At 66.3% G+C, this 229,730-nt stretch carries 208 protein-coding genes, 3 tRNA genes and 7 pseudogenes (2 of these 218 cut by a window edge); 94 read left to right on the forward strand and 124 right to left on the reverse strand.

Going from position 1 to position 229,730, the window contains the following annotated elements; translation table 11 throughout:
• On the forward strand, window positions 1-211 hold the end of the coding sequence (locus ASE79_RS01070) for a hypothetical protein (RefSeq protein WP_056410977.1). The gene continues 257 nt to the left of window position 1, outside the view; the window shows 211 of its 468 coding nt (coding positions 258-468); its start codon lies off the left edge, out of view; the stop codon is at window positions 209-211.
• Window positions 212-290: 79 nt separating this feature from the next.
• The gene (locus ASE79_RS01075) at window positions 291-521 is read left to right on the forward strand and encodes a DUF4170 domain-containing protein (protein ID WP_056410981.1); all 231 of its coding nucleotides are present in this window, start codon (window positions 291-293) and stop codon (window positions 519-521) included.
• A gap of 162 nt (window positions 522-683) precedes the next feature.
• On the opposite strand, the gene ASE79_RS01080 is transcribed toward ASE79_RS01075, so the two are convergent.
• The 4 genes from ASE79_RS01080 to carA all read right to left on the reverse strand — a co-directional run bounded on the left by ASE79_RS01080 (window position 684) and on the right by carA (window position 6,937).
• Complete coding sequence (locus tag ASE79_RS01080; RefSeq protein ID WP_056410984.1) at window positions 684-1,334, reverse strand: rhomboid family intramembrane serine protease; 651 nt, start codon at window positions 1,332-1,334, stop codon at window positions 684-686.
• A gap of 5 nt (window positions 1,335-1,339) precedes the next feature.
• Entirely contained in the window at window positions 1,340-1,816 is a 477-nt protein-coding gene (gene greA, locus ASE79_RS01085; protein WP_055878474.1) for a transcription elongation factor GreA, read from the reverse strand.
• A 75-nt stretch (window positions 1,817-1,891) separates the two neighbouring features.
• Window positions 1,892-5,239 (reverse strand): carbamoyl-phosphate synthase large subunit, encoded by a 3,348-nt coding sequence (gene carB / locus ASE79_RS01090; RefSeq protein ID WP_056410988.1) that lies wholly within the window; start codon window positions 5,237-5,239, stop codon window positions 1,892-1,894.
• Window positions 5,240-5,695: 456 nt separating this feature from the next.
• Entirely contained in the window at window positions 5,696-6,937 is a 1,242-nt protein-coding gene (gene carA / locus ASE79_RS01100; RefSeq protein WP_056410994.1) for a glutamine-hydrolyzing carbamoyl-phosphate synthase small subunit, read from the reverse strand.
• A 140-nt stretch (window positions 6,938-7,077) separates the two neighbouring features.
• On the opposite strand from carA, the gene ASE79_RS01105 reads away from it, so the two are divergent.
• From ASE79_RS01105 to rpoD, 4 genes are all read left to right on the forward strand, one after another.
• Entirely contained in the window at window positions 7,078-7,530 is a 453-nt protein-coding gene (locus tag ASE79_RS01105) for a GatB/YqeY domain-containing protein (RefSeq protein WP_056410996.1), read from the forward strand.
• 62 nt (window positions 7,531-7,592) lie between these two features.
• Window positions 7,593-8,072, forward strand: a complete 480-nt coding sequence (locus tag ASE79_RS01110) for an endonuclease domain-containing protein (protein ID WP_082444991.1) — start codon at window positions 7,593-7,595, stop codon at window positions 8,070-8,072.
• Window positions 8,063-9,925: a DNA primase gene (gene dnaG, locus ASE79_RS01115; RefSeq protein ID WP_056410999.1), complete on the forward strand. Its 1,863-nt coding sequence runs from the start codon at window positions 8,063-8,065 to the stop codon at window positions 9,923-9,925. The genes ASE79_RS01110 and dnaG overlap by 10 nt, the downstream gene beginning before the upstream one ends.
• Window positions 9,925-11,952 carry an RNA polymerase sigma factor RpoD gene (gene rpoD / locus ASE79_RS01120; protein ID WP_056411003.1) on the forward strand — a complete coding sequence of 676 codons (2,028 nt, stop codon included), beginning with the start codon at window positions 9,925-9,927 and terminating at the stop codon, window positions 11,950-11,952. The genes dnaG and rpoD overlap by 1 nt, the downstream gene beginning before the upstream one ends.
• Before the next feature lie 175 nt (window positions 11,953-12,127).
• On the opposite strand, the gene ASE79_RS01125 is transcribed toward rpoD, so the two are convergent.
• Entirely contained in the window at window positions 12,128-12,760 is a 633-nt protein-coding gene (locus tag ASE79_RS01125; protein WP_156359479.1) for a hypothetical protein, read from the reverse strand.
• A 604-nt stretch (window positions 12,761-13,364) separates the two neighbouring features.
• Here ASE79_RS01125 and ASE79_RS01130 point away from each other — a divergent pair.
• Entirely contained in the window at window positions 13,365-13,907 is a 543-nt protein-coding gene (locus tag ASE79_RS01130) for a pseudouridine synthase (RefSeq protein ID WP_056411010.1), read from the forward strand.
• A gap of 819 nt (window positions 13,908-14,726) precedes the next feature.
• Here ASE79_RS01130 and rplS read toward each other — a convergent pair.
• Complete coding sequence (gene rplS, locus ASE79_RS01135) at window positions 14,727-15,119, reverse strand: 50S ribosomal protein L19 (protein WP_031395442.1); 393 nt, start codon at window positions 15,117-15,119, stop codon at window positions 14,727-14,729.
• Window positions 15,116-15,847 carry a tRNA (guanosine(37)-N1)-methyltransferase TrmD gene (gene trmD, locus ASE79_RS01140; RefSeq protein WP_056413131.1) on the reverse strand — a complete coding sequence of 244 codons (732 nt, stop codon included), beginning with the start codon at window positions 15,845-15,847 and terminating at the stop codon, window positions 15,116-15,118. Before trmD ends, rplS begins: the two co-directional genes overlap by 4 nt.
• A gap of 363 nt (window positions 15,848-16,210) precedes the next feature.
• Between trmD and ASE79_RS01145 the strand changes: the two genes are divergently transcribed.
• A complete protein-coding gene (locus ASE79_RS01145) occupies window positions 16,211-17,116 on the forward strand; it encodes an NAD(P)/FAD-dependent oxidoreductase (protein WP_056411012.1) in 906 nt (301 codons plus the stop codon).
• A 32-nt stretch (window positions 17,117-17,148) separates the two neighbouring features.
• On the opposite strand, the gene rimM is transcribed toward ASE79_RS01145, so the two are convergent.
• The 4 genes from rimM to ffh all read right to left on the reverse strand — a co-directional run bounded on the left by rimM (window position 17,149) and on the right by ffh (window position 20,029).
• Window positions 17,149-17,625, reverse strand: a complete 477-nt coding sequence (gene rimM / locus ASE79_RS01150) for a ribosome maturation factor RimM (RefSeq protein ID WP_056413134.1) — start codon at window positions 17,623-17,625, stop codon at window positions 17,149-17,151.
• 1 nt (window position 17,626) lies between these two features.
• Complete coding sequence (locus tag ASE79_RS21520) at window positions 17,627-17,767, reverse strand: hypothetical protein (protein WP_234422849.1); 141 nt, start codon at window positions 17,765-17,767, stop codon at window positions 17,627-17,629.
• Window positions 17,768-17,940: 173 nt separating this feature from the next.
• Window positions 17,941-18,363, reverse strand: a complete 423-nt coding sequence (gene rpsP / locus ASE79_RS01155; protein WP_056411016.1) for a 30S ribosomal protein S16 — start codon at window positions 18,361-18,363, stop codon at window positions 17,941-17,943.
• Between the two features lie 121 nt (window positions 18,364-18,484).
• A complete protein-coding gene (gene ffh / locus ASE79_RS01160) occupies window positions 18,485-20,029 on the reverse strand; it encodes a signal recognition particle protein (RefSeq protein WP_056411019.1) in 1,545 nt (514 codons plus the stop codon).
• A 348-nt stretch (window positions 20,030-20,377) separates the two neighbouring features.
• Here ffh and ASE79_RS01165 point away from each other — a divergent pair, with 348 nt between their 5' ends.
• The 4 genes from ASE79_RS01165 (at window position 20,378) to ispZ (ending at window position 25,008) form a co-directional block, all read left to right on the forward strand.
• On the forward strand, window positions 20,378-22,003 hold the full coding sequence (locus ASE79_RS01165; RefSeq protein ID WP_082444993.1) for a putative bifunctional diguanylate cyclase/phosphodiesterase: 1,626 nt from the start codon (window positions 20,378-20,380) through the stop codon (window positions 22,001-22,003).
• 65 nt (window positions 22,004-22,068) lie between these two features.
• Window positions 22,069-23,316, forward strand: coding sequence for a tRNA (N(6)-L-threonylcarbamoyladenosine(37)-C(2))-methylthiotransferase MtaB (gene mtaB / locus ASE79_RS01170; protein ID WP_056411023.1), 1,248 nt, complete (start codon window positions 22,069-22,071; stop codon window positions 23,314-23,316).
• The gene (gene ftsY, locus ASE79_RS01175) at window positions 23,313-24,248 is read left to right on the forward strand and encodes a signal recognition particle-docking protein FtsY (RefSeq protein WP_055878512.1); all 936 of its coding nucleotides are present in this window, start codon (window positions 23,313-23,315) and stop codon (window positions 24,246-24,248) included. The genes mtaB and ftsY overlap by 4 nt, the downstream gene beginning before the upstream one ends.
• A 157-nt stretch (window positions 24,249-24,405) precedes the next feature.
• Window positions 24,406-25,008 carry a septation protein IspZ gene (ispZ, locus tag ASE79_RS01180; protein WP_056411026.1) on the forward strand — a complete coding sequence of 201 codons (603 nt, stop codon included), beginning with the start codon at window positions 24,406-24,408 and terminating at the stop codon, window positions 25,006-25,008.
• Between the two features lie 120 nt (window positions 25,009-25,128).
• Here the strand turns inward: ispZ and ASE79_RS01185 are convergent, their stop codons facing one another.
• The 9 genes from ASE79_RS01185 to ASE79_RS01225 form a co-directional block, all read right to left on the reverse strand.
• Window positions 25,129-25,743, reverse strand: coding sequence for a superoxide dismutase (locus ASE79_RS01185; protein WP_056411029.1), 615 nt, complete (start codon window positions 25,741-25,743; stop codon window positions 25,129-25,131).
• A 113-nt stretch (window positions 25,744-25,856) separates the two neighbouring features.
• A complete protein-coding gene (locus ASE79_RS01190; protein WP_416354493.1) occupies window positions 25,857-26,480 on the reverse strand; it encodes a DUF1989 domain-containing protein in 624 nt (207 codons plus the stop codon).
• Window positions 26,477-27,184, reverse strand: a complete 708-nt coding sequence (gntA, locus tag ASE79_RS01195; protein WP_056411032.1) for a guanitoxin biosynthesis heme-dependent pre-guanitoxin N-hydroxylase GntA — start codon at window positions 27,182-27,184, stop codon at window positions 26,477-26,479. The genes ASE79_RS01190 and gntA overlap by 4 nt, the downstream gene beginning before the upstream one ends.
• A gap of 147 nt (window positions 27,185-27,331) precedes the next feature.
• Window positions 27,332-27,661, reverse strand: a complete 330-nt coding sequence (locus tag ASE79_RS01200; RefSeq protein ID WP_056411035.1) for a hypothetical protein — start codon at window positions 27,659-27,661, stop codon at window positions 27,332-27,334.
• Window positions 27,661-28,458 (reverse strand): SDR family NAD(P)-dependent oxidoreductase, encoded by a 798-nt coding sequence (locus ASE79_RS01205; RefSeq protein WP_056411039.1) that lies wholly within the window; start codon window positions 28,456-28,458, stop codon window positions 27,661-27,663. The genes ASE79_RS01200 and ASE79_RS01205 overlap by 1 nt, the downstream gene beginning before the upstream one ends.
• A gap of 13 nt (window positions 28,459-28,471) precedes the next feature.
• Window positions 28,472-29,236 carry an SDR family oxidoreductase gene (locus ASE79_RS01210; protein ID WP_056411042.1) on the reverse strand — a complete coding sequence of 255 codons (765 nt, stop codon included), beginning with the start codon at window positions 29,234-29,236 and terminating at the stop codon, window positions 28,472-28,474.
• 120 nt (window positions 29,237-29,356) lie between these two features.
• Window positions 29,357-30,400 (reverse strand): phosphotransferase family protein, encoded by a 1,044-nt coding sequence (locus tag ASE79_RS01215; RefSeq protein ID WP_056413140.1) that lies wholly within the window; start codon window positions 30,398-30,400, stop codon window positions 29,357-29,359.
• 20 nt (window positions 30,401-30,420) lie between these two features.
• Window positions 30,421-31,503, reverse strand: a complete 1,083-nt coding sequence (locus ASE79_RS01220; RefSeq protein ID WP_056411045.1) for a Zn-dependent alcohol dehydrogenase — start codon at window positions 31,501-31,503, stop codon at window positions 30,421-30,423.
• A gap of 162 nt (window positions 31,504-31,665) precedes the next feature.
• The gene (locus ASE79_RS01225) at window positions 31,666-32,949 is read right to left on the reverse strand and encodes an acyl-CoA dehydrogenase family protein (protein WP_056411048.1); all 1,284 of its coding nucleotides are present in this window, start codon (window positions 32,947-32,949) and stop codon (window positions 31,666-31,668) included.
• 156 nt (window positions 32,950-33,105) lie between these two features.
• Between ASE79_RS01225 and ASE79_RS01230 the strand changes: the two genes are divergently transcribed.
• Entirely contained in the window at window positions 33,106-34,350 is a 1,245-nt protein-coding gene (locus ASE79_RS01230) for a TetR/AcrR family transcriptional regulator (protein WP_056411050.1), read from the forward strand.
• Window positions 34,351-34,450: 100 nt separating this feature from the next.
• Window positions 34,451-34,831, forward strand: coding sequence for a hypothetical protein (locus tag ASE79_RS01235; protein ID WP_056411056.1), 381 nt, complete (start codon window positions 34,451-34,453; stop codon window positions 34,829-34,831).
• Window positions 34,832-34,955: 124 nt separating this feature from the next.
• Here ASE79_RS01235 and ASE79_RS01240 read toward each other — a convergent pair whose 3' ends face one another.
• Together ASE79_RS01240 and ASE79_RS01245 are read right to left on the reverse strand one after the other, a co-directional pair.
• Window positions 34,956-36,260 carry a spinster family MFS transporter gene (locus tag ASE79_RS01240; RefSeq protein ID WP_235516708.1) on the reverse strand — a complete coding sequence of 435 codons (1,305 nt, stop codon included), beginning with the start codon at window positions 36,258-36,260 and terminating at the stop codon, window positions 34,956-34,958.
• A 439-nt stretch (window positions 36,261-36,699) separates the two neighbouring features.
• A complete protein-coding gene (locus ASE79_RS01245) occupies window positions 36,700-37,314 on the reverse strand; it encodes a glutathione S-transferase family protein (protein WP_056413145.1) in 615 nt (204 codons plus the stop codon).
• Window positions 37,315-37,387: 73 nt separating this feature from the next.
• On the opposite strand from ASE79_RS01245, the gene ASE79_RS01250 reads away from it, so the two are divergent.
• From ASE79_RS01250 to ASE79_RS01270, 5 genes are all read left to right on the forward strand, one after another.
• On the forward strand, window positions 37,388-38,971 hold the full coding sequence (locus tag ASE79_RS01250; protein WP_056411058.1) for a class I adenylate-forming enzyme family protein: 1,584 nt from the start codon (window positions 37,388-37,390) through the stop codon (window positions 38,969-38,971).
• A gap of 35 nt (window positions 38,972-39,006) precedes the next feature.
• A complete protein-coding gene (locus tag ASE79_RS01255; protein WP_056411061.1) occupies window positions 39,007-39,783 on the forward strand; it encodes a thioesterase family protein in 777 nt (258 codons plus the stop codon).
• A gap of 111 nt (window positions 39,784-39,894) precedes the next feature.
• On the forward strand, window positions 39,895-40,428 hold the full coding sequence (locus ASE79_RS01260; RefSeq protein WP_056411064.1) for an EF-hand domain-containing protein: 534 nt from the start codon (window positions 39,895-39,897) through the stop codon (window positions 40,426-40,428).
• A gap of 72 nt (window positions 40,429-40,500) precedes the next feature.
• Window positions 40,501-41,220: a response regulator gene (locus ASE79_RS01265; RefSeq protein ID WP_056411068.1), complete on the forward strand. Its 720-nt coding sequence runs from the start codon at window positions 40,501-40,503 to the stop codon at window positions 41,218-41,220.
• 46 nt (window positions 41,221-41,266) lie between these two features.
• Window positions 41,267-42,580 carry a sensor histidine kinase gene (locus ASE79_RS01270; protein WP_082444994.1) on the forward strand — a complete coding sequence of 438 codons (1,314 nt, stop codon included), beginning with the start codon at window positions 41,267-41,269 and terminating at the stop codon, window positions 42,578-42,580.
• A gap of 44 nt (window positions 42,581-42,624) precedes the next feature.
• Here the strand turns inward: ASE79_RS01270 and ASE79_RS01275 are convergent, their stop codons facing one another.
• The 6 genes from ASE79_RS01275 to rpsU (ASE79_RS01300) all read right to left on the reverse strand — a co-directional run bounded on the left by ASE79_RS01275 (window position 42,625) and on the right by rpsU (ASE79_RS01300) (window position 48,166).
• Window positions 42,625-43,914, reverse strand: a complete 1,290-nt coding sequence (locus tag ASE79_RS01275) for an MFS transporter (protein WP_056411074.1) — start codon at window positions 43,912-43,914, stop codon at window positions 42,625-42,627.
• Window positions 43,914-46,046 carry a M3 family metallopeptidase gene (locus ASE79_RS01280; protein WP_056411077.1) on the reverse strand — a complete coding sequence of 711 codons (2,133 nt, stop codon included), beginning with the start codon at window positions 46,044-46,046 and terminating at the stop codon, window positions 43,914-43,916. The genes ASE79_RS01275 and ASE79_RS01280 overlap by 1 nt, the downstream gene beginning before the upstream one ends.
• A gap of 107 nt (window positions 46,047-46,153) precedes the next feature.
• Window positions 46,154-46,336, reverse strand: a complete 183-nt coding sequence (locus tag ASE79_RS01285) for a hypothetical protein (protein ID WP_056411080.1) — start codon at window positions 46,334-46,336, stop codon at window positions 46,154-46,156.
• A 52-nt stretch (window positions 46,337-46,388) separates the two neighbouring features.
• Window positions 46,389-47,105 carry a Crp/Fnr family transcriptional regulator gene (locus ASE79_RS01290; protein ID WP_056411083.1) on the reverse strand — a complete coding sequence of 239 codons (717 nt, stop codon included), beginning with the start codon at window positions 47,103-47,105 and terminating at the stop codon, window positions 46,389-46,391.
• 113 nt (window positions 47,106-47,218) lie between these two features.
• On the reverse strand, window positions 47,219-47,797 hold the full coding sequence (locus ASE79_RS01295) for an FKBP-type peptidyl-prolyl cis-trans isomerase (protein WP_056411086.1): 579 nt from the start codon (window positions 47,795-47,797) through the stop codon (window positions 47,219-47,221).
• Window positions 47,798-47,959: 162 nt separating this feature from the next.
• On the reverse strand, window positions 47,960-48,166 hold the full coding sequence (gene rpsU, locus ASE79_RS01300; protein ID WP_056411089.1) for a 30S ribosomal protein S21: 207 nt from the start codon (window positions 48,164-48,166) through the stop codon (window positions 47,960-47,962).
• Between the two features lie 167 nt (window positions 48,167-48,333).
• Here rpsU (ASE79_RS01300) and cysS point away from each other — a divergent pair, with 167 nt between their 5' ends.
• Window positions 48,334-49,761: a cysteine--tRNA ligase gene (gene cysS / locus ASE79_RS01305; RefSeq protein ID WP_056411092.1), complete on the forward strand. Its 1,428-nt coding sequence runs from the start codon at window positions 48,334-48,336 to the stop codon at window positions 49,759-49,761.
• Window positions 49,762-49,765: 4 nt separating this feature from the next.
• On the opposite strand, the gene ASE79_RS01310 is transcribed toward cysS, so the two are convergent.
• The 10 genes from ASE79_RS01310 to mutL all read right to left on the reverse strand — a co-directional run bounded on the left by ASE79_RS01310 (window position 49,766) and on the right by mutL (window position 58,965).
• Window positions 49,766-50,707 carry a DUF979 domain-containing protein gene (locus ASE79_RS01310; protein ID WP_056411096.1) on the reverse strand — a complete coding sequence of 314 codons (942 nt, stop codon included), beginning with the start codon at window positions 50,705-50,707 and terminating at the stop codon, window positions 49,766-49,768.
• Window positions 50,704-51,357 (reverse strand): DUF969 domain-containing protein, encoded by a 654-nt coding sequence (locus ASE79_RS01315; protein ID WP_056411098.1) that lies wholly within the window; start codon window positions 51,355-51,357, stop codon window positions 50,704-50,706. Before ASE79_RS01315 ends, ASE79_RS01310 begins: the two co-directional genes overlap by 4 nt.
• Before the next feature lie 6 nt (window positions 51,358-51,363).
• Window positions 51,364-52,200, reverse strand: coding sequence for a subclass B3 metallo-beta-lactamase (gene bla, locus ASE79_RS01320; protein ID WP_056411101.1), 837 nt, complete (start codon window positions 52,198-52,200; stop codon window positions 51,364-51,366).
• Between the two features lie 171 nt (window positions 52,201-52,371).
• The gene (guaA, locus tag ASE79_RS01325) at window positions 52,372-53,928 is read right to left on the reverse strand and encodes a glutamine-hydrolyzing GMP synthase (protein ID WP_056411103.1); all 1,557 of its coding nucleotides are present in this window, start codon (window positions 53,926-53,928) and stop codon (window positions 52,372-52,374) included.
• 94 nt (window positions 53,929-54,022) lie between these two features.
• Window positions 54,023-54,445 carry a 50S ribosomal protein L17 gene (rplQ, locus tag ASE79_RS01330; protein ID WP_055878595.1) on the reverse strand — a complete coding sequence of 141 codons (423 nt, stop codon included), beginning with the start codon at window positions 54,443-54,445 and terminating at the stop codon, window positions 54,023-54,025.
• Between the two features lie 179 nt (window positions 54,446-54,624).
• A complete protein-coding gene (locus tag ASE79_RS01335; protein ID WP_031395236.1) occupies window positions 54,625-55,695 on the reverse strand; it encodes a DNA-directed RNA polymerase subunit alpha in 1,071 nt (356 codons plus the stop codon).
• A gap of 97 nt (window positions 55,696-55,792) precedes the next feature.
• On the reverse strand, window positions 55,793-56,182 hold the full coding sequence (gene rpsK / locus ASE79_RS01340) for a 30S ribosomal protein S11 (RefSeq protein WP_031395237.1): 390 nt from the start codon (window positions 56,180-56,182) through the stop codon (window positions 55,793-55,795).
• An 84-nt stretch (window positions 56,183-56,266) separates the two neighbouring features.
• Complete coding sequence (gene rpsM, locus ASE79_RS01345; RefSeq protein WP_055878599.1) at window positions 56,267-56,635, reverse strand: 30S ribosomal protein S13; 369 nt, start codon at window positions 56,633-56,635, stop codon at window positions 56,267-56,269.
• A 171-nt stretch (window positions 56,636-56,806) separates the two neighbouring features.
• A complete protein-coding gene (locus ASE79_RS01350) occupies window positions 56,807-57,034 on the reverse strand; it encodes a hypothetical protein (protein WP_056413148.1) in 228 nt (75 codons plus the stop codon).
• Between the two features lie 128 nt (window positions 57,035-57,162).
• Window positions 57,163-58,965: a DNA mismatch repair endonuclease MutL gene (gene mutL, locus ASE79_RS01355; RefSeq protein ID WP_056411106.1), complete on the reverse strand. Its 1,803-nt coding sequence runs from the start codon at window positions 58,963-58,965 to the stop codon at window positions 57,163-57,165.
• A 152-nt stretch (window positions 58,966-59,117) separates the two neighbouring features.
• Between mutL and ASE79_RS01360 the strand changes: the two genes are divergently transcribed.
• The 9 genes from ASE79_RS01360 (at window position 59,118) to ASE79_RS01400 (ending at window position 67,979) form a co-directional block, all read left to right on the forward strand.
• Window positions 59,118-60,161: a rod shape-determining protein gene (locus ASE79_RS01360; RefSeq protein ID WP_055878614.1), complete on the forward strand. Its 1,044-nt coding sequence runs from the start codon at window positions 59,118-59,120 to the stop codon at window positions 60,159-60,161.
• Between the two features lie 106 nt (window positions 60,162-60,267).
• A complete protein-coding gene (gene mreC, locus ASE79_RS01365) occupies window positions 60,268-61,140 on the forward strand; it encodes a rod shape-determining protein MreC (protein WP_056411108.1) in 873 nt (290 codons plus the stop codon).
• A 10-nt stretch (window positions 61,141-61,150) separates the two neighbouring features.
• A complete protein-coding gene (mreD, locus tag ASE79_RS01370) occupies window positions 61,151-61,681 on the forward strand; it encodes a rod shape-determining protein MreD (RefSeq protein WP_056411110.1) in 531 nt (176 codons plus the stop codon).
• Complete coding sequence (gene mrdA, locus ASE79_RS01375; protein WP_056411111.1) at window positions 61,678-63,750, forward strand: penicillin-binding protein 2; 2,073 nt, start codon at window positions 61,678-61,680, stop codon at window positions 63,748-63,750. The genes mreD and mrdA overlap by 4 nt, the downstream gene beginning before the upstream one ends.
• A 10-nt stretch (window positions 63,751-63,760) precedes the next feature.
• Window positions 63,761-64,867 carry a rod shape-determining protein RodA gene (rodA, locus tag ASE79_RS01380; protein WP_056411114.1) on the forward strand — a complete coding sequence of 369 codons (1,107 nt, stop codon included), beginning with the start codon at window positions 63,761-63,763 and terminating at the stop codon, window positions 64,865-64,867.
• A gap of 156 nt (window positions 64,868-65,023) precedes the next feature.
• Window positions 65,024-65,099, forward strand: a tRNA-Lys gene (locus tag ASE79_RS01385).
• A gap of 336 nt (window positions 65,100-65,435) precedes the next feature.
• Window positions 65,436-66,188 carry a 4'-phosphopantetheinyl transferase family protein gene (locus tag ASE79_RS01390; protein ID WP_056411115.1) on the forward strand — a complete coding sequence of 251 codons (753 nt, stop codon included), beginning with the start codon at window positions 65,436-65,438 and terminating at the stop codon, window positions 66,186-66,188.
• A 205-nt stretch (window positions 66,189-66,393) separates the two neighbouring features.
• On the forward strand, window positions 66,394-66,717 hold the full coding sequence (locus ASE79_RS01395; RefSeq protein WP_151992137.1) for a hypothetical protein: 324 nt from the start codon (window positions 66,394-66,396) through the stop codon (window positions 66,715-66,717).
• A 197-nt stretch (window positions 66,718-66,914) separates the two neighbouring features.
• Window positions 66,915-67,979, forward strand: coding sequence for a polyketide synthase (locus ASE79_RS01400; protein ID WP_056411121.1), 1,065 nt, complete (start codon window positions 66,915-66,917; stop codon window positions 67,977-67,979).
• Between the two features lie 21 nt (window positions 67,980-68,000).
• Here the strand turns inward: ASE79_RS01400 and ASE79_RS21985 are convergent.
• Both ASE79_RS21985 and ASE79_RS21525 read right to left on the reverse strand, forming a co-directional pair.
• Window positions 68,001-68,312: pseudogene (locus ASE79_RS21985) on the reverse strand (ketoacyl-synthetase C-terminal extension domain-containing protein); the annotation flags it as partial.
• Window positions 68,309-68,551 (reverse strand): hypothetical protein, encoded by a 243-nt coding sequence (locus ASE79_RS21525; protein WP_235516774.1) that lies wholly within the window; start codon window positions 68,549-68,551, stop codon window positions 68,309-68,311. The gene ASE79_RS21525 and the pseudogene ASE79_RS21985, both read right to left, overlap by 4 nt.
• On the opposite strand from ASE79_RS21525, the pseudogene ASE79_RS21990 reads away from it, so the two are divergent.
• Window positions 68,498-70,180, forward strand: a pseudogene (locus tag ASE79_RS21990) (acyltransferase domain-containing protein); the annotation flags it as partial. The gene ASE79_RS21525 and the pseudogene ASE79_RS21990 sit on opposite strands and share 54 nt — an antisense overlap.
• A 189-nt stretch (window positions 70,181-70,369) precedes the next feature.
• Here ASE79_RS21990 and ASE79_RS21995 read toward each other — a convergent pair.
• Window positions 70,370-71,098: pseudogene (locus ASE79_RS21995) on the reverse strand (polyketide synthase); the annotation flags it as partial.
• A 236-nt stretch (window positions 71,099-71,334) separates the two neighbouring features.
• On the opposite strand from ASE79_RS21995, the gene ASE79_RS01410 reads away from it, so the two are divergent.
• Window positions 71,335-72,297, forward strand: coding sequence for an alpha/beta hydrolase (locus ASE79_RS01410; RefSeq protein WP_056411126.1), 963 nt, complete (start codon window positions 71,335-71,337; stop codon window positions 72,295-72,297).
• A gap of 43 nt (window positions 72,298-72,340) precedes the next feature.
• Here the strand turns inward: ASE79_RS01410 and ASE79_RS01415 are convergent, their stop codons facing one another.
• The 3 genes from ASE79_RS01415 to araD1 are packed head-to-tail and all read right to left on the reverse strand — an operon-like array spanning window position 72,341 to window position 75,829.
• Window positions 72,341-73,900: an alpha-N-arabinofuranosidase gene (locus tag ASE79_RS01415; protein ID WP_056411128.1), complete on the reverse strand. Its 1,560-nt coding sequence runs from the start codon at window positions 73,898-73,900 to the stop codon at window positions 72,341-72,343.
• A gap of 7 nt (window positions 73,901-73,907) precedes the next feature.
• Window positions 73,908-74,834: a Gfo/Idh/MocA family protein gene (locus ASE79_RS01420; protein ID WP_056411130.1), complete on the reverse strand. Its 927-nt coding sequence runs from the start codon at window positions 74,832-74,834 to the stop codon at window positions 73,908-73,910.
• Between the two features lie 2 nt (window positions 74,835-74,836).
• Entirely contained in the window at window positions 74,837-75,829 is a 993-nt protein-coding gene (gene araD1 / locus ASE79_RS01425; RefSeq protein WP_056411132.1) for an AraD1 family protein, read from the reverse strand.
• Between the two features lie 181 nt (window positions 75,830-76,010).
• On the opposite strand from araD1, the gene ASE79_RS01430 reads away from it, so the two are divergent.
• Both ASE79_RS01430 and ASE79_RS01435 read left to right on the forward strand, forming a co-directional pair.
• Window positions 76,011-76,772, forward strand: coding sequence for a FadR/GntR family transcriptional regulator (locus ASE79_RS01430; RefSeq protein WP_056411134.1), 762 nt, complete (start codon window positions 76,011-76,013; stop codon window positions 76,770-76,772).
• A 130-nt stretch (window positions 76,773-76,902) separates the two neighbouring features.
• Window positions 76,903-78,240 carry a metal-dependent hydrolase family protein gene (locus tag ASE79_RS01435; protein ID WP_056411135.1) on the forward strand — a complete coding sequence of 446 codons (1,338 nt, stop codon included), beginning with the start codon at window positions 76,903-76,905 and terminating at the stop codon, window positions 78,238-78,240.
• 10 nt (window positions 78,241-78,250) lie between these two features.
• Here ASE79_RS01435 and ASE79_RS01440 read toward each other — a convergent pair whose 3' ends face one another.
• Together ASE79_RS01440 and ASE79_RS01445 are read right to left on the reverse strand one after the other, a co-directional pair.
• Window positions 78,251-78,964, reverse strand: coding sequence for a VIT1/CCC1 transporter family protein (locus ASE79_RS01440; protein ID WP_156359481.1), 714 nt, complete (start codon window positions 78,962-78,964; stop codon window positions 78,251-78,253).
• Window position 78,965: 1 nt separating this feature from the next.
• Window positions 78,966-79,616 carry a BON domain-containing protein gene (locus tag ASE79_RS01445; RefSeq protein ID WP_056411137.1) on the reverse strand — a complete coding sequence of 217 codons (651 nt, stop codon included), beginning with the start codon at window positions 79,614-79,616 and terminating at the stop codon, window positions 78,966-78,968.
• A gap of 172 nt (window positions 79,617-79,788) precedes the next feature.
• On the opposite strand from ASE79_RS01445, the gene ASE79_RS01450 reads away from it, so the two are divergent.
• The 4 genes from ASE79_RS01450 to ASE79_RS01465 all read left to right on the forward strand — a co-directional run bounded on the left by ASE79_RS01450 (window position 79,789) and on the right by ASE79_RS01465 (window position 83,544).
• Window positions 79,789-80,607 (forward strand): universal stress protein, encoded by an 819-nt coding sequence (locus tag ASE79_RS01450; RefSeq protein WP_056411139.1) that lies wholly within the window; start codon window positions 79,789-79,791, stop codon window positions 80,605-80,607.
• A gap of 262 nt (window positions 80,608-80,869) precedes the next feature.
• Window positions 80,870-82,453, forward strand: coding sequence for a PAS domain-containing sensor histidine kinase (locus ASE79_RS01455; protein WP_235516709.1), 1,584 nt, complete (start codon window positions 80,870-80,872; stop codon window positions 82,451-82,453).
• Window positions 82,450-83,082, forward strand: a complete 633-nt coding sequence (locus tag ASE79_RS01460; RefSeq protein WP_056411141.1) for a response regulator transcription factor — start codon at window positions 82,450-82,452, stop codon at window positions 83,080-83,082. Before ASE79_RS01455 ends, ASE79_RS01460 begins: the two co-directional genes overlap by 4 nt.
• A 69-nt stretch (window positions 83,083-83,151) precedes the next feature.
• Window positions 83,152-83,544, forward strand: coding sequence for a hypothetical protein (locus ASE79_RS01465; RefSeq protein ID WP_056411143.1), 393 nt, complete (start codon window positions 83,152-83,154; stop codon window positions 83,542-83,544).
• A 1-nt stretch (window position 83,545) separates the two neighbouring features.
• Here ASE79_RS01465 and ASE79_RS01470 read toward each other — a convergent pair whose 3' ends face one another.
• The 4 genes from ASE79_RS01470 to ASE79_RS01485 all read right to left on the reverse strand — a co-directional run bounded on the left by ASE79_RS01470 (window position 83,546) and on the right by ASE79_RS01485 (window position 88,117).
• A complete protein-coding gene (locus tag ASE79_RS01470; protein WP_156359482.1) occupies window positions 83,546-83,821 on the reverse strand; it encodes a hypothetical protein in 276 nt (91 codons plus the stop codon).
• Between the two features lie 129 nt (window positions 83,822-83,950).
• The gene (locus tag ASE79_RS01475) at window positions 83,951-84,979 is read right to left on the reverse strand and encodes an acetate/propionate family kinase (protein WP_056411148.1); all 1,029 of its coding nucleotides are present in this window, start codon (window positions 84,977-84,979) and stop codon (window positions 83,951-83,953) included.
• Window positions 84,967-87,351 (reverse strand): phosphoketolase, encoded by a 2,385-nt coding sequence (locus tag ASE79_RS01480; protein WP_056411151.1) that lies wholly within the window; start codon window positions 87,349-87,351, stop codon window positions 84,967-84,969. Before ASE79_RS01480 ends, ASE79_RS01475 begins: the two co-directional genes overlap by 13 nt.
• A gap of 82 nt (window positions 87,352-87,433) precedes the next feature.
• Entirely contained in the window at window positions 87,434-88,117 is a 684-nt protein-coding gene (locus ASE79_RS01485) for an NAD(P)H-dependent oxidoreductase (RefSeq protein WP_082444996.1), read from the reverse strand.
• A gap of 361 nt (window positions 88,118-88,478) precedes the next feature.
• On the opposite strand from ASE79_RS01485, the gene rpsU (ASE79_RS01490) reads away from it, so the two are divergent.
• From rpsU (ASE79_RS01490) to ASE79_RS01505, 4 genes are all read left to right on the forward strand, one after another.
• Window positions 88,479-88,679 carry a 30S ribosomal protein S21 gene (gene rpsU / locus ASE79_RS01490; RefSeq protein WP_031393196.1) on the forward strand — a complete coding sequence of 67 codons (201 nt, stop codon included), beginning with the start codon at window positions 88,479-88,481 and terminating at the stop codon, window positions 88,677-88,679.
• Between the two features lie 275 nt (window positions 88,680-88,954).
• Entirely contained in the window at window positions 88,955-89,320 is a 366-nt protein-coding gene (locus tag ASE79_RS01495; protein WP_056411153.1) for a DUF4440 domain-containing protein, read from the forward strand.
• A 130-nt stretch (window positions 89,321-89,450) separates the two neighbouring features.
• Window positions 89,451-89,807 (forward strand): hypothetical protein, encoded by a 357-nt coding sequence (locus ASE79_RS01500; RefSeq protein WP_235516710.1) that lies wholly within the window; start codon window positions 89,451-89,453, stop codon window positions 89,805-89,807.
• 191 nt (window positions 89,808-89,998) lie between these two features.
• On the forward strand, window positions 89,999-90,262 hold the full coding sequence (locus ASE79_RS01505) for a hypothetical protein (protein WP_082444997.1): 264 nt from the start codon (window positions 89,999-90,001) through the stop codon (window positions 90,260-90,262).
• Between the two features lie 50 nt (window positions 90,263-90,312).
• Here ASE79_RS01505 and ASE79_RS01510 read toward each other — a convergent pair whose 3' ends face one another.
• From ASE79_RS01510 to ASE79_RS01530, 5 genes are read right to left on the reverse strand one after another with little or no spacing between them, the layout of a single operon-like run.
• A complete protein-coding gene (locus tag ASE79_RS01510; protein ID WP_056411158.1) occupies window positions 90,313-91,767 on the reverse strand; it encodes a mannitol dehydrogenase family protein in 1,455 nt (484 codons plus the stop codon).
• Complete coding sequence (uxaC, locus tag ASE79_RS01515) at window positions 91,764-93,176, reverse strand: glucuronate isomerase (RefSeq protein WP_056411160.1); 1,413 nt, start codon at window positions 93,174-93,176, stop codon at window positions 91,764-91,766. Before uxaC ends, ASE79_RS01510 begins: the two co-directional genes overlap by 4 nt.
• Window positions 93,173-94,456 carry an MFS transporter gene (locus tag ASE79_RS01520; RefSeq protein WP_056413158.1) on the reverse strand — a complete coding sequence of 428 codons (1,284 nt, stop codon included), beginning with the start codon at window positions 94,454-94,456 and terminating at the stop codon, window positions 93,173-93,175. The genes uxaC and ASE79_RS01520 overlap by 4 nt, the downstream gene beginning before the upstream one ends.
• On the reverse strand, window positions 94,453-95,664 hold the full coding sequence (gene manD, locus ASE79_RS01525) for a D-mannonate dehydratase ManD (RefSeq protein ID WP_056411162.1): 1,212 nt from the start codon (window positions 95,662-95,664) through the stop codon (window positions 94,453-94,455). The genes ASE79_RS01520 and manD overlap by 4 nt, the downstream gene beginning before the upstream one ends.
• Window positions 95,665-95,674: 10 nt before the next feature.
• Entirely contained in the window at window positions 95,675-98,086 is a 2,412-nt protein-coding gene (locus ASE79_RS01530) for a glycoside hydrolase family 3 N-terminal domain-containing protein (protein ID WP_334017223.1), read from the reverse strand.
• Between the two features lie 112 nt (window positions 98,087-98,198).
• Between ASE79_RS01530 and ASE79_RS01535 the strand changes: the two genes are divergently transcribed.
• The 4 genes from ASE79_RS01535 to ASE79_RS01550 are packed head-to-tail and all read left to right on the forward strand — an operon-like array spanning window position 98,199 to window position 103,883.
• A complete protein-coding gene (locus tag ASE79_RS01535) occupies window positions 98,199-100,313 on the forward strand; it encodes an alpha-glucuronidase family glycosyl hydrolase (protein ID WP_056411164.1) in 2,115 nt (704 codons plus the stop codon).
• Between the two features lie 46 nt (window positions 100,314-100,359).
• On the forward strand, window positions 100,360-101,373 hold the full coding sequence (locus tag ASE79_RS01540) for a sugar kinase (RefSeq protein ID WP_056411166.1): 1,014 nt from the start codon (window positions 100,360-100,362) through the stop codon (window positions 101,371-101,373).
• Between the two features lie 18 nt (window positions 101,374-101,391).
• Complete coding sequence (locus ASE79_RS01545) at window positions 101,392-102,600, forward strand: endo-1,4-beta-xylanase (protein ID WP_056411167.1); 1,209 nt, start codon at window positions 101,392-101,394, stop codon at window positions 102,598-102,600.
• Window positions 102,597-103,883: an SGNH/GDSL hydrolase family protein gene (locus tag ASE79_RS01550; protein WP_056411171.1), complete on the forward strand. Its 1,287-nt coding sequence runs from the start codon at window positions 102,597-102,599 to the stop codon at window positions 103,881-103,883. Before ASE79_RS01545 ends, ASE79_RS01550 begins: the two co-directional genes overlap by 4 nt.
• On the opposite strand, the gene ASE79_RS01555 is transcribed toward ASE79_RS01550, so the two are convergent.
• Window positions 103,813-106,827 (reverse strand): glycosyl hydrolase family 28-related protein, encoded by a 3,015-nt coding sequence (locus ASE79_RS01555; protein ID WP_200910299.1) that lies wholly within the window; start codon window positions 106,825-106,827, stop codon window positions 103,813-103,815. The genes ASE79_RS01550 and ASE79_RS01555 overlap by 71 nt on opposite strands.
• A gap of 78 nt (window positions 106,828-106,905) precedes the next feature.
• Window positions 106,906-107,175, reverse strand: coding sequence for a helix-turn-helix domain-containing protein (locus ASE79_RS01560; protein WP_235516711.1), 270 nt, complete (start codon window positions 107,173-107,175; stop codon window positions 106,906-106,908).
• 295 nt (window positions 107,176-107,470) lie between these two features.
• On the opposite strand from ASE79_RS01560, the gene ASE79_RS01565 reads away from it, so the two are divergent.
• Window positions 107,471-108,829: a GntP family permease gene (locus tag ASE79_RS01565; RefSeq protein ID WP_056411173.1), complete on the forward strand. Its 1,359-nt coding sequence runs from the start codon at window positions 107,471-107,473 to the stop codon at window positions 108,827-108,829.
• Window positions 108,830-108,847: 18 nt separating this feature from the next.
• Complete coding sequence (locus ASE79_RS01570) at window positions 108,848-109,525, forward strand: FadR/GntR family transcriptional regulator (RefSeq protein ID WP_056411175.1); 678 nt, start codon at window positions 108,848-108,850, stop codon at window positions 109,523-109,525.
• A 19-nt stretch (window positions 109,526-109,544) separates the two neighbouring features.
• On the opposite strand, the gene ASE79_RS01575 is transcribed toward ASE79_RS01570, so the two are convergent.
• Window positions 109,545-110,120: a gluconokinase gene (locus ASE79_RS01575; RefSeq protein ID WP_416354494.1), complete on the reverse strand. Its 576-nt coding sequence runs from the start codon at window positions 110,118-110,120 to the stop codon at window positions 109,545-109,547.
• Window positions 110,121-110,367: 247 nt separating this feature from the next.
• Here ASE79_RS01575 and ASE79_RS01580 point away from each other — a divergent pair, with 247 nt between their 5' ends.
• Genes ASE79_RS01580 through ASE79_RS01590 form a run of 3 tightly spaced genes read left to right on the forward strand, consistent with a single transcriptional unit; the run spans window position 110,368 to window position 114,984 of the window.
• Window positions 110,368-113,352, forward strand: a complete 2,985-nt coding sequence (locus ASE79_RS01580) for a TonB-dependent receptor plug domain-containing protein (RefSeq protein WP_056411182.1) — start codon at window positions 110,368-110,370, stop codon at window positions 113,350-113,352.
• A 46-nt stretch (window positions 113,353-113,398) separates the two neighbouring features.
• Window positions 113,399-114,514, forward strand: a complete 1,116-nt coding sequence (locus tag ASE79_RS01585) for a Gfo/Idh/MocA family protein (protein WP_056411184.1) — start codon at window positions 113,399-113,401, stop codon at window positions 114,512-114,514.
• Window positions 114,511-114,984, forward strand: a complete 474-nt coding sequence (locus ASE79_RS01590) for a cupin domain-containing protein (RefSeq protein WP_200910300.1) — start codon at window positions 114,511-114,513, stop codon at window positions 114,982-114,984. The genes ASE79_RS01585 and ASE79_RS01590 overlap by 4 nt, the downstream gene beginning before the upstream one ends.
• Before the next feature lie 2 nt (window positions 114,985-114,986).
• Here the strand turns inward: ASE79_RS01590 and ASE79_RS01595 are convergent, their stop codons facing one another.
• On the reverse strand, window positions 114,987-116,048 hold the full coding sequence (locus tag ASE79_RS01595) for an SMP-30/gluconolactonase/LRE family protein (RefSeq protein WP_235516712.1): 1,062 nt from the start codon (window positions 116,046-116,048) through the stop codon (window positions 114,987-114,989).
• A 123-nt stretch (window positions 116,049-116,171) separates the two neighbouring features.
• Here ASE79_RS01595 and ASE79_RS01600 point away from each other — a divergent pair, with 123 nt between their 5' ends.
• The 4 genes from ASE79_RS01600 (at window position 116,172) to treF (ending at window position 120,571) form a co-directional block, all read left to right on the forward strand.
• Complete coding sequence (locus ASE79_RS01600) at window positions 116,172-117,680, forward strand: GH39 family glycosyl hydrolase (protein WP_321163314.1); 1,509 nt, start codon at window positions 116,172-116,174, stop codon at window positions 117,678-117,680.
• Between the two features lie 102 nt (window positions 117,681-117,782).
• Window positions 117,783-118,559, forward strand: a complete 777-nt coding sequence (locus ASE79_RS01605; RefSeq protein WP_056411187.1) for an SDR family NAD(P)-dependent oxidoreductase — start codon at window positions 117,783-117,785, stop codon at window positions 118,557-118,559.
• A gap of 18 nt (window positions 118,560-118,577) precedes the next feature.
• Window positions 118,578-118,967, forward strand: a complete 390-nt coding sequence (locus tag ASE79_RS21350; RefSeq protein WP_200910301.1) for a hypothetical protein — start codon at window positions 118,578-118,580, stop codon at window positions 118,965-118,967.
• Window positions 118,967-120,571 carry an alpha,alpha-trehalase TreF gene (gene treF, locus ASE79_RS01615; protein ID WP_082444999.1) on the forward strand — a complete coding sequence of 535 codons (1,605 nt, stop codon included), beginning with the start codon at window positions 118,967-118,969 and terminating at the stop codon, window positions 120,569-120,571. Before ASE79_RS21350 ends, treF begins: the two co-directional genes overlap by 1 nt.
• A gap of 6 nt (window positions 120,572-120,577) precedes the next feature.
• On the opposite strand, the gene ASE79_RS01620 is transcribed toward treF, so the two are convergent.
• The 3 genes from ASE79_RS01620 to ASE79_RS01630 form a co-directional block, all read right to left on the reverse strand.
• Window positions 120,578-120,832 (reverse strand): hypothetical protein, encoded by a 255-nt coding sequence (locus ASE79_RS01620; protein ID WP_056411188.1) that lies wholly within the window; start codon window positions 120,830-120,832, stop codon window positions 120,578-120,580.
• 120 nt (window positions 120,833-120,952) lie between these two features.
• Window positions 120,953-121,237, reverse strand: a complete 285-nt coding sequence (locus ASE79_RS01625) for a CsbD family protein (protein WP_056411191.1) — start codon at window positions 121,235-121,237, stop codon at window positions 120,953-120,955.
• A gap of 148 nt (window positions 121,238-121,385) precedes the next feature.
• Window positions 121,386-123,974 (reverse strand): PAS domain-containing protein, encoded by a 2,589-nt coding sequence (locus tag ASE79_RS01630; protein ID WP_056411193.1) that lies wholly within the window; start codon window positions 123,972-123,974, stop codon window positions 121,386-121,388.
• A gap of 166 nt (window positions 123,975-124,140) precedes the next feature.
• Here ASE79_RS01630 and ASE79_RS01635 point away from each other — a divergent pair, with 166 nt between their 5' ends.
• The 10 genes from ASE79_RS01635 to ASE79_RS01680 all read left to right on the forward strand — a co-directional run bounded on the left by ASE79_RS01635 (window position 124,141) and on the right by ASE79_RS01680 (window position 141,911).
• Entirely contained in the window at window positions 124,141-124,821 is a 681-nt protein-coding gene (locus tag ASE79_RS01635; protein ID WP_156359546.1) for a DUF6445 family protein, read from the forward strand.
• A gap of 198 nt (window positions 124,822-125,019) precedes the next feature.
• Entirely contained in the window at window positions 125,020-128,016 is a 2,997-nt protein-coding gene (locus ASE79_RS01640) for a TonB-dependent receptor (RefSeq protein WP_056413176.1), read from the forward strand.
• 44 nt (window positions 128,017-128,060) lie between these two features.
• Window positions 128,061-129,614, forward strand: coding sequence for a tryptophan halogenase family protein (locus tag ASE79_RS01645; RefSeq protein WP_235516713.1), 1,554 nt, complete (start codon window positions 128,061-128,063; stop codon window positions 129,612-129,614).
• Window positions 129,615-129,649: 35 nt separating this feature from the next.
• Window positions 129,650-131,254: an alpha-amylase family glycosyl hydrolase gene (locus ASE79_RS01650; RefSeq protein ID WP_056411197.1), complete on the forward strand. Its 1,605-nt coding sequence runs from the start codon at window positions 129,650-129,652 to the stop codon at window positions 131,252-131,254.
• Window positions 131,251-132,780 (forward strand): tryptophan halogenase family protein, encoded by a 1,530-nt coding sequence (locus tag ASE79_RS01655; RefSeq protein WP_082445002.1) that lies wholly within the window; start codon window positions 131,251-131,253, stop codon window positions 132,778-132,780. The genes ASE79_RS01650 and ASE79_RS01655 overlap by 4 nt, the downstream gene beginning before the upstream one ends.
• On the forward strand, window positions 132,777-135,278 hold the full coding sequence (locus tag ASE79_RS01660; protein ID WP_056411198.1) for a TIM-barrel domain-containing protein: 2,502 nt from the start codon (window positions 132,777-132,779) through the stop codon (window positions 135,276-135,278). The genes ASE79_RS01655 and ASE79_RS01660 overlap by 4 nt, the downstream gene beginning before the upstream one ends.
• Window positions 135,279-135,658: 380 nt before the next feature.
• A complete protein-coding gene (locus ASE79_RS01665) occupies window positions 135,659-136,324 on the forward strand; it encodes a Crp/Fnr family transcriptional regulator (protein ID WP_056411200.1) in 666 nt (221 codons plus the stop codon).
• A gap of 499 nt (window positions 136,325-136,823) precedes the next feature.
• Window positions 136,824-138,506: a ShlB/FhaC/HecB family hemolysin secretion/activation protein gene (locus tag ASE79_RS01670; protein WP_056413185.1), complete on the forward strand. Its 1,683-nt coding sequence runs from the start codon at window positions 136,824-136,826 to the stop codon at window positions 138,504-138,506.
• A gap of 68 nt (window positions 138,507-138,574) precedes the next feature.
• Window positions 138,575-141,232: a filamentous hemagglutinin N-terminal domain-containing protein gene (locus ASE79_RS01675; protein ID WP_082445003.1), complete on the forward strand. Its 2,658-nt coding sequence runs from the start codon at window positions 138,575-138,577 to the stop codon at window positions 141,230-141,232.
• A 49-nt stretch (window positions 141,233-141,281) separates the two neighbouring features.
• The gene (locus tag ASE79_RS01680; protein ID WP_235516714.1) at window positions 141,282-141,911 is read left to right on the forward strand and encodes a L,D-transpeptidase; all 630 of its coding nucleotides are present in this window, start codon (window positions 141,282-141,284) and stop codon (window positions 141,909-141,911) included.
• Between the two features lie 44 nt (window positions 141,912-141,955).
• On the opposite strand, the gene ASE79_RS01685 is transcribed toward ASE79_RS01680, so the two are convergent.
• Window positions 141,956-142,705 carry a prolyl hydroxylase family protein gene (locus ASE79_RS01685; RefSeq protein WP_082445004.1) on the reverse strand — a complete coding sequence of 250 codons (750 nt, stop codon included), beginning with the start codon at window positions 142,703-142,705 and terminating at the stop codon, window positions 141,956-141,958.
• A 516-nt stretch (window positions 142,706-143,221) separates the two neighbouring features.
• Between ASE79_RS01685 and ASE79_RS01690 the strand changes: the two genes are divergently transcribed.
• From ASE79_RS01690 to ASE79_RS01740, 11 genes are all read left to right on the forward strand, one after another.
• Window positions 143,222-143,665, forward strand: a complete 444-nt coding sequence (locus ASE79_RS01690) for a hypothetical protein (RefSeq protein ID WP_056411208.1) — start codon at window positions 143,222-143,224, stop codon at window positions 143,663-143,665.
• Window positions 143,666-143,753: 88 nt separating this feature from the next.
• Window positions 143,754-144,464, forward strand: coding sequence for an endonuclease/exonuclease/phosphatase family protein (locus tag ASE79_RS01695; protein WP_056411210.1), 711 nt, complete (start codon window positions 143,754-143,756; stop codon window positions 144,462-144,464).
• 33 nt (window positions 144,465-144,497) lie between these two features.
• Window positions 144,498-146,786 (forward strand): patatin-like protein, encoded by a 2,289-nt coding sequence (locus tag ASE79_RS01700; RefSeq protein ID WP_056411211.1) that lies wholly within the window; start codon window positions 144,498-144,500, stop codon window positions 146,784-146,786.
• Window positions 146,787-146,890: 104 nt separating this feature from the next.
• A complete protein-coding gene (locus tag ASE79_RS01705; protein ID WP_056411213.1) occupies window positions 146,891-147,244 on the forward strand; it encodes a LapA family protein in 354 nt (117 codons plus the stop codon).
• On the forward strand, window positions 147,241-147,915 hold the full coding sequence (gene pyrF / locus ASE79_RS01710; protein ID WP_056411215.1) for an orotidine-5'-phosphate decarboxylase: 675 nt from the start codon (window positions 147,241-147,243) through the stop codon (window positions 147,913-147,915). The genes ASE79_RS01705 and pyrF overlap by 4 nt, the downstream gene beginning before the upstream one ends.
• A gap of 185 nt (window positions 147,916-148,100) precedes the next feature.
• Window positions 148,101-148,736: a phosphoribosylanthranilate isomerase gene (locus tag ASE79_RS01715; protein WP_056411217.1), complete on the forward strand. Its 636-nt coding sequence runs from the start codon at window positions 148,101-148,103 to the stop codon at window positions 148,734-148,736.
• Window positions 148,737-148,898: 162 nt separating this feature from the next.
• Window positions 148,899-150,137: a tryptophan synthase subunit beta gene (trpB, locus tag ASE79_RS01720; RefSeq protein WP_056411221.1), complete on the forward strand. Its 1,239-nt coding sequence runs from the start codon at window positions 148,899-148,901 to the stop codon at window positions 150,135-150,137.
• Window positions 150,134-150,946 carry a tryptophan synthase subunit alpha gene (trpA, locus tag ASE79_RS01725; protein WP_056411223.1) on the forward strand — a complete coding sequence of 271 codons (813 nt, stop codon included), beginning with the start codon at window positions 150,134-150,136 and terminating at the stop codon, window positions 150,944-150,946. The genes trpB and trpA overlap by 4 nt, the downstream gene beginning before the upstream one ends.
• Entirely contained in the window at window positions 150,943-151,794 is an 852-nt protein-coding gene (accD, locus tag ASE79_RS01730) for an acetyl-CoA carboxylase, carboxyltransferase subunit beta (RefSeq protein ID WP_056411225.1), read from the forward strand. Before trpA ends, accD begins: the two co-directional genes overlap by 4 nt.
• Window positions 151,795-151,910: 116 nt before the next feature.
• On the forward strand, window positions 151,911-153,230 hold the full coding sequence (locus ASE79_RS01735; RefSeq protein WP_056411228.1) for a bifunctional folylpolyglutamate synthase/dihydrofolate synthase: 1,320 nt from the start codon (window positions 151,911-151,913) through the stop codon (window positions 153,228-153,230).
• Between the two features lie 68 nt (window positions 153,231-153,298).
• Complete coding sequence (locus tag ASE79_RS01740) at window positions 153,299-153,763, forward strand: DUF6628 family protein (protein WP_235516715.1); 465 nt, start codon at window positions 153,299-153,301, stop codon at window positions 153,761-153,763.
• Window positions 153,764-153,770: 7 nt separating this feature from the next.
• Here the strand turns inward: ASE79_RS01740 and ASE79_RS01745 are convergent, their stop codons facing one another.
• On the reverse strand, window positions 153,771-155,102 hold the full coding sequence (locus tag ASE79_RS01745) for an AmpG family muropeptide MFS transporter (protein ID WP_056411230.1): 1,332 nt from the start codon (window positions 155,100-155,102) through the stop codon (window positions 153,771-153,773).
• A gap of 85 nt (window positions 155,103-155,187) precedes the next feature.
• Window positions 155,188-155,619, reverse strand: a complete 432-nt coding sequence (locus ASE79_RS01750) for a response regulator (protein ID WP_056411232.1) — start codon at window positions 155,617-155,619, stop codon at window positions 155,188-155,190.
• 121 nt (window positions 155,620-155,740) lie between these two features.
• On the opposite strand from ASE79_RS01750, the gene ASE79_RS01755 reads away from it, so the two are divergent.
• Both ASE79_RS01755 and rsmD read left to right on the forward strand, forming a co-directional pair.
• Entirely contained in the window at window positions 155,741-157,333 is a 1,593-nt protein-coding gene (locus tag ASE79_RS01755; RefSeq protein WP_156359483.1) for a pseudouridine synthase, read from the forward strand.
• Entirely contained in the window at window positions 157,333-157,875 is a 543-nt protein-coding gene (gene rsmD / locus ASE79_RS01760; RefSeq protein ID WP_056411235.1) for a 16S rRNA (guanine(966)-N(2))-methyltransferase RsmD, read from the forward strand. Before ASE79_RS01755 ends, rsmD begins: the two co-directional genes overlap by 1 nt.
• 62 nt (window positions 157,876-157,937) lie before the next feature.
• On the opposite strand, the gene ASE79_RS01765 is transcribed toward rsmD, so the two are convergent.
• From ASE79_RS01765 to rpsL, 32 genes are all read right to left on the reverse strand, one after another.
• Entirely contained in the window at window positions 157,938-159,197 is a 1,260-nt protein-coding gene (locus ASE79_RS01765) for an MFS transporter (protein ID WP_056411237.1), read from the reverse strand.
• Between the two features lie 72 nt (window positions 159,198-159,269).
• The gene (locus ASE79_RS01770) at window positions 159,270-160,616 is read right to left on the reverse strand and encodes a sensor histidine kinase (protein WP_056411239.1); all 1,347 of its coding nucleotides are present in this window, start codon (window positions 160,614-160,616) and stop codon (window positions 159,270-159,272) included.
• Between the two features lie 9 nt (window positions 160,617-160,625).
• Window positions 160,626-161,318: a response regulator transcription factor gene (locus tag ASE79_RS01775; protein WP_056411241.1), complete on the reverse strand. Its 693-nt coding sequence runs from the start codon at window positions 161,316-161,318 to the stop codon at window positions 160,626-160,628.
• 573 nt (window positions 161,319-161,891) lie between these two features.
• Window positions 161,892-162,542: an adenylate kinase gene (locus ASE79_RS01780; protein ID WP_056411244.1), complete on the reverse strand. Its 651-nt coding sequence runs from the start codon at window positions 162,540-162,542 to the stop codon at window positions 161,892-161,894.
• Between the two features lie 52 nt (window positions 162,543-162,594).
• A complete protein-coding gene (secY, locus tag ASE79_RS01785; protein ID WP_056411246.1) occupies window positions 162,595-163,959 on the reverse strand; it encodes a preprotein translocase subunit SecY in 1,365 nt (454 codons plus the stop codon).
• Window positions 163,960-164,322: 363 nt separating this feature from the next.
• A complete protein-coding gene (gene rplO, locus ASE79_RS01790; protein WP_031393746.1) occupies window positions 164,323-164,865 on the reverse strand; it encodes a 50S ribosomal protein L15 in 543 nt (180 codons plus the stop codon).
• 107 nt (window positions 164,866-164,972) lie between these two features.
• On the reverse strand, window positions 164,973-165,149 hold the full coding sequence (gene rpmD, locus ASE79_RS01795) for a 50S ribosomal protein L30 (RefSeq protein WP_031393747.1): 177 nt from the start codon (window positions 165,147-165,149) through the stop codon (window positions 164,973-164,975).
• Window positions 165,150-165,155: 6 nt separating this feature from the next.
• Window positions 165,156-165,947, reverse strand: a complete 792-nt coding sequence (gene rpsE, locus ASE79_RS01800; protein ID WP_082445006.1) for a 30S ribosomal protein S5 — start codon at window positions 165,945-165,947, stop codon at window positions 165,156-165,158.
• Window positions 165,948-165,950: 3 nt separating this feature from the next.
• Window positions 165,951-166,307, reverse strand: coding sequence for a 50S ribosomal protein L18 (rplR, locus tag ASE79_RS01805; RefSeq protein WP_031393749.1), 357 nt, complete (start codon window positions 166,305-166,307; stop codon window positions 165,951-165,953).
• A complete protein-coding gene (rplF, locus tag ASE79_RS01810; protein WP_055872637.1) occupies window positions 166,307-166,840 on the reverse strand; it encodes a 50S ribosomal protein L6 in 534 nt (177 codons plus the stop codon). The genes rplR and rplF overlap by 1 nt, the downstream gene beginning before the upstream one ends.
• On the reverse strand, window positions 166,840-167,235 hold the full coding sequence (gene rpsH / locus ASE79_RS01815) for a 30S ribosomal protein S8 (protein WP_031393751.1): 396 nt from the start codon (window positions 167,233-167,235) through the stop codon (window positions 166,840-166,842). The genes rplF and rpsH overlap by 1 nt, the downstream gene beginning before the upstream one ends.
• A gap of 10 nt (window positions 167,236-167,245) precedes the next feature.
• Window positions 167,246-167,551, reverse strand: a complete 306-nt coding sequence (gene rpsN / locus ASE79_RS01820) for a 30S ribosomal protein S14 (protein WP_056015537.1) — start codon at window positions 167,549-167,551, stop codon at window positions 167,246-167,248.
• Between the two features lie 65 nt (window positions 167,552-167,616).
• Entirely contained in the window at window positions 167,617-168,240 is a 624-nt protein-coding gene (gene rplE / locus ASE79_RS01825) for a 50S ribosomal protein L5 (protein WP_056411248.1), read from the reverse strand.
• On the reverse strand, window positions 168,233-168,550 hold the full coding sequence (gene rplX, locus ASE79_RS01830) for a 50S ribosomal protein L24 (protein WP_056411250.1): 318 nt from the start codon (window positions 168,548-168,550) through the stop codon (window positions 168,233-168,235). Before rplX ends, rplE begins: the two co-directional genes overlap by 8 nt.
• Window positions 168,550-168,918 carry a 50S ribosomal protein L14 gene (gene rplN / locus ASE79_RS01835; RefSeq protein ID WP_031393755.1) on the reverse strand — a complete coding sequence of 123 codons (369 nt, stop codon included), beginning with the start codon at window positions 168,916-168,918 and terminating at the stop codon, window positions 168,550-168,552. The genes rplX and rplN overlap by 1 nt, the downstream gene beginning before the upstream one ends.
• Window positions 168,919-169,082: 164 nt before the next feature.
• Window positions 169,083-169,355 carry a 30S ribosomal protein S17 gene (gene rpsQ, locus ASE79_RS01840; protein WP_031393756.1) on the reverse strand — a complete coding sequence of 91 codons (273 nt, stop codon included), beginning with the start codon at window positions 169,353-169,355 and terminating at the stop codon, window positions 169,083-169,085.
• Window positions 169,356-169,365: 10 nt separating this feature from the next.
• A complete protein-coding gene (rpmC, locus tag ASE79_RS01845; protein WP_055872644.1) occupies window positions 169,366-169,572 on the reverse strand; it encodes a 50S ribosomal protein L29 in 207 nt (68 codons plus the stop codon).
• A 4-nt stretch (window positions 169,573-169,576) separates the two neighbouring features.
• The gene (rplP, locus tag ASE79_RS01850; RefSeq protein ID WP_031393758.1) at window positions 169,577-170,011 is read right to left on the reverse strand and encodes a 50S ribosomal protein L16; all 435 of its coding nucleotides are present in this window, start codon (window positions 170,009-170,011) and stop codon (window positions 169,577-169,579) included.
• Between the two features lie 15 nt (window positions 170,012-170,026).
• The gene (gene rpsC, locus ASE79_RS01855; protein WP_055872646.1) at window positions 170,027-170,734 is read right to left on the reverse strand and encodes a 30S ribosomal protein S3; all 708 of its coding nucleotides are present in this window, start codon (window positions 170,732-170,734) and stop codon (window positions 170,027-170,029) included.
• Complete coding sequence (rplV, locus tag ASE79_RS01860; RefSeq protein ID WP_037529220.1) at window positions 170,734-171,111, reverse strand: 50S ribosomal protein L22; 378 nt, start codon at window positions 171,109-171,111, stop codon at window positions 170,734-170,736. The genes rpsC and rplV overlap by 1 nt, the downstream gene beginning before the upstream one ends.
• Window positions 171,111-171,386: a 30S ribosomal protein S19 gene (gene rpsS / locus ASE79_RS01865; RefSeq protein WP_031393761.1), complete on the reverse strand. Its 276-nt coding sequence runs from the start codon at window positions 171,384-171,386 to the stop codon at window positions 171,111-171,113. The genes rplV and rpsS overlap by 1 nt, the downstream gene beginning before the upstream one ends.
• 1 nt (window position 171,387) lies before the next feature.
• The gene (gene rplB / locus ASE79_RS01870; RefSeq protein WP_056411252.1) at window positions 171,388-172,227 is read right to left on the reverse strand and encodes a 50S ribosomal protein L2; all 840 of its coding nucleotides are present in this window, start codon (window positions 172,225-172,227) and stop codon (window positions 171,388-171,390) included.
• A 4-nt stretch (window positions 172,228-172,231) separates the two neighbouring features.
• Window positions 172,232-172,546, reverse strand: a complete 315-nt coding sequence (locus tag ASE79_RS01875; protein WP_031393763.1) for a 50S ribosomal protein L23 — start codon at window positions 172,544-172,546, stop codon at window positions 172,232-172,234.
• Window positions 172,539-173,165 (reverse strand): 50S ribosomal protein L4, encoded by a 627-nt coding sequence (rplD, locus tag ASE79_RS01880; RefSeq protein ID WP_056411256.1) that lies wholly within the window; start codon window positions 173,163-173,165, stop codon window positions 172,539-172,541. Before rplD ends, ASE79_RS01875 begins: the two co-directional genes overlap by 8 nt.
• A gap of 2 nt (window positions 173,166-173,167) precedes the next feature.
• Window positions 173,168-173,914, reverse strand: coding sequence for a 50S ribosomal protein L3 (gene rplC / locus ASE79_RS01885; protein WP_055872654.1), 747 nt, complete (start codon window positions 173,912-173,914; stop codon window positions 173,168-173,170).
• Between the two features lie 287 nt (window positions 173,915-174,201).
• A complete protein-coding gene (gene rpsJ / locus ASE79_RS01890) occupies window positions 174,202-174,510 on the reverse strand; it encodes a 30S ribosomal protein S10 (RefSeq protein WP_007406109.1) in 309 nt (102 codons plus the stop codon).
• Between the two features lie 177 nt (window positions 174,511-174,687).
• Window positions 174,688-174,984 (reverse strand): type II toxin-antitoxin system RelE/ParE family toxin, encoded by a 297-nt coding sequence (locus tag ASE79_RS01895; RefSeq protein ID WP_056411258.1) that lies wholly within the window; start codon window positions 174,982-174,984, stop codon window positions 174,688-174,690.
• Window positions 174,981-175,259, reverse strand: a complete 279-nt coding sequence (locus ASE79_RS01900) for a ribbon-helix-helix domain-containing protein (RefSeq protein ID WP_056411259.1) — start codon at window positions 175,257-175,259, stop codon at window positions 174,981-174,983. Before ASE79_RS01900 ends, ASE79_RS01895 begins: the two co-directional genes overlap by 4 nt.
• A gap of 293 nt (window positions 175,260-175,552) precedes the next feature.
• The gene (gene tuf / locus ASE79_RS01905) at window positions 175,553-176,746 is read right to left on the reverse strand and encodes an elongation factor Tu (protein ID WP_031393767.1); all 1,194 of its coding nucleotides are present in this window, start codon (window positions 176,744-176,746) and stop codon (window positions 175,553-175,555) included.
• Window positions 176,747-176,954: 208 nt separating this feature from the next.
• Window positions 176,955-179,051 carry an elongation factor G gene (gene fusA / locus ASE79_RS01910; RefSeq protein WP_056411262.1) on the reverse strand — a complete coding sequence of 699 codons (2,097 nt, stop codon included), beginning with the start codon at window positions 179,049-179,051 and terminating at the stop codon, window positions 176,955-176,957.
• Between the two features lie 124 nt (window positions 179,052-179,175).
• Window positions 179,176-179,646: a 30S ribosomal protein S7 gene (gene rpsG / locus ASE79_RS01915; RefSeq protein WP_055872660.1), complete on the reverse strand. Its 471-nt coding sequence runs from the start codon at window positions 179,644-179,646 to the stop codon at window positions 179,176-179,178.
• Window positions 179,647-179,723: 77 nt separating this feature from the next.
• Window positions 179,724-180,095 (reverse strand): 30S ribosomal protein S12, encoded by a 372-nt coding sequence (gene rpsL, locus ASE79_RS01920; protein WP_010164594.1) that lies wholly within the window; start codon window positions 180,093-180,095, stop codon window positions 179,724-179,726.
• A gap of 419 nt (window positions 180,096-180,514) precedes the next feature.
• Between rpsL and ASE79_RS01925 the strand changes: the two genes are divergently transcribed.
• Window positions 180,515-180,591, forward strand: a tRNA-Trp gene (locus tag ASE79_RS01925).
• A 266-nt stretch (window positions 180,592-180,857) separates the two neighbouring features.
• Here ASE79_RS01925 and ASE79_RS01930 read toward each other — a convergent pair.
• The 4 pseudogenes from ASE79_RS01930 to ASE79_RS01940 all read right to left on the reverse strand — a co-directional run.
• Window positions 180,858-181,450 (reverse strand): annotated as a pseudogene (locus ASE79_RS01930) (hypothetical protein); the annotation flags it as partial.
• Window position 181,451: 1 nt separating this feature from the next.
• Window positions 181,452-182,959: pseudogene (locus ASE79_RS01935) on the reverse strand (methyl-accepting chemotaxis protein); the annotation flags it as partial.
• Window positions 182,960-182,980: 21 nt separating this feature from the next.
• A pseudogene (locus ASE79_RS22000) lies at window positions 182,981-183,376 on the reverse strand (methyl-accepting chemotaxis protein); the annotation flags it as partial.
• 58 nt (window positions 183,377-183,434) lie between these two features.
• Window positions 183,435-185,434 (reverse strand): annotated as a pseudogene (locus ASE79_RS01940) (methyl-accepting chemotaxis protein).
• A 794-nt stretch (window positions 185,435-186,228) separates the two neighbouring features.
• Between ASE79_RS01940 and secE the strand changes: the two are divergent.
• Both secE and nusG read left to right on the forward strand, forming a co-directional pair.
• Window positions 186,229-186,426: a preprotein translocase subunit SecE gene (secE, locus tag ASE79_RS01945; protein ID WP_056047594.1), complete on the forward strand. Its 198-nt coding sequence runs from the start codon at window positions 186,229-186,231 to the stop codon at window positions 186,424-186,426.
• Between the two features lie 13 nt (window positions 186,427-186,439).
• The gene (gene nusG, locus ASE79_RS01950; RefSeq protein ID WP_055872668.1) at window positions 186,440-186,976 is read left to right on the forward strand and encodes a transcription termination/antitermination protein NusG; all 537 of its coding nucleotides are present in this window, start codon (window positions 186,440-186,442) and stop codon (window positions 186,974-186,976) included.
• A 343-nt stretch (window positions 186,977-187,319) separates the two neighbouring features.
• Here the strand turns inward: nusG and ASE79_RS01955 are convergent, their stop codons facing one another.
• The 4 genes from ASE79_RS01955 to ASE79_RS01970 form a co-directional block, all read right to left on the reverse strand.
• Complete coding sequence (locus tag ASE79_RS01955; protein WP_056413195.1) at window positions 187,320-187,916, reverse strand: hypothetical protein; 597 nt, start codon at window positions 187,914-187,916, stop codon at window positions 187,320-187,322.
• Between the two features lie 8 nt (window positions 187,917-187,924).
• On the reverse strand, window positions 187,925-189,103 hold the full coding sequence (locus ASE79_RS01960) for a M48 family metallopeptidase (protein WP_056411266.1): 1,179 nt from the start codon (window positions 189,101-189,103) through the stop codon (window positions 187,925-187,927).
• 1 nt (window position 189,104) lies between these two features.
• On the reverse strand, window positions 189,105-189,863 hold the full coding sequence (locus tag ASE79_RS01965; protein ID WP_056411268.1) for a hypothetical protein: 759 nt from the start codon (window positions 189,861-189,863) through the stop codon (window positions 189,105-189,107).
• 211 nt (window positions 189,864-190,074) lie between these two features.
• Window positions 190,075-192,480 (reverse strand): TonB-dependent receptor, encoded by a 2,406-nt coding sequence (locus ASE79_RS01970; protein ID WP_056413197.1) that lies wholly within the window; start codon window positions 192,478-192,480, stop codon window positions 190,075-190,077.
• Window positions 192,481-192,787: 307 nt separating this feature from the next.
• Here ASE79_RS01970 and rplK point away from each other — a divergent pair, with 307 nt between their 5' ends.
• Together rplK and rplA are read left to right on the forward strand one after the other, a co-directional pair.
• Window positions 192,788-193,219, forward strand: a complete 432-nt coding sequence (gene rplK / locus ASE79_RS01975) for a 50S ribosomal protein L11 (RefSeq protein ID WP_031392847.1) — start codon at window positions 192,788-192,790, stop codon at window positions 193,217-193,219.
• A gap of 4 nt (window positions 193,220-193,223) precedes the next feature.
• The gene (gene rplA, locus ASE79_RS01980; protein ID WP_056411270.1) at window positions 193,224-193,916 is read left to right on the forward strand and encodes a 50S ribosomal protein L1; all 693 of its coding nucleotides are present in this window, start codon (window positions 193,224-193,226) and stop codon (window positions 193,914-193,916) included.
• 346 nt (window positions 193,917-194,262) lie between these two features.
• Here rplA and ASE79_RS01985 read toward each other — a convergent pair whose 3' ends face one another.
• Entirely contained in the window at window positions 194,263-195,534 is a 1,272-nt protein-coding gene (locus ASE79_RS01985) for a glycosyltransferase family 4 protein (RefSeq protein WP_056411272.1), read from the reverse strand.
• A gap of 2 nt (window positions 195,535-195,536) precedes the next feature.
• Window positions 195,537-197,276: a glycosyltransferase family 2 protein gene (locus tag ASE79_RS01990; protein WP_056411274.1), complete on the reverse strand. Its 1,740-nt coding sequence runs from the start codon at window positions 197,274-197,276 to the stop codon at window positions 195,537-195,539.
• A 256-nt stretch (window positions 197,277-197,532) separates the two neighbouring features.
• Here ASE79_RS01990 and ASE79_RS01995 point away from each other — a divergent pair, with 256 nt between their 5' ends.
• The 4 genes from ASE79_RS01995 to ASE79_RS02010 all read left to right on the forward strand — a co-directional run bounded on the left by ASE79_RS01995 (window position 197,533) and on the right by ASE79_RS02010 (window position 202,394).
• A complete protein-coding gene (locus ASE79_RS01995; RefSeq protein WP_056411276.1) occupies window positions 197,533-198,003 on the forward strand; it encodes a MarR family winged helix-turn-helix transcriptional regulator in 471 nt (156 codons plus the stop codon).
• Between the two features lie 5 nt (window positions 198,004-198,008).
• Window positions 198,009-199,424 (forward strand): efflux transporter outer membrane subunit, encoded by a 1,416-nt coding sequence (locus ASE79_RS02000; protein ID WP_056413201.1) that lies wholly within the window; start codon window positions 198,009-198,011, stop codon window positions 199,422-199,424.
• Window positions 199,421-200,578 carry an efflux RND transporter periplasmic adaptor subunit gene (locus tag ASE79_RS02005; RefSeq protein ID WP_056411278.1) on the forward strand — a complete coding sequence of 386 codons (1,158 nt, stop codon included), beginning with the start codon at window positions 199,421-199,423 and terminating at the stop codon, window positions 200,576-200,578. The genes ASE79_RS02000 and ASE79_RS02005 overlap by 4 nt, the downstream gene beginning before the upstream one ends.
• 271 nt (window positions 200,579-200,849) lie before the next feature.
• Window positions 200,850-202,394, forward strand: coding sequence for a DHA2 family efflux MFS transporter permease subunit (locus tag ASE79_RS02010; protein ID WP_056411279.1), 1,545 nt, complete (start codon window positions 200,850-200,852; stop codon window positions 202,392-202,394).
• Window positions 202,395-202,400: 6 nt separating this feature from the next.
• On the opposite strand, the gene ASE79_RS02015 is transcribed toward ASE79_RS02010, so the two are convergent.
• A complete protein-coding gene (locus tag ASE79_RS02015; RefSeq protein WP_056411283.1) occupies window positions 202,401-203,747 on the reverse strand; it encodes a cytochrome P450 in 1,347 nt (448 codons plus the stop codon).
• Window positions 203,744-204,814, reverse strand: coding sequence for a hypothetical protein (locus ASE79_RS02020; protein WP_235516717.1), 1,071 nt, complete (start codon window positions 204,812-204,814; stop codon window positions 203,744-203,746). Before ASE79_RS02020 ends, ASE79_RS02015 begins: the two co-directional genes overlap by 4 nt.
• A 74-nt stretch (window positions 204,815-204,888) precedes the next feature.
• Here ASE79_RS02020 and ASE79_RS02025 point away from each other — a divergent pair, with 74 nt between their 5' ends.
• Complete coding sequence (locus ASE79_RS02025) at window positions 204,889-205,194, forward strand: hypothetical protein (RefSeq protein ID WP_056411287.1); 306 nt, start codon at window positions 204,889-204,891, stop codon at window positions 205,192-205,194.
• A complete protein-coding gene (gene kdsA, locus ASE79_RS02030; RefSeq protein WP_056411290.1) occupies window positions 205,194-206,030 on the forward strand; it encodes a 3-deoxy-8-phosphooctulonate synthase in 837 nt (278 codons plus the stop codon). Before ASE79_RS02025 ends, kdsA begins: the two co-directional genes overlap by 1 nt.
• Before the next feature lie 5 nt (window positions 206,031-206,035).
• Here the strand turns inward: kdsA and ASE79_RS02035 are convergent, their stop codons facing one another.
• The 3 genes from ASE79_RS02035 to ASE79_RS02045 are packed head-to-tail and all read right to left on the reverse strand — an operon-like array spanning window position 206,036 to window position 208,442.
• Window positions 206,036-206,611 carry a histidine phosphatase family protein gene (locus ASE79_RS02035; RefSeq protein WP_056411293.1) on the reverse strand — a complete coding sequence of 192 codons (576 nt, stop codon included), beginning with the start codon at window positions 206,609-206,611 and terminating at the stop codon, window positions 206,036-206,038.
• On the reverse strand, window positions 206,608-207,426 hold the full coding sequence (kdsB, locus tag ASE79_RS02040) for a 3-deoxy-manno-octulosonate cytidylyltransferase (RefSeq protein WP_082445100.1): 819 nt from the start codon (window positions 207,424-207,426) through the stop codon (window positions 206,608-206,610). The genes ASE79_RS02035 and kdsB overlap by 4 nt, the downstream gene beginning before the upstream one ends.
• A 5-nt stretch (window positions 207,427-207,431) precedes the next feature.
• Entirely contained in the window at window positions 207,432-208,442 is a 1,011-nt protein-coding gene (locus ASE79_RS02045; RefSeq protein ID WP_056411298.1) for a KpsF/GutQ family sugar-phosphate isomerase, read from the reverse strand.
• Window positions 208,443-208,762: 320 nt separating this feature from the next.
• On the opposite strand from ASE79_RS02045, the gene ASE79_RS20665 reads away from it, so the two are divergent.
• Complete coding sequence (locus ASE79_RS20665; protein ID WP_156359485.1) at window positions 208,763-209,038, forward strand: hypothetical protein; 276 nt, start codon at window positions 208,763-208,765, stop codon at window positions 209,036-209,038.
• On the opposite strand, the gene ASE79_RS02050 is transcribed toward ASE79_RS20665, so the two are convergent.
• A complete protein-coding gene (locus ASE79_RS02050) occupies window positions 209,035-210,147 on the reverse strand; it encodes a lactonase family protein (protein ID WP_056411301.1) in 1,113 nt (370 codons plus the stop codon). The genes ASE79_RS20665 and ASE79_RS02050 overlap by 4 nt on opposite strands.
• Window positions 210,148-210,392: 245 nt before the next feature.
• Between ASE79_RS02050 and acnA the strand changes: the two genes are divergently transcribed.
• Entirely contained in the window at window positions 210,393-213,077 is a 2,685-nt protein-coding gene (gene acnA, locus ASE79_RS02055; protein WP_056411303.1) for an aconitate hydratase AcnA, read from the forward strand.
• 485 nt (window positions 213,078-213,562) lie between these two features.
• On the opposite strand, the gene ASE79_RS02060 is transcribed toward acnA, so the two are convergent.
• The 7 genes from ASE79_RS02060 to lon all read right to left on the reverse strand — a co-directional run bounded on the left by ASE79_RS02060 (window position 213,563) and on the right by lon (window position 221,706).
• The gene (locus tag ASE79_RS02060) at window positions 213,563-215,026 is read right to left on the reverse strand and encodes an efflux transporter outer membrane subunit (RefSeq protein WP_056411305.1); all 1,464 of its coding nucleotides are present in this window, start codon (window positions 215,024-215,026) and stop codon (window positions 213,563-213,565) included.
• Window positions 215,026-216,642, reverse strand: a complete 1,617-nt coding sequence (locus ASE79_RS02065) for a DHA2 family efflux MFS transporter permease subunit (protein WP_056411308.1) — start codon at window positions 216,640-216,642, stop codon at window positions 215,026-215,028. Before ASE79_RS02065 ends, ASE79_RS02060 begins: the two co-directional genes overlap by 1 nt.
• Before the next feature lies 1 nt (window position 216,643).
• Entirely contained in the window at window positions 216,644-217,816 is a 1,173-nt protein-coding gene (locus ASE79_RS02070) for an HlyD family secretion protein (RefSeq protein WP_056411310.1), read from the reverse strand.
• Window positions 217,813-218,451, reverse strand: a complete 639-nt coding sequence (locus ASE79_RS02075; RefSeq protein ID WP_056411314.1) for a CerR family C-terminal domain-containing protein — start codon at window positions 218,449-218,451, stop codon at window positions 217,813-217,815. The genes ASE79_RS02070 and ASE79_RS02075 overlap by 4 nt, the downstream gene beginning before the upstream one ends.
• Window positions 218,452-218,744: 293 nt before the next feature.
• Window positions 218,745-218,819 (reverse strand) — tRNA-Val (locus tag ASE79_RS02080).
• A gap of 92 nt (window positions 218,820-218,911) precedes the next feature.
• Window positions 218,912-219,184, reverse strand: coding sequence for an HU family DNA-binding protein (locus tag ASE79_RS02085; protein WP_056411315.1), 273 nt, complete (start codon window positions 219,182-219,184; stop codon window positions 218,912-218,914).
• 128 nt (window positions 219,185-219,312) lie between these two features.
• Window positions 219,313-221,706, reverse strand: coding sequence for an endopeptidase La (gene lon, locus ASE79_RS02090; RefSeq protein WP_056411317.1), 2,394 nt, complete (start codon window positions 221,704-221,706; stop codon window positions 219,313-219,315).
• Window positions 221,707-221,952: 246 nt separating this feature from the next.
• Here lon and ASE79_RS02095 point away from each other — a divergent pair, with 246 nt between their 5' ends.
• From ASE79_RS02095 to ASE79_RS02105, 3 genes are all read left to right on the forward strand, one after another.
• On the forward strand, window positions 221,953-223,677 hold the full coding sequence (locus ASE79_RS02095; protein WP_056411319.1) for a M1 family metallopeptidase: 1,725 nt from the start codon (window positions 221,953-221,955) through the stop codon (window positions 223,675-223,677).
• 113 nt (window positions 223,678-223,790) lie between these two features.
• Complete coding sequence (locus ASE79_RS02100) at window positions 223,791-223,988, forward strand: hypothetical protein (RefSeq protein ID WP_056411320.1); 198 nt, start codon at window positions 223,791-223,793, stop codon at window positions 223,986-223,988.
• On the forward strand, window positions 223,985-224,371 hold the full coding sequence (locus ASE79_RS02105) for a c-type cytochrome (RefSeq protein WP_082445009.1): 387 nt from the start codon (window positions 223,985-223,987) through the stop codon (window positions 224,369-224,371). The genes ASE79_RS02100 and ASE79_RS02105 overlap by 4 nt, the downstream gene beginning before the upstream one ends.
• A gap of 4 nt (window positions 224,372-224,375) precedes the next feature.
• Here ASE79_RS02105 and ASE79_RS02110 read toward each other — a convergent pair whose 3' ends face one another.
• Window positions 224,376-225,500, reverse strand: coding sequence for a calcium:proton antiporter (locus ASE79_RS02110; protein WP_199860866.1), 1,125 nt, complete (start codon window positions 225,498-225,500; stop codon window positions 224,376-224,378).
• A gap of 133 nt (window positions 225,501-225,633) precedes the next feature.
• Here ASE79_RS02110 and ASE79_RS02115 point away from each other — a divergent pair, with 133 nt between their 5' ends.
• Window positions 225,634-226,059, forward strand: coding sequence for a hypothetical protein (locus ASE79_RS02115; RefSeq protein WP_162236985.1), 426 nt, complete (start codon window positions 225,634-225,636; stop codon window positions 226,057-226,059).
• A 479-nt stretch (window positions 226,060-226,538) separates the two neighbouring features.
• Here the strand turns inward: ASE79_RS02115 and clpX are convergent, their stop codons facing one another.
• The 3 genes from clpX to ASE79_RS02130 form a co-directional block, all read right to left on the reverse strand.
• Window positions 226,539-227,804, reverse strand: coding sequence for an ATP-dependent Clp protease ATP-binding subunit ClpX (clpX, locus tag ASE79_RS02120; protein WP_056048170.1), 1,266 nt, complete (start codon window positions 227,802-227,804; stop codon window positions 226,539-226,541).
• A 134-nt stretch (window positions 227,805-227,938) separates the two neighbouring features.
• Window positions 227,939-228,628: an ATP-dependent Clp protease proteolytic subunit gene (locus tag ASE79_RS02125; RefSeq protein ID WP_056411324.1), complete on the reverse strand. Its 690-nt coding sequence runs from the start codon at window positions 228,626-228,628 to the stop codon at window positions 227,939-227,941.
• Between the two features lie 279 nt (window positions 228,629-228,907).
• A protein-coding gene (locus ASE79_RS02130; protein WP_056411327.1) for a glycosyltransferase family 2 protein crosses the window boundary here: on the reverse strand, window positions 228,908-229,730 show its 3' portion. The gene runs 104 nt beyond the window's last position; the window shows 823 of its 927 coding nt (coding positions 105-927); the start codon falls outside the window, past its right edge — the gene reads right to left on this strand; the stop codon is at window positions 228,908-228,910.

The raw sequence follows: 229,730 nt of genomic DNA on the forward strand, positions 1-229,730 counted from the left end.
GCTCGCACCCGTCGGCAAGCGTCTGAGCGAGACCGTCGTCGCTGCGACCGCCGCTGCCAAGGCTGCGGGCCAGTCCGAACTGGGCGAACTCGGGCTCACCAAGGACAATGCGCGCGGCCAGGCACGCGGGTTGCTCGACGGCATCGTCAAGGCACTGACCACCGCGGGTACCGCAGGTGCGAAGGCCGTTTCGCAGAAGCCGGCTGTCTAAAAGACACCGGCAAAGGGTTCAAAGCGCGGGTCGAACACGCTAGGGCACCTGCAACCTCCCTCCCAAGGACAAGCAGCGCATGAGCAAGCTCCACCTCGTATTCGGCGGCCGCGTCAGCGACCCGCGCACCCTGGATTTCAACGATCTGAACCGGATCGAATTCGTCGGCGTCTTCCCCGACTATGCGACCGCCGAAAAGGCCTGGCGTGCTGCAGCGCAGCGCACGGTGGACGATGCCGAGATGAAGTTCGTGGTCGTGCCGCTGCAGCGCATGCTCGAGCCAACGCTGCCCGGCCAGACTGCCGCGTAAAACCCGAATCGTGCGATCGACGCACGCGTGACCACCCCTCCCCCCGTCATCCTGACGAAAGTCAGGACCCAGAGCCAAGAGCGGCATCGCCTGTAATCCTGGGTCCTGACGTTCGTCAGGATGACGAGCGTATCGGGGCAAACGGCGCCCGCGCCTGAACGCTCAGGCCTGCCGGTACCGCCAAAGCAGTAGCGGCCGAGCCAAAACCAGCCCCGCCAGGAACCCGCCAATATGCGCGCCGATCGCGATCGGCCCGTTGGCGCCAACCGACGAACCAAACCCGGCCAGCCCCATCAGCAACTGGATCCCGATCCAGGCGGCCGCAAGCCAGACGACATGCACGACGCCAGCCGGCACCGGCCCGATCGCCTTGGCGCGGCGCTCGCCATAGAGCAGCGCATAAGCGCCAACGACTGCCGAGATCGCACCGCTGGCGCCGATCATCGGCGAAACGGATTCGGGCCCAAACGCCCAGTGCCCCGCCGCCGCCGCATACGCGCCCAGAACATACAGCACGACCAACCCGACCGTCCCCAGCGCGCGCTCGACGAACTGCCCGCAATAGACCAGCATCACGAGGTTCAGCGCGATGTGGGCCCAGCCGCCATGGATCAACGTCGCGGTCAGCGGCGTCGCCCAGGCGGGGATCACGAACATATGATCGCTCGGAATACCGACCTCGGTCATCCGCAACGGGATAAACCCTGCGTTCACCGCCCAGTACGGGAGCGACCCGCTCAGTACTAGAAATCCCGAGACGATGACCGTCACGATCGTGATGATCGCCGTCGCCCGCGTCTCGAAAAAACGCATGGGGTTCAGATGAACTCGATCTTGGAGACGACGTAGTAGCGCTCGCCGGCGGGCACCGTGACCTCGACCTCTTCGTCGAGCTTGCGCCCGATCAGCCCGCGGCCCAGCGGCGAGTTGTACGAGATGCGGCCGGTCTTGGCGTTCGCCTCGGTCTGGCCGACGATCTGATATTTGATCGGCTTGTCGTTCTCGTCGAGCAACGTCACCGTCGCACCGAACACGACCTTGTCGCCCGACAGGTCCTTCGGATCGATGATCTGCGCGCGCGAGAGCTTGTCCTCGATGTCGGAGATCGATGCCTCGACCTGGCCCTGGCGCTCCTTCGCGGCGTGATATTCCGCGTTCTCGCTCAGATCGCCATGCGCGCGCGCCTCTTCGATCGCGTCGACGATCGTCGGACGTTCGGCCTTCAGGCGCTTGAGATCCGCGGTCAGCGTCTCATAGCCTTCCTGAAGCATCGGCATCTTTTCGACGGTCGCCATTATCTCGTCCCCAAATCCATTTCCCCGCGCGGGGCCCTGTACCAGCCCCGCCCACACATCACGCTCATGTCGGGATCAGTTGTGCGACTGCGAATAATAGGATTGCAAGGGCCGTACTTCAAGGCTGTGCGTCGAAAGCTTGGCGATCGCCTTGGCCGCCTCGAGCGAAGCGGGCGCGGTCGTGAAGTACGGAATGCGCTGCCCGAGCGCCGACGCACGGATCGGCTGCGAGTCCTTCAGGCTCTGCCACCCTTCCGTCGTGTTGAAGATCAGCGCGATATCGCCGTCCTTGATGCGGTCGACGATATGCGGCCGGCCTTGCGCGACCTTGTTGACCTTCTCCACCGGAAGACCCGCGCGCGCGAGGTGATCGGCAGTGCCGCCGGTCGCGACGATCGCAAAGCCGGTATCGACCAAGGCCTTCACCGCCTCGACGATCATCGCCTTGTCGCCGTCCTTGACGCTGACGAAGACGTTACCCTTGGTCGGCAGGATCGTCCCCGCCCCGAGCTGTGCCTTGGCGAACGCGATCGTGAAATCGGGATCGATTCCCATGACTTCGCCGGTGGACTTCATTTCGGGTGACAGGACCGGATCGACGCCGGGGAACTTGTTGAAGGGGAACACCGCCTCCTTCACCGCATAATAGTCGATATGCCGGTCGATCTTGGGAAGGTCCTTCAGCTGCTCGCCCGCCATCACGCGCGCGGCGATCTTGGCGATCGGCGCACCGATCGCCTTGGCGACGAACGGCACGGTGCGCGACGCGCGCGGGTTCACCTCGATGAGGTAGACCAGCCCGTCCTTCACCGCGAACTGGATGTTCATCAGGCCGACGACCGACAGCGCATGCGCAAGCGCCACCGTCTGCCGTTCGATCTCGGCGATGATCTCCGCGGACAGCGAATAAGGCGGGATCGAGCAGGCGCTATCGCCCGAATGGACCCCCGCCTCCTCGATATGCTGCAACACGCCCGCGACGACGACGTCGGTCCCGTCGCAGATCGCATCGACATCGACCTCGATCGCATCGCGCAGATACTGGTCGATCAGCACCGGCGAGTCGCCCGACACCTGCACCGCGGTCGCGATATAATGTTCGAGCTGCCCCAGCGTATCGACGATCTCCATCGCCCGCCCGCCGAGCACATAGCTCGGCCGCATCAGCACCGGATAGCCGATCCGCTCGGCCGCCGCGACCGCCTCGTCACGGCTGCGCGCAAGCCCATTGGCAGGCTGGCGCAGCCCGAGCTTGGTGATCAGCGCCGCGAACCGCTCGCGGTCCTCCGCCAGATCGATCGCATCCGGCGTCGTCCCCAGGATCGGGATCCCGGCGGCTTCCAAGGCGCGCGCGAGGTTCAGCGGGGTCTGCCCGCCAAACTGCACGATCACGCCCACCAGCGTCCCGTTCTGCTGCTCGACATGCAGGATCTCCAGCACGTCCTCGGCGGTCAACGGCTCGAAATACAGCCGGTCGCTGGTGTCGTAATCGGTCGACACGGTCTCCGGGTTGCAGTTGACCATGATCGTCTCATAGCCCGCATCGGCGAGCGCGAAGCACGCATGGCAGCAGCAATAATCGAACTCGATCCCCTGCCCGATCCGGTTCGGCCCGCCGCCGAGGATCACGATCTTCTTGCGATCGGTCGGCTCGGACTCGTTCTCGGGCTCACCGAAGCTCGGCGCCTCGTAGGTCGAGTACATATACGGCGTCTTGGCATCGAACTCGGCCGCGCACGTATCGATCCGCTTGAACACCGGCCGCACGCCCAGCTTCACGCGGTGCGCGCGCACCTCCTCTTCGGTCACGCCACCGGTCATCGCCTTGACGACCTCGTGGATCAGCCCCGAGCTGCGCGCGATCCCGCGGTTCATGCCGCGCAGATTGACCGATTGCAGCGCCAGCCACGCAAGCCGCTTGTCGCTGAACCCCATGCTCTTCAGACGGCGCATCCCCGTCGCGTCGATCGGCAGCCCGTCCTTCATCACCTCAGCCTCGGCCGCGATGATCTCGGCGATCCGCTCCAGGAACCACGGATCATACTTCGCGATCGCATGCACCTCGGCGACGGTGAAGCCTTCGCGCAACGCCTGCGCCGCGACCAGCAGCCGGTCGGGCGTCGCAAGCGCGAGCGCCGCCTCGATCTCCGCGCGCGGCGCGCCGACCAGATGATCGACCTGGTTGAAACCGCTCAGCCCCGTCTCGAGCCCGCGCAACGCCTTCTGCATCGATTCATGGATGTTGCGACCGATCGCCATCACCTCGCCGACCGACTTCATCGCGGTGCCCAGCGTGCTCGACGCGCCCTTGAACTTCTCGAACGCGAACCGCGGAATCTTGGTGACGACGTAATCGATCGTCGGCTCGAAGCTCGCGGGAGTCGCGCCGGTAATATCGTTCTCGATCTCGTCGAGCGTGTAGCCGACCGCGAGCTTGGCCGCGACCTTGGCGATCGGGAAGCCCGTCGCCTTCGACGCGAGCGCGGACGAGCGCGACACGCGCGGGTTCATCTCGATGACGATCAGCCGGCCGTCCTTCGGATTCACTGCGAACTGTACGTTCGAACCGCCTGTTTCGACACCGATCTCGCGCAACACCGCGATCGATGCGTTGCGCATGATCTGGTATTCCTTGTCGGTCAGCGTCAGCGCCGGCGCGACCGTGATCGAGTCGCCGGTATGGACGCCCATCGGATCGACATTCTCGATCGAGCAGATGATGATCGCGTTGTCGTTGCGATCGCGCACCACCTCCATCTCATACTCTTTCCAGCCGAGCAGCGATTCCTCGATCAGCACCTCGGTGGTCGGCGACAAATCGAGCCCGTTGCGGACGATCGCGATGAACTCCTCGCGGTTATACGCGATCCCGCCGCCAGAGCCGCCCATCGTGAAGCTCGGCCGGATGATCGAGGGAAGCCCCGTCTTCTCAAGGCCTTCGAGTGCTTCCTCGACAGTATGTGCGATCACCGAGCGCGCGCTCTCGAGGCCGATCCGGTCCATCGCGTCGCGGAACTTCAGCCGATCCTCCGCCATGTCGATCGCATCGGCATCCGCACCGATCATCGTCACGCCGAACTTCTCCAGCGTGCCGTCATGGAACAGCGCGAGCGCGGTGTTCAGCGCGGTCTGCCCGCCCATCGTCGGCAGGATCGCCCAGGAACCACCATGCTCGGCGATCTCCTTCTCGATGATCTTGGCGACGACCGCGGGGGTGATCGGCTCGACATAGGTCGCGTCGGCCAGCTCGGGATCGGTCATGATCGTGGCGGGGTTCGAATTGACGAGGACGATACGATAGCCCTCCTCCTTCAACGCCTTGATCGCCTGCGTGCCCGAATAATCGAACTCGCACGCCTGGCCGATGACGATGGGTCCTGCGCCGATGACGAGGATCGATGAGATGTCGGTGCGTTTTGGCATTATTGGCTCACGTAATGAGAGTATCGGTCACCGGACACCCACCAGCTATCGTAGTTCAGGTGGTTCGCGGCGGCAAAATTACACAACGCCTTCAAGCGCATGGCAGCTAATTTACGAAACGACTGTACTCGATCCCGAATTACCAGATTCGTCCCGACCTCTAAGGTATCAACCCTGACGGCTTTGCCATGTGCACGAAGGTACGTAGCCAGCGGCTCCGTTTGTTCTCGGTTACCCCGTAACTCATGCTCAACGATCACAGACTTCGACCTGAGGATGGTGTCATCTGGCAGTTCAGCGACCTTGCTCATTACCGGATTCACCATCATCGTCTCGCATTCCGAGGCTGATTGGTTCGAACTCGCGTCAAAGAAATCTCGGAAGGTACACGTAACAACCATAAGCGCCCCCGCGAGAGGCATTAAGCACCCCAGAAAACGCGGGAGGTGACCTTTCTCATACATTCCTACTGCCCAGCGACCCCACGAACCGCTCGAACAGATACAGGCTATCCTGCGGCCCCGGGCTCGCTTCCGGATGATACTGCACCGAGAAGGCCGGCTTGTCGGTCAGCTCCAGCCCCGCATTCGACCCGTCGAACAGCGACACATGCGTCTCGCGGACGTTGGCCGGCAGGCTGTCGCGCTCGACCGCGAAGCCATGGTTCATGCTGGTGATCTCGACTGCACCGTCGGAGAGCCGCTTGACCGGATGGTTGGCGCCGCGGTGGCCTTGGAACATCTTGGTCGTGGTCGCGCCGACCGCGAGGCCGAGCAGCTGGTGGCCGAGGCAGATGCCGAACAGCGGCTTGCCCGTCTCCAGCAACTGGCGGATGACCGGCACCGCGTATTCGCCGGTCGCGGCGGGATCGCCGGGGCCGTTCGACAGGAAGATGCCGTCGGGGGCGAGCGCCATCACCTGCTCGAAGCTCGCGGTGGCGGGCACGACGGACACCTTCGCGCCGGCCGCGACGAGGTTGCGGAAGATGTTGCGCTTCGAGCCGTAATCGATCGCGACGACATGGGGGCGGGCCTTCTGCTCCCCTYCCGCAAGCGGGAGGGGAGCAGGTTCGCCGCCCTCCGCCTGCGAAGCCCCATAGCCGAACCCAAGCCGCCACGTGCCGCCAGGCGCATCCTCGCCCCAGCCATAATGCATCTCGGTCGAGACGTCCTTGGCGAGGTCCATGCCCTCCAGCCCCGGCCAGCCCTGCGCCATCGCCAGCAGCGCGGCCACGTCGAACTCGCCGTTCGCCGAATGCGCGATCACCCCATTGGGCGCCCCCACCACGCGGATCCGCCGCGTCAGCGCGCGCGTGTCGATCCCCGACAGGCCGATCCGCGCATGCCGCTTCATCCAGCCATCGAGCCCCTCGACTGCGCGGAAGCTCGATGGCTCGGTCACGTCCTCGCGGACGATGATGCCGAGCGCGTGCGGGTCGTCCGCCTCGATATCGTCGGGGTTCGCACCGACGTTGCCGATATGCGGGAAGGTGAAGCAGATCATCTGCCCGGCGAAGGACGGATCGGTCAGCACCTCCTGATAGCCGGTCATCGCGGTGTGGAAGCACACTTCGCCGACCGCCTGGCCCTCAGCGCCGAACCCGCGACCCCAGATCACGTCGCCATTGGCGAGGACGAGCACGCCGGTGGCGCCGGCAGGCTTTGCCGAAGACATGGGTGTAGGCTGGGCGTCGGCCATCAGGCTGGGCACTCTCTTTACGTTGACGATGTCGCTAAGTGGTGTCCGCTAAGGCCGGCGTGCCGCAGCGTCAATCTGTTAAACGGGCGGCGGACGCGCTATCCCGTCGCGCTATCCCGAACCGCCTGAAAGACCAGTACATGATTCGCGACGACATCAAGGCTGCGCAGCTGACCGCCATGAAGGCCGGCGACAAGCAGAGCCGCAACGCTATCTCGTTGATCCAGGCCGCGATCAAGAACCGCGACATCGAAGCGCGCACCGGCAAGGCCCCCGAGAGCGACGACGCGCTGGTGGTCGAGGTGCTCCAGAAGATGGTCAAGCAGCGCCGCGAGTCGATCGAGATGTTTTCGAACGGCGGCCGGCAGGAACTCGCCGACGCGGAGTCGGCCGAGGTCGCCGTGATCGAACGCTTCCTGCCTGCGCAGCTGAACGAGGCGGAAACGACCGCGGCGATCCTCAAGATCAAGGACGAACTCGGCGCGACCGGCATGAAGGACATGGGCCGCGTGATGGCCGAACTGAAGGCCCGCCACGCGAGCGAGCTCGACATGAGCAAGGCGAGCGGGCTGGTAAAGGCGGCGCTAAACTAACTACTCCCCTCCCGCCTGCGGGAGGGGTCGGGGGAGGGCAGCGCCACAAAGGAGACGGAGCATTGGAACAACGCACCCGCATCCGAGCCCTCCGCGCCACCCCCACCCGCGCCGAAAGCGCGCTATGGCAACATCTCGCCGCGCGCCGAACGGCGGGCACGAGGTTCAATCGCCAGGTCCCGATCGGCCCGTTCATCTGTGATTTCGTCTCACGCGCTACAAAGCTCGTGATCGAGGTCGATGGCGGGCAGCATGACTGGCAATCCGACGACGATGCGCGAAGGACGCGCTTCATCGAAAACCAAGGCTACCGAGTGATCCGGTTCTGGAACAACGACGTGCTGGAGCGGCTGGAAGGCGTGGTGGCCGAGATCGCGCGCGTCCTTGCGGAACGCCCCTCCCCTAACCCCTCCCGCAAGCGGAAGGGGGACACCGTCGCAGCCGAGGCGAGCGCAACTCTTCTCCTCCCCTCCCGCTCGCGGGAGGGGTCGGGGGAGGGCATCGCCGCAAACACCCCCACCAAAGCCACCCCATGGCCCTGACCCCACAATTCCTCGACGAACTCCGCGGCCGCACCTCCTTGTCCGCGCTGGTCGGCAAGACCACCAAGCTCACCAAGGCGGGTCGCGAGCACAAGGGCTGCTGCCCGTTCCACAACGAGAAGACGCCCAGCTTCTACGTCAACGACGACAAGGGCTTCTACCACTGCTTCGGCTGCTCCGCCCATGGCGACGCGATCAAGTGGATGACCGACCAGCGCGGCCTGCCGTTCATGGATGCCGTCAAGGAACTCGCCCAGGCCGCCGGGATGGACATGCCCGCGATGGACCGCCAGTCCGCCGCGAAAGCCGAACGCGCCAAGGGCCTGCACGAGGTCATGGCCGACGCCGCCGACTGGTTCACCGAGCAACTCCACGGCCTCCCCGGCTCGGACGCCCGCGCGCTGCTCGACCGCCGCGGGATCACGCCCGAGACCGCCCGCGCGTTCGGCATGGGGTTCGCCCCCGACAGCCGCGGCAAGCTGAAAGCCGCGCTGAAAACCTACGGCGACCAGCTGCTCGTCGAATCCGGCATGCTCATCAGCGTCGAAGGCAAGGACCCGTACGACCGGTTCCGCGGCCGCCTGATGATCCCGATCCGCGACCCCCGCGGCCGGACGATCGCGTTCGGCGGCCGCGTGCTCGACGGCGGCGAGCCGAAGTATTTGAACTCCCCGGATACCCCGCTCTTCGACAAGGGTCGCACGCTCTACAATCTCGATCGCGCCGCCCCCGCCTCGCGCAAATCGGGCCGCGTCCTCGTGGTCGAAGGCTATATGGACGTCATCGCCCTCGCCCAGGCCGGGTTCGGCGAAGCGGTCGCCCCGCTCGGCACTGCGCTCACCGAGGCACAGCTTGAACGCCTGTGGCGGATGGTCGACGTCCCCCTCCTCTGCTTTGACGGCGATGGCGCCGGCCAGAAGGCCGCGCTGAGAGCCGCCCACCGCGCGCTCCCGCTGCTTGCCCCCGGCCGCAGCCTCGCCTTCGTCACGCTCCCGCAAGGCCAAGATCCCGACGATCTCGTCCGCTCGGGCGGCCCCGGCGCGTTCGAGGCGCTGCTCAAGACCCCCGAACCGCTCGTCGAGCGCCTCTGGGCCTCCGAAGTCGCCGCCGAGGCACTCGACACCCCCGAACAGCGCGCCGGCCTCAAGCGCCGCCTGCACGAGCTTGCCGAGGGCATCGCCGACGCATCGGTGAAGCAGGAATACCAGTCCGAGTTCAAGGACCGCTTCTACAAGCACTTCAAACCCGTCCGCGCGCCCTTCGTCCCCCGCGGAGAACGCCCCAAAGGCGGCTGGAAGCCCCCCGCCGCCGCCGTCACCGAGGACGCAAAAGCGTTTCTCGCGACCGGAATCGACCGCGTGCTGGCCAAGGCCGTCCTCGCCGGTCTGATCCGCCATCCCGTTGAGATCGCGCGGCACATGGAGGTGCTCGGCCCCCTGCAACTCATCGACGGTGCGCTCGGCCGGTTGTTCGAAGCGGTCGTGGATGTTGCACTTGAGGACCAGAAGCTTGATAGCGGGCGACTTCTCACCATATTGGCGAGGTCCGGTTTCAATTCAGTCGCGAGTGACCTGTTGAGAGCCGATACGATGCCCTACTCGTTCACGCAGACCACGGCCGATCCAGCCCGCGTCCGCGCCGACCTAGACGAGGCGATCGCGATCATGGTCGCACGCCCGGAAGTCGACGCGGCGCTGAAACAGGCGACCGCGGCGATGCAGACGCACTTCACCGAAGATGCGTTCGAACGACAAGTGGCTATGGTAAGAGAGAAACAGGCGTTGGAAGTCCGACTTGCAAATCTTGTACAGTCGAACGAAGACGCCCGAGCGTTGGGTACCGAGGGCGATTGATGGCTAAGGCGAACATGGCGGAACCCGCCGAGACGAACGAAACCGGCGATGCGCCGCTGATCGACATGAACGATGCGTCGATCAAGAAGGTCATCGCGCGCGCCAAGAAGCGCGGCTACATCACCTATGAGCAGCTCAACGAAGCGCTGCCGCAGGGCGAGATGTCGTCCGACCAGATCGAGGACATCAGCGCCGCGCTGAGCGAGATGGGCATCAACATCGTCGAGAACGACGAAGCCGGCGAAGACGGCGAGACCGAACCCGCCAAGGACGACGAGGACGAGGCGGAGAGCACCGACGCGGATGCCGATACCGGCCCCGCGATCGAGAAGAAGAAGGAGACCGTCGATCGCACCGACGATCCGGTCCGCATGTACCTGCGCGAAATGGGCGCGGTCGAACTGCTCAGCCGCGAGGGCGAGATCGCCATCGCCAAGCGGATCGAGGCGGGTCGCGACACCATGATCCTCGGCCTGTGCGAATCGCCGATCACCTTCAACGCGATCATCGACTGGTCGACCGCGCTCAACGAGGGCACGATGCAGCTGCGCGAGATCATGGATCTTGACGCGATGCTCTCGAAGGACCCCGCGCCCGAGGCGATGGCCGAGGACGGCGAAGCCGACGACGGCGAGATCAGCGAAAAGAACGCCGGCCCCTCGTTCAAGGAAGAGGCCGAGCCCGAAGAGCCGTCCGCCGACGAGGACGAGGACGGCGAGCGCCGCACGCCGCGTGCGTCGGACGACGAGGAGGAGGACAACACCCTCAGCCTCGCGCAGATGGAAGAGCAGCTGAAACCGATCGCGCTCGAGCGGTTCGCCAACATCACCGCGCTCTACAAGAAGTTCAGCAAGATCCAGCAGAGCCGCGTCGACGCGATGGGCATCGGCGGCGAGTTCTCCGCCGCCGACGAGCGCAAATACCAGAAGCTGCGCGAGGAACTCACGGCGGAGGTCGAGAGCGTCCAGTTCCACAACGCCAAGATCGAATATCTCGTCGATCAGCTCTATGCCTATAACCGTCGCCTGACCGCGCTGGGCGGCCAGATGCTGCGCCTCGCCGAGCGCCACAAGGTGCCGCGCAAGGACTTCCTCGATCGCTATATCGGGCACGAGATCGACGAGAACTGGCTGGCGACGGTCAACAAGGTCGACAAGAAGTGGACCGCGTTCGTCGCCAACGAGAGCGAGGCGGTCGAGCGCATCCGCGCCGAGATCGCCGACATCACGCAGCAGACCGGCATGGCGCTCACCGAGTTCCGCCGGATCGTCAACATGGTCCAGAAGGGCGAGCGCGAGGCGCGTATCGCCAAGAAGGAGATGGTCGAGGCGAACCTGCGTCTCGTGATCTCGATCGCCAAGAAATACACGAACCGCGGTCTTCAGTTCCTGGATCTCATCCAGGAGGGCAATATCGGGCTGATGAAGGCGGTCGACAAGTTCGAGTATCGCCGCGGCTACAAGTTCAGCACCTACGCCACCTGGTGGATCCGCCAGGCGATCACCCGCTCGATCGCCGACCAGGCCCGCACGATCCGCATCCCGGTCCACATGATCGAGACGATCAACAAGCTGGTCCGCACCAGCCGCCAGTTCCTCCACGAGCAGGGCCGCGAGCCGACCCCGGAGGAGATGGCCGAGCGCCTCTCCATGCCGCTCGAGAAGGTCCGCAAGGTGATGAAGATCGCCAAGGAGCCGATCAGCCTCGAAACGCCGATCGGCGACGAGGAGGATTCGCATCTCGGCGACTTCATCGAGGACAAGAACGCGATCATCCCGGTGGACGCCGCGATCCAGGCGAACCTCAAGGAAACCGTCACGCGCGTTCTGGCGAGCCTCACCCCGCGTGAAGAACGCGTGCTGCGCATGCGCTTCGGCATCGGCATGAACACCGATCACACGTTGGAAGAGGTCGGCCAGCAATTCTCGGTGACCCGCGAGCGCATCCGCCAGATCGAGGCGAAGGCGCTGCGCAAGCTGAAGCATCCGTCGCGCAGCCGGAAAATGCGGAGCTTCCTCGACCAGTAAGGGTTGCGGAATTTCTGATCGAACAAAAAGGGCCGCGGTGGAAACACCGCGGTCTTTTTTATAAGGGTAATATAACTGCTACCCCTCATTCTGGGCAATAAATAGCAATTACATCAGTCGTGTGGCGCTCAGCGCGCATTAACAGCTTTCGTATCACGGGCCAGATTTCGCCCATTCATGTTGCTGCATTCGCGGCGATACCGAATACGCTGAACCATCCATGATGGGCAAGATAATCTATAGCCTTTCCGCCAATGTCAATTACTGCATATGCTGATGATGCCAAGCCAACCGTTTTAGCAGCAACCCCATCAACACTGCGCTCCATTTTTACCAACGTGGTCGACCTAGTAGTCTTTAGCTTCTTATCCAACGTCAGTTCGACAACATCAGAGAAGAATTTGACTTTGCATACCGTGGACGCGTGAAGCCGCGCGTACTCTTTCTGGCGAAATAGCTCAACTTCATCTTTGCCCAGAACGAAATCCCGACGAATGCCGCCGTTAACCTCCATGAGCTTCTGCATATGAGGAGTGCCGACGTAATTCTCCCCGTAAAGTCCAAACAATATAGCGGCGATGTTGATCCGGTTGCCGATATCAATAGATGGCGCATTCCGACCTGTAAGAACGTAGTATCGATGAGCGAGTGTCTCGAAGCCGTAATGAATATTTACCATATTCCAGTGCAACCATAAATCACCGCTGTAACTTTGAACAAAGCTATAGAAGTCTTCTAATAGCTTCGTTTCAATTTCCAGAAACCTGCTCTCAATATCATCTTTCGTGATATGCATTTTTTCAGCCACGAGATGCGCCGCGAAGCTGACGGTTTGATCGTTTTCCCAATCTTTGACAACGATATTGGATATGCTGGGGGACAAACTTTCCCGATCGTCATATAGGCTTTGGCAGGCGTAGTGGACTACAAGGCAACGGCTACTATTCCGCCGAATTTAAGCCAAGGCGTCCCGCGACCGATTAAATGCGATCGCCATTATATACTTTCCGCCCTTGCCATCTTCATTTCCCTCTACAATCACGGATCATAGACCGTGCTTCAGGAGTAGCAAGAGACGGATAAGCCTTTAGTTTAGTGATCCTCCCCCGCCAGGGGGAGGTGGCGCCGAAGGCGCCGGAGGGGGAGGATACGGAACAGCGGTTCTCCCTTACCTCCCCCCTCCGTCTGGCAAATGCCAGCCACCTCCCCCTGGCGGGGGAGGATCGTTTGGATGCGACGTTCGTGAATGCCCCCCCGATCCTCCCCTGTAAGGGGACGTGGCGCGAAGCGACGGACGGCTGTCGCCCTCTCGGGAGCGGGTCACCCCTCCGTCAGCGCTCCGCGCTACCACCTCCCCTTGCAGGGGAGAAATTGCGGTCGAACCGGACCGATAATCCCTCTAAAGCCCCGCCATGCCCCGCCTGATCCTCTTCAACAAACCCTACGACGTCCTCAGCCAGTTCACCGACGCGGGCTCGCCGACGCCGCGCGCGACGCTGTCGCAGTTCGTCGATGTGCCCGGCGTCTATCCGGCGGGGCGGCTCGATCGGGACAGCGAGGGGCTGTTGCTGCTGACCGACGACGGTCGCCTCCAGGCGCGGATCGCGGATCCCAAGTTCAAGCTGGCCAAGACCTATCTCGTGCAGGTCGAGGGCGAGGCCGACGAGGCCGCGCTCGACCGGTTGCGGGAGGGCGTCGTGCTGAAGGACGGCCCCACCCGCCCCGCCGACGTCGAACGGATCGCCGCGCCCGATCTCTGGCCGCGCGTCCCGCCGATCCGCGTCCGCGCGAGCATCCCCGATTGCTGGCTGCGCATCACGATCCGCGAAGGCCGCAACCGCCAGGTCCGCCGCATGACCGCGGCGATCGGCCACCCGACGCTGCGGCTCGTCCGCTGGAGCATCGGCGAGTGGACGCTGGCCGATCTGGCACCCGGAACGTGGCGCGACGCCTGACGGGCGGTCGAGACGCGCTGACGGCGGCGTGCGAGCCGATTGGAGCGCGCACACCCCCCGGCTGCCCACCTTGGACTGGCAGCGTTGGCGATGGCGAGCATGACGCCGCCCTCCCCACACCCCGTCATCCTGACGAAAGTCAGGACCCAGGGTTCCAAGCGCTGCATCCTGTGGCTCTGGGTCCTGACTTTCGTCAGGATGACGAGAGAAGGGGGTGTTCACGCGAAGGCGCGAAGGCGCGAAGAGAAGTCGCCGGCCTGGCTCCCGCCCCTGCTGCCTCCTCTTCGCGCCTTAGCGCCTTCGCGTGAACCCACTCTAGGCTACGCCGCATCCACAAGGAACGATGAGTCCTCCCGAACGTGCGTGTTTCCCCGCGAAGGCGGGGACCCAGACTGGGCTCCCGCCTTCGCGGGAGAACAAGGGCGCGACCGTGATGGCGGTAGCCAGTGCTGACAGCTCCGATCGAGAGAACCGCCCTTCCGAACGGGAAGGCGCACAGACCACCGCCACGCCCCGAAACACGAATCGCTGTCCTACACCGCCCCTCGAGCGCACCGTCCCCGCATGCCGGCACCCGCCCCCTCGCCCACGATACCGCACGCTCAGTCCCGCGCCGCCCCCGCGGCGAAATGCTGCACGTGCGTCTATACTTCCTATACTTCACTCCGGCCGCACACCCGCCGGAACCGAATAAACCGCCGCAATCCAACGCCATGCGAGCAACGCCTCTCCCCCGCCCCGCGCGGAACGAAAAAGGGCGCGGGGACCATCGCCCCCGCGCCCTTTTCCAACCTCAACCCGGAAACCCGGGCCGCGCGATTACTCGGCGGCGGCAGTGCCCTTGGCGGGGCGCATGTCGCGACGCTCGGCGATACGCGCTGCCTTGCCGGTGCGGCCACGCAGGTAATACAGCTTGGCGCGACGCACGGCGCCCTTGCGGACGACTTCGATCGAATCGACGTTCGGCGAGTAGAGCGGGAAAACGCGCTCGACGCCCTCACCGAAGCTCATCTTCCGAACCGTGAAGTTCGAACCCATGCCCTTGTTCGAGCGCGCGATGCACACGCCCTCATAGTTCTGAATACGCGTGCGCTCGCCTTCGACGACCTTCACGCCGACCTTCAGCGTATCGCCGGGGCGGAAATCGGGGATCGTCTTGTTGGCCAGGAACTTCGCGATGTTCTCGGCTTCGATCGTCTGCAACAGGTTCATGTCTCGTCCTCGTGTCGCCGCGCGCCAGAGGGCGACTGGACCCGAACGCCCTCATGGCGCTCCCAAAGGTCCGGTCGCCGTGACCGTGTATCGATCTCCGCGCGGCGTTTGCGCCATGCAGCGATCTTCGCGTGATCCCCCGATCGCAGCACCTGCGGGATCGCGCGCCCTTCCCATATCTGAGGTCGGGTATAATGCGGATATTCGAGGAGCCCCGTTTCGAAGCTCTCGTCATCCCCACTAGAAGCCGCGCCCATTACGCCGGGGAGCAGCCGAATGCAAGCATCGAGCAGCACCAGCGCGCCCATCTCGCCCCCCGACAGGATATAGTCGCCGATCGACACCTCCTCGATGGCGCGCGCCTCGAACAGCCGCTCGTCGAACCCCTCGAACCGCCCGCACAGGATCGTGACCCCGGGGCCCCGTGCCAGCTCGCGCACGCGCTCCTGCGTCAGCGGCTTGCCCCGCGGCGTCATCGCCAGCACCGGCCGCCCATCGGCAACGCTGTCGATCGCCGCTGCGACCACGTCCGCGCGGAGCACCATCCCGGCGCCGCCCCCCGCCGGCGTGTCGTCCACCGACTTGTGCTTGTCGGTCGCGAAGTCGCGCAGCTGGACGGGCTGGCATGACCACCGCCCCTCCCCCAGCGCCCGCCCAGCAAGCGAAGTGCCCAGCGGCCCCGGGAACATCTCCGGGTACAAGGTCACGATCGTCGCCGCCCAGGGCAGCTCGCCCGCCGCGAGTCGCGCCAGACGCGCGTCCTCCTGCGCGGCGGCAAGGACCTGGGGGAAGACGTCCGCCGGAAATGCGCAGCCCTGCGCCTTCAGCCATTTCAGGCGTGCATAAAAGGCGTCGGCCGAGTCCTCGATATATTCCGCCTCCACCCCGCACCGCGCGACGCCAGGCTCGGCGACCTGCGCGACGTACCGGTGCGGCCCGTCCACGGTGTGCGACGCATAGGCGTGGAGATCGCCGTCCGACCAATCACAATAGCTCATGCCGCACGCCGCTATCACTCCCGCGCCCGGCTTGCGATAGCGATCGAGCGTTTCGCCGCCGGAACGGATTGGCCGCGCCGCGCTTATACCGGAATGGACGATTGCATCATCATCGGCGCCGGGCCCGCGGGCCTCACCGCGGCGATCTATCTCGCGCGGTTCCACCTCTCGATCCGGCTGTTCGACTGCGGCAGCAGCCGCGCCGCGCTGATCCCCTGCACGCACAACCACGGCGGCTATCCCGAGGGCATTCGCGGCACCGATCTGCTCGCCCGCATGCTCGCGCAGGCCGAAACCTATGGCGCAGTCCGCGAAGGCGTCCGCGTCGACGCGATCGAGGTGGAGGATGACGGCTTCACCGTCCGCCTGGGCAACCGCCGCGCGCGCGCGCGCAGTGTCCTGCTCGCGACCGGCGTGGTGAACAACCGCCCCGCCATGCCCAACGCAGTCCATGACGCCGCGCTCGAGGCCGGCCTGTTCCGCTATTGCCCGATCTGCGACGGCTATGAGGTGACGGACAAGCGCGTCGGCGTGATCGGCACCGGCGACCACGGCATGCGCGAGGCGCTGTTCCTGCGCGGCTACACCAAGGACGTCACGCTGATCGCGCCAGACGGCGAACACGATCTCGATCCGGCCTGCGAGGCGGCGCTCGACGACGCCGGGATCGTCCGCGTCGGCGGCCCCTGCGGCAACTATGCGATCGAAGGCGACCAGCTCGCGCTCGACACGGTCGAGGGGCGGATGTCGTTCGACAGCGTCTATCCGGCGCTAGGTTCGGTGATCCGCTCGGAACTCGCCGTCGCTGCCGGCGCACGCGCGACGGACGAAGGGTGTCTCGAGGTCGACGACCATCAGCGCACGTCGATCCCCGGCTTGTTCGCGGCGGGCGACGTCGTGAAGGGGCTCGACCAGATCAGCCACGCGATGGGCGAGGCCGGGGTGGCCGCGACGACGATCCGCAACATGCTGTCGGAGCAGCGCCCGATCCGGCGATAATGCAAGGAGGGCTAACCCGCCTTACGAAGCATTCACTCGACGGTGAAGGATGTCTCGACCACGAGTCGTTCGGAATCCCATTCGGGCACCGCCTCGACACGCATCGGCACCATGAATCGCTTGCCGGGCTTCCCATCCACAGCAGTCCGTTCGATCTCGATCACATCGCCCGCGCCGAAATTGTCGATCGCCACGACCCGCCCGATGGCCTCGCCATCGGTCGAGACAACCGCGAGCCCGATCACGTCGGTATGATAATATTCGCCGTCTTCAAGCGGCGGCAGCGACGACCGCGGTACGGTAAGTTCCGTCCCACGCATCGCCTCGGCCGCGTTGCGATCGGCGACCTCGGCGAAGCGCGCGATCGTGCCGTTGTTGCCAGCCCGCGCCGACTTCAGCGTCAGCGCACCGTCGTTGAAGCTCTTATAGCCGGACATGTTCTCGGCGAAGACCTTCAACCGCACCTCGCCGCCGATGCCGTGCGCGCCGATCACGACGGCGAGCGTCACGCTATCCTTGCGCGGAGCCGGTGTCGGGTCCGGGGCTGTCGTCGGCGCCTTCGGCGGGGTCTTCGGCGGAGACGCCTTCATTGCTGGCATCTTCGATGTCCTCGGGTGCGGGGGCTGTTCTTGGATCTGGATCGGGGGTCATCATGCGCTCCTTGTGGGTGACAGACCGACAAAGAACGCATGAACCGCCATTCGGGTGCGGGCATCGCCCACCCTAAGCTGTCATCCTGGGCTAGACCCAGGATCCAGAGCCAAGGACGTTGCCGTCCCTGGCTCTGGATCCCAGCCTTCGCTGGGATGACGAGGAAGACGATCTTACGAAGCGGCTTCTTCGGTCTCAGCGGCAGGAGCCTCTGCCTCGGCAGGAGCCGCCTTTGCGGCCGCTTCGGCCTCGGCAGCTTCAGCCGCCTTGGTCGCACGCTCTTCGGCGCGCTCGGTGGCCTTCTCGCCGGGCTTGCCCTTGTTCGGGTTGTTGCGCGCCGAACGCTCGAGAACGCCCGCCTGGTCGAGGAAGCGTGCGACGCGGTCGGTCGGCTGCGCGCCGACGCTCAGCCAATGCTTCGCGCGGTCGGCGTCGAGCTGCACGCGCTGCTCGTTGTCCTTGGCGAGGAGCGGGTTGTAGTTGCCGATCTTCTCGATGAAGCGGCCGTCACGCGGGCTGCGCGCATCGGCGACGACGATCTTGTAATACGGACGCTTCTTGGAGCCGCCACGTGCGAGACGAATGTTGATTGCCATGATATTTTCCTTCTGGATCTAAACTTCACCCCAGCGAGAGCTGGGGTCTTTGGGTTGGTAGGTTCCGCACTCTCACCGGGAGATCCCAGCGTTCGCTGGGATGACGGTGGGGCGCGGAGGGTTATTTCTTCTTCAGAAAATCGTCGAAGCTGGCGGGCAGCTGCGGCATCTTGCCGCCCAGGCCCGGCAGGCCACCGCCGGCATTGCCCCCCGGAAGCCCGCCTGCACCGGCCTTGTTGAGCATGTCGCCCATCTGCGGCCCGCCGATCGCATTACCGATCCCGCCCAAGCCGCCCCCAAGACCACCTTTTCCGAGCATCGCCATCATGCCCTTCATGCCGCCCATCTTCTTGATCTTCTTCATGGCGGTCGACATTTCGAGGTGCATCTTGAGCAGCTTGTTGACCTCCTGCACCGTGGTGCCGGAGCCCTTGGCGATGCGGATCTTGCGCTTGGCGTTGATCAACTCGGGCTTGTTGCGCTCCTTGATCGTCATCGATCCGATCATCGCGTCCATATGGACGAGGACCTTCTCGCCGCCGACCGAGGCTACCGCGCCCTGCGCCTTCTTCATGCCGGGGATCATCCCCGCCAGCGCGCCGAGCCCGCCCATCCGCTGCATCTGCGCCAGCTGGGCGCGCAGGTCGTTCATGTCGAACTGACCCTTGGCCATCTTGGCGGCCATCCGCTCGGCGTCTTCGGCCTGGATCGACTCCGCAGCGCGCTCGACCAGGCTGACGACGTCGCCCATGCCGAGGATGCGGCCGGCGACGCGCTCCGGATGAAACGCCTCGAGCGCGTCGAGCTTCTCGCCAGTGCCCGCAAACTTGATCGGCTTGCCGGTCACCGCACGCATCGACAGTGCCGCACCGCCGCGCGCATCGCCGTCCATCCGGGTCAGCACGATGCCGGTCAGCGGCACCTGGTCGGAGAAGTTCTGCGCGACGTTGACCGCGTCCTGCCCGGTCAGCGAGTCGACGACGAGCAGGATCTCGGCCGGGTTCGCGACGTCGGCAACCGCCTTCATCTCGTCCATCAGCGCCTGGTCGACATGGAGTCGACCCGCGGTGTCGAGCATCAGGACGTCATAGCCCTGCAGCTTGGCCGCCTGCATCGCGCGCCGCGCGATGTCGACCGGCTGCTGACCCTGCACGATCGGCAGAGTCGCGACGTCGATCTGCGTGCCGAGCGTCGCGAGCTGCTCCTGCGCGTTCGGGCGATTGACGTCGAGCGACGCCATCAGCACCTTCTTGCGCTCGCGCCCGTTGCCGCCGATCGCAGATTGCCCCGCCGCGAGCCGCTTGGCGATCTTCGCGGTGGTGGTCGTCTTGCCCGAGCCCTGAAGCCCGACCATCATGATCACGGCGGGCGGCGTGACGCCCAGTTCGAGCTCGGACGCCTCGGCGCCGAGCATCTCGACCAGCGCGTCGCTGACGATCTTGACGACCTGCTGCCCCGGCGTGACCGAGCGGAGCACGTTCTGGCCGACGGCCTTCTCGGTCGCCTTCTCGACGAATTCGCGCGCGACGGGCAGCGCGACGTCGGCTTCGAGCAGCGCGACGCGTACCTCGCGCATCGCTGCGCGCACGTCTGCCTCGGTCAGCGCACCCCGGCCGCGAAGGCGGTCGAAGACTCCGCCAAGTCGATCGCTTAGGCTTTCGAACATCGAAATACTCCCAATTACCGTCACCAAACGCAAAAGCGCCGGCGGGCGAAACCTCGCCGGCCAGCGTGCATCCTTGGATGCTCGTCATATGCGCCCCGTAACGGAACGTGGGTCGCCCACTACTGGAATGCCGCACCAGATGCAAGATAGGCCCGGGTCGTTCATGGCAGCAGAACATCCGAGCGAGCGTTCGATGCGTGGCAATCCTTCCCCGGACCCGAGTCCGCAGCCGATCTCGTGCAACCAATCGCGCGCCAGCCACGCCCCGTCGCGCCGCAACGCCGCCTTAACAACTCCTACACCTCTCGCATGGCACACCACATACCAATCAAGGACCGGACACCCCTCATGATCGCAAAGCCGGCGGCGACGCGTGCGCCCCGCAACATCAGTCGGGAATTCATGACCGGTGCCGCCACGGGTGCCGCGATCCTGCTGTTCGTCGGCACCGGCGGTACGGTGCTGGTCAAGGCGCTGGCGCATCTGCACGGCAGCGGCGCCGCCATCGACCGCACGCTGATCGCGACCATGCTGCTCAACGTCTCGCTGATCCTGTTCGGCTGGTTCCGCTATCGCGCGCTGGCGGTCGAACTGAGCGACCTGACCGAGGCCGGTCGCCGCGCCCAGGCGCTCGCGCAGCGCGATCCGCTGACCGGGTTCCTCAACCGCCGCAGCCTGTCCGAGGAAGGCGCGACACTCTTCGCCAGTACGCGCCGCCGCGGCAAGGCGATGGCCATGCTGACGATCGACATCGACCATTTCAAGAGCGTCAACGACCTGCACGGCTATGCGATCGGCGACCTGCTGCTCGCCTATGTCGCCGAGACGATCGCGGCGATCGCACCGAGCACCAGCCTGCTCGCGCGGCTCGGGGCGGACGAGTTCGCCTGCGCGTTCGTGTTCGATTCCGCACATCGGAGCGTCGCCGACCGCATCGCGGAGCGCTTGGTGGCGGGCCTCGCGCTCCCATTCCGTACCAACGGCGTCGATATCCATATGGGCGTGTCGATCGGTATCGCCCGGTCGGACGTCGACTGCACCTCGGTCGACTCGCTGTTGCGCAATGCCGATATCGCGCTCCACGCCGCCAAGACCGGCGGGCGTGGGCGCCATGCCTGGTTCGACAATTCCATGGAACGCTCGCTGAAACTGCGCGGCGAACTTGAGGCGGGCCTGCGCAACGCGATTCCTGCGCAGGAGATCGTTCCCTATTTCGAGCAGCAGATCGACCTGACCACCGGCCGCATCACCGGGTTCGAAGTGCTCGCCCGCTGGGACCATCCGACCAGAGGCTCGATCGCGCCCGATATATTCATTCCGATCGCCGAGGAGATCGGCGTGATCGGCGAGCTGTCGCTATCGATCATGCGCCAGGCGTTCGCCGCCGCGCGCGACTGGGACGCGGGGCTCAGCCTGTCGGTCAATGTCTCGCCGCTGCAACTGCGCGACGCATGGCTCGCACAGAAGATCATCAAGACGCTGGTCGAGACGGGGTTTCCCGCCAGCCGGCTGGAAATCGAGATCACCGAAAGCGCGCTGTTCGACAACCTCCCGCTCGCGCAGTCGATCGTCGGCAGCCTGAAGAATCAGGGCATCCGCCTCGCGCTCGACGATTTCGGTACCGGCTATTCGAGCCTCGCGCATCTGCGCGCGCTGCCGTTCGACCGGATTAAGATCGACAAGAGCTTCGTCACCTCGATCCTCGACAATCCCGAGAGCATGGCGATCGTCAACACGATCGTCCGGCTGGGCGACAGCCTCAACCTGCCGACGACCGCGGAAGGCATCGAGGATGCCGCGGTCGAGGATCGTCTGCGCGGCATCGGCTGCGCCAAGGGCCAAGGCTATTTCTACGGGCGGCCGCTCGGCGCGGCGCAGGTGCGGCGGTTGCTCGCGGAAAAGCGGCTGTTGGCGCAGCGGCCGGACCGCGACTCGCCGCCGCCGCGCGGCATCGCGCCACGACTGGCCAGCTGACCGTCCGCACCCACCCCCGAACGCAAGGCGTGGACTTCGCACCCGCCGGCTCCTAGATCGCGCGCATGTCACCCGCCCCCGCGCCAGAGGTCATAACCCTCGGCTGCCGCCTCAACATCGCCGAAAGCGAGACCATCCGCGCGCTCGTCGCCGGGCGGGACATGGTCGTGGTCAACAGTTGCGCGGTCACCAACGCCGCGGTGAAGGCGACGCGCGTCGCGATCCGCCGCGCGAAACGCGACCGCCCCGAGGCGCAGATCGTCGTCACCGGGTGCGCAGCGCAGATCGACCCCGGCAGCTTCGCAGCGATGCCCGAAGTCGACCGGGTCATCGGCAACGCAGACAAGCTGACCAGTGCGGCGTGGGACGCCCCCGCCCCGGTGCTGGTCAGCGACATCATGCAGGTCCGCGAAACCGCACCGCATCTCGCCGCAAGCTTCTCCGCCCATGCTCGCGCGTTCGTCGAGGTGCAGAATGGCTGCGACCACCGCTGCACCTTCTGCGCGATCCCGTTCGGTCGTGGCCCGAGCCGGTCGGTGCCAGCGGGTGCGGTCGTCGAGCGGATCGCCGGGCTCGTCGATGCAGGCCACCGCGAGATCGTCCTCACCGGCGTCGACCTGACCAGCTACGGTCCCGACCTGCCCGGCGCGCCGACGCTTGGCCACCTCGTCGAACGCATCCTTCTCCACGTGCCTGCGCTGGAACGCCTGCGCTTGTCGTCGCTCGACGGCATCGAGATCGACGATCGGCTGTTCGCGCTGCTGACGACCGAGCGACGGATCCTGCCGCATGTCCACCTCTCGCTCCAGGCGGGTGACGACATGATCCTCAAGCGGATGAAGCGGCGGCATTCGCGCGCCGAGAGCGTCGCACTGGTCGACCGCCTCAAGACCGCACGGACCGAGATTGCGATCGGCGCGGACCTGATCGCCGGCTTCCCGACCGAGGACGAAGCGATGTTCGCCAACACGCGCGCGCTGATCGACGACTGCCAGATCGTCCACCCGCACATCTTCCCCTATTCGCCCCGCGCCGGCACCCCCGCCGCGCGGATGCCGCAGGTCGATCCGGAAATACGCCGCGCACGTGCCGCGATCCTTCGACAAGCAGGCGAGACGGCGCGCGCGCGCTGGCTGCAGACGCTGGTCGGCACCCGCCAGGACCTGCTCGTCGAGCGCCCCGGCGATCGCGGGCATATCGGCAATTTCGCCGAAGTCTTACTGGACGAACCCGCCATACCCGGCGACATCGTCCGCATCACGATCACCGGCGCGACCAATGACCGCCTCCGCGCAACACGGGAACTGACATGAGCACCACCCCAACCTGGCACGACAAGCTGATCGGCGGCTTCAAGCGCACGTCCGACCGGCTCGTCGGCAACCTCGCCGGCCTCGGCGGCGCACGGCTCGACGACTCGACGCTCGACGATATCGAGGAGGCGCTGATCGCCTCCGATCTCGGCCCCGAGACCGCCGGCCGGATCCGCCATCGCCTGTCGGAGGGCAGTTTCGAGCGCAACATGGAAGAGCTCGGCATCCGCGTCATCGTCGCCGAGGAGGTCGAGAAGGTCCTCGCCACGGTCGCCAAGCCGATTGAGATCGACGCGTTTCCGCGCCCGCAGGTCATCCTGGTCATCGGCGTCAACGGCTCGGGAAAGACCACCACGATCGCCAAGCTCGCGCATCTGCTGATGGAGCAGGATTACGGCGTGATGCTGGCCGCGGGCGACACGTTCCGCGCCGCCGCGATCGGCCAGCTGCGCACCTGGGCCGAGCGCGTCGGTGTGCCGATCGTGACCGGCCCCGAGGGCGGCGACGCCGCTGGCGTGGTATGGGATGCGGTCAAGAAGGCGACCGAGACGGGCATCGACGTGCTGATCGTCGACACCGCGGGCCGCCTCCAGAACAAGCGCGAACTGATGGACGAGCTGGCCAAGATTCGCCGCGTGCTGGGCCGCATCAATCCCGAGAGCCCGCACGACATCGTCCTCGTGCTCGACGCGACCACCGGCCAGAACGCGCTCCAGCAGATCGAGGTCTTCAAGGAGGTGGCCGGCGTCACCGGCCTGGTGATGACCAAGCTCGACGGCACCGCGCGCGGCGGCGTGCTGGTCGCGGCGGCGGAGAAATACGGCCTTCCCATCCATGCGATCGGCATCGGCGAAGGCATGACCGACCTGCGGCCGTTCGACGCGAACGAGGTGAGCCGGATCATCGCTGGCGTGGAGAGCGTTCGAAAGTAACGCGAAGCCCGCGTGCGACCCTCCCGTTCGTCCTAAGCGTAGTCGAAGGACTGGTCAGCTTGTGGCAATGTCGTTCGACTAGGCTCGGCGCAAACGGGATTTACCGTTTTTCTTGGAAGACATAGTGACCAAATCCCCCCTGTCCCCCGGTCTCCGCATGGCGATCGACTATGGCCCGCTCGCGGTGTTCTTCGCGGTGAACTTCCTCACGCCGGGCGTACCGATCGCGCGCGTCATCGCCGCCACCACCGCGTTCATCGTCGCCACGGTCGCCGCGATGATCGTATCGAAAGTGAAGGCGGGGCACATCTCGCCGATGCTGTGGATGTCGGGCGCGCTGATCATCGTGTTCGGCGGGCTGACGATCTATTTCCATGACCAGCGCTTCATCCAGATGAAGCCGACGATCATCTACACAATGTTCGCCGCAATCCTGCTGTTCGGGCTGCTCACCGGGCGTCCGCTGCTACAGTCGTTGCTGGAGAGCGCGTATCCCGGCCTTACCGCGGAAGGCTGGCACAAGCTGACGCGCAACTGGGTCGTGTTCTTCGTCTTCATGGCGCTGCTGAACGAATTCGTCTGGCGCTACACGCTGGCGGCATGGGGCAAGGACGCCGGCTGGAATTTCTGGGTTGGTTTCAAGCTGTGGGGTGCGATCCCGCTGACACTGATCTTCGCGTTCGCGAACATCCCGATGCTGCTCAAGCACGGATTGCAAACGGGCGACAAAGCCGTGACCGACCTGCCGCCCGAAGGGTGAAGTTACTTCTCCCCTCCCGCTCGGGAGGGGTCTTGGGAGGGCCTGACCAACAGACTGGACGCCAGTACGTACGTCGACCCCTCCCCTAGCCCCTCCCGCAAGCGGGAGGGGAACTTACAGTCAGCCCGCGACCTTTGCGTAGCGCTCTCCGACGACGTCCCAGTTCACGATGTCCCACCAGGCCTTCAGATAGCCCGGACGGTCGTTCTTGTACGTCAAGTAATAGGCATGCTCCCACACGTCGTTGCCCAGCAACGGCGTGCCCGGCTCCTTGGCGTCGTCCATGAGCGGATTGTCCTGGTTCGGCGTGCTCGTGACCTTCAGCTTGCCGCTCTCGTCGGCGATCAGCCATGCCCAGCCCGACCCGAACTGGCCCGCACCCTTGGTGTTGAACTCGTCCTTCAGCTTGTCGAGACCACCGAAATCGCGCTCGATTGCTTCGGCCAGCTTGCCCGATGGTGCCTGGCCGCTCTTGGCCGCCATCGTCTTCCAGAAGAAGTCGTGGTTCCAGAAGCCGCCGCCATTGTTACGGACCAGCGGCGGCTGCGACGAGATCATGCCGAGGATGTCCTCGATCGTCTTGCCGGCCAGCGTGGGGTCCTTTTCGACGCCCTCGTTCAGCTTGTTGGTATAGGCGGCGTGATGCTTGTCGTGATGAAACTTCATCGTCTCCTGGTCGATCACCGGCTCGAGCGCGTCATAGGCGTAAGGCAGCGGCGGAAGTTCGAAAGCCATCAGGAGTCTCCTTCGTGAATAGGGTCGGACGTCAAACGCCCGCGGCCCCCAAATGGTCCCCACAAAGTCGTTACGCAAGCGTACGGTAGCCCGAACCCGCGCCAGATCGGTGTCTAGTCGAGCCGCGGGTTCGGGCCGATCGCATAGTGGATCGGCTTGAACGTACCGCCATTCGAGTCTGGCGCCGAGCACGCCGTCAAGCCGATCACCAGGTCCATCGCGGCGCGGAACACGATCTGGTCGCCCGCCTTGCTGATCGGCGGCAGCACGCGAAGCTTCCCCGTCTCGGCGTCGATCGGCACATTCATGAAGCAGTTGAACGCGGTAGGTATACGGTCGGGCATCACGCCGTACGGCTCGAGCGCCGCGGCCAGATTGCCGAAACAGCCCCGGTGCGGCGGCAGCGTCGGATAGAAGTGGTGAAACGTATCGTAGGAGCACGGCGTGAGCAGGAAATCATGCCGCCCGACATCGTCCGCGACGATCTCGAGCATTGGCTGAGACCGGTTCGAATAGAGGATGTGCCCCGTAGTCAGGTAGATCGTCTCGGCATAATCGAGCGTACGACCTGACGAGATGACCTCGTCCAGATCGTCCGCCGCGAAGGCGAGCAGATCGGCGACCTGCTCGCCGCGCGGATCGATCACCGTCAGGATCTCGCCGCGCGCCAGCCGGAACGCGGCGCCGCTCCGCTCGGGAATCTCATGAATCATCTGTGCCTGCATCATGCCGCTCATTGCGATGACCCCTGATAGGAAAACGGGCAACGCCAGACTTCGTCCACCGAGCGCCCGCTATACTGCCGGGCCTCGCTCAGTTCGCCGTGTCGCGTGAGCATCGGGTTGCGCGACCCCGCGATCGCCTCGTCGCGCACCATGATCTTTTCGCGCATAGTCTCATACCGGCCCTGCGCCCGCAGGATCGTGAACTGGTCGTGGAGATTGAAGACCATCGTCGGACGCGCGAACTGCCGCGCCGGGCGGCTCGCATTGGGGTGAAGCCCGACCACGAAAAATGCCTCGCCGCCAAAGCTCAGCGAGAAATGCGGGCTGTCGGGATCCGCGCTGACCCGCGCATCATAATCCTGGCCGCGCCAGACATCCTTGTCGGACAGCGACTGGATACGGTTCCAAAGATGTCGCTCGAACGTCGGTTCGTCGAACGTGACGGGTTCGTCGAACACGACGGCAAAGCTTCGGAACAACGCAGGATCCTCGCGGTACGCGGCGGCGAAGGTCAGCAGACCGTCATGGATCCGCACATCATCCCACGCGCTGTCGATCCGGTTGCACGACAGCACCTCGAGCGTCCCCTTGGCGACTGCGGCCTTGGCGCCGACGCACGGGAAACTGGCCTCGGCAATGTGATCGCGGAGCAGCGCGACGTGCGTGTCCTGATCCTTGTGGCGCCAGGGGAATAGAGATGAGTGCTGGATTTCCATGGGACCAAGGACGCTTTGCAGCGCCGCGTGTTCCGCCCATTGCCGTGGGTTAAGGCGATTGTAGCTGTGACGAGGCGTGATATTTGCCAATGAGTGACAGTTAATATCGCCGGACTGTAGAGAGTTACGCCAGGCGGCCCCAAATCTTCACGACGCGTTTATTGTCGCGAACCACGCCGCATAGGGTGTCGTCCGCGCCATATGCCGGTTCAGATCGGGGGCGCCGTCCGTCCACCATACCGGACCTCTTTCGCCGAGTTTGCGCTTCGCTATGTCGACCGCCGCATGCGCGGCGTGCTCGGCGGACTCATCGCCGCTGCGTCGAGCCTGGCCAACCGCACGGCGCGCATCCATCAGATCATGCACGAAGGACTCCCGTTCCGGATCCGACAATCCCGGGTTCGCCTTGCGCCACAACCGCCCACGAACGACGATATACCGCCCGTCCGGTGTCGACAGGGGGGCTTCTCGCGCCATCAGGCCGCGGTCCTGCCATATTCCTGGCGCGTCACCGGATGGCTCGACGATAGCCCGCCATCGACCGCGATCGCCTGACCATTGACGTAGCTGGCATCGTCGGAGGCGAGGAACAGCGCGACCTTGGCGAGTTCCTCGGGCTGTGCACCGCGCTGGAGCGGGTTGAGGCGGCCGACGCGGTCCATCTTGTTCGCCTCGCGCGCATAATCGAATACGGGCTTGGTCATGCCGGTCTCGGTCAGCCCCGGGCAGATCGCGTTGACGCGGACGTTGGAGCCGGTGAGCTGCTGCGCAGAGACCGCGGCCAGATTGATCACCCCCGCCTTCGACGCCGAATAGGCGGGCGAGCCGGCGCCCGAGCGGATCCCGGCGACGCTGGCGGTCAGGACGATCGCGCCCTTCCCCCGCTCGGCGATACGCGGTGCGGCGTGCTTGATCGCAAGGAACGGGCCGATCAGGTTGACGCGCAGCACCTCAGTGATCAGCGCGACGTCGGTATCGAACAGGTTCGCCATCCCGCCGGAGATGCCCGCATTGGCGAACATCACGTCGAGCCCGCCGAAACTGTCGCATGCGAGCGTCACCGCGCGGATCACGTCCTCCTCGACCCCGACGTCGATGCGGATCGCCTTTGCGATGCCGCCGGCTTGCGCGATCAGATGCGCGGTGTCGTCGGCCCCTTCGGTCCTGTCGGCGACGACGACATGGCCGCCCTCGGCCGCGAACAGCAGCGCGGCCGCGCGGCCGATGCCCGAGCCTGCGCCGGTGACGATGATCGACTTGTTCTCGAAACGCATGGAGGTTCTCCGGTTAGATCGTGACGCCGCCGTCGATGACCATCGTCTGGCCGGTCATGAACGCGCTCGCAGACGAGGCGAGGAAGACGACCGCGCCCGCGATCTCCTCGGGCTCGCCGATCCGCCGCAGCGGCACGCGCGTGTTGGCGGCCTCGATACGATCGGGATCCTCCCACAGCGCGCGCGCGAAGTCGGTCTTGATCAGGCCGGGCGCGATGCAGTTCACGCGGACGTTCGCAGGGCCGAACTCGACCGCGAGATTGCGCGCGAGCTGCATGTCGGCGGCCTTGCTGATGCAATAGGCGCCGATCACCGGTGAACCGCGCAGGCCGCCGATCGACGAGATGATGACGATGCTACCGCTCCGCCGCGCGATCATCTCGGGCGCGACCATCTGGATCAGCCAGTGGTTCGAGACGATGTTGTTGTCGAGAATCTTCCGGAACTGCTCATCGGCGATTCCCGCCTGTGGACCGTAATAGGGGTTCGAGGCGGCGTTGCAGACCAGCGTGTCGATCCGCCCAAACCGCGCGCGCGTCTGGTCGACCAGGCTCCGCAAACCCGCCTTGTCGGAGATGTTGGCCGCGATCGCGAGCGCGGTGCCGTCGCCATGCTTAGCGTTGAGTTCTGCGGCGACAGTGTCGCACGCGTCCTGCTTGCGGCTGGAGATCACGACCTTCGCGCCATGCTTGGCGAGTTCGCGCGCGGAGGCGAGGCCGATGCCCCGCGACGATCCAGTGACGATCGCTACCGTTCCAGTCAGGTCGAACTGCGACATCTTCTTTTGCTCCCCTCCCGCTTGCGGGAGGGGTCGGGGGAGGGCCCGATCTTTCCGCAACGTTTCACACAGAGGCCAGGTCAGCCCCTCCCCTAGCCCCTCCCGCCAGCGGGAGAGGAATTACGCCCCCGCCTTCACCGCAAAGCCCCAGGCCGCATCCGCCAACCCGTGGATCTTCGCCACCGTCGTCTCCGCCTGCGCGCTCGACGCGGTGCCGTCGATGATGCGCTTCTTGATGCCCTGGACGATGCCGGTCAGCCGGAAGAGGTTGTACGCGAAATACCAGTTCAGGTCGGGCACGCCGTCGCGCCCGGTCGCGGCGCAATAGCGTTCGACAACCTGCTCGATCGTCGGGATTCCCGTCTCCGGCCCGGTCATCCCAAGCACGCCCGAGCGCCCCTCGGGCTCGGTCACCCAGCTCATCAGCAGGTACGAGAAGTCCGCAAGCGGATCGCCGAGCGTCGACAGCTCCCAGTCGAGCACGGCAATCACCTTCGGCTCCGCAGGCGCGAAGATCATGTTGTCGATGCGGTAGTCGCCATGGACGATCGAGGTCCGCGTCTGCTCGGGCAGCGTGCGCGGCAGCCACGCGATCAACCGCTCGACCGACTCCATGCGCTCGGTCTCTGCAGCGCGATATTGCTTGGTCCAGCGGCCGACCTGACGCTCGAAATAATTGCCGGGCTTGCCGTAATCGCCAAGCCCCGCCGCCGCGTAGTCGGTGGTGTGGAGCGCGGCGAGCGTGTCGACCATCGCCTCGTAATGCGCAGTACGCTCGGCAGGCGTGGCATGCGGCATCGCGCCGTCCCAGATCGTCCGCCCCTCGACCATCTCCATGACGTAGAACGCCGCGCCGATGACGCCCGGGTCTTCGCACAGCCCATAGGGTTTCGGGACGGGGAAGCCGGTCGGGTGAAGCCCCGCGATCACCCGGTATTCGCGGTCGACCGCGTGCGCGGAGGGCAGGATCGGGCCGAACGGCTTGCGCCGCAGGACATAGGCGCGATCCGGCGTGTCGAGGCGATAGGTCGGGTTCGACTGGCCGCCCGCGAACTTCGCGTAGGTCAGCGGCCCGGCAAAGCCCGGGACGTTGACCGTCATCCACGCGCCCAGCGCATCCAAGTCGAGCCGGTCCTTGTCGCCGACCGCGATCGTGCCGACCATGCTGGTGGCTGCGTCGCTCGTCACGAGAAGGTGATCACGCTGCGCGTCGTATCGCCACGCCGCAACTCGTCAAACGCATCATTGATCCGCTCGAGCGGCATCCGGTCGGCGATGATCGTGTCGAGATCGAGCAGCCCGCGCATGTAGAAGTCGACGAGCCGCGGGATATCGACCGGAAACCGGTTCGAGCCCATGAAGCCGCCCTGTAACCTCTTGCCCGACAGCAGGTCCATCGCCGACAGCCCGACCTTTTCGCCGAGCGGCATCATGCCGAGGATCGTCGCAGTGCCGCCGCGGCGCAACACCTTGACCGCGGTCGCCGCTGATTGCGCGCGCCCGACCGCCTCGATCGCGTGGTGCACGCCGCCCTTGGTAAGCGCGACGACCTCGTCCGCCGCCGTATCCGACAACGCATCGAAGCTGTGCGTCGCGCCGAGCTTCTCCGCCATCGCGCGCTTCTCGGGAACGGGATCGAGCGCGATGATCTTGCCCGCGCCCGCGATCTTGGCCGCGTTGACCGCCGCGAGGCCGATCCCGCCGCAGCCGACCACGCACACCGTCTCGCCCGGCGTCACGTCGGTGGTGTTGAACACCGCCCCTGCGCCGGTGGTGATCGCGCAGCCGAGCAGCGCGGCGCGGTCCATCGGCATGTCGCGGTCGATCGCGACGCACGCATGTTCGTGGACCAGCATCATCTCGGCATAGGCCGACAGGTTGAGCATCTGCGCGATCGGCCGGTCGCCGAGCATAAGCCGAGGCGGCGCGCCCTTGGGACGGCGCACCGAACTGTCGATGCACAGCGCCATGCGGCCGGTGACGCAGAATTCGCAGTGGCCGCAGAACGCCGACAGGCAGGTCACGACATGATCGCCGACCTTGACCATGCCGACCTCGTCGCCGACCGCCTCGACGACGCCGCACGCTTCATGGCCGGGAATCGTCGGCATCGCGTGCGGATAGGCGCCGTCGACAAAATGCAGGTCGGAGCGGCAGACGCCGACCGCCATCGTCCGGATCAGGACTTCGCGCGGGCCGGGCTTCGAGACGGTCACGTCCTCGATGCTGAGCGGGGTGTTGGCTTCGAAAAGGACGGCGGCTTTCATGTCTGCCTTTCGTTTCTTTGTGGTCGCCCGCCCAACCCGTCATCCCAGCGAAAGCTGGGATCTCCCCGTTCCGGGGCGCGGCATCAGCCAAGCGGGATACCCCAGCTTACGCTGGGGTGACGGGCGTGGAGGGGAGAAATTTGGCCCAGGTCTACTGGGAAATCAGCGGCTCACCCCGACATCCCCGCTCGACACGCCACCCTTTCGAAAGTCCCCGTATTTCCCGAACTCATTGCGCGCGATCGAGCGGTTGTGGACCTCATCCGGACCATCGGCGAAGCGCAGCGTCCGCATCGCCGCCCAGTCGTGCGCCAGCCGGAAATCCCCCGACACGCCGCCACCGCCATGCGCCTGGATCGCGTCGTCAAGAATCCGGAGCGCCATGTTGGGCGCCGCCACCTTGATCATCGAGATTTCGAGTTGCGCGGCCTTGTTGCCCGCCTTGTCCATCATGTCCGCGGCCTTCAGGCACAGCAGGCGAGTCATCTCGATGTCGATCCGTGCAGTGGCGATACGCTCTTCCCAGACCGAGAAGTCGGCGATCCGCTTGCCGAACGCGACGCGGGTCAGCAGCCGCTTGGCCATCGCCTCGATCGCGGTTTCGGCGACGCCGATCGTGCGCATGCAGTGATGGATGCGGCCCGGCCCGAGCCGACCTTGCGCGATCTCGAACCCTCGGCCCTCGCCCAGCAGCACGTTCTCGACCGGCACGCGGACATTCTCGAGCACGACTTCGCCATGCCCGTGCGGCGCGTGGTCATAGCCATAGACCGACAGCATCCGCTTGATCGTCACGCCGGGCGTATCGAGCGGCACGAGGATCTGGCTCTGCTGCTGATGGCGCGATCCCTCGAACGACGTCTTGCCCATGACGATCGCGATCTTGCAGCGCGGATCGCCGACCCCGCTCGACCACCATTTCGTCCCGTTGATGACGTAGTGATCGCCGTCGCGGACCATCGACGTCTCGATGTTGGTCGCATCCGACGACGCCACCGCCGGCTCGGTCATCAGGAACGCCGACCGGATCTCGCCACGCATCAGCGGCCCCAGATACGCCTCCTTCTGCGCGCGCGTGCCATAGCGGTGGAACACCTCCATGTTGCCGGTATCGGGCGCGGAACAGTTGAAGCATTCGCTCGCCCAACCGATCTTGCCCATCTCCTCGGCACATAACGCATATTCGAGATTGGTGAGCTGGGTGCCCTCGAACTCGAACGAATCGTCGACATGCGTCTGCCCGGAATGCGGCGGCATGAAGAAATTCCAGAGGCCTGCCGCCTTGGCCTTCTCCTTCATCTCCTCGATCACCGGGAGCACCTTCCAGCGCGCTCCCTCATGCTCCTGCGCGTCGTAATCGGCCTGGCGCGGGCGGATGTTCTGGTCGATGAAATCGCGCACCCGATCCCGGAAATACGTCTCTCGTTCGGTGAGGCTGAAATCCATGCGGGCTCTCCATTCGTCATCGCTCTGGAGGCGGGTTAAACCATACCGCGTATTCGGTAAAGCGTGTGGAGGGCCCCCGAAAGCATGTTTTCAAGTCCGCCCTGAAAGCGCCTAAAAAGCACTGTATCTTCAAATCGAAGCTGTTAGGGTGTTTCGATGAAGGTTCCGGCAGAGGCCAGCGACGAGAGCGAACAGGGTACCAAGCGCTTCCGTGCGAAGCGTGATGCGATCCTCGCCGCGGCGGCAGAAGCGATCAACGAGCAGAGTGCCAAGGGCATGACGTTCGCGGACGTGGCGCGGCGCGTCGGGCTCAACACGACGAGCGTTACCTATTATTTCAAGCGCAAGGAAGACCTCGCGGCGGCGGCGTTCGAGAACACGCTCGAATCCCTGATCGCGATGCTCGATGTGGCGATGGAAGAGGCTACGCCCGAGGCACGCGTCCGCCGCTATCTCGCGCTCAACATGGATCGGCTGAACCGGATCCAGCGCGGCGAGGAGAAGGCGTTCGCGGTCCTGTCCGATCTGCGCGCCACCGAGGAACCGATGCGCGGCAGGCTGATGGCGGGCTGGCGCGAGGTGTTCCGGCGGACGCGGCTGCTCTGGGGACCGGCGTCGTCGCGCGCGCAGACCGATCTCAACGGCGCGCGGGCGCACGTCTTGCTCGAGAACACCTTCTGGCTGCCGATCTGGCTGACCCGGTACGAGCCCGACCAATATGGCCGCGTCGAGGAGCGGCTGATGGACGTGTTCGCACACGGCATCGCGGGTAAAAACGCCAAATGGTCGCCGACGCTGCTCGACCTCAGCCATGACGAGGCTGAGCCGGGGCGCGAGGCGTTCCTGCTGGCCGCCACCCGGCTGATCAACGAACTCGGCTATCGCGGCGCATCGGTGCAGAAGATCGCATCCGAGCTGAACGTGACCAAGGGTAGCTTCTACCATCATCTCGATGCGAAGGATGACCTGGTCATCGCCTGCTACCAGCGCAGCTTCGACACGATCGCCGATGCGCAGAGCCGCGGCGAGGCCGAGGGCGGGAGTTACTGGCACAAGCTGTCGAGCACGGTCGCGACTCTGCTCGACGTGCAGTTCGCCGAGCGCGGGCCGCTGTTGCGCACCACTGCACTCAGCGGGCTGCCGATTGGCGTGCGCAACGCGATGGTCGATCGGTCGAACGGCATCGCGCGCCGCTATGCGGGCATGATGATGGACGGGATCGGCGAAGGTTCGATCCGCGCGGTCGATGCGCTGATCGCAGCGCAGGCGTTGATGGCGCTCCAGAATGCGGCGTTCGACATGCGCAAATGGGCCTCGACGATGCCGCGCGAGCGCGCGGTGGCGATGTATGCCTCGACGCTGATGTTCGGGCTGTTCGACGATCAGGTGGCCAAGGCGTAGAGCGCGACCGACCCGGATCGGCGCACGTTCGCAGCCGGATCGGATTGGTTACCTCGCGTTAACGGCTTGCCGCCGATCCCGGCGCTCCACGGAGGGCGCCATGCATAGTATCACGACCGATCTCGACACGGGCATCATCGAGGTCGAGGCATCGGGCTTCTGGACGATCCCGCATGTCGAGGATTTCCTGCGCGACCTGGACCGCGAGGCGCGCCGCGTATTGGCCACCGGCAAGCGCCACCTGCTGCTGTGCAACTTTTCGAAGTCTGCGATCCAGCCGCAGGAGGTGATTGCGATGCTGCAACGCGTCGCGGTGTCGATGCCGCTGAAGTCACGCAAGGTGGCGCTCTACACCGAAGGCAAGCTCGCACGCCTGCAGGTCAAGCGGATCGCCTCGGTCCGCGACGACATGGCGGTGTTCGACGACCGCGCGACCGCGCTCGCGTGGATACTGGACGGGCCAGCCGCTACGCCGCACTGACGCATAGCGCCCCGTCTCGCAGCGCCCCCCCCTTTTTTTCCGTCATCCTGACGAAAGTCAGGATCCAGGGTTCCGAACGCCGACCTCGCGATACCGCCCCAAGGTCGCCACGACGACGGCGCGCTTATCTGACCGCATCCTCCGCCCGCTTCAGCAGAACCCCAGCGCGCCAGTAATGGAACAGAGCCCAAGGCGTCATCAGCGCGATAATCACGAGCGCGTAGCGCAGCGAATCCTCACCAAACCCGGGCTTCAGCAGGTCGCTAAGCCAGCCGACCATCGTCGGCCCGAGCCCCAGCCCGACCAGGTTGATGACGAGCAACGTGATCGCCGCCCACATCGCGCGGATCTGCAACGGCGCTAAATGCTGGATCAGCGCAAAGCTCGGCCCTAGGTACGAATTCGCGAAGATCAGCGACACGAAATAGCTGCCGATCGCGATCGCGGGCGCGTCGATCAGGTAGAAAGCGAGCGCGAATGGCAGCGAGAGCCCCTTCATCGCCAGCACCACCCAAGCCTGCACATGCAGCCCGTGGCGCTTGGCGAGAGTGTCCGCGATCTTGCCACCGGCCAGCGCCGATACCGCGCCGAACAACGCCCCCGGCAACGCGATAAAGCGCGAGATGTCGAGCATCGACACGCCCAGCGACCGCTGCATATAGCTTGGCCCCCACCCCGTCAGCGCATAGCCGATCATCGAGGTGAGCGTCACGCCGACCACCAGATGCCGTGCCGGCGCGCTCGCCCACATCGACGCGAAGCCCTGGCCGACGCTCGGCATCGGCGTCGCCTCGGCCGCGCGGGCGGCATCGGACAGCCCGCGGCGCGGTTCGACCATGAACAGCCGGACCAGGATGGCGAGCGCGATCCCCGGCAGCCCGACGGTCATCATCGCGATCCGCCACCCGTAGGAATGCGCCACGACGCCGCCGATCAGCGTCCCGAAGCCCGCCCCGAGCACCACGCCGAGCGAATACACCGCCATCGCGCTCGCGCGCTTTTCGGGGGGATAGAGATCGGCGATGATCGAATGGCTCGGCGGGCTCGATCCGGCCTCGCCGATGCCGACGCCGATCCGGAACAGCATCAGCTGCGTGAAGTTCTGCGCGAGCCCGCACAGCGCGGTCATCGCGCTCCAGATCGTCAGACTCGCGGCGATGATGTTGCGCCGATTCGTCCGATCCGCCAGCCGGGCGACGGGAATGCCGAGCGTCGCGTAGAAGATCGCGAAGACGAGACCGGACAGCAATCCGAGTTGCGTATCAGTCAACACCAGGTCCGCCTTGATCCGCTCGAGCAGGATCGCGAGGATCTGGCGGTCCATATAGCTGAAGAAGTACGTGAAGGTGAGCAGCGCGAGCGTCAGGCCCCGTCGCTTCATCGCCAGCGTGTCGGCGATCTCGGGATGGGACTGATACGCTATGGCCACCGGCGATACCTCGAAATCGAAACAGGCCTTACGCTAGGACACGCGGGACGTACCAGACAAGCGAAAGCTGCATCGATCACAGATCATGATGCACCGCAATTGCCGCCGTACAGCTCAGTTTCGTGAATTTAATGGTATGATCGGGGATCGTGAGAAGGACGGCGGAAGATGCGTCCTCGTTCGGGTCGCTCTTCCGCCTTATCCCCTCTCCAACGTCGTGGCCGGGAACTTGTCCGCATTCTCTGGGTCAGCGGACCATCCGGGCAATCTGAATACCGGGTATGCGGGCTCCCTCGCATAGATTCGCGGCGTTGCAAAGCGTCTTTTACGTGCAATGCCGACTTACCCTGAAAACGTCTGCTCGACCGTTGCCTGGCGTCGACAAGCCCCTCGCCGCCATGGCCGACGGTCGAGCAGACCTATTCAGACCGGAACTCAACTACGCGGCAGCGCTCGGCCGCGCAGAAGCCCGCGCATGCCAAGCGCGCAAATGCGTCAGCGCCTCGGGCATCGACACACCCACAAACGTCGCAAAATCGATCGTCGTCAGCAGGACGATGTCGGCAATCGTGTAGCGTTCGCCATCGAGCCAGTCGCGACCGTCGAGTGCCGAATCGAACTCTGCCATCGCTGCCAGCACACGCGGCCGCTGGCTCTCGCCGAATTCGGTATATTGTGGCCTCACGATTCGCGCGGTCCAGGGATGCGTATGCTGCCAGACCATCGACAGCGGGGTCATCAGCCGCAATTCGATCCGCCGGGTCCACATGTCGATCTCGGCGATGTTGTGTGCGCCGTGCCCGAACATCGGCGGTTCGGGGTGAAGCATCTCGAAATAGCGGCAGATCGCGACGCTTTCGGTCAGCACGCGGCCATCGTCGAACGCCAGCGCGGGCGTCTGGCCGAGCGCGTTGACCGACAGGAACGCATCCGACTTGTGCTCGGCCTTGGGGATCGAGATCTGCGCCATCGGCACTCGGACATGCTTTTCGGCGAGGAAGATGCGGACGCGGCGCGGGTTGGGGGCGGGCAGTGCGCTATCGTAGAACAGCATCGGCATCTCCTCGGCTTCGTTTTTCGAATATACCGTATGGCATTGCCCGTGGCGTTCGCCTAGCGATGCAGCGATGACGACCGCCGCAGACATGCTCGCCACGGGCTTCGCCACCCTGCCCGATTTGATCCGCGCCCACGCGCTCGAACGCGGCGACCGTGTCGCGGTAGCCGACGCCAAGGGTGGCATCGACTATCGGATGCTCGATGCGATGATGGACCGGGTCGCGGCGGCACTGCAACGCGATGGCGTGGCGCCGGGCACGGCGGTGGCAATCGTCGCCGCGCCGACGACCGACTATGCCGCCGCATTCCTTGGTACGGTACGCGCCGGTTGCGTCGCGACGCCGATCGCGCCGTCCGCCACGCCGGCGGCGATCGCGGCGATGATCGCCGATAGCGGCGCGCCGATCGTGTTCCTCGATGTCGAGAATACGCGCGCGCTGGAAGGCCAGCATCTTACCGCGCGCGTGGTCTTGTTCTCCCGCGAAGGCGGGAGCCCAGCCTGGGCCCCCGCCTTCGCGGGAGAACAAGCTTTTGGTCAATGGCTCGCTCCCGATGGCGCCAAGCCCATCCCCGTCGCGATTACTCCGGACGATCCGTTCAACATCATCTACTCGTCGGGCACCACCGGCACGCCCAAGGGCATCGTCCAGAGCCACGCGATGCGCTGGGCGCATATCGCGCGCAATACCGCCGCCGGGTTCGACACCGCGGTCACGATGATCGCCACGCCGCTCTATTCGAACACGACTTTGGTCAGCTTCCTGCCGACTCTCGGCTGGGGCGGCACCGTCGTGCTGATGGGGAAATTCGACGCGCGCGCGTATCTCGAACTGGCGCAGCGCTACCGTGCGACGCACACGATGCTGGTGCCGGTGCAGTATCAGCGGATCATGGCACTCCCCGATTTCGACGACTTCGACCTGTCGGCGTTCCGCTTCAAGACCAGCACCAGCGCGCCCTTCTCCGCCGCGCTGAAGGCCGACGTCGTCGCGCGTTGGCCGGGCATGCTCGTCGAATTCTACGGCATGACTGAGGGCGGCGCGAGCTGCGCGCTGAACGCCACCGCCAATCCGACCAAGCTGCACACCGTCGGCCAGCCGATGCCCGGCCACGAGATCCGCCTGATCGACGACGACGGTTTCGAGGTGGCGCCAGGCGAGATGGGCGAAGTCGTCGGTCGCAGCCCGGCGATGATGAACGGCTATCACGGCCGCTCACAGGCGACGCACGATGCCGAATGGCACGATGCGGACGGCAACCGCTACATCCGCCACGGCGACGTCGGCCGGTTCGATGCGGACGGGTTCCTGACGCTGATGGATCGCAAGAAGGACCTGATCATCTCGGGCGGGTTCAACGTCTATCCGTCGGATCTCGAGGCGGTGCTGGCGCAGCACCCGGCGGTTGCGGACTGCGCGGTGATCGGGGTGCCGTCCGAGGCGTGGGGCGAGACGCCGGTCGGGTTCTACGTGCCGCGAGCGGGTGCGACCGACGACGCGGCGACGATCCTGGCGTGGGCAAACGCGCAACTCGGCAAGACGCAGCGCTTGTCCGCGCTCCACGTCGCCGACGAGCTGCCGCGCAGCGCGATCGGCAAGGTCCTCAAACGCGAACTGCGTGACACCCTCGCGTCTACACCCCCGTCATCCTGACGAATGTCAGGACGACGAAGGATCAAAGGATCATAATGACCAGTCTGAAACAGGCGATCGACGCCTTGGTGCCGACCGAGGGCGGCTGGCGCGGGACGGTGCCGGAGAATTGGTCGCAGGGCCGCACCGCCTATGGCGGCTTTTCCGCCGCGCTCGCGCTGCATGCCGCGCAGAACTCGGACACCGACCTCCCCCCGCTGCGATCCGCGCAGGTGTCGTTTATCGGGCCGCTTTCGGGCGAGATCACGATCCGCGCACAGCGGCTTCGGCGCGGGCGCAACGCCGCGTTCGTTCAGGTCGACGTCAAGAGCGCGGCCGGGCTCGGGCTGCGGGCGACGTTCGTGTTCATGGGCCCGGTCGCCTCGCGCGTCGATCACCAGACCGGCGGCGCGCCGGAGTTTCCGATGCCGGGGCCGGACACGCAGACGTTTCGCGGTCACAGCGCGGTCGCCTTTTCGCGCAACTTCGACCTGCTCGATCGCCGCGACGACGGCGTCGGGCCGTCCGAATGGCTGCGCTGGGCGCGACTGGCGGACCGCGCGGGGCTCGATCCGACGGTCGAGCTGATCGCGATCGCCGATTGCTTGCCGCCCGCCGCGCTCAAGCTGCTGGGCGGACCTGCCCCGCTCAGTTCGATGACGTGGCTGCTCAACATCCTCGGGCCCCGGCCGGTAACGCGCGACGGCTGGTGGCTGCTCCGTGCGACCACCGACTATACGCGCGAGGGAAGCTCGAGCCAGCAGATGGCGATCTGGAACGCGGACGGCACGCCCGTCGCCGAACAGATGCAGAGCGTCGCGATCTTCGCCTGAACCCGACATATCTTGCGACATATTGGCTACTTGGCGGCAAAACCCTGCGACAAGCGCGGCGTAGACCAGCGGCATTCGATGGGAATTCTTACCCCTCCGCCGGAGACCGACATGCGCAAGATCGTCCTACCCCTCCTCTTCGCTGCTAGCGCGATTGCCTCCGTGGCAAGCGCCGCCCAGACCAATCCCGCCCCCGCGACCCCGCGCGCGCCGATCCGTCAGGACGCGAACCGCGACGGTGTCGCGACGCGCGCCGAAGCGATCGCGCAGGCCGACGCCCGCTTCGCGCAGATGGATACCGACCGTGACGGCCGGATCACCGGCGGCGAGATGCGCGCCTATCGTGCCGCGCTGCACGACCGGATGGTGGCAAGCGGCCGCGATGTCCCCGTTCCGCCACCGGGTGGCGGCAAGCATGACGGGATGGGCCGGCGGATGGATCCGAACGGCGACGGCAGCGTCACGCGCGAGGAGTTCGAGGCACGCGCGCTCAAGCGGTTCGACCGGGTCGACGCCAATCACGACGGCATGATCGATGCGACCGAGCGCGCGAATGCCGCCGAGATGCGCCATGTCGACCGACGCGAGCGCCGCCAGGGCGTCACCCCGCCCGTGCAGACTCCCGCGCCCACGCCTGCCCGATAACTCGAAGACGGGGAAGCATCGGACGAACCCCGATGCTTCCCCTGGACAGCCGCCATGCTAGACACTGCCCCGATGGGAGACATGCCGCATCTGCTGCTCGTCGATGACGAGCGCTCGATCCGTGAGCCATTGGCCGCGTACCTCACCAAACAGGGGTTCCGCGTCACGCAGGCGGGCGATGCGGAGAGCGCGCGGACCCGGCTGACGGCCTATGCGATCGATCTCGTCATCCTCGACATCATGATGCCGGGCGAGGACGGGCTGTCACTGTGCCGGCATATCGCCGCGACCAGCGACGTGCCGGTGATCCTGCTGACCGCGCGCACCGAGGAGACCGACCGGATCATCGGGCTCGAAATGGGTGCCGACGATTATGTTGTGAAGCCGTTCTCGCCGCGCGAACTGGCGACGCGCGTGAAGGTGATCCTGCGTCGTGCGACCGCGGGCGGTGCGCGCCAGCACGCACCCGAGGCGAACGCCTATGCCTTTGCCGGCTGGGTGCTGAAATCGGGCGAGCGCGCGCTGGTCGACCGCGAGGGCGTGTCGGTGCCGTTGTCGACGGGCGAATATAATCTGCTGTTGGCGCTCGTCACGCGGCCGCGCCAAGTGCTCACGCGTGATCAGTTGCTCGACCTGACGCAGGGGCGCGAGGCGGCGGCGTTCGATCGCGCGATCGACAATCAGGTCAGCCGGTTGCGGCGCAAGATCGAGGCGGATGCGAAGACGCCGGAGCTGATCAAGACGGTATGGGGCGGCGGCTATACGCTGGCCGCGGAAGTCACGCGGCTGTGAGCAGGCAAGCGTGAGCCGGCCATGGCCGCGCAGCCTCGCCGGCCAGATGGCGTTGTTGATCGCGCTGGCGCTGTTCGTCGCGCAGGCGATCAACTTCGGGCTGATCCTGCGCGACCGGCTCGAATTCCGCCTCGCCCAGGCGACCCGCCCCGTCGCGATGCGGATCGCCGATGCGCTGGACCGAGAGGCGCATGCGGGTCGGCCGCTCACCGCCGATCGCGGCCGGGTGCGCCGCCTTGCCGCCGATCCGATTCCGCCGACCGGCTATGAGCATCATCCCGAGGTCGCCGCCGAACTGCGGCGCCAGCTCGCGGACCAGGGGGTGCTCGTCGGCAAGATCGATACCGGACTCCGTCCCGCGGCGCCCGAGAGCGATACAGCGCGCGACGATCGCCGCCGCGCCGGACTCCGCCGCAGCGACCGCGATGGAGCGGCGCTGTTGATTGCGGTCGAGCAGCCGGGCCGCGGCTGGCTGACGATCACCGCGCCATGGCCGCAACCCGGGCCGCGCCTGCTGCTGGCGTTGCTGAGCCAGACCGCGATCCTCTACATCATCGTGCTGTTGCCGATCCTGTGGATCCTGCGCCGATTGTCGCGTCCGTTGCGCGATCTGCGCGAGGCGGCGGAACGGTTCCGGCCCGGGGATCCCGGCGTACCGATGCCGCTTGCCGGCCCCGACGACGTCGCGGCGCTGATCACCGCATTCAATGCGCTCCGGCTGCGCGTGACGGCGATGCTCGACGAGAAGGACCGGATGCTCGGCGCGATCGGGCATGACCTGCGCACGCCACTCGCCGCGTTGCGCGTGCGGATCGAGTCGGTCGAGGACGACATGGATCGCGCGAAGATGATCGACACGGTGGCGGAGATGAACCGGACGCTCGACGACATCCTCTCGCTGGCACGGCTGGGGCGGCCGAGCGAACCGATGACCGATGTCGACCTCGCCGCACTGGTCGATGCGGTGGTCGAGGATTTCCGTGATCTCGGCTGCGAGGTGAGCTTCGTCGAGGCGGACCGGTTGCGTATGCGGTTGCGGCCGTCGCTGATGCGACGCGCGGTGCGCAACCTGATCGAGAATGCGGTGAAATACGGCGTCGCGGCGGAGGTGCGGGTGGAGGCGGGTGCGCGCTCGGTCGCAATCGTTGTGGCGGACCAGGGTCCCGGGATCCCCGAGGACCGCATGGGCGATGTGTTCGACGCATTCACGCGGCTGGAAAGTTCGCGCAACCGCGAGACGGGCGGGATCGGGCTGGGGCTGGCCTTGGCGCAGGCGATCGTGCGCGAGGCCGGCGGCGAGATCCGGCTGGTCAACCGGTCGGGCGGCGGCCTAGACGCGATCATCGATCTGCCGCGTTAGGTCTGTCTGCTCCCTCTCCCCGGCGGGGAGAGGGAGCAGGAGCGTTAGTCCTCGACGATCTGGCTGTTCGTCCGCGTATCCTTCATCATCAGATACACGACCAGCGACACTGCGATCATCGCGGTCACATACCAGTAGAAGCCGCGTTCGAAGCCGGCGTCCTTGAACTTCAGCGCGACGACCTCCGCGGTGCCGCCGAACAGCGTGTTGGCGAGCGCATAGGGCAAGGCGACGCCCAGCGCGCGGATATGCGCCGGGAACAGCTCCGCCTTCACGACCGCGTTGATCGACGTATAGCCCGTCACGATTACCAGCGCCGCCATCACCAGCAGGCCGGCATAGATCGGATTGGTCGCGGTCTCGAGCGCGGTGAAGATCGGATAGGTGAACAGCACCCCGGCGATGCCGAACGCGATCATCAGCGGTTTCCGCCCGACCCGGTCCGACAGACCACCCGCGACCGGTTGCAGCAGCATGAACACGAACAGCGTGGCCGCGTTGATCTGGCTCGCCACTTCGCGGCTGAACCCGCTGGTGTTGACCAGGAACTTCTGCATGTAGATCGAGTAGGCATAGAAGGCGAGCGTACCGCCCGCGGTCAGCAGCATCACCGTCATCGTCTCGCGCGGATGCTTGGTGACGAGCTGGAGGAAGCCCGACTTCGGCTTGCCGTCGCCCGCCTCGGACTTGGCGTTCTCGAAGCTCTGCGTCTCGGCGAGCCCGCGGCGGATGTAGAACACGACCACGGCCAGCACAGCCCCGATCGCGAACGGAATGCGCCAGCCCCAGGAATCGAGCGCCGCCTCGCTCATCGTCGACTGCAGCACCAGCAGCACGCAGATCGCGAGCAGCTGCCCAGAAATCAGCGTGACATATTGGAACGACGAGAAGAAGCCGCGGCGATCCTTGCCCGCCATCTCGGTCAGATACGTCGCCGACGCGCCATATTCGCCACCGACCGACAGCCCCTGCATCAGGCGCGCGATCACCAGCATGATCGGCGCGAACACGCCGATCGTCTCGTATCCCGGCGTACACGCGATGATCAGCGAGCCTGCGCACATGAGCGTGACCGCGACCGTCAGCCCCGCCTTGCGGCCGTGGCGATCCGAATAGACCCCCATGATCCACGCGCCGATCGGCCGCATCAGGAAGCCCACCGCAAAGATCGCCGCCGCGCTGAGCAGCTGCGCGGTGCGATCCGTCGACGGGAAGAAATGCGGTGCGAAATACAGCGTGAACGCGGAATAGACGTACCAGTCGAACCACTCGACGAGGTTGCCGGTCGATCCGCCGATGATCGCTTTCAGGCGTGTCTTCTGATCGGGAGCCATTACTTCACGTCCTGCGTCGCTGGAGTGGGGGCGAACCCGCGCTTCTTGAGCAGCGCGTTCACATCGGGGTCGCGACCGCGGAAGGCGCGATAGGCCTCGGCCCGATCGGTCTCGTTACCCGTCGACAGCAGCACGCGCGCGAACTTGTCGGCAGTCGGCTTGTCCCACGGACTGCCCGCCTCCTCGAACGCCGCGAACGTGTCGGCGTCCATCGTCTCCGACCAGAGATAGCTGTAATAGCCCGCAGAATAGCTGTCCGACGCGAACAGATGCTGGAACTGCGGCACGCGGTGACGCATCACCAGCTGCTTCGGCATGCCGATTTCGGCCAGCGTCGCGGCTTCAAACTTGTCCGGGTCTATCACGCCGTCTGGTACCGTGTGGATCTTCATGTCGACGATCGCCGACGAGAGGTATTCGGTGGTCGCAAACCCCTGGTTAAAGGTGCGCGATTTCTCGATCTTGTCGAGCAGGTCCTGCGGCATGGCGGCCTTGGTCTGGTAATGCCGCGCATATTTGTCGAGCACGTCACGAGTCAGCAGCCAATGCTCGTTCACCTGGCTCGGATACTCCACGAAATCGCGCGGTGTGCCGGCGAGCCCGGGATATTCGACGTTCTGCAGCATCGCGTGGATCGCGTGGCCGAATTCGTGGAACAGCGTCTGCGCATCGTCGAGGCTGATCAGGATCGGCTCGCCGGGCGCGCCCTTGGCGAAATTGTTGTTGTTCGACGACAGCACCAGCTGTGCCGGGGCAAGACCGCGCTGGCCACGATAGGTGTTCGCCCACGCGCCCGACCGCTTGCCGGTCCGCGCGAAGTCGTCGCGGTAGAACAGCCCGACATCCTTGCCGGCCTTGTCGGTCACGCTCCACACACGCATGTTCGGCTCGAACACGGGAACGGTGCCGGTGATCTCCTTGAAATTCAGCCCGTACAGCCGGTTGGCGGCGTAGAGCGATCCCTGGATGATGTTACTAAGCTCGAAATACGGCTTCAGCTGTGCCTGATCGAGATCGTACCGGCTTTTACGCACCTTCTCCTGGTAGAAGCGGTAATCCCAGGGTTCGATCGTCAGCGACGTGCCGGCGACCTTCTGCATGTCGGCGACTTCCTCGGCGACACGGGCGCGGGCGGCGGGCCAGACGCGCATCATCAGATCCATCGCCGCGGCGGGCGTCTTGGCCATCGTGTCCTGCATCCGCCAATCGGCATGCGTTTTGAACCCTAGCAGATGCGCGCGGTCGGCACGCAGCTTGACGATCTGCGCGATCGTCGCGTTCGTGTCGTTCGCATCGCCATTGTCGCCGCGGTTGACGAACGCGCGCCATACCTTCTCGCGGAGCGCACGATCAGTCGCGTAGGTCAGCACCGGATCGACCGCTGAGCGCGTGTTGACGATCGCAAAGCCCGGCAGCTTCCGCTCGGCAGCGGCGGCCTTGGCGACCGCCTTAACGCTGTCGGGCAACCCGGCCAGCTGCGCCGCGTCGGTGACTGAGATCGCCTTGCTCTCATCGGCCAGCAGCTTCTCGCCAAAGGTCGAGAAGGCAGTCGCGAGCTGCTGGTTATATTGCGACAACTGCGCCTTTTGCGCGTCGTTCAGCTTGGCGCCCTGCCGCACAGAGCTGTCGTAGATCCGAGTGACGAGCCGGATCTGCTTCGCGGTCAGCCCGCTCGTATTGCGCGTGTCGTAGATCGCCTGAACGCGCGCGAACAGCGGCTTATCGAAGGTGATCGCGTCCGAGGCGGCCGAGAATTTGGGCGACCATTCGCGGTCGAGCTTCTGATAGGCGGGCGTGTTCATGTTGCCCGTCATCACGCCGAACAGCGTCATCACCCGACCATAGCGCTTGCCCGCCAGCTGCATCGGCACGATCGTATTGGCAAACGTCGGCTTGGCCGGATTGTCGGCGATCTTGCGATAGTCGGCGGCGCGTTCGGCGAGCGTCGTCTCGAACGCCTGCGGGAACAGCTCGGGGCGAACCTTGTCCCAGGGAGGCACCCCGCCCATCGGGCCGGTCCAGTCGGCGAGCAAAGGATTGGCGGCAGGCGTAGCGGCCGGCGCAGTCTGCGCGACGACAGAGGTAGACGCCATCAGCGCGACGGCGCTCGCGGCGAGGTATAGAAACTTCACATGGATCTCCCGGTCGATGTCCCGGGTAGCATAGAGATAAAGTCACACAGAGGAAGGCGTGCGGGGTATTTAGGTCGCCACGCACTCCCGACCCACTACTCGGCCGCTCACTCCAGCGGCGGTTCCTCAGTCGATTGAAGCGCCGCCAACGCGGCGGCCGCGATCAATCGCCGGCCCGTTTCCGCCGCCGCCTCTGGCGTCATCGTGATCGCCAGTCCGTCGCGTCCGTCGAGCGTGACAACGCCGTCTTGCGCCGCGGCGACGCCTGCGATGGTTTCGGGCCTTAACATGATCACACTCCCGGTCGCGCCCTGCTTCCCGTGGCCAATTGCCGCGTCGCAGTCAGGAGCCGTTGGAACCGTACAGATATTGTGGTTCGAACTCGGCAACGGCTGCGAGCGCCTTACGATCCAGGATGCACACCTCATTTGCCTTAAATGTCAGCAAGTTCTTCTCGCGAAGCGAGCGCAGCACGCGGTTGACATGCACCCCGGTCAACCCACTGGCCTCGGCAATGTCCGGCTGCGTCATCGGCAGCATGTAACGCCCATCGGCCGCCAGCCCGACCATTTCCAGCCGTTCGTTAAGCTCGCAGAACAGATGTGCGACGCGGCCCTCCGCGCCAAGGCGGCCAAGCCGGAAAATCCACTCGCGGTGCATCGCCGCGTCGAGCAGCGTACTGAACCACAGCTTGCGCGTGAGATGCGGATAGCGTTCGGTGATCGTCTCGAGCGTCTGGTGATCGTAACAGGCGATCTTGACCGGGCCGAGCGTGGCGATGTCGTGATCGAGGCGACGCATCGGAAACGCGTGAAGATCGACGAAATCGCCGGGGACGTGGACCGCGACCAGCTGTCGCTGACCGTTGCGATCGTCCATGTAGCGGCACACAAACCCTTCGAGCAGCAGCGTGCTCGTGTCGATGATCACGCCGGCGCGGACGATCTGCTTGCGCGCGGCGACCTGCCGCACCGATCCGATGCTGTCCTCAAGGACGCGCTGTTCTTCGTCGCTGAGTTCGTGCCGGCCCCGGCCGAGCAGAAATTTACCCGAGATCATCACAGCTCCCGTCGCGTTCGGCCGCATATCGCGGCCGACCCTAGAAGACCCTAACAGGCCCCGCACCGATCTTCATCCTACGCGACCGCGGGACCGTACCGGGCCGTTCGCGGTCAGGGACGGACGGGAACTGCGCCCGGTGCACCCGGTGCGCCGCCCGGCATGCCGCGCTGCTGCATCTGGGCCTGCGCCTGCATCTGCTGGACGACGCTCTGCGGCAGGAAGTCGAGCAGCTCGACGTCGAAGATCAGCGTTGAGTTCGCCGGGATCGGCCCGGTCGCCTTGTCGCCATAGCCGAGCGACGGCTTCATCCAGAAGCGATACTTCGCGCCCTTCGGCATCAGCTTGAGCGCTTCCGAGAAACCCGGAACGACGCCGGTGACGGGCATCGGGGTCGGCTGCTGCGACTTGTCGAACGTCGTGCCGTTCAGCAGCTTGCCCTCGTAGTTGACGAGCGCGACGTCGGCGTCGGTCGGCTTGGCGGCGCCCGGCTTGCCCGGCGCGATCACCTTGTACTGCAGACCGGACGCGGTCACCACGACGCCGCGCGCCCGCGCGTTGCGCGCCAGCGGATCGTCGCCCTGCCGCGCCAGTGCGACAGCCGCGATCAACGCGAGCGCGATCCCGACCCAGAGATAGACAAGATAGCTGCGCTTGGTGGGCTGCAGCGGCACGGCGGTGACGGTCGACATCGGATAAGGCCCCGGTCATCTGGTCACGCCGGAGCGCCGCGCGTGCCGTTTGTAAAGTCTTGCGACTGGATCATTCCGGGGCTGCGAACATCGCAACCCCGAACCTCAAAGGATCCCGCGCCGATCGTGCGATGACGATCGATCCGCGGGACCGGTCATTCCTTAGCGGGCGCCGTCGCGCTCTGCGCGCTTGCGGTCCATCTTGCGCGAGCGACGGATCGCGGCGGCGCGCTCACGTGCGCGCTTCTCGGACGGCTTCTCGTAGTGACGGCGCAACTTCATCTCGCGATACACGCCTTCGCGCTGCAGCTTCTTCTTCAGCGCGCGGAGGGCCTGGTCGACGTTGTTGTCGCGTACGATGATCTGCATAAATCCGTTGAGCTCCGGTCGAATGGGTTTAGCCGTCGCGAACAGGTCCGCGCCGTATGAACCGTGCCCCCTAACAGCGCATCGGTCCGGTTTCAACCCTGCGCCCTCCGCGGCCCCGCAGAATCGCCGCGTTTGCGAGTGGCGTGACGTGCGGCTAGGAGCAGCGGATGACCCGCACGCCCCTCACGCTTTACAACAGTCTCTCGCGCGAACTCGAGACCTTCCGGCCGATCGATCCGGCCGATGTCGGCATCTATTCATGCGGGCCCACGGTCTACAACTATGCGCATATCGGCAATCTGCGCGCCTATGTGTTCACCGACACGCTGAGCCGCGTCCTGACGTGGAAGGGCTATCCGCTCACCCACATCATCAACATCACCGATGTCGGGCATCTGACGTCGGATGCGGATGTCGGCGACGACAAGATGGAGGCGGCCGCGCGCGCCAGCGGGCAGGATATCTGGGCGATCGCGAAACACTATACCGACGCGTTCAAGCAGAACCTCGCCGACCTGAACATCCGCGCCCCCACCCGCTTTCCGCTCGCTACCGATCACATCCCCGAGATGATCGCGTTTGCCGAGGCGATCGCCGAGCGGCATTGCTATGTCCTGCCCGACGGCCTGTATTTCGACACGACGACGGTGCCCGATTATGGTCGCCTCGCCCGGTCGCAGGACGACACGGGTGAGAGCCGGATCGATCCGGTCGAGGGCAAGCGCCACCCGCAGGACTTTGCGATCTGGCGGACGTCCGCGCCGGGCGAGAACCGGCAGATGGAATGGGATTCACCCTGGGGTCGCGGTGCGCCCGGCTGGCATCTCGAATGCTCGGTGATGAGCAAGAAGTATCTCGGCGCGACGTTCGACATCCACACCGGCGGGATCGATCACCGCGAGATCCACCATCCCAACGAGATCGCGCAGAATCAGGCGCATTGCGACTGCGGCGATACCGGCGCGACGCTGTGGATGCACAACAACTTCCTGGTCGAACGCTCAGGCAAGATGTCCAAGTCGGGCGGTAAGTTCACCACGCTCAAAACGCTGGTCGACCGGGGCTTCCACCCACTCGCCTACCGGCTGATGTGCCTTCAGGCGCAGTATCGCAGCGAGCTGGAATTCTCATGGGAGAATCTCGCCGCGGCGCAAACTCGCCTGAAGCGACTGGCGATCACGGTCGATGCGTTGCGCAGCCGGCCCGCGGGCGGCCCGTCGGGTAGCGCGTTTGCCTATCGCGACCGGCTAGACGCCGCAGTGTCGGACGATCTGTCGACGCCGCGCGCGCTGCCGATCCTCGACGAGATGCTCGGCGACAAGCGCGTCGCGCCGGCGGACCGGCTGGCGGCGCTCGTCGATTTCGACGCGGTGCTGGGCCTCGATCTGGCGACGATCCGCCGCGAAGACCTGCGCGTCCGCCCGATATCGGCGACGCTCGACGAAGCGACGATCGCGGATCGCCTCGACGAGCGGCGGGCGGCGCGTGCGGCGAAGGATTTCCCGCGCTCCGACGCGATCCGCGACGAACTGGCGGCAGCCGGCGTCGAGGTCATGGACGGCGATCCGCTTGGCTGGGACTGGAAACTGGGCTGACGCCTCAGCGAAAGCCCAGCCAGTAGAGCAGGCCGATATTGACCGCGAGCAGTGGCAGCGCGGTCGGCACCTGCGCGCGGATGACCGCGTTCTTGTCCTTGAGGTCGAGCAGCGCGGCGGGGACGAGATTGAAGTTCGCCGCCATCGGCGTCATCAGCGTGCCGCAGAACCCGCTGAGCATGCCGATCGCCGCAACGACGGCGGGGTCGCCGCCATAGTGCCGGACGAGTAGCGGGATCCCGATCGCCGCCGCCATTACCGGGAACGCCGCGAACGCATTGCCCATGATCATCGTGAACAGCGCCATGCCGAGCGTGTAGGCAAGGACCGCGCCGATCAAGCTGTTATCCGGGATCGCATGGCCCGCCAACCCGCCGACGACGTCCCCCACGCCCGCCAGCGCGAAGACCGCGCCGAGGCTCGCCAGCATCTGCGGCAACACTGCCGCCCAGCCGATGGCATCCATCACCCGTAAACCTTCCGCGAGCGGCGTGGCGACACGCGGGCGGAACCAGGCCTGCATCGCAATCAGCGCGATCAGGACGCCGCAGGTTAGCGCGACGAGCGTCGCCTGCTTGGGATCGACGAGGCTCGGGACCGCGCGGAACAGCACGGTGCCGCCCAACGCCGCGGCCGGGATGATCAGCGCGGGGAGGAATATCCGGTTGCCGAGCCGTGCGGCGTCGTCCCGCCGCGCGTCGAGCGAGGTTGTGGCCCGCCCGCCCCGCCCTATCGCGCCCGAGCCTGCGATCGCGACGAGCGCCAGGACGAGGACGCCATTGCCGACGTCACCCAGTCGCCCGCCAAGCAGGAAGCTGACCGCCAGCACCGCATAGAACGCCGCATTGCCAAGGCGCTTGGGATTGGTGCGATCGGTCGCGCTCAGCACTGCGAACGCCGCGAACATCAGCCCCGCCACCGCGTAGATGAAGCCGGTGCCGATCACGCCGCGCGCGCCAGTCGGCGATCGAGCAGCCAGAGGCGGAACCCGTGGATCACGAACGCGGCGATTGCAGTCGGGATCGCCCACACCGAAAGATGCAGCGGCTGGATGACGATGCCATAGCCCTCGAGCACGCCCTTCATCAGCAGGATCGAGCCGATCGCGATGAAGATGTCCTCACCGAAGAACAGCCCGATATTGTCGGTCGCCGCGGCCATCGCCGGTATGCGGTCGCCGCCCGGCGGAAGGCCCTGCGCCTCGGCGGCGGCTTCGGCCATCGGCGCGACGAGCGGGCGGACGCTCTGCGCCGGGCCGGCGATCGACGTCAGGCCGAGGGCTGCGGTCAACTGGCGAAATAGCAGGTAGCCGATCAGCAGCCGCCCGACCGTCGCGCCCCTGAGCTTGCCGATCGCGAGCCGCGCGCGTTCCTGCAATCCGTGGCGTTCGAGCATCCCGATCACCGGCAGCACGAGGTAGATCACCGTGACATAGCGGTTGTCGTTGAACGCCTTGCCGAACGCCGCGAGAATCGCGAGCGGCGCGATCCCCGCGGCAAGGCCCGTGGCCAGCGCGGCGACCGCGACCACGAGCAGCGGATTGAACCGAAGCAGGAAGCCCGCGACGATCACCACTATACCGCACAGGACCAACATAGCGTTCTAGCGCGCCTGCTTGGCGAAATCGGCGTCGAACCCGGCTTTGGCTTTCGCGACGATCCCGGGCAGCAGCGTCGAATCGACGAACGCGGTCGTGTCGCCCGCCGCGCGGCGCCGGCCGCGTGCGATCACGTCGGCGAGTTCGGGATGCGACGGCAGGACGATGTCGGCGTGCAGCGTACCGAGCATCGCGATACTGCGGCGATAGTCGCCGACGATGCCCGGATAGGCGCGATTGCCGATCAGACGATTGCCCGCGACGCTGACGCTGCACGGGAAGACGACGTCGAGCGCGCGCGGCCGCGCGGGGATCCGCATCGTCCAGGTCGTGCAGCCGGGGGTGTGCCCCGGCGTCGTGCGCGCGGTCATCGTGACGGTGCCGAGCGTCACCGTGTCACGATCGCGAACGCCGCGATCGACCGGGACCGCGGGAAAGCGAATGACGCCATAGTTCGTCTCGCCGGGTGGTATCCCGGTTTCGAGCGCGCGGACGTCGCCGACGCCCGCGACGACCCGCGCGCCGGTCGCGCGCTTGAGCGCGGCCACGCCCGCCGCATGATCGAAATGCGCATGCGTGACAAGGATCAGCTTCACGTCGCGCAGGCGAACACCGGCCGCGACGATGTTGCGCCCGATCATCCCCGCATTCTCGGCAAGCGTCCCGTCGATCAGGATCGCGCCTGCGGGCGTCTTGATCAGATAGGCAGCGATCCCTTCGCTACCGACATAGGTGATCGGACCGGCAATAGGGAACGGCGCCTGCGGCCGAGTCCAGGCAGGCGGATCCGCCGCGCCGAGCAGCAGCGGAGCGGTCGCGGCGATGCCCAGTGCGCCGATCAAGGATCTGACGCGGAAACCTAACGCCCCCCCCCCGCCAGGGGGAGGTGGCAGGCGCAGCCTGACGGAGGGGGCGGTCGGCGCTACCATTGGTTTCGTATCCTCCCCCTCCGTCGCCGTCGGCGCCACCTCCCCCTTGCGGGGGAGGATCAGATGCCCGTCTCCCTTACCCGCTTATTCCCACTCGATCGTGCCGGGGGGCTTCGAGGTGTAGTCGTAGGTGACCCGGTTGATGCCCTTCACCTCGTTGATGATCCGCGTTGCGACGCGCGGCAGGAAGTCGCCGGGGAACTGGAACGCCTGCGCGGTCATGCCGTCGGTCGACGTCACCGCGCGCAAGGCCAGCACGTTGTCATAGGTGCGACCGTCCCCCATCACCCCGACGCTGCGCACCGGCAGGAGCACCGCGAACGCCTGCCAGATCGTGTCGTAGAGACCCGCCGCGCGGATCTCCTCGAGATAGATCGCATCCGCTTTCCGCAGGATGTCGCAGCGTTCCTTGGTCACTTCGCCAGGGATGCGGATCGCAAGGCCGGGTCCAGGGAACGGGTGGCGGCCGACGAAGATCTCCGGCAGCCCCAGCTCGCGACCCAGCGCGCGAACCTCGTCCTTGAACAGCTCGCGCAGGGGCTCGACGAGCTTCATGTTCATGCGCTCGGGCAGACCGCCGACATTGTGGTGGCTCTTGATCGTTACCGACGGCCCGCCGGTGAAGCTGACGCTCTCGATCACGTCGGGATACAGCGTCCCCTGCGCAAGGAACTCCGCGCCGCCAAGCTTCTTCGCCTCGGTATCGAACACGTCGATGAAGGTCTTGCCGATGAACTTGCGCTTCAGCTCGGGGTCGGTGATTCCGGCGAGGCCGCTGAGGAACAGCTCCTCGACGTTCACATGGATCAGCGGGATGTGGTAGGCGCCGCGGAACAGGCTGACCACCTGCTCGCTCTCGCCCGCGCGCATCAGGCCGTGATCGACATAGACGCAGGTGAGCTGCTCGCCGATCGCCTCGTGGATCAGGACCGCCGCGACCGCCGAGTCGACGCCGCCCGACAGGCCGCAGATGACCCGGCCCGTGCCGACCTGCGCGCGGATCTCGGCGATCTTGGTCTCGCGGAACTCGGCCATCGTCCAGTCGCCACTGAGCCCGCAGACGTGCCGCGCGAAGTTCGCGATCAGCTTGCCACCGTCCGGCGTGTGGACGACCTCGGGGTGGAACTGCACGCCGTAAAAGCGCCGGGCCTCGTCGGCGACGATCGCATAGGGCGCGCCGGTCGAGGTCGCGACGGGGGTGAACCCCGGCGGGATCGCGTCGACCTTGTCGCCGTGGCTCATCCAGACCTGGTGGCGTTCGCCCTCGGCCCACAGTCCGTCGAACAGCGCGCAAGCCGACTTGACCTCGATGAACGCGCTGCCGAACTCGCCGCCATCACCCGAGACGATCACGTTGCCGCCCAGCTGGGCCGACATGACCTGCTGGCCGTAACAGATGCCGAGGATCGGGATACCCGCCTCGAAGAAGCGCTGCGGCACGCGTGGGGAATTCTCCGCGGTGACCGAGGCGGGACCACCCGAGAGGATGATGCCCTTGGGCTGCATCCGGTCAAAGGCGGCCTCGGCCGACTGGAAGGGGGCGATCTCGCTATAGACGCCGGCTTCACGCACGCGGCGGGCGATCAGCTGGGTTACCTGGCTGCCGAAATCGACGATGAGAATGCTGTCTGGGTGCTCCATGTCGGGCGCATAGCCGGATGGGACCCGTAACGAAAGAGGCCGCGCTTCCCGGATGGGAAACGCGGCCTGCAATTCGACTAACGAGAGGCGGGGATTATGCTGCTTCGTTGTAATCCTCGTCCGACATCACCGGACCCGAATCCTGGCCCTTCGCCGAGACGTCGCGGTCGACGAACTCGATGACGGCCATCGGCGAGGCGTCCGACATGCGGATACCAGCCTTGATGACGCGGGTGTAACCGCCGTTGCGATCCGCATAACGGGTCGCCAGAACGTCGAACAGCTTGATCAGCTGTGCGTCGTCGAGCAACCGACCGTGCGCGAGACGACGGTTGGACAGGCCGCCCTTCTTCGCGAGCGTGATCAGCTTCTCGATGTAAGGACGCAGTTCCTTCGCCTTGGCGACGGTGGTGGTGATCTGCTCGTGCTTGATGAGCGCGGCGCTCATGTTGCGGAACAGAGCAAGACGGTGGGCCGAGGTCCGCTGAAGCTTACGGCCGCCTACGCGATGGCGCATGTTTAATACCTTTTCGTTCGTTCAGGGGCCGTATGAGGTACCCGGGAGCTGGTGGGGACGAGGAGCCCACCTGGATAATCGTCATCCCAGCGAACGCTGGGATCTCCATGAGGAACGGACCGGACCCGTACCGCAATACCCCAGTTTTCGCTGGAGTGACGGCATGGGCCCGATGTCGCTTACCCCATGATTTCCTGCTCGAGCTTCTTGGCCATCTCTTCGATGTTCTCAGGTGGCCAGCCCGGGATTTCCATCCCCAGGCGAAGACCCATCGACGACAGCACTTCCTTGATCTCGTTCAAGGACTTGCGGCCGAAGTTAGGCGTACGCAGCATCTCGGCTTCGGTCTTGCCGACCAGATCGCCGATATAGATGATGTTGTCGTTCTTGAGGCAGTTCGCCGAACGCACCGACAGCTCCAACTCGTCGACCTTCTTGAGAAGGTAACGGTTGATCTGCTGCGTGTCGCCTGCGGGCTCCGCACCACCGGCAGCGGGTGCTGCCTGGCCGATCGGGGCCGACGAACGCGTCACCGACGAATCGTCGAAGTGGACGAACAGCGCGAGCTGGTCCTGGAGGATGCGACCGGCATAGCCGACTGCGTCTTCCGGGGTGATCGTGCCGTCGGTTTCGATCGTCAGCGTCAGCTTGTCGTAATCCAGGTCCTGACCAACGCGGGTCGGGTCGACCTTGTACGACACCTGCCGTACCGGCGAGTACAGCGCATCGACCGGGATCAGACCGATCGGCGCGTCGGCCGGGCGGTTTGCGGTCGCGGGCACGTAACCCTTACCGATGTCGGCGGTCAGCTCCATGTTGAGCGTCGCACCCTCATCGAGGTGGCAGATCACGAGATCCTTGTTCATGATCTCGATGTCGCCCGAGACGGCAATGTCGCCGGCCTTGACTTCACCCGGACCCGTTGCCGAGAGCTGGAGGCGCTTGGGCCCCTCGCCCTGCATGCGGATCGCGATCTGCTTCACGTTGAGGACGATGTCGGTCACGTCCTCGCGGACGCCTGCCAGAGACGAGAACTCATGCAGCACGTTCTCGATCTTGATCGAGGTGACGGCCGCGCCCTGCAGCGACGAGAGCAACACGCGACGCAGCGCGTTGCCGAGCGTCAGGCCGAAGCCCCGCTCGAGCGGCTCGGCGATGAAGGTCGCCTTGCGCTTGGTGTCGCCACCGGCCTTTTTCTCCAGGCCGCTGGGCTTCTTGAGTTCCTGCCAGTTCTTTGCGTTGACAGACACTTGCTTCCCCTAATTTGGGGGCCGGCGAACGGGTGTGTCCGCCGACCATGAAAATACACCCGTGCGGCGCGATCAACCGCGCACGGGAGGCGGAGAATCAGACGCGGCGACGCTTCGAAGGACGCACGCCGTTGTGCGGGATCGAGGTCACGTCACGGATCGACGTGATCTGGAAACCGACAGCCTGCAGTGCGCGCAGTGCCGATTCGCGACCCGAGCCGGGGCCCTTGACCTCGACTTCGATCGTGCGGACGCCGTGCTCGGCGGCCTTCTTGCCGGCGTCTTCCGCTGCGACCTGCGCCGCGTACGGAGTCGACTTGCGCGAGCCCTTGAAGCCCATTGCGCCCGCCGACGACCACGAGATCGCGTTGCCTTGGGCATCGGTGATCGTGATCATGGTGTTGTTGAAGCTGGCATTCACGTGAGCGACGCCAGAGGTGATGTTCTTGCGCTCGCGCCGCTTAATGCGCTGAGGTTCGCGTGCCATGGTGTATTTCCTGACCTGTATCTGCGTGACGCCGGGCGGCCCGTTGGGACCAGCGCCGGCGGAGTAATCCATTGAAAAAGTGGATTACTTCTTCTTGCCGGCGATCGGCTTGGCCTTGCCCTTGCGGGTGCGCGCATTGGTATGCGTACGCTGGCCGCGGACCGGGAGGCCCTTGCGATGACGCAGGCCGCGATAGCAGGCGAGATCCATCAGGCGCTTGATGTTCATCGAGGTCTGGCGGCGCAGATCGCCCTCGACGGTGTGATCGGCGTCGATCGTCTCGCGGATGTGCAGGACTTCCTGGTCGGTCAGGTCCTGGACTCGCGCCGTATCGGCGATACCGAGCTTCGTGATGATTTCCTTGGCCTTGGTCGAACCGATGCCGTGGATATAGGTCAGCGCGATCACCACGCGCTTGTTGGTCGGGATATTAACACCCGCGATACGTGCCATGAACTTGGTTCTCCTGCTCCACGGGCTTCGGCATGGCTGCACGAAGCCCATCTCCTAGCGATGATCCGAACGCACGATAGCGACGAACGCAAACAAGCGCCGCCGGAACCGTCGTGTCGGGGAGAGTTCGAATAAGCGCGCGCCAACGCGCTGTCAAGCGAGCGGTTCCGCTCAGTGGGCAGGCGTGCGACGCATCTTGAGCCAACGACGGAACGAGACGATCGTCCAGATCATCTCGACCACCCCGAACGGCCAGGCACCCTGGAGGAACCCGTAGATAGACCCCAGCACGCACCCAAACGCGAAGCCGAGCGTCCACCAGTGCGAACCGGCTTCCTTGGCATAGCATAGCAAGGTGAACGAGACCGCGGCTAGACCGAATAACGAGAGAGCATCCATATCCGACCCATGCCCCGAACCGGCAACAAAGGCCATGTCGGGCGTGCAGCGCTATAGGACCGTCGATCCGTCAGCGACGGCCACGCCTCACGCCAACTGCCCGTCGACGCCAAACGCCGTCTTTCTCCTCACTTCCGCCCGAACAGCTTCTCGATGTCGCCGTGTGCGAGCTTCACCCAAGTCGGGCGGCCGTGGTTGCATTGGCCGGAGTGCGGCGTGATCTCCATCTCGCGGAGCAACGCGTTCATTTCGGGGACCGACAATATGCGGCCGGCGCGGACCGAGCCGTGGCACGCCATCGTCCCCGCCACCGCGTCGAGACGCTCCTTCAACGACAAGGCCTCGTCGAACGCGGCGAGTTCGTCGGCGAGGTCGGTGACGAGGCCCTTGGGATCGCTCTGGCCGAGCAACGCGGGCGTCGCGCGCACCAGCATCGCGTGCGGGCCGAAGCGTTCGAGGTCGAGGCCGAATTCCGACAGTTCCTCGGTGCGCGCTTCGAGGCGGTCGCAGGCGGATTCGTCCAGTTCGACGACTTCGGGGATCAGCAACGCCTGGCTGGCGATCGTGCCGCCGATCAATGCCACGCGCATGCGTTCGAGGACGAGGCGTTCGTGCGCGGCGTGCTGGTCGACGAGGACGAGCCCGTCTTCGGCTTCTGCAACGATATAGGTCTTGGCGACCTGGCCGCGGGCGACGCCCATCGGGAAGGATGCGGTTTGCGGTGGGGGTGTCCAGGCGGGTTCGGCGCGCGCTTGCGGGGGCGCGGCGAAGAAGGTGGCGCGCGCGTCGTTGACGGCGCCGTAGTGGCGGTTTTCGAGCGGTAGCCTTTGGGGCGTGCTCTCACCTTCCCATCCGCTTTGCGGACGGGCCCCTTCCTCTCCCCCGGGGGGAGAGGAATTTTCTTGTTGCCACATCGCGAGCGCGGATTCGGACGCGCGCTGGCTGCGATGGCCCGCCGCATCGAGCGCGCGGCGGAGGCCCGAGACGATCAGGCCTCTCACCATGGCGGGGTCACGGAAGCGGACTTCGGTCTTGGCGGGGTGGACATTGACGTCGACCTGGTCGGTCGGGATGTCGAGGAACAGCGCGACGACGGCGTGCCGGTCGCGCGGGAGCATCTCGGCATAGGCGCCGCGGATCGCGCCCATCAGCAAGCGGTCCTTCACCGGCCGGCCGTTGACGAACAGATATTGGTGGTCGGCGATGCCGCGATTGTAGGTCGGCAGACTCGCGACGCCGCCCAGCACGACGCCCTCGCGCTCCAGATCGATCGCCACCGCATTGTCGGCCAGCGCGCGGTCGGTGAGCGTCGCCACCCTGCCGGGCCGATCCTCGACCTGAACCGCCGACAGCGCGCGGCGACCATCATGCTCGAGCGTGAAGCCGATGTCGGGCCGGGCCATCGCGAGCCGGCGGACGACGTCGAGGCAGGCGGCATATTCCGCGCGGGGGGAGCGTAGAAACTTGCGGCGGGCGGGGACGCGCGCGAACAGGTCCTCGACCACGACGCGCGTGCCGGGCGGGAGCGCGGCGGGGCCTTCGCGCGTGACCTGGCCATTGTCGACGGTCCGTGCCCAGCCTTCGGCGCCGCGGATCCGGCTTTCGATCGTCAGCCTTGCGACGCTCGCGATCGAGGGCAACGCCTCGCCGCGAAAACCGAGCGTTACGACCGATTCGATATATTCGTCGGGCAGCTTCGAGGTTGCATGCCGCTCCAGCGCGAGCGCCATGTCGGCCGGCGCCATCCCGCAGCCATCGTCGGCGACTTCGATCCGCGACGTCCCCCCTTCGACGAGGAGAATTGCGATCCGCCCCGCGCCTGCATCGATCGCGTTTTCGACCAACTCCTTCAACGCGCTGGCGGGTCTTTCCACCACTTCACCGGCGGCGATGCGATTGACCAGATGCTCGGGGAGGCGCCGTATTGACATGGGTTTCCGTCTAGACCAAGCGACGGCATCCCGCGACCCGCAAACGCCCGCTTATTTAGGCACCCGGTGCTCGAAACCACCGGCGGGTCCCGCGAGATGATGTGTGCGAAATGCCGCCCGTCCGGCGGCCAGGATTACGGGACCCTGATTGAATGGCCTTCTACTCGCGTTTCTTCAAGTTCATGTCGCACGACATGGCGATCGACCTCGGCACCGCGAACACCGTCGTCTACGTCCGTGGCCGCGGCATCGTCCTGAACGAGCCGTCGGTGGTCGCCGTCGAGACGATCAACGGGATCAAGCGCGTCAAGGCGGTCGGTGACGACGCCAAGATGATGATGGGCAAGACGCCGGGCAACATCGAGGCGATCCGGCCTTTGCGCGACGGCGTGATCGCGGACATCGACGTCGCCGAGCAGATGATCAAGTATTTCATCCAAAAGGTGCACGGGCCGCGCAAGTTCGCGCGCTGGCCCGAGATCGTAATCTGCGTGCCGTCGGGCTCCACCAAGGTCGAACGCCGCGCGATCCGCGATGCCGCGTCGAACGCGGGCGCGTCGCAGGTCTGGCTGATCGAGGAGCCGATGGCGGCGGCGATCGGCGCGGACATGCCCGTCACCGAGCCGATCGGCTCGATGGTCGTCGACATCGGCGGCGGCACGACCGAAGTCGCGGTGCTCTCGCTGCGCGGCCTCGCCTACACGACGTCGGTGCGCGTCGGCGGTGACAAGATGGACGAGGCGATCGTCTCCTATGTCCGCCGCAACCATAACCTGCTGATCGGCGAAGCGACCGCGGAGCGGATCAAGAAGGAAGTCGGCATCGCCAAGCCGCCGGTCGACGGCATCGGCATGATCATCCAGATCAAGGGCCGTGATCTCGTCAACGGCGTGCCGAAAGAGATCCAGATCAACCAGGGCCAGATCGCGGAGGCGCTCAGCGAGCCGGTCGCGACGATCGTCGAGGGCGTCCGCGTCGCACTCGAGAACACCGCGCCCGAGCTCGCCGCGGACATCGTCGATCAGGGCATCGTGCTGACCGGCGGCGGCGCGCTGCTGCAGGGGCTCGACGAGGTGCTGCGCGACGAGACCGGGCTGCCGGTGACGGTCGCCGAGGACCCGCTGACCTGCGTCGCGCTCGGTACCGGCCGCGCGCTCGAGGATCCGTTGTTCCGCGGCGTGCTGATGAGCGGCTAACAGGTTGGTTTTGCTTTAAGACACGCGGACACGAAATCGCGTCGTCCGAGTCGCGGGGGGATATCCCTCCGCGCTTCGGCGGCGCCCGAGACAGGGGGACAGGCGCATGGCGCCAGCCCGCGACCGGCGCACGGGGTTTTCCCGGCGCCGGCAATATGGTGTGTTCATGGGCTATGTGCTCGCCGTCGCTGGTGCGGTGGTGGGCCTGGTGCTGCTTGTCGCGTCGACCTTCAATCCGCCCGCCTTCTCCGCGCTGCGGATGGGGGTCGCAGGCGTGACGGCACCGGTGTCGACGGGGCTTGCGACGGTCGGCTCGGGCATCGCCGGCATCCCCGAGGCAATCGGCCAGTATTTCTTCGTGAAGCAGGAGAATGTCGCGCTGCGGGCAGACCGCGACCGGACGCGGGCGCTGCTGATGCGCGCGCGGACGATCGCCTATGACAATCGCCGACTGCGCAGCCTGCTCGCGATCCGCGACCGCGCGGCAGAACCCGTCGTGACCGCCCGGCTGGTCAGCTCGAGCGCGTCGAGCGGTCGGCGTTACGCGTTGCTCAACGCTGGCCGATGGAACGGCGTGAAGCCCGGCATGCCGGTGCGCGGCCCCGACGGTCTGATCGGCCGCGTCGTCGAGACCGGGCCCAACGCCGCGCGCGTGCTGCTACTCAGTGACGGCGACAGCATCGTCCCCGTCCGCCGCACGCGCGACGGCCTGCCAGCGATCGCCGCCGGGCGCGGCGACGGGATGGTCGACATCCGCTCGGTCAACGCGACCAACGTGCGCTTCAACGCGGGCGATCTGTTCGTGACGACCGGCACCGGCGGCATCTACGGCCCCGGCGTACCCGTCGCCCGCGTCGCCAAGGCGGGCTCCGATTCGGTGATGGCACGGACCTTCGCCGATCCAGACACGCTCGATTTCGCGCTGGTCGAGAACGTGTTCATGCCCGTCCCCCCGCCCCGCCCGATCGCACAACAGTGAGCGCCGAGCGATGAGCCGCCCCCGCGTCGTCGACAGCGTCGATTACAAGCCGTTCGAGACCAAGCTGCCCGCCAGCCGCGCGCGCGCAATTCCGTGGGCGACGGTGATGGCGGGATCGCTGATCACGATCATCCCGGTGGTCGCGACGATCCCGCTCCTTCCCCCGTTCGGGTTCGTCATGCTGCTGGCGTGGCGACTGCTCGCACGGTTCGCGTTCCGGCCCTGGGCAGCCGCACCGCTCGGCTTTTTCGACGATCTGGTCAGCGGCCAGCCGCTCGGCAGCGCGGTGCTGATGTGGTCGCTCGCGTTCGTCGCGATCGACATGCTCGAGCAGCGTCTCGCCTTTCGGGACCATTGGCAGGACTGGCTGATCGCGAGTGGTCTGATCGCGCTGTGCATCATCGTCGGCCGGTTCATCGCGGTCCCGGTCGGTGCGCATGTCGACACGATCCTGATCGCGCAGATCGCGGTCACCATCCTCACCTTCCCGCTGGCCGCGCGCATCGTCGCGGCGATCCAGAACAAGCGCGGTGCCGAATGAGGAACACGCCGCGGATCGTCACCGAGATGTCGCAGGCGTACAGCTTCTCGCGCCGCGCCTGGATGCTGGGCGCGGCGCAAGGCGGCGTCGGGTTGCTGCTCGCGGGGCGGATGGCCTGGCTGTCGGTCGCGCAGAACGAGCGCTACACGATGCTGTCCGAGAGCAACCGCGTGAACATGACGCTGCTGCCCCCGCGGCGCGGCTGGATCGTCGATCGCCACGGCGTGCCGATCGCCAACAACCGCACCGATTTTCGCGTCGACATCATCCCCGACCGGCTGCGCGACAAGGAGCGCGTGCTGCCGCTGCTCGGCCGCATCCTCCAGCTGCCGCCCGAGGAAGTCGAACGGATCGCGATCGACCTCGAGCACGCCGCCGGCTTCCAGCCCGTCCAGGTCGCCGAGAATCTCGACTGGGAGCGGTTTGCCGCGGTCAGCGTCCGCCTGCCCGAACTGCCCGGCGTCGCGCCCACCCGCGGCTTCGCGCGCAGCTATCCCGCGGGCGCCGCGGTCGCGCACCTGACCGGCTATGTCGGCGTGCCCAATGCCGAGCAGTACAAGAAGACGCGCGACCCGCTGCTCGTCACGCCCGGCTTCAAGCTCGGCAAGGACGGGCTCGAAAAGATGCTCGAGACCGAGCTGCGCGGTGTCGCCGGCGCCAAGCGAGTCGAGGTCACCGCGCGCGGCAAGCTGGTCGCCGAACTCGCGACCAAGCCCGACGTGCCGGGCAAGACTGCGCGCCTCACGATCGACGTGGGGCTTCAGGAATATGCCGCGCGGCGGCTTGGCACCAATTCCGGGTCGGTCGTCGTGATCGACTGCCGCACCGGCGAGATGCTCGCGATGGTGTCGATGCCTGCCTATGATCCGAACAGCTTTTCGGACGGGATCAGCCATCTCGAATGGCAGATGCTGAGCGACGACGACCACGTGCCCTTGATGAACAAGGTGACGCAGGGGCTGTATCCGCCGGGCTCGACCGTCAAGCCGATGAACGGGCTCGCGCTGATGAACGCCGGCGTCGATCCAATGACCCGCGTGAACTGTTCGGGCGCGATGCGGCTCGGCACCAGCGTGTTCCATTGCCACAAGAAAAGCGGCCACGGTCCGCTCGATCTCAAGAACGCGATCATGCAGAGCTGCGACATCTATTTCTACGAGATGGCGCGGCGGGTCGGCTACAACGCGATTGCGCCCGTCGCACGCACGCTGGGGCTCGGACAGAAGTTCGACCTGCCCTTCTCGACGCAGCGCTACGGCACGGTCCCCGATCCGGCGTGGAAGCTGAAGAAGTACAAGCATGACTGGACCGTCGCGGATTCGCTGAATGCATCGATCGGCCAGGGTTATGTGCTCGCCAATCCCTTGCAGCTCGCGGTGATGGCCGCGCGGCTGGCGTCGGGGCGCGCGTTACAGCCGAGCATCCTGGCCGACCATGTCCACCGCGACTCCCCTGCCCTCGCGATCGATTCCGAGCACCTCGCGCGCGTCCGCGACGCGATGTTCGGGGTGATCAACCAGGGCGGCACCGGCGGTGCGGCGAAACTGCTCATCCCCGGCGTCGCGATCGCGGGCAAGACCGGCACCGCGCAGGTCCGCCGCATCACGATGGCGGAGCGGCGCTCGGGCGTGCTCAAGAACGGGCAGCTGCCGTTCAAGATGCGCGATCACGCGCTGTTCATCGGTTTCGCCCCCGCCGACAACCCGCGCTATGCGCTCGCGGTCGTGCTCGAGCATAACGGCCATACCGTGCGCAACCTCGACACGCCGATGATCGGCCGCGACATCATGACCTATATGCTCGACCGCGAGCGTGCGCTGAAATCGCTCGCCGAGGTCGAACCGACCTGGGGCGGCGACATCCGCACGCGCATGGCCGCGACCGCGGAGACCTATCGCAAGGCGCAATCCGCGCCGCCCGCGGCGATCGCCACCAAGACCGACGCGATCGTGCCGAGCGACGCGCCCGCGGTCGCGAACGCCACCGACCTGGCCAACGCGACGCAGGAAGCGCTCACCGCCCCCGGCGCGAGCGTGGCCGAAGACGATTCGAGGGACCGCCAGCCATGACCAGCCGCCGATGAACCGGATCGTCCCCGAACCGCTCGCAAAGCTGCCCTGGCTCGTGATCCTGCTGGTCGTCGCGATCGGCTGTTTCGGGCAGGTCGTGCTCTATTCCGCCGCGGGCGGCTCGTTGCGGCCTTGGGCGCTGTCGCAGGGAATCCGCTTCTTCGTGCTGCTCGCCGGCGCGATCGGCCTTTCCTACATCCCCGAGCGCAGCTGGAAGGCGGTGGCGCTCCCCGCCTATGCGCTCATCGTGCTGTCGCTGATCGCGGTCGAGATTCTCGGCAAGGTTTCGGGCGGCTCGCAGCGCTGGCTCGATCTCGGGTTCATCCGCTTGCAGCCCTCCGAATTCATGAAGCCTGCGATCGTGCTGGCAGCCGCGAAATTCTACGACATGCTCCCGCCCGGCGAGACGCGGCGGTTCGGCGGCGTCTGGCCTGCCGCGCTGCTGATCGGCGTCCCCGCGGCGATCGTCATGAAGCAGCCCGATCTGGGCACCGCGCTGATGATCTGCTCGGGCGGCGCGACCGTCATGTTCCTCGCCGGCATCCCGCTGCGGCTGTTCGTCGGCGGCGCGATCACTGCGGCGATCGCGATCCCGCTGTCGATCAACTTCCTGCTCCACGACTATCAGCGCAACCGCATCCTGATCTTCCTTGATCCCGAAAGCGATCCGCTCGGCACCGGCTATCACATCAGCCAGTCGAAGATCGCGATCGGGTCTGGCGGGATCTGGGGCAAGGGCTTCCTCCAGGGCACGCAGAGCCATCTCGATTACCTCCCCGAAGGCCATACCGACTTCGTCTTCGCGACGATGGCGGAGGAATGGGGGCTGGTCGGCGGCTGCCTGCTCATCCTCGCCTTCCTGCTGGTGATCCGCTGGGGCATCGAGGTCGGCCAGCGCGCACAGACCCGCTTTGGCCGGCTGACCGCGGCGGGGCTGTCGACGACGATCTTCTTCTACGTCGCGATCAACCTGATGATGGTGATGGGCCTCGCCCCCGTCGTCGGCATCCCGCTACCGCTGGTCAGCTTCGGCAGCTCGGCGCAGATGACCGTGCTGCTGTGCCTGGGCATCCTGATGTCGATCGACCGGCAGAACCGCAAGACGGTCGGCTGGTGACTCGAAAATCGGTTTAATCTGCAAAAATATGCCGAGTTTGACGAAAATGGACTCGGATCGACGAAAAAGGGGTTGCGGCCCCCGATGAGTCTGCTAACAGCGCGCCTCCAGCAGCGGGGCGCCACACCAGGGCGCCACTAAAAACCGCCCCGGAATGGACGCATAGCTCAGTTGGTAGAGCAGCTGACTCTTAATCAGCGGGTCCTTGGTTCGAGCCCAAGTGCGTCCACCATTCTCCTTAAACGATGAATTACCGAGCGGTTGCTACGTGCAGCCCCCCGTCCAGCGTAGGGCGCGCGCTCTCAAGTGCGAACGGCTACCCGAAAGCCGTTACCTCAATTCTCACGAAACAGTCGGTGGGTCGATCGCACAGTCGGGCCGTACTCGCACTCGCCGCCATGGTTCGCGTCGATCGTGACCCGGGGTAGCGGCACGGTGTAGGCACCGCATGAATCAGGGCCGATACCGTGCCGGCAGGCTAGACTCCACGATGCAGCCGCCTGTAGCTTGGCGGCATCATCGGCAGGACGTCCTATCGCGGGGCGGGGACTGAAAGGTGCGACCGCGTATGCTTCGATCCGCAACGCCGTTCCGACCACCAGCCCCTGGCGCCGCGATCCTCGCCGATGCGGCGGGACAAGCACTCTCCGCCATCGACGTCTGGACGATATCGCTCGACGCAGGCAGTGCGGATGTCGTTGCGGCAGCGGACGTGCTCGACGCGGCGGAGCGTGCGCGCGCTGCACGGTTCGTCTTCGAGCGCGACCGCACGGCGTTCACGATCGCGCGCGCGGCGCTGCGCCATATCCTCGCAGGATATGTCGGCCTCCCCGCGGACCGGGTGCCGCTCTGCACCGGCACATTCGGCAAACCCCAGCTGGGCGATCCCTGCCACCTGACCGGCGTTCAGTTCAACGTGGCGCATTCGGGGCAGCATGCGCTCGTCGCGGTTACCCGGCAGCGCGCCATCGGTATCGATATCGAGCATGTCCGTCCGATGCACGATCTCGACGGGGTCGCGGCGATCGTTCTCAGCCCGGCCGAATATCGCGTGTTCACGGATTGCACGCCGGACGATCGGCTGGAGCTCTTCCTGAGCGCCTGGACCCGCAAGGAGGCCTATCTCAAGGCACGGGGCGAAGGCCTCGCCCGCTCCCCGACATTGTTGGAATGCAGCGCATTGCTTGGCGGCGCCGAGACGATACGTGACCCGGATGACGATTCGGCAGCACGGCGCTGGTCGGTAATGACGTGGTGCGGGGCAGACTACAGGGCCGCATTGGTCGCAGAAGGCCCGCTCGGCACCGTCACATTCAAGTGAGTACGATTTTGCACGGTAGACGTAGCACTTGCTTCGCATGCACAAGTACTTGCTGATTTGGTTCATCCATATCTGCGGCGTTTCGATCTATTTTGACTGCGACTCATGCTGCCATCTTCGAAGCGCGATGATACGAAGTCATCAGTAGCCGCTACGGTTGCTGGAATCGTTAGATGTCGCGTTTATCCTATTGAAAGGACAGCAAATGGCTAGCACGCAAACAATGGACGGTAACACAGCCCTGGCGCGGACTGCTCTGGTTGCCGGGGAAGTCCTGATTCCGGGCACCAGCAACATCATCGCGGGGAATATCGGCGCAGGTCTCGGAACCTTGGTCGGTACCGGTGTCGCGATCGCGGTTCTCGCACCACTCTCCCCGCTCCTCGCCGGCCTCGCCGCCATCGGCCTGCGGATCAACTCGTACAAGCTGGCGACCACCGGCACGAGCATGATGACGAGCGTGCGGGACATCATGCCGTCTTTCGACGCGCCCAAGAACGCCGGCACCGCGACCAAGACGGCGAACTAATGCCCCCCTGCCCCTGGCCAGCAGCGTCGACCGCGCTGGCCAGGGTGGGACGGCTCACCGCCTAGGAAGAGCCCACGGGCTTGATCGGAGCGCGGCTGACGATCGCGCCTTTAGCCCGCTTTCACCTTTCGCAACCCGGTCAAGCGCCGGCCCGATCACCGAATCGATCCTTGTCTCAGGGGAGGGGCTGTGTCGCCATGGATGCTGCGAGCCGCGATCACTACGTCGAAGCGTTGCGGAAAGCGTCGGCGCACATAAGGGCGCTGACGGCGGATCAGGCGGCGCGCGCGCTGGAGCGGCCGATCGCCATCGTCGGCATGGGCTGCCGCTTTCCCGGCGGCGCCAATGATCCCGAACGATTCTGGACCCTGCTCGAACGCGGCGGTGATGCCGTGGCAGAGATACCCGTGGACCGGTTAGATCTCGATCGCTGGTGGAGCGCGGACCCCGATGCGCCGGGCCACATCTACGTCCGCGAAGCCGCGCTGATCGACGACGTCCGCAGCTTCGACCCCGCCTTCTTCCGGATCACGCCGGCCGAAGCCGAAGCGCTCGACCCGCAGCAACGCCTGCTGCTCGAAGTCAGCTGGGAAGCGTTCGAAGACGCCGCGATCGACGTGCGTCGACTCGCGGGCAGCCGCACCGGCGTGTTTATCGGCCTGTCGAACTATGATTACATCCAGGCGCACGTCCATTCGGGCGATCCTGCGCGTATCACGGCCTATTCGGGTACCGGGGTGATGTTCAGCACCGCCGCGGGGCGCCTGTCCTATTTCTACGATTTGCGCGGCCCATGCATCACGCTCGACACCGCCTGTTCCTCGTCGCTGGTCGCACTCGATGCGGCAATCACGGCGCTGCGCCAGCGGGACTGCGACGTCGCGCTGGCCGGGGGCGTCAGCCTGATGCTGTCCCCCGACAGCAGCGTCGCACTGTGCAAGGTCAAGGCGCTGGCGGCAGACGGTCGCAGCCGGGCGTTCGACGATGCCGCCACCGGCTATGGCCGTGGCGAAGGCTGCGGGCTCGTCGTGCTCAGGCGACTGAGCGACGCGGTGCGCGATGGCGACCTCATCCACGGCGTCCTCGCCGGGTCCGCGGTCAATCATGATGGTCGCAGCAACGGGCTCACCGCCCCCAACGGACTCCCGCGTGGCATCGAACGCAGCGAGACCGGCGGCGAGGGTGGGGGCGTAGAGCCCGGCCTTTGCGTCGCGGAACAGGCAATAGTCGCGCTCGTAGAAGAAATCGGGATCGCCCCATAATTCGGCGCGCAACTCCTCCTCGAGCAGCGCCTCGATGCCGTCGGTGACGCCGCGTGGCGATCCGCCCGCCGCGTCGAGCCGATAGGGGAGGCGAGGCGAGGGGGGCGCCCGCTCGGATACGGGCGCGGCGGTGACGATCACATGTGCGTTGGTGCCGCTGAGCCCGAACGAACTGACGCCGACTGCCGGATCATGATCGGTTTCGGGCCAAGCTGTTGCCGTCGCGACGACGGACAGCGTCGATCGGGCCCAGTCGATGTGGCGATTGGGCGTGTCGAAATGGAGGCTGGGCGGCAGCGTGCGATGGCGGATCGCCAGCACCGCCTTGATCACTCCCGCAATCCCCGCTGCCGCTTCGGTATGGCCGCGGCGAAGGCGGGGGCATGGTGGTCCTCAAGCGGCTCGCCGATCGCCTCGGACGGCGGCTGGTCGATCTGCTCTATGGCGATGGCGCGAGCGATGCCGAACTTCAGCAGACGGGGTTTGCGCAGCCGGCGCTCTTTGCGGTCGAGCTGGCGCTGTATCGGCTGTTGGAATCCTGGGGCGTCGTGCCGCAGGTCGTGTGCGGTCACAGCATCGGCGAATTCGCCGCGGCGCACGTCGCCGGCATCCTCTCGTTCGACGCCGCGATCGAGATGGTATGCGCGCGGGGCCGGCTGATGCAGGCACTTCCCGACGGCGGCGCGATGGCGGCGGTCTTCGCCAGCGAGGAGAAGATCACGCAGTTCCTCACGTCCAGCACGGATATTTCGCTGGCCGCGGTCAATACGCCCGACGATGTCGTCGTTTCCGGCCCGGCCGAGGCGGTGCGCGTGCTGCTCGCGGAGTTGGAGCAGCGCGGCATCCGCGCGCAGCCGCTGCGCGTGTCGCATGCGTTTCATTCGACGCTGATGCAGCCGATGGTCGCGGACTTTGCAGGCGTCGCCGCGCGCCCGTTCGGGAGCGCGAGCATGCCGATCGTCTCGACCGTCACGGGCCGCCGCGCAGGCCCCGACGAGATGGCGTGCGCCGACTATTGGACAGGGCAGATTGGTGCAACGGTGCGCTTTGCCGCCGCCGCCGCCGCGCTGGCCGAAGACGGCGTGTCGCAGTTTCTCGAATATGGCCCGGCGCCCGTGCTGGCCGGGCTCGCGCAGCAATCGATCGATCCGGAAGGGCGCCAGTTCCTGGGTACGCTCGTGCGGGGGGCGGACGATGACCGCCGCTCGACCCTGCAAAGCCTCGCGCGGCTTTACGCCAGCGGCGTCGATATCGACTGGAAAGCGGTCTATCACCGCCATCGCGCGCGAGTGGCGGTGCCGACCTATCCCTTCCAGCGGACGCGCTATTATCGCGCGCCGATCGTTGATGCCGGACGCCATGCGCCGATCGTGAGCGCGGGTCATGCGCATCCGTATCTCGGCCAGCGCATCCATTCGCGCTTGTTGCCGAGCGGGGCTGCGCTTTATCAGGCGCTGTTCACCGCGGAGGCGCCGTTGTTTTTGGTGGAGCACCAGATCTTCGGTGTGATCATCTCCCCTGCCGCCGCGCATCTGTCGATGGCTTTTGCCGCAGCGGGGCATGGTCGCGGACTGGAGGATGTGTCTTTTACCGCGCCCCTCGTCATCGAGGCGGCCGCGCCGCGACTGGTCCAGCTTGGCATGACGGGGGACCCCGCGCCGGTGTACACCGTGGCCAGCCAGGCGGTCGACGCACCGGGAGACGTGTGGACCGTCCATTCGGAAGGCCGCATGACGGCGATGCCGGGCAGGCCCGATCGGGTCGACCTGGACGCGATCCGCCGCCGTTGCACCGCGCAGATGGCACCCGCGGAGTTTTACGCGCTGATCGAGACGCTCGGCTACAAGACCGGCGAGAACTTCCAGTGCATCCGCGAGATCGCCAAGGGGGATGGCGAGGCGCTGTGCCGGATCGTCGCACCACAGCCGATCGATGGCGAGGCGATCCATCCGGGACTGATCGATTCGATGCTGCAGACCGTCCTGCCGGCATGCGAGCGATCCGCCGGCCATCTGCTCGACGGCGATAGCGTGCTGATCCCGCTGCACATGGCTCGGGTCGCCCTGTACGGCAGCCTGGACCAGCCGCTCTTCTGCCATAGCCGGGTCGAGGTGGGCGGCGAAGTGGTCAAGGCCGAGCTTCTGGCGTGCACCGCGCAAGGCGAGGCGGTGCTGGCGATCGAGGGGTTCCTGCTCAAGCGGACCGATCGCGCGACGCTGTACCAGGAGATGGGCAACGCTGCTCGGCGCGGTCAGCGTTGCCGTGCGGCCATCCTGGTTGATCGCCGATCCACGATAGAGCGCCAGGACGGCGTTCGCATCGCGTCGCGCCGCGTCGAGCGGCTTGAGCACGAGCGCCCCCGCTCCCTCGGCGCGGACATAGCCGCTGGCGGCCGCATCGAATGCACGGCAGACGCCGTCGGGCGCGAGCAGGTTCATCGCTTCGAGACACGCGAACAGATTGGGCCGCAGCAAGGCATTGACGCCAAGCACCAGCGCCGCCTCGCACTCTCCGTTGCGGATCGCCTGGCGCGCGAGATGCAGCGCGACGAGCGAGGAGGAGCAGGCGGTATCGACCGCGAGGCTCGGCCCGGTCAGACCGAAGCTGTAGGACAGCCGCCCTGCCGCCGCCGCGAACGATGCCCCGGTCGCGGTAAAGGAATCGGTACCAGCGCCGGGATACCACAACCCGCGCCCCTGATGATCGGCCGTGCTGATCGCGACGAACACGCCGATGTCGCGTCCGGCCTCTGGATCCGCGACGATCCCCGCGGCTTCAAGCGCGCGCCAGCCGACCTCGAGCAGCAGCCGCTGCTGCGGATCGAGCGCGCGTGCTTCGGCCGGGGACATATCGAAAAACGCAGCATCGAAATGTTCGGGAAACGACGCATCGAGGAAGCCGCCGAACCGGCCCACAGCGTCCTTCATCGCGATGGGCGTTTCCGGCCAGCGCCCAGCCGGCACCGGCCGTACCGCCGAACCACCCCGTTCGAGAATCTGCCACAAACCCGCCGGATCGTCACAGCCGCCAGGATAGCGGCACGCCATACCGACGATAGCGATACTATCCCCATCGGCGGGAACAGCACGAACCTCGTCCGATACTTGACGGTAATACATGCCCCCCGCCTTCCACACCTAGGTCAGTAAGGCCTCATTGCATGCGGATCGGGACCATCCACGCGCAGATGCATCCATTTCTTCACGCTTCTTGATTCTGGTGGAGGTCTCGTAGAGCAGGATCCCGAAATCACATTCATTCTGGAAGAGTTTGGACCCGGATACGCTTAGTATTGGACAATGGTAGCGCTCTCTTTATTGTCCGCATCAACAATATAACACAGGGGAGAGCGAGCATGATTCGTGCGCCGAGAGTCACCGCGACCGGTCGGGGTGCGCGCGCCCGCCCGGGCTGGATCGGGATTGCCGCCGCGCTGCTGCTGGCGGCGCCAGTCTCCGCGCAAAACGACAAGATGGTGCCGATCGCGGCGCCTGCACAGCCCGATGCGATCGCGCTCGACACCGGTAAACTGCCCGACGCGACCGCGCCCGAAGCGTGGCACAGTCAATATGGCAGCGTGTTCACGCGCAACGTCACGCTCGCCACGCTGACGCCGTTCCTGCCCGATGCCGCCACCGCGACGGGTACCGCGGTGATCGTCGCGCCGGGCGGCGGGTTCAAGACGCTGTCGATGCAGAACGAAGGATGGGACGTCGCGCGCGCGCTCGCCGCCAGGGGCGTGGCGGCGTTCGTCCTCAAATATCGGCTGAACCCGACCCCCGTCGCGATGCCCGCGTTCGAGCGGTCGATGGCCGAGATGTTCGCCCCCGGCGCGCGACCGCCGCGGCTTCGCCCCGATGCGATGATCGCCGGCCTCGCGCCGCAGATCGCCGATGCGCGCGCGGCCTTCGCGCTGGTGCGTCGCCGGTCGGGCGAATGGCATATCGACCCCGCGCGGATCGGCATGGTCGGGTTTTCCGCCGGCGCGATGCTGACGATGGCGACGACGGTCGCCGGCGGCGATGCCAAGCCCGCATTCATCGGCAACATCTACGGGCCGCTGGCGGCGATGACGGTCCCCGCCGATGCACCGCCGATGTTCGTCGCGCTGGCCGCCGATGATCCGTTCTTCGGCACCGGCGGGTTCGGGCTGATCGAAAGCTGGCGCGCGGCGAAGCGTCCGGTCGAGTTCCACCTGTTCGAACAGGGCGGCCACGGCTTCGGCATGTACCCCAAACCGACCACGAGCACCGGGTGGTTCGACGAATTCACGCGCTGGATGGCGATGCACGAGCTTCTCAAGCCGGCACGCCCATAGGCTAGCCAAGCGCCCGCCGGCTAGTCCGGCGGGCGCTTCCCCGTCATTTCAGTTCGAGCATCACCACCGACATCGGCGGCAGCGTCACCGCCAGCGTTCCGCCGCTCAACCGGGCGCCGTCGAACGCCGTCGGCGCGACGACATTGGGCGTCTCGAAGCTGTTATGCGCGGTCATCGTCGATGCGGTCAGCACCTGCCCGGTGACGCCCTGCGCGGTCACGCCGGGCAGCGTCGCGGAGACGCTGGTGGCCTTGTTCGGATCGAGGTTGGCCAGCGCGATCCGCACGATGCCGTCCTTCCCGCGCACCGCCGACGCGCTGACCGCGGGCATCGTCCACTGGTTCTTGTTGTACCAGGGCGAGGCAATGTCGATCGGCAGCACGGTGCCGTCCATGTACGGCTTGTACATCGCGAACACGTGATAGGTCGGCGTCAGCACCATCTTGGCGCCGTCGGTCAGGATCATCGCCTGCAGCACGTTCACCATCTGCGCGATCGCGGTCATCTTCACGCGATCGGCATGCTTGGCGAAGATGTTGAGGTTGACCGCGGTCACCATTGCGTCGCGCAGCGTGTTCTGCTGGCGCAGGAACCCCGGATTGGTCCCCGGATCGGGCGCATACCAGGTGCCCCATTCGTCGACCGCCAGCCACACCTTCTTCTGCGGATCATATTTGTCCATCGCCGCGCTGTGCTTGGTCAGCATCTCGTCCATCCGCAGCGTCTCGGCGAGCACGTGCGCCCACTCCTCCTCGCCGAACACGGTCGACGACAGCTTGTGCTCCCAGGGTGCCGCGACCGTGTAGTAATGCATCGACAGCGCATCGACCTGATCGCCGGCCTCGCGCATCATCGTCTCGGTCCAGGCATAGTCGGCCGAGTTCGCGCCGCTTGCGATCTTGGTGACCTTGGTGCCCGCCGGCGCCTTGATGAAGGTGGCATAGCGGCGCGTCACGTCGGCGGCATAGGGTGCACGCATGTTGCCGCCACAGCCCCATAGCTCGTTGCCGATCCCGAAGAACGGCACCGCCCAGGGCGCCTTGTGGCCGTTCTTCGCGCGCTCGTCGGCCAAAGTCCCCGCGGGCGAGGTCATGTATTCGACCCACTCCGCCATTTCCTGCGGCGTGCCGTTGCCGACATTGCCCGAGATATAGGCCTGCGCGCCGAGCTGTTCGACGAGGTCCATGAACTCGTGCGTGCCGACCGCATTGGGCTCGGTAACGCCGCCCCAGTTGGTGTTGATCTTGACCGGGCGCTTGCCCCTGGGGCCGACCCCCTCGCGCCAGTGATATTCGTCCGCAAAGCACCCGCCGGGCCAGCGCACCGCAGGCACCGCGATCCCGCGCAACGCGGTGACGACGTCGGTGCGGAAGCCGCGGACATTGGGAATCTTCGAGTTCGGCCCAACCCACAGCCCGCCATAGACGCCGTTGCCGAGATGCTCGGCGAACTGCGTGAAGATGTGCCGATCATAGGTCGGCCCCGGCGTGTCGGCATGCACCGTCAGCGTCGTCGCGGGAGCCGGGGCGGCGGTCTGCGCGGTGGCGATACCCGCGCTCGACAACAGCAACGCACCCGCCAGGCCCTTCAGAGTTCGGGTCATTCTTGGCTCAATCATCGAAGGCCTCCACCGAATTGCGGGTGCCGCGCAGGAATGCGTCGGCGACGAGTGTGAACGGGGTCGTGTCGACGTCGCTGCGGCCATCGCGGACCAGCGCGGCGAAGCGCGTGTAGAGGCCGGGATATTCCTCATCGTCGTTGTGCACCGTGCCGCTCGGCAGCGTCAGCACCGCGCCGCCCTTGGCGAGGCTCAGCGTGCCCGCATCGGTCTCGACGACGATGTCCCAGCTTTGCGGGCCGGTCTGCCGCCAGTCGAGATCCATCGTCACCGGCGCGCCAGCGGCGGTCCGGAACGCCAGATCGGCGGCGATCGGCGCGGCGCGGTTGGCGGGCGTCGACAGCGTAGCGGACGTCAGGAAGAAGGGCTGCGGCAGGATCTCGGTCGCGATCGACAGCGCGTTGATCCCCGGATCGAACACGCCGAGCCCACCCGGCTCCCAGATCCACGCCTGCCCCGGATGCCAGACGCGCACATCCTCGCGCCACACGATCGACACGCGCTCGATCCGCTTGTCGGCAAGCCATGCCTTGGCGGGCGCGACGCCTGCCGCAAACCGCGAATGCCAACCGGCGAACAGCGTCGTTCCCGTTTCGGCGGCCTGCGCTTCGAGCGCATCGACTTCGGCCAAAGTCGCGCCGGGCGGCTTTTCGAGGAATACGTGCACGCGTCTGGCGAGCGCCATCGACGCCAGCTCGTACCGCACCTGCGGAGGCGTGCAGAGCGCGATCGCGTCGATCGCCGGCCCCTCGGCGAGCAGCGCGTCGAGCGACGTGAAATTGGCGATGCCGTCGACGCCCGGATCGCGCGGGCTGACGCTCGCGACGAGGTCGAAATCGGCGTTGCGCGCGATCGACGGCAGATGCTGGTCGCGCGCGATCTTGCCCATGCCGACGACCGCGATGCGGATAGCGGCCATGCTCACAGCGCCTTCACGGCGACCGGCTGCGGCGCAGCCTTGGTCAGCGTGTTGCGCAGCGGCAGCGTGAACGGTGCCGCCTCGATCTCGAACACATCGCCCTCGCGCGTCGCCACGCCATCGGCGAACGACAACGTCGCGGTGCCGAAGAAATGGACGTGCACGTCGCCGGGACGCCGGAACAGGTCGTATTTAAAATGATGCGCCTCGAGATTGGCGATGCTGTGCGACATGTTGGCCTCACCCGACAGGAACGGCTTTTCCCACAGGACCTCGCCGTCGCGGTGGATCCGGCTCATACCCTCGATATGTGCAGGCGGCGTGCCGACCAGCAATTCGGGCCCGAGCGACGCCTGGCGCAGCTTCGAATGCGCCAACCACAGATAATTGTGCCGCTCGGTCACGTGATCGCTGAACTCGTTGGCGAGGCACACGCCAACGCGGAACGGCGTGCCGTCCGGACCGATCAGATAGATGCCGGCCAGCTCGGGCTCCTCGCCGCCGTCCTGCGCGAAATCGGGCATCGTCAGCGCCGCCCCCGGCGCGACCAGCCCCGACCCATCGCCCTTGTAGAACCATTCGGGCTGCTGCCCGCGCGCGCCCTCCGCCGGCTTCCCGCCTTCGACGCCTTCGAGGAACATCCGCATCGAATCGGTCTGCTTCTCGGCGTCCGCGGCGGCGCGGTGCATCTTGTCGCGCCCCTCGGCCGAGCCGAGATGCGTGAGGCCGGTGCCCGTCATGATCAGATGCGCCGGATCGCCATGATCGATCGGCGAGGTCAGCCGCCCCGCGGCAAGCTCGGCAGCAATATCGACGCTCGCCCCCGTCCCGCACGCGGCGACCGCGGCGGCCAGATCGCTGCCCGCGGCAATCGCGCGCTCCGCCAGCGCGCGAACGCTGTCGACGCCGATGACGAACGCCGCCCCCGTCTCGGTGGCCGCGATCACCGATCGCGCGCCGTCGACGCCAACATGCTGCAACAAGCGCAAGGTCATCAGTCTCTCCTCCGCAGCGCGCCGTCGTTACGGTTCGCCTTTGATCCTTCGGTCAGGCAGCAGGGCCGCCGTCGCCCCCGCGCCTGTATACTCCGACATATAAGCGCGCCCGGGCTTTGGCAATCTTTGTCGTTCCTTGATTGCGCAGGGGCTGTTACGCCGAGTTCAGGGAGCACGCGCTATGACGGACATCGATATTATTGAGGGCAATGGCGAAGACGAAACGCCGATCGCGCGCGTTCCCCGCGGCACCGGCCGGCGGCTGCACGGCGCGGTCGCGCACAAGCTCGGCACCGCGATCCTGTCGGGAGAATATGCCCCCGGCGACACGCTGTCGGGCGAGGTCGAGTTCTCCAAAACGCTCGACGTCTCGCGCAGCGCCTACCGCGAGGCGGTCCAGGTCCTGACCGCCAAGGGGCTGGTCGAAAGCCGCCCGAAGATCGGCACGCGAGTCCTGCCGCGCAGCCGCTGGAACCTGCTCGATCCCGACGTGCTCGCCTGGGCATTTGCGGGCGAACCCGACATCACCTTCGTGCGCGGGCTGTTCGAACTGCGCGCGATCGTCGAGCCCGCCGCCGCCGCGCTCGCCGCGGAACGTCGCGAGCGCAGCGATCTGAAGGTCATGAAGGATTCGCTCGCGGCGATGCGCCGGCTGACGCTGGCCACCGAAGCCGGCCGCGCGGCGGATCGCGAGTTTCACGACGCGGTGCTGACCGCGACGCGCAACGATGCGCTGATCGTGTTGAGCGCCAGTATCGGCGCCGCGGTCAACTGGACTACGCAGTTCAAGCAACGCGGGCGCGCCCTCCCCCGCAACCCGCTCCCCGATCACATGCTGGTCTATGAAGCGATCGCCGCGGGCGACGCGAACGCGGCCAGCACGGCGATGCGGACGCTGGTCGATCTCGCGCTGGAGGATACCAAGCTGGCAATGGCGCGCTGATGCGGCCCGTACCATAAATTGTCATACTATTCGTCGAGACATCCGTCTGGACGGTCACTAACCTTCCCCGCGCCCCTTGCGGCCGCGTCGCGCTTCGGCAAACATGGCGCAAACGGGGGAGAGAATAACCATGAAGGCACGTGTGATCGGTCTGTTGGCCGCTGCTGCGATGACCGCGTCGATGACCGTTGCTATGCCGGCGCTGGGCCAGGCCAAGCCCGCGACGATCACCTATATCCACGCCGGAACATTGCTCGATCGGCCCGGCCAGGCGCCGCGCGGCAACACCACGATCATCGTTCGCGACGGCAAGGTCGTCGCGCTGCGCGATGGCTTCGTCGCCCCCGAAACGGGCGCGACGCTGGTCGATCTGCGCAATGCGTTCGTGCTGCCGGGGCTGGTCGACATGCACGTCCATCTCTGGGGTATCGGCGGCGATCCTCTGCGCGCGCGGCTCGAGGCGCTCAACCGCGACCGGTTCGACGACGAGATGACCGCGGTCGCCAACGCCCGGACGACGCTCACCGCCGGCTTCACCTCGGTCCGCGATCTCGGCGGCGACCCGCGCGGCATCCGCGCGCTGCGCGATGCGATCGACGCCGGCACGGTCGAGGGGCCGAGCATCACCAACGCCGGCGAGATGATCTCGGTCACCGGCGGGCATGGCGATGGCGGCAACGGCCTTGCCGAGGAGTTCGCCGAGATGGTCCATGCCAAGGAAGTGAATTTGTGCGACGGCCCCGACGATTGTCGCCGCGCGGTGCGCGCGCAGGTGGCGATGGGCGCCCGCGTCATCAAGTTCGCCGCGACCGGCGGCGTGCTCTCCAACGTCAGCGGCGGGCTGGGCCGCGCGATGACCCCTGAGGAAATGCGCGCGATCATCGAGACCGCGCATGCGCTGGGCCGCAAGGTCGCCGCGCACAGCCATGCGGCCGAGGGGACCAGGGCGGCGCTGGAGGCGGGCGTCGATTCGATCGAGCACGGCACGTTCCTTGACGACGATACGATCCGGCTGTTCAAGACCAAGGGCGCCTATCTCGTGCCGACCGAGATCGCACCGGTCGCCGCACTCGCGCAGGCGCGCGGCGGCGCGCTGCCGCCGGCGACGATCGTCAAGGCGGAGGAAGCCGCCGCCGCGATGGCCGCCAGCCACCGCCGCGCCTACGCCGCCGGGGTCAAGATCGCGTTCGGAACCGATACCGGCGTGTCGAAGCACGGCGACAACGCGACCGAGTTCGCGGTGATGGTCAAGAACGGCCTCACCCCGACCCAGGCGATCGCCGCGGCGACCGTCGGCGCCGCGGACCTGCTCGGCCGCAGCGACATCGGCACGCTCGCGCCCGGCAAGACCGCCGATATCATCGCCGTCGCGACCTCGCCGCTGACCGACGTCACGCAGCTCGAGCACGTGACCTTCGTCATGCACCGCGGCGTCGTCGCAAAGTCACCGGCCGGGGATCTGCGCTAAACGGCGCGGATCACACCGCGCCGCCGATCAGGTGACCGATCGCCGCGGTCGCCGCCATCGCGAACGCGCCCCAGAAGGTGACGCGTGCCGTCCCGCGCCAGACGGTCGCGCCGCCGGTCTTCGCGCCGACCGCGCCCAGCAACGCCAGGAACAGCAGCGATCCTGCGCCGACCGCCCAGATCAGCGATCCCGCCGGCACGACGAACACGGTGAGCAACGGCAACGCCGCGCCGACCGTGAAGCTGGCCGCCGACGCGAACGCCGCCTGCACCGGTCGCGCGCGTGCACCCGGCGTGATGTCGAGCTCGTCGCGGGCATGCGCGCCGAGCGCGTCGCTCGCCATCAGCTGCGTGGCGACCGCGGTGGCGGTGTCCGGATGCACCCCGCGCGCGACGTAGATCGCCGCCAACTCGGCCAGCTCGCCGCGGGGATCGTCGATCAGTTCGCGCCGTTCGCGCGCGAGTTCGGCGCTCTCGGTATCCGCCTGCGCGCTGACCGAGACATATTCGCCCGCCGCCATCGACATCGCGCCCGCGACCAGCCCGGCGGTTCCGGCGATGACGATGGCGCTCGTTTGGCCGGCCGCCTGCACCGACGCCGCCGCGACGCCGATGATCAGGCTGGCGGTCGAGACGATCCCGTCATTGGCGCCGAGCACCGCGGCGCGTAGCCAGCCGATCCGGTCGGCGACATGGCGTTCGCGGTGCGACGACAGCGCGCGCACCTCAGACGATCTCGAGCATGTTCTCGACCTTCACCGCACCCGGCGCGGCCCAGGCAGTGCGCTCGGCGACCATCCGGTCGTGCGGCGAATCGACCGACCCCGTCAGCCGCACCGTGCCCCCATCCACCGACACCTTGATCGTGTCGCCATCGAAGAACCACGAGCGGTGCAGCGCGGTCCGGATATCGTTGCTGACATCGGTCACGTCGACGCGCGGTTTCAGCGTGATGTGGTTGATCACGCCGACCACGCCCGCCAGCGGCCGCACCGCCGCTTCGGCGGCGTCCTTCTCGAAATGCCACCGCACCTCGCCGCGCAGGCTGACCCAGCCATCCTCGACCTGCGCCTTCACGCTGTCGTGCGGGATCGTCGTATCCCAGGACAGCCGCTCGACGATCGCGCTGGCGATGGCCTCGTCGCCGCGCTTGAAGCGATCCTCGAGCTGCACCTCGATGGCTTCGACCACCGCCTTGACGCCGTCGACGCGCGCCGCGGCGCGTTCGGCGGCGTATTTGGCCGCATAGCTGCCCGCATGGCCGCTCAGCGTGACGACGCCGTTGTTCGCGGTCACGCCGATATGCCCGGCGGGGACGCTGGGATCCCAGTTCAGTTCGGCGAGCACGGCCTTTTGCAGTCTTGCGTCGTGCGACATGACACTCTCCCAAAGCGCGGCGCGGGCAGTCCCGTACCGAGGCCCGCAACCCTATCCGCGCAGTCGTCCGCCGACAGTGTCGGGAACTACGCAGATCGCCCCCTTGCGTAATTCCCGATCCTTTTCCGCTCGCGCCCGAACGCCGACAAGGCGGCAAGGAGGGAGACCACGCATGACCTATTCGACCCTGATGGTGCACCTCGACGGTGGCCGCCCCAATGCCGCGCTGCTCGATGTCGCCGCCGCGCTCGCCGACCAGTATGACGCCGCGGTGATCGGGATCGCGGCCTGCCGGCCGATCCCGATCGCGACGTGCGACGGCTATCTCGGCGGCGAATATGCGGTGATCGAGCGCGAGATCGTCGCCGACGAACTCGCCCGCGCCGAGACCGAGTTCCACGCGCACGAACGGCTCGCGCGGCACAGTCTCGAATGGCGGTCGCTCCCGACGCTCGCCAACCTCGCGCACGTCGTCGCGGAGCAGGCGCGCGCCGCCGATCTGATCATCACCACCGCCGGGCCTGGCTTTGCCGATCTCGCGACGCATGCCGATACCGGGGACCTGATCCTGCGCGCGGGCCGCCCGGTGCTCGTCGTTCCCGACGGTCCCGCGACCGCGACCTTCTCGACCATCATGGTCGCGTGGACCGACACGCGCGAATGCCGCCGCGCGATCAGCGATGCGCTGCCGATGCTCCGCGCCGCCGACCGCGTCGTGATCGCCGAAGTCGCGATCGACCCGATCGACGCACGCGCACCGATCGACGATGCCGCCGCCTGGCTCGCGCGCCACGGCGTCGATGCGGACAAGGTCGTCGCGCGGATGAAGGGGACCAGCATCGACACGCTCGCCGCCCTCGCCGACGAGGTCGAGGCGGACCTCGTCGTCGCGGGCGCCTATGGCCACAGCCGGATCCGCGAATGGGCATTCGGCGGCGTGACGCGAGACCTGTTGCTGCGCAGCCGGCGCTGCACTTTGTTGTCGCATTGAGCGATGACACGCTGCGCAATCCGCAAGTATCTGGGAACGCTCGCAGTAATAAATCCAAGACTTGGGACTGGCGGTACAATATTGTTCGCGATAACGGCAGTCGAAGGAGTATTGGCGTATAGTGGCTAATTCGCCTAACATGAGTCATGTTGCGATGTCGGCTGTCGATACCTCGACTCCCGGCGAATCGGAACCGTTCGCCGAACAGGGCCCATCGCTCAATGACTTGCCGCTTCGCGCCACGAGCAATCGTACCGCCCGCGTGATCGCGTCCCAATCTGGGGAGGGCCACGAGACGCCAGAATCCGTCGCGCGCGGCGATGCGACGCTGGCGGAGGAACTCGGGCTGCTGATCGATGGCGCCACGACCTATGCGATCTACATGCTCGATCCGCAGGGCCGGGTGACGATCTGGAACCGCGGCGCCGAGCGGATCAAGGGCTGGGCGGAGGCGGAGATCATCGGCCGCGACTTCGCGATCTTCTATCCCGCCGACGATATCGCCGCGGGCAGGCCGCACGCCGACCTCGCACGCGCGCACGCCTGCGGACGGATCGAGGAGGAGAGCTGGCGGGTCCGCAAGGACGGCTCCGAATTCCTCGCGCACGTCACGATCACCGCGCTCCACGACGACGCGGGCGCGCTGCGCGGGTTCGGCAAGGTCATCCGCGACATCACGCAGGACAAGGCCGCCGAGGCCGCGATCGTGCGGCGCGAACATCATCTCCGCTCCATCCTGAACACCGTTCCCGATGCGATGATCGTGATGAACGAAAACGGCATCGTCTCGTCGTTCAGCGCCGCGGCCGAACTCGTCTTCGGCTATGCGGCGAGCGACGTCATCGGCCAGAACGTCGCGATGCTGATGCCGCAGACCGAGGCGCGCGATCACGACCGGCATCTGCGCACCTACCGCGAGACGGGCGAGCGCCACGTGATCGGCAACGTCCGGCTCGAGCACGCGATGCGCAACGGCGGCGAGACCTTCCCGATCGAGCTCGCGGTCGGCGAAGCGTCGATCGCGGGCGAACGGATCTTCACCGGGTTCATCCGCGATCTGACCAACCGCCGTGCGACGGAACGCCGCCTGCAGGAGCTGCAGTCCGAGCTCGTCCATGTCTCGCGGGTCAGCGCGATGGGGACGATGGCGTCGACGCTGGCGCACGAGATCAACCAGCCGCTGACCGCGATCGCCAATTATCTGGAGGCGGCGCGGGCGATGATCGGCGACAGCCCCGACGCGTTGCTTTCGGAGATCGCCGAGGCGCTGGAGCTGGCGGCGGCGCAGTCGTTGCGCGCAGGCGCGATCGTCCGGCGGGTCCGCGCGTTCGTCGACGGCGGCGATACCGGGTTCCGCGACGAACGGCTCGACCTGCTCGTCGAGGAGGCGACCAGCCTCGGCCTGCTCGGCGCGCGCGAGGCGGGGATCACCGTCGCCACCCATGTCGCACCGGGCGGCGCGATGGTGCTGGTCGATCGCATCCAGATCCAGCAGGTGCTCGTCAACCTGATCCGCAACGCGATCCAGTCGATGGCGGCCTCGCCCGACAAGGTGCTGACGATCGCCACCGCGCCCGAACGCGACGGCTGCATGCAGATCACCGTCGCCGACACCGGCACCGGGATCGACGCCGCGGTGCGCGCGCGCCTGTTCGAGGCGTTCGCGACCACCAAGGAGGACGGCATGGGGCTCGGCCTGTCGATTTGCCGGACGATCGTCGAGGCACATGGCGGACGGATCTGGGCGGAGGGAATCGCCACCGGCGGCACCGCCTTCCACTTCACCGTGCCGCTCGCCGCCCGCCCGGATTCCTCTGAAACAGCCGACCAAGGGCAACGCCGGTGACCGATCCGACCCGCATCGTCCATATCGTCGACGACGACGAGGCGATCCGCCAGTCGATCGGCTTCCTCCTGCGCAAGAGCGGCTATGCGGTCGAGACCTATCCCAGCGGCACGCAGTTCCTGAAGTCAGCCACGCGCGAGACTCGCGGCTGCGTGCTGCTCGACGTCCGGATGCCCGATCTCGACGGACTGGAGGTGCAGGCGCGGCTCGCCCAGTCGGGCATCACGCTGCCGGTGATCATGCTGACCGGGCACGGCGACGTGACGCTGGCGGTCCGCGCGATCAAGGCGGGCGCGATCGAGTTTCTCGAAAAGCCGTTCGAACGCACCGCCCTGCTCGCCGCGATCGAGACCGCGCTCGCACACGCCGCACGGACGAACCGGGAACAGCTCGCCGCGGTCGATGCGCGCATCAGGCTCGCCGCGCTCACCCCGCGCGAACGCGACGTGCTCGACGGCATGGTGCTCGGCCGCCCGAACAAGCTGATCGCGTTCGACCTCGACATCGCCACGCGCACCGTCGAGGTCCACCGCGCCAACCTGATGGACAAGCTGGCCGCGCGCAGCCTGTCGGACGTCCTGCGCATCGCATTTGCGGCCGGGTTGGGCGGCCCTGCCGAGCCGGGCTGACCCCCTCGCCTACTACGTACAGACGCATGCCGACGCGCATGGCATCCAGGGGTCCGACAAGGACGCCCGATGACAAGCCACCCCATCCCGCCGCATGACGGCATCGCCGTCTCGCTGGTCGACGGCGATCCCGCGCTCCGTCGCGCGCGCCAGATCATGCTGCTCTCCGAAGCCTATGACGTGCGCTCCTATGCGACCGGCGCGGCGCTGCTCGCGGATCCCCGCTCGCGCGCGGTCGCGTGCATCGTCGTCGATATCGGCGGCAGCGGCATGGACACGCTCCACGCGATGCGGCGATCGGGGTGGCGCGGCGGCGCGATCCTGCTCGGCACCGCCCCCGCGCCCGCGCTGGTCCACGCGGCCGAACGCAATGGCGACCGCCTGCTCGACCGTGCCGCGGGCGACGCCCCCCTCCTCACCGCGATCGCCGGATCGATCGCGGGTCGCAGGTCCGAAGGCTAAATCAGCTGGCGAGCTTAAGCGTCAAACGAGGCCGCGGCGCCCCGCGTCCCAACGCCAGTGCCAAGACCGGCAAGACCGCACGCCGCGGGGTCGCGACCGGCGGCTCGGTGATCAGGCACGGCACCGCAGCAGCGAGTGCGCTGAGCCGAGCGGCGTACAGCCGCGCGAGCGTCTCATGTGCAGCACGCGCGCACGGCCCCGCCGCGGCATCGGCCATCGCGCGCGTGGCAGCGAGGCGGCGCTGGATGTAGAGCATCTCGGTCTGGATGGCGTTCATCACAAATTCCCCGCTGGTCCGCGCCCGCTGCCGCACCATGCGGGGTCTGGAGAGCTGATCCACATCAAGACACTATCGCGAGTGGGCCATAGAGTCGGGCATCGGGAAACACGTAATCCCCGGGTTTCGTCAGGCGAGCGTGGCGGCGTGACGCGCGATCTGCACATCTTCCTGCGAGGGCAGTATCCGGATTTCCAACCCCGGCACCCATGCCAGCCCCGCCCGGATCGCGCGCGCGGTCGGCGCATCATGCTCCCCGATCCCGCCGGTCAGCACGAGCATGTCCGCCCCCCCGAGCGCCGCGATCATCGCGGCGATCTGCTTGCACACCGACCGCTCGAACATGCGGATCGCCAGGTCCGACTCATCGGTCGCGGCGGCGCGCAGGATCCGCATGTCCCCGGACACGCCGGACACCCCGGCCATGCCCGATGCATGATCGACCAGCGTCGCCAGCGCGGGCGCGTCGAGCCCGGTTTCGCGCAACAGGTGCAGCAGCACGCCCGGATCGAGATCGCCCGTCCGCGTCGCCATCATCACGCCGCCGGTCGGGGTCAGTCCCATGCTGGTGTCGATCGACCGGCCATCGCGCACCGCCGTCACGCTCGCGCCATTGCCGAGATGCGCGATCACCAGCCGCGCGGGCAACTCGCTGCCGAGCTGGCGCACGATCGACTCGCACGACAACCCGTGGAAGCCATAGCGGCGGATCCCGCTCGCGCGGTAGGCGCGCGGGATCGGCAGCGTCGTGGCGAGATCGGGCATCCCCGCATGGAACGCGGTATCGAAACACGCGACCTGCGGCACCCCCGGATAGCGCGCGCCCGCCACGCGGATCAGCGCCAGCGACGCCGGCCCGTGCAACGGCGCGAACGCGCACGCCGTCGCCAGATCCGCCATCACCGCATCGTCGATCCGGCAATGCGCGTCGCGATGCGGCCCGCCATGGACGATCCGGTGGCCGATCACCGTCGGTGCCGGCCAACCCTGCACCGTCTTCTCGATCGCGTCGAAGACATGGCCATGGTCGTCGGTCGTCTCGATCGTCCCGCCAACCAGCAGGACCACCGCATCCTCGACCGCGTACAGCCCGTATTTCAGCGACGACGACCCGCTGTTGAGCGCCAGAACGACCGCGCCCGCCACTAGCGCGACCATTGCCAGTCACGCACCTCCGGCAGATCGTCACCCTCTTCGGCGATATGCAGCTTGTGCCGCTCCATGGTCGTCCAATAGCGCGCGGTCTCGCGCGGAACATGATCGCGCAGCCGCGGAATCCGTTCGATCGCATCGAGCGCCAGCCGATAGCGATCGAGATCGTTCAGCACTACCATGTCGAACGGCGTCGTCGTCGTGCCCATCTCCTTATAGCCGCGGACATGGATGTTCGCATGGTTGGCGCGTCGATAGGTCAGCTTGTGGATCATCGCCGGATAGCCGTGGAACGCGAAGATCACGGGCGTGTCGGTCGTGAACAGCGCATCGAACTCGCGCTCGTCGAGCCCGTGGAGATGTTCGGATCGCGGCTGCAAGCTCATCAGGTCGACTACGTTGACCACCCGGATACGGATGTCGGGCACATAGGCACGCAGCATCGTCACCGCCGCCAGCGTCTCGAGCGTCGGCACGTCGCCCGCACACGCCATCACCACGTCGGGGTCGGCATCGTCGCCCGCCCAGTCCCAGATCCCTGCGCCCGCGGTACAGTGCCGCACCGCCGCGTCGATCCCGAGCCACTGCCATTCGGGCTGCTTGCCCACGACGATCACGTTCACATAGCCGCGGCTGCGCAGACAGTGATCGCCCACCGACAGCAGACAGTTCGCATCGGGCGGCAGATAGATCCGCGCGACGTCGGCGGTTTTGTTCGCGACGTGATCGATGAACCCCGGATCCTGGTGCGACAGCCCGTTATGATCCTGCCGCCAGACATGCGAGGTCAGCAGATAGTTGAGCGACGCGATCGGCCGCCGCCACGGGATGCCGCGCGTGACCTTCAGCCATTTCGCATGCTGGTTGACCATCGAATCAACGATGTGGACGAACGCCTCGTAGCACGAGAACAGCCCGTGCCGCCCGGTCAGCAGATACCCCTCGAGCCAGCCCTGGCACAGATGCTCGCTCAGCACCTCCATCACCCGGCCGTCGGGGCCGAGATGCTCGTCGACCGGCTCGATCTCCGCCATCCAGACCTTGCCCGACACGTCGTACACGTCGGCAAGCCGGTTCGACGCGGTCTCGTCGGGCCCGAACAGGCGGAAATTCACGCTCGCGAGGTTGAGCTTCATCACGTCGCGCAGATAACGCCCCAGCACGCGCGTCGCCTCCGCCTTCATTTGGCCCGGCGCTTCGACCGGCACCGCATACGCCCGGAAATCGGGCAGCGACAGCGGCACCATCAGCTCGCCGCCATTGGCATGCGGATTCGATCCCATCCGCCGGTGCCCGGTCGGCGCGAGCGACGCATAGTCCGCGAGGAACTTGCCCGACGCGTCGAACAGCTCCTCGGGGCGATAGCTGCGCATCCAGTCCTCGAGCTGGCGCAGATGCTCGGGATCCTTGAAGTCCGCGATCGGCACCTGATGTGCGCGCCACGTGCCCTCGACCGGCTTGCCGTCGACGATCTTCGGCCCGGTCCACCCCTTTGGCGTGCGGAACACGATCATCGGCCAGCGCGGCCGCGCCGGCGTCGCGCCCGGCATGCGCGCCGCGGCCTGGATCGCGTGGATCTTCGCCAGCGCCTTGTCGAGCGCGGTGGCGAGCTGCTGGTGGACGGCGGCGGGGTCGCTGCCCCCGACATAATAGGGCTCATGCCCATAGCCGCGCAGCAACGCATCGAGCTCATGCCCGTCGATCCGCGCGAGGATCGTCGGGTTGGCGATCTTGAAGCCGTTGAGGTGCAGGATCGGCAGCACCGCGCCGTCGCGCTCGGGGTTGAGGAACTTGTTCGAATGCCAGCTCGCCGCCAGCGCGCCCGTCTCCGCCTCGCCGTCGCCGATCACGCACGCGACCAGCAGGTCCGGATTGTCGAACGCCGCGCCGTAAGCATGCGCCAGCGAATAGCCGAGCTCGCCGCCCTCATGGATCGATCCCGGCGTCTCGGGCGCGACATGGCTCGGGATCCCGCCCGGCCATGAGAATTGCCGGAACAGCCGGTGCATGCCGCTGCGGCTCCGCTCGATCGCCGGATAGCGTTCGGTGTACGAGCCCTCCAGATAGGTGTTCGCCACCAGCCCCGGCCCGCCATGACCCGGCCCGATGATGTTGATCATGTCGAGGTCATGCTCGACGATCAGGCGGTTGAGATGGACGTAGAGGAAGTTCAGCCCCGGCGTCGTCCCCCAATGACCGAGCAGCCGCGGCTTCACGTCGGCGATCGTCAGCGGCCGTTCGAGCAGCGCGTTGTCGCGCAGATAGATCTGGCCGACCGACAGATAGTTTGCGGCGCGCCAATAGGCGTCCATCCGGCGCAGCATGTCGGGCGACAGCGGCCGCGTCTTGGTCGGCGCAAGCGTTGCAGCATCGCTCATGTCCGGTTTCGCAGCCGTGACGCGCAATCGGCGGCGGAGCGCGGTGTGTAGGGCATATGGTTTCCTTCGATGGGCATGCGGTTCAGCATGCGATGCGCGCGACGAGTCCCGGATCGGCCAACAGCGCCTCGTCGCCGAACGCGATCTGCGCGCAGGTCCGGCGCGCCTGCGCGGCGACATCCTGGAGGTGGAGGCTGGCGGCAGACGGGGTCAGGCCCGGCACGATCTGGGTAAATCGCCGATGCTCCTGCGATCGCATCCCGAAGGCGTGGACGACATATTGGTCGAAGACAGCGTTCAGCCCCTGACCCTGCCCCTGTTCGTCGAGCCAAGTCTTGCTGGCCGCCGACGTCGAGAAGCTTAGCAGGCGCCGTCCCCCGAGCAGGTCGGTCCGTACCCGGCCCTGCATCGGCTCAGGTTTCACCCCCGCGCCGAACACCCGCTCGACATAGCCCTTGAGCATCGCCGGCGCGCTCCCGAACCAGATCGGGTAGATCAGCACGAACACGTCGCACCCGTCGATCGCGGCGATCTCGTCCAACACGTCCTGGCGACAGGCCGGGCTCGGCAGAGTCGGGCGCTCCGCCGCGGGCAGCACGGGGTCGAACCCGATCGCATACAGGTCGCGCAGGACGACGCGCTGCCCGGCCGCGACGACCGTGTCGCGGTAGGTCCGTGCGATCGCGTGATTGAAGCTCGCCGGATCGGGGTGGCACAGGATCACCGCATGGCCCGCGCCCGGTGAAGTTCGCTCGTCGACGATCATCGCAACGTCCTCGCAGGAAAGCTCCGCCCGCGCTGCGGCGACCGGCGGATCGGAGTTCGGAAAGTTGTGGTCGGTCTACCCGATCGCGATCGGCCCCGTGCCCCTCGGGAACTACGCAGAGCCGGGAGGAACCATCGCCCGAGCCGATTCGCATCGGCGACTCGGGATCCGGCGAGTATCGGCTGCGACCGCCCATTGCGGGACCGGTCACACTGAAATTACCGGATTGAAGGCGCCGGATCGTGCCCGGAAGCGCAATCTGCGCCTTCCGATGCATTTCCGGGGTTGGCTTCCTTGCCACTGCGCCATAAAGCGACGGCAACTCACCATTGCGCCGCTGCGCGTCGAAAGCCTTTCTACCATGCAGATCATCGTTCGCGACAACAATGTCGATCAAGCCCTCCGCGCTCTCAAGAAGAAGCTGCAGCGCGAAGGCGTCTATCGTGAAATGAAGTTGCGCCGTCACTACGAGAAGCCCTCGGAGAAGCGCGCACGTGAGCATGCCGCTGCCGTGAGCCGCGCTCGCAAGGCAGACCGCAAGCGGGCCGAACGCGACAATTAAGTCCCGCAGCTGAGCGGTTCGCCGCTCGCTGGGAATATGATGACGGGGGCAGGATCGATCGATCCGCCCCCGCTTGTCGTCCGACGCCCTTCGCGTGCCGGCGGCATTTTGCGTGCATAAGCCCCGCGCTATGCCGTTGCGGACACCGTGTGCCGCCCCGATACGTCTCGGCGACACCGCGCAGCTATCCTACGTTACATTGACGCGTGTTTTCGTCCTGTTCGAGGAACGAATTCTAGTCCCTGACGCTCCTTAGACGACACAGGAGACGTTTGATGGACGACAATCGGGTTTGGAATTTCGAAGAGAGCCTCTGGACGGGCGACGCCGACCAGTATCACGCACTCATCGATGACGAGTGCGTCATGGTGCTGCCGGAGCAGCCCTTCGTCCTAACTGGCGCACAGGCGATCGAGACGGTCTCGAAGACGCCGCGCTGGTCGAGCGTCACGTTCAGCGAGCAGCAGATCATGCGCCCGCAAGAGGGGCTGATCGCGATCGCCTACAAGGCCGAGGCGCAGCGCGAGGGCGCCGATGGCTATGTCGCCTATTGCACGACGACGATGCGCCGGCTCGAACATGAGGAATGGCGCGTGGTCCAGCACCAGCAGACGCCTGCGCCGATCGCGTCCGCCGCATAACAGGAATGACCTTGGTCCGGCATTGCGGCGGGTCGATCCCACGCGCTTTGCCGGGCAATGCTGCTATGGATGCGATGGATTGCCATCCGGCGGTGCCTCGCCGGTGGCCCCTCTCGCTCAAGTAGGTTGCATGCCCCACGCCAGCAATATCGTCTTTTGCGACGGTCCCGACAGTCCGAACGCGTTCGACACGATCCCGCTCCAGTCGCGGACCGGCACGCTCGACGCGCTATGTCCCGTCTGTCGCGGCCGCGGGCAATGGAACACCGAGATCGATCTCGTCAGCTTCCGCTGCCGTCGCACGACCTGCGATGCGTGCCACGGCGCGGGCTGGGTCGAGACCGGCAGCGATCCGGTCGGCCTGCCGGATATCGTCCTGGGCCCGACCGGACATCCCCAATGGACCGTCCGCTACCATGATGATCGAGCGCATGACGCGATCGATCCCGCCAAACCGGGACTTGCCACCCACGAAGCCGGCACTTGACCCGCAACCTATTTCCGGCGGCGGAAAATATTTCATTCCGCAATGCAGCAAATCCTCGCAGGCAATACAGCCACTTACCCGCTTTCCCCTACGGATTGCCCGGCATGGCGGACTCGACGGTGGGAACGGCCGCGACTCCGAACCGTTGCAGTAGGGGCAGCCGCTTCGGCTGATACATGAGAGAGTGACTTATGATTAAATCTTGGATTCTCGGCGTTTCCGCCGTTGCGATGACCGCACTGCCGGTCGCAGCCAACGCAGCGCCTGCTGTGAACCCCGCGCAGTCGCTGTCGGTCGCATCGTCGGTCCGCACCGGCACGGCTACTTCGAAGTCGAGCAAGCTTGCCGGCCTCCAGGAGTCGAGCATCGTTCCGATCGTCATCGGCGCAGGCATTCTCGCGGGCGTCGCCTATCTGATCATCGATCACGAAGACGACAACTCCGACAGCAACTAAGCGAATGGGCCGGTAACCCCGGCCCATTTTCGTGTCGCCGATCGACGGCGCTACGCCCTGCGCAGCCCGTCGATCGCCGTCATGGCCCCCGAACTTTCCAGCGCCGCCAGCTTGGCAGCTATCAACACGCGCAGCTCCGAGTCGGGCCTAAACGACAACAGTCCGAACAGCCCGTCGACACGCTCCTGCGTCGTCACCGCATCGCGGACCGCTTTTCCCAGCCGGTCGCTCATCGGATCGTCGATCGCGAAGACCTCCCCCGCATCGGTAACGCCCGACTGCCACCGCATCCACGCCGCCACCGCCAGCGCGAGCGCATCGACCGGCAGCCCCGCCGCGCAACGCTCCGCCATCGGCGCCAACAGCCGCTGCGGCAATTTCTGCGACCCGTCCATCGCGATCTGCCGCGTGCGATGCTGGAGCGCCGGGTTGGCGAACCGCGCCATCAACGCCCCACGATACTGCGCGATATCGAGCCCGGCAGGCGGATCGAGCGTCGCTGCACTCTCGTCCCACAACGCCTCCACAAACGCCCGTCCCTCGGGCCGCGCGACCATCTCGTGCACGAAGTCGAGCCCGGCCAGTCCGCCCAGATACGCGATCCCCGAATGCGCGCCGTTGAGCAGCCGCAGCTTCGCATCCTCCCACGGCGCCACCGCATCGGTCAGCTGGACACCGAACGCCGCCAGATCGGGCCGTTCGCCCGCAAAGCGATCCTCGATCACCCACTGGGTGAACGGCTCCGCCTTCACCATCGCCTGATCCTCGACACCCAGCGTCGCGCGCGTCGCAGCGATGTCGTCCGCCGTCGTGGCCGGCACGATCCGGTCGACCATCGTCTGCGGAAACGTCACCGCCGCGGCGATCCAGTCGCGCAAGGCCGGGTCGTGCGCCCCCGCCATCGCCAGCACTGCATCGCGCAGGAGCGTACCGTTATGCGGCAGATTGTCGCACGACAGGATCGTCAGCGGACCGAGACCCGCCGCGTGCCGTGCCGCCAGCCCGGCCACCAGAAACCCGGGCGCGGTCCGCGGGGCATCGAGCGAGGCCAGGTCGTGCGCGACGTCAGCGTCGCCGCCCTGCAACAGCCCCGTCGCGGAATCGAGCTTATACCCCTTCTCGGTGATCGTCAGCGTGACGATATGCGTGTCCACCGACGCGAGGGCCGCAACGACCGCGGCCGGATCCTCGGGCGCGACCAGCACGTCCATCACAGCGCCGATCACCTGCAACCGCTCGCCCGCGCCGTCGCGCACCACGAGCGTATAGAGTCCGTTCTGCGGCGCGAGCTGATCGCGCACGCCGGCAGATCGCAGCGACACGCCGGTGATTCCCCAGCGCAGGTCGCCCGCGGCCAGCGCCTGCTCGAACACCGCCGCCTGATGCGCGCGGTGGAACGCGCCAATGCCCAGATGCACCACGCCGCGGGTCACGCGCGACCGGTCATAGCCGGGCCGGACGACGCCCGCGGGCAGCCGGTCGAGCGTTTCCTGCGACAATCTCACAGCCGATACGCCTGCTTGACGAGATCATAGGCGAGCGCGCGCGCGACCTCATGCGCCTCGTCCTCCTCCAGCCGGTGCTCGACCACCAGCTGCGCGAGAAACCCGCAGTCCATCCGCCGCGCGACATCGTGCCGCGCCGGGATTGAGAGGAACGCCCGCGTATCGTCGTTGAACCCGACCGTGTTGTAGAAGCCCGCGGTCTCCGTCGCGCGCTCGCGGAACCGCCGCATCCCTTCGGGGCTGTCATGGAACCACCACGGCGGCCCCAGCCGCAACGCCGGATAATGCCCGGCAAGCGGCGCCAGTTCGCGGGAATAGGTATCCTCGTCGAGCGTGAACAGGATCAGCGTCAGCCGGGGATCGTTACCGAACCGGTCGAGCAAAGGCTTCAGCGCGCGGACGAACTCGCCGGGCAGCGGGATGTCGCCGCCCTTGTCGCGGCCGAAGCGTGCGAGCACCTGCGCATTGTGGCTGCGCGATACGGCGGGGTGAAGCTGCATCACCATCCCGTCCTCGACCGACATCGCCGCCATCTCGGTCAGCGTCTGCGCGCGGAAGAGTTCCGCCTCCGCAGGCTTCGGGTCCGCCATCACGCGCGCATAGAGCGCCTCGGCCTCGGCACGCGTCAGGTCCGCGGTCGCTGCCGACGGATGCCCGTGATCGGTTGAGGTCGCGCCCGCCGCGCGGAACCGCGCGCGGTGGAAGCGGTGCGCGGCCAGATAGCCCGCATAGCTGCCGACGTCTTCGTTCGCGGTCTCGCCGAAGCGGCGGACGTTGGCGGCGAAGCCCGGCGTGTCGGGATCGACGACCGGGTCGGGGCGATAGGCGGTGACGACCCGCCCCTGCCACCCACTCGCGCGGATCGCGGCATGGTGCTCGAGCGGGTCGAGCGGGCTCTCCGTGGTCGCGATCAGCTCGATCCCGAACCGGTCGAACAGCGCGCGGGGGCGGAATGCGGGGGTCTTGAGCGCAGCATCGATCGTGTCGAAATACAGGTCCGCGGTCGCGGGTTCGAGGCGCACGTCGATCCCGAACGCCTCGGCGAACACCCAGTCGAGCCACATCCGCGATGGCGTGCCGCGAAACAGGTGATAGTTGTCGGCGAAGATCCGCCAGATTTTCCGCGGATCGCTTTCCGTGGGGCTGCCATCGACCGTCGGCACGCCCAGCGCGTCGAGCGGCACGCCCTGGCTGTAGAGCATGCGAAACACGTAGTGATCGGGCACGATCAGCAGCGAGGCCGGATCGCTGAACGCCTCGTCGCGCGCGAACCAGGCCGGGTCGGTATGGCCGTGCGGACTGACGATCGGCAGGTCCTTCACGCCCGCATGCAGCGCGCGCGCAATGTCGCGCGTCCGGCCATCGGCGGGGAAAAGGCGGTCGGGGTGCAGGCGTAGCGGCTGGGTCATGCAAGGCGTTCCGGATCGACGGGGGTGTAGTGCGGGACGAGCAGGTGGATCACCAGCAATGCGACGAGATAGGCGCAACCGGCAACCGCGAAAATCGGTCCATAGCTGCCGACCCCGGCCAGAATAGTCCCTGCGAACTTGGCCATCAGCATGCCACCGCATGCGCCGGCCAGCCCGCCCAGACCGATCACCGACCCGCCCATGCCGCGCGGAAACAGATCGCCGGGGATCGCATAGACGTTGGCGGAGAAGCCCTGGTGACACGCGCACGCCAGCCCGATCGCCGCGACCGCCCACCATAGCCCAGGGGCCTGCGCGGCGAAGATGATCGGCAGCGCGAACAACGCGCACACGAACAACGCGGTCTTGCGCGCGCGGTTCGGCGTCGCGCCCTTGCTAAGCAGTCGCGACGAGAACCAGCCGCCCGCGATCGATCCGACATCGGCCAGCACATAGACCGCGACCAGCGGCGGCCCGAAATCGAGCATCTTCACGCCGTACTGCCGGTTGAAGAAATCGGGCAGCCAGAACAGGAACGTCCACCAGACCGGATCGATCAGGAACCGCCCGAGCATATACGCCCATGTCTGCCGCAACCGCAGCAGCGTGCGCCAGCGGACGGGCTTGGCGGCGGGTACCGGGTCGGCCTCGATCCAGGCCAGTTCCTCGGGCGTGACGCGGCGGTGCTTACGCGGCGTGCGGTAGAAAGCGAGCCACGCGACCAGCCAGATCACCGTCAGCGCGCCGGTCGCGATGAACGCCATACGCCAGCCGAACGTCACCGCGATCACCGGCACGATCAGCGGCGTGAGGATCGCCCCGACGTTCGAGCCCGCGTTGAAGATGCCGATCGCCAGAGCGCGTTCGCGTTGCGGAAACCATTCATTGGCCGCAGCGAGCGCGGCGGGAAACGCGCCGGCCTCGCCGATCGCGAGCGGGATGCGCGCGAAGATCATCATGCCGGCGCTGGTGAACAGCGCGTGCGCGACATGGCCGATCGTCCACAGGGTCACCGCGACCGCATAGCCGATCTTGGCGCCGACCCGGTCGACGAACCGGCCGAACAGCACATAGGCGATGCCGTAGGCGGCCTGGAATGCGATGGCGAGATCGGCATAGCCCTGCTCGCTCCAAGCGTAGCGCGCCTGGAGTTCGGGTTTCAGCACGGGCAGCACGAGGCGGTCGATATAGCTGAGCGCCACCGCCGCGAAGAGCAGCGCACAGACGATCCAGCGGACTTTCCCGCGCGGCTTTTCGGGCGCGGCGGCGGCTCCGGTCACCAGTTGCACAGCGTGCCGTCCTCGAGACGCGCGACCGGGAGATAGGCGCGCTTATAGTCGTAGGTCGCGGCGAGATCCTCGTCGATGTCGACGCCCAGCCCCGGCGAGTCGCCCGGATGCATCATGCCGTCGTCGAAGCTGTACGCATGCGGGAAGACCGCATCGGTCTCGTCGGTATGCGGCATATGCTCCTGCACGCCGAAATTGGGCACCGACAGCCCGAAATGCAGCGCCGCCGCCATCGCCACCGGCGACAGGTCGGTCGCGCCATGGCAGCCGGTCCGCACTTGGTACAGGTCGGCGAGCGAGGCGATCCGGCGCAGATGCGTGATTCCGCCCGCATGCACCACGGTCGCGCGGATATAGTCGATCAGCTGGTTCTGGATCAGGTCCTTGGCGTCCCAGATCGAATTGAACACCTCGCCCACCGCGATCGGCGTCGTCGTGTGGTGGCGGATCAGCTTGAACGCCTCCTGATTCTCGGCCGGCGTCGGATCCTCGATCCAGAACAGGTTATACGGCTCGAGCGCCTTGCCGAGCCGCCCCGCCTCGATCGGGGTCAACCGGTGGTGGATGTCGTGGAGCAGGTGGACGTCCCACCCCATCGCCTCGCGCGCCGCCTTGAACAACTCAGGGACGACGCGCAGATATTTCTCGGTCGACCACACGCTTTCGCTCGGCAGGTCGGCATCGGCGGGCTCGTAGCGCGCACCGTGCTTGGCGACGCCATAGGTCGAGGCGAGGCCGGGCACGCCGCATTGCAGGCGGATCGCCTTGTAGCCCTTGGCCTGCTCGGCCTTGGCGACCGCGATCGTGTCCTCGATCGTCGTGCCGTTGGCGTGCGCATAGACCATGCAGGCATCGCGCGCCGCGCCGCCCAGCAACTGATAGACCGGCATCCCCGCAAGCTTGCCCTTGATGTCCCACAGCGCGGTGTCGACCGCGGCGATCGCCGCCATCGTCACGGGCCCGCGCCGCCAATAGGCGCCCTTGTAGAGATACTGCCAGACATCCTCGATCCGGTGCGCGTCGCGGCCGATCAGGCACGGCACGACGTGATCGGTCAGATAGCTCGCGACGCTCAGCTCGCGACCGTTCAGCGTCGCGTCGCCGACGCCGGTGGTACCGTCGTCGCAGGTGATCTTCAGCGTGACGAAATTACGCCCCGGGCAGGTGACGATGACGCGGGCGGAAACGATCTTGGGCATCGCGGGTCCTTCAGGCGATTTCGAGGGTGGCAGTTTTCAGATGCGCCGAATCGGGGCCGGCCATGATCGTGAACAGCCCGGGCTCGACGACCTCGCGCATGTCCACGTCCCACAGCGCGAACGCGTCGGGGCCCAGCGTGAAGCGCAGCGTCCGCCGCTCGCCCGGCGCCAGCGTCACGCGTTCGAACCCCTTCAATTCCAGCAGCGGCCGCGCCACCGACGAGACCTGATCGCGGACATAGACCTGCACGACCTCGTCGCCGGCGCGCTGCCCGACATTGGCGACGTCGACCTCGACGCCGACGCTGCCCGCGACACCGATCTTCGCCGCCGACAGCCGCGGCGCGCTGATCTCGAAGCGCGTGTAGCTGAGCCCGTGGCCGAACGGGAACAGCGGCGCCGTCTCCGCGAACAGATAGCCGCGCTGAGTCGACGGCTTGCGGTTGTAATAGAACGGCACCTGCCCGACTTCGCGCACCACGGTCACGGGCAGCTTGGCGCCCGGATTGATCCGCCCGAACAGCGCCTCGGCCATCGCCGTGCCGCCCTCCTGCCCCGGATACCAGCATTCCAGCACCGCATTCGCCTTCGCCATCACGGTCGGCCAGCTCGGCGGCCGCCCGTTGATCGCGGTCACCACGATCGGCTTGCCAAGCGCATGCAGCGCCTCGAACAACGCATTCTGCTCGCCGATCAGATCGAGCGTGGTGCGATCGCCGAGATGGTTCGCCGAGAACCCCTCGCGACTGGTCTGCTCGGTATCGCCGATCGCCAGGATGATCGTGTCGGCACCACGCGCGACCTCGACCGCCTCGGCGATCAGCGCGCGGTTCTTGGCCGGATCGGCGAGCAGGACGGCGTCCTGCGACCGGTCGTCGCTCTGCGTGATGAACACGCCCTGCGCATGGACGATGGTGGCCGCATTGCCGACCAGCGCGCGCACGCCGTCGAGCAGCGTGACGCTCTGCCGCGGCGGCGCGGAATAGCCGCCGAGCCGCGCGATCGCCGCGTTGGGGCCGATCACCGCGATCCTGCCCTTGGGCGACAGCGGCAACGTGCCGTCATTGGTCAGCAGGCACAGCGCCTTCCGCGCGCCCTCCAGCGCAACGCCCCGCGCCTCGGCATTGCCGGTCAATCGAGCCGCGACGCGCGGATCGACCGCCGACTCCTCGAACAGCCCCGCGCGGAACTTCAGCGCCAGCATCCGCGCGCACGCGGTGTCGACCGCAGCGATCGGCACCGTCCCCGCGCGCACCTGCGCGGGCAGCGTCCGATACGCGATCCCGTCGGGCAACGCGCTGTCGACCCCCGCCGCCAGCGCCAGCCGCGCCGCGCCGGCCACGTCGGGCGCGATGTGGTGGATCGTGTCGAGTTCCTCGATCGCGCCGTAATCGCTGACGATCGCGCCCGAAAACCCCCATTCGCCGCGCAGCACGTCGCCGAGCAACCAGTGGTTCGCATGGCTCGGCACGCCGTCGATCTCGTTATAGGAGGGCATCACCGCGCCGATCCCGGTGCGGGTCACGACCGCGCGGAACGGCGGGAAGAAGCTTTCGCGCAGTTCACGCTCGCCAATCGGTGCCGGCCCGATATTGTTGCCCGCCTGCGGCTGACCGTGCCCCGTCATGTGCTTCAACGTCGCGAACACCTTGCCGGGGGCCAGCGTCCTGCTGTCGCCCTGCAGCCCCTCGACCGCGGCGACGCCCATCTCGCCGCACAGATACGGGTCCTCGCCGAACGTCTCCTCGATCCGCCCCCAGCGCGGATCGCGCGCGATGTCGACGACCGGCGACAGCGAAAGGTGGCTGCCATGCGCGCGGACTTCGCGGCCGATGATCGCCTGCGCGCGCCGCATCAGGTCGCGATCGAACGCGCCCGCCATGCCGATCGCCTGCGGGAACATCGTCGCATCGGGCGCCATGTAACCGTGCAGCGATTCCTCGTGGAAGATCACCGGAATGCCCAGCCGCGTGCCCCGCGCCCAGCGCTGAACCGCGTTGACGAACGCGATCGTGGAGGCCGACCCGCGCCACTGCGCGCCCGTACCGCCCGCGACCGCCGCGACCGACGGGCCGCCGCGCTTGTCGGAGGGCCGAGTCACCTGCCCGAACCCTGCCGGATACGCCGCGGTCGCGCGCGCCGGGTCGAAATCGAGCCCGCCCGGAGTCATCACGTCCGCCTTGGTCGCCCAGAGCGAAATGGTCTGGCCAACTTTTTCCTCCAGCGTCATCCGCGCCATCAGGTCACGCACGCGCAGGTCGACCGGTGCGCGCGCATCACGGTAGATCGGGAGCGCGGCGGCGGCCTGCGCGACACCGGGGATTAGCCCCGCGACGGACACCGATCCGAACAGCGCAAAAAGGTCGCGGCGGGTCGGCGTGATGGCCGGCGCGGTCGTCATCGTCTTCGTGCCGGACACCATTCTCTCCTAATGTTAAACGCGGCATTGCTGTCGAAGCCGTCGTCGTGATAGCGATAACATGGCTGATCATCCGCGATCCTGTCAATGTGGCGCGGAACGGCGGGAGAGGATTATGACGGCATTCGGTCGATCGATCGGTAAGTTCGCGCTGCTGTGTGCAGCGGTAATTGGTTTGACCGGACCGGCGCATGCCGAGGACGGCTACGACCTCTGGCTACGGTATCGCACCCCCGCGACAACAAGCAGTGCGCTGAAGATCGAGGCACGCGGCGATACGCCCACCCTCCGCGCCGCCGGCGAAGAATTGCGGCGCTCGAATTTCTTCGCCACCAAAGCCCCGACGATCCTGCTCGCCACCGCCACCGATCGCGACGTCGCCGCACTCCGCCTTCCGCTCGCCGCGCTCGGCGACGAGGGCTACCGGGTCGGCTACGTCACGCTGGGCAACCGCCGCACCCTGCTCGTCACCGGCAACACCGATCGCGGCGTACTCTACGGCAGCTTCGCGCTGCTGCGTCACCTCCAGACCGGTGGCAGCCTCGACCGGATCGACCTAACATCGACCCCGCGCGTCAAGCTGCGCGTGCTCAACCATTGGGACAATTTGGATGGCGTGGTCGAGCGCGGCTATGCCGGCGCGTCGCTCTGGGACTGGTGGACGCTCCCCGATTTCCGCGACCCGCGCTACACCGATTACGCGCGCGCCAATGCTTCGATCGGGATCAACGGCACCGTCCTCAACAACGTCAACGCGAAGGCGGACAGCCTCACCGCGCCGTACATCGCCAAGGCCGCGGCGCTGGCCGATGTGTTCCGGCCGTACGGAATCAAGGTATATCTGTCGGCGCGCTTCTCCGCCCCGATCGAGCTTGGCGGGCTGAAGACCGCCGACCCGCTCGACCCGCAGGTGGCGGCATGGTGGAAGGCGAAGACCGACGAGATCTATCGCAGCGTCCCCGACTTCGGCGGCTTCCTGGTCAAGGCGAACAGCGAGGGCCAGCCCGGCCCACGCGACTATCACCGCAGCCATGCCGACGGCGCCAACATGCTCGCCGCCGCAGTCGCGCCGCATGGCGGCATCGTGATGTGGCGCGCGTTCGTCTATGCCGAGACCGACCCCGAGGATCGCGCGAAACAGGCCTATACCGAGTTCAAACCGCTCGACGGCAAATTCGCTAAGAACGTCATCGTCCAGGTCAAGAACGGCGCGATCGACTTCCAGCCGCGCGAGCCGTTTCACCCGCTGTTCGGCGCGATGCCCAAGACGCCGCTGATGATCGAATTCCAGATCACCAAGGAATATCTCGGCTTTGCAACTCACCTCGCCTATCTCGGGCCGATGTTCGCCGAGACGCTCGGCAGCGAGACGATGCAGACACCGGGCGAGACCGTCGCAACGGTCGTCGATGGGGCAGCCGAGGGTCACACGCTGACCGGGATGGCGGGCGTCGCCAATATCGGTCGCGACCGCGATTGGGCAGGCTCCACCTTCAACCAGGCGAACTGGTACGCGTTCGGCCGGATGGCCTGGGACCCGACGCTCGGCGCCGCCCCCGTCGCGCGCGAATGGGCGGCGATGACGTTCGCGCCCGTCCCCGCGATCGTCGATCCGTTGGTCGCGATGATGATGGGCTCGCGCGAGGCGGTGGTCGATTACATGACGCCGCTCGGGCTCGCGCACGTCATGGCGACCGGCCATCATTATGGTCCGGGGCCGTGGGTGGCCAATCTCAAGCGCCCCGAATGGAACCCGGTCTATTACCACCGCGCCGACAAAGCAGGCATCGGCTTCGACCGGACGAAGACCGGCAGCGACGCGATCGCGCAGTACAGCCCCGCTCTGGCACGCCAGTTGGCAAACCCGGCGACCACCCCCGAACGCGACCTTCTCTGGTTCCACCATGTCGCATGGGATCGCCGGATGGCCTCGGGTCGCACGCTGTGGGCGGAGCTGGTCGACGACTATGACCAGGGGGTGGGCTATGTCGCGAGCATGCGCCGCCAATGGGATGCGCTGAAGCCCTCGATAGACTCGGCGCGCTGGGCGAAGACCGCGACCTATCTCGCGGTCCAGCAGCGCGAGGCGCAGTGGTGGCGCGATGCCAGCCTCGCCTATTGGATGTCGGTCAACGGCCTGCCGCTTCCCGCGGGCACTGCCGCCCCCGCGCACGACCTGGCCTGGTACAAGGCGCAGCATTTTCCCTACGCACCCGGCAACCCGCAATGATCCGCCGGCCCGATGGATGCACGGCGACCGAGCGAAAGGCTGATCGATGACACGCACCGATGGACCGATACTCTGTTTCGGCGAACTGCTGCTCAGGCTCTCGCCGCCGGGGCATGGCCCATTGTTCCGGGAGGCGCGGCTGGACGCGAATTTCGGCGGCGCGGAGGCCAATGTCGCGGTCGCGCTGGCGCGCCTCGGTATCGGCAGCGGAGTCATCTCCGCGGTTCCCGACGACGTCGTCGGCGACGCGGCGATCGATGCGTTGCGCCGGACGGGCGTCGACGTCTCGCGAATCCTGCGCGGGGATGGACGGCTGGGCCTCTATTATCTGGCGCCCGGCGCAGGGCTGCGCGCCTCGGCGATCGTCTACGACCGTCAGCACAGTCTGTTCGCGACGACCCCGGCGACCGCCTATGACTGGCACGCGCTGCTGGGGGGCGCCGCGCGACTGCATCTGTCGGGGATCAACCCGGCGATCGGTCCGGCGATGGCCGACGTCTGTCTCGCGGCGATGACCGCGGCGCGCGCGGTCGGCGTGCCCGTATCGTTCGACGGCAATTACCGCGCGAGCATGTGGGCGAAATGGTGCGCCGATCCGGCCGCCATCCTCCTTCCGCTCGTCGACCGCGCCGATCTGTTGTTCGGCAATCACCGCGACATCGCGCTGCTGCTGCGGCGGCCGATGGACGGAACCACCCCGCAAGGCCGACGCGACGCCGCGTTGGCGGCGTTCGACCGCTTCCCCAACCTCCGCCACATCGCCTCGATGTCGCGCGAGGTCCGCGACGCGGGCTGCAACACCTTGCGCGCGCGGATCGACACGCCGACCGACGTCATCGAGACCGACGCGGTAGAGGTGTCGGGGATCGTCGACCGGATCGGCACCGGCGACGCCTTCGCCGCGGGCGTCCTCGCAGACCTTGGCGAGGGGGCGGAGCGCGCCGCGCAGACCGGGCTCGCGCTGGCGGTGCTCAAGCACGCCACCCCCGGCGACCAGAGCGAAACGACGCCGCGCGACCTGGCGACGTTCCGTGAAGGCGGGTTCGACGTCCGCCGCTGAACAGCCACGATGACGACTATGAAGAGGGAGAGTTCGGTGGAGATCACGCGACGCGACGGGCTGACGATGCTGGGCGGGCTCGCCGTCGCGGCGGGCACCGCCGGGGGCGCGCTCGCGCAGGCCGGCAGCGTGCCCGGTCTGCAGGCGATCGCCGCGAGCAAGGGCATGCGCCTCGGGTCCTGCGTCGCATGGGGCCGCCCGGGCGCGGATCGCGGATCGTTCGCCAACCCGGCCTATGCCGCGCTGCTCGTGCGCGACTGCGGCCTGCTGGTGCCCGAAAACGAGATGAAGTGGCAGGCGATCCGGCCCAGCGCGACCAGCTTCGACTTCACCCATATGGACGCGATCATGGCCTGGGCGGCGGCGAAGCGCCTGCCCGTACGCGGCCACAACCTGCTATGGCATCAGCCTAAATGGATGCCGCGCTGGGAAGAGAAGCATGATTTCGGCGCCAACCCCGCACAGGCGGCGGCGCGGCTGCTCGTCGAGCATATCACCACCGTCTGCGCGCGCTACGGCACCCGGATCGGCAGCTACGACGTCGTCAACGAGGCGGTGAACCCGGCGGACTCGACGCTGTACCAGACCGCGCTGTCGCGCGCGCTGGGCGGTCCCGAAGCCACGCTCGACCTCGCCTTCCACACCGCGCGCACCGCCGCCCCCCACGCCGAGCTCGTCTATAACGACTATATGAGCTGGGAACCCGGCAACGCGAAGCACCGCGCCGGCGTGCTGGCATTGCTCGAAGGCTTCAAGCGCCGTGGCGTCCCCGTCGACTCGCTCGGGGTCCAGTCGCACCTCGTCACGCAGGGCCCCGACACGCGGGCTGCAACGGCTGCGCTCGAGGGCGAATGGCGTCGCTTCCTCGATGCGGTGACCGCGATGGGGTACGGCCTCGTCATCACCGAACTGGACGTTCGCGACAATAAACTCCCGGCCGACATCGGTGCACGCGATCGCGCGGTGGCGGATTTCACGCGCGGCTATCTCGATCTGATGCTGTCCTACCCCTCGGTCCGCGACGTGCTGCTATGGGGACTGTCTGACCGCTACAGCTGGATCGAGGGGTTCGAGCCCCGCCCCGACACGGCGCGGCGCCGCCCCTGCCCCTATGACGACCGGTTCGTCGCCAAGCCCATGCGCGCCGCGATCGCCGCCGCGCTAGCCTCCGCCCCGAAGCGGGCCCCCTCGAACGCCGTCGCCGACGGCCAAGGACACCGCCGATGAGCCGCTGGACCATAGCCCTTCTGGGCGCCTGCCTGCTGAGCGCCAGCGCGGAGGCACGGGATACCGCACACACCTGGATCGCAAGCTGGGGATCGTCGCAGATGATCGCGGACGGCGACAACGCGCTGCCCGCGGATCGCGCGCGCGCGATCACGCTGCGCCAGGTGATCCGGATCTCTGCAGGCGGGACTCGCATCCGCGTCCGGCTGTCCAACGCGTTCGGGACCCGGCCTCTGGTGATCGGCGCCGGTCATGTCGCCCGGAGCGTAGCGCCTGCGACCAGCCAGATCGCCGGCGGGATGCGGCTGACCTTCTCGGGCCGCGCCGACGCCGTCATCCCCGCGGGTGCCGAACTCTATTCCGATCCCGTCGCGCTGCCGGTCGCAGCCGGCGCCGATCTCGCCATCAGCCTGTATCTGCCCGAAGCCGCCGCGCCGCAGACCGGCCATCCAGGCGCGCGCGCGATCAGCTACACGCTCGCGGGCGATCACGTCGCCGACGCCGATCTGGCGGGCGCCGCGCAGGCCACGCACTGGTACGCGCTCGCCGATCTCGAAGTCTCGGGCCCGGCGACCGCCGCGACGATCGTCGCGATCGGGGACTCGATCACCGACGGATACGGGGTCAAGCCGAACCGGAACACGCGCTGGACCGATGTCCTCGCCGAGCGGTTGCGCCAAGCGCCACCATCGCGCGGCATCGGCGTCGTCAATGCCGGGATCGGCGGCAACCGGATCCTGCTCGACGGGCTGGGCCCCAACCTCATGGCGCGGTTCGATCGCGACGTCATCGCGCGCAGCGGCGTCCGCTGGGCGATCCTGCTGGAAGGCGTCAACGACCTCGGCGTCCTAACGCGCGAGGCCCCGGCGACACCGGCGGCGCATACCGCGCTCGTGACGCAGATCACCACCGGCTACACCGAACTCGTCGCGCGCGCGCACGCGCACGGCATCAAGGTGATCGGCGCGACGATCATGCCGTTTGGCGGCAACGACTATTATCACCCCGGCCCCGCGACCGAAGCCGATCGCCAGGCCGTCAACGCGTTCGTCCGCACGTCGGGCGTGTTCGACGCGGTGATCGATTTCGACCGCGTGATGCGCGATCCGGCACAGCCCATCCGGCTCGACCCCGCAGTCGATTCGGGTGATCACCTCCACCCGTCCGAAGCCGGGTATCGCCGGATGGGCGAGGCCGTGCCGCTGGCGCTGTTCAGATCGCCACCGCATACAAAGCGTGATGCGTCAGCACATACAGCGTCCGCCCGTCCTCGCCGCCGATGACGAGCTGCAACGGGCGGTCGGGCATGTCGATACGGCGTAGCGGCGTGCCATCGGCGGCATAGACGAACACCTGCCCGTTCGCGACATACAGCCGCCCACTGCCGTCGCGGACCGCGCTCTCGCCGCCACGCTCGGCGATGACCTTCAGGTCGGTGACTCGCCCCTGGTCGCCGACGAGACCGTCATAGGTCCGGTTCTCGGACGCGTTGGTCAGGACGACGCGCGCACCCGGCGCGGCCGACACCAGCCCATAGGCGTCGAGCGTATCGGACCAGCGCCAGCCCTGGTGATCGTCGGGCCCCTGGTTCCAGACGCGAAACGCGGGCAGCGCCAGCGATCCGTCGAGCGATCGATATTCCTGCGGCTTGGCCTCGCCCATCTTGGTCGCGAACAGCTCGGCCATCGTCGGATAGTGGTAGGTCATGGGATCGATCCGGTCGGCGAATTCGCCGTTCGCCCACACGTTGCCGGGAAGCAAAGTCGCCGCGGGCGTCCCCGAGACGGGGGTCGGCGCAATGACCCGGATCGAGTCCGGCCTGGCAGGATCGAGGCTGTAGACGGTCGCATCGCGCCCGGCCGACGACAGCACGAGCAGATGTCCCGATCGATCGACCGCAAGGCTGACCGCATCGCTCGGCGCATCCGCGACGATCGAGAGCCCGCCCGTGTCGGTCCAGCGATAGATCCGCTGGAAATGCCGGTCGATGAAGTAGAAGTCCTTCCCCCACCAACACCCCCCGCCGATCGAATAGAAGCCGTCCGCGAGTGTCCTGATCCCCGGCGACACCGGCGGCGGGGACAGGGGCGCAGCGTTCGCGAGCGGCGGCGGCACGTCGAGCCGCGCAAACTCGCGCTCGCGCACCTCCTGCCGCCGAGTCATGTCCTTGATCGCGTTTTCGAACGGATATTTGCTCGCGCGCAGATACGTGCCGCAGCCTTTCGCGTCGCAACTCGCAAACCCGCTTTCCGCATTCACGTGCACGTTGCGGAATCGAATGTCGCCCGACCCGTACAGCTTCACCGCGGCGTCCATCGGCTTGATCGACCGCGTGACGCGATACGCGTGGTAATTGGCGAACAGGATGTTGCGCGAATCCCGGATCTCGGTCGAGATCGCGTCGACCCCGTCGCGCACCTCCTGCTCGGTCTGCGGCGCGAGAAACTCCCAATTCTCGACATGGTCGAGGACGATTTCCGCGCGATAATGATGCTCGGCGGACAGCTGGTACACATGCCCCGGCGTCTTGGTGTTCGATACGTGGAAGCCCGCCGACGCCAGGGTGTTGGGCGACCAGATCGCCGCAAACGTCCCCCCGCCGCCATCCGTCACCCAGATGCTCGGCGACTGGCCGTCGAAGCGCGCCCGCGGATCGCCGAAGCCGATCGGGCTTCCCTTGGTCAGCGCGGTGCCGCCGCCGCCCTGGATCTTGACGTCGTTGACCATCGACGTCTCGCCCGCACGCCACAGCAGCGCGGTCGCCCGCGGATTGACGCCGCCGGTCCACAGGCCGAGCCCGGAGACGATCGCATTGCCCCCGCGCGCGCTCTCGACCAGCGCCTTGGGCGCGCCGACACCCGCATAACCCGGCGTCTGGTCGACGAGGTAAAGATGCGTCAGCCCGGGGTGGAGCGCGATCAGCACGCTGTCGGCGCGCAGTTTCACCGTGTCGGACACGCGGTAGCGGCCGGTGGGGAAATAGAGCACGCGGTGCGTATCGATCGCGCGTTGCAGCGCGGCGGTGTCGTCGGTCGTGTCGTCGCCCTTCACGCCCAGATCGCGGACATTCGCCCAGTCCTTGACCGGCGGCAGCGCGCGGATCGCCGGCGCCGCGCGCGCAGGAACGCGTGCCATCGGCGCCATCGTCACATCGGTCGCATAGTCTCCGATCTTGCCGAGCCCCGGCAGTTTCAATCCATAGGAGAAATCCGCCACGCGGTAGCGCCGCCCGGCCCCTGCCACGGTCTTGCCGCTCTCGCGGAACCGGACGAAGGTCGGCGTATCGACCGCGGTGGCATTGTCGAAACCGATCTGCGTGAAGACGCTGTTCTCCGCCGAGACGATCACGCCCGCCCGCGAGACATTCGCGAACCGCACGTTCTTGCCCCACAGCGAATCCGAATAGCCGCGGTCGATCTCGATGCCGACCGGTGTATCGCGGATCGCGACGTTGACCAGAGTCAGGTCGACCTCATGCTCGCGGATCGCGGCCTCGCGCTGGCCCTGGAATTCGGAATCGATCAGCGTGAACTGCCAGGCGGGCGAGGTCTTTTCGGACATGATCCCGTAGCGACCGCCGAAGAACCGCAGATCCTCGAACTCGTTGCCCGCCTGGTAGACCCCGGCAAGCCCCGAGCCGATGTGGAAATCGACATGCCGCAGATAGCCGTGCTGCGCGACGCGGAAGCGCACCGCGACCGCGCCCGCATTGCCCTCGCCGATCCGGAAATCGATGTTCGACAGCGCGGAATAGAAGGTGCTTGAGGTCGCATCAAAGATCGCGGGATCGAACGGTACGCTGGTAGGAGGCGGAACCGGCGCCTTGCCGACCTTGTATTGATCCTCGCCGGTAAAGCTCAGCATCGCCGCAACGCCCGATGCGTAGCCCGCGCTGTTATCGCCCAGGACAATCTCGGGACGGGTCGGCCCGATCCCGAAGATTCGGACCGCCGACCGGACGAAGATCGTGCGGCTGATCCGGTACCGGCCCGACGGCAGGAACACGACGCCGCCCTGCCCGCCCCCCTGTCCACCCGCCGCCGCCGAGTCGATCGCCTGTTGCAGCGCGACGCTGTCGTCGGCGCGACCGTCGCCGACGCCCTTGACGGTCACCGCACGCGGATCGTCGGGGCGGGTGAGATAGACCGAACTCGTCTTCGCGAACGCCGCGACGGGGGACAGCAGCGGCAGCAATGCCGCGCCGCCCAGCAGCCATTTCATGGTCATGGTGATCCTGTCCCCCGCTTGCGGGCCGTGATTGCGGAAACTCGATGTAGCGGTCGCTGGCCCGGTCGCCGGGACCGTTCAGGCGGAGCGCAGCACCAGCGTCTGCGCGACGATCGCCACCTGCGTGCGATTGCGCACGTTCAGCTTGCGCATCAGCGCGGTCATGTGCGCCTTGACCGTCGCTTCGGCGATGCCGAGATCATAGGCGATCTGCTTGTTGAGCAACCCCGAATGCACGCCGCGCAGAACCTTGATCTGCGTCGGGGTCAGCTCCGGGGCGCGCGTCCCGGCGGCCGTATCGGCAGGTGCGCGCAGGGGTCGGTAAGCATCCCGAACAGTCGCTTCCATGATCATCCTCCACTGTTTCGGCTCTTGTGCCGCAGCTTTTCGCTCCGCGGTCTGACGCCGCGACAGCAAGGTCCAAGCTCCCGATCCGCCACTCTGCTTTTTACAGATTCGGTTGGACAGGTTTATACTATGCTCCGCTCTTTATAGCGCTATCAAGCCTTTTCTGATGGCAGTTCGCGAATAGCTGTCCTACAGATTGACTCTACTCGACAGGCGAACACGCCGTCAGATCGCGGGGAAGGATGTCGATGTCGCCACCATGCAAGCGCCGCGTACGAACCGGGGATAGGCGCCGATGATCGGCGGCGATCTGAGGCTGATCGTTGCCGCGCTGTCGGGAATCCTGCTTGCCGTGCTGATGATCGTCCGCGGGCGATTGCATCCGTTCATCGGCCTGTTGTGCGGCGCGTTCACCGTCGGCTTATTGGCCGGGCTGCCGCTGCCGGACGTCGCCAAGGCGGTGCAGAAGGGCGTCGGCGACATCGTCGGCGGCACCGGGCTGGTCGTCGCGCTGGGGCTGTCGCTCGGCGCGATGCTGCATCTGTCGGGCGCCGCCGCGTCGCTCGCCAAGGGCGCGCTGAACCTGACCGGCACGCGCGCCGCACCCTGGGCGACGCTCGGCATCGCGATCGTCATCGGCTTGCCGCTGTTCTTCGAAACCGGGCTCGTCCTGCTGCTGCCGATCGTCGTGGCGGCGGCGGAGGAAATGTCGGCGATGTCCGCAGGCACGAGCGATGCCGCGCGCGACCAGGCCAAGCTGCGGCTGATCATGCCCGCGCTCGCAGGGCTCGGCGTCGTGCACGCGCTCGTCCCGCCGCATCCCGGCCCGCTGCTCGCGGTCGAGGCGCTGGGCGCCAATCTCGGGCTGACGATGCTGTACGGAATCCTCATCGCGATCCCGACCGCGATCGTCGCCGGCCCTGTGCTGGCGAAGTTCACGACCCGCGGCGTGCGGCTGGCATCGCCCGTCCTGCGCGACACCGGCCTCGGAATCGCGACGCCCTCGCGGATGCTGTCGCTGGTGATCGTGATGCTGCCGGTCGTGCTGATCGCCACCGGCGAGCTCGGCCAGATGGTCCCGGCCTGGAAGGGCGCGCCGGGGCTGGTTGCGGCGAGCAATCCGGTCGTCGCGCTGCTCCTGACCAATCTCCTCGCGCTGCCGGTGCTGTTCGGTCGACGGCTACGCGAGTCGGCGATCCAGGAGGCCGTCTGGCATGAGACGATGGGCGCGGCCGGCGCGATCCTGCTCGCGATCGGCGCAGGCGGCGCGTTGAAACAGGTGCTGGTCACCGCCGGCCTGTCCGACCTGCTCGCGCGGACGGTGATGATGTACGCGATATCGCCGCTGCTGCTCGGCTGGCTGGTGGCGGTCGCGATCCGGCTCGCCGCGGGCTCGGCGACGGTGGCGACGATCACCGCGGTCGGGATCATGCCCGGCGTCGTGGCAAGCTCGGGCGTATCACCCGAACTCGTCGTGCTGGCGATCGGCGCGGGGTCGGTGTTCTTCAGCCATGTGAACGATCCCGGTTTCTGGCTGGTGAAAAGCTATGTCGGCACCAGCACCGCGGACACGTTCCGCACCTGGTCGCTGCTCGAGACGGCGATCTCGGTCGTCGGCCTCGCGCTGGTGATGGCGCTCAGCCATGTCGTCTGACGCAGCCAGGAGCCGCTCATGACCGAATTACGGCTCGCGGATCGCGCCTATACGGCGATCGTCCGGATCATCACCGACGACAAGTTGGCGGTCGGCGATCGCCTCCCGTCCGAAGCGCAACTTGCGACGATGTTCAGTATGTCCCGAACCATAGTCCGCGAAGCCCTGGCGAGGCTCGCGTCGGACGGGATCACACAGGCGCGGCGCGGCGCGGGGTCGTACGTCAAGCGGCGCCCGTCGGAGCGCCTCGGCACGCACATGCCGATGGATGCACTGGCGACGACGCTCGGCACCTACGAGGTGCGGTTCGTGCTGGAGGCGGAAGCGGCACGGCTGGCCGCATTACGCCGGTCGCATCATCAACTCGAGGCGATCGAGCGTGCGCTGGAAGCCCTGCGCGGTGCGCTGCTGTCGAATGCGCCGGCGCATGACGAGGACTGGATTCTCCACCGCACGATCGTTGAAGCTACTGCGAACGCCGCGTTCCTGCTGGTGTTCGACCATCTCCACGAAGAGGTGATGCGGATCCTACGCGCCGGCGTCGACATCTCCCGCTCGCGTCCGCCGGAGGTGATCGGTGCGATGATGGAGGAGCATGACGCGATCGTCGAGGCGATCCGCGCGGAGGATGCGGACGGGGCAGCGCTGGCGATGCGCTGGCATTTGTCGCAGGGCCGCAAGCGCCTCATGCCCTGACGCGTGCCGGTGCGCCGCGTCAGCCGGGCGGCTGCGCCGACCCAGGGATGGTGATCCCCAGCCACGTCAGCACGTCGCTGCCGAGCGCATCCGGGGTCCGGCCCGCATCGAGCATCAGCGCGTTTTCGTCCGCTGTCGGCCGCTCGAGCGTTGCGAGCTGGCTGTCGAGCAGACTTGCCGGCATGTAATGCCCCGACCGCGTCGCAAGTCTGCGCGCAATTTCGGCGGGCATCGTATCGAGCAACACGAACGACAACGGCACAGCGGAAGCCGCGGCCAGACGCTCGCGATAACTGCGTTTGAGCGCAGAACACGCGGCCACCGCAAGGCCGTCATGGTCGGCCTGCGCGCCCAGCGCCGCTTCGCCGAGCGCTCTCCCGAGCCGATCGAGCCAGGGCCACCGGTCCGCATCGTCGAGTGGGTGACCCGACTGCATCTTGGCGATGCTCGCCGGCGCATGGAACGTATCGCCTTCCAGCAAGGGGCAGTGGAGCTGCTCGGCCAGATAGGCCGCCAGCGTCGATTTGCCGCTGCCGCTCACGCCCATGACGACGATGCCGCGCGCGTTTCCGGAAATCTGTCGTTCTGCTTGCACCACGCACCCTCATCGACTGCTCCGCGCCACCGCTATCGGGCGGCGACGGGGGCTTGGCCATTACGACCTTTGTCGCAGTCGTCCTAGCCCGCGCGACCGCAGAGGACGGCCGCACGCGGCGATACGGGGCGAAGTGCGACCTTGGTCGTAGATGCCGCGCGGGCTGCAATGCCGTAGACCGCTGCCGACACGATGGACGGACAAGGCCGGAGAACCGGCTCGTACCATGCGCATGGGGGATGGACGGATGACGATGGCCATACGCGACCCGCGGATTTTCGGACGGATGGATGGTATCGCTATCAGCCTTATTGCGCTCGCGGCGGTCCTAGCCTGCGCGCCAGTCTCGGCCCAAACCGCTACCCCGCCCCCTGCCCCGGTCAGCGATCAGGCCGCGGGCACGCCGGCGCCCGCCTCCGTCAGCGACATCGTCGTCACCGGTACGCGCATCACGTCGAGCGGCTTCAACGCGCCGACGCCGACGACAGTGATCGGCGAGGAACAGATCCTCAAGAACGCGCAACCCAACATCTTCACGACGGTGGCGCAGTTGCCGTCGCTCCAGGGCTCGACCGGCGCCAGCACGGGGACGTTCAGCACGTCGAGCGGTGCGCAAGGGCTGAGCTCGTTCTCGCTGCGTGGTCTCGGCACGATCCGGACGCTGACCCTGCTCGACGGCCAGCGCGTCGTCGGCGCCAATGTGACGGGCGTTCCCGACATCAGCCAGTTCCCCCAACTCCTCATCAAGCGGGTCGACATCGTCACCGGCGGCGCGTCCGCATCCTATGGGTCGGATGCGGTCGGCGGCGTGATCAACTTCATCACCGACACGAAGTTCACCGGGTTCAAGGCGAACGTCCAGACGGGCGTGACCACCTATGGCGACGATGGCCAGTTGTTGGTGCAGGCCGCGGTCGGCAAGAGCTTCGCGAACGACAAGCTGCACGTCATCCTGAGCGGCGAATATGCCAAGGAACAAGGTGTCGGACCCGGCAATTTCGGCGAAGACCTTGCAGGCAGCCGGGACTGGTACCGGGCGACGACCTTGGTCGACACGGGCATCCGCAACAATGGCTCGCCCCAGTTCCTGTACCGCGACCACGGCCAGGCCTATCAATACACCAAATACGGCCTGATCAGCGCGGGGCCGCTGCAAGGCACGGCGTTCGACGCCAACGGCCAGCCGTTCGCGTTCCAATACGGGTCCAACGGCGTTCCCGCGAAGAACGCGGCGGGGACGGTCACGGGATGCTATGTCGGTTTCTGCGTCGGCGGCGACCAGTCGGGTCATGTCGGCTCTGGCACATCGCTGCAATCCGCGATCCAGCGCCTCAACGGCTATACCCGCATCAGCTATGACGTCGCGCCCGATATGGAGGTCTACATGACCGCCAACGTCGCGCAGGTGAAGACGCACAATCAGCCCAACCCAGGCGCCTCCAAGACCGGCCTGACGATCCAGTGCGCGAACCCCTATCTGCCCGCCTCGATCTCGGCCGCCTGTGCCGCGAACGGCATCACCACGTTCCAGTACGGCCTGAGCAACGCGATCCTGCCCAACATCCAGGTCAACACCGACCGCCGCCAATATCGCTTCGTCGGGGGCCTGAAGGGCAAGGCCGATCTGATCGGGACGAGCTGGACCTATGATGCATCGTACGAGCACGGCACCAACATCACCGACATCAACGTCGATAACGTCAGCCTGACCGGCCGTTACAACCAGGCGATCAACGCCACGCGTATCAACGGCCAGATCGTCTGCGCCGATGCGGTCGCACGTGCCGCCGGCTGTCAACCGATCAACATCTTCGGCGGCGCTACGCCGTCTGCCGGCGCCTTGGCCTACATCACGCCGGAAGCCGGTCCATTCCAGCATACCAAGCAGACGCAGGATGCCGCCGCCGGCAGCATCTCGGGTGAACCGATCACGCTGTGGGCAGGCCCCGTCGCGCTGGCAGCCGGCATCGAATGGCGCCGCGAATTCTACCGCGTGAACGCCGATCCCTACGGCGCGGGTGTATCGAGCATCAGCCCGAATTCGGCGCTGTATCCAAGCGATCCGAACCTGAACTCCACCGTCGGCAGCAACTGGTACGCCGGCAATTACAAGAACGGGACGGGCCGATACACCGTGCTTGAGAGCTTCCTCGAGCTCAACCTTCCGATCCTCAATTCCGAAACGCTGGGGCGCGCGAACATCAACGGGGCCGGACGCGCCACCCGCTATTCAACCTCGGGTGTCGTCTACGCGTGGAAGGTCGGCGGGACATGGGAGACGCCGCTCGACGGGTTCCGCCTGCGCGCGGTGACGTCGCGTGACGTGCGTGCGCCGAACCTGTCGGAGCTGTTTGCGGCACCGACCACGACGACGGTCCCCAACTTCACCGATCCGTTCCGCAATACGCAGGTGCTGATCATCCAGAACACCATCGGCAATTCGGCGCTGCGTCCCGAGATCGCGCGCAGCACCGAGGCGGGCATCGTGTTGTCGCGGCCGAAATGGTTGCCGGGGCTCAGCCTGTCGTTCGACTATTACGACATCAAGGTGAACGACGTCGTGTCCAGCCTGTCGGCGGCGCAGATCGTTAACCTGTGCTTTCAGGGCAATACGGATACCTGCAGCGCGTTCAATCTGCAGAACACCGCCGGACCGAACTTCGTCAACGTACAGTCCTTCAACCTGGCATCGATCAAGACCAAGGGCTTCGACATCGAGGGCAGCTATCAATGGCGCCAGCCGCTGGGGATGGACGGCACCTTCTCGGTCCGGGCGCTGGCCACCCACGTCATCAAGTTCGTGACCGATCCTGGCCTGCCCGGCACGATTCCGGTCGATACGGCAGGCGCGAATTCCGGCGCGACCCCCGACTGGAAATGGCTTGCAACCGAAAGCTATGACAACGACCGATTCAGCATCACGCTGCAACAGCGCTGGTTCAGCGAGGGCGTGATCGGTCATCAATATGTGGTCTGCCAGGCCGGCAACTGCCCGGCGTCGACCGCCAACAATCCGACGATCGATTACAACAGGATGAAGGGAGCGTTCTACTTCGATGTAGGCGGTGCCTTGAACGTTACCAAGCAGGTCAGCATGTTCTTCAAGGTCGACAACCTGTTCGATCACGATCCCGAACCTTCGCCGCAGACCAATACGGGGCTCGACGTAAACCCCGCGCTCTACGATACACTGGGTCGGTTCTATCGGATCGGCGTGCGCGCACGGTTCTGACACCGGATTACCGGATTTCTGCCACTCTCATGCCGGGCCAAGCTCCATGACCATTGCACGACGCGACCTCATTCTCTCTGCCGCCGCGCTCGTGATCGGTGCCGGCAGTGCGGCGGCGTTCGGCGCGACCCGGCCCGATCGCAAGCTCGGCTATGCGATCGTCGGGCTCGGGTCTTACGGGCTCGACGTCATCATCCCACAATTCGCCAATTGCGCGCACAGCCGGCTGGCGGCGGTCGTCAGCGGGGACCCCATCAAGGCGCGGCGCGTCGCGGCGGCGCACGGCCTGCCGGATAGCGCGATCTATTCCTACGAAACGTTCGATTCGATCCGCGACAATCCCGACGTCGACATCGTCTATGTCTGCCTGCCGAACGCGTTGCACGCCGCGTACACGATCCGCGCGGCGAAGGCCGGCAAGCATGTGCTGTGCGAAAAGCCGATGGCCGTCTCGGTCGCGGAATGCGAGGCGATGATCGCGGCGTGCAAGGCTGCGAACCGCAAGCTGATGATCGGCTATCGCTGCCATTTCGAGGCCTATAATCTGGAGGCGATGCGGCTGGCGCGTACGGGTGCCGCGGGCAAGATCCGCTACGTCCGGTCCGAGCACGGCTTCGTGCAGGGCAACCCGGCGAAATGGCGGTTGAAGCGGGCACTGTCCGGGGGCGGATCGCTGATGGACATGGGCATCTATAGCCTTCAGGCCGCACGCTACATGATCGGCGAAGAGCCGATCGCGGTGACCGCGCGCGAATCCACCGACCGCCGCGACCCGCGCTTTACCGAGGTCGAGGACATGCTCGACTGGACGCTGGAATTCCCCTCGGGCGCGCTGGCAGGGTGCCAGTCGATGTACAGCGCCAACCAGAACCGCATCCTGTTGATGGGCGACGCCGGCCGGATCGAGCTGGAACCGGCAACGCGCTATGACGGCAACCAGATGTGGGTCGGGAAGGACGGCCGCGAGCGCGCGATCCTGCCGCCCGGCGGCCCAGGCAAGACGCAGTTCGCGGGCCAGCTCGATCATCTCGCGAATTGCGTCAGCAGCGGCCGCGAGCCGATCGTTTCGGGCGAAGAAGGCCTGCGCGACATGCGGATCGTCGAGGCGATCTATCGATCCGCGCGCGAGGGGCGGACCATCCGCCTGGACGGCCGAGCATGATCGCGCGGGTGCTTGTGACGCTGCTGGCGTTCGGTTCGACCGCCGCGATGGCGCAGACGACGGATCCGACCGCGTTCGCGTCGGGTGCCGATGTGACGGCGCAGGTTGCGGCGATGGCGAAGGCGATGAAACCGGGGCAAGGCTTTGCGTGGCAGCCGTTGGTGCGCGACGGCGAGACGGTCGCCGCGCTCGAATATTGGAAGACGCCGGGGCGCCCGGCCGTGCATCCCGATCAGGCCGAATATGCGATCGTCATCGCCGGTGCGGGGACGTTGATCTCTGGCGGAACGCTCGAGGCTGCAAAACCCGTCAAGCCGGACCTGACCGAGGGCGACCGCATCATCGGCGGCACGACCCGGACGCTCAAACCCGGCGATGTCATGCTGATCCCGGCAGGGGTACCGCACTGGTTCGGCATCACGGGTGGCCGACTGGTGCTGCTGGGCACCAAGCTGCCGGTTCGCCGCTGAACTCAGCCCTGCCAGCCGGCGCGCAACGGCAGGCGGAGAACACGGTCGTTCGCGGTCAGGTACAGCACGCGCCCCTGCTCGCCGAATGCGCAGTTGGCGATCGGGGCTCCGGTGGAAATCAGCCCGAGCGGTTCGGCATCGGGCGTCAGGATCATCATTCCGCCCGGCACCGAGCAGACCATCGTGCCGTCGCGCGCGACCTTCATGCCGTCGGGCAGGCCAGCGCCGCCGCGCGCGTGCATCGGTTTGAGATCGAGCCAGAGGCTGGGCGTGCGGGACTCCAGATCATAGACCATGATGCGCGGTGCCGCCTCGTCCGAGACCGAGACGTAGAGCCGGGTTTCGTCGAGCGAGAGCGCGATCCCGTTGGGGCGGGTGAGGCTGTCGTCGAGCAGGTCGACGCCGCCGCCCGGGGTCCAGCGATAGACGCCGTTGAAGGCCATCTCCTTGTCCGGCGACGCATCGCCGCCGACCAGCCCATAAGGCGGATCGGTGAAGTAGATCGCGCCGCTCCGCGCGACGTGCAGATCGTTGGGACTGTTGAACCGTCGGCCGCGGTACCGGTCGACCAGCACGGTGCGGCGGCGGGTGGCGAGATTGACTCGGTCGATCGAGCGACCGCCGCTGTTGGCGATCAGCAGCCCGCCCTCCCGGTCGAGCGCGAGGCCGTTGGCGCCGGGCTCGCGGACACGGGCCGGGTCGGATCCGACGGCCCCCGAGGGATCGAGGAACGGCGTCGCAGGCCCGCCGCTGCGCCACTGCCGGACGATATTGGCAGGCGGATCGGAGAAGAGCAGATACCCCCCTGCCTCCACCCACACGGGTCCCTCTGCCCAGCGGATCCCGATGGCGATCGTCTCGATCACCGCATCGGGCGCGATGATCCGATCGAGCGCCGGCGACATCCGTGTGATCCGCGGCACGACCGCCGGAGCCGCCGCCATTACGGGTCCTGCGGCGCCGAACATCGCCAGCCCGCCGATCAGGACGCTACGCCGGTCGACCGCAGGGCCATGCGGTGGCGCGGGCGCGCGGTGCTCCGGTCCTGCTGGTCCCCACGGCATGGTCGACATCCTCCGCGTTGCACTTGGTAGCGCTATCGCTCAAGAGACATGGATAAGAGCGGGAGGATGACGGTGTCGATACCAAAATGCGGATATGCCGCAGCACTAGCGTTGAGCGCAATTGTGACCGTCCCGGTTTGGGCGGCCGATGCGCGGACGATTGCGATCGACGCGTCGGCCCGGACAACGCCGCGCGACCGGATGGCGGAACTGTCGGTCGGTGCCGATTTCCCCGGCACGCTGCAGCGCGAGGACAGCCTGGCGCAACTCGCCACCGTCCAGAAGGAACTCCGCTTTCGCTATATCCGCTTCCACAACGTGTTCGCCGACCAGCTGGGCGTGTACCGCGAGGTGAACGGCGCGCCCGTCTATGACTGGCGCAAGATCGACACCCTGTACGATCGCCTGCTTTCGCTGGGCCTCAAGCCGTTCATCGAGCTCGGCTTCACCCCCGATGCGATGAAGACGTCCGACCAGACGATCTTCTATTGGAAGGGCAATACGTCGCATCCGCAGCCCGAAAAATGGACCGCGCTGGTCGACGCGTTCACACGGCACCTTGTCGACCGCTACGGCGCGAAGGAAGTTCGCAGCTGGTATTTCGAATTCTGGAACGAACCCAATCTCGCCGGCTTCTGGCAGGATGGCGACCAGGCCGCCTATTTCGACTATTACGGGCGCACCGTGCGCACGATCAAGGCGATCGACCCCGCGTTGCGCGTCGGCGGCCCCTCGACCGCGGGGGCAGCCTGGGTCCCCGAATTCCTGGCCTATGCGAAGGCGCAGGCGTTGCCGGTCGATTTCGTCAGCACGCACACCTACGGCGTCGAGGGCGGTTTTCTCGACGAGAAGGGCGAAGGCGACAACAAGCTGTCACGCGATCCCGATGCGGTGGTGAAGGACGTGCGTGCGGTGCGCGCGCAGATCGATGCCGCCGGTCGGCCCGGGCTGCCGCTGTTCTTCACCGAGTGGAGCACCAGCTACAATCCCCGCGATCCGATCCACGACGATTATCTCGGCGCGGCGTATATCCTGGGCAAGCTGAAGCGGACCGAAGGCATCGCGCAGGGCATGAGCTACTGGACGTTCAGCGATCTGTTCGAGGAACCCGGCCCGCAGACCAAACCGTTCGAGGGCGGCTTCGGGCTGATGACGCCGCAGGGCGTGCGCAAGGCGACCTGGTTCGCGTATAAATACCTCGCCGAACTGGGCGACCGCGAGCTGCCGACTGGCGACGACCAGAGCATCGCGGCGATCAAGGGGCGGACGATCCAGCTGCTCGCGTGGCGCGACGTTTTGCCCGACCAGCCGGTGAGCAATCGCCCGTTCTTCTCCAAGGTCCGCGTTCCCGCGCGCGCGGCGCCGATCGATATGAAGGTCGGCGGCCTGACGCCCGGATCGTACCGCGTGACGGTACGCCGCACGGGCTTTCGCCAGAACGACGCCTATACCGCGTATCTCGAGATGGGCCGTCCGACAGTACTGACCAAGGCACAGCTCGCACGGCTGCAGACGACGACGCAGGATCCGCTGATGACCAGCACGGTGCGTGTCCATGCCGACGGGACGGCGACGCTGGACCTGCCGATGCGCGATCATGACGTGGTGATGGTCGAACTCACACCGGCCTAAACCCTGCGCTGGCGCGGCACGCGCGGACACTTTCGTCATGTTCGGGGATTTGGTTGCCAAGTTGCGCGCGCATGACGCGCGCGCATGTAGCAGGAGTTCGCCATGCTCATCGATCTTTCCGGCAAGACCGCACTCGTCACCGGCTCCACCGAAGGCATCGGTTTCGGGATCGCGCAGGGGCTCGCGCAGGCGGGCGGGACCGTCATCGTCAATGGCCGCACCCAGGCGAAGGTCGATGCGGCGGTCGAAAAGCTCGGCGGCGATGCCCGCGGGGTGGCAGCCGACCTGGGCAACGTCGAGGGCCATGACGCGCTCGTCGCTGCGGTGCCCAACGCCGATATCGTCGTCAGCAATCTCGGAATCTTCCATCCCGCCGATTTCTTCGACGTCGACGACGCGACCTGGGATCGGCACTGGCAGGTCAACGTGATGGCCGGCGTGCGGCTGGCGCGCGCCTATCTGCCGGGGATGGCGGCGAACGGCTGGGGTCGCCTGCTGCTGCTGTCGTCCGAAAGCGCGTTCAACGTGCCCGTGGAGATGATCCACTACGGCGTCAGCAAGACGGCCGATGTCGCGCTGGCCCGCGGTCTCGCCAAGCGGATGGCGGGCACCGGCGTCACCGTCAACTCGGTGCTGCCGGGGCCGACGCTGTCCGAAGGCGTCGAGGCGATGCTAGAGGACGAACGCGCAAAGACGGGCAAACCGATCGACGAGGTTGCCGCGGCGTTCGTGCAGACTCACCGCCCAAGTTCGATCATCCGCCGCGCCGCAACCGTAGAGGAGGTCGCGAACCTGGTTGTCTACCTCGCCTCGCCGCTCGCCTCCGCCACCACGGGCGCCGCGATGCGCGTCGATGGCGGTGTGCTCGACACGCTCTGAGACTGGAGGCACAGCGCCGTGGACCAGTTTCTAGCCGCCCTTGATCGGCTGCCGATCGGCTATAGCGAAGGCCGATATGCGGGGCATCGCTGGGGCGTGACGCTGGACATGGCGGCGGATCGCCGGCGATGCTGGCTATGGGGCGAGCAGCTTGGCGGGACCGGACGGGTAAGCTTCAATCTCTATCGGCTAGCGGACGGGCCGGTGCTGCGTCCGTGCGAGATGCCGGCCGAAACGGTGATCGCGTTCGTGCTGGCGTACCGGCCCGATCCGGATCTCATCACGCCACCGCGGCCAGCGGTCGGTCGATCCGGTTCGGCGCCCCGACCGACTTCTGATATGCGCCTTGCCGATCGTTCGCGCTGCATTGGCGGGATCGATTGCTCTACCGGGATGATCGCGACGTGATGAAGACTCTTTGCCGTTTTGCTGCCCTCACCTCGGTCGCGGCGATGGCCCCGGCGCAGACGGTACCCCCACCGAAGGTTGCGGCGGAGGCTGCAACCGCGCGGTCACCCGCGGACGTGTACGGCGCGCTGTTCCGCGCAGTGCAACAGCAGCACGTGTTCGCGGACGGCAAGACGTTCGTCGATGCCGTGCCCAAGCGTTCCGCCGACACGATCATGGCAGCCTATGCGCGGACCAAGCCTTACGGCCCCGCCTTGAAGGCGTTCGTGCTCGCCAATTTCGTCGTGCCGGGCGAGAATGATCGCGGCTCGGGCGATCTCCGGACGCATGTCCGCGCGCTTTGGCCGCAACTGGTACGCGAGCCGGTCATACCCGTTGTGGGCAGCTCCGCGCTGCCGCTTCCTGCCCGCTATGTCGTGCCCGGCGGGCGCTTTCGCGAAATCTATTACTGGGACAGCTATTTCACGATGCTGGGGCTGAAGGCCGATGGCCAGCAACTGCTGGTGGAATCGATGCTCGACGATTTCACGAGCCTGATCGAGCGGTATGGGCATATTCCGAACGGCACGCGGACCTATTATCTCAGCCGGTCGCAGCCGCCTTATTACGCGCTGATGCTCGATCTTTCGACCAACACCGACCCCGCAATCGCGAAGCGGCGGCTGGCGGCTTTGCGCACCGAACACGCCTTCTGGATGAAAGGCGAAACCTGTGCAGCCGGCAGGCTCGCGTGCCTGCGCGTGGTGCGGATGCCCGACGGCAGCGTGCTCAACCGCTATTATGACGACCGCGACACGCCGCGCGACGAATCCTTTGCCGAGGACGTCACGACCGCCGCCAAGGCCGCCCCCCGTCCCGCCGGGGCGACGCAGCGCGATCTGCGCGCCGGCGCGGAAAGCGGATGGGATTTCAGCTCGCGCTGGCTACGCGATACGCAGTCGCTGACGACGATCCACACCACCGACATCGTCCCCGTCGATCTCAACAGCCTGATGTTCGCGATGGAGCGCGCGATCGCCGCGCGCTGCCGCACTGCAGGCGACGGGGCGTGCGCGTCCGCGTTCACGACGCGCGCGACGCAGCGCCGTGCCACGATCGACCGCTATCTCTGGCAAGCGACGACCGCGCGCTATGCGGACTGGGACCTGTCGACCGGCAAGCCGACCGGGAGCGTCAACGCCGCGATGCTGCACCCGCTTTTCGTCGGGCTTGCCTCGCCTGCGCAGGCAAAGGCGGTTGCAAAGACGGTGCGCCGATCGCTGGTCGCAGAGGGCGGGTTGCGCACCACGACGCTCAAGACCGGGCAGCAATGGGATGAGCCCAATGGCTGGGCGCCGCTGCAATGGGTCGCAATCGCCGGGCTCGACGCCAATGGCGAACCAGCACTTGCCAAGGACATTGCGCGCCGCTGGATCGGCACGGTCGGCGCGGCCTATGCGGAGACCGGCAAAATGCTCGAGAAGTACAATATCGAGCAGCGCACGCCCGGCGGTGGCGGCGAGTATCCGGTGCAGGACGGGTTTGGCTGGACCAACGGCGTGGCCAGCGCGATCCTCGACCGCTATCGCGAACTCGCGGCGCGGGATGCAAACCCGGGGAAATAACGGCGATCAGCGCGGTGGTGGTGGCCGGACGAAGATGTCGGCCGCGGAGGGCACTACGGAGTCGGGGCCAGACGGCATGCGACGCCATCCGGTGCGCAATATCGCGAAGGTGGCAGCGGCAACGACCAGCGCGATTGCAAGTCCGGCCGCGTAAGGCCGCTCGCGGGTGCGGTCATCCGAATCCCATACGCCGTCCCAGTCCTCGTCGGCGCGCGGGTGGCGGGGTTCGTCCAATTCTGTGTCGTAGTCGCTATAGTCCATCCGGTGCGGCCTCTTTCCGCGGCGGTAGGGCGATTGTCCGGCGCCTCGCTGGCACCCGGTATCACCGGTCTTTACATTATCGAACGGGCCGGCGAGGGGCATCCCCCGCCGGCCGCACGATCACTTGCCGCGAAGCGTGTTGATCAGCGCGATGCCGAGCACGCCGGCGACCGCAGCTGCCGCGAACGGACGCTCCTTGGAGAACTGGCGGACATAGTCGACCAGCGGGCGGACGTTCTCTTCGACGACGTCCTTGGCCTGGCCGACGGTCTTCTGAACCGTGCCGCTCAGCTGATCCGCGACGCCTTCGCTCTTCAGCGCTGTATCGCCGGTTGCGGTGCCGAGCGTTTCCTTGGCCTTGCCGCCGAAATCGGTTGCGGCGCCTGCGAGCGTGTCGGTGTTCATAGATCGTCTCCTTGGATGTTAACGGACCGAAAAAGCTTCGATTATAAAAGCTTCGTTCGGGGATGCAGCGTGTCGGTAACGTCGCGGGCGTCATTACGATCCGCGAACGATCCGGATTAGGGACGGTTCACCGCATCTCCGCCGACGATTAGCCCGCAGCCCGGCTGAGGATCCGCGAAAGCTGCTCGACCGAATAGGGCTTGTGCAGCAGTTCGAACCCGTGCGTGCCGTCCTGCGCCAGCACGCTGCTATAGCCCGAGGTCAGCACCACCGGCAGCGTCGGATGGGACTCGCGGATCGCCTTGCCGAGTTCGATGCCGTTCATGCCCGGCATCATCACGTCCGAAAAGACGATGTCGAACCGGGTCGCATCGGCCGCGAGTTCGGCGAGCGCCTCCTGCGCGTCCGCCGCCCACACCGTGCTGTAGCCGAGCTCGGCGAGCGACTGGGTCGTGAAGGTGCCCACTTCGGCATTGTCCTCGACCACCAGGACGCAGGTACCGTGCCCATCGGCAAGGCCCTCGCCCGCAGCGTCGACCTCGGCCGGTGCCGCCTGATCGACCTGGGGCAGATAGAGCGTGAAGACCGTGCCGCGCCCGACCTCGCTCTCGACGGTGATGTCACCGCCCGATTGCTTGGCGAATCCGAACACCTGGCTGAGGCCCAACCCGGTCCCCTGCCCCACCATCTTGGTGGTGAAGAACGGCTCGAAAATGCGCTCGAGCGCGTCGGGTTCGATCCCCGAGCCGCTGTCGGATATCGCGATCGCGACGTAGCGGCCCTCGACCGCGGGGTGCGAGCGGACCATCGGGATCAGCCCGGTCGAGCGCACCGTGATATCGATCCGCCCGGCCCCGTCCATCGCATCGCGCGCGTTGATCGCCATGTTGACGAGCGCGGTATCGAGCTGGCTGGGGTCGACGCTGGTAAAGCACGGCGATTCGGGGAGATCGATCGAGATGACGATCCGCGATCCGGTCAGCGTGCCGAGCATGTCGGAAATGACGCGCAGGGACTGACCGACGTCGATCACCTCGGGCTGGAGCGCCTGACGGCGTGCGAAGGCGAGCAGCTGGCCGGTCAGCTTGGCCGCGCGATCGGCGGTATCGGAGATCGCGTCGATATACCGCTCGCGCCGTTCGGGGCTGAGATCGGGGCGTTTGAGAAGATCCGTGGCCGAACGAATCACGGTGAGCAGATTGTTGAAATCATGCGCCACGCCGCCGGTCAGCTGGCCGACCGCCTCCATCTTCTGCGACTGGCGCAGCGCGTCTTCGGCGGTCTGGAGCTCGCTCGTGCGCGCCGCGACCTGCTGTTCGAGCGAGGCGGCCAGCGTGCTCAGCGCCCGTTCCGATCGACGCCGCTGCGTCGCGATCCGGGTCCGTTCGGCGACTTCGCGGATGAACACGACTTCGTCCGCCCGCCACCGCCGCGCGCTGGCCGAGCCGATATACAGCATCGCGACGAGCGCGCCGTTTTCCATGACCGGCATGTTGATGATCGCGCGCGCGTCGAGCGACTCGAGCGCCGCTGCGGTCGTGACGGTTCTGGGATCGGTCCGCGCATCCTCGACGCACACCTCCTCGCCGCGCTTTAGATCGTCGATGTACGACCCATAGCTGCGCAGCGCGAAGGTACCGGCCAGAGGGGCTACCTGCGGTGCGCTCCAGTCGCGGACGATCGTCACCGTCTCGGCGGACAGGTCGATCTCGCCAAAGCCCGCGCGACTGGCCTCCAGCGTGCTGCCGATGATCCGCGCCGCCGCAAACGCGATGTCGTCGGGCTCGTCGATATCGCGGAACACGTCCCCCAGCTCGACGAGCCCGGCGCGCATGACCTCGTTGCGCTGATGCTCGGTAATATCGGTCGAGACGCCCGCGATCCGCAACGCCTCGCCCTTGGCGTTGTAGAAGGGCTGGCCGCGCGACGCGATCCAGCGCACTTCGCCATCCGGGCGCCGGATCCGGTAGACGACGTCATAATCATTGCCTTCGGCGATGCAGCGGCGCGCTTCCGATGCGCTCTTCTCACGGTCGTCGGGATGGATCGCCTGCAACCGATCTTCATAAGTGAAGGGCTGGTCGATCGGGCGGCCGAAGATCTCCTTGCAGGTTTCCGACGCGATCAACTGGTGGCTGACGATGTCGAGCGTCCAGGTGCCGAACCGCGCCGCCCGGAGCGTGAACGACAATTCGCGCTCCTGCTCCTTTTGCAGCCTCAGTCGATCGGTCAGCTCGGCCATCAGCGATGCATTGCTGGTCTCGAGCCCGCGCATCTTGTCGCGCTCGATCGTCACATCGACCTGGCTCGCGAAGAAATAGGCGAGCACGCCCTCGGTATCGTAGACCGGTGCCAGCAACAGCCGGTTCCAGAACAGTTCGCCGTCCTTGCGGTGGTTGCGGATGTCGATCTCGAGCGACTGGACCTGGCGCACGGCGTCGCGGATCGTGGCCACCGTCGCGGGATCGGTTTCCGGCCCCTGGAGAAACCGGCAGTTGCGCCCGAGAATCTCTTCGCGCGTATAACCGCTCAACCGGCAGAACGCGTCGTTGGCAAACACCACCGGATTGTCCGGCAAGCGCGGATTCGTGATGATCATCGGCATCCGCGTCGCCCGCACCGCCGCGACGAACGGATCGGTGCCGACGTCGTGACCCAGCACCTGCGCCGCGATGCGCTCGGCATCGGCGGTCAGGATCGGGGGGGTCTGGGCAGCAGTGTCGGTCGTATCGGTCAAGGCTGCCTCGATTGTAGCTAAGCCTCTGACATCTAGGCCGCGCTCGCCACCGCCGCAACGCTGGAACCGCGGCGGCACGCGATGCTGCGCGCTTGTCACGAGCGGACGGGACGGCGCCATGTGTTTCCCCCTTGCCTCGCCCGGCGGCAGCGGCATGGGTACACCGATGACCCACGCCGCAAAACTCACGATCCACTACCAGGGCACCGAGCGACGCCCGCTGATCGCCATCGACGATTTCTGGCCGGACCCGGAAGCGTTGCGTGAGGATGCCGCAAGCCTGCGCATGACCAGCATCGGGCCGCATTATCCCGGCGTGCGCGCGGCGGTGCCGGCTCGCCTGGCGGAGACGATGCGCCGGCGGATCGCGCCGCTGCTCGCCGAGCATTTCGCGCTCGACCCCGCGCCGGCGGTATCGGAAAGCTATTATTCGCTGGTCACCACCGCCCCCGCCGACCTCGCGCCGATCCAGCGGCTGCCGCATTTCGATGGAGTCGAGGCACGCCGCATCGCGGTACTGCTGTTCCTCGGCCACGGCGAACAGGGTGGCACCGCCTTCTACCGGCAGCGCGCGACGGGGTATGAGACCGTCGATGCGTCGCGGCTCGACCGCTACAGGGCAGCGCTCGACACCGACGTGCGCACGCACGGTCTGCCTGACGCGGGCTATATCGCCGGCGACACGCCGTTGTACGAACGGATCGCGGTGCAGCCCGCCGTCTTCAATCGCGCGATCGTCTATGCGGGGAACACGCTGCACTGCGCCTATCTGCCCCCCGAGGTCGCGCTGCATACGGATCCGCTGGCGGGGCGGCTGACGCTAAACCTGTTCCTGTTCGACGACTGAGAGCGCGCGCGCCCACGTCACGCGCACCGCTGGCGCGTACGACGCTGACATCGCTGTGAATACGTATGCTGGTTTCTTCTGTTACGACCCCGAGGGCGATACAGCATCCCCAGGACAATCGACGCGCCTGAACGACGTCGAGGACACTGACAAACAGCGTTGAGGATGCGCGGGACCCGTCTCGCCGAAGGGGATTTCATGAGCAGTTTCAAATCATACCGCGCTCTCGCGACGTTCGGCCCGACGACGCACACGCGCCTAGCACTTCGCGTCAGCGCCACCGCGCTCGCCGCCGCGCTGATCCTGCCCGGCCAAGCTGTCTTCGCGCAGGTCGCGCCGTCGAGCGTAACGCCGGGGACCGCGAACGCCAACCCGACCGCAGCTGCACAGGTCGATGCGGTGACCACCGCCGCCGAACCGACGCCGCAGCCCGCCGACGCGGTGCCGGCCACCCCGCAGGACGCACCGGCACCCGAAGCAGCGACGCAGGACGACGCACCGGGCGGCGGCGAGATCGTCGTCACCGGCATCCGTGCCGGCCTCGAATCCTCCGCCAAGATCAAGCGCCAGTCGGTCCTGATCGTCGACTCGGTGTCGGCCGAGGACATCGGCAAGCTGCCCGACGTGTCGATCGCAGATTCGCTTGCGCGTCTGCCTGGCGTGACTGCGCAGCGGCTTGAAGGCCGCGACCAGCGCCTGTCGATCCGCGGGCTCGGCCCCGATTTCTCGACCACGTTGCTCAACGGCCGCGAACAGGTGACGACCGGTGACAATCGCGGCGTCGAGTTCGACCAGTATCCGTCGGAATTCTTCAAGACCGTCAACGTCTACAAGTCGGCCGACGCGTCGCTGATTGCGGCGGGCGTCGCCGGCACGGTCGACCTGCGCATGCTGCGTCCGCTCGACCAGGCACACCGGGTCATCGCGGTCAGCGCACGCGCGCAGATGAACGGCATCGACAAGCTCAATCCCGACGGCACGCGCTACGGCTATCGTGCGTCGGCGACCTATGTCGACAAGTTCGCCAACGACACGCTGGGCATCGCGATCGGCGTATCCGCAACGCAGACGCCGTCGCAGAACGAGCGCTACAACGCGTGGGGCTATAGCGGCACCGGCACCGCGAGCGACCCGTACCTCGTCAACGGCGCCAAGCCCTATGTCCAGTCGAACAAGCTGAAGCGCTATGGCGGCGTCGCCACGATCGAGTGGCAGCCGTCCGACACGTTCCATTCGACCTTCGACGCGCTGTATTCGCATTTCGAAGAAACGCAGATCCTGCGCGGCATCGAATTCCCGCTGGCCGGCCAGCTGACGACGCCGACGTCGCCCAACGGCACGACGGTGTCCGGGGTGACCGTCAGCAACGGCTTTGCCACGGGTGCGACGTTCAGCAACGTCTTCGCGGTGCAGCGCAACGACTATAACCAGCGCAAGGCGGACAATTACTCGTTCGGCTGGAACAACGACCTCAAGCTGACCGATACGATCCACCTCAACGTCGATGCGAGCTGGAGCCGCGCGGACCGCACCGACTTCCTGCTCGAGACGAACACAGGCACCGGCTTTGCCAAGAGCGGCGCGGCGGACACCGTCACCGTCAAGCAGAACGGCAACGGCACCTACACCTTCGCGCCGATGCTCGACTACACCAACACCAACATCTTCAAGCTGACCGATCCGCAAGGGTGGGGCAACAACGGCAATCAGCCGGTGGTCCAGACGGGCTTCCTCAACAGGCCTAGCTTCAAGGACGATCTGAAGTCGCTGCGCGCCAGCCTGAACGGCGAGTTTTCGGACAGCGTCGTCAAGGGCTGGGAAGCTGGCGCCAACTACAGCCAGCGCAAGAAGACCAGCGCGTACACGTCGTACTTCCTCTGCCCGAGCGGCGGCGGCACCAACTGCACCGTCGCCAGCGGAACGCCGCTCAGCGGCAACGTCCCCAGCGAGGCGCTGCTCGGCTCGAACGTGGCACTCGACTATCTCGGCATCCCCCAGATGCTGACGCTCGATCCGCTGTACCTCTACAACCAGTCGTTGACCTCGGCGTTCGACGGCCGTCCCTCGGCGCTCGTCCGCGACAATGTCGTGCTCGAGAAGATCTGGACCGGCTATGCCAAGGTCACGATCGACGGCCTGGTCGGCGACAAGCCGCTCAAGGGCTCGATCGGTGCGCAGGTGGTGCATTCGGACCAGAGCTCGACCGGGCAGATCGCCAGCGTCGTCGGCGGCGCGGTGACGATCGCCCCCGTGACGCAGTCGGTGAAGTACACCAACTTCCTGCCCTCCGCGACGATGTCGGTCGAACTGGTGCCGCTGGGCTTCGTCAAGGTCGGCGCGTCGCAGACGATGGTGCGCCCGCGTCTCGATCAGGAGCGCGTCACGCAGGACGTCGCGATCAACCTGACCAATATCGGCCAGACGCCTGCCGGGCTGTTCCCGGTGTTCACCTCGACCGGCGGCAACGTCAACCTGAAGCCCTATCAGTCGACCAACGTCGATCTGTCGTTCGAGAAGTATTTCGCAGGGGGCGGCTATGTCGCGCTGTCCGGCTATTTCAAGCACCTGACCGACTTCGTCGACCCGAACAACTCGCTGCCCTATGACTTCTCCGCGCTGCTCCCCGCACTGACCGCGGCGCAGCAGGCGCAGGTGATCGCGGCGGGCCAGACGACCGGCAACGTCTCCTCGCCCGCCAATACCGGTCGCGGCGAAGTGCTCGGCGTCGAGGCGACCTTGTCGCTGCCGTTCAAGGCGATCACGTCGGCGCTCGACGGGTTCGGCATGTTCGCGAGCGGCAACTACACGCAGTCGACGATCAAATATGGCAGCAACCCGACCGAGGCGATCACGCTGCCCGGCCTGTCCAAATACACCGCCAGCGGCACGATCTATTTCGAGAAATGGGGCTTCCAGGCGCGCGCGAACTATCGCTACCGGTCAAGCTTCCTCGCCGAGGTCGCGGGTCTGTCGGCCAACCCGACCTACCGCACCGCGCGGTCGGAGGGCATCCTGGATGCGCAGATCGGCTATGAGTTCCAGTCGGGGCCGCTCGCGAACTTCTCGATCCTGGCGCAGGCGAAGAACCTGACCGACCGGCCGTTTGTGACGTACCAGAACGACGATCCGCGCCAGGTTATCGATTACCAGCGCTATGGCCGCGATTACTATGTCGGCATCACCTACAAGTTCTGATGCCGATAGCGGGGCGGTCGACGCCGCCCCGCGCTTGCTCCGCAATGGCGGCACCTGACGGTTTCGAGGCGGGGACGCAGACGATGGCCAATCACCCTTTGCGTATCGTGATAGCCGGCGGCGGTACCGCCGGTTGGATGGCGGCGGCGACGTTCGCGCGCTTCCTAGAGACGGGATACGAGATCGACCTGATCGAGTCCGATGCGATCGGCACGGTCGGTGTCGGCGAGGCGACGATCCCGCAGATCCACCTGTTCAACGACGCGCTGGGGCTCGACGAGGACGCGTTCCTCCGCGCGACCGGCGGCACGTTCAAGCTGGGGATCGAGTTCGTCGACTGGTTAAAGCCGGGCCATCGCTACATGCACGCATTCGGCGATGTCGGCCGCGACGTCGGGCTGTTGCCGTTCCACCAATATTGGTTGCGCGCGCGGTCGCTCGGGCTTGCCGGCGACCTCGGCGCCTATTCGCTCAATACGCATGCCGCGCTCGCCAATCGCATGCAACGCGGACCTGCGCGCACCGCCCGCACGCTGCCGTCGATGCCGTACGCCTATCATTTCGATGCGGGCCTCTACGCGCGCTACCTACGGCGCTATTCCGAGACGCGCGGCGTCAACCGGATCGAGGGGAAGATCGTCCGCGTGACTCGCGATGGCGATAGCGGCGATGTGTCCAGGCTGGTGCTCGAGAATGGCACGACCGTCGCTGCCGACCTGTATATCGATTGCACCGGGTTTCGCGGGCTGCTGATCGAGGAGGCGCTCGGCACGGGGTATGAGGACTGGACGCACTGGCTGCCGTGCGATCGCGCGATCGCCGTGCCGTCGGCGCGCGGCGAAAAGTTCACGCCGTACACGCGCTCGACCGCGCACGCTGCCGGCTGGCAGTGGCGGATCCCGTTGCAGCACCGGACCGGCAACGGCGTCGTCTATTCGAGCGCGCATATGAGCGAGGACGAGGCGACCGCCACGCTGCTGCGCGGGCTCGACACGCCGGCGATGGCCGATCCGCGCACGATCACGTTCCGCACCGGTCGTCGCAAGCGGATGTGGAACCACAATGTCGTCGCGCTGGGATTGGCGGCGGGGTTCATGGAGCCGCTCGAATCGACCAGCATCCACCTGATCCAGTCGGCGATCGCGCGACTGCTCAAGCTGCTGCCGGGGCGAGTCATCGCCGAGGCCGATCGCACCGAGTTCAACCGCCAGAGCGACTTCGAATACGAGCGCATCCGCGACTTCATCATCCTTCACTACAACGCGACCGAGCGTGACGACACGCCGTTCTGGCGCCAGTGCCGCGACATGGCCGTGCCCGATACGCTGGCCGCGAAGATCGCGTTGTGGCGCGGCAATGGTCACATCGTACGCGAGCATGAGGAGCTGTTCACCGAAGTCGGCTGGCTGCAGGTGCTGGCCGGGCAAGGCATCGTGCCGGACGGCCATCACCCCCTGTCAGACGCGATATCGACCGCGGACCTGGGCGAATTCATGGACACGATCGACAAGCTGAACGCGCGCGAGGCGCACCAGATGCAGGACCATGCGGCGTTCGTCGCCCAGCATTGCGCCGCCGCGCCGAGCCTTGCGGCATGACCCCCGCCGACGCCCCCCTTCTACGATCGAGACCGATGACCGCTACCCAGACACCGACGACGCCCTGGTGGAAGGGCGCCACGATCTACCAGATCTATCCGCGCAGTTTCGCCGATACGAATGGCGACGGGATCGGCGACCTGAACGGCATCACCGCGCATCTCGACTATGTCGCCGCGCTCGGCGTCGATGCGGTGTGGCTGTCGCCGTTCTTCACCTCGCCGATGAAGGATTTCGGCTATGACGTGTCGGATTACCGTGACGTCGATCCGATCTTCGGCACGCTCGACGATTTCGACGCGCTGATCGCACGCGCGCATGCGCTGGGCCTCAAGATCATCATCGACCAGGTCTATTCGCACACGTCGGAGGAGCATGACTGGTTCCGTCAGAGCCGCGCATCGCGAAGCAGCGACAAGGCGGACTGGTATGTCTGGGCGGATGCCAAGCCCGACGGCACGCCGCCGTCGAACTGGCAGTCGGTATTCGGCGGCCCGGCCTGGACGTGGGACGCGCGACGCGGGCAATATTACCTGCACAATTTCCTGAAGGACCAGCCGCAGCTCAACGGCCACAATCCTGCGGTGCAGGACGCGTTGATCGGCACGGCGAAGTTCTGGCTGGATCGCGGTGTCGACGGCTTCCGCCTCGATGCGATCAACTTCGCGATGCACGACCCCGCGCTGACCGACAATCCGCCCGCGCCCACGACCAACCGCGCGCGCACGCGCTCGTTCGATTTCCAGCTGAAGCTGCACAACCAGAGCCATCCGGACATCGTCGGCTTCATCGAGCGGATCCGCGCGCTGCTCGACGCGCATGGCACCGGGTTCACCGTCGCCGAAGTCGGCGGCGACGACAGCGACCGCGAGATGAAGCTGTTCACCGGCGGCAACGGGCGGCTGAACAGCGCATACGGATTCGACTTCCTCTACGCGGACCGGCTGACGCCCGACCTGATCGTCGATGCGGTCGGCAACTGGCCCGATACGCCGGGGCTCGGCTGGCCGAGTTGGGCGTTCGAGAACCACGACGCCCCACGCGCGATCTCGCGCTGGACGACGCCCGACCGGCGCGAGGCGTTCGCGCGAATGAAGATGCTGCTGCTGGTCGCGCTGCGCGGCAACATCTTCCTGTACCAAGGCGAGGAACTGGGGCTCACGCAGGTCGACATCGCGTTTGCCGACCTGCTCGATCCCGAGGCGATCGCCAACTGGCCGCTCACGCTGTCGCGCGACGGCGCGCGCACGCCGATGCCGTGGATCGGCGCAGCGGCGGATCTCGGATTCGGCAGCACGCAGCCCTGGCTGCCGTTCGGCGAGGATCACCGGGCCATCGCGGTCGACGTGCAGGAAGCGGACGCTACGTCGCTGCTGCACTGGACGCGGACACTCATCGCCGCGCGGAAAGCGCATCCCGCGCTGCGAACGGGCAGCCTGCGGATCGTCCACAGCGACGACGCGGTGATCGCGTTCGAGCGCGTGTGCGACGACGAGACCCTGCTCTGCGCGTTCAATCTGGGCGAGCAGCCGCGCGACTGGCCGATCGGGATCGCGACCTATGGCGACTGTCTGTTCGCGACCGAGGGCGCAGACACGACCAGCCTGCCGCCGCTGTCGGGGCTGGTGCTGCGGCGGTGATCGACGGGCTCGGCCAGCACATCGTCATCCTCGGCGGCGGCACCGCCGGGTGGATGACCGCGTGCCTGATCGCGCATCGCTGGCGTGCGCGCGGCATGCGGGTCACGCTGGTCGAGAGCCCGGAGATCGGCATCGTCGGCGTCGGCGAAGGATCGACGCCGCAGCTGAAGCACTTCTTCGACACGCTGGGCATTGCCGAGGACGCGTGGATGCCCGCGTGCGACGCGACCTACAAGCTCGGGATCGGGTTCGAGGGCTGGTCGGACCGTGCCGGGTACGAGCGCTATTTCCACCCCTTCCCCACCGCGCTCGACAGCCACACCGCGTCGCAGTTCTTCTACAACGCGCGCGCGCTCCGGACGGGCCGCGATGTCGAGGCGCATCCCGACCGGTTCCTGCTCCCCGCCCGCCTCGCCGCCGCGCACTGCGCGCCGCAGCCCGCCGCAAGCTTCCCGTTCGAGGTGAGCTACGGCTATCATTTCGACGCGTACAAGGTCGGTGCTTTCCTTGCCACGCATGCAACCGAGACGCTCGGGGTCGACCATCTCCAGTGCCGGATCGCCAGCGTCGAGCGCACCCCGACCGGCCAGATCACGGCGCTGATCGATACCGACGGCGGGCGGATCTCCGGGGATTTCTTCGTCGACGCCAGCGGGTTTCGCAGCACGATCTTCGCGGCGCTCGACGTCCCGTTCGTCAGCTATGCCGACGCACTGTTCAACGACCGCGCGGTGGTGATGCCGACCGCGCACACCCCCGGCGCGCCGATCCCCAGCCAGACTCGCGCCACCGCGCTGTCGGCAGGCTGGGCGTGGCACATCCCGCTGACCAGTCGCGCCGGCAACGGCTATGTCTATTCCAGCCGCCACCTGACCGAAGCGCAGGCCGAGGCCGAGCTGCGCGCGCATGTCGGGACCGAGGCCGGCGAAGCCCGCCACCTGAAGATGCGCGTCGGTCGCGTGCACGACAGCTGGTCGCACAACGCGCTCGCGATCGGGCTGGCGCAGGGTTTCCTCGAACCGCTCGAGGCGACCGCGCTGCATCTGGTGATCGCGACGGTCGAGGCGTTCCTCGACGGGGTGGACGCAGGCAGCGCGACGGATGCGGTGCGCAGCGCGTTCAACACGCGGATCGCCGCACGCTATGACGGGGTCCGCGATTACATCGTCGCGCATTACCGGCTGAATCAGCGTCACGACGATCCGACGGGCTATTGGGCGCAAGCGCGCGGCGTCGAGGTCCTGTCGGACGACCTGAAGATGCTGATGTCCGCCTGGTTCACCGGTGCCGACATGGTCGCGTCGATCGATCGCGCCGGGCTTGCCCGCTATTATTCCGCGATCAGCTGGCACTGCCTGTTCGCGGGCTACGGCACCTTCCCCGAACCTGCGCGGCTGATCCCGCCCGGTGCGGACATCGACCCGGTCGACATGACCCGGATCGACGATTTCCTGACCCGATGCGCGATGAATTTCGGGTCGCACGCCTCTCGTCTCCGCCCCGCGGACCTCAAGGATTTTGCATGAAACATATCGCCCTCCTGCTCGCCGCCACCGCCGGCCTGTGCAGCGTCCCCGTCCAGGCGCAGACGACCACGCTCCCCGCCCCCACGCTCACCCCGCGCAGCGACGGCGTCGAGGTTCGTGCCGGCGCAACGACCCTGCGGATCACCGCGATGACCGACGGCCTCGTCCGCGTCCGCGTAGCCAAGAACGGCGCGTTCGCCGAGGATGCGAGCTGGGCGGTGACGGCTGCGACCCGCAAGCAGACGACCAGGGTGACCGCAGCCACGGACGGCTTTACGACCGCCAGCGTCCGCGTCCGCGTCGGTGCGGGCGGCGCGATCATTTTCGAGACGCTCGACGGCAAGATTATCTCCGCCGATGCCGCCCCCGTCAGCACCGACGGCAAGGCGTTCACGATCGCCAAGACGCTGCCGATCGCCGAGCATTTCTACGGCCTTGGCGACAAGACGCAGGGGCTCGACCGCCGCGGCCACGGCTTTGTCGACTGGAACACCGATGCGTTCGGGTTCAGCAGCGCAGACGATCCGATCTACAAGTCGATCCCGTTCTTCATCGGCAGCGGCGGTGCGGGCGGCAGCTACGGCATCCTGCTCGACAACACTTATCGCACTTGGTTCGATTTCGGCCACCGCGATGCCGAGACGCTCTCGTTCGGCGGCCCCGACGGCCCGATCGACTATTACTTCATCGCCGGCCCCTCGATGGCGGAGGTCACGCGGCGCTATGCCGACCTGACCGGCCACGCCCCGCTCGCGCCGAAATGGGCGCTCGGCTACCAGCAGTCGCGCTACAGCTATGGCAGCGCCGACGAGGTCCGCCAGATCGCCGCCCGCCTGCGCAGCGATCGCGTGCCGACCGACGTGATCTGGCTCGACATCGGCTATCAGGATCGCAACCGCCCGTTCACGACCGACGCCAAGACCTTCCCCGATCTGCCCAAGCTGGCGTCCGAGATGAAGGCGGACGGGATCAAGCTCGTCGCGATCACCGATCTGCACATCGCCGCGGTCGAGCAGGGCTATGCGCCGTACCAGAGTGGCATGAAGGCAGATGCGTTCATCAAGAACGCGGACGGCACCCCCTATGTCGCGCCGGTCTGGCCCGGCCCGTCGGTGTTCCCAGACTTCACCAAGACCACCGCACGGACCTGGTGGGGCGAGCAGTATAAGGGGTTCCTCGACGCGGGGATCGCAGGCTTCTGGAACGACATGAACGAGCCGGCGATCTTCGAGACGCCGACCAAGACGATGCCGCTCGACACGCGCCACCGGATCGACAGCGACGATTTCGCAGGCCGAATCACCGATCACCGCGAGGCGCACAACGTCTACGGCATGCTCAACACGCGCGCGACCTATGACGGCCTGCTCAAGCTGCGCCCCGACGAGCGCCCGTTCGTGATGACGCGCGCCAGCTACGCCGGCGGGCAGCGTTACGCGGTGACCTGGACCGGCGACAACAGCGCGACCTGGGATCATCTGAAGCTGTCGGTGCAGCAGATCATCAACCTCGGCCTGTCGGGCTTCGGCTACAGCGCCGCCGACGTCAGCGGGTTTGCGGGCGGACCCAGCCCCGACCTGCTCACGCGCTGGACCGAAATCGGCGCGTTCACGCCGGTGTTCCGCAACCATTCGGCGACCGGCACGCCGCGCGTCGAGCCTTGGGTCGACGGCCCCGACCATCTCGCGATCCGCCGCCGCTTCATCGAGGAGCGCTATCGGCTGATGCCGTATTTCTACGCGCTGGCGGATCAGAATGCGCGGCTGGGCGATCCGATCATGCGCCCGGTCTTCTACGACTATCCGGCAGCTGCAAGCGCGTCGTGCGACCAGTCGATAGCGTTCACCTTGGGCAAGTCGCTGCTGATCGCGCCGCCGCCCAAGCCTGAATCGCCGCAGACCTATGACGTCTGCCTGCCCGCGGGTGGCTGGTACGACTATTGGACCGGACAGCGCGTCGGCACGCCCGAACCCGCCGCCGCCGGGCCGATCCAGTCGGCGACGCAGGCCGTACCCACCGCGCGCACGCTCGGCGACCGCGTGACCGAGACGCCGCGGCTCGATCACCTGCCGGTGTTCGTGCGCGCGGGCACCATCCTGCCCCGCCAGCCGCTGGTCCAAAGCACGAGCGAAACCCCGAACGGTCCGCTGCGCCTCGACGTCTATCCCGGCGCGGACTGCATGGGGACACTCTACGAGGACGATGGCCGGAGCCTCGCCTACACGCGCCGCGGCTATTTCCGCCAGACGGTGCGCTGCACGATCACACCGACCGGTCTGTCGATCGACTTTGCCAAGCCCGAGGGCAGCTTCAAGCCTTGGTGGAAGACAATCGCGGTCACCATCCACAACTGGACCGGCGCCAACGCCGCGCTGGCGAAGACCACGCGGGTGGCCGTGGTGAACGACAATGCTGCAGCGACCGCAACGGTGACGGTGCCCATGCAGGCGCGCGCCGGTACGATCGCGATCGACGGACGGCAGGCGCGCTCGAGCTGATCACGGCCGTACCGCGACATGATCGAGCCAGATCGTGTCGCGGTACGGCGCGGGATTTCAAGCCGACGGATCGCAAGATCCGCTGGCGATCATGCCCGCATCGGCCATTTACCTAAACGGAAACGCAAACTATTCATAGCGTTACCGCCGAAGCACATATTTACAACTTACCTTCCCAATACAGCCGCGATGCCGTACTGTTTCTTCCAGTATCTGCCTCTAATTCGGCGGGATATGCGTGGCGGCGTCGATCTAAACCGTCAGTCCAACATGCTCGGTTTTAGAGACACTGCGACATCGATACGACACTTGCCCGTTTCTTCGACACACTTGCCACCGGCGCCTCGCTAGATGAGGACGACCGGAATCACCTGTTCCAATTGCCGTTCGCCCGGAAGATCTATCCAGCCGCGGGCTATCTGATGCGGCAGGGCGACCGGGGCGATGCCTTGTCGATCGTGCTCGACGGATATTGCTACGGTCAGAAGGATGATGGCGAGGGAAAGTCTCAGATCGTCTCGCTGGCAATCACCGGGGATAGTATCGGGCTCGAGCATCTCTACTTGCGGACGGTGGATCACGACACGCGCGCGCTGACCGCCGTGGACGTCGCGACCGTTCCCCTGGCGGTAGTGCGACAGATCGCCGCGCGCCGCCCGGCAATCGCGCAGGCTTTGGGGGTCCATCAGGCGATCCGCCACGCGATCACGCGCGAATGGATGGTTAATATCGGCGCGCGCGACGGCCTGCGCCGCGTCGCGCATTTCCTGTGCGAGTTCGCGGTGCGCAGCGACGCCGCCGGTCGCACCCCCGATGACGGCTATGAACTGCCGATGTCGCAGGAGCAGATCGGGCAGGCGACCGGATTGACCGCGGTCCATGTCAACCGGATGCTCAAGACGCTCCACACCGCCGGGCTGGTCGAGCGAAGCTGGCGTCACGTCCGGTTCGCGGACTGGCACGGCCTTCGCGACATCGCCGGCTTCTCGGCGGATTATCTGCATGCGGGACAGCAAGTGCGGATACCGGCGCCCCCTGCCCCCTAGCCGAACTATTGCCCGCTCGATGCAACCATGATGCCGTCTGTACCGGGTTCGAAACAGCCTGGCTCGACGCGAGTCTTCACCGAGCAAATAATCGGAACGGCATAAGATAGTATCCAGTTTCACCCGTGAAACCGCACGCATGCGAATCCAGTCCGGCGGGCTACTCTGTAACATATGGTAATAAGTTGGTTAAATATCCGCTGACGTGTGATTTTTTCACAACGTCAGCATGTTTCTATCTTGTATTAATTTCAGAAGACTTACATAGGTTAAGAGCCGAACATCAGTCCATCCCGCGCGACTCCAAACGCCGGGTTTGGGCTTGGTATTCACGCTTCGACCATCTGATTTGATGGCGGTGCAGCTCGACGCAGATCGGGCCGCTGCGATCCGTTAAGGCTTCGTCCTCGCTTCGGGCGCACTACCCCCCTTCGAACGGCTCCCGCTGCTGCGGATGGGAGACTCGTGCCTTCCATCCGCGGTGACTTTCGAGGTGTTCATGTTCAAGTCGACCCTATGGGCGGCCGCGCTTGCGGCTGTGAGCCCGGCTGCCCTGATGGTTTCGGCCCAGGCTGCGGAGGCGCAGGTTCCCATCGGTGCCGGCGGGCAGCTCCAGCAGATTCCGCCGACCCCGCTCGTCGAGAAGCCCGCGCCCGAGCTCGGGTTCGAACGCAAGACGCCGGTCGCGATTCCGGCAACCGGCGGCCCCAAGACGCTCGTCCGCTCGCTTCGCGTGAGCGGCGCGACTCTGTTTCCCGAGGCCGACCTGGTCGCTACGTCCGGATTTACGCCGAACAGCGAGCTCGACCTGGCCGACCTCAAGACGCTCGCTGCACGGATCACGGCCTATTATGCCAGCCGCGGCTATTTCGTCGCGCAGGCCTATCTTCCCGAACAGGACGTACAGAGCGGCACCGTAACACTCGCGGTCGTCGAGGGGCGTTTCGGCGCGGTTGGCGTGAAGAATGGGTCGCGATTGTCCGATCGTGTCGTGAACGGAATTCTCACCGGGCTCGACGTCGGCGATCCGGTCGCAGCCGCGCCGCTCGAGCGCCGCCTGCTGATGCTGTCGGACCTGCCGGGCGTACGCGTCGGCTCGACGCTCAGCCCCGGCACCGCGGTCGGGACATCCGACCTGCTCGTCAACGTCGCGCCAGGCCGCAGCATCACCGGCAGCGTCGACGCCGACAACGCCGGCAACCGCTACACCGGGGCCTATCGCGTCGGCGGCGTGGTGAACTGGAACAACCCGACGGGCTCCGGCGACGTGCTCAGCCTGCGCGCGCTGACCTCGTTCACCGGCCTCGCCTATGGCCGCGCAGCCTATCAGGCGCCTATCGGACAGGTCACGCTGGGCGTCGCCTATGCGCATCTCGAATATTCACTCGGCAAGGAATTCGACAGCCTCGACGGCAGCGGCAATGCCGATGTCGCCAGCGTCTATGCGAGCTATCCGCTGATCCGCTCGCGCAACAACAATCTGTACGTGACCGTCGGCGGCGACGTGAAATGGTTCGACGATCGGATCGGCATCGTCGACACGACCAGCTATCGCCGTGCGCAGGTCATCACCGCAGGGCTGAGCGGCGACGAGCACGACACGCTGCTCGGCGGCGGCTGGAGCGCCTATTCGCTGAGCTATTCGGTCGGCAATCTCGACATCCGCGGCGCCTATGAGCGGTCGATCGATGCGCTGACCGCGCGCACCGACGGCAGCTACGGGAAGCTGCAGTTTAGCTTCGCGCGGTTGCAGACGATCGCCGGCCCGCTGTCGCTGTTCGCCTCGGCGCGCGGGCAGATCGCGTTCAGCAACCTCGACATCTCCGAGCGGATGGAGCTGGGCGGTGCCTATGCGGTGCGCGCTTATCCCGAGGGCGAGGCTTACGGCGACCAGGGCTATGTCGCGACCGCCGAGGCGCGGGTGGCCTTGCCGCAGATCGTGCCGGGTGCGCTCCAGCTGTTCGGGCTCGTCGATGTCGGCGAGGTCGATTACGTCAAGCATCCGTATTTCACCGGCTCGAACCACGCGAAGCGCAGCGCCTATGGCGCCGGCCTGGCGTGGAGCGCACCCTACGACTTCACGGTCCGCGCGACCTATGCGCGCAAGCTTGGCGATGCCGATGCGACGTCCGCGCCCGACAAGTCGGGCCGCGCTTGGTTCCAGGTTTCGAAAAGCTTCTGACCGCGCTGCCAGACTCTGCTGGCCAGCCCAAATTCTGCGGCCCGACGCCGCTACCGAGGATACCGCCCATGACCGCCATCCCGTCATCGATCAGAAATACCCGCCGCCCCGCGGCCGCATCGGCGCCTACCGTCCCCGCCATCTCGCGGACGCGGCGTGGCGGCCTGTTCGGCACCACCGGGCTTGCGCGGTTCGCCTGGCTGATCGGGTTCAGCCTGGCCGGCACCGCGGCGACACGTCCGGTCGAGGCGCAGACGCTGCCGACCGGCGGCGAGGTCGTGGCGGGCCAGGCGAGCATCGCGACCGGCGGCAAGTCGCTGACCGTGACGCAGACCAGCGACCGCGCGGCGATCAACTGGCAGTCCTTTTCGATCGGTAAGGGCAAGAGCGTCGTGTTCGACCAGCCGACCAGCAGCTCGGTCGCGCTGAACCGCGTGCTCGGTACGGACCCGTCGGTGATCCTCGGCAACCTGTCGGCGACCGGCAAGGTATTCCTGGTCAACGCCAACGGCATCCTGTTCGGTCAGACCGCGAACGTGAACGTCGGCGGGCTTGTCGCGTCGACGCTGAATATCTCCGATGCCGATTTCCTCGCCGGCAAGACCAGTTTTGCGGGCACGAGCAGCGCGAGCGTCCAGAATGACGGCACGATCAACGCCAAGAACGGCTATGTCGCGCTGCTCGGTGCGAACGTCGGGAATGGCGGCACGATCAAGGCGAATTTCGGCACGGTCGTGCTGGCGGGCGGCGAGGCCATCACGCTCGACGTGGCCGGCGACGGGCTGCTCAACGTCGCGGTCGACAAGGGCGCGGTCGGCGCGCTGGTCCGCAATGGCGGGCTGATCCGCGCGGACGGCGGCAAGGTCGTGATGACCGCGCAAGGCGCGGGCGACCTGCTCCACACCGCGGTCAACAACACCGGCATCGTCGAGGCGCGCACGTTGCAGAACCGCGGCGGCACGATCCTGCTGCTCGGCGACATGAAGACCGGCACGCTCAGCCTCGCCGGCACGCTCGACGCCAGCGCCCCCGTGGGCGGCAATGGCGGCTTCGTCGAGACGTCTGCCGCCACCGTCAACGTCGCCGACGGCACGCAGGTCTCGACCTTCGCACCGTCGGGTGCGACCGGCATGTGGCTGATCGATCCGCAGGATTACGTGATCGGTGCAGGCGGCAACATCTCGGGCTCGACGCTGTCGGCACAGCTGGTGACGACCAGCATCACGATCAGCACGATCCCCGCCGCGGGTGACACGACGACGGGGAATGGCGATATCTTCGTCAACGACGCGGTCGCGTGGACCGCGTCGGGCGTGCCGACGACGCTGACGATGAACGCGTTCCGCGACGTCAACATCAACGCGCCGATCACCGCGACCAACGGCAATATCGTCGCGTGCTGCGGCCGCGACGTGAACGTCAACGCCGATCTGACGACGACCAACGGCAGCATCCTGCTGAACGCCGGCCGCAACGTGCAGGTGTTTCACGCGATCACGACGACCGACGGCAACATCGCCTTGTGCGCAGGGCATGACGTGATGATCGACGCGGCGGTCACGCTGACGCGCGGCACGACGATCCCCGCGCAGAGCCTGGGCCTGCCGGTCGGGCTGACGCTGATCGCAGGGTCGGACGGCACCGGACCGGGCGTCAACGGCGGCACGATCGTGTTCTCCGCGCTGTCGCCGCCGACCACGGTGACCGCGGCGCCGGTGTCGATCAACTACAACCCCGTCTCGTACACGACGCCGACCGACTTCTCGACCGAGTTCGTCCTGACCGAAGGCGCGGCGATCACGCAGCGCATGCTGCTGTTCCCGACCGCACAGAAGGTGGCCGACGGCACCAATGCGGCGGTACTGAGCGGGTTCAACACGACGTCCACCTCGGGCAGCCCGACGGGCGTGTCGCTGGTCGCCGGCACCAATGCGACCGCGACGTTCGACAGCACCGATGCCGGCTCCGGGATCGGGGTCAGCTATAGCGGTTACACGCTGACCGGCGCGAACGCCGACCAATATGCGCTGGCAAGCTCATGCTGCGTCGCCGGGTTCCGCACGACCGGGACGATCACCGCTGCTCCAGCTCCGGCACCGGCACCCGCGCCGGCTCCGTCACCATCACCCGCCCCCACACCATCGCCCGCTCCGGCACCAGCGCCCGCCCCGGCTCCAGCGCCTGCTCCGGCACCAGCGCCCGCCCCGGCACCAGCGCCCGCTCCGGCACCAGCGCCCGCTCCGGCACCAGCGCCTGCTCCGGCACCAGCGCCCGCTCCGGCACCAGCGCCCGCTCCGGCACCAGCGCCCGCTCCGGCACCGGCTCCTGCACCGGCTCCTGCACCGGCTCCCTCGCCGGCACCGTCACCGTCACCGTCGCCAACCCCAACGCCGACACCGACGACGCCCATCGTGGTCACGCCGACACCCGTGCCGAACCTGCCGACCGCGGCGCGTCCGTTCCTTGAGGTGCCGCCCGTTCCCCTGCGGGTATCGTCGCCGCCGCCGGTCGATGTGGTCGAGGGCGGCGTCTTGTTCCCGCCGCCCGTCCGTCCGGGAACGGTCATCGTCGAGAACCCGGGTACGCCAGAGACGGTGCAACCCGTTTTCGAAACTCCCGTCCCGCCGCAAACCCTGCAGCCCGTACCCGATCGTCCGTTCGTGCAGCCGACCCCGCCCAATGCGCCGGCGGTGCCCAACTATCCCCGCAAGCAGGCACGGCATTGATATGATCGGCAGGTTCTGGCGCAGGGCGTTGGCAGTAGGACTCGTTGCCTTGGCAACGACGTCCCAGGGCGCCGCCCAGTCTGCACCCACGGCGACGCCGGCACCTGCGTCAACGCCTGCACGATTCGGGACCCAGACCGTCTCCGACGACGCGCGCGCTACCGCCGATTGGGTGGCGACGTCGCACGACAACCAGAGCCTGCCGTTCCTCGTCATCGACAAGGTCAACGCCGTCGTCTTCGCGTTCGACGGCAGCGGCGGGTTGCGCGGGACGGCGCCCGCGTTGCTCGGCATGGCGCACGGCGATGCGAGCGTGCCCGGGATCGGCCAGCGCAAGCTCGCCACTATCTTGCCCGCGGAACGTACCACCCCCGCGGGCCGGTTCAAGGCCTCGCTCGGCCATGATTTCGAGCAGGACATATTGTGGATCGACTATGACGCCGCGCTGTCGCTCCACCGGGTGATCGTCGGCCGTCGGGTCGACAATCGTGCCGGACGGCTCGCCTCGCCGACGCCTAGCGACAACCGGATCTCCTATGGCTGCGTCAACGTCCCGCCGGGCTTCTATGATGGCGTGGTCAAGCCGCTCTTCACCGGCACCGTCGGGATCGTCTACATCCTGCCCGAGACCAAGCCGTTACGCAGCGTCTTCGCGATCCCGACGGGTGCCGCGAACTAGACGGAGCGAGCGGATAGACTCCGGCGCTCAGCCGCGGATCGTCATTAGCCCCAGGGCCGCTCGCGATACCATTTGGTCAGCACGTATTTGACGCCCTGCTCGACCGGCATGCCCTGATGCAGCGAGCCCGGATTTGGCCGGCCCAGCACATCCATGTTGTTCCAGATCACCAGATTGCCCGCCTTGGGCGCTATCACCACGTTGGCGGTCGGGAAGTTCGTGCGCCCGCCTTCGGTGGGTTCGTTGAGGAACGTCATCGCCGACCACGTCCGTTGCCCGCCGATCGGCACCTGATTTCGCCAGTAATGCTGGGTGGTGTCGAAGAAATCGTGATGCGGCTTAAACTCCTGCCCGACCGCATAGCGTTGTCCCTGCAGCGGCTCACCAAAGACCGATTCGATCCCGGTAAGCTCGTCGAGCTTGCTTTCCACCACCGCCACCGCATCGGGGCCGGGGTAGAGATAGCAGGTTTCGCTCGTGCGATAGGACGGCACGGGGTCGTCGGCGACGACCGGCGACGGCACCCGATCGGCATCGATCAGCGCGACCAACGCCGCGCATTCCGCAAGCGATAGGAAATTGCGGACGATGTAGAGCTCGACGTCGCTTGCCGGGATCCGGACGGCGCCGGGATAGTGCACGATCCGTTCGCGAACGCGCGCCGCGGAGTCGGAACGCCCCAATGCCTCCATATAGCCGTCGCGCAGATCGAGTGCGGACAGGGATGGTGCTTGCGGTGGAGCGATTTTCGTACCGCCGGTCGACCAGGCGCCAGTATCTAGAAATTCAGACATATGTTTGTCACTTCGTTCATCCGGGCCAATAGTATCCGAAAATACGAAACTTATCCTAGGTTTATATCTTTAGTTGATGTATCCTTATCGCCTTTCATGCGTATATCAAGTACGACCAACATAGGTTAGGCTCGGTTGAGCGAAATTCGCCACCACCCCGCTTTTTTGGATGCGCTAAGTCGTACCAGGCCAAAGAGTTCGGAAACATTCCCTGCGCCGCTGCCGGCGAGCGCACCGAATGACGCGATTTGACCGATATCGGCGGAGACAGACCATGCATCCGAGCCCCCTTGCCTTGAGCCTCGCCCCGAACCCCGGACTGTACGGCCGGGATCATTCACCACGCCTGAATGCGGCCGCGGCACTCGTGTCGGCGCTGATCTGGGTCGGCCTCCTGTACCTGTATTTTGGGTAGCGGCGCCCGCCGGCATCGCCCGCCGCGCCACTGACCAGCCCGCGACCGATCGTCGCGTGACACTCTTGCTCGTCCTCGCGTCTCGCGGGGCCAGGATCTCCATGTTCAAAAATATCCTCGCCGGCGCTGCGGCGTCGCTGCTCGCCCTTGTCCCGCAACCCGCCGCTGCCCAGCGGCTGATCCTGCCCGGCGCGCTGTTGCTCGCCGGCTACCGCGCGACCTGTGGCCCGGTCGATACGATGATCCAGCCGATCGACGATATCGCCGCTGCCTATAAGGGCCGGATCATCCTCCACCCGCGCGTCCTCAACCTGCCGCGCGCGCAGCAGTTGTTCTGGTACACGCATGAATGCGCACACCAGATCTTCGGTCCGGGCGAGGCCGCCGCCGATTGCTGGGCGGTAGAGCAGGGCAAGATCCAGGGCTGGCTGTCGCCCGACGATCTGACCAAGCTCGGCGCGACGATGCGCGACTTTCCCGGCGACGCGACGCACACCGATGGCCGCGGCCGCATGGTCAACATGCAGAAATGCTACGCCAACTGAGACGTGTTGGCTCGATCGACAGCGAATGACCGGCCATAAACGGCCCGGCCGCAACCGGGATCGCCCCGCGGCGTTATAGGCCGCACGCATGATCAAGGTCGCCAGCTACAATATCCACAAGGGCATCGGGCTCGACCGTCGGCGCAACCCCGAGCGCGTGGTCGAGGTGTTGCGCGAGATCGACGCGGACGTCATCGCGTTGCAGGAGGCCGATCGTCGGTTCGGCGCGAAGGCGTGCGTCCTGCCGCACCATCTTCTCGAAGAGCATAGCGACTGGGTCCCGGTCGATTTCGGCCTGCGCTCGCTCAGCATGGGCTGGCACGGCAATGTCATCCTCGTCCGCAAATCGGCCGAGATCCTGGGGTGCACCGCGATCCATCTGCCCGCGCTCGAGCCGCGCGGCGCGGTGATGGCGGACGTAAGGCTGCCGGGCGGCACGATCCGCGTGCTGGGCATGCATCTCGACCTGTCGGGACTGTGGCGACGCAAGCAGGCGGCGGCGGTGATGACGCATGTCGACACCTGCGCGGAACGGCATCCGACCGTGATGATGGGCGATCTTAACGAATGGAGCGCGGGCTCGGGCTGCCTGCGCGATTTCGGGCGCGACTATGCATTTGCCGAGACGGGGCCGAGTTTTCACTCACGGCGCGCGATCGCGCGGCTCGACCGGATCATGGTGTCGCGCGAGCTCGGCGTGGTCGAATGCGGCGTGCATACGAGCCCGGCGGCGCGCAAGGCATCGGATCATCTGCCGATCTGGGCTATGCTCGAGCCGATGGTCGAGGAAACCGCATAATCGCCGCAACGACGATGCAGGACGGGATGTAGAATGCGCGAGAAGGAGCTGCGCCTTGCGCTCGTCTGTTACGGCGGGATCAGCCTGGCGGTCTACATGCACGGGATCACCAAGGAGATCTGGCGGCTGGTCTGCGCCAGCCGGGCGTTCCATGATGGCGAGGCCCCGAAGGGCGGCAGCCAAGGCGTGTATCACGCGCTGCTCCAGGAGATCGAGACGCACGCGGCGATCCGGGTTCGCGTCCTCGCCGACATCGTCGCGGGTGCGAGCGCGGGCGGGATCAACGGCATCTTCCTCGCGCAGGCGATCGCGACCGGCCAGAGCCTCGATCCGCTGACCGACCTGTGGATGACGTCCGCCGATGTCGAGGCGCTGATCGATACCGAGGCGGCACCCAAATCGCGCTTCTCGAAGGCCTGGGCGATGCCGCTGGCGTGGATGGCGGCGGGACGCAGCACCGACAAGGTCGACGCGCTCGACGATCCGACTCGCGAGGAGGTGCGCACCAAGCTGTCGCATTTCATCCGCTCGCGCTGGTTCGAGCCGCCGTTCGGGGGGAAGACCTTCACCAACCTGCTGCTCGACGCGTTCGACGCGATGGCGGCGAGCGAGCGCGGACCGCGGCTTTTACCGCCGGGCCAGCCGCTCGACCTGTTCGTGACGGTGACCGATTTTTCGGGGCATCCCGAGCGGCTGCAGCTCAATTCGCCCGCCGAAGTGGTCGAGACCGAGCACCGGCTCGTGGTCGACTTCACCGACAATGGCAGCGCCTGCGACACGCTGGCGCCGCCTGCGGAACTGGCCTTCGCAGCGCGCGCGACGTCGAGCTTTCCGGGCGCGTTCCCGCCGTTCACGGTCGCCGAACTGGACGGTGTCCTGGCGCAGCGCAGGATCGCGTGGCCGGGACGCAGCGGATTCCTGGCGCGCGTGCTGCCCCGCCATACCGCGGCGAACGCGGCCGAAGGCGCAGTATTGATCGATGGGTCGGTGCTCGCCAACGCGCCGTTCCGCCCCGCGCTCGACGCGCTGAAGGACCGCCCTGCGCGCCGCCAGATCGATCGGCGCTTTATCTATATCGACCCCTCCCCCGGCATCAAATTGCGGCTTAACCGCGCCGAAGGCACGCCCGGATTCTTCCAGACGATCATCGGCGCGATCAGCGACATTCCGCGCCAGCAACCGATCCGCGACAATCTGGAGGCGATCGCCGAACGCTCTGCCCGGATCGACCGGATGCGCGGGATCGTCACCGCGATCCGTCCCGAGGTAGAGGCCGATGTCGAATCGCTGTTCGGCCACACGCTGTTCCTCGACCGGCCGACCGCGCCGCGGCTGATCGCGTGGCGCCGGCGCGCACAGAAGGCTGCCGCGGCGAGTTCGGGCTATGGCTTCGTCGCTTATGGGCATCTCAAACGCAGTGCGGTGATCGAGACGATCGCGGCGCTTCTCTACGAGGCGGGGCGGCATCACAGCCCGCGGCGGCTGGTGCAGATCCGCGCCGCGATCGTCGCGCGGGTCGTGGCGACGGGCGCGGACGGTCTCGGATCGGGGTTTGCAGGCGGCGCCAGTCCCGCGTCGATCGCCTTCCTGCGGACGTTCGACATCGGCTTTCGCATCCGCCGGCTGCGGCTGATGGCACGGCGCCTGTCGGAGGTGGAAACCGCCGCCGACGAGCCTGAACTCGCCCCGATGCGCAATGCGATCTACGAATCGCTGTCGCCCTATCTCGATCGGCTGCGTGGCGAGATGCACGCCGGGATGCACGACGCGGTGCGCGCGATGAAGGGCGATGCGACCGCGGTGCTCGAAACGCTCGGCGAAACGTTCGCGCTCGAACAGCTCGATGCGGAGACCGACCAGCGACTGGCGGACGCGTTCGCCGCGCTGGCCAAGCCCGCGCGGCGCGCATTGCTGCTCGCCTATCTCGGCTTCCCCTATTTCGACACCGCGACGCTGCCGCTGTTGCAGGGCGAGGGCCTCGACGAGTTCGATCCGATCAAGGTCGACCGGATCGCGCCCGACGATGCGACCGCGATCCGGTCGGGGGGCGCGGAGGCGACGCTGAAGGGGATTCAGTTCGGCACGTTCGGCGCGTTCTTCAGCCGCGCCTATCGCGAGAACGACTATCTCTGGGGGCGGCTGCACGGGGCGGAGCGGATGATCGACATCACCGTCTCCACGCTACCGCAGACCGTGCGGATGAAGCCCGGGCGGGTCGCGGCGATCAAGCGCGCGGCGTTCCTCGCGATCCTCGACGAGGAGGAGCCGCGGCTGACCGCGATCCTCCCGCTGATCGCGCAGATCAGGACCGAAATTGGCTGACGCTGCGCTTGTTCTGCACAAGACTGGCCAAACCGGCCGCTTGGCGGTAGCTCTGGCACACCAATCGGCGCTTCGGCATCGGGGGAGACGATAGAGGTGGCCGCATGCAGTTCCTGAAAATCCTGTTCTGGTGTCTGTTGGCGTTTATCGCCGCAGTCTTCACGATCTCGAACTGGAATGCCGTGCAGATCCAGCTCTGGGGCGGCCTGATCGCCGATGTGAACCTGCCGCTGCTGCTGTTCGTCACCTTCCTGATCGGCTTCGTGCCGACGATGCTGTACAATCACGCGATCCGGTGGCGGCTGCGGCAAAGACTGTCGACGTGCGAGCGCGAACTGGTCGAACTGCGGACGCCGCGGCCCGAGACGGTTGCGGTCGTGCCTGCCGAACCATCGGTGACGTCGCCGATGACGGTGCCCGTCACGCCTGTCGTCGCACCGGCGGGGGTCGCGTCATGAGCAGCCGGATCTACGTCGCGCTCGACACGCCCGATCTGGCGCGCGCCAAGGCGATCGCGGCGCGCGTCCGCCATCATGTCGGCGGTATCAAGCTCGGGCTCGAATTCTTCTCGGCGCACGGCCAGCCCGGCGTCCATGCGATGGCCGAGCTCGGCCTGCCGATCTTCCTCGATCTCAAGCTCCACGACATCCCTAATACCGTCGCCAAGGCGGTGCAGGCGCTCGGAACGCTGAAACCGGCGATCCTGACGGTGCATGCGAGCGGCGGGCGGGCGATGCTCGAGGACGCCAAGGCAGCGGCACCGATCGGCACCAAGGTGATCGCGGTGACGATGCTGACCAGTCTCGACGCGTCCGATCTCGCCGCGACCGGCATTACCGGCAGCGCGCACGACCAGGTCTCGCGGCTGACCGAACTCGCGCGTGAGGCCGGAGTCGACGGCATCGTGTGCTCGGGTGCGGAGGTCGCCGCGGCCAAGGCGATCTGGCCCAAGGGATTCTTCGTGGTGCCCGGTGTACGGCTGCCCGACGGACAGATCGGCGACCAGAAACGAGTCGTCACGCCGCGCCAGGCGCTCGACGCGGGGGCCTCGATCCTGGTGGTCGGCCGTCCGATCACGCAGGCCGAAGACCCCGACACCGCCGCCCGCGCGATCGGCGCGACGCTGTAGAGGCGCGCCGTCCTGACGGGCTGACCCCGCGCAATCATCCCCCCCTTCCGTCATCCTGACGAAAGTCAGGATCCAGGGCTATAAAGGTTGGCGTTTATTACTCTGGATCCTGACTTTCGTCAGGATGACGGATGGGTTGCAGGGAAAGGTTGCGCCGGCTTCGCAGAGAGCATCAAAGGAACATCATGACCACCGCCAAGATCTGCGGCCTCTCCACCCCCGCCACGCTCGACGCCGCGATCCGGCATGGGGCGAGCCATGTCGGGTTCGTGTTCTTCCCCGCCTCGCCGCGCCACGTGACGTTCGCGAAGGCCGCAGAACTGGCCGCGCGCGTGCCGGCTCACGTCGCCAAGGTCGGCGTGTTCGTCGATCCGGAGGACGAGATGCTCGAACAGGCGGTCGAGTCGGCGGCGCTCGACGTGCTGCAGCTCCACAAGGTGACGCCCGCGCGCGCCGCCGCGATCCGCGCGAAGTTCGGGATCGAGACCTGGGTGGCGGTGGCGGTGCGCACGCGCGGCGACCTGGATGCCGCGCATGGGTTTGCCGGGGTCGCCGACCGGATTCTCTACGACGCGAAGACGCCCGATTCGGCCGCACTGCCCGGCGGGATGGGGCTCCGGTTCGACTGGGACCTGCTCGACGGGTTCAAGCACCCCCTGCCCTGGGCGCTGTCGGGCGGGCTCGATCCGGCGAACGTCGCGGAGGCGATCCGGCGGACGGGGGCAGAGCTGGTCGACGTGTCCTCCGGCGTCGAAACCGCACCCGGCACCAAGGACGAAACCAAGATCGCGGCGTTCCTGAGCGCAGTCGCCGCGCGCTAGCGCCACCCCGGCGAAGACCGGGGCCCAATTGGGAGACGGCCGTGACTGGCCCTTCCCTCCGTCACCAAAACCTTCCCACTTGGGCCACGGCCTTCGCCGGGGGGGGTAGGTATCGGAAACCGAAGGGGTGACAGCGATTTCGGAAGTGCTAAACGCCCAGTCATGAACGCTCCCCTCGCCCCCAACTCCTACCGCGCCCAGCCCGACGAGCGTGGCCATTTCGGCGACTTCGGCGGACGCTATGTCGCCGAGACGCTGATGCCGCTCGTCCTCGAACTCGACGAGGCGTACCGTGCCGCCAAGGCCGACCCTGCGTTCAAGGCGCAGTTCGACGACCTGCTCGAACATTATGTCGGCCGCCCGAGCCCGCTTTATTACGCCGAACGGCTGACCGAGGCTTTGCGCGAGTCCGCCGAACCCGGCATGGGTGCGCAAATCTGGTTCAAGCGTGATGAGCTGAATCATACCGGCGCGCACAAGATCAACAACTGCATCGGCCAGATCCTGCTCGCGATCCGGATGGGCAAGACGCGGATCATCGCCGAGACTGGCGCGGGCCAGCACGGCGTCGCGACTGCAACCGTCTGCGCGCGCTTCGGCTTGCCGTGCGTGATCTACATGGGCGCCAAGGACGTCGAGCGTCAGGCGCCCAACGTGTTCCGCATGAAGCTGCTCGGCGCCGAGGTCCGCCCGGTGACGTCGGGCGCACACACGTTGAAGGACGCGATGAACGAGGGCATGCGCGACTGGGTCGCCAACGTCCACGACACTTTCTACATCATCGGCACCGCCGCGGGGCCCCACCCCTATCCCGAGATGGTCCGCGACTTCCAGAGCGTGATCGGCACCGAGGCACGCGCGCAGATGCTGGAGCGGACCGGTCGCCTGCCCGACCTGCTGGTCGCGGCGATCGGTGGCGGATCGAACGCGATCGGGCTGTTCCACCCCTTCCTCGACGATCCCGATGTGCAGATGCTCGGCGTCGAAGCGGCGGGCCACGGGCTCGACAAGCAGCATGCGGCGAGCCTTGCGGGCGGCTTCCCCGGCGTGCTCCACGGCAATAAGACCTATCTGCTGCAGGACGAGGACGGTCAGATCACCGAGGCGCATTCGATCTCGGCCGGGCTCGACTATCCCGGCATCGGCCCCGAGCATGCGTGGCTACGCGACATCGGCCGCGTCCAATATGACAGCGCCACCGACACCGAGGCGCTCGACGCGTTCCAGCTGCTGTGCCGGACCGAGGGCATCATCCCCGCGCTCGAACCATCGCATGCGATCGCCACCGTGACCAAGAAGGCGCGCGAGATGCGGCAGGACCAGATCATCCTGGCCAACCTGTGCGGCCGCGGCGACAAGGACATCTTCACCGTCGCCGAAGCGCTGGGAGTGGCGATATGAGCCGCCTCGCCGCCACCTTCGCCCGGACCGCCGCGCAAGGGCGCGCTGCGCTCGTCGCCTTCGTTACCGCGGGCGATCCGACCACCGAGGCCACCGGCCCGATCCTCGACGCGCTCGTCGCAGGCGGGGCGGACGCGATCGAGCTCGGCATGCCGTTCACCGATCCGATGGCCGACGGCCCCGCGATCCAGGCCGCCAATATCCGTAGCCTCGCGCAGGGCACGCGCACGGCGGACATTCTCGCGATCGCCACCGCGTTCCGCGCGCGGCATCCGGACACGCCGCTGGTGCTGATGGGCTATGGCAACCCGATGCTCCGCCGCGGCGCCGACTGGTTCGCCGACGCGGCAGCGCAGGCCGGCGTCGATGGCGTGATCTGCGTCGACGTCCCGCCCGAGGAGGACGATGCGCTCGGGCCGCAGTTGCGCGCCGCGGGGATCGACCTGATCCGCCTCGCCACGCCGACGACCGATGCCGCACGCTTGCCGACCGTGCTCGATGGCGCGAGCGGGTTCCTCTATTACGTCTCGGTTGCCGGGATCACCGGGCTCCAGCAAGCGCAGCAAGGCTCGATCGAAGACGCCGTCGCGCGGCTCAAGGCGCAGACCGACATCCCGGTCGCGGTCGGCTTCGGCATCCGTACGCCCGAACAGGCCGCCAACGTCGCGCGCGTCGCCGACGGCGTCGTCGTCGGCTCGGCGATCGTCGAACTCGTCGCGCAGCACGGCACCGCTGCCGCCGAGCCCGTCCGCGCCTATATCAAATCTCTCGCCGACGCCGTCGCCTCGGCCCGAAAGGTTCCCGTATGAGCTGGCTCAACAGCGTCCGCAACGTCCTGCCCTTCGTCGCGAAGCGCGAGACGCCCGAGAATCTCTGGCACAAGTGCAAGGGCTGCGGGCAGATGGTGTTCACCAAGGAATTGGAGGACAATCTCTACGTCTGCCCGAAATGCGATCATCACGACCGCATCGGGCCGAAGGTCCGCTTCGCACAGCTGTTCGACGAGGGCAGCTGCAGCGAACTCCCCGCGCCGAAAGTGCCCGAGGATCCGCTCAAGTTCCGCGACCAGAAACGCTACACCGATCGCCTCAAGGCCGCACGCACCGACAACAGCGAGCAGGACGCGCTGATCAACGCCCGCGGCGCGATCGACGGCCACCGCGTCGTCGTCGGCGTGCAGGATTTCGGCTTTATGGGCGGCTCGATGGGGCTCGCGGTCGGCGAGGCGTTCGTGCGCGGCGTCGAGGCGGCGATCGAGGACCGCGTACCCTACGTGATCTTCACCGCGAGCGGCGGCGCGCGCATGCAGGAGGGCATCCTCAGCCTCATGCAGATGCCACGCAGCACCGTCGCGATCCAAATGCTCCACGATGCGGGGCTGCCGTACATCGTCGTGCTGACCGATCCGACCTCGGGCGGCGTGATGGCGGCCTATGCGATGCTCGGCGACGTGCAGATCGCCGAGCCCAAGGCGACGCTCGCCTTCACCGGCCGCCGCGTTATCGAGAGCACGATCCGCGAGAAGCTGCCCGAGGATTTCCAGACGTCGGAATATTATCTCGAGCACGGGATGATCGACATGGTCGTTCACCGGAGGGATCTGCGCGAACAGCTCGGCACCGTCATCGGCTATCTGAGCGCACGCGAAGCGGCGTAATCTCTGCCCCCTCTCCCCTTTCGGGGAGAGGGTCGGGGTGAGGGGCAGCCCAGCAATGCTGCGCCTGGAACAGCCCCTCACCCCAGCCCTCTCCCCGGAGGGGAGAGGGAGCTAGAATGCCCGACCACGCCGTTTCCTCCTCGCCCGCCGTACAGGCCCAGCTCGACCGGCTGACCGCGCTGTCGCCCGGCGCTGACATCCTCGGCCTGGAGCGGATCACTGCGCTCCTGAGCCGCCTCGGCGATCCGCATCTATCGCTCCCCCCGGTCTTCCACGTCGCCGGGACGAACGGCAAGGGCTCGACCTGCGCGTTCCTGCGCGCCGCGATCGAAGCCGCCGGGCACAGCGTCCACGTCTATTCCTCGCCGCACCTCGTCCGTTTCAACGAACGTATCCGCCTTGCCGGATCGCTCATCGAAGACGACCTGCTCGCCGCCTTGCTCGAAGAGGTTCTCGACCACGCAGCCGACCTGCAGGCGAGCTTCTTCGAGGTCACGACCGCCGCCGCGTTCCTCGCCTTCGCGCGCACGCCCGCCGCCGCCACGATCGTCGAGGTCGGTCTCGGCGGGCGGCTCGATGCGACCAACGTCATTCCCAACCCCGTCGTCACCGGCATCGCCGCGCTCGGGATCGATCACCAGTCGTTCCTTGGCGACACGCGGCTGGACATCGCCGGCGAGAAGGCGGGCATCGCAAAACCTGGCGTGCCGCTCGTCACGATGGACTACCCAAAGCCGTTGCGCGCGAAGATCGCCGCGGTCGCCGCGGCGGCCGGCGCGCCCGTCGTTGCGCGCGGCGCGGCGTGGTCCAGCGAGACCGCGCGGTCGACGATGCGCTATGCGGACCAGGGTTTCTCGCTCGTCAGCAACCGCCCCCGGCTGGTCGGCGCGCACCAGTCGCGCAACCTCGCGCTGGCGATCGCGATGCTGCGGCATCAGGGCGCGCTGCACGTCCCCGAAGCCGCGATGCGTGCCGCCGCCGACTGGGCGCACTGGCCGGCGCGGATGCAGCGCCTGTCCGACGGACCCCTGCTCGCGCGGCTGCCGCGTGGCAGCGAGCTCTGGCTGGACGGCGCGCACAATCCCAACGCGGCGCAACCCGTCGCGCGCGCGCTGCGGACGCTGGCGAAGCGCCGCCCGGTGACGCTGATCCTGGGGATGCTCGCCAACAAGGATGCGGACGCGGTGATCCGGATCCTCTCGCCCTCGATCGGGCACGTCATCGCGATCCCGGTGCCGGGCCACGCGCACTATGCACCCGGGGCACTCGCCGTGATCGCGCGGGGCTGCGGGACGACCGCGGACACCGCGCCCTCCCCGGCGGACGCGCTCGACCGGATCGCGGCCGGGAGCGACCAGCCCAATCTCGTGCTGATCGCGGGATCGCTCTACCTTGCGGGTGAAGTGCTCGCCGCGAACGACCAGCCGCCGGACTGAGCTCTTATTGCTATTGACTATCAATAACCAACAGGCGAGTTTGTGGGCACCACCACGGAGTCGCGTGAATGACCGATACCCGCCCCAGTTCGACGCCCGCCTCGGCCCAAGCGCTCGCCAGCGCGACGACGCTGTTGCCGCATCCGCTACCGCCTTGTGAAAACGCGCGAATCGCGCTGTTCGCGATGCGGCGCATGGGGGCGAACGGCCTTGCCGATGCACGTGCGGCGCACACGATGTTCACCGCGTTCGGACAGAGCTTCCGCCGCCCGCTGGTGCTGTTGCGCGCGTTGATGGCGGACCTTGCGGCCACCTCGGCAGGGACGATCGCGATCGCGCCCTGCTGCTGCGCCCGGATGACGCCCGCGGAATCGGCGATGCTGTCGATCCTCGCCCGGGTCGAGACCGCGCCCGAGAGCGCCCGCTATCTGATGGCCGATCTGCTCGGTGTCCGCCAAGTCGACGGCGTCCTCGCCAGCGCCGCGGCGCTCGCTGCCGCGTTTGCCGACGAAGGACGACCGGTCACGATGTAGGCGCGGCCTAGACGGAGTCCCCGGCGCGGGCGTCGCCTTCCCCCTCGACGCCCGCACTGCCGATCGAGCGGTCGATCATCCCCGACCGGCTCATCCACCAGAACAGCACGACGCCGGGCAGCGCGAGCACGGTCGTCAGCAGGTAGAAGTCGACATAGCCGATGGCCTCGATCAAGGCGCCAGCCGTGGTGCCCGTCACGATCCGCCCGACGATGCTCGCCGCGGCGGAGATCAGCGCGAACTGTGCCGCAGTGAAGCGGAGATCGCACAAGGCGGAGAAATACGCGATTACGACGACGCCGCCGAACCCACTGGCAGCGTTTTCGAAGCCGATCGCCGCGGCCATCCCGAAGTTCGAGTGCCCTGCCGCCGCAAGCGCCGCGAAGGACAGATTCGACACGCCCATCAGGACGAGCGACAGCAGCACCGAGCGCTTCATCCCCATCCGCGCATACAGGATGCCGCCGATGAAGATCCCGACGAGATACGCGAAGAAGCCGATCCCGACATCGTAGAACGCAATCTCGTCGCCGGTGAAGCCGAGATCGTCGAACAACAGCCGCAGCGTCAGGTTGGCGAGCGTATCGCCGACCTTGAAGATCAGGATGAACGCCAGGACGACGAACGCCCCTTCGCGCGAAAAGAACTGGACGAACGGACCCGAAATCGCCCGGAACCCCTCGGCAAGCCCGCGACGCTCGATCGGCGGGCGGCGGCGCTGGGGCTCGCCCAGCGCCAGTCCGGCCAGCACCGCGGGCAGCGCGAAGATGGCGCAGGCCAGATAGGCGGTGCTCCAGCCCGCGCGTTCCGCGACGACGAGCGCAAGGGCGCCGGCGCCCGCCGATCCGATCCGCCAGCCATATTGGCTCATCCCCGAGCCGACGCCCAGCTGGCGCGGCTCAAGCGTCTCGATGCGGAATGCGTCGATGACGATGTCGAAGGTCGAGCCCGCCGCGCCGACCAGAATCGCAGCGGTCGCGGTGGCGGCGATGCTTGCCGCAGGATCGACCAGGGCGAGATTGACGACCGCGGCGACCACCAGCGCGGCGGTGACGATCAGCCACGACACGCGCTGGCCGAGCCGCCCGATCACCGGCAAGCGGACGCCATCGACCACCCACGCCCAGAGGAATTTCAGATTATATACGAGGAAGGCGAGGCTGAACGCCGTGACCGTCTTCTTGTCGATACCGCTCGCCGCCAGCCGCGTCGTGAGCGTCGCGCCAATCATCGCATACGGGAATCCCGATGAGATGCCGAGCGCGAGCGCGGCCAGCGGCGCCTTCTCGACATACGGCCGGAACCCATCGCTCCACCGCTTGTCTTCGGTTCGATCCATTACACCTACGCTCCCACTCGCTCGCGCGAACCCTAACGGGAAATCGCAAACGCGCTACCCGTCAGGCGATGGACCGTCGGAAACCTCAGACTTTCGCGTCGAACAGCTTGAACCCGAAGGGCACGCGCTTCGGCGCAATGCCGCCGCGCGTGGCCTCGATCGCCTCGATCGCGGCGATCAGGTCGCGCGGTGCATAGGGCTTCGACAGGCACCCGGCGGCGAGCGTGGTCGCTTCGACCGGGCAACTGCCCGTCACGAACATCACCGGTACGCCGCGCGCCTGCGCCGCGCGGGCCACGTCGATCCCCGAACCGTCTGCCAGGTTCACATCGACCAGCACGAGATCGATCACCGTGTCGCTGGCGAGGATCGGCAGCGCGTCGGCCACCCGGTCGATCGTCGCGACGATCGTGAATTTTGCCTCTGCCAGGAAATATTCGGTGTCGAACGCCACCAGGGGTTCGTCCTCGACCACGAGGAGCCGGACGATCTGCCGCTTCTTTTTACCGAACAACATTACCGAAAGGCCCCCGGTCGCACGCGAAATGGTCGTTACGCTCTCGGGTCCTAACGCGCCGCTGCACGAACGGTCGCAAATATTTTCGCGCTGGCGGCCGATCCATAGTATCAGCCCCGCCATGACGACTTCAAAAGACGATAACCCGACTGCCAGCCCGTCGAACGACGCGCCTGCACCCCCCGCCACTCCGGTAAAAGGCGACCGTATCGCCAAGCTGCTCGCCCGCGCAGGGATCGCCTCGCGCCGCGATATCGAGCGGATGATCGCCGAGGGCCGCGTCGCGCTCAACGGTACCACGCTCGATACGCCCGCGACGATCCTGCGCAACCTCGCCGGCGTGACGGTGGACGGCGATCCCGTCGAGGCGCCCAGCGCGGCGCGGCTGTTCCTCTACCACAAGCCGACCGGGCTGCTGGTCACGGAACGCGATCCGGCCGGACGCACGACGATCTATGATCGCCTGCCGCAGGATCTGCCGCGGCTTGTGCCGGTCGGTCGCCTCGATCTCAACACCGAAGGGCTGTTGCTGATGACCACCGATGGTGGGCTCAAGCGGCAGCTCGAACTGCCCGCGACGGGTGTCGAGCGCGCCTATCGCGCACGCGCCTATGGCAACATCACGCAGCCGCAGCTCGAGGAGCTGATCGAGGGGATCGAGATCGAGGGCGTCCGCTATGGCTCGATCAACGCGAATATCGAGCGTCGGACCGGTGCCAATGTGTGGATCGAGATGATTCTGACCGAGGGCAAGAACCGCGAAGTTCGCCGCGTGCTCGAGCATCTGGGGTTGCAGGTCTCGCGCCTGATCCGGACTCGCTACGGCCCGTTCGTGCTTGGCGACCTGCCGCCGGGACAGATCGGCGAAGTGCTCCAGCATGACGTCGTCGCGTTCCAGAAGGAGCTGGCGAAGGGGCGGCCCGAGGGTCCGGGTGCGCGCGCCAATATCGGGATCAGCGCGAGTGCCGGCGCAGGGGCCGGGATCGGTGCGCGGTCGAGCCAGCGCGGCGCCAACGCCGCCCGTCCCGCATCGACGGGGCATTCCGCGTCGACGGGGCGACTGGCGTTCGGCACGCGGCCTGCGCCCGGTGGAGCGCGTACGCCTGCCCGCACGCCGTACAGCGCGCCTGCGAGTTCGGGTTTCGCCAGCACCAACGCGCCGACCGAGCGCCCGTCGCGGCCTGCACGGCCCGAGCGGATCCGCCCGACCGCGGCGATGCAGCGCGGTGATGTCAACGATCCTTGGGCGCGGCCGGATGCGCGGAACGCCGCCCGGCCGACGGGGACGCATCACGTTCGACCAACGAGTGGCGAGACGTCCAAGCCCTATGCCCGCCAGGAGCGCGCGGATCGCGGCGAGGAGCTCAGCACCAGCCCGAAGATCAAGCATTTCCGCGCTGCCAAGCAGCCGCGCGACCGCGCCGCGCCGTCGCGGGTAGGCGGTGGCGGGGTGACCATGCCGCGCCGCGCCGATACGCCGCAACGTCAGGAACAGCCCCGCGGCTTCCGCCCGCAGGCCGACGATTCGCGTGGGCGGAGTTCGCTCGACAAGCGCGCCGCGCGCAGTGCTGCCGGTCGTCCCGGCGCAGAGCCGCGGCCGATGCGCGATGCGCCCGCCCGGCCTGACCGCGGCACGCGTCCCACCGCACCCGGCAAGGGTCCGTCGGGAGGGCGCGGTCATCCGCCCCGTGCACCGCGTGGAGGGAAACGCTGATGCGGATCATCGCAGGCCAATGGCGCGGACGCCCGATCGTCGCGCCCAAGGGGGACTCCACCCGTCCTACCGCCGACCGGATGCGCGAGACGTTGTTCTCGATGCTGACCAGCCGGGTCGGCAGTTTCGAGGGGCTCGCGGTCGCCGATCTGTTCGCGGGCTCGGGCGCGCTGGGCATCGAGGCCCTGTCGCGCGGCGCGGGGACGTGCATGTTCGTCGAATCGGACAAGCTGGCCGTCGATGCACTCAAGGCCAATCTCGCCAAGCTCGAGATTCGCGGCGACGTCCGAGCAACCTCGGTGATGGCGCTCGGGCCCGCGCCTGCACCGCTCGACGTGATCCTGATGGATCCGCCGTACAATACCGGCGCCGGGCTGGTTGCGCTCGACAAGCTGTCGCGGTTGGGTTGGGTCGGGCCCGCGACGTGGATCAGCCTGGAGACGGCAAAGGCCGAAGTCGTCGAACTCGCGGGCTTTGAGGTCGACGCGACTCGCGTCCACGGCAAGGCGCGGCTGACTCTTTTACGGCCAGTATCGGCGTAGAAGCGTGCTCTCCCGCAAAGGCGGGAGCCCAGACCGGGCTCCCGCCTTCGCGGGCGAACATACTATTGTTGGCCGGTGCGGCCGAGGATCAGCAACCCGCCCAGGCTCAGCACGCCTGCCGCCATCAGATACCCGCCGACCAGCCACAGGCCATGCGGCGCCAGCGCCTCCGCCACGATCGGCGCGAGAGCACCGCCCAGTACGCCGCCCAGGTTGAACGTCATCGACACGCCGGTGTAGCGCACGCCCGCGGGAAAAAGGCTCGGCAGCCATCCGCCAAGCGGCCCATAGGCGAACCCCATCACGAACAGCGCGCCCGACAGCCACAACCACACCGTGAACAGCGATCCCGAGCCCAGCATCGGCCCCATCAGCGCACCGACGCCGATGCACCCGGCAAACCCGATCGCCAGCATCAGCGCGGCGGAGTGGCGGTCCGCCAGCACGCTCGCAACGATCACGCCGCCCGCCAGGAACCAGATCGCGACGAGTTCGACGGCGAGGAACGCCTCGCGCGAATAGCCCAGCGTCTTGGTCCCGTAGCCAAGCGCGAACGCGGTCGCGAGATAGAACAGCGCGAAACACGCGATGACGCCGAATGTCCCCGCCAGCGTCGCACGCAGATGCTGCGTCAGCAACGTCGCGATCGGCACCTTGGGCAGCGCTTCGGTCGCTTCGGCCTCGAGGAACGCCGGCGTTTCGGTCAGCTTCAACCGGACCCACAGGCCGAGCCCGACGAGGATCGCACTCAACAGGAACGGGATACGCCAGCCCCAGGCGACGAACTGCGCCTCGTCGAGCACGAGGCCGATGACCAGGAACAGCCCGTTGGCGGCAAGGAACCCAACCGGCGCACCGAGCGGTGGAAACATCCCCCAGGTATTCTTGCGGTGCGGCGGCGCGTTCTCGACCGCCAGCAACGCCGCCCCGCCCCATTCGCCCCCGAGCCCGAGCCCCTGCCCCAGCCGCATCAGGCAGAGCAACGCCGGCGCGATCCAGCCGACCTGCGCATAAGTGGGCAGGAACGCGATCCCGACGGTCGATCCTCCCATCAGCAACAAGGACGCGACGAGCGTGGACTTGCGCCCTACCCGGTCGCCGAAATGCCCGAACACGATCGCGCCGACCGGGCGCGCGACGAAGGCGAGCCCGAAGGTCGCATAGCTCAGCAGCAACTGCGCCGAGTCCGATTGCCCGGCGAAGAACAGCGGGCCGAACACAAGCGCGGCGGCGGTCGCGTAGATGTAGAAATCGTAGAACTCGACCGCAGTACCGACCAGGCTGGCGGCGAGGATGCGGCGGTTGGAGGCTAAGGTCGTCATGTGCACGGCATCGCCGCACCGACGATTGCGGTCAACCGATTGCCGCGCAAGATCGCCCCCCCAAGGGAAGGATCAGGCTGGGAGGACGATCCGCGCGACCAGGCCCGGCGCGTTGTCCGCCAGCTCGAAATGACCGTCGTGGAGCCGCGCGACCGCTTCGATCAGCGCCATGCCGAGGCCCGCACCAGGGGTGGAGCGCGCGCTGTCGAGGCGGCCGAATCGTTTAAGCGCCTGCGCACGGTCGGCGGCAGCGATGCCGGGGCCGCGGTCCTCGACCTGGATCGCGACGCCGTCGGTGCGGTGGACGATCCGCAGCGTAACCTCGCCACCGCCGGCGCCGTGGCGTAGCGCGTTGTCGATCAGGTTGGTGATCGCCTGGCTGATAAGCTCGCGGTGCAGCTTCATCGGCGGCGGCCGGTCGTCGATCGCGATCGTGAAAACGAGGCCCGCGTCCTCGGCGACGGGAGCGTAGAGTTCGCCGATCTCCTCAAGAAGATTGGCCGGCGAAACCTCGATGAAGCGATCGCGCGAGACCGAGCCCGAGCGGCTGATCTCGATGACCATCGTGAGCATCCGCATGACGAGATCGGTCTCGACGAGCAGCCCGCCCAGCGCGGCCTCGCGCGCGTCCGGGTCGGAGATCAGCACCGCCTGCTCGGTCTTGGTGCGCAGGCGGGCCAATGGCGAACGAAGGTCGTGCGCCAGGCTGTCGGTGACGATCCGCAGCTCGGCCATCACGCCTTCGAGCTTGCCGAGCATGACGTTGAGCCGCGCAGCAAGGCGATCAAAGGCATCCCCCCCTCCGGCTACCATATCGACGCGGCGGGAAAGGTCACCCTCGCCCGCGGCCTCGATCGCCTTGGCGATGCCGTCGAGACGGCGCCCGACATAGCGGGTCAGCACGAGCCCGCCGAACACGCCGAGCGCCAGCGACAGGAACACCGCGACCGCCAGCGCGCGCTCGATCGCGCGCTCTTCCGCCGCGATCAGGTCGAGGTTGCGGCCAGTGAGGAGCCAGTAATCGCCGAGCGGGTGCAGCGCATAGCCCGTCTCGCGCGCGGACCAGAGTTCGTCCGAGCCAAGCCGCGCGATCCGGAACTGCGTGACGCGCAGCGGCACGGCGAGTCGCGCGGGCGAGATGCCGACGACCGCGCGCCCCTTCGGATCGATCACCGCGAGCACCAGCGACACGTCACCGGGTACGACCGCGCTATCGATCGCCTGCCGGACCGCGGGGAGGCCGCCATTGCGCCACACCGCACGCAAGGCTTCGGATTGTTCGGTCGTCTCCCGCCGGATCGCGTAGATCGCGTCGGCGCTGGTGGTCTTCCAGACGAAACCAACCAGCGCGAGGTTGGACACCAGCGCGAGCGAGATCGAGAGAAGCGCGATCCGCGCCGTGACCGAAAGGCGAATCACGCCGCCAAATCAGTTCTCAACGGCGAGGCGATATCCGGCACCGCGGACGGTGTGGAGAATCGGCGTCGGGAACCCGTCCTCGAGCTTGCGACGGAGGCGGCCGATATGCACGTCGACGACGTTCGAGCCCGGGTCGAAATGATAATTCCAGATCTTCTCGAGCATCATCGTGCGCGTGACGACCTGGCCGGCATGGCGGGCGAGGAACTCAAGCAGGTTGAATTCGCGCGCGCCGAGCGGGATCGAACGACCGGCGCGCGACACGGCGCGGGCGAGCAGGTCGATTTCGAGATCGCCGACCGACAGCTTGGTCTTTTGCGGCTCGGTCGCAGCGCGATCGGAGCGGCGGACGAGCGCCTCGATTCGCGCAGAGAGTTCGGCGAACGAGAAGGGCTTGCAGAGATAGTCGTCGGCGCCCGCCTTCAGCCCGTCGACGCGGTCGTCGACGGCGGCGAGCGCGGAGAGGATCAGGACCGGGGTGGCGATGCCCGCGGCGCGGATCGCGCTGACCATCGACAGGCCGTCGAGGCCGGGCAGCATCCGATCGGCGATGATGAGATCGAAGATGCCCTCGCTGGCGAGGAACAGGCCATCGCGGCCGTCGGCGCACGCTTCGATAGCGTGGCCGGCTTCGGCAAGGCCCTTGGCAAGATAGGCGGACGTCGAGGCGTCGTCCTCGACGATTAAAATCTTGCGGCTCAACGCGCTATCACCTTCCCTGCCACCGAAATCGGTCACTATCTCCTGCCCTCATAAACGGAAAGGCCGGCGGAAAGAAGTCTTCCCACCGGCCCCCACGGTACCCCCGGGAGTGACGGGCACCGATCTCTGGAAAGTCGCGCGGCCGTTGCTGGCCACGAGGTCTTTCTAGGATCTGGCGGGGGTCAGGGCGATGACCGACGGGTGACAATTGCGTCATGTTGGTGTGAGTTTGGTGATGAGCGCAATGGCAAGCACGCGACGAAGTCCCGCTTGATGCCAGATCGTGCGCCAGGGCGGCGTAGCGATACGCATAACCCCCTCCCTAGGTCATCCCGGCGAACGCCGGGACCCATGGTTGCGGAGCAGGTGGTGATTGTACGCCCTCGCCTGGTCCGCCGTATCCGTGGGTCCCGGCGTTCGCCGGGATGACGGAATGGGGGTGGGACGCTAGCAGGCGGAGGCGTTAACCCGACGAGTAGGCGTCAGGTCGACTTAGATCGCCGACCCAGACGTCTTGTTCCCCTGCAAAGCCGGGGGCCCAGTCAGGGCCCTCGCCTTCGCGGGGGAGCACGCTCACTTGCGGTCGAGGATCGCCGCGATCGCCGCACCGACATGCGCGATGTCGGCCATGCCGTCGACGCGGTGGACCAGCCCCCGCGCATCGTAGATCGGCAGGATCGGCGCCGTCTTCGCGCGATATTCCGACATGCGGTTGTGGACGGTCTCCGCATTGTCGTCGGGACGACGCTTGAACTCGGTCGAGCCGCACACGTCGCAGACGCCCGCGACCGCCGGCTTCTTGTAGCGATCATGATAGCCCGCACCGCACTTGGCGCAGGTGTAGCGGCCGACGACACGGTCGATCAGCGCAGCCTCGTCGACACCCAGTTCGATGACGTAATCGAGCGTCCGGCCGCGATCGGCTAGCAGTCCGTCGAGCGCCTCGGCCTGCGCCGCAGTCCGCGGATAGCCGTCGAAGATGACGCCGTTCTCGGTATCCGGCTGGTCGAGGCGTTCACCGATGATGCCCGACACGATCTCGTCCGAAACGAGACCGCCCGATTCCATCACCGACTTCGCCTGAAGCCCGACCGGGGTTCCGGCGGCGACCGCTGCACGCAGCATGTCGCCGGTCGAAAGTTGCACCATGCCGCGCTCGCTGACGAGCGTGGCGGCCTGGGTGCCCTTGCCCGCGCCAGGCGGTCCAAGAAGGATGATATTCACGAAACGCACTCCCCTCGTTCGTGCAGGAATTAAACCGGGTTAGCCCCGCAACTTAACGAAGTCGATTGCCCTTGAGCTTCGCCTTCTTGATCAGATCGCCATACTGGTGCGCCAGCAGATGCGACTGGATCTGCGTCACCGTGTCCATCGTCACGTTTACGACGATCAGCAGGCTGGTGCCGCCGAGGTAGAACGGGATCTGCAACGCGGTCACCAGATATTCGGGCAACAGGCAGATGATCGTCAGATACGCCGCACCGATGACCGTGATGCGAGTCAGCACGTAATCGAAATAGTTCTCGGTGTTCTTGCCCGGGCGGATGCCGGGGATGAACCCGCCATTGCGCTTCAGATTGTCGGCGGTTTCCTCGGGGTTGAAGACGACCGCGGTGTAGAAGAACGAGAAGAAGATGATGCCGGCGCCGTACAGCAGCATGTACACGGGCGAGCCGTGCTGCAGATACTGGTTGAGGGTGATGATGAAATCGCCCCACTTCGACGCACCCGCGACGCGCTGGCCCGCGAACTGCGAGATCGTCAGCGGCATGAGCAGCAGCGACGACGCGAAGATCGGCGGGATGACGCCGGCGGTGTTGATCTTCAGCGGCAGATGGCTGCGATCGGCCTGCATGCCGCGCTGCGTCTGGCGCTTGGGATACTGGATCAGGATGCGGCGCTGCGCGCGCTCCATGAAGCAGATGAAGAGGATCAGAAGCACCACCGCGACGACGATGCCGATCAGCTTGATCGGATCGAGCGAACCAGACCGGCCGCCTTCGAGCAGGTTGACGAGCGTGACCGGCAAATGCGCGACGATGCCGGCCATGATGATCAGCGAGACGCCGTTGCCGATGCCGCGGCTGGTGATCTGCTCGCCGAGCCACATCAGGAACATCGTACCGCCGATCAGCGAGATGACGGCCGCGACACGGAACATCATGCCGGGCTCGATGACCGCCTGGATGCCCTGGGCCGCGCCGAGCGTCTCAAGCCCTACGGCGATGAAATAGCCCTGCACCGCGGTCAGGCCGACGGTGCCGTAGCGCGTGTACTGGTTGAGGCGCTTGCGGCCCGATTCGCCGTCCTTCTTGATGGCGGCGAGCGTCGGCGACAGCGAGGTCGCGAGCTGCACCACGATCGAGGCGGTGATGTAGGGCATCACGCCGAGCGCGATCAGCGACATGCGGCTGAGCGAACCACCCGAGAAGGTGTTGAAGAAATCGAGCACGCCGCCCTGCGTCTGCTGCGAGAGCAGGCCGAGCGCGGTCGGGTCGACACCCGGCAGCGGTACGTAGCTGAGCAGGCGGAAAATGATCAGCGCGCCGATCGTGAACCACAACCGCTTCTTGAGGTCGGTCGCCTTCGCGAATTTCGAAAGGCTGATGCTTTGCGCCATCTGGTCGGCTGCGGATGCCATGCGTGTGATCGTCCTGGAAACAAAGAAGGCGGGATGCGTTGTGACCGCCCCCGCCGCTCATATAGGCGCAGGAGCGCGCTTGTCTAATGCCTAGGTGGGATATGGCGAGGTGGAGGACCACGCTTACCACCGATTCCCTCGAGCTACCGTTAGTACCCACAAGTGCCGTTCGTGCCGAGTAGAGGTCGAGCGTAGCCGAGAACTCGTATCGAGGTACTAGACCCGAGTGGGCCAATCCCTCGATACGCCGTCTCGACAAGCTCGACGTCTACTCGGGACGAACGGTATGGGGCGGGCGGAATTCTAGGCAGCACGAACGAAAATAGGGAGGAAGCGCACCCGGCGCCCCCTCCCCCATCAAGGTCAGGCCTTGAACGACGCCTTGTGCGCCGCACGCTCCTTGTACTTCACGCCCTTCTTGGCGGCAGCCTTCTCGGCTGCGGGGACGAAGTGGATCACCTCGACCTTGCCGCCGATCTTCTCGACCGCTTCGATCGCGCCCTTCGACGCGCCGTCGACGGTGAACGAGAGAACCGTGGTCAGCTCGCCCTTGGCGAGGAGGCGGACGCCGTCCTTGCCGCCGCGTGCCAGGCCAGCGGCCTTCAGCGCGTTGTGGTCGAGCGTGGCGTTCGCCTCGATCTTGCCGGCATCGACCGCGAGCTGGATCGCGCCGAGGTTGACCTCTGCGAAGTCCTTGCGGAAGATGTTGTTGAAGCCGCGCTTAGGCAGACGCATGTGGAGCGGCATCTGGCCGCCTTCGAAGCCGGCGATGGACACGCCCTCGCGGCTCTTCTGGCCCTTCTGGCCGCGGCCGCCGGTCTTGCCCTTGCCCGAGCCGATGCCGCGTCCGACGCGCATCTTGGACTTACGGGCACCTTCGTTATCGCGGAGTTCGTTGAGCTTCATGGTAATGCACTCGCTTTCGCTTGTTACGCGCTGTGGAAATGGATTCTGGAATAAGAAAGGGGGCCGTTAGCCCCCTTTCCCGTATTTGTCACGTGGGTCGTGAAGGCTCAGCCTTCGACCGACACCATGTGCTGCACCTTGCGGATCATGCCGCGGACCTCTGGGCTGTCTTCCAGCTCGCGGGTCTTGTGCATCTTGTTGAGGCCGAGACCGACCAGCGTCGCGCGCTGGTCCTTCTCGCGGCGGATCGGCGAACCGGTCTGCGTGATCTTGATGGTAGCCATGATCGCTTACTCCGTGATCGCAGCTGCGTCTGCCTCGGGGGTCTTCGACCCACCGTGGCCGAGCAGGTCGGCGATCTTCTTGCCGCGACGCTGTGCGACAGCCTTGGGCGAGGTCTGCTCACCAAGGGCTTCGAACGTTGCGCGGATCATGTTGTAGGGGTTCGACGTGCCGACCGACTTGGTCACGACGTCTGCAACGCCCAGCGACTCGAAGACGGCGCGCATCGGGCCACCGGCGATGATGCCCGTACCCTGAGGCGCCGACCGCAGCGTGACCTTGCCGGCACCGAAGTGACCGTTGCCGTCATGATGCAGCGTGCGACCGTCCTTGAGCGGAACGCGAACCATCTTCTTCTTGGCAGCAGCCGTCGCCTTCGAGATGGCTTCCGGCACTTCGCGTGCCTTGCCATGACCGAAGCCTGCACGGCCCTTGCCGTCGCCCACGACGACGAGTGCTGCAAAGCCGAAGCGCTTGCCGCCCTTGACCGTCTTCGAGACGCGGTTGATGTGCACCAGCTTCTCGATCAGCTCTTCGCCGCCATCGTCCTGACCAGGACGACCGCCACGATTGTCACGACCACCGCGACCGCCGTCACGACCACCGCGGTTGCCACCCGGGCCACCGCTGCGACCGCCACCGGGGCCACCACGACCGCCACCGCCGCCGCCACCCGGACGACCACGGCCACCGCCGTTGTTGCCCTGGTATCCGGTGCTCTGCGGTACGTTCTGAGCCGTGACGTCCTGTGCGGTCGTCTCGGGTGCGATCACTGCCGGCGTGTTGTTTTCGTCAGCCATGTCTTAGAACTCCAATCCGGCTTCGCGCGCGGCATCGGCAAGAGCCTTCACGCGACCGTGGTAGAGGAAGCCGCCGCGATCGAACACGACCTGAGTCACGCCCGCTGCCTTGGCAGCCTCGGCGACGCGCTTGCCGACCGAAGTCGCCGCGTCGATGTTGGCGCCGGACGTGCCGCGCACGTCCTTTTCCAGCGTCGAGGCCGAAGCGACCGTCGTGCCAGCGGCATCGTCGATCACCTGGGCGTAGATGTGCTTGCCCGAGCGATGCACCGACAACCGCGGACGGGTGCCTGCACGTGCGCGGAGCGCGGTACGATTGCGGCGACGCCGCTTTGCGAAAAGAGAGAGACCCTTGGTCATTACTTCTTCTTCCCTTCCTTACGGAAGATGAACTCGCCGTCGTACTTGATACCCTTGCCCTTGTAAGGCTCGGGCTTGCGCCACTGACGGATTTCGGCGGCCAGCTGGCCGACCTTCTGCTTGTCGGAACCCGAGATCTCGACCGTGGTGTTGTCCGGGGTCTTCACCTCGATGCCTTCCGGCACGTCGATGTTCACGTCATGGCTGTAGCCGAGCTGCAGCTTGAGGTTACGACCCTGGGCAGCGGCACGGTAGCCGACGCCGGTGATCAGCAGCTTCTTGGTGAAGCCTTCCGACACGCCCGTAATCAGGTTCTGCACCATCGTACGCTGCATGCCCCAGAACGCGCGCGCGCGCTTGGTATCGTTGGCCGGCTGCACCGAGATGCCGCCGTCTTCGATCGTGTAGCTGATCTCTTCGCGCAGCGGCATCGTGAGCGTGCCCTTGGGGCCCTTCACGGTCAGCTGCTTGTTCGCGATGCTCGGCGTGATGCCGGCCGGTACCGAAACCGGCTTCTTACCAATACGGCTCATCAGAACACCTCCGCGAGGACTTCGCCGCCGACGTTCTGCTCGCGTGCTTCGGAATCCGAAAGCACGCCGCGGGGCGTCGAGACGATGGTGATGCCGAGGCCGTTACGGACGCGCGGGAGTTCCTGCGAGCCAGAATAGACGCGACGGCCGGGCTTCGAGACGCGCGCGACATGCTTGATCGCAGGCTGGCCCTCGAAATACTTCAGCTCGATGCGAAGGCCGGCCGCGGGGCCCATCTGCTCTTCGCTATAGCCACGGATATAGCCTTCGCGCTGCAGAACGTCGAGCACGCGGACGCGCAGCTTCGACGCCGGAGTCAGGACGGAGTCCTTCTTCGCGCGCTGGCCATTACGGATGCGGGTGAGCAAATCACCCAGGGGATCGGTCACTGCCATGATTTAGTCCTTACCAGCTCGACTTCGTGACGCCGGGGATCAGGCCCTTGTTGGCCAGATCGCGCAGCTGAATACGGCAGAGCCGGAACTTGCGGTAATAAGCGCGCGGGCGACCGGTCAGCTCGCACCGGTTACGGATGCGGGTCGGGTTCGCGTTGCGCGGCAGTGCCGCCATCTTGAGGCGAGCGATCAGACGCTCACCATCGTCGAGCGTCTTGTCCGCTGCGATCGCCTTCAGTGCCGCGTACTTCGGGGCATACTGCTTGACCATGCGCTTGCGGCGCTCGTTCTTGTTGACTGAACTCAGTTTCGCCATCGACTTAAGTTCTTTCTTTCCTGAAGCGCCGCCCGTGACACGAGGTCAGGGGCGGCGGTTGGTAGTTAAGCTGCCTTCTTCTCGTCGGCAGCGTCGTCTTCGATCGGGAACGGGAAACCGAACAGACGCAGAAGCTCGCGAGCCTCGTCGTCGGTCTTTGCGGTCGTCGTCACGATCACATCCATGCCGCGGACCTTGTCGACCCGGTCATAGCTGATTTCTGGGAACACGATCTGCTCCTTGATACCGCAGGCATAGTTGCCACGGCCATCGAAGCTCTTCGGGTTGAGCCCGCGGAAATCGCGGACGCGGGGAAGAGCGATCGTGATGAAACGGTCGAGAAACTCGTACATGCGCTCGCGGCGAAGGGTGACCTTCACGCCGATCGGCATGCCTTCACGCAGCTTGAACTGTGCGATCGACTTCTTGGCCTTCGTCACGACAGGCTTCTGGCCGGCGATCAGCTCCATTTCGGAAGCAGCCTGGTCGACCTTCTTCTTGTCCTGCGTGGCTTCGCCGACACCCATGTTCAGCACGATCTTGTCGAGCCGCGGGATCTCCATGACGTTCTTGTAGCCGAACTTCTCGACCATCGCCTTGATGATGGTCTCGTCGTACAGCTTACGCATGCGCGCCGTGTAGACGACCTCGGTGCCGGCCTGCTCAGCGCCAGTGTTCTGATCAACCATTGATCTTCTCCCCGGTCTTGACAGCCACGCGGACCTTCTTGCCGTCCTGCTCCTCGAAGCGGACGCGGGTCGGCTTGCCGTCGGCGGTCACGTGCGCGACCTTCGAAACGTGCATCGGTGCTTCCTTGCGGATCAGGCCACCCTGCGGGTCACCCTGAGTCGGCTTGGTGTGGCGCACGGCGATGTTGACGCCCGAGACGACGACCTTGTCGGCCTTCGGCATCGACATGGTGACTTCGCCGGTCTTGCCCTTGTCCTTGCCGGAAAGGACGATGACCTTGTCACCCTTCTTGATACGCTGCGACGCCATTACAGCACCTCCGGCGCGAGGCTAATGATCTTCATGTGCTTCTTGCCGCGCAGCTCGCGAACGACTGGGCCAAAGATACGGGTGCCGATCGGCTCCTCGTTCTTGTTGACCAGCACCGCGGCATTGCCGTCGAAGCGGATGACCGTACCGTCTGCACGGCGGATATCCTTGGCGGTACGCACGATCACCGCGCGGTGAACGTCGCCCTTCTTCACACGGCCACGTGGCTGCGCTTCCTTGATGCTGACGACGATGATGTCGCCAACGCCTGCAACACGACGCTTGGAACCCCCAAGCACCTTGATGCACTGCACCCGCTTCGCGCCGCTGTTGTCAGCGACGTCGAGATTGGACTGCATCTGGATCATGGATCCGTATCCCTTCTCTGTCTCTGGGGTCGATACCGACCGAACCCCGCCTAAAAAATCACCCCGCCGCGGACGAATCCGCAGCGGGGAGGAGCGGCCGCTTAGCCGTTCCCGTTTACGAAAACAAGAGCGCAGGGAGTTGCCCCCCTGCCCTCATGTTTGATTCAGCCCTCGGCCGAAGCCCGTTCCGGCGTCGCGTGGGTGTTGACCCGCTCGATCACCTTCCAGGTCTTCAGCTTGGAGATTGGTGCGGTCTCTTCGATCCGCACGGTCTCGCCCTGCTTGAACTCGTTGCTCTCGTCATGAGCATGATACTTCTTCGAGCGACGGATGATCTTCCCGTAGAGCGGGTGCTTCACCTTACGCTCGACGTTCACGACCACCGTCTTGTCGCCCTTGTCGGACACGACCAGACCGGTCAGCACGCGCTTCGGCATGATGTGTTCCTTACTTCGCGGCTTCAGCGCTGGTGCGCTGAGCCTGCAGGGTCTTGATGCGAGCGATGTCGCGGCGGACCTCACGAACGCGGCTCGGCTTTTCGAGCTGGTTCGTGGCGGCCTGGAAACGCAGGTTGAACTGCTCGCGCTTCAGTTCGCCGAGCGACTCCGACAGCTGGTCGTCGCTCTTGGTCTTCATGTCGTCGATACGAGCCATGATCTTACTCGCCTCCCAGATGCGAGGTGTCGCCCAGGCGGGCAACGACCTTTACCTTGATCGGCAGCTTCATGGCCGCCCGCTCGAACGCCTCGGCGGCGATCTTGCCGTCGACACCGTCGAGCTCGAACAGGATCCGACCCGGCTTGACTCGAGCGGCCCAATATTCCGGCGCGCCCTTGCCCTTACCCATGCGGACTTCGGCTGGCTTTCCCGAGACCGGAAGATCTGGGAAAATGCGGATCCACAAACGCCCCTGGCGCTTCATGTGACGCGTGATCGCGCGGCGTGCCGCCTCGATCTGGCGTGCGGTGATCCGGTCGGGCTCCATGGCCTTCAGGCCGTAGGAACCGAAATTGAGCGAGAAGCCACTCTTGGCGTCGCCCGAAATCTTGCCCTTGAAGGCCTTCCGGAACTTGGTCTTTTTTGGTTGCAGCATGTCTGTTCCTGCCCCTTAGCGACGATCGTCGCGCTGCGGCCGCACGCCGGAGGTCTGAGCCTCCATCATGATGCGGTCGTACGACGTCGGATCGTTGCCGAGAATCTCGCCCTTGAAGACCCAGACCTTCACGCCGCAAACGCCGTAAGACGTGTGCGCCGTAGCCTCGGCATAATCGATGTTCGCGCGCAGCGTGTGCAACGGAACCCGACCCTCACGATAGCTCTCCGACCGTGCGATCTCGGCGCCGCCAAGACGGCCGCCGCAGTTCACGCGGATGCCTTCGGCACCGAGACGCATCGCCGACTGAACCGCACGCTTCATGGCGCGACGGAAAGCGATACGACGCTCGAGCTGATCGGCGATGCCCTGCGCGACGAGACGCGCATCGACTTCCGGCTTGCGGATCTCGACGATGTTCAGCGACACGGTCGACGACGTCATCTTGCCGATCGTCGAACGCAGCTTCTCGATGTCCGCACCCTTCTTGCCGATGATCACGCCAGGGCGGGCAGCGAAGATGGAGATGCGGGCCAGCTTGGCCGGACGCTCGATGACCACCTTGGAGATCGCGGCCTGCGGCAGCGTCTTCATGATGAATGCACGGATCTTGAGATCCTCGAGCAGGAGCCGACCATAGTCGGCGCCTTCGGCGTACCAGCGGCTATCCCAGGTACGGTTGATCTGCAGACGCAGACCGATGGGGTTGCTCTTCTGACCCATTATGCTTCTTCCTGCTCGCGCACGACGATGCGCAGACGGCTGAATGGCTTGAGGATGCGGGTCGACTTGCCGCGGCCGCGGGTAGCGAAGCGCTTCATCGTGATCGACTTGCCAACCGATGCCTCGGCGACGACCAGCGAGTCGACGTCGAGGTTGTGGTTGTTCTCCGCATTGGCGATGGCCGAGGCCAGCACCTTGCGGGCTTCGATCGCCATGCCCTTGGTCGAGAAGGCGAGGATGTTCATCGCATCGCCGACCTTCTTGCCACGGATGAGCGCAGCGACGAGGCCGAGCTTCTGTGCGGAACCGCGGATCTGCGTACCGACCGAAAGCGCCTCGTTGTCCGCGACCTTGCGCGGGCTGACTTGCTTAGACATCAGCGCTTGCCCTTCTTGTCGGCGGAGTGGCCGGGGAAGTAGCGCGTGGGCGCGAACTCGCCCAGCTTCATCCCGACCATGTCCTCGTTGACCGAGACCGGCACGAACTTGCGGCCGTTATACACGTTGAACGTGAGGCCCACGAACGACGGCAGGATCGTCGAGCGACGCGACCAGGTCTTGATCGGCGAACGCGCGTTGGTGTCCTGGGCGGTTTCTGCCTTCTTGAGCAGATGAAGGTCCACGAAGGGGCCCTTCCAGACTGAACGAGCCATGTTAGCCCTTCCTCTTCGTCGAATGACGCGACCGGATGATCATCTTGTCGGTCGATTTGTTGTGACGCGTACGCGCACCCTTCGTCGGCTTGCCCCAAGGCGTAACCGGATGACGGCCACCCGAGGTACGGCCTTCACCACCGCCGTGCGGATGGTCGACCGGGTTCTTGGCGACGCCGCGCGTCAGCGGACGGATACCCATCCAGCGCGAACGACCGGCCTTGCCCAGGTTCTGGTTCTGGTTGTCGGGGTTCGAAACCGCGCCAACCGTCGCCATGCAATCGCTGCGGATGTAGCGCTGCTCGCCCGAGTTCAGGCGGACCATCACCATGCCCTTGTCGCGACCGACGACCTGCACATACGTGCCGGCCGAACGGGCGATCTGGCCACCCTTCATCGGCTTCATCTCCACATTGTGGACGATGGTGCCGACCGGCATCTGACCGAGTTCCATGGCATTGCCTGGCTTCACGTCGGTCTTCTTGGCCGCGATCACCTTGTCGCCGATCGCCAGACGCTGCGGCGCCAGGATATAGGCGAGCTCTTCGTCCGGGTACTTGACCAGGGCGATGAACGCGGTGCGGTTGGGATCATACTCGATCCGCTCGACGGTGCCTTCGACGTCCCACTTGCGACGCTTAAAGTCGATGTAGCGGTACTTCTGCTTGTGACCGCCGGCGATGCCGCGCGAGGTCACATGGCCCTTGTTGTTACGACCGCCGGTCTTGTGCTTGCCTTCGGTCAGCGCCTTGACGGGGCGACCCTTCCAGAGCGACGACTTGTCGACCAGGATGAGACCGCGGCGTGCCGGCGATGTCGGATTATAATGCTTGAGTGCCATGGCCTCAGATCCCCGTCGTCACGTCGATGGACTGACCGTCCTTCAACGTCACGATTGCCTTTTTCATGTCCGAGCGCGAGTAGTTCGTGCCCTTCCACTTCTTGGTCTTGCCCTTCTGGACGAGCGTGTTCACGCCGACGACGTTCACGTCGAACAGCGCCTCGACGGCCGCCTTGATCTCGGGCTTCGTGGCGTCGTTGGACACCTTGAACACCACCGCGTTGTGCTCCGACAGGGTCGTCGTCTTCTCGGTGATGTGCGGGGCCAGGATAACGTCGTAATGACGATTATCGATGCCCGCCTTCTGCTTCTTAGCCATGGAAGCGCGCCTCCAGCTTTTCGACAGCGGCGCGCGTCAGCACCAGCGTGTCATGCTTCAGGATGTCGTAAACGTTGGCGCCGGCTGCCGGCATCACGTTCACTTCGTACAGGTTGCCCGCAGCGAATGCGAAGCTGGTGTCGACCATGTCGCCGTCGATGACGAGCGCACGCTTGCCGAAGCCGAGCTTGGCGAGATCGCCGAGCAGCGTCTTGGTCTTGCCACCCTCAACAGCCAGGCTGTCCATGATGACCAGCGAACCCGCCTTGGCGTGGCTGCTGAGCGCCATGCGCAGACCGAGCGAGCGAACCTTCTTGTTCAGCGACGGGTTAAAGTCACGGACGCGAGCGCCGTGAGCCTTACCACCACCGATGAACACAGGTGCGCGACGATCGCCGTGACGCGCCGTACCGCCGCCCTTCTGGCGACCGAACTTCTTGCCGGTGCGAGCGACGTCTGCGCGCTCACGGGTACCGCGAGCCGTCTCGCGACGCTTCTCGAGCTGCCAGGTGACGACACGGTGCAGGATGTCGGCGCGCGGATCGAGGCCGAAGACCTCGTCGTTGAGCTCGATGTCCGCAGCGTCGGTACCGGCGAAAGATGAAACCTTGATCTTCACGCTCAGCCCTCCTGGCCGTCGGCTGCAGGTGCGTCGGTCGTTTCGGCCGGCGTGTCTGCTGCAGTGTTGCTGTTGGTGGTCTTGAGACCGGCGGGGAACGGTGCGTCGGCGTGGCGCGCGACCTTCACCGAGTCCTTGACGAAGAGCCAGCCGCCCTTGGAGCCAGGAACCGAACCCTTCACGAACAGGAGACCACGCTCGACGTCTGTCGATACGATCTCGAGGTTCTGCTGGGTGCGATACTTGTCGCCCATGTGGCCGGCCATCTTCTTGTTCTTGAAGACCTTGCCCGGATCCTGACGCTGACCGGTCGAACCGAGCGAACGGTGCGAGACCGACACGCCGTGGGTTGCCCGCAGACCGCCGAAGCCCCAACGCTTCATGCCGCCCTGGAAGCCCTTACCCTGGGTCTTGCCCTGGATATCGACGATCTGGCCTGCGACGTAGTGGTCGGCGGAAATCTCGGCGCCAACGTCGAGCAGGCCGTCTGCGTTCACACGGAACTCATGGACGACAGCCTTGGGCTCCACTTCGGCCTTGCCGAAATGGCCGCGCTGCGGCTTTGCAACATTCTTCGACTTGGCAACGCCTGCACCAAGCTGGACGGCCGTATAGCCGTCACGATCCATTTCGCGAACGGAAACGACCTGATTGCCTTCGAGTGCCAGAACGGTGACCGGCACGTGCCGACCATCTTCCTGGAACAGGCGGGTCATCCCCATCTTCTTCGCGATCACGCCAGTACGCATGATCTTGTCCCTTCCTAGACAGAGGCCCCGTCGGACTATTCCTCGGGGGCTTGCGGACCATGTCCGGAGCAAGCTCCATGATGCATCCACCTGACCCCATCCCCGGCAAATGCCCTGAATGGAGTCGGATCAACCCGGTAAATACGAAACGCGCCCCGTCCCGGGCTGGTGTTCCTGCAAACGCAGGAACGTGACGGGGGACGCTGCCCCGTCGGTTTGCACCGACGGCGGTATCCCAATGTCGAACGGCGCGGGACCGCTACCGGTCAACCTCGCCGCGCTCGCCCTTAAGCGAGCTTGATCTCGACGTCAACGCCAGCGGCGAGGTCCAGCTTCATCAGCGCATCGACCGTCTGCGGCGTCGGCTGGACGATATCCAGCATACGCTTGTACGTACGCACCTCGAACTGCTCGCGCGACTTCTTATCGATGTGCGGGCCGCGGTTCACGGTGAATTTTTCGATGCGCGTCGGAAGGGGAATCGGACCGCGGATGAGCGCGCCGGTGCGGCGTGCGGTGTCGGCGATGTCGCCAGTGGCCTGATCGAGCACACGGTGATCGAACGCCTTCAGACGAATGCGGATATTGCTGTCCATAGTCCCTACCGATGCGAAAGAGCGGGCCCGTTTCCGGGCTCTTGCTGGTTGATGTTTAAACCGAAGGCGGGCCATTACGGGAGAGTCGGGCGAAATGCAACCGGGGTTGCGGGTTTTCGCAGACCGGGTGCGACATACGCGCGCAGATAGTGCCCGCCCCTCCCCACCCCAAGCAAATCAAATCAAGCTCAACGCGCGGTCATGATCCTGACCGGGGCCGAGGATGCGATGGACGAACACACGGTCAGGTAAGGCAGAGTACAGTATCCCGTACCCTTTCCATGATCGTCGGCGGATACCGTGCGCTTCGTAGCGAGGGACCAAGGGGTAGCCGAGAGGAATGTCAGCGAGTCGCAATGCGACCTCGCGCAGTTCGCCAACGAAAGAGACGGCACGGACCGGGTTGTCGCAAGCGATGAAGCCGGAGATTTGCTTGAGATCGTCCGCGGCACGCGACGACAGAACGACCTTCAAGCGCGAGACGACCTGGCCAGCCCACCGATGTCGGCGCATGCAGCATCACACGCCGTATCCAGGTCGACGCCCCCGCCCGCCTTCATCTCCGCAAGCGTATCGGATACCGACAGGTCTAACTCACGTAACCAGCGCTGTTCATTCTCGACGCCCCCCTGATCACGACTGATCAGATCCCGAACATATTCGCTGGCGCTGGCGTATTGTCCACGATCGACCCGCGCCTGCACATAGTCGTGCACCGAATCGGGCAGGGATATCTTGATGGATGCCATGATGCGTTCTCCATCGACCTTATGCCACAACGCGCCAGCAGTCGGAAGGACGGCAGCGCTCGGGTGGGAAGCAGACCCTGGGTGGGTACTCCGAGCGCTTCCGCACGCTCACGAGCCTCTCAATAAGCACGGTTCGGTTCGCGTCGCCTAAGACTACGAAGGATGCTGGCAAGCTGGCGTAGCGGTCGGTGCCGGCATGGTCTGACTATCCGCCCCGCTTCAAACACGAAAAAGCCCGGCCTCTCTCGTGAGAAGCCGGGCTCTTTTCGATTAACTCCCGAAGGAGAAGATGCTTACTTGTCGATTTGGCTCACGACGCCTGCACCGACGGTACGGCCGCCTTCGCGGATCGTGAAGCGCTGGCCCACGTCCATGGCGATGGGTGCGATCAGCTTGATGCCGAGCGACACGTTGTCGCCTGGCATAACCATCTCGGTGCCCTCAGGCAGCTCGACGGTGCCGGTCACGTCCGTCGTACGGAAGTAGAACTGCGGGCGGTAGTTGGCGAAGAACGGCGTGTGACGGCCACCCTCTTCCTTCGACAGCACGTACACTTCCGAGTTGAAGTCGGTGTGCGGCTTGATCGTGCCCGGCTTGCAGAGCACCTGGCCACGCTCGACTTCGTCGCGTGCAACGCCGCGGATCAGCGCGCCGACGTTATCGCCAGCCTGGCCCTGGTCGAGCAGCTTGCGGAACATCTCGACGCCCGTGACCGTGGTCTTGCGAACGGTCGGGTGGATACCGACGATCTCGACTTCCTCACCAACCTTGACGATGCCGGTCTCGACGCGGCCGGTGACAACCGTACCACGACCCGAGATCGAGAACACGTCCTCGATCGGCATCATGAACGGCTTGTCGAGCGGACGCTCGGGCTGCGGGATGTAGTCGTCGACAGCCTGCATCAGCTCGGTGACGGCGTCGGCGCCGAGCTTCTGGTTCGAACCCGACAGCGCGCAGGTTGCCGAACCCTTGATGACGGGGATGTCGTCGCCCGGGAAGTCGTACGAGCTGAGCAGCTCGCGGATTTCCATCTCGACGAGCTCGAGGATTTCCTCGTCGTCGACCAGATCGACCTTGTTCATGAACACGACCATTGCGGGCACGCCGACCTGGCGTGCGAGCAGGATGTGCTCACGGGTCTGTGGCATCGGGCCATCGGTCGCCGAAACGACGAGGATCGCGCCGTCCATCTGGGCTGCGCCGGTGATCATGTTCTTCACATAATCGGCGTGACCCGGGCAATCGACGTGCGCGTAGTGACGGTTGGCCGTCTCGTACTCGACGTGTGCGGTCGAGATCGTGATGCCGCGCTCGCGCTCCTCGGGAGCCTTGTCGATGTTGGCGAAGTCGACAGCGGTACCGCCGGTCGTCTCTGCCAGAACCTTCGTGATCGCAGCGGTGAGCGACGTCTTGCCATGATCGACGTGACCGATGGTGCCGATGTTGAGATGCGGCTTGTTCCGCTCAAATTTTGCCTTGGCCATTGTTTCCTACCTTCTGATTCGTATTCCGGTGCCACCCCGGGAACCGCGCGAACGCGGCCCAATAGCGGCTGTTAAAGCGTTGCGCCAGCCCCTGCCTTACGGAGAGGCCGACGCGGAAGTAAATTCCGCGTCGTCGGACTTCGGTCGTTGACCGAAGCCGGCCGGCCTTTCGGCGTCTCGGAGCCAGGTTGCCCTGGCTCCGTGCGCCTTAGGCCAGCTTCGCCTTCACTTCGTCGGCGACGTTCTGCGGCACTTCGTCGTAATGCGAGAACTGCATCGAGTACTGCGCACGGCCCTGCGTGAACGAGCGGAGCGAATTCACATAGCCGAACATGTTGGCCAGCGGCACCATCGCCTCGACCGTCTGCGCGTTGCCGCGGCTGTCGGTGCCCTGGATCTGGCCACGACGGCTGTTCATGTCGCCGATGACGTCACCCAGATAATCCTCCGGGGTAACAACCTCAACCTTCATGACCGGCTCGAGCAGCGTGATGCCCGACTTCTGTGCCACTTCGCGCATTGCGCCACGTGCACAGATTTCGAACGCCAGTGCCGACGAGTCGACGTCGTGATACGCGCCGTCATACAGCACGATCTCGAAATCGATGATCGGGAAGCCGACCAGCGACCCCGAAGCGGCGGTTTCGCGGAAGCCCTTCTCGATCGCGGGCAGATATTCCTTCGGAATGTTGCCGCCCTTGATCTCGTCCTTGAACGTGATGCCCGAACCGCGCTCGCCTGGCGTGACCTTGACCTTCACGCGACCGAACTGGCCGGTGCCGCCCGACTGCTTCTTGTGCGTGTAGTCGACGTCGACCGGCTTCTTCAGATATTCGCGATACGCGACCTGAGGAGCGCCGACATTGGCCTCGACCTTGAACTCACGCTTCATGCGGTCGACCAGGATCTCGAGATGGAGCTCGCCCATGCCCTTGATGATGGTCTGGCCCGACTCGGGGTCCGACGACACGCGGAACGAGGGATCCTCGCGTGCGAGACGATTGAGCGCGACGCCCATCTTCTCCTGGTCGGCCTTGGTCTTCGGCTCCACCGACAGCTCGATCACGGGCTCGGGGAATTCCATCCGCTCGAGGATGATCGGTGCGTTCATCGCGCAGAGCGTGTCGCCCGTCGTGGTGTCCTTGAGGCCCGCGAGCGCGACGATGTCGCCAGCGAAGGCTTCCTGGATGTCCTCACGGCTGTTCGCATGCATAAGCAGCATGCGGCCGACCTTTTCCTTCTTGTCCTTGACCGAATTGGTGACCTGCGACGCGGTCTCCAGCTTGCCCGAATAAATGCGGGCAAAGGTCAGCGTGCCGACGAACGGATCGTTCATGATCTTGAACGCCAGCGCCGAGAACGGAACCTCGTCCGACGAAGGACGCTCGTCCGGCGTCACGCCGTCGAGCTTCAGACCCTGAATAGCAGGAACGTCGAGCGGCGAAGGCAGATAGTCGACCACGGCGTCGAGCAGGGGCTGAACGCCCTTATTCTTGAACGCCGAACCGCAGACCACCGGCACGAAGGCCATGCTAAGCGTACCCTTACGGATCAGCTTCTTAAGGTCGGCGACGCTCGGCTCGTTACCCTCGAGATAGGCTTCCATCAGAGCATCGTCCTGCTCGACGGCCATCTCGATCAGCTCGCTGCGATACTTCGCAGCCTTCTCGACCATGTCCTCGGGGATCTCGGCATATTCGAACTTCGCGCCGAGGCTCTCTTCGAGCCAGATGATCGCGCGGTTCTCGACGAGGTCGACGAGGCCCTTGAAGCCGCCTTCCATGCCGATCGGCAGGTACAGGACCGCCGGACGCGCACCGAGACGATCGATGATCGAATTGACGCAGAAGTAGAAATCGGCGCCGGTGCGATCGAGCTTGTTGACGAAGCACATGCGCGGCACGCCGTACTTGTCGGCCTGACGCCACACGGTCTCGGACTGCGGCTCGACGCCGGCAACGCCGTCAAAGCACGCGACCGCGCCGTCGAGGACGCGCAGCGAACGCTCGACTTCGATCGTGAAATCGACGTGGCCCGGGGTGTCGATGATGTTGATAAGGTGCTCTTCGCCCTTACCTTCTTCGGCGCGCCACTTGCAGGTGGTTGCAGCCGACGTGATCGTGATCCCGCGCTCCTGCTCCTGCTCCATCCAATCCATCGTCGCGGTGCCTTCGTGCACTTCGCCGATCTTGTAGGACTTGCCGGTGTAATAGAGGATGCGCTCGGTCGTCGTCGTCTTGCCGGCGTCGATGTGCGCCATGATGCCGATGTTGCGGTAACGGTCGAGCGGATGGCTGCGGGCCATGATCGTGCTTCCTTAAGGATATGGGGAGCCGAACGTGCCGGCTCCCCAATATATAGGTGTTTGCGTTACGGGCGAAAGACCGCCCGCGACCGCGGTTACCAATGCTAGGCTTCGAAGCCCGCTTTTACCAGCGGTAGTGCGAGAATGCACGGTTGGCTTCGGCCATCCGGTGCGTGTCTTCGCGCTTCTTGACCGCGTTACCGCGGTTGTTGGCGGCATCCATCAGCTCGCCCGACAGCCGTGCGGCCATCGTGTTCTCGCTGCGCGAACGTGCCGCACCGATCAGCCAGCGGATCGCCAGCGCCTGTGCACGCTCGGGACGCACTTCGACGGGAACCTGGTAGGTTGCACCACCGACGCGACGCGAACGGACTTCGATGCCCGGCTTCACGTTGTTCAGCGCATCGTGGAAAACGCCGATCGGGTCGCGCTTGGCGCGCTGCTCGACGGTTTCGAATGCACCGTACACGATCAGCTCTGCGACGGACTTCTTGCCGTCCAGCATGACGCTGTTCATGAACTTCGACAGAACCTCATCCCCGAACTTGGGATCAGGCAGGATGACCCGCTTTTCGGGACGACGACGACGTGCCATTTTATATTCCTTCTAAACTTCAGCCTTGATGATCGAATCATACCAGTGCCGACTTGCGTCGGTTGGCATCGACCGGCTTACTTCGGACGCTTGGCGCCGTACTTGGAACGCGACTGACGCCGGTCCTTCACACCCTGTGTATCGAGCACGCCGCGCAGTACGTGATAGCGAACACCGGGAAGATCGCGGACACGACCGCCACGGATCAGGACAACCGAATGCTCCTGAAGATTGTGGCCCTCGCCCGGGATGTAGCTGATGACTTCGCGCTGGTTGGTCAGGCGAACCTTGGCCACCTTGCGCAGAGCCGAGTTCGGCTTCTTCGGGGTCGTCGTGTAGACGCGCGTGCAAACGCCACGCTTCTGCGGATTTGCTTCCATCGCAGGGACCTTCGACTTGGCCTTCTGCGGATCGCGGCCCTTGCGGACCAGCTGGTTGATCGTCGGCATTGAAGCCTTCACCTTTCAAGTGGTTACTTTGCTGGAGCCATTGAGGCGCCTGAGAATACAAAAAGGACCCTAGGAAGCGAAACCGCTCCTCAGGCCCTGGAATGCATCCAGCAATGTTCAAGCATGCCCGGCGGGAAAGACTCCCGAAGAACAGGGCGCGCCTATATGCCAGGATAGGGCGTCGGTCAACCGGCGGCGACAGCCTCCAACGACCTTTCCACGTCGACGAACCACCGCCCCGCCCGGGCGGACGGCGCCCAGGCGAGCGGCCATCAGGATTCGTTACCCTGCGCCGATCGTGAGATTAATGGCCATCGCACGCGACCAGGAAATTGCGACTAATAGTCACCACGCGGACGAACGATGGCGAAAGAGCGCTTGCCCTCCCCGAAATGGCTGGGTAAAGGGCGCGACCGCCTAGGAGTGTAGCTCAGTTGGTTAGAGCGTCGGTCTCCAAAACCGAAGGCCCTCGGTTCGAATCCGAGCACTCCTGCCACAACGCCCCGTAACGGGCGCATGATCGCCCGACCGGGATTTTCGGGGATCGAGTCGCGATCGCGGTACGACATCAGCGATAATAAGTCTGGCGACTCGTCGTCGACGCCCGGCCTCGTCTGAGGCTTGCCCCGCCTCACTGGCTTTTACGCGAGTGCCCGGCGTTCGGCGCATAATCCTATGCCGAAACCGAGCACTACCGTGATTCCGGCGACGTCGGAAGGTACGACCTGAAGCCCCTCCCTACCGCTCAGACCGCCCTACCGCTCAGACCGCCTTGCCGCCGAAATCGGCATCGTCCGGGTCGGGGCCGCCCAGACTCAGGTCCAGGGCGAAGCCCTTGCGCTGTGAGAGCCGACCGGCGATCGCGTTGGACCTGGCGCCGCTTGCGGGTTTCGGGCGGTGCGCGACCTTCCTTGCTATGCTCTCCACGGGCTTGGCCGCAGGCGCCGGGGCACGCCGACGCGCCGTTGCTGACGGAATTTCGGGCAGCGGTGCGGAGGCCTCGTCGCCGACACGGAAATAGGCGATGCTGGCTTGCAGCTCTTCGGCCTGCGTTGCGAGTTCCTCCGAGGTCGACGAGATCTGCTCGGACGCGTTGGCATTCTGCTGCGTGACCTGGTCGAGTTGCTGGATCGCCTCGGTGATCTGCGACGCGCCGATATCCTGCTCGCGGCACGCCGAGCTGATCTCGAGCACGAGTTCGGCGGTCCGGCGGATGTCGGGCACCAGTCGCGACAGCATCTGGCCCGCATCGGCCGCCGCCTTGACGGTTTCCGACGAGACCAGGCTGATCTCCATATTCGCCACCTCGATAGAATCGATCTGACAGCCTATATGCACCCTCTAGTCGCTAGAGGNTCGAGCACGAGTTCGGCGGTCCGGCGGATGTCGGGCACCAGTCGCGACAGCATCTGGCCCGCATCGGCCGCCGCCTTGACGGTTTCCGACGAGACCAGACTGATCTCCGCCGCCGCACTCTGGCTGCGTTCGGCGAGCTTGCGCACCTCGGAGGCGACGACCGCAAAGCCGCGACCATGCTCGCCCGCGCGTGCCGCCTCGACCGCGGCGTTCAGCGCCAGCAGGTCGGTCTGGCGGGAAATCTCCTGGACGATGCCGATCTTGTCGGCGATCGTACGCATCGCATCGACCGCCTTGTCGACCGCCACCCCGCTGACCTCGGCATCGCGCGCCGACTGGCGGGCCATCTTCTCGGTCTGTGCGGCATTTTCCGCGTTCTGGCGGATATTGGCCGCCATCTCCTGGATCGAGGCGGAGGCCTGTTCGGTCGCCGCCGCCTGTTCGGTCGCGCCTTGCGACAATTGTTCCGAACTTGCCGACAATTCCTGGCTGCCCGACGAGACGTTGGTCGCGGCCGCGTTGGCGTTGCCCACCACGTCGCGCAGGCGATCGACCATGCGGACGAGCGCCTGGCCGAGCATGTCCCGGTCGGAGAGCGGCGTGTGGCTGACGGTCAGGTCGCCATCGGCGATCCTGTCGGCCAGGCTGGCGCCGGTGCGCAGATTGTCGACCAGCGCGTTCACCGAGTCCTTCATCCGCCGGTGATCGCCATCGCACGGGATCTCGACGCGCTCCCTGAGGTCGCCTGCGCTGACCAGGTTGAGCACGCGATTACCCTCGACGATCGGGAGCAGGATCGCATCGAGCATGCCGTTGATCCCCGAAACGAGCGCCGCAAAGTCGCCGACGAACCGCGTGGCGTCGCCGCGCTCGCTCAGATGGCCCGCGGTCGAGGCCATGATCAGCCGCTGGATCTCCTGCGTGATGGCGCGCAGATTGTGCCGCAGTGTCTCGACGGTGTCGTTGATAAACGCCTTCTTGCCGGGAAACTGTTCGAGCGGCGCGTCGAAATCGCCTTCGCCGAACGCCTTGATGCACGCCATCGCCTTCTTCTTCACTGCGATGTGGCTGGCAACCATGTCGTTCACGCCCTGCGCCATCACGCCGAAGTCGCCCTTGAACTTGTGCGCGGGCACGAAGACGTCGATGTCGCCCTTGTCGTGCTCGGACGACATGTGGTGCATCTCGGCGATCAGGCCCTGCAGATTGCCGCGCAGCGTCTCGACGGTGTCGTTGATGAACGCCTTCTTGCCGGGGAATGGCTCGAGCGTGGCCTCGAAATTGCCTTCGCCGAATTCCTTGATGCAGGCCATCGCCTTCTTCTTTACCGCGATATGGCTGGCGACCATCTCGTTCACGCCGCGCGCCACCACGCCGAAGTCGCCCTTGAAAGTGTCGGCGGCGACGATGACGTCGATGTCGCCCTTCTCATGCTCGGCCGACATGTGGTTCAGCTCGACGATCAGGCCCTTGAGATTGCCGCGCAGTGCCTCGATCGTCTCGTTGATGAACGCCTTCTTGCCGGGAAACTGCTCGAGCGGTGCCTCGAAACGCCCCTCGCTGATCTCCTTGACGCAGGCCATCGCCTTTTTCTTCACCGCGATATGGGCGGCGACCATGGCGTTGACGCGCCGCGCCATGAACGCGCAGTCGCCATGGAAGCGTTCGACGGGCAGGACGACGTCGATGTCCCCCATATCATGCGCCGCGGCCATCGTGCCGATGCCGACGTTCAGCGCGGCGACCGGGGTCAGCGCCGTGTCGAGAAATGCGTTCAGCGCCCCGAGAACCGACTGGGTCTGCCCGCCGGCGAGCGTCAGATCGGCGCGTTCCGCATAATTGCCGTTTGCCATCGCCGTGCCGAGCCGCGCGAATTCGGCGGTGAGGATCTCGGACGATACACGGTCGAAGATACCGGATAACATTTACGTTCCTTTCTATGAACAGACGTGCGGCGCCGGCAGTCATGCCGGTCGGGCGGCGTCAGGCTGTCTTGCTGCCGAAATCGGCATCCTCCGCGTCCGGGCCGCCTTGGCTGAGGTCGATCGCGAAGCCGGCCAGTCGCGCCTTGTGGTCGGCAATGGAATGCGGCCTCATCCGCGCCTTCGACTTGGGCTTCGGCCTGGCCGCCGAGGTATAGGCGAGCGGCTTGGCGACGACCGTCCGCTGGGCGGCCGGTGCCGCCCCGCCTTGCCGCGCCACGGGCTCGTCCTGCAGGCGGAAATAGGCGATGCTGCCCTGAAGCTCACCGGCCTGCCGCGCGAGTTCCTCCGACGTCGACGAGATCTGCTCGGACGCGTTGGCATTCTGCTGCGTGACCTGGTCAGCTGCTGGATCGCCTCGTTGATCTGCGACGCGCCGATATCCTGCTCGCGGCACGCCGAGCTGATCTCGAGCACGAGTTCGGCGGTCCGGCGGATGTCGGGCACCAGTCGCGACAGCATGCTGCACTACTGTCGCTCGGCTTCGCGGCACGCCGAGCTGATCTCGAGCACGAGTTCGGCGGTCCGGCGGATGTCGGGCACCAGTCGCGACAGCATCTGGCCCGCATCGGCCGCCGCCTTGACGGTTTCCGACGAGACCAGGCTGATCTCCGCCGCCGCGCTCTGGCTGCGTTCGGCAAGCTTGCGCACCTCGGAGGCGACGACCGCAAAGCCGCGGCCATGCTCGCCCGCACGCGCCGCCTCGACCGCGGCGTTCAGCGCCAGCAGGTCGGTCTGGCGGGCGATCTCCTGGACGATGCCGATCTTGTCGGCGATCGTGCGCATCGCGCCGACCGCCTTGTCGACCGCCACCCCGCTGGCCTCGGCATCGCGCGCCGACTGGCGGGCCATCTTCTCGGTCTGCGCGGCATGATCGGCATTCTGGCGGATATTGGCCGCCATCTCTTCCATCGAGGCCGAGGCCTGCTCGGTCGCCGCCGCCTGTTCGGTCGCGCCCTGCGACACCTGCTCCGAATTCGCCGACAATTGCTGGCTGCCGCTCGAGACGCTGTCGGCCGCCCCGTGCACTTCGCCGACCACGGAGCGCAGGCTGTCGACCAGCGCATTGATCGAATCGCGCATGCGTCGGTGGTCGCCGTCACACTGGATCTCGACGCGCTCCCTGAGGTCGCCCGCGCTGATCAGGTCGAGCACGCGATTGCCCTCGACGATCGGCAGCAGGATCGCATCGAGCATCGCGTTGATGCCGGAAACGAGCGCGGCAAAGTCGCCGACGAACCGCGCGTCGTCGCCGCGCTCGCCCAGATTGCCCATCGTCGAGGCCGCGATCAGCCGCTGGATCTCCTGCGTGATGTCGCGCAGATTCTGGCGCAGCGTCTCGACGGTGTCGTTGATGAACGCCTTCTTGCCGGGAAACTGTTCGAGCGGTGCGTCGAAATTGCCTTCGCCGAACGCCTTTATGCAGGCCATCGCCTTCTTCTTCACCGCGATGTGGCTGGCGACCATGTCGTTCACGCCCTGCGCCATCACGCCGAAATCGCCCTTGAACTTCTGCGCGGCGACAAAGACGTCGATGTCGCCCTTGTCATGCTCGGCCGACATGTGCCGCATCTCGGCGATCAGCCCCTTCAGGTTGCCGCGCAGCGTCTCGATGGTGTCGTTGATGAACGCCTTCTTGCCGGGGAATGGCTCCAGCGCGGCCTCGAAATCGCCTTCGCTGAACGCCTTCACACAGGCCATCGCCTTCTTCTTCACCGCGATATGCCCGGCGACCATCGCGTTCACGCGCTTCGCGGTGACGGCGAAGCTGCCCTGGAACGAGTCCGCGGGCAGCACGGCGTCGATATCGCCCCGGTCGTGATCCGCACTCATGCCCGCGATCGCGTCGTCTAGCGCCGTGACGGGCTCGAGCGTACGATCGAGCAGCCGGTTGATCGCGTCGAGGACGTGCCGGGTCTGCCCCCTGGCGTCGGAGAGACTGGCGCGCTCCGCCAGATTGCCGCCCGCCATCGCGACTTCGAGCCGCGCCAGTTCGGTCATCACGACGCGCGAGGATACACCGCCGAAGAGTTCAGGAACCATCGATTAAAGTCCTTTGACCGGCTGCCGGGATTGCGACGCGACGCCGTCCCCAGCGCGCCATGCTGCTCTGCCCGCGCCGGGCACGCGCGGTAATGACGACCCTGTTGCCGGGCCTGCATAGCGCTCCGCGGCGACCGTCGCGGGTCCTGGCGGTGTTTCCATCTGGGGTATGATCTGGGCCACCTGTACCTCACGCTCTCAAGCCGGCTCGCCCCTGCCGGGAACGCGGGTCACGACCGGCCACCGACAAGGATCTTACGGTATCTTAGGACGAACGCCTTGGAACGGGCGCGCGACGGGCAAGATATTTCGACCGTTATCGAGGGGGGCGAGGCCGAACCAATGTGTGGGCCGCCGGTTAAAGGCAGCGTGTCTTTCGCGTACCGATCCCGCCAGGCATGTAGCCGTGGTGCGATGCGCGTCTTACGGTTGCAGGAAACGCAATCTATAATGCAACTTACGCAATTGCACATTGCCGTGCTGCAACGCACAAAGATCACGCCTTTCAGGCATCCTCTCCTAAAACCTTATATGGCCGGTTTCGTACCGGCCTTTTTTTTCGTCCGCGCGCGATCGCTGCGCGACGCCTTGGCCCTCCGCCGACCCGCGCACTTGCTTTCGTCACCCGCCAAAGCTATCTGCCGCGCTTCCGACAGCGAGGACGGACCGGCGCCGCTGCCCTTCACAGGGAGCGGTCAGATGGTTTATGCCTCGCATCTCAATTTTCTCAATCAGCGGGTTCGAAGAACATCGTGGCGAAAACGTCCCCTCTCGAATTCATCCAGCAGGTCCGCAACGAGACCGCGAAGGTCACGTGGCCGACGCGTCGCGAAACGGTGATGACCGGCGTGATGGTGGTGATCATGACGACGATCCTCGCGCTGTTCTTCCTGGGCGTCGACTCGATCCTGCAAGCGATCGTCTCCGCCCTCCTCAAACTCGCTCAGTAAGCAAGGTTCCGTCATGGCGCGCTGGTACATCATTCACGCCTATTCGGGCTTCGAGGGCAAGGTCCGCGACTCGATCATGGCCGAGGCGACCCGCATGGGTCTCGAACAGCTCGTCGAGCAGATCGAAGTCCCGACCGAAACCACGACCGAGGCCCGCCGCGGCAAGAAGATCGCGGTCGAGCGCAAGTTCATGCCGGGCTATGTGCTCGCCAAGCTGAACATGAACGACGACGTGTATCACCTCGTCAAGAACACGCCCAAGGTCACCGGCTTCCTCGGCAGCATGGGCAAGCCGCAGGCGATCAGCGAGGCGGAAGCCACGCGGATGCTCAACAGCAAGGAAGAGGCCGCCGCGGCCCCCAAGCAGAAGGTCAAGGTCGACTACGAGATCGGCGATCAGGTCAAGGTTCTCGACGGTCCGTTCGCGACCTTCAACGGCCTGGTCGAGGAACTCGATTTCGACCGCAGCCGAGTCAAGGTGTCGGTGTCGATCTTCGGTCGCGCGACGCCAGTCGAGCTCGAGTTCGAGCAGGTCGAAAGAAGCAAGTAACGCGCAAAGCGTGACTTGCGGCCGCACAGGATCAGCACGAGCTGATCCTGAGACGGCCTCGACCGGCCGGCGGGCCAACGGCCCGGCCGACGACGCGGGATTTACTCCCGCGTCGCGTTTTGTCGCACGAGACGCGGCCCAGTGAATACCTGCACCTCTGACACCGTTCCTAGCTGCTCGAGATCCTGACTTTCGTCAGGATGACGGGAGGCGGGATGCGCGCCGAGTAGTCCGCAGTTGGCTACAGAGTGCACGGTTCTGCCGGCGCGTCCGAAGACCGCTGCAATAGGGTTTTAGTAGGTGCGCAGCACCACGCCAGGCCCCCTCACCCCGACCCGGCCCGTTACAGCCTCACGCTCTCCGCCACCGCCCGAAACGCCGCAGCGCTGCGATCATAATAATAGAGGCCCGGCGCCTCATAGGTGATCAGGTACAGCTTGCCCCCGATCACCGCGCCGCGCGCCTCGCCGCGGCGCTGGAGCGTTTCGTTCTGCTTCGAAAAGCTGTAGGTGAAGCGCACCCCCTTGTTGCCGGCAAAGGCCAACGGCTCGACGAGGTCGACCTTGAACGACGCCGCCCCCAGCGCGACGCGGTAGCTGTTCTCGAGCAGCACCGGGATATCGGTGATCAGCATCGTCGCCGACACCTTCGGCAGCGGCTGGTTCTTCTTGTCGATCTCGCGGAACAGCGGCCGGCCGGCCTCGATCCCGCCGTAGAAGGTGAGATCGTTCAAATCGTCGCCGTCCTGCGTCCAGCTCTCCGAGTTGCGCCCCGGACGTGCGCCCAGCTTGTTCCATTCGATGCTCGGCACCACCGTCATCGCGGACTTGGCGACGGCGACGCGCAAACCGGGTGGAATGAGCGTGTTGCCGGCCATGGCGGGGGCGGCGAGCGCGAACACGGCCAGGGCCGAAAGCCCAGTGCGATACGTGATGGACATGATCTTCCTCATTGCGAGACCAGGGTGGCGATGAGCGCGGCGTCGGGCGCGGCCGGCTTCAGGCGGAGATAGGTGGCGAGCGCGGCCTGCCCTTCGGCGGCCTGCTGGTTGCGCAGCAGCGCGAGGCCGAGCCCGCGATACGCTTCGGCCGGAGCATCGCCGCGACCGATCGCCTCCTGGTAGAATTGCGCCGCGCTGACGAGATCGCGGGGATTGCCGCGTTCACGGTACAGCTCGCCGCGCGCGTAGAGCAGCGGCGTCGTCCAGCCGCTGCCCGCGGCGAGGTTGGCCAGGATATATTCGCTGCCGCCGAAATCGTTGAGCTTGATCTGGTCGTTGAGGAAGATCGGCAACCATGCCGCCATAGCGGCCTGATGCGTATCGACGACGACCGGCTTGGCCTCGGCGACGGCAAGCGATGCAGTGCGCAGATAGGTGGCCCGTGCGAGTTCGGTCGGGTGGGAGGCGAAGAAGCCCGCGACATATTTATGCTGCGCCCTGCCCCTGCGTCCCAGCGCCGTCGCGTCGGACTCGCCCATGATATGGTCCCACACGTCGGCCGCGGCCGAGCCCGGATAGCAAGACTGCGCGAGATACCGGAAGCCGATCAGGTCGGCCTCGCGCTCCTGCGCGCGATTGAAGGCGTAGATCTGGCCGATCGCCGCGTATTGGATGTCGCCGCTGTTGCGGATGAGGATCGAGGCCCACGCCATCAGATCGGTGCCGCTGCGCTGGTTCCTGAACCCCAGCACGCTATGCCGCAGCTCGAAATGGCCGAATTCATGGCCCAGGATGGCGCCGAGCTCGGCCTCGTTCCGTACGCGGAGCAGCAGCCCCGACCAGACGATCATCGTCCCGTTGGGCGCCATCGACGCGTTGAACGCGGGAACCCGCTCGATATAGATCCGCACCGACCGGCAGCGATCGTCCCCGACGGTGCGACACAGCACCCCGCGAACATAGGCGTTGAGCGCTAGATCCCTGATAACCGATGGGGATTCGCGCAACCGTCGCTCGTCCTCGTCCGCCTCCATCCAGGCCCCGCGTTCATCGACCGTGGTCGGGGCATAGGCCTGCGAATAGGTCGGCAGCGCAAGCCGCCCCGTGTCGCCGGCCCCAGTCGCCATGCCCGCCGCGCCGCTCGCGAAAACCGTCGCGCCGAGCAGCGCTGCCACGAGAGCGCGCATGTCAGCGGACCGCGGCGGGGGTGCCGGAGACGGGCGCCTCCACCGGCTTGCCCGGAAAGCCTTCGAGCAGCTGCCGGACACGCTTGCCCGCGCCCGCCGGATCGCGGACGTCGCCACCCATCTGCATGTCGGCGTTCAACCAGACGAGGTCGCCGGTGCGCAGGTCGACGAGCCCGGCAAACCCCTTGTGCACACCCGCGGTGACGCCGACGCGCGCCATCGCGGCAAAGACCTGCAAGACCTTGCGCCCGGTCGAGCCGAAATGATCCTCGGTGGTGATGAACAGCGCATAGTCCGCATTGATCAGGCCGGGCAGCGCGCCGACCTCGCGGCCGAGTCCCCATTCGAACTGGTCCTTGCGCTTCTTGGTCGGGAGGCGATTGCCCGCGAAGAACTGATACTCGATCACCGACGACGCGACCGCGTCGAACAGCTCCTGATATTCCGCCACCCGCGCCGAGTCCGCACCGACCGGCTCTGCATAGGCGACAACGCTGTTGCCGAGCCCGGTCTGCGCGGTGGCGAGCGCGGCGGCGAGGTTTTCCTTCGCCTGATCGGTCCAGTCGGCATTGGGTTCGAACATCCCGCCAGTCGACTGCGCGCCGACCCGGATCGACGGCCGCATCAGCACGATTCGCGCCGTGCCCGGCTTCAACACGAAGCCGGGCTTCGCACCGGTCTTCTCCTGCGCAAAGGCAGGCGCGGCGGCGAGCAGCGACAGGCACAACGCGGCAAGCAGCGTGCGAAAAGGTTTGAGCATGATCCCCCCGATATCGTCGGATGCTCGATCCGATCGCGGTGAATGCTAGCCGACAATATGGCTCGCACTCGGAGATTATTGGATCGGGATTGATCGATACCTGCCGGCGCATGCCCCCATGACCGGTACGCGTCCGCGACGTCGTGATCGACCCGCCGCGGCAGCACCGCAATGTCGAGTCCTCCCAACGCAAGGGAGGACTCGACAGAGATCAGAAGCCGACGCTGATCGTGCCGAACACCTGGCGCGGGGCGACCGGGAACTGGTTGAACGTGCCGCTCGCCGCGCCGATGCTGAGCGTCGAAGCGGCGCGCTTGTTGGTGATGTTCGTCACGTTGAGGCTGACCGTCGCGGTCTTGACGATCTGGCCGTCCGACAAGGGCACGCGCGCGGCGATCCGGCCCGACAGCGTGAAGTAGGACTTTACCGAAAGGTCGTTGGTGTAGGTCGCGTACCGCTTGCCGATGTAGTCGCCGATGAGCTGCGCGTCGAAGATGTCGTAATTGGCCGATGCGGTGAACTTGTTGAGCCAGTCGGGGCTGCCGGGCACCTTCTTGCCCGCAGTGCCGACCGTCGTCGTACCGCTGACATAGTCCTGTTTGTAGCGCGAATTGTTGTACGACAGCGCGTCATAGAACGAGAAGTGCGGACCGAACCGGATCGTACCCGCGACATCGACGCCGTCCGTCTTCACCGCGCCGACATTCTGGAGGATCGCCGCGCCGCTGACCACCGCAGTGACCACCGGCGTCGGGCTGATGCCGAGCAGGCGGTTGCTGAAATCGACGTGATACACGCTGATCTGGCCCTCGAACCCGGTGATCGGGCCAAGGTTGAGCGCGTGATGCGAGCGCAGGCCCGCCTCGTACGTCCAACTCGTCTCGGGCTCGACATTGTCCTTGAACAGATCGAACGCGGCCTGGCTGCCGAGCGCGAACGGCGACAGGCCGGCGGCGGCACTGGTCTGGAACTGGCGGATGTTCTTCTGGACGTTGACGAACACCTGCTCGGTGTCGGACGCATCCCACAGCGCACCAAGCTGCGGCAGGAAGTATTTGTGCGTGTCGATCTTGCCGACCGGCAGCGCGACCGAGCCGGTGAACGATCCCGGGATCGGCTGGGTCGGTACGCGCTGCGACGCGTTCTGGAACGTGCTCTTGACGCCGCCCTGAAGCGTGAGGGTCGGCAGCAGCTTCCAGCTGTCCTGGATGTGCGCCTGATATTCGTCGACGCGCACTTCGCTGTGATATTGCGTGATCAGCGGCGTCAGCGAGTCGCGCGGACGCTGATACGGCGTGGTCGGGTCGTTGACGGGGAACGGATACCAGCGGCGATAGGCCGACGAGCTCTGATGCTCGTACCACGCGCCGAACTCGATGTGATGCGCGCCGAGATCGATGCCGACGGTCGACACGAGGCCACCGCGGGCGATGCGATATTCGGTCGTCCGCGTCGCCAGCCCCGATCCGCCGAACACCGTCGTCAGGTTCTGGCCGGGATAATAGAAGGAGAACAACTTGGGCAGGCCGGCGACGTCGATCGGGCCGCCGATGATGCCGACGCCGTCATTATGATGGTAATAGGCCTGGTTCGAGAAGGTCACGCGGTCGCTGACGTTCCAGTCATATTTGACATAGCCGAGATAATCGGTCCGCGCGGCGACGCCGTAATAGTTGCTGTAGTTGGAGCCGTCGGCCTTGTACGCGCCCGAGTTCAGATAGTTGAGCATCCCCTGGAAGTCGGGGAACTTGAACGGACGGACATACGGTGCAGTACCTTGCGTCGCGGTGGTGATGACGGTCGAGTCTTCGTTCGGCTCGGTCTTGTCCGAATAGGCCGCGTAGAGCGTCAGCTTGCCGTTGGAATCGTCATGGACGAACTTCGCATTGGCCTGATACCCGCCTTGGATGCCGTCGAAATCCCACGCCTTCGCCTTCTGCCGCGAACCCGAGATATAGAAGCTGTTGCCGTTGCCGAACGTGCCGCTGTCGATCCGCGCGAACAGTCGCGAGGTCGAATGGCTGCCGAGCGTCTGGTCGATCTGCACGCCAAGCGCCTTGCGCGGATCGCTCGAGAAGGTGTCGATCGTGCCGCCGAGGTTACTGGTCGATGCGGTGCCCAGATCGCCCGCGCCGCTGGCCAGCGTCACGCGCGAGACATTCTCCGAGATGATCGCACGTTGCGGCGACAGGCCGTTGTAATTGCCGTAATTCTGGTCGCCCAGCGGCAGGCCGTCGAGCGTGTAGCCAAGCTGCTGCGCGTTGAAGCCGTGCACGAACAGCGAGATGTTCTGTTCATTGTTGCCCCATGGATCGGCGGTCAGGAACGTCACGCCCGGCAGCGTCTGCAACGCCTTGAGCGGGCTGACGCCGGGGAGGATCTTCTGCATGTCGACGCCACTGATCTGCGCGACCGAGCGGGTGGCAGTGCCGGTGACGACGATAGTGTCGTCCTGACCGGCGGCCGGCACGGGCTCGGGCGCGGCGACCGGCGCGGGCGAGCCGGGCTCGGCGTCCTTGGCGACCAGCGATTGCGCCGATACGGCGGCCGGTACGAACCCGACCGCCACCAAGCCGACAGCGCCACACAACAGCCGTGCGGCGGTACGAGAAAACATCGTCATTCTTGAAAACCCCTAGCGAGATCGGTCGATCATCACTCCCCGGGGCGGCACCTATGGCGGCGCGGCGACAGTCGGGTGACCGTTTCGCTACAGTTTTAATTTGTGCGACAGCGTGTGACGATTGGGTATCACTAGGCGGGTATCAATAAGCGGGTATCACCAGGCGAGAGGGGCGCAGCAGGGTGTTGCCGCTCCGCGCGTTTTCGGCTATGCGCGCCGGCTTCCACCTTCACTGTTGGAATTGCGGGAGGCTGTCGCGAGATGGCCGCCATCACCGCTAGGCTCACATAAAGAGAGTGACATGGCTAAAAAGATTACCGGATACATCAAGCTGCAGGTGCCTGCAGGCGAGGCAAAGCCCGCGCCGCCGATCGGGCCTGCGCTGGGTCAGCGCGGCGTGAACATCATGGAGTTCTGCAAGGCGTTCAACGCCGGCACGAGCGAACTGAAGAAGGGCATGCCGATCCCGACCGTCATCACGGTCTATGCGGATCGCTCGTTCTCGTTCGAGACCAAGACCCCGCCGGCATCGTACCTGATCAAGGAGGCCGCTGGTCTCAAGTCGGGTTCGAAGGAGCCGGGCAAGGTCGTCGCTGGCAAGATCAAGCGCTCGCAGCTGAGCGAGATCGCCACGACGAAGATGAAGGACCTCAACGCCAACGATATCGACGCTGCGACGAAGATCATCGAAGGCAGCGCCCGCGCAATGGGCCTCGAAGTGGTGGAGGGCTGATATCATGGCTAAGCTGAGCAAGAAGCAGAAGGCCATCACGGTCGACCTCGTCAAGCTGCACGGCATCGACGAGGCCATCGGTCTCGCACGGTCGGGCGCCACGTCGAAGTTCGACGAGACGATCGAAGTCGCGCTGAACCTGGGCGTTGATCCGCGTCACGCAGACCAGATGGTCCGCGGCGTCGTCACGCTGCCCAAGGGCACCGGCAAGACCGTCCGCGTCGGCGTGTTCGCCCGCGGCGCAAAGGCTGAAGAGGCCCTCGCCGCTGGTGCAGACGTCGTCGGCGCGGAAGACCTGATGGAAACCATCCAGGGTGGCACGATCGATTTCGATCGATGCATCGCGACCCCGGACATGATGGGTATCGTCGGTCGCCTCGGTAAGGTGCTGGGTCCCAAGGGCCTGATGCCGAACCCGAAGCTCGGCACGGTGACGATGAACGTCGCCGCCGCGGTCGAAGCTGCCAAGGGCGGTCAGATCGAATACCGCGTCGAGAAGGCCGGCATCATCCATTCGGGCATCGGCAAGGCGTCGTTCCCGGCGGAAGATCTGCGCGCGAACTTCGACGCACTGGTCGACGCGGTGGTCAAGGCCAAGCCGACCGGCGCCAAGGGCAAGTACGTCAAGAAGGTCGCGATCTCGTCGACCATGGGTGCAGGCATCAAGGTCGACACGACCGAAGTGGCTGGCGCCTAAGCCCGAGCCGCACGTGGCTAGCGAACGCTAGCCACGTGTGGCGACAGGCCGGCCGGCGCGGGCAACCGCGACCGACGAGGACGGGACTCATTCCTGTCCTGCTGCTGAAATCGAAAAGGGCCGGGAGCGATCCCGGCCCTTTTTGCGTGTCCGGTCGAGATGAATACCCATCCTCCCCCGCCAGCGGGAGGTGGCGCCGAAGGCGCCGGAGGGGGAGGACAGCGCAACGCTGGACGTCGCGTGCCACCTTCAGAGCAACGTTGGACGTCGCTTACCGCCCCCTCCGTCCGCCACCTCCCCCTGGCAGGGGAGGATTGGAACGTGGCGTTCCGCACGAACGCCCGCTTTATTCCGCCAGCGCGTGTCCTGCAGCGAGTGCCGTCGCAAACACCGAAACATAGTGCGTCACGCGCGCTTGCTCGGCGTCGGGCGCATAGGCCGCCGTCATATCGGGCGCGACGATCCGCCCGGTGATGATCGCGACGAGAGTCCGCGCGAGATCGACCGCACTGCCCGGCTGGAACGTGACGCCGACGCCGCCGTCCGCGACCCGCTCCGCCATGCCGCCGATCGCGCTGCACAGGATCGGCCGGCGCGCGACCAGTGCCTCCTGGATCACGACGGGGGAGTTCTCCCACCAGATCGAGGGCACCACGATCCAGTCATATTGGCGCATCAACGCGACGACATCGCCATTGGCGTAGCGCCCCTCATTGGCCACCACGTCGGCGTTCGCCTCAAGCAATGCGGCAATCTTCGCCCGGAAATCGCTCCCCTGCGCGTCGAAGTTCGCGCCGTGGATCCCGACCGACAGCGACGCGCGAAGCGGCTTCGGGATCTGCGACACCGCGCCAAGCAGCACGTCCAACCCCTTGTAGGGATTGACCTGTCCGAAGAACCCGACCCGGATCGCCGGCCGATCGGCGTCGTCCGCCACCCCGCGATCGGGCGCGTTTCCTTGAGCGATCACATCGGGCGACAGCGGGTTGTCGATCACCGTGATGCGCGCGCGGTCGAGACCCCAGGCGACGAAGCGGTCGGCGAGGAACGCGCTGGGCGACACGAACCTGGCGATGGGGGCGAGACGCTGGAGGATCATCCGCTTGCGCAGATAGAATTCGCCCGCGCTGTGGTGCGGGAAACAGGCCGCGCACGCCGCCGGCGACTCGGCGCTGCACAGCCGGCCGCCGGTCTTGATCATCTGCCCGTCATGGTGACAGATCAGCAGGAATTCGTGCAGCGTCAGGACGATCGGCACGCCCGCCCGCGCGAGAAGCTCGACGATGTCGATGCTCCAATAGGCGAGATGCTCGATATGGACGAGGTCGGGGCGGAAGCGCTCGAGCAATTGCTCGACCATCGCCTCCAGCACCGCGAACTGCGTGCTTTCCAGCGAGAAATGGTCCTGCTCGGGGGGATCGGCGAGGATCTCTGTCGGGCTGGCCTGAAACGCCCCGAACGACGCATCGTGACCGATCGCGCTGCGCGGTGCGCGCGCGACCAGCACCGGTGCAACGTCGTCGCGTTCCAGCAGGCGTGCATACAGCGCGTGCGCGGCCTGTTCGCCGCCGCCGGTGGAGAAGGCGGGATGCCCGTGCGCGAGGATCAATACACGCATCGTCACGCTGCCAGATCCTCGTGCCAGCGCGCATTGAAGCGGATGCAGTTCAGATAGGTGATCGCGCTGCGCAGCGCATCGCCGCCGCTGTGGACGAGCGACTGGCGTTCGAGATGCCGCATCCCGCCGGTCCGGACCAGACCGACCGGACGACCGCCCGCGACGGACCGCAGGCACAAATCCGCATCCTCGAAATCGCCGCGGACATAGCCCGGATCGAACCCGCCTAGCGCATCATACCAGTCCCGCGCGATCATCATCATCGCCCCGGTGACCGCGGGTACGCCGATCGTCATCGCCGCGTCCGCCGCGATCGGCTCGGGCGGCAATCCCTTGCCCAGATGTTCGGCGGCGAACAGGTCATGCACGTGGCGTCCCCTGCGCAAGACCATCCCGTCATGTTGCAGCGTATCGTCCTCGTATAGCAGCCGGAACCCGACGATCCCGAACCGGCCTTGGTCCAGTTCGGCAGCGGCGACCGTCAGGGCCTGCCCGTCCTCGATCCACACGTCGGAGTTCTGGAACAGCAGCAGCGGCGCGGTCGCGACTCTGGCGCCGATCGCGTTGGCGACCGAAAACCCGTAATTGCCGCCGTTGATGACCAGGGTCGTCGGTCGATCGATCAGGCCGCGTCGATCGATCAGGTAATTGCGGACGACCAGATGCTGGCGTGGATCGTCGCTGACATAGATGAACTCGGTGCCCGCCGGATAGGCGGCCTGGTTGGCGAGGATCGCGCGCAGCAGGAACGGCCGCGCGTATAGCGGCACGATCACCGACAGCCGCGGCGGCGCGGTCGGTTCGCGCAGGCGCAGCACCTCATGCGTGACGGCCGGGGCAGACTGGCCCGTCAGCAACGGCCTGACATGCCGCACCATCACCGCGGGCGACGGCAGCGCGCCGCCGCCGAAATGGGTGGTGAAATTGTTCAAGGCGTTCTCGACGCTGTCGATCCGATCGGCGGCCAGCGCGAGCGCGCCGAGCGGGCGCATCCTGCCACCATCGTCGGCCAGCACGAACAGCCGCGCACTCTCGCGATCCACCAACGGCAAGGTCGTCAGGAACCCGTGATGCGAGGTCTCGACCGCCGCCCCGCGGCGTCGCATCGCGTCGGCGACGTCGGGACGGTCGAAGGTCGCCAGATCGCTGCCCGCGCGTGCCGCGTCGAGCGTGTCGGTGAGGACGACGAGCTGCCGCGTGGCGGCATTCTCGATCCAGCCGCTGACGATCACGCCGCCACCGACCCGCGCCCAGCTATCGAGGAAGATATGCGGCGTTTCGACCGCGCAACCGCCGTCCAGTCCCCATTGCAGCGCGCGCGCGACGGCGGGCGCGAACAGCGCGCCGCCAATGACAAGGTCGATCGGCCAGCGCTGGTCGGCAGCGACCCCATCAGGCCCCACCACCAGCCTCGCCATCGCAAAGGCCTGGGCGTGGACGATGTCGCCCGCGGCATCGAGTACCGTCAGCGTGAGCGTCGCCCCGACCAGATCAAGCCCCGCGAACGGCTCGACCGCGATACCGATCGCGCAGCCGACGTCGATCGCCGCATGGCCGTAAAGCTCGGCGACGTCGGCGCGGTCGAACCGGACGCAGCATTCTACCCCGGCCTCGCCGACGCGACCATCGCTGGTCTCCAGGCGGAAGGTCACCGGATCGTCCTCGCCCACCGTCCACCCCGTCAGGACGATCTTGCCGGCGACGACGACGCCGGAATCGATAAACATGGTCTCGACGGTCATAGTTCGGATGGCCTCTTGGTGGCGCAGATGATGAGGCGGTCGAGCTCGCACGCGCGCGGTTCCGGCCGGTCCGGAACGCTCCGATAGTCAGGCCTTCCCGCCCCCGCGTGTCCGATCAGGCCGGTGAGACGGTTGCCGGCCAGCGCTACACCCCCGCCGATACCATAGCTGTGGCGGAAGGGTGCGCAAGCGTGTGATCCTTACCGGAACCCCGCTCGATATTGACTGCCTAGGCAATCATTGCCAATGCAGCGATATGGACTTTTACACGAAAGAGGCATTCGGCCCCGACTGCTCGCTGGGGTTTCTCGCCCGGCGTCTGCACCAAGGCGTACAGGGCGCGCTCGAGCCGCTGTTCGCCGAGGCCGGACCGACCATGACGCAGTGGTCGGCGATGGTGTCGATCTGGTTCGGACGGGCGAGCACCAGCGCGGATCTGGCCCGCGATCTCGCGCATGATCCGGGGGCGACGACCCGGCTCGTCGATACGCTCGAACAACAGGGCTGGCTCACCCGCACCCGCGCGACCGACGATCGGCGCGTCGTCAAGTTGATGCTAACCCCCGCGGGCACGGCGGTGACGCTGGAGTGTCGCGATCTGGCGGTCGACTATTGGAACCGCGTGCTGGCGGACTGGGATCGCAGCGACGTCGAGACGTTGATCGCACTGATGCAGAAGCTGCGCGGGACTCTCGAATCGGCGGCGATCGAGGACCGAGGGGCATGATCCGCATGAAACCGTATGCCGCGACGACGATGGCCGCATTGGTCGCGACGGGATTGCTCGCCGGCTGTGCCGTGCCCGCCTCGCAGACGACGGTAACGCCGATCGCGGCGCCGGCGCTTGGCCTGACGGATCCCCGCCCGACCGCGATCGCCGCGGACTGGTGGCGGGGGTTCGGCGATCCGCAGCTCGACCGGCTGGTCGCGGATGCGGTGGCGGGCAATCCGTCGCTCGATGCCGCGCTGGCGAGGGTCACGCAGGCGCAGGCGGTGCTTTCGACCAACCAGGCGGACTTAGGGCCCGACGTCACGCTCGACACGCAGGCCCAGGTCGCGCGGTTGAGCGGGCGCTACACGATCCCGCCGCCCTATGCCGGGACGACCCGGTTCGTCGGCACCGCGGCGGCGAACCTGTCGTGGAACCTCGATCTATTCGGCCGACAAAAGGCGGCGATCGCGGGCGCGCGCGCATCAGTGCGTGCGGCGGCGCTCGATGTGGCGGCGGCGCGGCTCGCGCTCGCGGGCGCGGTGGTCCAGACCTATATCGATCTCGAACGCGCCGAGGCGCAGGCGGGGATCGCCACGCGGACGATCGCGACGCGTGAGACTACGCTGCGGCTGGTCAACGTCCGTATCCGCAACAAGCTCGGCAGCAAGCTCGATGCGCAGGCGGCGACGACGTTGCTCGCACAGGCGCGCCAGGCGTTGCTTCGCGCGCAGGCCGGGCAAGTGCTCGCCAGGAACGCACTCGCAGCGCTCGCAGGCCGGGGCGTGGACTATCCCGCGACGATCCGCGCGACTGCGTTGAAGCTCGATGCGGTGTTGCCGTTGTCCGCCACCGTGCCCGCCGACCTGCTCGCGCGCCGCGTCGACATCGCGGCGGCACAGGCGCGGATCGAGGCGGCGGCGGCAGGCCGTCAGGTCGCGCGGCGTGCCTTCTACCCCAACGTCAATCTCGCCGCGCTGGCGGGGTTCCAGGCGGTCGGGCTCGGCAACCTGCTGTCGCTCGATGCGGGGACGGTCGGCGTCGGACCCGCGATCCATCTGCCGCTGTTCGACAATGGGCGGCTGAAGGCGGATCTGGCGGGCGCGACCGCTGCGTTGGACCTCGCCACGTCGAGCTACAACGACCGCGTGGTCGGCGCGGTGCGCGAGGCGGCGGACGCGGTGGCGCGGATCGGCGCGCTGGCCGCCGATCGCGCGCGGCAAGCCGAGGTCGTGCGCGGCTATGCCGAGACCGGGCGGTTGAACGCGATCCGCGTGTCGAGCGGGCTCGATAGCCGGCTCGACCTTGTCGACAACGACGTGCGGTTGCTCGCGGCCGAACAGGCCGATGCCGATCTTGCCGCGGATGCCGCGCAACAGCGGGTCCAGCTCGTGTTGGCACTGGGCGGCGGCTTTGATTTTCAGGATATGACACGATGACCGATACGCAGACCCCTGCCCCCGCACCCGCCGGCAATCCGCAGGGTCGCAAGCGCGCGCTGACGATCCTCGGCGTGATCGTCGCGATCGGCGCGATCGTGTGGGCGGTGTTCCATTTCCTGCTCGCAGCACCTGAGCAGGAAACCGATGACGCTTATATCGCAGGCGACGTCGTCGCGATCACCGCGCGCGATCCGGGCCAGGTGACCGCGATCCATGCCGACAACACGCAGGTCGTGAAAGCCGGCCAGCCGCTGATCGACCTCGACGCGGCAACCGCGGACGTCGGCGTCGCGTCGGCAGAGGCGGAGCTCGCCCGCGCGGTACGCTCGACCCGGTCGGACTTTTCGAAGGTGAGCGAGACCGGTGCCGCGGTCGTGCAGGCCGAGGCCGAGCTGGCGCGCGCGCGCAACGACCTTTCGCGCAGGCGCGGTGCGGCGGCCGAGGGCGCGATCTCGGGCGAGGAGCTGAGCCATGCGGCGGATCAGGTGAAGGTGGCCGCGGCCACGCTGCAGCTCGCGCGCAGCCAGCAGGCGCAGTCGCGCAGCGGCGTCGCGGGCACCACCGTGTCGAACAACCCCGCGGTGATGGCGGCGATCGCGGCCTATCGTCGCGCGGCGATCACGCGCAGCCACATGCATGTCGTCGCGCCGATCGACGGCGTCGTCGCGCAGCGGACGGTGCAGCTCGGGCAGCAGGTCTCGGCGGGCATGCCGCTGATGGCGGTCGTGCCGCTCGACCGGGTGTGGGTCGATGCGAACTTCCGCGAGACGCAGCTGCGCGATCTGCGGATCGGGCAGGCGGCGACGGTGACCGCGGACATGTATGGCGACGATCTGGTCTATCACGGTCATGTCGTCGGCCTGGGGGCTGGCAGCGGCAATGCATTCGCACTGCTGCCACCGCAGAATGCGAGCGGCAACTGGATCAAGATCACGCAGCGCGTGCCGGTGCGGATCGCGCTGGACAAGGGCGAGCTGCGCCGCAACCCGCTGCGCGTCGGGCTGTCGGTGACCGCGACGGTCGAGACCGCAGACACGTCCGGCACGATGGTCGGCCGGCCCGCCAAGGCTGCGTATAAGGGACTTGCGACGGGCACCGGCGACGCCGCCGTCGAGGCGAAGATCCGCCAGATCATTACGGCGAACCGGTGATGATCGCGGGGCGTTCCCTCCCGTCATGTCGGGCCGTTGTCGGCGTCCCCCTGCTTGTTCTCCCGCGGAGGCGGGAGCCCAGTCTGGGTCCCCGCCTTCGCGGGGAAACAATCTTGTTGCTGGCCGCCCGCCCGCATTCCGCACCACCCCGGCGGAGGCCGGGGCCCAGTTGGAGAGGTGGTCGTAACCGCACGCCGTCTTTCGTCAGCGGCGTTCCCCAATTGGGCCCCGGCCTTCGCCGGGGTGGTTACTCTAACCGGACCGCCAGCTGATGGCCGCCCCCTCCACCACCGGCCCCGCCCCGCTCGTCGGCGGATCGCTCGCGCTGACCGCGTTCGCGCTGGCGCTCGGCACGTTCATGCAGGTGCTCGACACCACGATCGCCAACGTGTCGCTGCCGACGATCGCGGGCAATCTCGGAGTCAGCAGCGACAATTCGACCTGGATCGTCACCGCCTTCGCGGTCGCCAATGGCGTCGCGGTGCCGCTCACCGGGTGGCTGATGGGCCGGTTCGGCGTGGTGAAGACGTTCTGCACCTCGGTCGTCCTGTTCACGATCGCCTCGTTCCTGTGCGGCATCGCGTGGGACCTGCCCTCGCTGATCGGCTTTCGCGTGCTGCAGGGCGCGGTGTCCGGGCCGATGATCCCGGGCAGCCAGGCGCTGCTGATCGCGATCTTCCCCGCGCACAAGCGCGGCACCGCGCTGGCGATCTGGTCGATGACGACTTTGGTCGCGCCGATCATGGGGCCGATCCTCGGCGGCTACATCTCCGACAATTATCACTGGAGCTGGATCTTCCTGATCAACGTGCCGTTCGGGATGTTCTGCGGCTTCGTGTGCTGGAACAAGCTCGGCAAGCGCGACACGCCGACGCGCAAGCTGCCGATCGACCAGGTCGGGCTGATCCTGCTGGTGGTGTGGGTCGGCGCGCTCCAGATCGTGCTCGATCTCGGCAAGAACGACGACTGGTTCGCCGCCGACCGGATCGTTATCGCGACGATCGTCGCCGCGATCGGCTTTGTCGGCTGGCTGATCTGGGAGCTGACCGACGCCAACCCCGCGGTGAACCTGTCGCTGTTCAAGAACCGCAACTTCGCGATCGGCACCACCGCCTTCTGCCTCGGCTATGCGGTGTTCTTCGCCAACACGCTGCTGCTGCCGCTCTGGCTGCAGACGCAGATGGGCTATACCGCGACCTGGGCCGGGCTGGTCGCGGCGCCCAGCGGCGTGGTCGCGGTGGTCCTGACGCCGTTCGTCGCCAAGCTCGCGGGCAGGTTCGACGCGCGCATCCTCGCCAGCGTGGCGTTCGCGGCGTTCGGCTATTCCTATTACCTCCGCTCGGGCTACACGACTTATGCGAGCTTCTACGATCTGATGCTGCCGATGCTGGTGCAGGGGATCGCGATGAGCACCTTCTTCCTGTCGATGCTGACGATCTCGTTCGATCGCATCCCGGCCGAACGGCTCCCGTCGGCGACCGGCATCTCGAACTTCGTCCGGATCACCGCGGGCAGCTTCGCCGCATCGCTGATCACCACCGCCTGGGACCGGCGCGAGACGCTGCACCAGAGCCGGTTGTCGGACGCGGTCGGCGCGGCGTCGCCCTATCAGATGGCGCGCGAGGGGCTTGCGCGGATGGGGCTGACCGACGTGCAGGCGGCGGCCGTCATCACCCGGCAGATGGTCGGGCAAGCCTATCTGCTCGCCTCGACCGACCTGTTCCGGCTGTCGTCGTGGCTGTGCCTCGCGCTGATCGTGCTGGTCTGGTTCACCCGCCGGCCCGATCCGCCCAAGGGCCCGATCGCGGCGGATTGAGGCGGGCTACCGCCGGGTCAGCCGCAGCCGCACGCCGTTGCCCGCGCGCAGCGTCAGCCGGCTGATCGGCTCGGGATCGTCGCCGGGGATCGTTGCCAGATCGAAGCTGGCGACGATCCCCGCCAGCGTCAGCAGCGCCTCCTGCTGCGCGAACCCCGCGCCGATGCAGACGCGCGGGCCCTTGCCGAACGGCAGATAGGCGTGGCGACAGGCCTGCGCCTGCGCCGGATCGTCGAACCGATCGGGATCGAAGCCGTGCGGTTCGGGGAAATTGTCGCGGTTGCGCTGGACGAGCCACGGCGAGACGACCAGCATCGCGCCGGGCTCGAGATGCTTGTCGCGCATGTCGACCGGACAGGTGACGCTGCGCACGAGGAAGCTGAGCGGCGGATACAGCCGCAACGTCTCGCGGAAGACGTTGCGCGTGACGGTCAGCCCCTTCAACGACTCGTAGGTAAGCGGCGCATTGCCCGCCTCGGCGCGGATCGCGTCCTGCAAGGCAGGGTCGCGCGCGAGCAGGTACAGCGCCCAGGTGATCGCGCTCGCCGCAGTCTCGTGCCCGGCGAGGAAGATCGTCGAGATCTGCTCCATCACCTCCCGCTCGGTGAACGCAGCGCCGGTCTGCGGATGGCGCGCATCGATCAGCGACTGGAGGATATCCTCGCCCCGGTCGTGCGTCGCGGCATAGCGCGCGGCGACGATCCCCGCGAACACCGCGTGGATCCGTGCCGCGGCGCGACGCGCCCGGCCCTGATAGCCGAGCCCCGGCAGGCGATAGAGCCGCAGCATCGAATGGCGCTGCGCCTGTTTCTGATAGTCGTGGAACGCATCGAAGATCTCGCGCGCGCCATCCGCATCCAGCGCACGCGAGAACATCGTCCTGAAGATCACGTCAGCCGCGACATGCGTCGCCAGCGGGTCGATCGCGACCGGCTGCGATAGATCGCGCGCGCGCAGCGTCGCGAGCAGATCGTCGACCGCCGCGGCCATCATCGGGAACACCCGCTTCAGCGCGGTATGGCTGAACGCCGGGTTCACCATCGCCCGCTGGTCGTGCCAGTCCTGCCCGTTCGACGAGAACACCGAATTGCCGATCAGCGGATCCAGCAGGTCGTGGAGAAAGGCGTGCTTGGGAAATATCTCCGCATCGGTCTCGAGGATGCGGCGGACCAGCGGCAGCTCGTTGGCGATGTAAAAGGACAGCGCGGGCAGATGCATCTCGCCCATCTTCATCGTGTAGCTCTTGTCGAACAGCGCATGGATCCACGAATTCCAGCCACGCAGGAAACGTTTGAGCAGCGAGGATCGGGTGGCGTGCGGCGGCGGATAGGGCGGCGTGAAGCGGACCGTCATGCGATCGCCCGGAAAGCAAGGATCGAGGCCTCGATCCCGCGCGCGGAGGCGGTGAGGCTCGGCAGGTCGAGCGGGCTCACCCGATCGCCGACGCGCAGGTAATCGAAGTGGATCTCGTATTTGTTGCGCCAGCCCTTGTGATAGGTTTCGGGCGTGTAGAAGCGGTGGAAGCGCGGGCTGAGCAGGTCGATCCGCGGGCGTGGCGCCGGGCCGACCAGCAGCAGCGGGTTCGCGCCGAAGAACGCCGCCCCGTCGGGTGGCGAGCCGATGTCGATCCAGCGGAAATCCTGCGCCGACAGATAGCGGAGCCTTGCGTGGAACCCCGTCGCATCGCGTCGGCAGGCGATCAGCGGAATGCAGTGGCCATAGGTGACGAGCACGAAATTCGCCGGCAGCGTACCGCCATGGCGTTCGAGCAGCCGCGCCATCAACAGCATCGCGAGAATCGAGCCGTTGCTGTGGCTTACCAGCAGCACCTCGTGATGATCAGCGTGCAGATCGCGTGCGATCTCGTCGGCGAACGCATCGAGGCGTGCCTGGAGCGCGGGGCTGCCCTCGCCGTCGCCGAACTCACCGTTGAACACGGCGAACCGCAGCAGCCACGGCGCGCGGATCGCGTCGAGCACCGGAATCGCACCCGCGCCGCCTATGACGAGGCCAAGTCCCAGCGCGAGCCACCATGGCAGCCAGACCAGCGCGACCAGGACCACCGGCAGCGCAAGCAGCAGCGGCAACACCAGGCTCAGGATCGGCGGATACAGCATCGTTACCAGCGGGCCGATCGCCAGCGCCCTGACAGTCGCGAAATCGTACAGCCGTGCGTGATCGCGGTACACGCGCGCGGCACGGATCCCGAGCTGCACAGGATTGCGGATCCACGCCTGCCGGACGATGTCCTCCCACCGCAGGACGCTATAGTCGGTGGTCACGTCCGCGGTGTCGTTGCGCACCGTCCAGTCGCTGCGGATCGGCGACCCCGTGCTGCGCGGCGAGACGGTGACGGTCTCGCCGGTCTTGTCGGCATAGCGGCGAAGCTGTTCCTTGGCGAGATTGTAATAAAATCGCACGCCGCGTGGGTCAAACCCACCTAGGTAAAAGACTTTACGCTTGAATGTCGTCACGATCGCCGCCTACTTCCCGTATGCCGACCGACCAGATACCGCCCGAGCGCAACTATTGCCACTTCCTGGACCACCGCAAATATAATCGCAATCGCAGCTGCCAATTGCACGACAATGGATATGGCATTGCCGGGGGCGGCAGCGAACGGGTCCGTTGGGCTGCCGATACTGCACTTTACCGAAGAATGCGCGAACAGGGGGACCCGATGGCGCTTCCGACACTGATCGCATGCCTCGGCTTTGGTTGGTTTTTCTTCAACTACCATGCAGGTTGCTGGCTTTGGCGCGGGCAGATGCTGCGGCGCTTCGTGAAAGCGCCCTCGTGATGACCGCAGCGCTTCCGACCCGGCGTGTGACCGTCGGCGGGGTGACGTTCGCGGCGGACCTTCCGTTCGTCTTCGTCAGCGGACCGTGCCAGATCGAATCCCGCGACCACAGCTTGCGGCTCGCCGAGCATCTGGCCGGCGCGACGCGAACCGCCGGCGTACCGTTCGTGTTCAAGGCGTCGTACGACAAGGCGAATCGAACCTCGGGGCTCGGCCGGCGCGGCATTGGCCTGGACGAGGGACTCCGCATCCTCGGCGATGTTCGCGACGCGTTTGGCTGCCCGGTGCTCACCGACGTCCACGCGGTCGATCAGGTCGCCGCGGTGGCGGACGTCGTCGACATCCTCCAGATCCCCGCCTTCCTGTGCCGGCAGACCGACCTGCTGCTCGCGGCGGGGCGAACGGGACGCGTGATCAACGTCAAGAAGGGCCAGTTCCTCGCCCCGTGGGACATGACCGCGGTCGCGGCGAAGATCGAGTCGACCGGCAACACCGGAATCGTCCTGTGCGATCGCGGCGCCAGCTTTGGCTACAACACGCTCGTGTCGGACATGCGCGCGCTGCCGATCATGGCGCGGACGGGCTATCCGGTGATGTTCGACGCGACTCATTCGGTACAGGCGCCCGGTGGCCTTGGCGATTCCTCCGGGGGCGACCGCAGCTTCGCGCCAGTGCTCGCACGCGCCGCCGTCGCGGCGGGGGTCGCCGCGGTCTTCGCCGAAGCGCATGACGATCCGGCCAACGCACCGTCGGACGGCGCGATCATGCTGCCGCTCGAGTGGATCGCGCCGCTGTTGGCCAAGCTGGTCGCGATCGACGCGGTCGTGAAGGGGTAGCCGCGCTACGGACGAACGTCCCACGCGATCGCCACCGGCGGGGCATGCGCCGCGACCGCGATCGTTCCATAGGCACCGGTGCGCAGCGGTGCGGCGTCGGGCAGCGCGAACCGCGCGCTGCCGTTGCTGGTGACGATCAGCAGCGTGCCGACGGCCTTCGCCAGCGCCTCGCGCCAGGCGGTACGCCGCATATCGGCATCGACCCGCCAGCCGGCGGGCGGGATCGCATCCGTCTTCCACGCATCCAGCGCCCGCTGGCCGAGCCGCGCAACGACCGCCGCCTCGCAGCGATCCTCGTCGGGACCATGGTCGATCTCGCGGAGCCATTCGGCGATCGTCACCGCGCACTTCTGCCCCGCCGCCGCCAACAGGATGTCCGCGGTCTGTCGGGTCCGCTGCAAGGGACCGCAGACCACGCGGTCGAAGACGATCCCGCGCCGGGCGAAATCCTGGCCGAGCGCGCGCGCCTGATCCCGGCCGTGGACCACCAGCGGCAGATCGGTACGACCGCCGATCCGCCGCGGTGCATCGCCCGCGGCGAACGTATTGCCATGCCGGACGACGAAGACGCGCGCCATCATGGATCGTCCAGCGGGTCGCCATGCGCCGCGATCAGCGCCTCCGCCCGGACGATATCGGCCTCGGTATCGATCCCCGATATGTCGAACCGCGCGGGCGCGATCTCGACCGCGTCGATCGTCAGCCCAAGCTCGAGCAACCGCAGCTGCTCAAGCCCTTCATAACGTTCGAGATCACTCGGCGCCGCAGCCTCGAACGCCTGCAGCGCCGCGAGCCGGTACGCGTAGAGCCCGGTATGGCGCCACACCGGAGAGAGCGCCGTCGATTGCGACCGCACCGTCGCTTCGTCGCGGATCGCGGGCAGGATCTGCTTCGAGAACCACATCGCGCGCCCCGCGGCCGTCCGGACGCAGGTCGTGCCGCTAAACGGCGCGGTGCGCTTGTGCACGCGCAGCGCATCGAGCGCGGACCAGTCGAGCCGCACCACCGAAGTCGCGATATCCGCGCTGCCCGCCGACAGCGCGGATACGACCGCGGCCACCGAGCCGGGCGATTGAAACGGCGCATCGCCCTGAAGATTGACGACGATTCCGGGCCGGCCCCTCCCCCGCGGCCGTGCGGCCAGCGCGGCGGCGAGCGCGCGTCCCGATCCCGACGTGATCGCCCCCCGCGTCATCACCGCGTCGCACCCGATCGCGCGGGCATGCGCCGCGATCTCCGGCGTATCCGTCGCAACCACGAGCGCGACATCGTCGAGCTGCGCGATCGCACGGCGGGCGAGCCCGATCGTCCGATGGAGCAGGCTGAGACCGGCGATCGTCCGCAGCGGCTTCATCGGCAGCCGCGAGGAGCCGCCGCGGGCCGGAATGGCGACCAGGATAGTCAGGCGATCCCCGCGCGCAACGTATCGTGCATGTGGATGACGCCGAGGAGATAGCCCGCTTCGACGACGAACATCATCGTCACGCTGTTTGCCTGCATCCTGCGAAGCGCCTCGGACGCGAGCTCGTTCGGGGCGATCTCGATCGGGTTGGGCGTCATCCACGCCCCCACCCGCGCGCCCATGTTGCCGCCACCGGTGATCGTCCGCCGCAGATCGCCATCGGTAAAGGCGCCGACCAAACGGTCGTCTGCGTCCACGACCGCGGTTCCGCCAAACCGAGCGCGGGTCATTTCGGTGGTGGCATCGAGCAGCGTCGCGTCACGGCGGACCTTGGGCACGTCCGCGCCGGTCGACATCAGGTCCTGCACCTTGAGCAACTGCGCGCCGAGCCGGCCATTGGGGTGGAATTTGTAGAAGTCGTCCGCCGAAAATCCCCGCAGATCGACCAGCGCCATTGCCAACGCGTCGCCCAGCACGAGTTGCAGCATCGTCGAGGTGGTCGGCGTCAGCTGGATCGGGCAAGCCTCGCGGACGGCGGGCAGGTTGAGCAGCACATCGGCCGCGCGCCCCGCCATGCTCTGCGCACGCGAGGTGATCGCCGAGGTCGGAATACCGAACCGCTTGCAATAAGTGATAATCGGGGCAAGCTCGGCGCTCTCGCCTGAGAGCGTGATCATCAGCACCAGATCCTTGTCGGTGATCATGCCGAGATCGCCGTGCCCCGCTTCGGCGGGATGCAGGAACATCGAGGGGGTGCCGGTCGAGGTGAGCGTCGCGGTCAGTTTGCGGCCGATGATCCCGCTCTTGCCCATGCCCGTGACGATCACACGCCCGCGGAGCCGATAGATCTGCTGCACCAGCCGTTCGAATGCATCGCGAAACGGGCCGTCACCGAAGCGGTCGAACAGCGCCTCGAGCCCTTCCGACGTGATCGCCAGCGTGCGAAGTGCGGATGCCGCGGTCCGCGACAACGGCAGTATTCGCGCTTCCCCCTTCAGCAGCCCCGTCATCACCCCGCCCCCCAGCGCGATTTAAAGTCTTCCGATGCTTCAACTGTCGTCGCCTATGACAGTATCGCAGACGTGATCCGGCACCCTTCGGCAACTAACCATTTGCCGGACAGCATCTCCATCAAGACCATGTTGGTTTTAATCTTACGCGGAGCGATCGAGAGGGGCCAATAGTTGACCCTTACAATCGGCCAGGGGCTCGGGGGTCGCGGATTTTCCGCAGCTTTCGTGCCGACCGGCCCGCGATCGAAACGATACCGAAACTTTTTGAGCCTAACGATCCACTTACCAAGTTCAAACGCCTGTGGGGGGCCAGACCTATGAAGAATACTACACCCGTTTTGCGGATTGCAGCCGCATGTCTCTTCCTTACTACCGCACCGGCGTTCGCCGGCGAGGGGCCGGTGTGCGGCACCGCCGCCGGCAGGCCGCGACTCGTTTGCGACGAAGGGGCGTGCATCCGCGTCCCCGTCAGTGACCTGTGCGAAGCCGTCCGCGCCGCCTATCCGGGCAAGCGCCGCGCCATTCGGCCTAGCCGGATCGGGCGGAACCCGGTTCGTGAAGAACTGACGCTGCTGATCGCCAGCGTGAGCTAACCGACCGGCGGCTCGACGCGCGACCGAGGCCGCGCGTCGAGCACGAAGGCCGCGCCGGGAACCACGATTCCGGTGTCGGTAGGCGACAGCGTACCGTCCGGCCCGATATCGAGCCGGGTCACGCGGTGATCGCGTTCATGCGCGACGACCATCTGCTTCTCGTCCTCGAGCAGCAGGAAGAAGCGCGGCGACGCACCGCCGCTGCCGACATGCTCCATCAGCCGCGGTTCGCCGCGATCATCGAGCGCGAAGACGGCGATGCTGTCGTCGCCCCGGTTCGAAACATAGACGCGGTCGCCCGCCGCGTTGGCGGCGATATGCGCCACGATCGACCCAGCCGCCGCGCCGGCAGGAAGCGTCGACATCCTCGTCCGCGCGACGAACGCCGGACCCGCGACATCGAGCAGGATCAGTTCGCTCGTCAATTCGCAGGCGAGATAGGCCAACCCCGGCCGATTCGGATGCAACAGCAGATGGCGTGGCCCCGATCCCGGCGGCGCGTCGAACGCAAGGATCGGCGGGCCGAGCGTGGCGTTTCCCGCATCGAAGGCAAAGGCCAGCACCTGGTCGGTGCCCAGATCGGTCGCATACAGCCAGCGATTGTCCGGACTGAACCCGACCCAATGCGCGTGCGGCGCCTCCTGCCGATCGGGATTCGGCCCCGACCCGGCATTGGCGCGTACGATTGGCGCATCGACCGGCAACCCCGTCTGCGGATCGAGCCGCTGCACCATGATGCTGCCCCCCGCGTAATTGGCGACGGCGAACCAGGATTCGCTGCGGTCGAGCGCGATGTGGCAGGGCGCAGCACCGCCAGCCGGAGTCCGCGCAAGACACGCCCAGCCCTCGGATGCGCCGCCACCGTTGCGGAACACCCCGACCGATCCGCCATCCTCGTCGACGAGATAATGAAGACCGGTCCGCTCGGCATAGACGCCGAACGAGCAGTTCTGCGCCGCTTCGTCCGCCGCATACATCGCCCATTGCCCGCCATCGGCGTCGCGGTGGAGCGGATACAGCCCCTCGCCGCCACCGCCGGCATAGGTGCCGACAAAGAGCCGGGCGGCTGCGGGTCGGGCAGTGCGAAGGTCGGGATCGAGGTTCGTCATCCGTCCGTCTTACCCGCTTCCGGCGGCCGCGACAGGCGGATTTGGTCGACCTGCGCCGTCCCGGCCGGCCGCAATCGCAGTTATCCGGTCCGCCGGGCCACCCGCGCCCTTCCCCGATCCGCTCCCCCTTGCTAAGGCCCCCTCGGTAACAGCATTTTTCGCTCGGTTCCCGGTGCGCCCGCGTGGCCTATATGGCCGCTTTCCCCTCGGCGCCCGGTGGCCCGACGCCCACGGGAAGGACCCCTATGACTGCCATCGGCCAGGACACCCTAAAGACCCGCACGAGCCTCTCCACCGGCGGCAAGTCGTATGACTATTACAGCCTCGCCAAGGCGTCGGAACAGCTCGGCGACATCAGCCGCCTGCCCTTCTCGATGAAGGTGCTGCTCGAGAACCTGCTGCGCTTCGAGGACGGCGTCACCGTCACGCGCGACGACATCCAGGCGATCGTCGACTGGCAGAAGGAGCGTCGCAGCGACCGCGAGATCCAGTATCGCCCGGCGCGCGTGCTGATGCAGGATTTCACGGGCGTACCGTGCGTCGTCGATCTCGCCGCGATGCGCGATGCGATGACCAAGCTCGGCGGCAACCCCGAGAAGATCAACCCGCAGGTCCCCGTCCACCTCGTCATCGATCACTCGGTTATGGTCGACGAGTTCGGCACGCCCAAGGCGTTCGAAGATAACGTCGATCTCGAGTACGAGCGCAACATCGAGCGCTACGAGTTCCTGAAATGGGGCAGCAAGGCGCTCGACAATTTCCAGGTCGTCCCCCCCGGCACCGGCATCTGCCACCAGGTGAACCTCGAATATATCGGCCAGGCCGTCTGGTCGTCGGCCTCGTCGGGCGACCACGGCGACGGCACCATGATTGCCTATCCCGACACGCTGGTCGGCACCGACAGCCACACGACGATGATCAACGGTCTCGGCGTGCTCGGCTGGGGCGTCGGCGGGATCGAGGCCGAGGCCGCGATGCTCGGCCAGCCCGTCTCGATGCTGATCCCCGAAGTCGTCGGCTTCAAGCTGCTCGGCAAGCTGAACGAGGGCATCACCGCCACCGATCTGGTGCTCACCGTGACGCAGATGCTGCGCGCCAAGGGCGTGGTCGGCCGCTTCGTCGAGTTCTTCGGCCCAGGCCTGTCGTCGATGACGCTCGCCGATCGCGCGACGATCGCCAACATGGCGCCCGAATATGGCGCCACCTGCGGCTTCTTCCCGATCGACGACAAGACGCTCGATTACATGCGCCTCACCGCGCGCTCGGACGAGAATGTCGAGCTGGTCGAGGCGTACGCCAAGGCCAACGGCTTCTGGCGCGACGAGAATGCCGAAGATCCCGTCTTCACGGACACGCTCGAGCTCGACATGGGTTCGGTCGTCGCATCGCTCGCCGGCCCGAAGCGCCCGCAGGACCGCGTCAGCCTCAACAAGGTCGACGAGGTGTTCAACAGCGACCTCCACAAGCTGTACCACAAGGAGCAGCCCGCGCGCGTCGCGGTCGAGGGTCGTGAGCACGACATCGGCGACGGCGACGTCGTGATCGCCGCGATCACCAGCTGCACCAACACGTCGAACCCGTCGGTGCTGGTCGCCGCCGGCCTCGTCGCGCGCAAGGCGAACGCTCTGGGCCTGAAGTCGAAGCCTTGGGTGAAGACGTCGCTCGCGCCGGGTTCGCAGGTCGTCACCGACTATCTCGACAAGGCCGGGCTTACCGCGGACCTGAACGCGCTCGGCTTCAACCTCGTCGGCTATGGCTGCACGACCTGCATCGGCAATTCGGGCCCGCTGGCGCCGGCGATCTCGTCGGCGATCAACGAGAACGACCTCGTCGCGGCGTCGGTGCTCTCGGGCAACCGCAACTTCGAGGGCCGCGTCTCGCCGGACGTCCGCGCCAACTTCCTGGCCTCGCCGCCGCTCGTCGTCGCCTATGCGATCAAGGGCACCGTCACGACCGACATGATCGAGACGCCGCTGGGTCAGGGGTCCGACGGCCAGGACGTGTATCTGCGTGACATCTGGCCGACCAACGAGGAAGTCCGCAGCACGATGGACGCTAACATCGACGCGTCGATGTTCGGCGCGCGCTACGGCGACGTCTATGCAGGCGATTCGAAGTGGCGCGGGATCGACGTCACGGGCTCGGACACCTACGCCTGGCGCGCAGGGTCGACCTATGTCGCCAACCCGCCCTATTTCGAGGGCCTCAGCATGACGCCGTCGCCGGTGCAGGACATCATCGACGCCAAGCCGCTCGCGATCCTCGGCGATTCGATCACCACCGATCACATTTCGCCCGCAGGCTCGATCAAGGCGGACAGCCCGGCCGGCCGCTTCCTCCAGGAGCATCAGGTCAGCAAGGCCGACTTCAACAGCTATGGCGCGCGTCGCGGCAACCATGACGTGATGATGCGCGGCACCTTCGCCAATATCCGCATCAAGAACGAGATGGTCCCCGGCGTCGAAGGCGGCATGTCGAAGTATGACGGCGAGGTCATGGCGATCTACGACGCCGCGATGCGCTTCAAGCAGGACGGCACGCCGCTCGTGATCGTCGCCGGCAAGGAATATGGCACCGGCTCGTCGCGCGACTGGGCGGCGAAGGGCACCAACCTGCTCGGCGTCCGCGCGGTCATCACCGAGAGCTTCGAGCGTATCCACCGCTCGAACCTGGTCGGCATGGGCGTGCTGCCGCTCCAGTTCGCCGAGGGCACCGATCGCAAGACGCTCGGCCTCGACGGCTCGGAGACGTTCACGATCCTCGACGTGGCGAGCATCCGCCCGCGTCAGGACGTGACGGTCAAGATGACCCGTGCAGACGGCACGAGCGAGACGTTCGAGACCAAGTGCCGGATCGATACCGTCAACGAGCTGGAATATTTCCTCAACGGCGGCATCCTCCAGTACGTGCTGCGCAAGCTGGCCGCGTAAACGACTGACGTCGTCCCGGAGCGATCCGGGACGACGGCTTTCATTCAGCTACCCAAAATACCGTCATCCCAGCGAAAGCTGGGATATCCCCGTGAGGCTCATGTCGCGCACCACGAGGGATATCCCAGCGTTCGCTGGGATGACGTGTGTTGGGGAAAGACAGGTTTCGTCGGAGCAAGTCGACGGATCGACGAGCAGCGCCGGACGCGCTTTGCTGACGAAGCGCGTGTCGCCGCACGGCACACTCAGCGCGCGCGATCTCTAAGCAAAAAAGGCGGGGCGACCTCGATGGTCGCCCCGTAGTTCAGGGAGAAGACCGGGACAGGGGAGACCCGGTCAGGTCGCCGACCACAGGGGGAGAGGGGCGGCGACGCACTCTCTTTCGCGCCGATATGTTGCAGCGATATGTCGGAACGGACGTGACGATAATTTAATGCAGGTTGGCGCGCCGAGTCGGGTGGACGCTACGCCCGAGGTCGACCCCGTCACTCCGCCTGGTCCCAGCCCCCGCCGAGCGCCTTGAACAAGGCCACGGTCAGCTGCCGCAGTTGCGCATCGCTCGCTACCAGCTGCTCGCGCGCGGCCAGCACGTCGGTCTGCGTGTTCAGAACGGTATCCTGCGCGACGAACCCGGTCCGATACTGTGATTGCGCGGCCTGCGCGCTGCTCTGCGCATCGACGACCGCGCGCTGCAACGCCGCGTTCCGGCGGCGTTCGGCGGCGATCTGCGCGAGCGGATCCTCGACGTCGCGCAACGCCTGCAACACAGTCGAGCGATAGCGCAGATATGCCTGCTCGCGGTCTTCCTCGCGCGACTTGACGGTCGCCTTGCGGCGGCCCCAGTCGAGCAGCGGGAACTGCGCCGCACCGGTCGCAGTCAATTGCAGGCTGTCGCCCGAGAACAGATTGCCGAGCGCGGTCGAGATCAGCTGGCCCATGCCGGTCAGGCTGAACTTGGGATACATGTCCGCCACCGCGACGCCGATATCCGCGGTCGAAGCCGCGAGCTCGCGCTCCGCCGCGCGGACGTCCGGGCGGCGACGCAACAGCTCCGACGGCAACCCCGCGGGAATCGTCGGCACGCCCAGCGGCGCAACCGACGGCGCGGCGAGTTCGGCCATCAACGTCGCGGGCGGCTCACCGAGCAGGATCGCCAAGGCGTGCATCCGCACATCGACATCGGCGCGAACCGGTTCGGCGCGGGCCTCGGTCGAGGTGATCGAGGCGCGCTGGCGCGTCACGTCGATCGGCGGAACGAGGCCGACCTTGGCGATATTGCCCGCGATCGTCAGCGCGCGGCGCTGGTTGGCGATCTCGCTCTCGATCGTCGCGATCTGCACCTGGTCGAGTCGCAACGCGAAATAGGCCTGTGCGACTTCGGCCGCCAGCGTCACCGCAGCGTCGCGCTTCGACCAGACCGCAGCTTCCGTCCGTGCCCGCGCGCCCTCGGTACTGCGCCGGACGCCGCCGAACAGGTCGAGCTCCCAGCTCGCGTCGAACCCGACCGAATAGGTCGTAATCCCGCTGCCGGGCAATGCGATCCCGCCGGTCGAGCCGGTCCCGCCCGCCCCCGTGCCGCCGCTGAACGCGCGCGCGATCTGCGAGAGGCCCGCATTCTTGCTGAACTCGACATGGCTTGGGCTGGCGTTCGCGTTGACGCTCGGCAAGCCCTGCGACCGCGCGACGATCTCCTGCAATCGCGCCTGGCGCACGCGCGAGGTGGCGATCGCGATGTCGGGATTGCCCTTCAGCGCGCGCTCGACGAGGCCGTCGAGCTGCGGATCGCCGAATGCGGACCACCAGCGCGCCGGATCGACGGTCGCACCGACCGTGGCTTGCGGGCCGACGAACGCCGGCGGCACCGCCATCTCGGGCGCGACGTAATTCGGGCCAACGGTGCACCCCGCGAGCAGGGCTGCGACCGCAACCACCATGAACCGCGCACGCATCAATGCATCCCTCCCGAGGGGGCGCCGCCGGTCTTGCCGGAGCGCATGAATAATACCAGTGGTGCGACGCACAGCACGACCACCATCATCGCGCGGAACACGTCGAGGAAGGCGAGCATCGTCGCCTGCCGCTGCATCTGGCTGTAGAGCACCGCGAGCGGCGTGGTGGACGGATCGCCCTGCCCCGCAAACGCACCCGCCGCCTTCTGCATCCAGTCGTTATAGTTCGGATCGAGCGGGTTGAGCGTCTGCGTCAATTCGGACTGGTGCCGCTGCAGCCCGCCCGCAAGCTGCGTCTGCGCAAAGCAGATGCCGATCGTTCCGCCGAGATTGCGCGAGACGTTGAGCAGGCTCGACGCCTGCGCGGTCTGCGTCTGCTTGAGCCCGACATAGGCGATCGCGTTGATCGGCACGAACAGGAACGGCAGCGCCATCGCCTGGAACAGCCGCGCGAACGCCGCATCCGAAAACGCGATGTCGGCGCTCAGATGGCTCATGTTCCACAGCGCGAACGCCTGGACGAGCAACGCCGGGAACAGCAGCAGGCGAACGTCGACGAGCCCGCTCAACCGCCCCGCGAACGGCACCATGACAAGCGTCGCCAGACCGCCCGCGGTGAGCGCGAGCCCGGCGTCGAGCGAGCTGTAGCCGAGCACCTGTTGCAGCATCTGCGGAATCAGCTGGGTCGTGCCGAACAGGATCATGCCGGTGACGCCCATCACGCCGATCGTCAGCGCGAAGTTGCGGTTCTTCAGCAGCTTGAGGTCAATCACCGGGTCCTTGTGGTTCAATTCCCAGACGACGAGGCTGATCAGCGACACCGCAGCGATGATCGCCGACATGACGATGAACCCGCTGGCGAACCAGTCCTCGCGCTCGCCACGATCGAAGGTGAGCTCGAGGAAGCCCAGCCCCAGCGCGACCAGCGCGACGCCGACATAGTCGATCGTCAGGCCGTGCTTGAAGCGCTCGTCGCGGTCCTTCTTCACCTGGTCGGGCTCGTCGACCAGCGCCTCAACGAGGAACCAGGCGAGGATGCCGACGGGCACGTTGATCAGGAACACCCAGTGCCAGCTCGAATATTCGACGATGTACCCGCCGAGCGTGGGCCCAAGTACGGGGCCGACGACCACGACAATCGCGAATGCCGCGAACGCCATGCCGCGTTGCTTGGGTGGGAAGGTATCTGCGAGGATCGATTGCTCGACCGGTGCCAGGCCACCGCCGCCTATCCCTTGCAGCACGCGCGCGACGACGAGCGTCCCGATGTTCGGCGCAAGGCCGCACAGCAGCGAGGCGAAGGTGAACAGCGCGATCGAGAGCAGGAAATAGCGTTTCCGCCCGATCGCGTCGGACAGCCAGCCCGAGATCGGGATGACGATCGCGTTGGCAACGAGGTAGCTGGTCAGCACCCACGTCGCCTGATCGGTGGTGATCGACAGCCCGCCCGAGATATGATCGAGCGCGACGTTGGCGATCGAGGTGTCGAGCACCTCCATGAAGGTCGGGATCGAGATGATCGCGACGATCAGCCACGGGCTGTACTTGCCCGCCGCCGACCGGCTCGGCGACCAGGTGTGGCCGCCGCCCGCATCGACCTTAGCGGCCTTTGCCACTTCAGCGGACCTTGACGGTCGGCACCACCGACATGCCGGGGCCGATCGGATAGCGCTTCGGATCGGGGCCGTTCTTGACGTCGAACACGATCCGCACGGGGACGCGCTGGACGACCTTCACGTAGTTGCCGGTCGCGTTCTGCGGGGGCAGCAAGGCAAACGCCTGGCCCGCGCCGCGCTGGATCGAATCGACATGGCCCTTGAACTCGACGCCCGGATACGCGTCGACCTTGATGTCGACGGGCTGGCCGATCTTCATGAGCGTGAGCTGCGTTTCCTTGAAGTTCGCGGTCACCCACATCGCGTCGGGGACGATCGCCATCAGCTGCGTGCCGGGGGCGACATAGGAGCCGATGTTGACCGAGCGGTTGACTACCTGCCCCGCGACCGGCGCGGTCAGGCGGAGGTCGCTGATGCTGACGTTTGCCTGGTCGACCAGCGCGCGCTTGGCATCGATCACGGACTTCGCCGCGCCGACCTGTTTCCGCGCGACCGTGATTTGCGCGGTCGCGGTATCGATCTGCTCACGGGCCTGCGCGGCATCCGCCGCGGTCTGGCGGGCGGTGGCACGCGCCTGGTCGAGCTGCTGGCCTGCGACCGCGCTCGGATCGAGCCGCAGCAACGCCTCGTAGCGCGCGAGGTCCTGCTGCGCCTTGACGGCGGCCGCCATCGGCACGCGGGCTTGCGCCGCGGCCTGCTGGCGCTGCGCCTCGGCGGCGGTGACCTGCGCCTGCGCCTGCGCGAACTGCGCGCGCGACTGTTGCTCGTTGGCCTGCGCCTCGGCGACCTGTGCGTCGCGACCCGACGCCTTGATCACCGCGAGCAGGCGGCCAGCCTCGACATGGCGGTTGTCGATATCGGCGACCTGCACCAGCGTGCCCGCGACCTGTGGTGCGAGTCGGACGATGTGCGTGTCGACGAACGCGTCGTCGGTCGATTCGAACTGCCGCGCGTGCAGCCAGTAGAACACGCCGCCGATGATCAGCGCGCTGACGACGATGACGAGGATGATCCAGAACAGCGGCTTCTGGAAGACCGACGGCTTCTTGTCGTCGTCGGACTCCTCGGACTCGTCCTGCTGGTCGGTATCGGACTGCTGGTCCTCGCCGTTCGGATCGCGCTTGCGGTCCTCGTCGTCATGGTCGTGGTCGGAATGGTTCGTCTGGTCGGTCATGCCTGGCCCTGTTCTTCAGCACGCATCGAATCGAGAATGGCGTCGATATTGGCGTCGATTCGCGCTTTGATATCGAGAATGTCGGAAGGCTCGAGCGTGTCGCGCTCAAGCAGTTTGAGGCAGGTCGCGCGGCTCGATCGCAGCGCCACCACCTGCCCGAGCAGCGTGATCGTCGCGATCCGCGCCGTGCGGACGTTGCGGTGTCCGGTGACAATGCAGACCAGGTCGCCGAGCTGGCGGACCATCTGGCCCATCACGCCGCCATAGATCCGCTCGAACGCCTCGCTCGGCTTCATCTGTTCGCGCAGCACGAACAGCGTCCAGTCGGCGCTGTCGGCGCTCGCCATCTTGTCTGCCAGTCGCCCGAGAATGCGGTGGATCCGTACGCGCGCGCCCGCAGCGTCGTCGGTGGCGATCTCGGGCGACAGCTCGATCGGCTCGCCCATCACCGCGGCCATGCGCTCGGCGATCCGGTCGGCCGCGGCGAGGTACAAGCCCTCCTTGCCGCCGTAATGATAGGTGATCGACGACATCGCGGTGCCCGCCGCCGCGGCAATCCCGCGCGTGCTGGCGCCTTCGAGGCCCTTGGCGCCGAATTCGCTGATCGCGATGTCTAGGAGTCGGGACTGGACCACGCGGCGGCGTTTAGTTCGATCGAACGAACGAGCCTAATGAAGAAAGTGTCATGATCTGCGACACGTACCAAATCGCTGCCGCCCGCTGTCGTCCGTTAGCTATCACCCGCGAACCGTCATCCTGACGAAAGTCAGGATCCAGGGTAATCAGCCTTGATCCTGCGTGGCTCTGGATCCTGATTTTCGTCAGGATGACAGAGTATTTGGATTACCGCGTGCGCGAGCATCGCGACGTCGGATGGTCGCCACATACAGAAACGCCGGCCTTCTCAAGGAGAAGACCGGCGTAAATCTGGTGGGCGCGACAGGGATTGAACCTGTGACCCCACCCGTGTGAAGGGTGTGCTCTACCGCTGAGCTACGCGCCCGAAACTCGTTCGGAAGCGGGCCTTTAGGCAGACTGCGCCTGCCTGTCCAGCCCTTTCGACCCCCCCCTAACGGAAGAGAATCAAAGACGGCTTTAGTTGACCGCGTCCTTGAGGCCCTTGCCGGCCTTGAACTTCGGCTGGGTCGAGGCCTTGATCGTCATCGGCTCGCCGGTGCGCGGGTTGCGGCCCGTCGACGCCTTGCGCTTGGAGATCGAGAACGTGCCGAAGCCGACCAGGCGAACCTCCTCGCCCTTCTTCAGCGATGCCTCGATCGCGTCGAACACCGCCTCGACCGCCTTCACCGCGTCGGCCTTGACGAGCCCCGACGTGTCGGCGACCGTCGCGATCAGCTCCTGCTTGTTCATAAAATCCCCCGAGAAAGTCACAATTCGGCCGCGATAGAATCACGGCCGCAGTCAGCGCGCAATAATGCGGCGGCCTCGTCTGCTGTCAAACGAAACCGCCGCATCACCGCAGAGAATCCAAACATGGATTAGTGGTGCAGGCTGCCCCCGACGGGTGCGATCGGTGCCGGCGGCAGTGCCGCAAGCTCGTCCGCATCGGTCCACTCGATCGCCTCGAGCGGCTCGGTCAGCGCAAGTCGCAGCACTTCGTCGACATGCGAAACGGGGATAATCTTCAGCCCTTCCTTGATGTTCGCCGGGATCTCCGCGAGGTCCTTCTCGTTCTCCGCCGGGATCAGCACCGTCTCGATCCCCCCGCGCAGCGCCGCCAGCAGCTTCTCCTTGAGGCCACCGATCGGCAGCACGCGGCCGCGCAGCGTGACCTCGCCGGTCATCGCCACCTCGCGCCGGATCGGCACGCCGGTCAGCGTCGAGACGATCGACGTGACCATCCCGATCCCCGCCGACGGGCCGTCCTTCGGCACCGCACCCTCGGGCAGATGGATATGGATATCCTTGCGCGCGAACAGGCTCGGCTTGATCCCGTAGCTCGGCGCGCGCGCCTTGACGAAGCTGAATGCGGTCTCGATCGATTCCTTCATCACGTCGCCGAGCTTGCCGGTGAGCTTGGCCTGGCCCTTGCCCGCGACCGTCACGCTCTCGATCGTCAGCAACTCGCCGCCGACCTCGGTCCAGGCGAGCCCGGTGACCGCACCGATCTGGTTCTCGGTTTCGCCAAGGCCGTGACGATATTTCTGCACGCCGGCATACTCACCGACATTCTCGGGCGTGATCGTGACGCTGGTCGTCTTGTTCTCAAGAATCTGGCGCAGTGCCTTGCGGCACAGCTTGGCGATCTCGCGCTCGAGCGTGCGGACGCCGGCCTCGCGCGTATACTGCTGGATGAGCGTACGAAGCCCCGCCTGCGTCAGCGTGAACTCGCCCGGCTTCAGCCCGTGCGCCTCGATCTGCTTCTCGACCAGATGGCGCTCGGCGATCTCGACCTTCTCGTCCTCGGTATACCCCTCGAGACGGATGATCTCCATGCGATCGAGCAGCGCCTGCGGCAGGTTGAGCGAGTTCGCGGTGCACACGAACATCACGTCCGACAGGTCGATATCGACCTCGAGATAATGGTCCTGGAACTTGCCGTTCTGCTCCGGGTCGAGCACCTCGAGCAACGCCGACGCCGGATCGCCGCGGAAATCCTGGCCGAGCTTGTCGATCTCGTCGAGCAGGAACAGCGGGTTCGACGTGCCGGCCTTTTTCAGGTTCGTCACGATCTTGCCCGGCAACGAGCCGATATAGGTGCGGCGATGACCGCGGATCTCGGCCTCGTCGCGCACGCCGCCGAGCGACTGGCGGATGAACTCGCGCCCCGTCGCCTTGGCGATCGACTTGCCGAGCGAGGTCTTGCCGACACCGGGAGGGCCGACGAGGCACAGGATCGGCCCCTTCAGCTTGTTGGTGCGCGCCTGCACCGCAAGATACTCGACGATCCGGTCCTTGACCTTCTCGAGCGCGTAATGATCCTCGTCCAGCGTCACCTGCGCGGCGGCGATGTCCTTCTTGATCTTCGACTTCTTGCCCCAGGGGAGCCCGAGAAGCACGTCGAGATAGTTGCGCACGACGGTCGCCTCGGCGCTCATCGGTGCCATCGTCTTCAGCTTCTTCAGCTCGGCGGTCGCCTTGCCGCGCGCTTCCTTGCTCATCTTGAGCGTCGCGATCTTCTGCGTCAGCTCGGCGATCTCGTCGCCTTCGCCCTCACCATCCTCGTTGCCGAGCTCACGCTGGATCGCCTTCAACTGCTCGTTGAGGTAATATTCGCGCTGCGTCTTCTCCATCTGGCGCTTGACGCGGCTCTTGATCTTCTTCTCGACCTGCAGGACGCCCAGCTCGCCCTCCATCGCCGTCATCGCCATTTCGAGGCGCTTGGACGGGTTGGTCTCGAGCAGCATCGCCTGCTTCTCGGCGACCTTGATCGCGATGTTTGCGACGACCGCGTCGGACAGCTTCGATGCGTCCTCGATCTCCGACATCTGCACCGCGGTCTCGGACGCGAGCTTGCGGTTGAGCTTGGCGTAATTCTCGAACTGGTCGACGACCGAGCGCATCAGTGCGGTTACCTCGGCGCCCTCGACCTCGGCATCGGCAACCGGCTCGACCGTCGCGGTCAGGAACTCGCCGCTCTCGTCCAGCGTCTCAAGCGTCGCGCGCTGCTTGCCCTCGACGAGCACGCGAACGGTGCCGTCGGGCAGCTTCAACAGCTGCAGGACGGTGGCGGTGACGCCCATCGAGTACAGGTCGTCGCGCGAGGGATCGTCCTCGGCCGGATCGACCTGCGCGACGAGATAGATCTCCTTGTCCGCCGCCATCGCCGCTTCAAGCGCGGCAACGGACTTATCGCGACCGACGAACAGCGGCACGATCATGTGCGGGAAGACGACGATGTCGCGAAGGGGAAGGACGGGGTACTGGGTCATGAACGCTCCGGTGGGTGCCTGCATGGAGGGCATTATTGAGTCTTATATGGTGAGGATGAAGCGTCCATCAATTGGTTGGTGCGGTTAAGCGGTGTCGCTTCGCGCCAAGTCTGGCCGTTTCGCGCAAGCGCGGGCGACCGGAGCCGCGAACATCGCGCACGTAACCCTGACCTTAGGCCTCCGCGGCATCACGCTGCCCGGGGCCACGGGGTTGTAACAGACGGCGTCCGGCGCGAGAGTGAACGGATGATTTCGCGTCTTCTACTCGCCGCCAGCGCCACCGCGCTTCTTGCCGCCGCCCCGCTCCCGAAGAAGGGCGAACCGGCGATCACCGCGCAGACGCAGCGGTCCGGCGGCGTGCTGACCGCCGAGCAGACCGCGCTCACCTTCGACAGCGCGGATCTTGCGTTCGAGGTGCTTCCCGAGACGGAAAGCCTGAACGGCGTCGCCACATTGGTCTTCACCGCAAAGGCGCCAATCAGCCGCCTGCCGATCGACCTCGACCGCAACCTACCCGTCAGTGCGATCACGATCGACGGCGTGCCGCTCGCACCGTCAGCCTGGACCAATCCCGAGGGGCGATTGACGATCACGCTCCCCAAGCCGGTCGCGGCCGGCGGCAAGGTCACCGCGACGATCACCTATGGCGGCACGCCGCATGTTGCGGTGAAGGCGCCGTGGGACGACGGCATGGTCTGGTCGAAGACGCCCGACGGCCGCACCTGGTTTGCGACGACCGCGGAGGGCTATGGCTGCGACCTGTTCTGGCCGTGCCTCGATTTCCCGACCGGCGAGCCCGCGCTGGTCACGCTCCACATCACCGTGCCGAAAGGGCTCAAGGCGCCGTCGAACGGCGTACTGCTCGGGGTCGATACGCTGGCCGACGGCCGAACGACCTGGAGCTGGCGCGCCAAGCATCCCAACACCTATGGCATCGCGCTGAACGTCGGGCCGTATGAGGAGATCAGCGGCACCTACAAGAGCCGCTTCGGCAGCAGCATCCCGATGCATTACTGGTACCTCCCCGGCGAGAAGGCGCAGGCCGAGACGCTGTTCGCCGAGTTCGCGCCGACGCTCGACTTCTTCGAGAGCATGATCGGCCCCTACCCGTTCGGCGACGAAAAGCTCGGCGTCGTCGAAACGCCGCACAAGGGCATGGAGCACCAGACGATCAACGCCTATGGCAACGACTATGCCAAGGCGCCGGAAGGGTTCGACTGGCTGTTCCAGCACGAGTTCGCGCATGAGTGGTTCGGCAACCAGCTGACCGCGGCGAACTGGGACGATTACTGGCTGCACGAGGGCTATGGCACGTACATGCAGCCGCTCTACGGCCAGTGGCGCGAGGGGCGTGCGCGCTATGCGGCGATGATGCAGGGCGAGCGGACCTCGATCATGAACCTGAAGCCGATCACGCAACAGCGCATCACCACCGAGGAAGAGGTGTACGAACTCGACAAGGGCGGCGCGGGTCAGGACATCTACTATAAGGGCTCGTGGATGCTGCACACGCTGCGCGCCTTGATCGGGGACAAGGCGTTTTTCGACGTCACGCGGCTGGCGGTATACGGCCGCGCGGATCCCAAGCCGGGGAATTTCAAACCGCGGTTCGGATCGACGAAGGACTATGAAGCGCTCGTCCGCAAGGTGACGGGGAAGGACTATGGCTGGTTCTTCGACGTCTATCTCCGCCAGGCGGCGCTGCCCGAGCTGGTCGAGACCCGGACCGGAACCATGCTGACGTTGGCGTGGAGGGTGCCGGGCAATGGTGCGTTCCCGCTGCCGGTCGAGGTACAGGTCGACGGCAGGACGCGGACGGTGCCGATGACCGGCGGGAAGGCGAGCCTGTCGGTCCCGGCGGGTGCGCATGTCGTGATCGACCCGGACGCGCTGGTCCTCCGCCGCAGTATCGCGCTCGAAGACGTGGCCGCCTGGAAAGCCGCGCAAGCCGCAAAGGGCAAGCCACAATGACCACGCCGCCGTTCCCCCGCGAACGCGGGGGTCCAGGAATCTCAAAAGCCAACACGCGTGACCCAGGGCTCTTGCGTGCGCAGGAGAACATCTGGCCAGCGCGTGCTGCGGAGATGGCCGCGATCTTCATGGTCGGCGACGGGCTGATCGGGCTGCTCCAGCCGCGCCGCCACGTCGATCTCTGGAAAGACGATGCGCTAGGCACGGAAAAACTGGTGTCGCCCTTCGTCGACCGCCCCGGCCGTCGTCGCCTCTATGCGGTGATGCAGATCGCCGCAGGCCTCGCCTTGGCGGCACGCCAAAGACCATGAACGCCGCGGGCTTGTCCTTGCTCGCGTTGGCACTCGCGGGATGCGGGTCAGCGCCGGACGCGGCCTCGACAAGCCAGATCGCGCGCGGCGAGCGCGTCTTCCGCCGCTGCACCGCATGCCATACGATCGGGCGCTATGCGGGCGATACCGATGGCCCCAATCTCTACGGCGTACTCGGCGGCCCCGTCGGCGAGCGCCGCCCGCGCTTCGCCTATACCGCCGGCCTGAAGGCACTCGGCGGAACATGGGACGCGGCGCGGATGGACCAATGGCTCGCCAACCCGCGCCGGATGGTCCCCGGCACGACGATGGCGTTTGCGGGGCTTGCCGACTCGAAGGACCGCGCCGACGTCATCGCCTATTTGGCGACGCAGCGCCCCTGACGAGTCACGGCACCACGGTCGTGAACAGATAGGCCGCAAAGATCACGAGATGGACGACGCCCTGCAACACCGTCGTCCGCCCGGTGCCGAGCGACAGCGTGGCGACGAACAGCGACAGCGCGAGCAGCGTCATGCTCTTGGCGTCGATCCCCAGCGCGATCGGCAGATCGAGGACGAGCGACACGATCGCCACGCTCGGGATCGTCAGCCCGATCGTCGCCAGCGCGGAGCCGAGCGCGAGGTTGAGGCTCGTCTGCAACCGGTTGCGCCGCGCCGACTTGTACGCGGCCAGGCTCTCGGGCGCGAGCACCAGCGCGGCGATCACCACGCCGACCACGGTCAGCGGCAGGCCGGCCCCGAGTACCGCCGCCTCGATCGTCGGCGACAAGGTCTTGGCGAGCAGCACCACCGAGACGAGCGCCACCAGCAGCGCGGCGAACGCGATTCCCGTCGCACGACGCGACGGCGGCGCGGCATGATCGTCCTTGTCGTCGGTCGAGGGCAGGAAATAATCGCGGTGGCGCACCGTCTGCACCAACACGAACGTCCCGTAGAGGATCAGCGAGACGACCGCGACGAACATCAGCTGCGACGCCGCATAGGTCGGACCCGAGGTCGACGAGGTGTAGTTCGGCAGGATCAGCGATAGCACCGCCATCGCGGCGAGTACGCCGAGCGCGGCGGTCATGCCCTTCAACGTGAAGCGCTGCTCGTGATGCCGCACCGCGCCCGCCAGCAGGCAAAGGCCGATGATGAAATTGAGGATGATCATGATCGCCGCGAACACCGTGTCGCGTGCCAGCGTGGTGGCATCGCCCGCATTCGACAGCATCAGCGAGACGATCAGCGACACCTCGATCACCGTGACCGCGATCGCGAGGACGAGCGTGCCGAACGGCTCGCCGACCTTGTGCGCGATCACCTCGGCATGATGCACCGCCGCCAGCACGCTGCCAATCAGCACGATCACCGCGGCTGCCGTGCCGAGCGCGCCCATCTTGGCCAGCCCGACGAGGATCGCGACGAGCCCCAGCCCCGGCGCGACGAGCGTCCAGATCGGAAGCGCCAGACGGTCGGGCATCGTCTCCACCACGTCTGCGTTCGGTCGGTCGGCCACTTCGATCGTCATGCAAGCTCCCTCGTTTCACTTACCCAACGAATGCGTGACGGCCGATAAGGGTCCGAGTGCGGGCGATTGTGCAGGGGCCGGGTTCGGGTAGATTGGCCCGATGTTGCCCCCCGATCTTTGCCAAACGCTCGTCATGGTGGCGCACGCGATGCGCGAGGCGCGCGATCCGTGGTGGGTGATTTCCAGCGCGGCGGTCGCGCTTCACGGGGTGGTGCCGATCACGGTCGCCGACGTCGACGTGGTGACGAGCGTCGAGGATGCTCGGCGCGTGATGGCGCGACTGGGAGTCGTTCCGGCGAGGGAGTCGGCCAGCTTGATGTTCCGGTCGGCGGTGTTCGGCCGGTGGACGGCGCCGCCACTAATGGTCGAGATCATGGCGGGGTTTCATGTCGCGACTTCGGCGGGGTGGACGGAGGTGCTTCCGCGGACGCGCGTGCCGATCGGGGTGGAAGAGGCAACCATCTATGTGCCGCGTCGTGACGAACTGGCCGAGATGCTTAGGCTGTTCGGGCGCCCGAAGGATGATGAGCGGATCCGGCTGCTTACCACGCAACCCTAGCGGCCAACCCGGCCCCACCCTTCCCAACGCGATGGAGAATGTAGGGCGCCACCACGTCCCCCACTCGGTCATCCTGACGAAAGTCAGGACCCAGGGCCACACAGGCCGGCGCTCGGTACCCTGGATCCTGACTTTCGTCGGGATGACGGAGGGGTTTTTACGAATCGGCTCGCTCCCCAAACGAAACGCGGCGCGGGTCGCCCAGTGCTTTTCCCCAAACTCGAACCGACAGGCCGTCACGCCAGGTCGCCGGTCTTGCTCTCATCGGCACGGAGGACGCCAAAATATGTGCGCGCCAACACCCCCCACTGTCATCCTGACGAAAGTCAGGACCCAGAGCCACACAGGCCCGCTCTCGGTACTCTGGATCCCGACTTTCGTCAGGATGACGGGAGGGGGTTTAAGCGGCGAGTTTCACCCCGAACGAAAAAGGGCGCCGATCGCTCGGCGCCCTTTCTCAATCTCGAACCGGCCGAGCCTTACGCCGCGTCGCCGGTCTTCTTCTTCTCGGCATAGACGCGGATCGGTTCCTTGCGGCCCTCGATCACGTCCTTGTCGATCATCACCTCGTCGACGCCGTCCATGCCGGGCAGGTCGAACATCGTGTCGAGCAGGATGCTCTCGAGGATCGAACGAAGCCCGCGCGCGCCGGTCTTGCGTTCGATGCCCTTCTTGGCGACCGAGACCAACGCGTCGTCGGTGAAGCCGAGCGCGACGTCCTCCATCTCGAACAGCTTCTGGTACTGCTTGACCAGCGCGTTCTTCGGCTCCTTCAGGATCTTCACCAGCGCGTCGACGTCGAGATCCTCGAGCGTCGCGATCACCGGCAGGCGCCCCACGAACTCGGGGATGAGCCCGAACTTGAGCAGATCCTCAGGCTCGACCGACTTCAGCGTCTCGCCCGTCTTGCGCTCGTCCGGCCCGGCAACATACGCGCCAAAGCCGATCGACTTGCCCTGCAGACGATCGCCGATGATCTTCTCGAGACCCGAAAATGCACCGCCACAGATGAACAGGATGTTCGTCGTATCCACCTGCAGGAACTCCTGCTGCGGATGCTTGCGACCACCCTGCGGAGGAACGCTCGCGGTGGTGCCCTCCATCAGCTTGAGCAGCGCCTGCTGCACGCCCTCGCCCGACACGTCGCGCGTGATCGAGGGGTTCTCGGCCTTGCGGCTGATCTTGTCGATCTCGTCGATATAGACGATTCCGCGCTGCGCCCGCTCGACGTTGTAGTCCGACGCCTGGAGCAGCTTGAGGATGATGTTCTCGACGTCCTCGCCGACATAGCCGGCTTCGGTCAGCGTCGTCGCATCGGCCATCGTGAACGGCACGTCGAGGATGCGGGCGAGCGTCTGCGCGAGCAAAGTCTTGCCGCAACCCGTCGGCCCGACGAGCAGGATGTTCGACTTGGACAGCTCGACATCGGCACCCTTGGCGCCGTGATTGAGCCGCTTGTAGTGATTGTGCACCGCCACCGACAGGACGCGCTTGGCGCGCTTCTGGCCGATCACGTAATCGTCGAGGACGTCGCAGATCTCCTGCGGAGTCGGCACGCCGCCGTCCTTCTTGGACACCAGCGCCGACTTCGTCTCCTCACGGATGATGTCGTTGCATAGCTCGACGCACTCGTCGCAGATGAAGACCGTCGGCCCGGCGATCAACTTGCGGACCTCGTGCTGCGACTTGCCGCAGAACGAGCAATAGAGGGTGCTCTTCGAGTCGCCACCGCTCAGCTTCGTCATTCAATCACCTCTCGCGCATGTCGGTGCACGTGCCGTTTCCGGGGCCGCTACCGTAACGTACCCCGGAGTTCCTACAATCAAATAAACCGGCGGGATTTACGATTCGCCCCATGCCGGCCCCGCTTGAGCGGGCTTTACGCAGGTTTCGCCGTGTCGTCCGCAGGGGCGGGACGCTTGTCGAACACCTCGTCGACCAGGCCAAAATCCTTCGCTTCGTTCGCTTCGAGGAACGTATCGCGGTCCATCCGGCGCTCGATTTCTTCGATCGGCTGGCCGGTATATTGCGCGTACAGTTCGTTCATGCGCTTGCGGATCCGCAGGATCTCGCGCGCCTGGATCTCGATGTCGCTGGCCATGCCCTGTGCACCACCCGATGGCTGATGGATCATGATGCGGGCGTTGGTCATCGCGACTCGCATGCCAGGCTCACCGCTTGCGAGCAGGAAGCTGCCCATCGAGGCGGCCTGGCCGATGCACACCGTGCCGACGCGCGGGCGAATGTACCGCATCGTGTCGTGGATCGCCATGCCCGCCGTGACGACACCGCCCGGCGAGTTGATGTACATGAAGATGTCCTTCTTCGGGTTCTCGGACTCGAGGAAGAGCAGCTGTGCGGTGATCAGCGAGGCCATGCCGTCCTCGACGCCACCGGTCACGAAGATTATGCGCTCGCGGAGCAGGCGCGAGAAGATGTCGAACGAGCGCTCGCCGCGGTTCGACTGCTCGATAACGATGGGAACCAGGCCTGCTTGCGTCTGCTGCAGGCCGAGCCCGGCGCTGGCCAATGGGCTAGCAAAGTCGCCGGTCTCGAACGGATTGTGCATGGAAATCTCTCTTATGCCCCAGTGAACCGCCAACATCGGCGCTCGCAACGGGGAGTTCAAGCCCTGCTACCCGTCAGGAGAACCACCTACCCCTCGCTCCTTCGGCGAGACGGAGGGGCCAGCGGAAGTGCGACGATCCTCCCCCGCCAGGGGGAGGTGGCGCCGAAGGTGACGGAGGGGGCGGACACGGAACAGCGGTTTCGCGTACCTCCCCCTCCGTCTGGCTAACGCCAGCCACCTCCCCCTGGCGGGGGAGGATTACAGGGTATGTGATCCGCGTCAGACTCCAGGTGCCGGATAGGCGAGATACGCCAGCCGCCGCACCTCGCGACGGCCCCGGACAACCGTATCGAGGATCAGCCCCGTAAAGACGTTCAGCGCGGCGAAGATCCCCAGGCCGGTGATCAGGATCGCGGTCGGAAAGCGCGGCACCTGGTGGATTTCGATATAGGTAAGTACCAACGGGATACCGAGGACCAGCGCGAGCACCGCAAACGCGCCGCCGATCACCCCGAAGAACCACAAGGGCCGCTCGATCCGGTACAGCGTCATGATCGTGCGCAGGATCCGCCACCCATCGCCATAGGTGCTGAGCTTCGACTCGGATCCCTCGGGCCGCGCATAATAGGGCGTCTCGACCTCGCCGATCGGCATCTTGAGCTCTAGCGCATGGACGCTGATTTCTGTCTCGATCTCGAACCCCGCCGACAGCGAGGGGAAGCTCTTCACGAACCGCCGCGAGAATACGCGGTAGCCCGACAGGATATCGGTGAAGCTGCGCCCGAACAGTCGCGCGAGCATCCCCGTCAGCAGTGCGTTGCCGAACCGGTGCCCGCGGCGATAGCTCTCCTGGACCTGGCTGATCCGCGAACCGACGACCATGTCGAGCTGTTCGTCGAGCACGCGCGCGACCAGCGCCGGTGCGGACGCCGCGTCATAGGTCGCGTCGCCATCGGCCATCACGTAGATGTCGGCGTCGATATCCGCGAACATCCGGCGCACGACCGCACCCTTGCCCTGGATCCGCTCGGTCCGCACCACGGCACCCGCCGCGCGCGCGACCTCCACCGTCCGGTCGGCGCTGTTGTTGTCGTACACGTAG

The sequence above is a fragment of the Sphingomonas sp. Leaf28 genome (assembly GCF_001421685.1).
GTDB classification, from domain to species: domain Bacteria; phylum Pseudomonadota; class Alphaproteobacteria; order Sphingomonadales; family Sphingomonadaceae; genus Sphingomonas; species Sphingomonas aurantiaca.

Bases quoted from the DNA above. Each gene is read 5' to 3' on its own strand.
- ASE79_RS02085 (WP_056411315.1), bottom strand. From the start codon at position 219,184: ATGAACAAGCAGGAGCTGATCGCGACGGTCGCCGACACGTCGGGGCTC.
- ASE79_RS01660 (WP_056411198.1), top strand. From the start codon at position 132,777: ATGAAACATATCGCCCTCCTGCTCGCCGCCACCGCCGGCCTGTGCAGC.
- uxaC (WP_056411160.1), bottom strand. From the start codon at position 93,176: ATGACCCAGCCGCTACGCCTGCACCCCGACCGCCTTTTCCCCGCCGAT.
- rplC (WP_055872654.1), bottom strand. From the start codon at position 173,914: ATGCGTACTGGCGTGATCGCGAAGAAGATGGGGATGACCCGCCTGTTC.
- mreC (WP_056411108.1), top strand. From the start codon at position 60,268: ATGGCGCCAGCCCGCGACCGGCGCACGGGGTTTTCCCGGCGCCGGCAA.
- ASE79_RS01960 (WP_056411266.1), bottom strand. From the start codon at position 189,103: ATGCGCGCTCTCGTGGCAGCGCTGCTCGGCGCGACGGTTTTCGCGAGC.
- rsmD (WP_056411235.1), top strand. From the start codon at position 157,333: ATGCGGATCATCGCAGGCCAATGGCGCGGACGCCCGATCGTCGCGCCC.
- ASE79_RS01415 (WP_056411128.1), bottom strand. From the start codon at position 73,900: ATGACCCGAACTCTGAAGGGCCTGGCGGGTGCGTTGCTGTTGTCGAGC.
- trpA (WP_056411223.1), top strand. From the start codon at position 150,134: ATGAGCCGCCTCGCCGCCACCTTCGCCCGGACCGCCGCGCAAGGGCGC.
- ASE79_RS01495 (WP_056411153.1), top strand. From the start codon at position 88,955: ATGGACGACAATCGGGTTTGGAATTTCGAAGAGAGCCTCTGGACGGGC.
- ASE79_RS01360 (WP_055878614.1), top strand. From the start codon at position 59,118: ATGGCCTTCTACTCGCGTTTCTTCAAGTTCATGTCGCACGACATGGCG.
- ASE79_RS01485 (WP_082444996.1), bottom strand. From the start codon at position 88,117: ATGATCGTCGACGAGCGAACTTCACCGGGCGCGGGCCATGCGGTGATC.
- rpsG (WP_055872660.1), bottom strand. From the start codon at position 179,646: ATGGCACGTCGTCGTCGTCCCGAAAAGCGGGTCATCCTGCCTGATCCC.
- ASE79_RS02025 (WP_056411287.1), top strand. From the start codon at position 204,889: ATGCCGACCGACCAGATACCGCCCGAGCGCAACTATTGCCACTTCCTG.
- greA (WP_055878474.1), bottom strand. From the start codon at position 1,816: ATGGCGACCGTCGAAAAGATGCCGATGCTTCAGGAAGGCTATGAGACG.
- rpmC (WP_055872644.1), bottom strand. From the start codon at position 169,572: ATGGCTCGTATCGACGACATGAAGACCAAGAGCGACGACCAGCTGTCG.
- ASE79_RS01555 (WP_200910299.1), bottom strand. From the start codon at position 106,827: ATGACCATGAAATGGCTGCTGGGCGGCGCGGCATTGCTGCCGCTGCTG.
- ASE79_RS02010 (WP_056411279.1), top strand. From the start codon at position 200,850: ATGGCCGCCCCCTCCACCACCGGCCCCGCCCCGCTCGTCGGCGGATCG.
- rpsQ (WP_031393756.1), bottom strand. From the start codon at position 169,355: ATGCCGAAGCGCGTGCTGACCGGTCTGGTCGTGTCCGACAAGGGCGAC.
- ASE79_RS02105 (WP_082445009.1), top strand. From the start codon at position 223,985: ATGAACGCCGCGGGCTTGTCCTTGCTCGCGTTGGCACTCGCGGGATGC.
- ASE79_RS01695 (WP_056411210.1), top strand. From the start codon at position 143,754: ATGATCAAGGTCGCCAGCTACAATATCCACAAGGGCATCGGGCTCGAC.
- ASE79_RS01585 (WP_056411184.1), top strand. From the start codon at position 113,399: ATGACCATTGCACGACGCGACCTCATTCTCTCTGCCGCCGCGCTCGTG.
- ASE79_RS01955 (WP_056413195.1), bottom strand. From the start codon at position 187,916: ATGTCCATCACGTATCGCACTGGGCTTTCGGCCCTGGCCGTGTTCGCG.
- ASE79_RS01970 (WP_056413197.1), bottom strand. From the start codon at position 192,480: ATGTTTTCTCGTACCGCCGCACGGCTGTTGTGTGGCGCTGTCGGCTTG.
- guaA (WP_056411103.1), bottom strand. From the start codon at position 53,928: ATGGAGCACCCAGACAGCATTCTCATCGTCGATTTCGGCAGCCAGGTA.
- ASE79_RS01265 (WP_056411068.1), top strand. From the start codon at position 40,501: ATGGGAGACATGCCGCATCTGCTGCTCGTCGATGACGAGCGCTCGATC.
- rplF (WP_055872637.1), bottom strand. From the start codon at position 166,840: ATGAGCCGTATTGGTAAGAAGCCGGTTTCGGTACCGGCCGGCATCACG.
- rplX (WP_056411250.1), bottom strand. From the start codon at position 168,550: ATGGCGTCGCAGCGTATCAAGAAGGGTGACAAGGTCATCGTCCTTTCC.
- dnaG (WP_056410999.1), top strand. From the start codon at position 8,063: ATGGCCCTGACCCCACAATTCCTCGACGAACTCCGCGGCCGCACCTCC.
- acnA (WP_056411303.1), top strand. From the start codon at position 210,393: ATGACTGCCATCGGCCAGGACACCCTAAAGACCCGCACGAGCCTCTCC.
- ASE79_RS01470 (WP_156359482.1), bottom strand. From the start codon at position 83,821: ATGAACGCCATCCAGACCGAGATGCTCTACATCCAGCGCCGCCTCGCT.
- rpsU (WP_056411089.1), bottom strand. From the start codon at position 48,166: ATGCAGATCATCGTACGCGACAACAACGTCGACCAGGCCCTCCGCGCG.
- rpsH (WP_031393751.1), bottom strand. From the start codon at position 167,235: ATGGCAGTGACCGATCCCCTGGGTGATTTGCTCACCCGCATCCGTAAT.
- pyrF (WP_056411215.1), top strand. From the start codon at position 147,241: ATGAGCAGCCGGATCTACGTCGCGCTCGACACGCCCGATCTGGCGCGC.
- ASE79_RS01390 (WP_056411115.1), top strand. From the start codon at position 65,436: ATGCTTCGATCCGCAACGCCGTTCCGACCACCAGCCCCTGGCGCCGCG.
- ASE79_RS01700 (WP_056411211.1), top strand. From the start codon at position 144,498: ATGCGCGAGAAGGAGCTGCGCCTTGCGCTCGTCTGTTACGGCGGGATC.
- ASE79_RS01475 (WP_056411148.1), bottom strand. From the start codon at position 84,979: ATGGTCGCGCTAGTGGCGGGCGCGGTCGTTCTGGCGCTCAACAGCGGG.
- ASE79_RS01650 (WP_056411197.1), top strand. From the start codon at position 129,650: ATGACCGCTACCCAGACACCGACGACGCCCTGGTGGAAGGGCGCCACG.
- ASE79_RS02110 (WP_199860866.1), bottom strand. From the start codon at position 225,500: ATGACGATCGAAGTGGCCGACCGACCGAACGCAGACGTGGTGGAGACG.
- ASE79_RS01245 (WP_056413145.1), bottom strand. From the start codon at position 37,314: ATGCTGTTCTACGATAGCGCACTGCCCGCCCCCAACCCGCGCCGCGTC.
- ASE79_RS02035 (WP_056411293.1), bottom strand. From the start codon at position 206,611: ATGATGGCGCGCGTCTTCGTCGTCCGGCATGGCAATACGTTCGCCGCG.
- ASE79_RS01225 (WP_056411048.1), bottom strand. From the start codon at position 32,949: ATGGATTTCAGCCTCACCGAACGAGAGACGTATTTCCGGGATCGGGTG.
- rpsM (WP_055878599.1), bottom strand. From the start codon at position 56,635: ATGGCACGTATCGCGGGTGTTAATATCCCGACCAACAAGCGCGTGGTG.
- ASE79_RS02070 (WP_056411310.1), bottom strand. From the start codon at position 217,816: ATGACCGACCAGACGAACCATTCCGACCACGACCATGACGACGAGGAC.
- araD1 (WP_056411132.1), bottom strand. From the start codon at position 75,829: ATGACCTTGCGCTTGTTGCAGCATGTTGGCGTCGACGGCGCGCGATCG.
- rplP (WP_031393758.1), bottom strand. From the start codon at position 170,011: ATGCTGCAACCAAAAAAGACCAAGTTCCGGAAGGCCTTCAAGGGCAAG.
- ASE79_RS01130 (WP_056411010.1), top strand. From the start codon at position 13,365: ATGCCCCGCCTGATCCTCTTCAACAAACCCTACGACGTCCTCAGCCAG.
- ASE79_RS01565 (WP_056411173.1), top strand. From the start codon at position 107,471: ATGATCGGCGGCGATCTGAGGCTGATCGTTGCCGCGCTGTCGGGAATC.
- ASE79_RS01295 (WP_056411086.1), bottom strand. From the start codon at position 47,797: ATGTCGACCGTCACCGCCGTGCCGCTGCAGCCCACCAAGCGCAGCTAT.
- rplB (WP_056411252.1), bottom strand. From the start codon at position 172,227: ATGGCACTCAAGCATTATAATCCGACATCGCCGGCACGCCGCGGTCTC.
- manD (WP_056411162.1), bottom strand. From the start codon at position 95,664: ATGCCCAAGATCGTTTCCGCCCGCGTCATCGTCACCTGCCCGGGGCGT.
- ASE79_RS02015 (WP_056411283.1), bottom strand. From the start codon at position 203,747: ATGACGGTCCGCTTCACGCCGCCCTATCCGCCGCCGCACGCCACCCGA.
- ASE79_RS20665 (WP_156359485.1), top strand. From the start codon at position 208,763: ATGAAGAATACTACACCCGTTTTGCGGATTGCAGCCGCATGTCTCTTC.
- ASE79_RS01350 (WP_056413148.1), bottom strand. From the start codon at position 57,034: ATGGATGCTCTCTCGTTATTCGGTCTAGCCGCGGTCTCGTTCACCTTG.
- ASE79_RS01205 (WP_056411039.1), bottom strand. From the start codon at position 28,458: ATGCGTTTCGAGAACAAGTCGATCATCGTCACCGGCGCAGGCTCGGGC.
- ASE79_RS01590 (WP_200910300.1), top strand. From the start codon at position 114,511: ATGATCGCGCGGGTGCTTGTGACGCTGCTGGCGTTCGGTTCGACCGCC.
- rpsP (WP_056411016.1), bottom strand. From the start codon at position 18,363: ATGGCAATCAACATTCGTCTCGCACGTGGCGGCTCCAAGAAGCGTCCG.
- rpsC (WP_055872646.1), bottom strand. From the start codon at position 170,734: ATGGGTCAGAAGAGCAACCCCATCGGTCTGCGTCTGCAGATCAACCGT.
- ASE79_RS01275 (WP_056411074.1), bottom strand. From the start codon at position 43,914: ATGGCTCCCGATCAGAAGACACGCCTGAAAGCGATCATCGGCGGATCG.
- ASE79_RS01995 (WP_056411276.1), top strand. From the start codon at position 197,533: ATGGACTTTTACACGAAAGAGGCATTCGGCCCCGACTGCTCGCTGGGG.
- ASE79_RS01715 (WP_056411217.1), top strand. From the start codon at position 148,101: ATGACCACCGCCAAGATCTGCGGCCTCTCCACCCCCGCCACGCTCGAC.
- ASE79_RS01315 (WP_056411098.1), bottom strand. From the start codon at position 51,357: ATGTTGGTCCTGTGCGGTATAGTGGTGATCGTCGCGGGCTTCCTGCTT.
- ASE79_RS01080 (WP_056410984.1), bottom strand. From the start codon at position 1,334: ATGCGTTTTTTCGAGACGCGGGCGACGGCGATCATCACGATCGTGACG.
- ASE79_RS01690 (WP_056411208.1), top strand. From the start codon at position 143,222: ATGTTCAAAAATATCCTCGCCGGCGCTGCGGCGTCGCTGCTCGCCCTT.
- rpmD (WP_031393747.1), bottom strand. From the start codon at position 165,149: ATGGCTACCATCAAGATCACGCAGACCGGTTCGCCGATCCGCCGCGAG.
- ASE79_RS01595 (WP_235516712.1), bottom strand. From the start codon at position 116,048: ATGCCGTGGGGACCAGCAGGACCGGAGCACCGCGCGCCCGCGCCACCG.
- ASE79_RS02005 (WP_056411278.1), top strand. From the start codon at position 199,421: ATGACCGATACGCAGACCCCTGCCCCCGCACCCGCCGGCAATCCGCAG.
- nusG (WP_055872668.1), top strand. From the start codon at position 186,440: ATGGCGCGCTGGTACATCATTCACGCCTATTCGGGCTTCGAGGGCAAG.
- ASE79_RS01705 (WP_056411213.1), top strand. From the start codon at position 146,891: ATGCAGTTCCTGAAAATCCTGTTCTGGTGTCTGTTGGCGTTTATCGCC.
- rplO (WP_031393746.1), bottom strand. From the start codon at position 164,865: ATGAAGCTCAACGAACTCCGCGATAACGAAGGTGCCCGTAAGTCCAAG.
- ASE79_RS01685 (WP_082445004.1), bottom strand. From the start codon at position 142,705: ATGTCTGAATTTCTAGATACTGGCGCCTGGTCGACCGGCGGTACGAAA.
- ASE79_RS01400 (WP_056411121.1), top strand. From the start codon at position 66,915: ATGGATGCTGCGAGCCGCGATCACTACGTCGAAGCGTTGCGGAAAGCG.
- ASE79_RS01540 (WP_056411166.1), top strand. From the start codon at position 100,360: ATGACACGCACCGATGGACCGATACTCTGTTTCGGCGAACTGCTGCTC.
- ASE79_RS01750 (WP_056411232.1), bottom strand. From the start codon at position 155,619: ATGTTGTTCGGTAAAAAGAAGCGGCAGATCGTCCGGCTCCTCGTGGTC.
- ASE79_RS01220 (WP_056411045.1), bottom strand. From the start codon at position 31,503: ATGAAAGCCGCCGTCCTTTTCGAAGCCAACACCCCGCTCAGCATCGAG.
- ASE79_RS01250 (WP_056411058.1), top strand. From the start codon at position 37,388: ATGACGACCGCCGCAGACATGCTCGCCACGGGCTTCGCCACCCTGCCC.
- ASE79_RS01530 (WP_334017223.1), bottom strand. From the start codon at position 98,086: ATGGTGTCCGGCACGAAGACGATGACGACCGCGCCGGCCATCACGCCG.
- clpX (WP_056048170.1), bottom strand. From the start codon at position 227,804: ATGACGAAGCTGAGCGGTGGCGACTCGAAGAGCACCCTCTATTGCTCG.
- rpsS (WP_031393761.1), bottom strand. From the start codon at position 171,386: ATGGCTCGTTCAGTCTGGAAGGGCCCCTTCGTGGACCTTCATCTGCTC.
- rplV (WP_037529220.1), bottom strand. From the start codon at position 171,111: ATGTCTAAGCAAGTCAGCCCGCGCAAGGTCGCGGACAACGAGGCGCTT.
- ASE79_RS01420 (WP_056411130.1), bottom strand. From the start codon at position 74,834: ATGGCCGCTATCCGCATCGCGGTCGTCGGCATGGGCAAGATCGCGCGC.
- rplE (WP_056411248.1), bottom strand. From the start codon at position 168,240: ATGGTTGATCAGAACACTGGCGCTGAGCAGGCCGGCACCGAGGTCGTC.
- ASE79_RS01755 (WP_156359483.1), top strand. From the start codon at position 155,741: ATGACGACTTCAAAAGACGATAACCCGACTGCCAGCCCGTCGAACGAC.
- ASE79_RS01165 (WP_082444993.1), top strand. From the start codon at position 20,378: ATGATCGCAAAGCCGGCGGCGACGCGTGCGCCCCGCAACATCAGTCGG.
- ASE79_RS01505 (WP_082444997.1), top strand. From the start codon at position 89,999: ATGATTAAATCTTGGATTCTCGGCGTTTCCGCCGTTGCGATGACCGCA.
- ASE79_RS01215 (WP_056413140.1), bottom strand. From the start codon at position 30,400: ATGGTCGGCACGATCGCGGTCGGCGACAAGGACCGGCTCGACTTGGAT.
- ASE79_RS01605 (WP_056411187.1), top strand. From the start codon at position 117,783: ATGCTCATCGATCTTTCCGGCAAGACCGCACTCGTCACCGGCTCCACC.
- ASE79_RS02115 (WP_162236985.1), top strand. From the start codon at position 225,634: ATGGTGGCGCACGCGATGCGCGAGGCGCGCGATCCGTGGTGGGTGATT.
- ASE79_RS01550 (WP_056411171.1), top strand. From the start codon at position 102,597: ATGAGCCGCTGGACCATAGCCCTTCTGGGCGCCTGCCTGCTGAGCGCC.
- rplN (WP_031393755.1), bottom strand. From the start codon at position 168,918: ATGATCCAGATGCAGTCCAATCTCGACGTCGCTGACAACAGCGGCGCG.
- ASE79_RS01985 (WP_056411272.1), bottom strand. From the start codon at position 195,534: ATGCGTGTATTGATCCTCGCGCACGGGCATCCCGCCTTCTCCACCGGC.
- ASE79_RS01410 (WP_056411126.1), top strand. From the start codon at position 71,335: ATGATTCGTGCGCCGAGAGTCACCGCGACCGGTCGGGGTGCGCGCGCC.
- ASE79_RS02100 (WP_056411320.1), top strand. From the start codon at position 223,791: ATGGCCGCGATCTTCATGGTCGGCGACGGGCTGATCGGGCTGCTCCAG.
- ASE79_RS01620 (WP_056411188.1), bottom strand. From the start codon at position 120,832: ATGGACTATAGCGACTACGACACAGAATTGGACGAACCCCGCCACCCG.
- ASE79_RS01570 (WP_056411175.1), top strand. From the start codon at position 108,848: ATGACCGAATTACGGCTCGCGGATCGCGCCTATACGGCGATCGTCCGG.
- ASE79_RS01740 (WP_235516715.1), top strand. From the start codon at position 153,299: ATGACCGATACCCGCCCCAGTTCGACGCCCGCCTCGGCCCAAGCGCTC.
- ASE79_RS01765 (WP_056411237.1), bottom strand. From the start codon at position 159,197: ATGACGACCTTAGCCTCCAACCGCCGCATCCTCGCCGCCAGCCTGGTC.
- ASE79_RS01105 (WP_056410996.1), top strand. From the start codon at position 7,078: ATGATTCGCGACGACATCAAGGCTGCGCAGCTGACCGCCATGAAGGCC.
- ASE79_RS01435 (WP_056411135.1), top strand. From the start codon at position 76,903: ATGAAGGCACGTGTGATCGGTCTGTTGGCCGCTGCTGCGATGACCGCG.
- ASE79_RS01200 (WP_056411035.1), bottom strand. From the start codon at position 27,661: ATGGCGCGAGAAGCCCCCCTGTCGACACCGGACGGGCGGTATATCGTC.
- ASE79_RS01900 (WP_056411259.1), bottom strand. From the start codon at position 175,259: ATGGCATCCATCAAGATATCCCTGCCCGATTCGGTGCACGACTATGTG.
- secY (WP_056411246.1), bottom strand. From the start codon at position 163,959: ATGGCATCCGCAGCCGACCAGATGGCGCAAAGCATCAGCCTTTCGAAA.
- ASE79_RS01145 (WP_056411012.1), top strand. From the start codon at position 16,211: ATGGACGATTGCATCATCATCGGCGCCGGGCCCGCGGGCCTCACCGCG.
- ASE79_RS01535 (WP_056411164.1), top strand. From the start codon at position 98,199: ATGACGGCATTCGGTCGATCGATCGGTAAGTTCGCGCTGCTGTGTGCA.
- lon (WP_056411317.1), bottom strand. From the start codon at position 221,706: ATGACCCAGTACCCCGTCCTTCCCCTTCGCGACATCGTCGTCTTCCCG.
- ASE79_RS01560 (WP_235516711.1), bottom strand. From the start codon at position 107,175: ATGGAAGCGACTGTTCGGGATGCTTACCGACCCCTGCGCGCACCTGCC.
- gntA (WP_056411032.1), bottom strand. From the start codon at position 27,184: ATGGAAATCCAGCACTCATCTCTATTCCCCTGGCGCCACAAGGATCAG.
- ASE79_RS01465 (WP_056411143.1), top strand. From the start codon at position 83,152: ATGACAAGCCACCCCATCCCGCCGCATGACGGCATCGCCGTCTCGCTG.
- ASE79_RS02000 (WP_056413201.1), top strand. From the start codon at position 198,009: ATGAAACCGTATGCCGCGACGACGATGGCCGCATTGGTCGCGACGGGA.
- ASE79_RS01210 (WP_056411042.1), bottom strand. From the start codon at position 29,236: ATGTCGCAGTTCGACCTGACTGGAACGGTAGCGATCGTCACTGGATCG.
- ASE79_RS01645 (WP_235516713.1), top strand. From the start codon at position 128,061: ATGGCGGCACCTGACGGTTTCGAGGCGGGGACGCAGACGATGGCCAAT.
- ASE79_RS01640 (WP_056413176.1), top strand. From the start codon at position 125,020: ATGAGCAGTTTCAAATCATACCGCGCTCTCGCGACGTTCGGCCCGACG.
- rpsK (WP_031395237.1), bottom strand. From the start codon at position 56,182: ATGGCACGCGAACCTCAGCGCATTAAGCGGCGCGAGCGCAAGAACATC.
- ASE79_RS01255 (WP_056411061.1), top strand. From the start codon at position 39,007: ATGACCAGTCTGAAACAGGCGATCGACGCCTTGGTGCCGACCGAGGGC.
- mutL (WP_056411106.1), bottom strand. From the start codon at position 58,965: ATGTCAATACGGCGCCTCCCCGAGCATCTGGTCAATCGCATCGCCGCC.
- rpsU (WP_031393196.1), top strand. From the start codon at position 88,479: ATGCAGATCATCGTTCGCGACAACAATGTCGATCAAGCCCTCCGCGCT.
- ASE79_RS01670 (WP_056413185.1), top strand. From the start codon at position 136,824: ATGTTCAAGTCGACCCTATGGGCGGCCGCGCTTGCGGCTGTGAGCCCG.
- fusA (WP_056411262.1), bottom strand. From the start codon at position 179,051: ATGGCCCGCAGCCATCCGCTCGACCGTTACCGCAACATCGGCATCATG.
- rplR (WP_031393749.1), bottom strand. From the start codon at position 166,307: ATGACCAAGGGTCTCTCTCTTTTCGCAAAGCGGCGTCGCCGCAATCGT.
- ASE79_RS01500 (WP_235516710.1), top strand. From the start codon at position 89,451: ATGCCCCACGCCAGCAATATCGTCTTTTGCGACGGTCCCGACAGTCCG.
- accD (WP_056411225.1), top strand. From the start codon at position 150,943: ATGAGCTGGCTCAACAGCGTCCGCAACGTCCTGCCCTTCGTCGCGAAG.
- ASE79_RS01190 (WP_416354493.1), bottom strand. From the start codon at position 26,480: ATGAGCGGCATGATGCAGGCACAGATGATTCATGAGATTCCCGAGCGG.
- ispZ (WP_056411026.1), top strand. From the start codon at position 24,406: ATGGCGATCGACTATGGCCCGCTCGCGGTGTTCTTCGCGGTGAACTTC.
- cysS (WP_056411092.1), top strand. From the start codon at position 48,334: ATGACCCGCACGCCCCTCACGCTTTACAACAGTCTCTCGCGCGAACTC.
- mrdA (WP_056411111.1), top strand. From the start codon at position 61,678: ATGAGGAACACGCCGCGGATCGTCACCGAGATGTCGCAGGCGTACAGC.
- treF (WP_082444999.1), top strand. From the start codon at position 118,967: ATGAAGACTCTTTGCCGTTTTGCTGCCCTCACCTCGGTCGCGGCGATG.
- ffh (WP_056411019.1), bottom strand. From the start codon at position 20,029: ATGTTCGAAAGCCTAAGCGATCGACTTGGCGGAGTCTTCGACCGCCTT.
- ASE79_RS02060 (WP_056411305.1), bottom strand. From the start codon at position 215,026: ATGCGTGCGCGGTTCATGGTGGTTGCGGTCGCAGCCCTGCTCGCGGGG.
- ASE79_RS02095 (WP_056411319.1), top strand. From the start codon at position 221,953: ATGATTTCGCGTCTTCTACTCGCCGCCAGCGCCACCGCGCTTCTTGCC.
- carB (WP_056410988.1), bottom strand. From the start codon at position 5,239: ATGCCAAAACGCACCGACATCTCATCGATCCTCGTCATCGGCGCAGGA.
- rpsJ (WP_007406109.1), bottom strand. From the start codon at position 174,510: ATGGACAGCAATATCCGCATTCGTCTGAAGGCGTTCGATCACCGTGTG.
- ASE79_RS02125 (WP_056411324.1), bottom strand. From the start codon at position 228,628: ATGCACAATCCGTTCGAGACCGGCGACTTTGCTAGCCCATTGGCCAGC.
- ASE79_RS01270 (WP_082444994.1), top strand. From the start codon at position 41,267: ATGGCGTTGTTGATCGCGCTGGCGCTGTTCGTCGCGCAGGCGATCAAC.
- ASE79_RS01735 (WP_056411228.1), top strand. From the start codon at position 151,911: ATGCCCGACCACGCCGTTTCCTCCTCGCCCGCCGTACAGGCCCAGCTC.
- ASE79_RS01285 (WP_056411080.1), bottom strand. From the start codon at position 46,336: ATGTTAAGGCCCGAAACCATCGCAGGCGTCGCCGCGGCGCAAGACGGC.
- ASE79_RS01745 (WP_056411230.1), bottom strand. From the start codon at position 155,102: ATGGATCGAACCGAAGACAAGCGGTGGAGCGATGGGTTCCGGCCGTAT.
- ASE79_RS02045 (WP_056411298.1), bottom strand. From the start codon at position 208,442: ATGACGGGGCTGCTGAAGGGGGAAGCGCGAATACTGCCGTTGTCGCGG.
- ASE79_RS01580 (WP_056411182.1), top strand. From the start codon at position 110,368: ATGACGATGGCCATACGCGACCCGCGGATTTTCGGACGGATGGATGGT.
- rodA (WP_056411114.1), top strand. From the start codon at position 63,761: ATGAACCGGATCGTCCCCGAACCGCTCGCAAAGCTGCCCTGGCTCGTG.
- ASE79_RS01635 (WP_156359546.1), top strand. From the start codon at position 124,141: ATGACCCACGCCGCAAAACTCACGATCCACTACCAGGGCACCGAGCGA.
- ASE79_RS01395 (WP_151992137.1), top strand. From the start codon at position 66,394: ATGGCTAGCACGCAAACAATGGACGGTAACACAGCCCTGGCGCGGACT.
- ASE79_RS01545 (WP_056411167.1), top strand. From the start codon at position 101,392: ATGAAGAGGGAGAGTTCGGTGGAGATCACGCGACGCGACGGGCTGACG.
- rplQ (WP_055878595.1), bottom strand. From the start codon at position 54,445: ATGCGCCATCGCGTAGGCGGCCGTAAGCTTCAGCGGACCTCGGCCCAC.
- ftsY (WP_055878512.1), top strand. From the start codon at position 23,313: ATGAGCACCACCCCAACCTGGCACGACAAGCTGATCGGCGGCTTCAAG.
- ASE79_RS01965 (WP_056411268.1), bottom strand. From the start codon at position 189,863: ATGCTCAAACCTTTTCGCACGCTGCTTGCCGCGTTGTGCCTGTCGCTG.
- ASE79_RS01290 (WP_056411083.1), bottom strand. From the start codon at position 47,105: ATGATCTCGGGTAAATTTCTGCTCGGCCGGGGCCGGCACGAACTCAGC.
- rpsL (WP_010164594.1), bottom strand. From the start codon at position 180,095: ATGCCGACGATCAACCAGCTGGTCCGCAAGGGCCGCGATCCGCAGAAG.
- ASE79_RS01445 (WP_056411137.1), bottom strand. From the start codon at position 79,616: ATGTCGCACGACGCAAGACTGCAAAAGGCCGTGCTCGCCGAACTGAAC.
- ASE79_RS01990 (WP_056411274.1), bottom strand. From the start codon at position 197,276: ATGACCGTCGAGACCATGTTTATCGATTCCGGCGTCGTCGTCGCCGGC.
- ASE79_RS01260 (WP_056411064.1), top strand. From the start codon at position 39,895: ATGCGCAAGATCGTCCTACCCCTCCTCTTCGCTGCTAGCGCGATTGCC.
- ASE79_RS01430 (WP_056411134.1), top strand. From the start codon at position 76,011: ATGACGGACATCGATATTATTGAGGGCAATGGCGAAGACGAAACGCCG.
- rplK (WP_031392847.1), top strand. From the start codon at position 192,788: ATGGCTAAAAAGATTACCGGATACATCAAGCTGCAGGTGCCTGCAGGC.
- trpB (WP_056411221.1), top strand. From the start codon at position 148,899: ATGAACGCTCCCCTCGCCCCCAACTCCTACCGCGCCCAGCCCGACGAG.
- tuf (WP_031393767.1), bottom strand. From the start codon at position 176,746: ATGGCCAAGGCAAAATTTGAGCGGAACAAGCCGCATCTCAACATCGGC.
- mreD (WP_056411110.1), top strand. From the start codon at position 61,151: ATGAGCCGCCCCCGCGTCGTCGACAGCGTCGATTACAAGCCGTTCGAG.
- kdsA (WP_056411290.1), top strand. From the start codon at position 205,194: ATGACCGCAGCGCTTCCGACCCGGCGTGTGACCGTCGGCGGGGTGACG.
- ASE79_RS01675 (WP_082445003.1), top strand. From the start codon at position 138,575: ATGACCGCCATCCCGTCATCGATCAGAAATACCCGCCGCCCCGCGGCC.
- mtaB (WP_056411023.1), top strand. From the start codon at position 22,069: ATGTCACCCGCCCCCGCGCCAGAGGTCATAACCCTCGGCTGCCGCCTC.
- ASE79_RS01230 (WP_056411050.1), top strand. From the start codon at position 33,106: ATGAAGGTTCCGGCAGAGGCCAGCGACGAGAGCGAACAGGGTACCAAG.
- rplA (WP_056411270.1), top strand. From the start codon at position 193,224: ATGGCTAAGCTGAGCAAGAAGCAGAAGGCCATCACGGTCGACCTCGTC.
- rpoD (WP_056411003.1), top strand. From the start codon at position 9,925: ATGGCTAAGGCGAACATGGCGGAACCCGCCGAGACGAACGAAACCGGC.
- ASE79_RS01185 (WP_056411029.1), bottom strand. From the start codon at position 25,743: ATGGCTTTCGAACTTCCGCCGCTGCCTTACGCCTATGACGCGCTCGAG.
- ASE79_RS01875 (WP_031393763.1), bottom strand. From the start codon at position 172,546: ATGGCTAAGAAGCAGAAGGCGGGCATCGATAATCGTCATTACGACGTT.
- ASE79_RS01480 (WP_056411151.1), bottom strand. From the start codon at position 87,351: ATGAGCGATGCTGCAACGCTTGCGCCGACCAAGACGCGGCCGCTGTCG.
- ASE79_RS01075 (WP_056410981.1), top strand. From the start codon at position 291: ATGAGCAAGCTCCACCTCGTATTCGGCGGCCGCGTCAGCGACCCGCGC.
- ASE79_RS01625 (WP_056411191.1), bottom strand. From the start codon at position 121,237: ATGAACACCGACACGCTCGCAGGCGCCGCAACCGATTTCGGCGGCAAG.
- ASE79_RS02050 (WP_056411301.1), bottom strand. From the start codon at position 210,147: ATGACGAACCTCGATCCCGACCTTCGCACTGCCCGACCCGCAGCCGCC.
- ASE79_RS21520 (WP_234422849.1), bottom strand. From the start codon at position 17,767: ATGACCCCCGATCCAGATCCAAGAACAGCCCCCGCACCCGAGGACATC.
- ASE79_RS01450 (WP_056411139.1), top strand. From the start codon at position 79,789: ATGACCTATTCGACCCTGATGGTGCACCTCGACGGTGGCCGCCCCAAT.
- ASE79_RS01235 (WP_056411056.1), top strand. From the start codon at position 34,451: ATGCATAGTATCACGACCGATCTCGACACGGGCATCATCGAGGTCGAG.
- rplS (WP_031395442.1), bottom strand. From the start codon at position 15,119: ATGAACCTGTTGCAGACGATCGAAGCCGAGAACATCGCGAAGTTCCTG.
- rpsE (WP_082445006.1), bottom strand. From the start codon at position 165,947: ATGGCTGACGAAAACAACACGCCGGCAGTGATCGCACCCGAGACGACC.
- rpsN (WP_056015537.1), bottom strand. From the start codon at position 167,551: ATGGCGAAACTGAGTTCAGTCAACAAGAACGAGCGCCGCAAGCGCATG.